The organism is Streptosporangium carneum, from assembly GCF_027922005.1.
GTDB classification, from domain to species: Bacteria; Actinomycetota; Actinomycetes; order Streptosporangiales; family Streptosporangiaceae; genus Streptosporangium; species Streptosporangium carneum.
In genome coordinates, this window is record NZ_BSEV01000002.1 from 1 (window position 1) to 227,417 (window position 227,417).

Sequence of the window (227,417 nt, forward strand, 5' to 3'; positions counted from 1 at the left end):
TCATGCACTGGCTTTTAACACACTGTTGAGTTCTCAAGAAACGGACGCGTTCACCGTCCGCTCCGAACCGGGTGATCCGGTCGGCGCTTCCGGGGCGTTTCGTTTCGTTCATTTCGTTGTGTCTTTATTCTTTCAGACCCGCTTTTTCGTGTCAAACCGATCCGTTCGGATCCATTTGATTCGATCAAGCCCGCCTGAAGGGAATTCAGACCGCCCCGTCTCCGGAGCAACCCTTCTAACTTACTCCACCATCCGGTCCCTGTCGAACCGGACTCCCGTCAGGACACACGTGTCCCACCGGGGGATTTGATCAGAAGGAGGGTCCCGAGGCCTTGGTGATCTCCACCGACCCCCTCGGGCCTGTGAACTCTATGTACGGCGTCCGCCCTCGTCAAATCAACGCCCCTCCGGTCAAGACGTGTTTCTCCCCATATGGGTAGAGATCCGAATATGACGGACCAAAAGCTGGTTCCCCGAGCCCTCGTCGTGCTGCTCTGTGCCGCGAGCGCCGTGGTCACGCTGGCCGGAATCAGAGAGGTCGGATCGATCGTCGGACCCGTGCTGCTCGCACTGGTGCTCGTCCTGGCGGTCGCCCCGGTCAGGACCTGGCTGGCCAGGCGCGGTGCGCCCGGGTGGACTCTCGTCGCGGTTCCCCTGGTGCTGGTGCTGCTCCTGCTGCTGGGCATGGTCGCGATCCTGACCTTGTCCGTCGCCCAGATGGCGACCCTCGCCTCGACCTACGGCCAGCAGTTCAACCAGCTCGTCGCCCGAGCGCAGCAGTTCGCGGGACAGCTCGGAATCGGCGGCAAGGAAATGAGCCAGGCGATCCGGACTCTCGACCCGAGCAAGATCTTCGACCTTCTCACCGGCTTCGCCTCCGGCCTCCTGGGGGCCTTCTCCAGCCTGGTGCTCATCGTGGTCCTGGTGCTGTCCATGTGCCTGGACGCCCGCAACTTCGACCGGATCCTGGCGTCCGGCACGGCGCGACGACGACCTGAGCTCATCCACGCGCTCGGGCAGTTCGCCCACAACACCCGTCGCTACCTCGTCGTCTCGACGGGGTTCGGCCTCGTCTGCTCCACGCTGGACGTGATCGCGTTGTGGGTGCTCGGCGTTCCGCTTCCGCTGCTCTGGGGCGTGCTGGCACTGATCACCAACTACATCCCGAACATCGGCTTCGTCATCGGCCTCGTCCCGCCCGCCCTCCTCGGCCTGCTCGAGGGCGGTCCCAAGACCATGCTCCTCGTGATCGCCTGCTACATGGCGATCAACTTCGTGGTCCAGTCGCTCGTCCAGCCCAAGTTCCTCGGCGACGCCGTGGGGCTGTCCACGACCGTGACGTTCCTGTCCCTGCTGCTGTGGGCGTTCGTGCTGGGCCCGCTGGGAGCCCTGCTCGCCATCCCGCTCAGCCTGCTGACGAGGGCTCTGCTGGTCGACAGCGATCCCGAGGGGAAATGGGCCGCGGCGCTCATCTCCGGACAGGCCCCCGACGACGGGCGGGCATGACCGCGCCGACCGGGAGCACGCGGTCGCGGCGCCGCCGGTCACGCACGACACGGCGTGGCCCGGCCCTGCCGACCGGACGGCGAGCGGCTGTCAGGACGGCCGCCGCAGTCCCCGGCTCTAGCCTGGGAACATGTACCTCGAGTGGGCCCCGGATCCGGCGCTCGCCGGACGGGTGGCCCGGATCTGGACGAACGTCGCCACCTCCTCCTCGACCCAGTTGGTGGTTCCCGACGGCTGCGTCGATCTGATCTGGGGGCCGGACGGGCCGCATGTCGCCGGCCCTGACACGGGGCCGATGCCCGTGCGCATGTCCCCCGGCGACCGCTACAGCGGCGTCCGCTTCCGGCCGGGCGCGGTGGGCGAGGTGTTCGGCGTGCCGGTCGAGGCGCTGCGAGACTCCCGGGTGCCGCTGGCCGACCTGGGCGTGCTGCCGGACCTGACGCCCGGGACCATGCAGGAGGCGCTGGCCGTACGGCTGCGCGAGACGCCGGAGCCCGACCCTGCGGCGTCGGCCATCGCGGCGGCGTTGCTGGCGGGCCGGAGCGTGGGGCAGGTGGCCTGGGAGCTCGGGCTCGGCGAACGGCAGTTGCACCGCCGGTCGCTGCGGGCCTTCGGGTACGGCCCGAAGACGCTGCAGCGGGTGGTGCGGTTCCAGCGGGCGCTGCGGCTGGCCAGGCGCGGGGTGCCGGCCGCCGAGGCGGCACTGGCCAGCGGGTACGCCGACCAGTCGCACATGGCCAACGAGGTGAGACGGCTGGCCGGAGTGCCCCTGGGCAGGCTGCTCGCACGCCCGTGACATGAGAATTCCCGGCCTGGACTCGGACGCCGAGCCGAGGACGTTCACCGCGTCGCGTACCGCCCGCGCGGTGCGTCACTCGCCCGCTCGCTCCCGCTGTCGCGGGGGCGTGGCAGGCGGCCTGGTCAGCTCGATGCCGAAGTGGTCGCGGTAGGCGGCGAGGGTTTCGGCGTCGGTGGCCAGGTTCCGTTCCTCCCGGGCGTCTCCGACGGTTCGGACGAGCAGTCTGTCGGTCAGGGTGAGACGCCCTTCCTCGGTGAGGATCGTGCAGACGGGCGAGCGGGTGAAGTGCGACTTGGGCGAGGTCTGCTGCCACCAGCAGGTGGCCTCGAAGTCGGCCAGGACGCGTGGCCGCCGTTCGAGGCGGTACTGGGGCACGCCGTCCCTCAGCACGTCGAGATCGCCTTCCTCGGTCTCGGTCAGGCGGAAGACGCCTCCGGGGTCGAGCTGGTCGGTGCGCAGGTCGAGGCGGAGCGGGTGGTGGGCGAACCTGCCGAAGCCGACGTCGACGAGCCAGGGGTCGGGGGCGTTGACCCGCAGGGCCATGTGGTCGAAGGGCGGCCCGAGGACGCCGTCGGCGAAGACTCTGGCGGACAGGAGGGTCACCTCGTGGCCCAGCGTGCGAAGCAGTACGGCGAAAGCGCCGTTGAGCTCGTAACAGAAGCCGCCTCTGCGCCTGCCGACGACCTTGTCGACCAGTGCCCCGTCGTCGAGCACGACGGGCTCTCCGAGGTGGATGCTCAGGTTCTCGAACGGAACCGTCAGCAGGTGGCGCAGTTGCAGTTCGCGTAGCGACCCGCTGTCAGGGCTCGCGGGGCGGGCCGCCCCGATCCGCTTCAGGTATTCGTCCATGGAGCGATTCACTCATATGCGAACGCTCTTCCATAGCCCAGGCTCTCCGGTCGCGGGAAGAGCCTGGGAGCACGTTCACCGGGGGATGCCGGGACGACGACTACCGGGAGGTGTTCAGGGCGACTGCGCCGCCGCTGACCCGGGTGCGGCCGTCAGGAGAGGCGATCGACACCTTCAGGGTGCTCGGCCGCCCCATGTCCACGCCCTGGATGACCGTGAACTCGGCGGATCCGGTCCCCAGCACGCGGAGATAGCCGCCGAAGGCGGCGGCTGCGGCCCCGGTCGCCGGGTCCTCGACCACTCCCCCGACCGGGAACGGGTTGCGAGAGTGGAAGCGCTGGTCGTTCTCCCGCCAGAAGAGATCCACGGTCGTCCAGCCGTGGCCGGTCATCACCGACCGCAGCGCGTCGAAGTCGTAGTCGAGATCGGCCAGCCGCTCGCGGGAGGCCGCGGCGAGCACGAGGTGTTCGACTCCGCCGAAGGCGACGTGCGGCGGGAAGGCCGGGTCGAGGTCCTCCCGTGACCAGCCGAGCGCCGCGAGCGTCTCGTCGAGTTCCTCCTCCTTCGCCGGACGCGAGCGGGTGGGCACGCTGGTGAGCGTGGCGAGAAGCGTGTCGTCGACGACCTCGGTGTCCACGGCGACCTCGCCCGCGTTGGTCTCGAACAGCAGCCGCCCGACTCCGATCCGCTCGGCCATCGCCACCGCGGTGGCGATGGTGGCGTGCCCGCAGAACGCGACTTCGGCCTCTGGGGCGAAGTAGCGCACCCGGAACGCGCGCCGCTCGTCGTCGCGTTCGGTCAGGAAGGCCGTCTCCGAGTATCCGACCTCGGCGGCGACGGCGAGCATCTCGGCCTCGGACAGCCCTCCGGCGTCAAGGACGACTCCGGCGGGGTTGCCCCCCTCGGGGTCGTGGGTGAAAGCGGTGTAGCGCAGGACTTCCACGTTGTTCCTCACAGTCAACCGAACCTAGCAGTCGCCTCTCCGGCGGACGTCCCCGGTCTCGTCGGCGTGCGAACCGACGAGACGGCCGCCGGCCGGGGATCACTTCATGCGGAAGATCGGGCCGCGGGGGCGGAAGGGCAGGCTCGCGCCCTGGGGGATCAGGAAGGCGTGCTCGCGGCGTACGCGGACGACGTCGCACTCGCCGTCGGTGATCACGAGGATGGGGCCGTCGGGCGGGAAGTCGTCGGCTCGCTCGAGAAGGTTGACGCCCGGCTGCAGGATGGTGCCGCCCCTGCCTCTGACCCGGACGCGGTGCGCGATCTCCTCGACCGGGAGGTAGCCGGCGTCGTAGGCGGCGGCGTCGCAGAACACGACCCTGGCTCTGGGCACGTCGCGGGAGGCGGCGTACGAGGCGATCGCCCCCAGCGCCTTGCCGAGGAGCCGGGTGTCCATGGAGCCCGAGGTGTCCAGCACGACGCCGAAGGTGGCCTGCCGCACGAGCTCCTCGGGGCGGATCCAGCCGGGGCGTGGGATGCCGGGACTGGCGGACTGGCGGCGGGAGGCCCTGGCGTAGGAACGGCGTCGCTCGACGGCGGGGACGTGCTCGTCGAACCAGCGGGCCAGTGCCGCGCCCCAGGGCAGCGGGGGCTGGTCCAGGGCCCGGATCTCCTGTTCGAGGCCGCTGGGAAGAAGACCCCTGCGGCCGTTGTGGTGATAGGCGAGCCCGGTGCACAGGGCGTTGCGGTAGTAGTCGTCGAGGTCGACGTAGCGCCCCGGCGCGCCCGGATGCGGCAGCGGGTGGTCGAGGACGTCTCCGATTCCGCGTCCGCGCAGGGTGGAGAGCTTGCGCATGCGACGCAGGTCCGTGCTGATCTGGTCGTATACGGCCTCGACGGAGAGCCCGGCCAGCGACTGGTCGTACAGCAGCCCCTCCGGCATCTCGCCCACGGCCATCTCCACCAGCCAGCCGTTGATCACGTAGTCGGCGCTGACGTTCCAGAGGTAGGGGTCGCGACCGCCGAGGCGGTCGCCGTGGCGGAGGGCCGCGTGCAGCATCTCGTGGGCCAGCACGAAACGCCACTCCTCCGCCGGCATCCGTACCAGCGGGTTGACGTAGATCTCGGCGGCCTGCGGACTGACCGCGGCGATCGAGATCTGCCAGCCCTTGGCGACCTCGACGTCCGCGACGAGCCTCATGCCCGCCGCGAGGGCGCCGAGCAGGGGGTACGACGAGACGAACCAGCGCAACGCCAGGTCCCACGGCCCCTCGACGTGGTTGGCGACGGTGCTGCGGGGCTTTCCCGCCAGGTCCAGCGCGGCGGTCGCCGAGCCGGCGACGCCGACGGCGAACTCGCGCTGGAAGTCCTCGTTCTTCGCGGTCCGCTCGTCCCCGATCACGAAGTCGGGCGGCCCGAGCGGGCGGTACTCGGACGGCAGGCTCAGGCGTCGCCACTGCTCGGACAGCGTGACCTCGTCCTCGGCGGGCAGTTCCTGGGGCAGCGGTGTGGGGCAGCGGCCGAGCTTCAGGGTGCGCAGGAAGCGGTCGACGGCCAGGCAGCACGCGGCGTGGTAGGCGGGGTCGGGCAGGTGGACTCCTCCGTCGCTCTCGTTCACCCTGACGCCGAGGTCGCCCGGGGCCGCGGAGCGCGGGTCCGCGTGGCCGAAACCCAGGTGGAGCAGGAGATGGGCGAAGATCCAGGCCCACTCCTCCGGCTCGGCGCGGCGGCGGGGGTGGTGGCGCACGTGCCCCCGCGCGGAGACCACGGCCCAGGTGTGGGGGGAGAGCTCGTCGTCGTTCGCGACCTCGAGGTAGGCGTAGAAGGCGCCGAACAGCGGGTGCCGGGTGACCATCCGCCAGCCGGCGTGCACGGCCTCGCGCCAGGGGTCGACCTTGGCCTTCTGACGGCCCATCGGTTCCTTCCCTTCGTCCTGTCCGTGTCCCCGCCGGTTCCCCGTCCCGGTCCCGGTCTCCGTCTCCGGTGTCCCGCCGGTCCCCCGTCCCCGCCCGGTGTCCCACCGGTTCCTCGCCTCGGCCCTCCCCGCGCCCGTCAGTTCCTCGCGGCGATGAGGCGGGGCAGGTCGCGCCCCACCTCGACCAGGAACCAGGTGGGCAGCGCGGGGGCGCCGTTCTCGTCGTTCGCGATGACGAGCTGCGCGCACTCCAGCGAGACGCCGGCCAGCTCGACCAGGAGTGTCTTGGCCCTGAAGGCGAGGTCCCTGCCGCGGGAGGAGGCTCCGCGCTTGTCCCCGGGCAGTTCCTTCATCAGGCGGGCGCGGAAGGTCTCCGACAGGAAGTAGAGCAGGTCGCGGTCCTCGGGGCGGCGCGGCCACGGGACGTCGCCCTTGATCACGGCGTCGAGGTCGTAGGCGTGACGGACGGTCTTGACGTAGGCCCGGAAGGCGGAGGCGTGGGCGGTGGTGAGGGTGCCGAAGGCCAGCATGGCGAGGGTTTCGTCGTCGATGCCGTCGCCGTAGGAACGCATGACGTCGGAGAGCATGTGCCAGGCGCGCGGGGAGGAGAACGTCTCCTCGGTCTTCGGCGGAGCGCTCCACAGGTGGTCGGGGCGCTGCACGAGGTAGTCGACGATCCAGGGGTGGATGCCGTTGGCCGTGGCCCAGGTCAGCCAGTCGGTCGCCGAGGCGCGCAGGTGCACGTGGACCAGGCGGTTGATCAGGGCGGAGGCCATCGGCCTGGCCAGGGCGTTGTCGGTGGCGCGGTTGCCCGCGCCGATCACGACCGACCCCTCGGGAAGCTCGTAGGCGCCGATGCGGCGGTCGAGGATGAGCGAGTAGAACGCCTTCTGCACCTCGGGCGCGGAGGCGTTGAGCTCGTCGAGGAACAGGCAGTACGGCTCGGCCCTGGCGATCGACTCGGGCGGGGCGAAGCGGCTGCGCCCGTCGACCAGCTCGGGCACGCCGACGAGGTCCTCCGGGGCCAGCTGGGTGCCGAGCATGGTGACGCACTCCAGGCCGAGCGAGGCGGCGAACTCGCGGACCAGTGAGCTCTTGCCGATGCCGGGCGCGCCCCAGAGGAACACCGGGCGCACGACGGCGACGTGGAGGAGCACGCCGGGCAGCTGGGCCGGGGTCACGCTGACGGTTGCCTGCATGCCCCAAGGGTGACAAGTCGCCCCGGGGCACGCACCCGGTTTTTCCCGCGGGGGGCGGGGAGCCGGGCCTCAGACGGGGGCGGAGACGGGGACCTTCCGGACGGCTCCCGCGGACGGGACGGAGGCCGTGGAGACGCGGCGCCCCCACGGCATGGCCGCGGCCAGGATCGGCAGCAGCACGATGGAGCTCCTGGACCAGACGGAGTGCAGCCCCCACCAGGTGTCGGTGTCGAACTGGGTCATGTAGAGGTAGCCGTACCCCGCCCAGAGGGAGACGCCGATGATGGCGGGCCAGGCGAAGCGGGTGGGGCGGGCGATCAGGAACGGCATGAACCACAGCAGGTACTGCGCGCCGAGGCGGGGGGTGGTGACCATGAAGGCGAGCAGCAGGGCGGTGGTGAGGTCGATCGGGTCGGCGCGACGCCAGAGGAAGGCGACGACCAGCATCGTGACGTAGATCAGCCGGGTGCCGAACGTGGCGATCTCCGGGCTGAGCGTCCAGTCGCCGCCGACGAGGATCGCGCTGTAGGACCACTCGCCGACGATCGGCCGGACGTCTCCCATGATCCGGATGACCTCGGGGATCTGGTCGAGCGAGGTGCCCGCGAAGACCGGCAGGGTGGCCAGGAAGAAGATCGGCGGGACGGCCGTGGCGACGAACGCGGCCGCGCGGGCGCGGAAGGTCGGCAGCAGCAGGAGCATGCCGGGGATCAGCCAGATCGGCCAGCTCTTGGCGCACAGGGCCAGGCCCATGAGCAGTCCGGCGAGCAGCGCCCTGCGCATGACGGCGGCGTCGTCGGAGCGGGGCGTGAGCGCCCTGCGCACCACGCCGTCGGGGCCCACGGCCCGCCGTACGGCTCCGCTGAGGCCGCGGGCGGAGACGCTCCTCCTGACCAGGGCGACCATGTTGGTCGTGAGGCCGGGCCGCTCGGGGGCGCCCGGACCTCTGGCGACGACGAACGCGGCGACGCCGAAGACCAGCGCGACCGGCTCGACCTGGCCGTGGACCGCGGCGACGAGGAGGGCCAGCGGGTTGCAGGCGTACTGGAAGGCGCGCAGCGACGCCTTCTCGCCGCCCGCGAGCTTGCCGACGAGCGGAATCAGCACGATGTCGGCGACCACGGTGACGAGCCTGCCGCCGATCTCCCACGGGATTCCCAGCCAGAGCAGCAGGCCGTAGACGTAGGGGATGGTCGGCAGGAAGTGCCAGCCGCCCTCGCTGCCCAGCACGGGGTCCTGGTGGTTCAGGATGGCCTCGCCCGCAGGCTTGAAGCTCTCCATGAAGTCCACCGGCTGCCAGGTGTCGATCGCGGAGGTGGTCATGATGAGCACCCTGAACCCGATCCCGACCGCGAGCACGGCGAGAAGCGAGGGACGCCAGCCCCTCCACTGCGCGACCAGAGCCAGCACGACACCTGTGACGAGGACGAACCCCGTAAGAATTGCGTAATCCATGACGGTAACAGCCTGCCGGAACCTGTCGTCGAGCACCCACCCGGCCTCGAAAACGAGACCAGTCTCTCAGCTTACAGAGCTGAAAGTAGTATAATAGTCACAATTGGTAGTCACGGGGGTGCGTATGACATCGACACCCGCTGCCGGCCCGGCCCCCGCCGCCGGATCGAGGTCGTTCTGGAGGCGGATCGCGGCGGCGCCGCCGCGACTGTGGGTCGCGCTGGCGCTGCTGGCGCTCGGCGTGAGCTTCGTCGCGCAGAACCGCGGCGCCGTCAGGATCCGCTGGCTGGTCCTCGACGTCACCTCGCCGCTGTGGGCGGCGCTGCTGGCGATGTTGCTGGTCGGCGTGCTCATCGGGCTGCTGGCCCGCCGCTGGCCGCCGAAGCGGAGGTGAACGCCTTCCAGGTGTAGAACAGCGCGGCCAGCGCCGTCAGGGAGAGCAAAGCGTAGCCGATCGTGTAGGCCTGGGTGGCGGAGTAGACGACACCCATGACCAGGGGCGGGAAATAGCCTCCCAGACCGCCCGCCGCGCCGACCAGGCCGGTGACCGTGCCCACCCTGGACGGCTCGACGAGCTTGGCGACCAGGGCGAAGACGCCTCCGGTGCCGAGGCCGAGGAAGAGGGCCATCAGCACGAAGCAGGTGCCCGCGAGGATCTCGGGCGGCGGGTTGAAGGCCAGGACGACCGCCATGATCGCGGTCCCGGCGAACGAGACCACCAGCACCCTGGCCGCGCCGACCCGGTCGGAGAGCGTGCCGCCGACCGGCCTGGCGACGACCGCGGCGATCGAGAACCCGGCGTCGCGCAGGCCCGCGCCGGTCTGCGTGAAGCCGTAGACGATCTGCAGCAGGGTGGGCAGGTAGGTGGAGAAGGCGACGAAGCCGCCGAAGGCGACGGCGTAGAGGAACGCGCACTGCCAGGTCGCCTTGATCCTCATGGCGTCGCGCATCCGGGGCAGCGCGGACTCGGTCGCGGGCTTCCACCCGGGCGAGTTGCGGCTGAACAGCAGCATGACGACGCCCATCACGGCCAGCACGACGGCCATCAGCACGTGGGTCTGCGCCCTGCCGAGGGACTCGACCAGGCGGGGGGTGAGGAACGCCGACAGGGCCGTGCCGCCCATGCCCATGCCGAAGACGCCGGTGGCGAAGCCGCGCCGCGCGGGTTCGTACCAGGCGTTGACGAACGGCACGCCGACGGCGAAGGAGGTGCCGCCGACGCCGAGCAGGAAGCCCCACAACAGCAGCCAGCCGTAGGAGTTCGACCAGCCGACCCCGAGCACCGGAACGATCGTGACGAAGCAGACGGCCGTGAACATGAGCCGTCCGCCGAGCCTGTCGGCGAGCACGCCGACCGGGATGCGGCCGAGCGAGCCGACCAGCACCGGGATCGCGATCAGCAGGGACGTCTGGGTCGGCGACAGGCCGAGTTGCCTGCTGTAGCTCCCGGCGAGCGGACCGATCAGGTTCCACGCCCAGAAGGTGATCGCGAAAGCGGCCGTGGCGAGCGCCAGGTTGGAGACCTGGCCTTTGCGAAGTTCATTCGACATGCGTACCCCCCGACACCACAAATGCTAACTATGTGTGATGAACTGCTCACATGGGGTCCGAGGCGGAGGAGTTGCTCCTCAAGACCGGCCGGTTCTTCAGGAGGGTTCCGGAGAGCCGTGACCTGCACACGCTCCACCTGACCGGGGGCAGGGAAGGCGACTCCTTCTACCGGGACCGGTGGAGCCACGACAAGGTGGTCCGCTCGACGCACGGCGTGAACTGCACCGGCTCGTGTTCCTGGAAGGTCTACGTCAAGGACGGGATCATCACCTGGGAGGCCCAGCAGACCGACTACCCCAGCGTCGGCCCCGACCGCCCCGAGTACGAACCGCGCGGCTGCCCCAGGGGCGCCGCCTTCTCCTGGTACACCTACTCCCCCACCCGGGTCCGTCACCCCTACGCGCGCGGCGTGCTGGTCGAGATGTACCGGCAGGCCAGGGCCAGGGGCCTCGACCCGGTCGCCGCCTGGGCGGAGATCACCACCGACCCCGAACGGCGGCGCGCGTACCAGAGCGCCAGGGGAAGGGGCGGCCTGGTCAGGGTCGGCTGGCCGGAGGCGGTCGAGATGATCGCCGCCGCGCACGTGCACACCGTCAAGGCCTACGGCCCCGACCGGATCGCCGGGTTCTCCCCCATCCCCGCGATGTCGATGGTCTCCCACGCGGTCGGGTCCCGGTTCGTCTCGCTCATCGGCGGCACCATGCTGTCGTTCTACGACTGGTACGCCGACCTGCCGGTGGCCTCCCCGCAGGTCTTCGGCGACCAGACCGACGTGCCCGAGTCCGCCGACTGGTGGGACGCCGCCTACCTGATGCTGTGGGGCGCGAACGTCCCGGTCACCAGGACCCCGGACGCCCACTACATGGCCGAGGCCCGCTACCGGGGGCAGAAGGTCGTGGTCGTCTCCCCCGACTACAACGACGCGGCGAAGTTCGCCGACGAGTGGCTGGCGATCCGCCCCGGAACCGACGGCGCGCTGGCCATGGCCATGGGGCATGTGCTCCTCAAGGAGTTCTTCGTCGACCGCCGGGTGCCGTACTTCGCCGACTACGTCAGGCGCTTCACCGACCTGCCCTTCCTCGTACGGCTGCGCGAACGCGACGGCGTCCACGTCCCCGACAAGTTCCTCACCGCCGCCGACCTGGGCGACACCGGCGAGGGGGCGGAGTGGAAGACCGTCATGATGGGCGCGGACGGCGAGCCCTTCGTGCCGAACGGCTCGGTCGGCTTCCGCTGGACCGCCTCGGGCAAGGGCCGCTGGAACCTCAGGCTGGACAACGACCCCCTGCTGACCCTGTACGGCAGGCGCTCCTCGGCGGCGGTCGACCTGCCCCGCTTCGACGGCGGGGCGGGGAGCGTGCGCAGGGGCGTGCCGGTGCGCCGGGTCGGCGCGCTCGGCGAGCATCTGGTGACCACGGTCTTCGACCTGATGCTCGCCCAGTACGGCGTGGCCAGGGACGGACTGCCGGGGACGTGGCCGAGCGGCTACGACGACCCGGCGGAGCCGTACACCCCCGCCTGGCAGGAGCCGATCACCTCCGTCCCCGCGGCCAGGGCGGCGCGGATCGCCAGGGAGGTCGCGGAGACGGCGGAGCGGACGAAGGGCCGCTTCATGATCGTGCTGGGTGCCGGGACCACCCAGTGGTTCCACGGCGACACGATCTACCGGGCGTTCCTGTCGCTGCTGATGCTCACCGGCTGCCAGGGCGTCAACGGCGGCGGCTGGGCGCACTACGTCGGCCAGGAGAAGTGCAGGCCGCTGGCGGGCTGGGCCCAGCTCGCGGGCGGGCTCGACTGGGCGCGGCCGCCCCGGCAGACGCCGGGCACGCCGTACTGGTACCTGCACACCGACCAGTGGCGCTACGACCGCTTCGACGCGAGCGAGCTCTGCTCCCCGCTGGGGCCCGGCGAGTTCGCGGGGCTGCGCACGGGCGACCTGGTGGCGCGGGCGGTGCGCAACGGCTGGATGCCGATGTCGCCCGCCTTCGACCGCAACCCGCTGGAACTGGGCGAGGCCGACGACCCGGTCGAGTTCACCCGGCGGGAGCTGCGGGAGGGCAGGCTGCGCTTCGCCGCCGACGACCCCGACGACCCCCGCAACTGGCCGAGGGTGCTCACGCTGTGGCGCTCGAACCTGCTCGGCTCCTCGGCCAAGGGCAACGAGTACTTCCTGCACCACCTGCTCGGCGCCGACTCCAACCTGCCCGCCCCCGACCCCGAGGGGCCGCGCGGCAAGCTGGACCTGCTGCTCACGCTGGACTTCAGGATGACCTCCAGCACGCTGTTCTCCGACATCGTGCTGCCCGCCGCGACGTGGTACGAGAAGCACGACCTGTCGTCGACCGACATGCACCCGTTCGTGCACGCGTTCAACCCGGCGATCGACCCGCCATGGGAGACGAGGACCGACTTCTCCGCCTTCCACGCCATCGCGGAGGCCTTCTCCGCGCTGGCCGCCGAGCACCTGGGCAGGCGCAGGGACGTGGTGGTCGTGACCGCCCAGCACGACACCCCGGGAGAGACCGCGCAGCCGGGAGGCAGGGCTCCGGCGGGTCCCGTTGTGCCCGACCTGGCGGTGGTCGAACGCGACTACGCCGCGATCGCGGAGAAGATGGCCTCGCTCGGGCCGCTCGCCGAGGAGAAGGGGGTGCCGGCCAAGGGCGTGGTCTTCCATCCGGAGGCCGAGATCACCTGGCTCGGGCAGAGCAACGGGTGGGGCGACGGGCGGGGCCGTACCGGGGTCTCGGGGGGAAGGCCGATGATGGACACCGACGCCAGGATGTGCGAGACGCTCCTGGCGCTGTCGGGCGTCAGCAACGGCCGCCTCTCCGCGCAGGGCTTCGCCCAGCTGTCGGAGCGGACCGGCGTCGACCTGTCCGGGCTGGCGCACCGCGACCACCGGATCGTCTTCTCCGACACCCAGGCGCGGCCCGTCGCGGTGGCCCCCAGCCCCGAGTGGTCGGGCAAGGAGGCCCGCGACCGGCGCTACTCGCCGTTCACGGTCAACGTCGAGCACGGCAAGCCCTGGCACACGCTCACCGGGCGCATGCACTTCTTCCTCGACCACGACTGGATGCACGAGTACGGCGAGGCGCTGCCGGTCTACCGCCCCCCGCTGGACATCGCGGCGCTGTACGGCGTGGACGACCAGGTCAGGGACGGGCTCGTGGTCCGCTACCTCACCCCGCACTCCAAGTGGTCGATCCACTCGGAGTATCAGGACAACCTGCTCATGCTCACCCTCTCGCGGGGCGGTCCGACGATCTGGATGTCGGTCGAGGACGCCGCGCTGATCGGGGTCGCGGACAACGACTGGGTGGAGGCGGCCAACCGCAACGGCGTGGTCGTGGCCAGGGCGGTCGTGTCGCACCGGATGCCCGCGGGGACGGTGTACATGTACCACGTGCAGGAGCGCGTGGTCGACGTGCCGCTGACGGAGCGGACGGGGCGCAGGGGCGGCATCCACAACTCGCTGACCCGGGTGCTGATCAAGCCGACGCACATGATCGGCGCGTACGCGCAGCTGTCGTTCGCCTTCAACTACCTCGGCCCGACCGGCAACCAGCGCGACGAGATCACGGTCATCCGGCGGCGCTCGCAGGAGGTGCGGTACTGATGCGCGAGCGAACCTCCCGCGCCTCCCGCGGTGAACGAAGTGGACGGTCGAGGAACGAGAGCGACCGCGGAGCGAACGAGGAGAGGTGAGCGAGCGATGAGCAGGGTGATGGCCCAGATCGCCATGGTGATGAACCTCGACAAGTGCATCGGGTGCCACACCTGCTCGGTCACCTGCAAGCAGACGTGGACCAACCGCAGCGGCGTCGAGTACGTCTGGTTCAACAACGTCGAGACGCGTCCCGGGCAGGGATACCCGCGCCGTTACGAGGACCAGGAGAAGTGGCGGGGCGGCTGGGAGCTCGACCGGCACGGGCGGCTGACGCTCAAGTCCGGCGGGCGGCTGCGCAGGATGCTGAGCATCTTCGCCAACCCGATCATGCCGTCCATCCAGGACTACTACGAGCCCTGGACCTACGACTACGAGAACCTGACCTCGGCCCCGCTGTCCGCCGACACCCCGGTGGCCCCGCCGCGCTCGCTGATCAGCGGCGAGCCGATGGCCGTGCGGTGGGGCGCCAACTGGGACGACGACCTCGGCGGCGGGCCCTCGCTGGCCTCGGCCGATCCGGTGGTCCAGCGGATCGGCGACAGCGTGCGGCTCGACTTCGAGCGGGCCTTCATGTTCTACCTGCCCCGCATCTGCGAGCACTGCCTCAACCCGGCGTGCGTGGCGGCGTGCCCCTCGGGGGCGCTGTACAAGCGCAGCGAGGACGGGATCGTGCTGGTCGACCAGGACAGGTGCAGGGGCTGGCGGATGTGCGTCACCGGCTGCCCGTACAAGAAGGTCTACTTCAACCACAGGACCGGCAAGGCCGAGAAGTGCACGTTCTGCTTCCCCCGGGTCGAGGTCGGGCTGCCGACGGTCTGCTCGGAGACGTGCGTCGGGCGGCTGCGCTACCTGGGGGTGATGCTCTACGACGCGGACCGGGTCGTGGAGGCGGCCTCCGTGCCCGGGGACGAGGATCTGTACGAGGCGCAGCTGTCGCTGTTCCTCGACCCGCGCGACCCCGAGGTCGCGGCGGCGGCGACGCGCTCCGGCATCCCCGACGACTGGCTCGAGGCGGCCCGCAGGTCGCCCGTCCACGACCTGATCATGAAGTACCGCGTCGCGCTGCCGCTGCACCCGGAGTTCAGGACGCTGCCGATGGTCTGGTACGTGCCGCCGCTGTCCCCCGTGGTCGACGCGCTGGCGGGCGGCGGCCACGACGGCGAGGACGCGGGCAACCTGTTCGGCGCGATCGAGACGCTGCGCATCCCCGTCGAGTACCTGGCCGAGCTGTTCACCGCGGGGGACCCGGTCCCGGTGAAGGCCTCGCTGCGGCGGCTGGCGGCGATGCGCGCCCACATGCGCCGGATCAACCTCGGCGAGGAGCCCGACCCGTCGATCGGCACCCGCGCCGGGCTGACCGGCGAGGACGTCGAGGCCATGTACCGGCTGCTGGCCCTGGCCAGGTACGAGGAGCGGTACGTGATCCCGACGGCCTACGCCGCGGAGCCGGGGTCCGTCGAGGAGATCGGCTGCAGCCTCGACTACGAGGGCGGTCCCGGCATGACGGGACCGTTCGGCGAGGCCTCGGGGACTCCCGCGCCGGTCTCCGTGGAGAGCTTCCACTCGCTCAAGCAGCGCCAGACGAGCGACGAGGTCACCCACGAGCGCGTCAACCTCCTCAACTGGGACGGCAAGGGCGTCCCCGATGGGATGTTCCCGAAGAGGGACAGGCGATGAGAAGACGTCTGGACGACCGCGTGGTGTGGCAGGCCGCGGCGCACCTGCTCGCCTACCCCGACGAACACTTCTGGGAACGGCTGCCGCTGGTCCGCGCGGCCGCCGGGCCGTGCTTCGAGGCGTTCCTCGGCCACCTGTCGCGGGTCGGGCGGGGCGAGCTGGCCGCGCACTACGTGGAGACCTTCGACCTGCGGCGCAGGTGCTGCCTCTACCTGACCTACTACGCCGATGGGGACACCCGGCGGCGGGGCGCGTCGCTGGCCAGGCTGAAGGTCCGTTACCGCGCGTGCGGGTGGGAGCTGTGCGGGGACGAACTGCCCGACTACCTGCCGGTCATGCTGGAGTTCGCCGCCCTGGAGCCGGAAGGGGCCGCCGTCCTGCGGGACAACCGGGCGGGACTGGAGCTGCTACGGCTCGCGCTGCGTGAGTGCGGCTCGCCGTACGGGTCCGTGGTCGAGGCCGTGTGCGCCACGCTCCCGCCCGTCGACCGGGCGGAACGGGCGCTGGTGGCCAGGCTGGCGGGGCAGGGGCCGCCGTCGGAGTCGGTGGGGGTGTACGGATGAGCTGGAGCGAGACCGCCATGTGGGTGGTCACGCCGTACCTGACGCTGGTCCTGCTGGTCGGCGGGCTGATCTGGCGTCACCGCTACGACAGGTTCGGCTGGACCACCCGTTCCTCCGAACTGTACGAGAGCAGGCTGTTGCGGATCGGCAGCCCGCTGTTCCACTTCGGGCTGCTGTTCGTGCTGCTCGGGCACCTGTTCGGGCTGGTGATCCCGGAGGGCTGGACCGACGCGGTCGGGATCGGCGAGCCGCTCTACCACGCGAGCGCGCTGATCGTCGGCGGCGTCGCGGGGGTGTGCACGCTGGGCGGGATCGCCCTGCTGATCTACCGTCGCCGCACCACGGGGCCCGTCTTCCTGGCCACCACGAGGAACGACAAGATGATGTACGTCGTGCTGGTCGCCGCGATCGTCGCCGGGCTCGCGACCACGCTGCTCAGCGCCGCCTTCCAGGCCCATGACTACCGTCAGACGGTGTCGCCGTGGTTCCGCGGGGTCTTCGTCCTGCAGCCGGACGCCTCGGCCATGATCCGCGCGCCCTGGACCTACAAGCTGCACACGCTGGTCGGCATGGCGCTGATCGCGCTGTTCCCCTTCACCCGTCTGGTCCACGCCTTCGCCGCCCCGGTCGGCTACGTGTTCCGCCCCTACATCGTCTACCGCAGCCGTGGCGCGGCCGGACGGCAGGCCGTACGGGCTCCCCGTCCCGGGTGGGACCGGTGACTCCGCAGGAAGGCCCCCGACCGGCGCGACTGCGGCCGGGGGCCTTCCTCGGGCCTGCCCGGCGGCCTGGGGCCGCCGGGCGGTCTGAGAGGGATCAGCAGCTCAGGTTGCCGCCGGGGGTCACTCCCAGGATCTGGGTGAACCTCTGGTAGTTGTTGATCCGGCTCTGGACCTGGCCGGGGTTGCCGCCGTTGCACTCCAGGGAGCCGTTGATGCTGCGGATCGTCTCGCCGAAGCCCGCGCCGTTGACCATCGCGTTGTGCGGCGTCATCGTGCCGGGGCCGTTCTGGGTCATCCAGTACCAGATGCCGGTCTTCCAGGCCACCGCCGGGTCGGTCTGCACCAGGTTGGGGTTGCGGAGCAGGTCGATGCCCAGGGCGTCGCCCGCGGCCTTGTAGTTGTAGTTCCAGCTCAGCTGGATCGGGCCCCTGCCGTAGTAGGCGGCCTGTCCCGCCGGGCAGCCGTAGGGCTGGGTGGCGTCACAGTAGTGGGGGTAGTTCGAGGTGTTCTGCTCGACCACGTACACCAGGCCGCCGGTCTCGTGGCTGACGTTGGCCAGGAACGCCGCCGCCTCCTGCCTCCTGACGGTGTCGTTGCCGGTCCCGGCGAAGGCGGGGTAGGCGCTCAGCGCGTTGACCAGGCCGTTGTAGGTGTAGAAGGAGTTGCGGCTCGGGAACATCTGGTTGAACTGCGCCTCGCTGACCACGAAGCCGCCCGGGTTCGTCGACGTCGGGGTCGGAGTCGGCGACGAGGTCGGGGAGGGCGACGGGGTGGAGGAACGGCAGATGTACGGCGACCAGTACCACGTGCTGATGACGGGGTCGTAGCCCGGGTTGTCGTGGGTGGCCTGGTAGTACCGCCCGTTGGTGTACTTGACGATGTCACCGGTGACATACGTCTTGCCCGCCACCCAGTCGGGGTGGTCGCAGCTGGACGAGGTGGGCGTGGGAGAGGGGCTCGGCGTGCCGCCGCCGCCGCACACTCCCTGGTCGGCCCAGACCGCGGCGGTGCCCGGGGTCTCGTTCTGGGTCCACCACTTGGCCGACCAGTTGTGGCTGTTGTGGGAGGCGGTCGCACCGCCGGTGTAGACCTTCGAGGCGCTCCAGGGGGCCGCGCAGGCGGCGGCGGAGGCGGAGGTCGTCGGGAGGATGACCGCCAGCGCGCCCGTCACCGCGACCGCGGCGATGGACGCCATGATGCGTAGTCTCAACACTTGGCAACTCCTTGGGGGGCGACGGCGGGGGAAACCGGCAAAGACATCGGCGCCGGGAGTCCGTCTCCCCCGGCGCCGATGGAAACCTCACCTCCGGGGGTCCGTCTCCCCCGGAGGTGATCACATCTCGCCTCCGGAGGTCCGTCTCCTCCGTCGGCGATCAAAACCTCGCCACCGGGGGTCCGTCTCCCCCGGCGGCGAGGGGCTTTTTCAGTTCAGGGCGTCGAGGTAGGCCCTGTGGTTGCGGGAGAACTCGAAGTTGTTGTACTTGTCCCAGTTGATCGACCAGGTCATCAGGCCGCGCAGACCGGGCTTGACGCCGGCCCTGGGCTTGTACGACCCGCAGTTGGTGCCCTTGGCCAGGCAGTCGAAGGCCTTCTGGACCTCGGCCACCGAGGTGAAGCCGCCGCCCGCGTAGGTCGCGGCCGGCAGGCCGATGGCGACCTGGTCGGGACGCAGGGCCGGGAAGACGTTGTTGACGTTGCCCGCGATCGGGAAGCCCGCGAGCAGCATGTCGGTCATGGCCACGTGGAAGTCCGCGTTGCCCATGGTGTGGTACTGGTTGTCCAGTCCGGTGATCGGCCCGGAGTTGTAGTCCTGGACGTGCAGCAGGGTCAGGTCGTCGCGCATCGCGTGGATGACGGGCAGGTAGGACCCGGCCCGCTGGTCGGCCGAGCCGTTCGCGCCGGGACCGTAGAACTGGTAGCCGAGCTGGACGAAGAACGTCTCGGGGGCCATGGTCAGCACGAACTTGGAGCCGTACTTGGCCTTGAGGCTCTTCAGCGCGGAGATCAGGTTGACGATGACCGGGGTGGTCGGGGCGGCGAGGTTGGTGTCGCCCTGGTTGAGGTAGAGCGAGTGGCCCTCGAAGTCGACGTCGAGGCCGTCGAGGCCGTACTTGTCGATGATGGCGCCGACCGACTGGACGAACTTGTCACGCGCGGCGGTGGTGGTGAGCTGGACCTGGCCGTTCTGGCCGCCGATCGAGATCAGCACCTTCTTGCCCTGGGCCTGCTTGGCCTTGATCGCCGCGATGAAGTCGGCCTCGGGCTCGACGTTGGGGCACTCGGCGACCGGGCACTGCTGGAAGCGGATGTCACCGGAGGTCACCGAGGTCGGCTCGCCGAAGGACAGGTTGATGAAGTCCCACTCCTTCGGCACGTCGGCCATCCGGATGTAGCCGGAGCCGTTGGCGAAGGAGGCGTGCAGGTAGCCGACCAGGACGCGCTTGGCGGGCGGGTCGCCGGGGCCGACCGTGACGGTGATCGGGGCCGACTTGGGCGACTCGCCCACCGGGTTGAAGGCGCTCACCTGGTAGGCGTAGGTGCCGCCGGCGAGGACCTCGCTGAAGGTGGTGGCCGTCGGAGAGGCGACCTTGGTGTTGCCACGGTAGACGTTGTAGCCCGTCGGGGCGCCCGAGGCGGTGTTCCAGTTCAGCGTCACGGTGTTGCCGTTGACCGCGGCGGTCAGCCCGGTCGGCGTGGCCGGCGGCGGGGCGTCGCCGCCGACCATGACGGCGACCTGCGCGGACTTGGCGGACTCGCCCACGGCGTTGACGGCGGTCACCTGGTAGGCGTAGGTGCCCGGCGGGAGGGCCTCGGTGTAGGTGGTCGTCGTGGCCGAGCCGACCTTCGTGCCGCCCCGGTAGACGTTGTAGCTCGTCGCCCCGGTGACCGCGGTCCACTTCAGGGTGGCCGAGTTCGAGCCGCCCGTGCCGGTCAGGCCGGTGGGGGTGGCCGGGACCTGCGGGTTGTCGTTGCCGAGCACCAGCGTGACCGACTCGGACCTGCCCGACTCGCCCGCGGCGTTGACGGCGGTCACCTGGTACACGTGGCTGCCCGCCGCCGCGCCCACGTCGGTGTAGGTGGTGCTGGAGGTCGAGCCCACCTTGACATTGTCACGGTAGACGTTGTAGCTCGTCGCCCCCTCTGAGGCGGCCCACTTCAATGTGGCGGTGCTGGGGGTGCTGGTGCCGGTCACGTTCCCGGGGACGGCCGGGACCGCCGCTCCAGGCGGGCCGTCCAGGACGATGTCGTCGGCCTGGTAGGCGCCCTGGCCGTACCAGCTGTTGACGTAGATCGTCACCGAGCTGGTGGACGCGCCGGTGGTGAAGGTGCGGGTGAGCTGGGAGTAGGCCGACGGCGAGGACGTCCAGGTGCTCTGGTCGGTGGTGCCGGTGCCGGTCACACCGAGGAAGACGTAGCCGCCGCGCACCCAGCCCGACAGCGAGTACGACGAGGACGGCTTGACGGCGACCGTCTGCTGGCAGCGCGCGGTGTCGCTGCCGACGGGCGTGGCCTGCAGGGCCTTGGAGCCGCCGTGCACCGGTGAGGAGACCGCCGTCGCGCCCGAGGACGCCGTACAGGTCCAGCCGGTCAGGCCGTCCTCGAACCCGGGGTTGGCCGCGATGTTGGCGGCGTGCGCGGGCGACGCGGCGAGCATCGTCGTGCCGATCGCCAGTATGGTCGCCGCAGCGAGTTTCCTGAGGTTCATCCCGTGAATCCCTTGAAGATGTTGGTGAACTCCCACGGCGACTGCGAGACGCCGCTGCAGGTGGGCGAGACCTGGCCGTTGGGGCAGCCGCCGTTGTCACGGCCGCTGGACCAGAAGCCGATGAACGCCACGTGGTTGCTGTTGGCCCAGCTGAGCAGCGTGCGCGCGTCGGCCTGGGTGGTGGTCATGCCGGTGTCGTTCTTGCCGATCATCGGGGTGAGACCGAGCATCTTCTTCAGCTGCGCGTCGGTCTTGGCGGGCCAGACGCCCTTCATCTGGTTGAGGGTGGCCTGGGCCGCGGCGGTCATCGCGCTGCCCCAGTTGCCGGTGTAGCCGAAGTTCATCAGCATCGGGTTGACGATCACGTCGAGGCCCTTGGCCGCGGCGTCCTGCAGGATCGACAGCGAGAACGGGTCGAGGCCGTAGTCCTGGCCCTGGATCCGCAGGGTGTAGCTGACCACGGTGCCGCGCTCGGCCTGGAGCTGCTTCAGCGCGGTGTTGACCTTGTTGGTGTCGATGGTGGCCTCGACGTCGATGTCGAGGTGGTTGGTGCCGACGGTGTCGAGCACCTTCTTGTAGGCGGCGAGCAGTGCGGCGGAGGTGCCGCAGGTGTGCTCGAGGTACGGGCCCTGGGCGCCGCCGGTCGCCACGATCACCTGGCCGCCCTGTGCCTGGAGCGCCTTGACGTCGTTGATGATGCGCGGCTCGTCCAGCGGGATGGTGCCGCCCCAGGCGGGGTTGCAGCCGCTGCTGTCGCCGAGGGCGAAGGCGAGGGTGTAGTTCTTCACGCCGGTCGCGGCGGCGGCGTTGACCAGCGAGGGCGTCGTCATGGTGATGTCGATGTACGGCGCGTAGCGGATCTCGCCGCTGGGCTGCGTGACGTCGCTGGTCTTGCCGCTGACCGAGGAGGTGTAGGCGGAGCAGTTGTCCGAGGCGTCACAGGCTCGCACCCGGAAGCCGTAGGTCGTGTTGGCGCTCAGGCCGGTCGCGGTGTGGCTCAGGTTCGTGCCCGCGCTCACCGGGGCCGCGTTGTCCCGCGACACCTCGTAGCGGTCGACCTTGCCTGAGTCGTCGGTGGAGGCGGACCAGGTCACCTTCAGCGAACTGGTGGTGGGGCTGCCGACGGCCGGGCTCCCGGGCACGGTCGGCGCGGTGGTGTCGGGGCCGCCGCCGGTGGTCCTGCCGTTCACCACGGGGGTGTAGGCGGAGCAGTTGTTCGCGGCGTCGCACGCGCGGACCCGGAAACCGTAGGTCGTGTCGGCGTTCAGGCCGGTCGCGGTGTGGGTCAGCGCCGTGCCCGCGTTCACCGGGGCCGCGTTGTCCCGCGACACCTCGTAGCGGTCGATCTTGCCTGAGTTGTCGGTGGAGGCGGACCAGGCCAGGTCGAGTGAGCTGCCGGTCGCGCCGCCGACGGTCAGGTTGCCGGGCACGGTCGGCGCGACGGTGTCGGTGTCGTCACCGGGCGGGCCGTCCAGGACGATGTCGTCGGCCTGGTAGGCGCCCTGGCCGTACCAGCTGTTGACGTAGATCGTCACGGACTTGGTGGACGCGCCGGTGGTGAAGGTGCGGGTGAGCTGGGAGTAGGCCGACGGCGAGGACGTCCAGGTGCTCTGGTCGGTGGTGCCGGTGCCGCTCACGCCGAGGAAGACGTAGCCGCCGCGCACCCAGCCCGACAGCGAGTACGACGAGGACGGCTTGACGCTGACCGTCTGCTGGCAGCGCGCGGTGTCGCTGCCCTGGGGCGTGGCCTGCAACGCCTTGGAGCCGCCGTGCACCGGTGAGGAGACCGCCGTCGCGCCCGAGGACGCCGTACAGGTCCAGCCGGTCAGGCCGTCCTCGAACCCGGGGTTCGTCGCGATGTTGGCGGCGTGCGCGGGCGACGCGGCGAGCATCGTGCCGCCGATCGCCAGTACGGCCGCCGCCGCGAGTTTCCTGAGGTTCATCCGGTGTACCCCGCGAAGATCTTGGCGAACTCGTAGGGCGTCTGGGAGATGTTGGTGCACTTGTACAGGGGGCCGTTGCAGGCGTTGCGGTCGCGCATCGACTCCCAGAACGAGAGCATCCCCAGGTGCTTGGTCTTGGCGAAGGCGACGAGCTGGCGCGCGTCGTTCTGGTCGAAGACCCGTCCGTCGTCGTTCTTGCCGACCATCGGCGTGACGGCGACCATCTTCCACACCTGGGCGTCGGTCTTGGCCGGGTAGAGGGTCTTGAGCTGGGCGAAGGTGCTGTTGGCCGCCTGGACGGCCGCGTCGCCGTAGTCGACGTCGCGGTAGTAGTCCATGGCCATGACGTTGACGAGGTCGAGGTTGACCCCGGCGTCACGCGCCGACTTGACCACGTTGATCCCGCTCTCCACGAGGCCCTCGGGCAGCACGGGCAGGGTCAGCGAGACCTTGAGGTTGGGGTAGGTCTGCTGGAGCCTGGCCAGGGCCTGCGACCTGCGGTTGACGGAGGCGGTGTCCTGCGTGGCCGCGCCTTCGATGTCCAGGTCGATGTACTTCAGGCCGTAGGTGTCGACGACCGCCTTGTACTCGTTGTAGAGCGCGGTGACGTCGCTGCACGCCTGGGCGAGCTCCACGCCGCTGGCTCCGCCGAAGGAGATCTTCACGTCTCCGCCGGCCGCCCTGACGGTGTCGATCTGGTCCTTGCCCCATCCCGAGCGCGGGTCGTAGGCGCCGAACCAGGTGGCCTTGCAGGTCCCCGCCCCGATGAAGGCGAGGGTGTAGTTCTTCTGGCCGGAGGCCGTCACCATCTCGGACAGGACGGGGTGCGGCCAGGCGCCCATGTCCACGTAGGGGGCCACCCACATGGGGCCGCCGGGCTGCACGGTCGGGCTGACCGTGGGACTGGGGCTCACGGTCGGAGAGACCGTCGGGCTCGGGCTGACCGTGGGGCTCACGGTCGGCGACGGCGAGGGCTCGGGGCCGCCGGTGCAGGGGTTGCCGTTGAGGGTGCAGCCGGTCGGCGCGCCCGTGCCGGTGCCGACCCAGCCGAAGGTGGCGGTCGCGCCCGGCGCGAGCGTGCCGTTGTAGTCGCGGTTCTTGAAGGTGTACCTGCTCCCGGACTGCGTCATGAGCGCGTCCCAGTAGGAGCCGACCGTCGTGCCCGAAGGCAGGTCGAAGACCACCGTCCAGCCGTTGAGCGTGGTGGTTCCGGTGTTCTTGACGGTGATCTGGCCGGTGTAGCCGCCCGACCACTCGGAGGCCTTGACGAAGGTTGCGGTGTCGGCCTGGGCGGGGGCGGTCGCCAGCAGCGTCGCCCCGCAGGCGAGCGCGGCGGCGACGGCGAGCGTCGTCAACCGTACCCGTGCTGATCGTTGGTTCATGACCTGCCTCATGTGGCTTCGAAGGGGGGTGTCAGGGGGGTGGGTTCGAAGGGGCCACGGGGACGCCATGGGACGTCACGGGGACACGGCCCGCACCCGGTGCACGGGGTGCGGGCCGCGTCCGGCTAGAAACCAGCCGTGATCTTGGTGAACTCCCAGTCGGCCTGCGCGACGCCGCTGCAGTTCTCCTGGACGCCGCCGCCGGGGCAGGGGCGGTCACGGTTGACGGACCAGAACGCCAGGCGGGTCAGGCCCTTGGACTTGGCGTAGTCGGTGATCTGCTGCCAGGTCGCCGGGCTGGTCACCTCCTGCTGGTCGGACAGGCCGTTCATGCCGGAGATGCCCATGTGGGCGTAGGCCTCGGCGTCGGTCCAGCCGTTGGCGGTCTTCAGCCTGGCCTTCAGGCCCTCGGCCGCGTTGACCGTGCTCTGGTACATGTTCGCGCCGCCGCTGAAGTCGAACGGCATGATCGTGTAGTTGTCGATCGGCACGGCCAGTTCCTTGGCCCGGTTGATCAGGCGGACACCGTGCGAGGTGGGGCCGCTGGTCGCGGTGCCGAAGGTCACCACGATCTTGACGTTGGGGTTGGCGGCCTTGACGATCTTGAGGCCGTTGAGGATGCGGTCCTGGACGGTGTAGTTCTCGAACTCGTCGGTGTTCTCGATGTCGAAGTCGACGACGGCCGGGCCGACCGCGTTGATGACCTTCTGCACCGCGCCCGCGAAGGCCTCAGGGGTGGAGCAGTTCGGGCCGAGCTTGTTGCCGCTCCAGCCGCCGAAGGAGATCTGGACGTTGCCGCCCGCGGCCTTGACCGCGTTGATCGCGGCCTGGTCGGCGCCGCCGGTCAGCGGACGCTGGCCGTCCCACGCCGGGTTGCAGCCGTTCTGGGCGAGGATGAAGGCCATCGTGAACGACTTGATGCCGGTGGCGTTCATCACGGTGGTGATGTTCGGCGGGTCGCCCCAGCCGGTGTAGTAGTACGGCGCGCCCGCCATCTTCTGGGTCTGCGGGCAGCCGGTGGTGGTGCCGCTGACCGCGGCGCTGGCGGCCGACTCGCCCTGGTCGTTGTAGGCCTTGACCGTGTAGGTGTGCGCCTCACAGGTGCCGAGCCCGGAGATCGTCGCCGAGGTGCCGGTGACGGTCGCCTTGGCGGTCGTGCCCTCGTAGACGCGGTAGCCGGCGACCGTGCCGGTCGACGCGCCCCACGACAGCGAGATCGAGGAGTTCGTGCTGCCGCTGACCACCACGTTGGCCGGGACGCCGGGGGTGCCGCTGGTGCAGCCCGTGGTGGTGCCGCTGACCGAGCCGCTGGCGGGCGACTCACCGGTGCCGTTGTAGGCCTTGACCGTGTAGCTGTGCGCCTCACAGGTGCCGAGCCCGGAGATCGTCGCCGACGTGCCGGTGACGGTCGCCTTGAGGGTCGTGCCCTCGTAGACGCGGTAGCCGGTCACCGTGCCGGTCGACGCGCCCCACGACAGCGAGATCGTGGAGTTCGTGGTCGCGGTCACCAGCGGGACGCCCGGCGTGCCGGGGACCTGCTCGACCGGGCCGCCGCCGCAGTCCGCGCCGTTGACCTTGCAGTTGGACGGAGTCGCCGCGGCGGGCGAGGCGATGAAGCCGAAGCTCACGCTGCCCCCCGCCGGGAGGTTGCCGTTCCAGCCGACGTTGCTCAGCGTGAAGTGGGTGCCGCTCTTGGTCAGGCTGGCGTCCCAGGCGGAGCTGACGTTGCCGCCCGCGGGCAGGTCGAACTCGACCTTCCAGCTGTTCAGGGCCGCGCCGCTGTCGTTCTTGATCGTGTACTTGCCTTCGAAGGCGGACCCCCAGCTGGAGGTCTTGGTGAAGGTCGCCGTCACCCCGGCCGCGTGGGCCGGTGCGCTGGCGAGCAGTACACCCGACGCGGCCAGCGCGGCCGCGACGAGGATACGTAAAGGTCGCATTTTCTCTCCACTGGGAAAAGCTGCGAAGCGAGGCTCGATGTTCGGGGGGTGTCGCTGAGGTAGGGCCCGCGCCCCGGGGGCAGGAGGCGCGGGCCGTACCGGCCGTGGTCCCGTGACGGTCCTGGTGAGCTCCAGGGCGGCCTGAGCGATGCCGCCGTTCTCCGAGGTCACACCACGGGGGTGGGGACGGTCACGGTCGGCCGCCGGTGGGCGGCCCCGCGAGGTCCCTGCGGCACGGCCCAGTAGGTGATCTGGGCCCGTGTCGCCGGATGCGCTGATGACGCATGTCTGTCTCCCCTGAGAAGGGGCGCCGCCCTACGGGAGGGTCGCGAGGTGCGGCTTGACGGTCTTGGAGAAGTTCCAGTTGTTGCTGGCGTCCCAGTTGATCGACCAGGTCATGGCGCCCCGGATCCCCGGGTACGCGTTCGGCGGCACGAAGCTGCCGCAGTTGGTCTTGGTGGCCAGGCAGGTCAGCGCCTGGTTCACCAGGGACGGGGCGACGATGCCGCCACCCGCCGCACCCGGTCCTGCGGGCAGGCCGAGGGCCACCTGGTCGGGACGCAGGCCGTTCTCCGTCTGGATGCAGGCCAGCGCGGTCATGAAGTTGACCGTGCCCTGGGAGTAGGCGGCCATCTTGTCGCAGCCGAGCATGGAGCCGGAGTTGTAGTACTGGGTGTGGACGACGGTGAGGATGTCCTTGATGTTCAGCGCGAGCTTGAAGTACTCAGCGCCCGTCGACTGCATGTCGATCGTCTGCGGAGCCATCGTGATGATCAGGCCGGCGCCCGCCTTGGCGCGCAGCGACCGCAGGGCCTGGCCCATGTAGGTGGAGTTGAGGCCGTTCTCCAGGTCGATGTCGACGCCGTCGAAGCCGTAGTTCTGCATCAGGGCGTAGACCGTGTCGGCGAACTTGGTCGCCGCGGCGGCGCTGGCGACCTGGACGCGGCCCTTCTCGCCGCCGACCGAGAGGATGACCTTCTGGCCGCGCGAGTGGAGGGTCTGCACGTCGGCCTTGAACTGGGCGTCGGTGTAGCCGCCCAGGGAGGTCGACAGGCCCGGGTCGATGCCGAAGACGACCTCGCCCGCGGTCGAGGAGGCCTCACCGAAGGAGACGGCGACCAGGTCGTACTCCCTGGGCACCGAGGCCAGCTTGAGCTCGACGGCCGGGTTGTCGAAGTTGTGCCAGTAACCGGTGAGGAAGTGCTTGGGCAGCGGGGTGGTGGTGCAGCCGGTCGTGGTGGCGCCGGCCGGGTCGCTCTTCGGCCCCTCGCCGGCCGGGTTGTAGGCCGCGACGGTGTAGGTGTGCAGCTCGCAGTCGCCCAGACCGGAGATCGTCGTCGAGGTGCCGGTGACGGTCGCCTTCAGCGTCGTGCCCTCGTAGACCTTGTACCCGCTGATCGGGCCGGTGACGTCGGTCCACGACAGCGCGACGCCGTTGGCGCCGCCGGTCGCGGTGAGCCCGCCCACCTTGTTGGGGAGTCCGTTGGTGCAGTTGTTCGTGGTGGCGCTGGCCGGGTCGCTCTTCGCGCCCTCACCGGCCGCGTTGTAGGCCACGACGGTGTAGGTGTGCGGCTCGCAGTCGCCCAGGCCGGAGATGACGGTCGAGGTGCCGGTGACCGTGGCCCGCAGGGTCGTGCCCTCGTACACCTTGTAGCCGGTCACGGTGCCGCTCGCGGCGCCCCACGACAGGGCGATGCCGTTCCGGCCGCCCGTCGCGGTCAGCGCGCCCGGCTTGCCCGGCACGGTCTCGCTGCTGCCGCCGCCGCAGTCGGCGCCGTTGAGCTTGCAGTTCAGCGGAAGGGAGTTGGCCCCGCCCGGCGTGCCGAGGAAGCCGAACGTCACGCTGCCGCCCGCCGGGACGCTGCCGTTCCAGCCGACGTTGCTGAAGGTGAAGTGCTGGCCGCTCTTGGTCAGTGTGGCGTCCCAGAAGGAGCCGACGTTGATCCCCGTGGGAAGGTCGAACTCCACCTTCCAGCTGCTCAGGGCCGCACCGCTGTCGTTCTTGATCGTGTATCTGCCCTCGAAGCCCGAACCCCAGTCGCCGACCTTGGAGAAGGTGGCGGTGGCCGAGGCGGCCTGGGCGGGTGACGCGACCGCCGTGGCCGCGACGGCCAGGGCCGCCGCGGCGACGAGCGATCGAGCTATGACGCGAAATCTCACGTTGACCTCATGCATTCGGTGGGGGGTGGCCGTACGGCTCGCGCCCCTTTGGGGGGTGCTCCTCTGCAGGCGGCGAGGAGGCGGGGTGCGAGCCGTACGGCGGGTAGGGCGCGTTCCCGGGGCCGCAGGAAGGCCGGGACCGCGCCGTGGTTCAGCGCAGGCCGTTGTCCGGGGCGGTGGCGGAGGAGGCGACGTCGCAGTTCGTCTCCCCGCTCGTCGCTCCGGACGGGGTGCCTGTCTCTATGTGGTCGGTCCCGCCGGCGGTGACCGGCGGCGCGTCTGACCGGGTGGGGAACTCTCGCCGCGGCAGGGCCTGATCGGTGGTGGCATCGGCTCCTGCGGACGCGTGCGAGCCGCCCGGAGTGGTGAGTGCGGCCGCGTCGTTGCGGCCCGCGATGGCGCGGGTGAGGTGCCGCCCGCTGTGAGTCGGCACGACGTGCGGAAAGGACCCGACGACGGTGTCCGCCGAGAGGTCGAATTCAGCTTTCCGGCCCGCCGGAACCGCGATGGTGGCATTCTTGAGGGCGTACCTGATCCTGAGCCCCGGCCTCCGGTCGGAAGACGCGGTGAGAGCGGCCGTGGCGACGACGTCGTCAGGCACGGACACCTCGGACAAGGGGCTTGCAAACTCAGTCAGAACGAGTAAGGGAAGAGTACGCCGCATGATCGCTCCCATGAAGGGGGAACCTGGGGGGTGGAGGCGTCCGAACGCTCGGACCTTCACGTGGTGACGACTTCCGTCTTCACGTTCTCGCAGCTCGCGATCGCTCAAGATGGCGGGGGGCGCACCATCGGGACCTCGCTTCCTCATTTCTTTTAGGAAAGTTTCCTAAGAGTTGTCGCGATCGTAGCCTTGACAGAGATTCGCCACAAGGCCCAAAAGCTCCAGGATTCAACGATCCAGCTAGGCACGTTCCAAAATCCGTTCATGACGACGCCCGCGACGCACCATGCGTCGCGGGCGTCGCCACGGACACTGCTAACCCAGCACCTGGGAGAGCGGTTTGCGGGCCAGGTCGGGGACCTCGGCGTCGTGGGCCGCGTAGCCGATCGGGAACAGGATGTAGGGCCGTTCGTTGCCCGGGCGTTCGCAGATCTCGGTCAGGAAGGCCATCGGGTTCGGCGTGTGGGTGAGGGTGGACAGGCCCATCGCGTGCAGGGCCGCGATGAAGAACCCGCAGGCGATGCCCACGCTCTCGTTGACGTAGTAGTGCTTGACCCGGGCGCCGTCGGGGCGCACGCCGTACTTCTCCGCGAAGCAGACCACCAGCCACGGCACGGTTTCGAGGTAGCTCTTGTCGGAGGTGGTCTCCAGGTGGGCCAGGGCCTCGCGCCACTCGGGGGTGAGCCGCCCGCCCTCGTAGTTCTGCCGTTCCTCGACCTCGGCCGCCTCCCTGATCCGCTTCCTGGTCTCGAGGTCGCCGATGACGATGAACTTCCAGGGCTGCTGATGGGCTCCCGAGGGCGCGGTGTTCGCGGTCCTGATCGCCAACTCGACGCATTCGCGCGGCACGGGCTCGTCACTGAAGAAGCGCACGCTTCTGCGCAGGTCCATGTGTTCGTAGAACCGCTGTCCCCGCTCGACCATCTCGGCCTCGGGATAGCGCGCGGGCCGGTATGGAATGAATGGGTGTGAATGCTCCCGTGCCATTTCGCCTCCATCGTTGCCATATGTGCCATATATGCAGGCGTAGTCTGAGTCACGGCTCCAGGCTGGGCAACACACCTGCCGCTTCACTGCCAGATCGTCAGTGCCGGGCACGAGCCGCACTCCGGAGGTGAACAGATTGGCAGCTCGGAGGAACGGGCTGGACGAGCTCGACCGCAGGGTGCTCCACCTGATCAGAGAACGTCCCAGGACCGGCCTGCTAGAGATCGCCCGCCTTCTCGGCGTCGCCAGGGGCACCGTCCAGGCCCGCCTCGACCGGATGGTCGCCGACGGCGTGATCACCGACTTCGGCCCCAACCTCTCCCCCCGCGCTCTGGGCCACCCCGTGCAGGCGTTCACCACGCTCGAGGTCGAACAGGTCTCCCGCGCCGAGATCTCCGCCGCCCTCGAGGCGATCCCCGAGGTCCTGGAGGCCCACATCGTCACCGGTCCCGGCGACGTCTGGTGCCGGATCGTGGGCCGCGACCACGAGCACATCCAGCAGATCATCGACCAGACTCTCGCCATTCCCGGAGTACGGCGCAGCAGCACGGTGATCACGTTGTCCACGGTGGTCCCGCACCGGGTGCAGCCCCTGGCCGACAACCTCTGACCGCGTCCGCCGGCCTTCGCCGTGTTCGTACCCCGTCCTCGCGTCCCGTCACCGTGACCGCCGGGGCCCGGCCCCGCCACCTCCGCACTCACCCCGCTGGGCGAGACGCTCAAGGAGACCGTCTCCTCCCTGGTCCTGTGGGCGCACGAGCATCTCGACGACATCGACCGGGCCAGGGAGCACTACGACGAGACGAACGGCGGGCCGGCACGGCCTGCCGCACCGGCCCCCGGTCTCAGGTGACGGCGAAACCGCCGAACAGCAGGAGGGCGAGCCCGAGGGCGACGACCACGTTGACCACGGTCGCGGCGGCGAAGACCCCCACCGGACGCCAACCGGCCTCCTTGAGCGAGGCCACCCTGAACTCCAGGCCGATGCTGACGAACGCCAGCGTCAGGAACCAGGCCCTCAGATCGTTGACCTCGCCGATGGTCGCCTTGCCCTCGGCCGGGGTCACCGTGGTCAGCCACCAGGTGGCCACCACGGAGGCCGCGACGAAGCCGAGCACGAACTTGGGGAAGCGACGCCAGAACTCGCCGGGGCCGGGGCGCTTCGCGTCCGCGCGGCGCTCGACCCTGAAGGCGAAGTAGGCGGTCAGCGCGATGGTCACGATGCCGATCAGGGCGTTCTGGGTGACCTTCACGATGCTGGCGACCGCCAGGGCGTCGTCTCCGACGATCGCGCCGGCCGCGGTGACCGCCGCGGTGGTGTCGATGTTGCCGCCGATCCACGCCCCGGCCACCGCGCCCTCCAGCCCGAACACGCCGGCCAGCCAGGGCAGGATGAAGATCGACGGCAGCGCGAAGGCGATGACCAGGCTCGCGCTGTAGGCGAGTTGCTCGCGCTTGGCCTGTACGGCGCCCGCCGCGGCGATGGCGGCGCTCACCCCGCAGATCGACACCGCGGCCGACAGCAGCGCGCGGAGCCTGTCCTCGAGGCCGAGCCTGCCGCCGAGCCACCAGGTGAACAGGAACACCGTGGTGATCAGCACGATCGCCTGGACGATCGCGGGCCCCGCGGCCGTGGCGATCACCTTCAGGTTGATCGAGGCGCCCAGCAGGACCAGGCCCGTCTTGATGAAGAACTCGGTCCTGAAGCCGCCCGCGAGGCGGTCGCGCAGCCCGGCCGCGGTGAGCACGGCGTTGCCCACCAGGCCGATGACGACGGCGTAGACCGGATACTCGATCGCGGCGGCGACGCCCTCGAGCGCGGTGCCCTTGAGCAGGGCGGGGACGTTCTGGTCCAGGTAGCGGGTCGCCGCGGCCAGCAGCAGGACGACGAGGACCCCGAGCAGCGCCCATCCGGCGCCGGGACCCGGCCGCGCCGCGGCCGTCACCGTGACGTCCCTTCTCTCCTCGGCGCTCATCAGGGCACCAGCCCGACGGGGATCACGCCGGTGAGGACCAGTGCCAGCAGCACCAGGCCGACGACCGTGGCCGCCCAGTCCTCGCTGACCGCCGTCCGGCCCTCTGTCTCCGTGGGGGGATCTGTCTCGCTCATCTCACGACCTCACTCGTCGTCCTGCGGCGCCCCCCGAGCATTTCCATGGTAAGCAGATCGGAATTAAAGGTAAATACGCTCTTTGCCGGCGGATGGGAGAGTCTCCTGCGAGGAGTAGCGTGGACGCGTCCGGTAACACCCCATGGAGCACCGCTATGTTCTTCGGCATCACCGATATATGGACCTATGTCCTCGGCGCCTTCTTCATCGTCCTGCTGCCCGGCCCGAACTCTCTCTACGTGCTCGCGACCGCCGCGCAGCGCGGGGTACGGCAGGGATACCGCGCCGCGGCGGGAGTCTTCATCGGCGACACCGTCCTGATGGTGCTCGCGGCGGCCGGAGTCGCCTCGCTCCTGAAGTCGACACCGGTCCTGTTCAACGTCGTGAAGTACGCCGGAGCGGCCTACCTGGCGTGGATCGGGTTCCAGATGCTCCGCGGGGCCTGGCGCTCGTGGCGCTCGCCCGACGCCGTACAGGCCGCCCCCGCGCCACAGCGCACCGCGGAGAACCCCCTCCGCAAGGCGCTGGTGATCAGCCTGATGAACCCGAAGGCGATCCTGTTCTTCATCTCGTTCTTCATCCAGTTCGTCGACCCGGCCTACGGCGCGCCCGCGCTGTCGTTCCTGATCCTGGGCGCCATCTGCCAGCTGTTCAGCGTGCTCTACCTGTCCATGCTGATCTTCGGCGGCACCTTCCTCGCCGCCCAGTTCCGGGCACGCCGCAAGCTGTCGGCCGGGCTGACCACCGGGGTCGGCGCGCTGTTCATCGGCTTCGGCGCACGTCTGGCCACCGCGACGCTCGGCTGACCGGGAAAGGCGACCGGTCCCGCGGCTGGTTCACCTTGATCGCCACGCTGACGAGCGAGAGGAACAGCTCGGCGTCGGCCCTGCCGTCGATGGCCATGGTCACCCACCCGGCGTCCCTGCCGGGGGTGACCCGCCTGCAGTCGGTGAGCACCCGGGCCCACCTGTCGATCACGGCTGTGGTGAGCAGCAGTTCGGCGGTGTGGTCCCCCCTCATCCTGACGATCTCCCGGCCCCTGGCCCGGAAGCCCAGGCCTTTGCGGGTACGTTTCAACGCCAGGTCCGGCCAGCCGATGAGCTGAGCCGCCACATTCGCGACACCCTCGGTCGACCGCCCAAACGTGTGCGCGCGCACTGCCATGTTCGAATCGTCGCGGACCCGCCCTCATCGGGAAAGCTGCTGTTTCCGAACCGTTACACCGTTCCCACGATCCTTGGTCTTTCGGCCCGCGACGGCGCTGCGCCGTGCCCGCGGGAGCCCGTGGCGGGCGTCCGCCCGGCGCGCGGCGGCCACGGGACGAGCCGGGTCAGGCCGCCCGCTTTCGGCCGCACGACGGTCATGCCGCGTCGGCAGGTATAGCGAAGGCATGCGTTTGGTTCGGGTACGGTAAGTGGCCGGTCCACGCCGGAGTAGCTCTCCCGTAAGCCAATACGACAAACCCGACAAGTCTGGTAGTCCTCTGCCTGGGTAGGCGCGGATCCTCAGCGCCGGTCATTCCACCGTCCCGTGGAGCGTCATGAGTCATGCACCCGTCGCCCTCCCCCGCCTCACCGCCCTGATACGGCAGGCGGTGCCCAAACTTCTCGAAGGCGTGGTCGCCCCCCTGGCCGTCTTCTACGCCGCGCTGGCGGTCCTCGGCCTGAACGGGGCACTGATCGCGGCGGTGAGCTGGGTCTACGCGGGAGTGGGATGGCGGCTGGTCCGGCGGGTCCCGGTGCCGGGAACGATGATCCTGGCAGCCATCGCGATCACCGTCAGGGCGCTGCTCGGGCTGTGGACCGGAAGCGCGGTGGTCTACTTCCTCCAGCCCGAGCTGGGCACGATCTGCATCAGCGTGGCCTTCCTGGCCTCGGTCCGGCTGAACCGTCCCCTGGCGCAGAAGCTGACCCTCGACTACATCCACCTGCCCTCCGCGGTGCTGAGGCACGAGCGCGTCAGGCGGTTCTTCGCCAGGATCACCCTGCTGTGGGCCTTCGTGCTGCTGGCCAACTCCTCGGTGAGCATCTGGCTGCTGCTCCACCAGTCGATCGGCACCTACCTGCTGGTCCGCACCTCGGTCGTGGCGCTGATCAGCGGCCTGGCGGCGGCCGTCTCCGTCTACGCCTTCCGGCGTGTCCTGCGCCGCCTGCACCACGACCCCGCCCCCGCCGCCCTGACCGCCTGACCCGGCGCGAGGTCAGGGGGTTCGGGGGTCCGCCCGGCGCTCCCGTTCGACCAGGGCGAAGGCGCCGGTCATGGCCGCGACGAGACCGGTCAGCAGGGTGAACAGCGCCACCAGGCCGAGCAGGCCGACGTCGCCGACGCCACCGGAGCCGAACGCGCCCGGCGTCAGCATGACGATCATCTCCCACAGCGACCCGCCGAACATGACCCCGGAACCGAGCCAGGCGAAGGCGACCGGTCCCCTGAGCGGCCGTGCGGAACGGCCGAGGACGACCGTCAGCAGGCCGGTCGCGGCGGCGATCGGCGCCAGCGTGTTCGTGGCCGCGCGCAGGTGGAAGACGACGGATCTCGCCGCGACCGCGTCCTCGGGGAGCCCGAGGGTCGAGCCGAGCAGCCAGCTCAGGTTGACGGCCGCCAGGACCGCGGCGACAACCGCCACCCCTCCGGCGACGAACACCTGAAGCTCCCGCGTCCGGCTCGCCGGGCCGTCCGAGATCCGACGGGTGAACACACCGGGCCAGCGACGGCGCGCGTGCGACAGGAAAGCCGCGGTGAGCCCCAGCGCCTGGCAGGTGAAGCCGGTGTAGACGACGGCGTAGACCCACCCCGCCACCGGACTGCCCGGGGCGGTGAGCGGGGCCCCGGAGAGCAGGCCGGCCAGGACGGCGAGCGGCGCCTGAACCGCGATCGGGATCAGCAGGCCGGTGCCGAGCCACACGGGCGGCAGGATCATCCCGGCCGGGATCCCGCGTCCCCAGGGCATGACGAAGGCCAGCACGATCACCGCTCCCACGGCGTCCATGGCGAAGGTGAGAAGGTTGAGGGCGAAGAAGGCGCCGCCTCCGAACCGTGCGGGGTCGTCGACGCCGAGCGTGCCGCCGGCCAGCCAGATGATCTTGATGGTGAGGTACGGGAGCATGCCCGCGAGGGCGACCGAGGTCGCCGTGAGCCGCAGGGCCGCGCCCCGGGCCTCGTCCGTCGTCCGGATGGTTTCCGTCATGTCCCCGACCCTCCACGGCGCGCGCCCGCCGCTCCTCCCGCCCGGCGGTGATCCGTCTCCCCCACATGGGGGAAACCGCCGCGTGCCTACGGCGCGAAGAAGAGGGCAGGGAGGACTCATGGTCATCGCTGGACAACCGAAACGCTGGGCGGGGCTGCCCGTCTTCGTCGTCGCACTGGTGCTGGTCGCGGCCGTCGGATCGCTCGCGGCGATGGACGCGGGCCGCGAGTACCTCGCGCTGGAGCGTCCCCCGTGGGCCCCGCCGCAGTGGCTGTTCGGCCCGGCGTGGACGGTGCTCTACATCATGATCGCCGTCTCCGGCTGGCTCGCCTGGTCGGCGCGCGGCTGGACCCCCGCGCTCGGCGTCTACGCCGCCCAGCTCGTGCTCAACGCCGCCTGGACCCCGCTGTTCTTCGGAGCCGACCGGTACGGCCTGGCCTTCGCCGAGATCGTGGTGCTCTGGGGGACGATCGTGGCCACGATCGTCATGTTCCGGCCGATCAGCCGCCCGGCCGCCTGGCTGCTGGCGCCGTACCTGGCGTGGGTGACCTACGCGGGCTCGCTGAACCTCGCCGTCTGGCTGCTGAACTAGGTCCCTGTCCCGCCGCGGCGGCCCCCGTGGCGGGACAGGGCCTAGTCGAGCAGCCCCGCCTCGTGGGCCAGGATCGCGACCTGGACCCGGTTGCGCGCCCCGAGGCGGGTGAGGATCGTGCTCACGTGGGCCTTGACGGTCCCCTCCACCAGGTGCAGGCGGCGGGCGATCTGCGCGTTCGACAGTCCCTCGCCGACCAGGGCCAGCACGTCGCGCTCCCTCGGCGTGAGCGCGGCGACCTGCTCGCGGGCGGCCGCCGCCTTCATCGCCCTGCCGTCGCCGAACTCGGCGATGACCCACCGAGCCACATGCGGCGACAGGTAGGCCGCGCCCTCCGCGACGGCGTGGACCCCGGCCAGCAGCTCCCTGGGATCCCCTGACTTGAGCAGGAATCCGCTCGCCCCCTGGCCGAGCGCCCTGGCGATGTGGTCGTCCTCGCCGAAGGTGGTCAGCATCAGCACGCCGGCCCCGGGCACGAGACGGCGCAGCTCCACGAGCGCCGCGAGCCCGTCCATCCTGGGCATGCGGATGTCGAGCAGGACGACGTCCGGACGGTGGCCGAGGCTCAGGTCGACCGCCTGCCGCCCGTCCCCCGCCTCGGCGACGACCTCGATCTGCGGGTCGGCGTCCAGGATGGCCCGCACCCCGGCCCTGATCATGGCCTCGTCGTCGGCCAGCAACACCCGGATCATCGTGCTCCGTCCTCGCTGAAGAACATCCGCTCGTCGTCGGAAGGCGTCACCCCGCCCGGCGGACGCCCCGTCTTTTTGGGGAACCCCCCGTCCTCAGGGCCTCCTGCTCCCGCCTCGCGGGCGGGCCCCTGCCGGGGAAGCCTGACCGCGACCCGGAAGCCGCCGCCCTCCGGGCCCGCCTCCAGGGTGCCGCCCGCGAGCCGTACCCGCTCGTGCAGGCCCACCAGGCCAAGCCCGAGGCCACCGCCGCGCGGACGATCCGACGGCGTCTCGGACGCCCGGTTGACGACGTTCACCGTGATCGCGGCGGTGGTCTCGAGCACCTCCACCGTCACCGGGGAACCCGGGGCGTGCTTGGTGGCGTTGGTCAGCGCCTCCTGGACGACCCGGCACGCCGTGCGGTCCCGCAGCCTTCCCTCACCGCGCAGCTCGACGGGCACCCCCGAGCCTCTCGCCCTGCCGACGATCTCCGCGACGCTCTCTCCCGCGGGGGCGAGCGACGCCGGTTCCCCCTCCCTGAGGACGCCGATGATCTCACGGAGGCGTTCGGTGGTCTCCGCGGCGGCCGCGCGCAGCTCCCCCGCGGCTCCGCGGTGCCGTTCCGGCAGGTCGGGGGCGACCTCGAGGGCGCCGGCCCGCAGCGCGATGAGCGCGAGGTCGTGGCCGAGGGAGTCGTGCATGTCCTGGGCGATGCGGTTGCGCTCGCGGAGCCGCGCCTGGCTCATGACCAGACGCCGCTCGCGGTCGCGCTGCTCGGCGCGCTGTCGTACCAGCCTGCCGACCGTCCACGGCAGTGCCGCGGACAGCAGGACGCCGGACAGCGCGGGGATCCAGAGCTCCCTGACCGCGTCGTCCCGGCCGAGGCCGTACGACAGGACGGGGACGGCGACCGCGGCCACGGCGAGGATCGCGGCGAAGACGAGCACGGCGGGCCTGGAGCTCGCCGACCTGCGTCCCGCCAGGTAGGCGAGCACGACGGTCGCGAGGGTGAACCCGTTGAGCGGCCCCACCTTGATCAGCCGGTCTCCCCACAGGGCGCTCGTGGCCAGCCCGTCGTGGACGCTCCACGCCCCCGCCGCCAGGGCGAGCAGCGCCGCCGCCAGGGGGACCCGCCTGCTCATCGGCACGGCCACCGCCAGCACGACCGCCCCGGCGGCCGCGACGAGGAGCCGCACCGTGTCCGCGGCGGGCTCCCACCAGAACGGGACGGCGGGGGCCAGGACGGCGGGCAGGCAGAGCACGGCCCAGAGCAGCAGGTCGCGGAGGGCGTCGCCGCCGCCCGGGCGTTGGATCCACCTCGTCACCCCATGACGTTACAGGGCGGCCCCGGTGGCGCGGCTCGCCCTCAAGGAGGGGGCCTCCCCTGACGAAAGTAGGGGGTCGAAGCGGCCGAACGCGGGATGTGCGAGGCCGTGGCCGATTCCTATGGTCGATGCGAAGGATCCCTGAGCCACCTCAGGGACACGCCCCGAAAACTCCGGGGAGCCCCCGGATGTCCGGAGACCGACAGCTCGGCACCGTGCTGTGAGCAGTCCCCCACACCTACAGGAGCACGGCTGTGACGCAGGCCATCCTCGACGTCGTCCATCAGGCGATGTCCTCACCCTGGATCTATCTGGCGCTGTTCGCGCTGGCGATGCTCGACGGGTTCTTTCCCATCGTGCCCGCCGAGACGTCCGTCATCACGGCGGGCGTGTTCGCCGCCTCGACCGGCGCCCCCAACCTCGCGCTGGTGATCGCGGTGGCGGCGCTCGGCGCGTTCGTCGGCGACCACGTCTCGTACGCCATCGGACGGACCACCAACAACCGGCTGCGCAACGGCAGGCGCAGCGGCAAGGCGATGGCCTGGGCCGAGAAGGCCCTGGCCGAGCGGGGCGGGCTGGTCCTGGTCGTGGCCCGCTACATCCCCGCGGGCAGGACGGCCTGCACCATCACCATGGGAGCCGTCGCCTACCCCCGCCGCTCGTTCGCCTTCTTCGACGCCGTCGCCGCCGTCTCGTGGGCGATCTACTCGGGGCTGATCGGCTACGTGGGCGGCGCGGCCTTCGAGAACGACCCGATCAAGGGCCTGCTGCTCGGTCTCGGCATCGCCCTGTCGATCACCGCGGTGGTCGAGATCGTCCGTCACGTGCGACGTCGCCGTACCGCGGAGGAGCCCCGGCCCGCCGCCGTCAAGGTCCGCGACTGACCGGAGGCGCCTTTCATCCTCTCCGCCAGATCAGGGTGTGCCATCTGCCCCCCTCGGGGGCGGCGAGGATGAGCCGGTCGCCGTCGAAGTTCATCTCGCGGATCTGGGTCGTGCCGGTGAAGGCCGGGTTGAGCGCCATCTCGATGTCATGGGCCACGTAACCCTCGCGGACCTCGTAGCGGCCGGAGTAGCAGAAGAACGACGCGAACGCCTCCGCCCGCGCCTCCGGGGGCGCCTGGCGGGGGTCGGCTCCGGGCAGCGGCGGACGGCGCGCACGCGCGACGGTCACGCTCATGTGGCCGTCGGCGGTGTAGCAGAGCAGGCCGACCGCGTCGCGGCCGAAGGGGTGGGAGGCCCGCCCGCCGGAACGGGTGATCCGCCACTCGACCAGGCGCCAGGCTCCGACCAGATCCATGCCCGCGAAACTACGATAAGCGAAGCCAGCGGGTCAACAGCCCCGATCCGGATCCCGGGGAATTCCCCTGCGAGTCAGGGAGAACCCCGATGGTTTCGGGGCCCGCGTCACGGGACGCTGCCAGTGGTCCTCCGGAAGACCTCAATCGGACGCCTCCTTGAGGCGTATCGGCCATCTCGCCATGTCTTCATCTGCTATGGAAGGAGTGCGCATGACCGTTTTGGCCGCCGGCCTGGCATTGCTGGGATCGCTGTTCTTCGCACTCGGGGCCGCACTGCAACAGTCCGAAGCGGTGAGTGCGGGACGGCCCACCCTGCGTCACCTCGCCAGGCGTCCCCGATGGCTGCTCGGCGGCCTCGCCATCGGGGTCGGCACCGCGCTGCACGTCCTCGCCCTGAGGTACGGCCCGCTCACGATCGTCCAGCCGATGGGCGTGGCCAGCCTGCTGTTCGCCCTCCCCTGCGCCGCCGCTCTCGGGCGTCGCAGGCCCAGGCCCGGTGAGCTCGCCGCCGCGGCCGTGATCGCCGTCGGGCTCATCGGCCTGGTGACGGTCGTGCCCCAGCACACCGGCGATCCGCGTCTCAGCACCGGAGGGGCGGTGACCCTGCTCGCGGGGGCGGCCACCGTCGCCCTCGCCCTGTGGGTCGCCGCCCGGCAGGCCCCGCCCGCCGGGCGCGCGGTGCTGCTCGCCCTGGCGGCCGGGGTGCTGTACGGCGCGACCGCCACGCTCACCAGGGTCCTGGTCTACGGGAACTGGGAGTTCTGGTTCCTGCTCGCCGTCCCGCTGCCCGCCCTGATCGCGCTGGCACTGCTGCAGCGCGCCTACGCCGTCGGCCACTTCGGCGTCGCCTTCGCGGCCCTCCAGGTGGCCGACCCTCTCACCGCTGTCGCATTCGGAGCCCTGCTGCTCGGCGAACCTCTGCCGACCGGTGTGGCGAGCACGCTGACCGCGCTGGCCGCGGCCGCGCTCACCGCCGGGGGCACCGTCGCGCTGGCACGCACCACTCCGCTGTCCCCCCACATCCGATAGCCAGACGAACGGAGTAACGATGGCCATGTCAGCAGCACCGATGCTCGCCCCCGCTCTCCCCGCCGTCCGACCGAGGCGGGTTCTGATAGCCACCGACACCTACCCTCCGGACGTGAACGGCACCGCCTACTTCACCTACCGGCTGGCCTGCGGCCTGGCCGAGCGCGGCAACGAGGTCCACGTGGTCTGCGCGTCGGACGAGGGACCCGCGAGGACCCACCAGATGGACGGAGTGACCGTGCACCGGTTACGCTCCGCGCCGCTGCTGGTGCACCCGACCATGCGTTTCTCCGTGCCGGCCCGCCTCGACCGGCTGGTGGACGCGGTCGCCCCCGACGTGGTCCACGTCCAGGGGCACTTCGTGATCGGCAGGGCCGCGATCTCGGCGGCCCGGCGCGGCGGCGTGCCCGTGGTCGCGACCAACCACTTCATGCCGGACAACCTCTTCCAGTTCGCGCACGTCCCGGGCCCGCTGCGTGAGCGGGCGGCCCGCCTGGCGTGGCGGGACTTCAACCGGATCTTCTCCCGGGTCGACCGGGTGACCACGCCGACCAGGATCGCCGCCGGGCTGCTGACCGGCAGGCGTTTCACCCGCACGGTCGAGGCGGTCTCGTGCGGCATCGACCTCGAACGGTTCCACCCGCACGCGGAGCCCAGGGCGTGGGCGCGCAAGGCCTTCGACCTGCCCGACCGGGACACCGTGCTGTTCGTGGGGCGGCTTGACGAGGAGAAGAGGCTGGACGAGCTCATCAGGGCCCTGCCGTACGTCCTCAACGAGACGGACGCGCAGGTCGCACTGGTCGGCACCGGAGGGCAGCGGGCCGCGCTGGAGAGGCTGGCGCACCGGATCGGGGTGGGCGAGCGCGTGATCTTCCTCGGGTTCGTGCCCGACGAGGCGATCCCGCAGGTCTACGCCGCGGCCGACGTGTTCGCCATGCCCAGCGTCGCGGAGTTGCAGAGCATCGCGACGCTCGAGGCCATGGCCACCGGCCTGCCGGTGGTGGCGGCGGACGCGATGGCGCTGCCCCACCTCGTACGGCCCGGCGAGAACGGCAGGCTGTTCACTCCCGGTGACGTGCGGGGGCTCGCCCGTCACCTGAGCGACCTGCTCGGTTCCCCGCAGACGCGCGTCACCATGGGCGCGGCGAGCCGCGCGATCGCGCTGACCCACGACCACCAGTCGTCCCTCGCCCGTTTCGAGGCGATCTATCAGGAAGTGGCGCGGTGAACCCGGGCTCCGCGGGCAGAGACGCCGTCAACGGAAGCTCTGCGGGTGGAGGAAACGTGAACGAAAGCCCGGTGATCGGAAACGCTCTGGCCGGAGGCGCGCCAGGCGGGGGCGTGGCGAGCACAGGTGTGGCGGGCACAGGTGTGGCGGGCACAGGTGTGGCGGGCACAGGTGTGGCGAGCATGGGCGGGGCGGGCAGGGCTGTGGCGGGCAGGGCAGGCGCGGACGGGGGCTTCGCGGGCGGGGACGCCGTGTGGCGCTGGCCGGGAGTGGCCGGGGCGCTGCTCGCCGTCGCCGCGACCGCCTACGCCCACCTGGCCGCCGGGGGCCTGGTGGACCCGATGAGAACCCTCATCAGCGACTACGCCCTGCTCGACGGCAGCGCGCTCGCGATGATCTGCGGGACGATCACGCTCGCCATGGGCTCGGTGTGGGTCGCCTACGGCCTGGCACGGGTCGACCCGGCACGCAGCGCCGCCGCCCGCGTGCTGTTTCTCGCCGGAGCGCTGGGGCTGCTGCTCACCGCGGCCTTCACCACGGACGCGGCGCCGGACGTCGTCTCGGCGGGCGGGGAGATCCACCGCTGGTCGGCGGCCGTGGTCTTCACCGCGCTGCCCTGCGCGGGCTGGATGCTCGGCAGGCGGTTCGGGAGCCCGGCGCTGACGGCCGTCAGCGCGCTGTCGGTCGCGCTGCTCGCGACGTTCCTGGCCGCCCATCCCGGCTCACTGGTCTCGCCCCTGATCGACGGCCCCGACTACTACGGGCTGGTCCAACGCCTGCTCGTCCTCTCGGACACGGCCCTGGTCCTCCTCGCGGCCCTGACCCTGAACCGCGGGATCCGAGGGGGCGGCGAGGGCCGCGGGGACAGGGTCCTCCTCTTCCACCGCGACGCCGGGGGGCGGCCCGCCGGGGGCGCGGCGACGCCCGCCATGTTCACCGGCGTCACCCGGTCCTCGAAGACGCCCATCGATGACGTTTCCGCCTCCTCCCTGCCGATGGGCATGGGCCCCGCCTGAGCGGGCGCCGTTCAGAGCGAGGGACCCGGCTGCCCGTCACCGGCGCTCGGGGCGGGCACGTCCACGCCCCGAGCCCAGTCGACGGTGAGCCGTCCGGGGTCCGCCGGGTCGACGCGCACCGACACGCCCCTGCCGGGGAGCACCGCGCCGACCAGCAGCCTCGGCAGCGTCTGGCGGTGGTCGACGACGTACGGCTCCGCCTCCCCCGCCCTGACCGCGAGCCGGAACCGGACGACGGGGCAGTCGTTGACGGACATGCCCGTGTCGGTCATCGCCAGGATGTCGGCCCTGCCTGGCAGGCCCGCGACCAGCAGGTCGTCCTCACCGCTCAGCCTGCTCACCGCGGACAGGAACCCGCCCATGCCGCCCTCCGCCCCGGGGAGGACCGCCTGCAGGGAACGGTCCCACATCCGGTTGAAGGAGACGTGGAACAGCAGCGACGAGGCGCCGACGTCCAGCAGGAGCCCGACGATGAAGACGGGAACCGCCCAGGTCGGCAGGTGGAACTCAGTGGTCGGGACAACGGCCATGCCGTACAGGCCGACCAGCGTCATCGCCGTGCCCACGCCCACTCCGGCCCAGCCCAGTGCTCTCATCGTCCTCACCTCTCGTGATCGTCGGGCGATCACCGGTGCCGCGCCCCGGTGAGGCCCGGCCGCGGTGATCGACGGGATGATTCTGGGAGGCGCCGCTTGATCGCGGCTTGCGGGACGGTTGCCCGTCCCTGTCACGGGCGGTGACCGACGAGACGAGGCTTCCCTCGATCATCCAGACGTGCTGTTCCAGCCCCGGCACCGTGGGAGTGTTTCCGTCCCGCCGTGGCCCCGCCCGCTCACCTCGAGACCCCAGGATGGGCGAGCGGACGGCGTATCCCGCTTACCCGGCTTCGGCCTACCTACGCTAACGTAGGTTACGGTTCCGTAGTCTGTGAGGGAGAAGGCCGTATGCGAGAGTTCAGTCAGACCGAGCTGCTGCTTGAGCTTGAGCCCGTCGTCGCCGGTGAGCTGGACCGGCATCACAAGGTGGCCAAGGAGTGGTTCCCCCACGAGTACGTCCCCTGGTCGGAGGGCAGGGACTACGACGGCGTGTTCGGCGGCGACGCCTGGGTCGAGACTGACTCCACGATCCCCGAGGAGGCCCGGGTCTCCCTCATCGTCAACCTGCTGACCGAGGACAACCTCCCCAGCTACCACTACGAGATCGCCACCGCCTTCGGCCGCGACGCCGCCTGGGGCACCTGGGTGCACCGGTGGACCGCCGAGGAGGGCCGTCACGGCACCGCCATCCGCGACTACCTGACGGTCACCCGCGCCGTCGACCCGGTGGCGCTCGAGCGCGCCCGCATGTCGCACATGGAGGAGGGGTTCACCAACTCCTACGAGGGCGTGCTCCACTCCCTGGCGTACGTCTCCTTCCAGGAGCTGGCGACCCGCATCTCACACCGCAACACCGGCAAGGCGTCCCAGGACCCGAACTGCGAGCGGCTGCTCGCCAGGATCGCCGCCGACGAGAACCTGCACATGCTCTTCTACCGCAACCTGCTCGACGCGGCCTTCAAACTGACCCCGAGCCAGACGATGCGCGCCGTCACCGACGTCGTGACCACCTTCCAGATGCCGGGAACCGGGATCGAGGGCTTCAGCCGCAAGGCGATGACCATCGCCAACGCCGGAATCTACGACCTGCGCCTGCACCTCGACGACGTCCTCATGCCGGTCCTGCGCCAGTGGGCCGTCTTCGACATGAAGGACCTCGACGGCGAGGGCGAGAAGGCCCGTGAGGAGCTCGCCGAGTTCCTCGCCCGCCTTGAGGTCTCCGCCTCCCGCTTCGTCGAGCGCCGCGAGGCCCGCCGCGCCCGCCAGGCCGCCACCTCCTGACCGCCGCCTCCCTCGGGACCGCGCTCCACAGGGCGCGGTCCCGAGGGGCAGGCCGTCATCCGTCCGCGGTCGCCCTGACAGGCCTGCTCAGCCGTACGTCCTCCGCGACGTAGCCCAGGGACCGGTAGAACCCGAGGGCCCGCAGGTTGGCCGCCCCCGTCTCCAGGACGACGTTCTCCAGACCCCGGTCACGCGCCCACGCCTCGGCCCGGGCGACCAGGGCCCGTCCGACGCCCCGCCCGGTCTGCCGGGGGGCGACGGCGAGCTCGCCGATGTAGCCGTCGACCTGCCCGGTGAAGTGCGCGCGCTCGGTGACGGTCACGAACCCGACCACCCGGCCCGCGCTCTCGGCCACGAACACCTCGCCCTTCCCCCCGGCCGCCCGCTCCAGCGAGTCCGTCACCCAGCCGACGACGGCCTCGGCGACCGCTCCCGCCTCACGCCACGCCGCGACGCCCTGGGTGAGCCGGGGCGCGAGGGCGACGACGGCGTCACGGTCCTCCTCGCGGTAGGACCGGATGACGACCCGCGCCCGCTCGGTTCCCATGGGCCCCACTCTCCCACCGGGACCGCGTCATAAAAAAGCCCCGGCCACGAGGCCTGCCTTCCGGTGGACCGGGAGGCGGCGGCGAGGAGGCCGGAGGCCGGCGATTGTCGGTGGGCGTCCCTATGGTGCCGATCATGAAAGATGCGGTGCGGGTGCACCTTCCCTCCTGTCCCTTCGCCCCGGTGGCGGACGGGCCCTCCTCATCCGGTCCTGGTGACGGGAGCGCCACGACGCTCGACGGCCACGCCGGCCCCGCGGTCGCGGTCGTCACCCGCCCCGGGACGCGGGTGATCGCGTGAGCGCGGCGTGGGAGGCGGTCCGGGAGGCGGTCGACGCCGGGGACGCCGCCGCCGTGGCGACGCTGGTGGCCGGGTTCGACGACGGGGAACGGCGCGAGGTGGCGCGTGAGCTGCCCGGCCACCTGCCGCTCGCGCGCCGTCTGGGAGAGGAGAAGGACCGCCTGCGGGAGGCCGAACGGGAACGGGTGCGGCAGGAACGGCTGGCCGAGCAGCGGCGTGAGGCCGCCAGGCGGGGCTGGTCGGAGGACTCGGTGTGGGACAACTGGCACTACGACACCTGGGAGGAGCAGGTGGAGGAGCGGTGGATCGAGCCCATGCGCGTCGCGGGCGCGGGGACGATCACCGGGGCGGCCGCCGTGGTCTCCTGGCTGAACCGGCGCGACCTGAGACGCTGGTGGGAGCCCGTCGAGGTCGACGACGTGCCGCTGATCCTCCAGGCGGTCGCCGCCAGACCCGCGAAGTGGCAGGGGGACCTGGCCGTCCGCCTGGCGCTGCGGCTGCGCGGGCTGCGCCCCACCGTGGACCGGCCCACCAGGCTGGCGCTGGAACTGCTGCGCCGTACCGGGGTCGAGCCGCCCGCCCACGACCCGCTCACCGTCGCCTGGATCGCGGCCGTCTCCTCACCCGGGAGTCTGGGCGAGGACCCGCTGCTCGAGGTGATGCTGCCCCGGCTGTTCGAGGCCGAGGGAGTGGGCAGGGCGCTGCGCGACGACCGCGAGTGGCCGTCCGCGCTCAGCGCTCTCGCCAGGAAGGGGCGGATCGGCCGCGAGGCGCTGCTCGACGGCTGTCTCAGCCGCTTCCTGCGGGGCGGCCCGGCCCCCGACATGCGCTTCTTCGTCCGCCTGCACGAGGCGCTCGACCCGACGGCCGAGGAGGTGGACACGCGCCGCCGTGACTACCTGCGGTTGCTGCCCGCCGCTCCGGCCAACGTCGCCGACCTGGCGCTCAAGCAGGTGCGCCGCCTCGACTCCGTGGACGCCGAGGAGGCGGGAGAGGCGGTGGAGGGCCTGCTCTTCCGCGCGGAGAGCAGGCTGGTGCTCGCCGGGCTCGCCTGGCTCGACCGGCTGGCCCGCGACCAGCGGGAGGACCTCGACGGCTACGCCCCGGCCCTGGCCGTAGCGCTCGTCTCCGAGTCGGCCGACGCCCGTGCGCGCGCCGTACGACTGGTCGTCAAGCACGCGGGGCGCTTCACCCCGCCGGGCGCGGAGGTGATCGTCGACGTCGTGCCCCTGCTTCCCGCGGTACCCGGCTCCCGCCTCGCCGCGGCCTTCGGCGGCGAGCCTGTGGCCGCCGAGCCGGAGCCCCAGCCGGAGCCGTTCGTCCCCTTGCCGCTGCCGCCCGCGCCCACGCCGAACCTCATGCCGCCGCCGGTCCTCACCGTGCACGAACTGCTGCGCTCCAGGATGTCGAAGTCCCAGTGGCGCAGCGTCGAGGACTGGCTCGACGGGTTCGTCAGGCTGGTCGCCCAGGAGCGCGACGCGCTGACCGCCGCGCTCGCGCCCATCGCCGCACAGTTCAGGGACGAGCACTACTGGTCGGCGCCGTGGGACCTGCGCGAGTGGGTGGTGGCGATGGCCAGGGAGCTGGCCGACCCGGGCGCGGAGTCGAGGGCGGTCGCGCCGGACCCGTACGGCCCGCGCCGGACCGTCCAGGAGCGGGTGCCGGAGCCCGGCCGCCGCGAGCACAGCCGGCGGCTGCCGCTGCTTCGCTTCGCCGAGGTCTACCAGGCGCTCATGGACGGAAGACTGCCGCCGTACCTCCTGGCCACGCCGACCCATGAGAACGGCCGCCTGGACGCGGAGAAGCTGGTGGAGAGGCTGGAGGGATACGAGCGGGCGGGCGTCGAGGCTCTCCCTGTCGACCTGGAGCAGGCGCTGCTCCGCCTTCCCCGCGCGGTGCCCGCCGAGGTGGCCGAGCGAGCCGCCGGGCTGACCGGCGAGGCCGGCAGGACCGCCGCCCGTTGGATGACGACGGCCCGCCCCGAACCCCGGATCACGCTGCGCCGGGAGGTCGACGATCAGGAGGTTCGCCTCGTTCCCGAGGCCGTCGGCGGGCCCACGGGCGTGACGCTGCTCGACGACATCCTCGCCGCCCCTCGGACCGAGGAAGGCTGTGACGCCCTGCTCGGCGTGCTGCCCGCGCATCGGGAGGTGGTCGCCGCGAACACCGTCCAGATGCTGCTGGTCCACATGACGTCCTACCGCAAACCCTCGCCGGAGGACCTGGCCACACTGGCCTGCGCCGAAGGGCCGGGAGGCGAGGGCGTGGCGCTGATCCTGGCCTACCACCTGCGCCGCGGGGCCACGAGCGGGGTCGTGACGCCGTTCCTGAAACTGGCCGCCTCGGGAGGGCTCCCCGGCCGGGAGACGGGCAGGCAGCTGGCGGCGCTCCTGCGCCACCACGGAGACTCCCCCGCCGAGGCGCTGGCCGTGCTGCGGACCGCGGCCCGGCGGGGCGCGCACCGGGAGGTGTGGCAGGTGATGGCCGGCCTGTTGCCCGCCTACCTGCCCGAATCCGGCGAACGGGCCACGACCGCGCACACCAGGCTGGTGGAGTTCGCCGCCGACGTGGCCGAGTGGGCGCAGGCCAGGGGCGAGCTGCCGGAGATCGCGCGACTCGCCGAACGGCGGCGGGCCAGCGACCTGGTACGGCACGCCCGCCGCCTGCACGGCCTGCTCACCGGCCGGCCCGGGTGACCCGGACGGCCGGGGCGACGGGGTCAGCTCTTCGCGAGGTCGGCCAGCGGCACGGAGAGGTCGGTGAGACGGGCCGGATCGACGGGAACGGCGGCGCGGATCAGCTCCTGCACCGGGGAGATGCCGTCGTCCCACTGGTTGACGTGCATCCCCGCCACGACCCGGCCGCCCGCGAGCCAGAAGGCGTAGAAGGCGTTCCCCTCCAGGTCTCCGCGGACGACGACGGAGTCGTAGCCGCCGGGCGCGAACCATCCGGAGAACTCCATGCCGACGTCGTACTGGTCGGTAAAGAAGTAGGGGGGCCTGTCGTAGACGACCTCCTGCCCCAGCATCGCCTTACCCGCCGCCAGACCGCCGTTGAGCGCGTTGGCCCAGTGCTCGACACGGATGTGGGCGCCGTAACGCGGGTTGAAGGCGTTGGCCACGTCGCCCGCGGCGTGGACGTCGGGGTCCTCCGTGCGCAGGGACGCGTCGACGACGATGCCGTTGTCGACGGCCAGGCCCGCCAGCACGGCGAGCTCGACGTTGGGCTGCACGCCGACGCCCACGATCACCACGTCGGCGGGGATCTCGGCGCCGTCGTCGGTCACCACCTTCCTGACCCGCTCCTCGCCGACGAACCCGGTCACCTGCCTGCCGAACCGCAGGTCGACTCCGTGCCGCCGGTGGACCTCCGCGAAGAAGGCGCCCATCTCCGGGCCGAGCGCGGCCCGCAACGGCACCGGCTGCGGCGCGACGACGGTCACCTCGCAGCCGTACTCCCGCGCGGCGGCGGCCGTCTCGAGCCCGATCCATCCGGCTCCGACGACGACCACCCGGCCGCCGCCCCTGATCGCCTCGCGGAGCCGCCGTGAGTCCTCGAGACTGCGGAGGTAGTGCAGGCCGTCGAGCTCGACGCCGGGCACGTCGAGGCGGCGCGGGGACGCGCCGGGGACGAGCAGCAGCTTGTCGTAGCCGAGATGACCGCCGCCGTCGAGCTCCAGCCTGCGCGAGCCCCTGTCGAGGCCGGTCACCCGGCTGCCGAGCACCAGCTCGACGGAGTGCTCGCCGTACCAGGCCTCGTCGTGGACGTAGACCTTGGCCTGGTCCTCCTTGCCGAGCAGGAAGCCCTTCGACAGCGGAGGTCGTTCGTACGGCAGCTCGGTCTCGGCGCCGATCAGTGTGATCCCGCCGTCGAAGCCCTCCTCCCGCAGGGACTGGGCGGCCTTCGCACCGGCGAGGCCGGCGCCGACGATGACGAACGTCTGCTCGGTAGTCATGCCCTCCTTCTTATCCAATTCCCGTGCCGGTTTCGATCAGTTGGCGGAATCGGCTCGGGAGTGGCGTCCCCGTCCACAGGAGCCCCAGGAGACCTACAGGGGAACGAGGTCCTCGCGGGGGCGCGGACCCGTCGCCCTCTGGATGCGGTGAGGACCGCTCCGCCGCAGCTTCCACGGGACGTCCCCCTCGACCGTCACGAGAAACGTCCCGTCGGGAAGCTCCTCCTCCACCTCGCCGGGGTCGACCTCGTTGGCCAGCAGGCTCGAGTCCTCCTCGGTGTAGCCCTCGACCGCGAAGTGTTCGTCGCCGGTGAACGCCGATGTGATCGTCTCGCCTCCCTCGGCCTCGGGTTCCAGGTAGAGCACGTCGTCCCCGAACCCCCTGACCGTCGGGCCGCTCCACACGCGGGCCTCCTGAACGGACTTCAGGGTGATCTTCCACGAGCCCCGCGCGGTGACCCTCAGCGCGGCCACGGGCTCCTCGTCCCCGAGGTTGTACATCCGCGTTCCCCGGTAGCCGTTCTCTCCCTCGGCCAGGAACTCGACGTCGTCCCCTGAGGCGTCGACGCTCTGGACCATGAAGCTCCCCCTGCCCCGGGCCACGACCGTGATCAGTCCGGCCGCGGTCGTCGGCTTGATCGGGATCAGCCTGTCGCCCGACCCCCTGTAGTGCCCCACCGCGGCCCGGGAGGTCTCCGTCTCCGTCTCCGTCTCTGTTTCCGTCGGCGTCGGCGTCACGGACGGCGGGGCGGTGGACGGCGGAGGGGTGGGCGCCCGCACTCCGTAGGGGAAGGAGAGGGGGATGGTGCTGCATCCGGCGAGGCTGAGCACGAGCCCAACGGTCGCCGCCACTGGCAGAACACGCATTTTTCCGATCTTAGACGCGGGTCGAGCGAACCGAGCGAGATACCACAAAACAGGCATTGTCCGCGATTGACAGGCACCGGGCGGTCTCCGTGCACCCGGTCGCCGGCGGTCTCCGGTCGCACGAGCGCACCGCACCCTTATTTCATCACTTGTTGACTTTCTGGGTGCCCCGACTTACCGTTGCGATGACGCACTGGTTGCAGCTATGCAAGGAGTTGCCCCGTGGACAGCGTGGAGCGCGACCGCCTCGCCGACGCCATCGGCGACTTCAGACGGGCCATGATCCCCGGCTTCGTCCTTCACCTGCTGCGCGGCTTCGAAGGCGACGAGCCCTCGATGATCCAGCTCGCCACGCTCTACGTCCTCGACCGCCCGGACCCTCCGACGCTCCGCGTGCTCGCCGAGCGCGTCGGCCGGTCGGTCTCCGCGACCAGTCGCCTGGTCGACCAGCTCGTACGGCGAGGCCTGGCCGACCGCCGCGAGGACCCCGACGACCGGCGACTGCGACGGATCGTCCTCACCCAGGACGGCACGGACTTCCTACGGAGGTTCGAGCGCGCGAGGGCGGACGCCCAGCTCCAGGTCATGGCCCATCTCACCGCCGAAGAACGCGCGCTCGTGACCCGGGCGTTCACGCTGCTCGGCGAAGCATCGAGGAGACGCACTGATGCCCGACACCCCACTGATCCTGAAATTCGATGACATCGGGGCGGACACGCTGCCCCTCGTCGGCGGCAAGGCCGCCAACCTCGGCGTGCTCACCTCGGCCGGACTCCCCGTGCCGCCCGGCCTGTGCGTCACCACCGAGGCCTACCGCAGGGTGACCGAGCGGGCCGGTCTCGACGACGTGCTCGACGCCCTGGCCGTCACCCCCGCCTCGGACGTCACGGCCCTGAACGAGCTGGCCCGCCGGGCCCGCGAACTCGTGCTCTCCGCCCCCGTGCCCGACGACATCGCCGACGCCGTACGGCGCAGCGCGCACGGCCCCGTCGCGGTCCGCTCCTCCGCGACCGCGGAGGACCTGCCGCACGCCAGCTTCGCCGGGCAGCAGGACACCTACCTCAACGTGGTCGGCGCCGACGCGGTGCTGGACGCGGTCAGGCGCTGCTGGGCGTCGCTGTGGACCGACAGGGCGGTCGCCTACCGGGCGGCCAACGGCATCGACCACCGGACCGTCCTGCTGGCCGTCGTGATCCAGGAGATGGTGCAGTCCGAGATCGCCGGGGTGATGTTCACCGCCAACCCCGTCACGGGGCGGCGGCACGAGGCGGTGATCGACGCCAGTCCCGGACTCGGCGAGGCCGTGGTCTCCGGGGCGGTCAACCCCGACCACTTCGTGGTGGACACCGCGACCGGGCGGATCACCGAGCGGCGGCCCGGCGACAAGCGGCTGGCCGTACGGTCACTGCCGGGAGGCGGCGTCGAGCGCGTCGAGACCTCGACCTCGGCCGAACGGTCGTGTGTCACCGATGCCCAGGTCAGGGCGCTGGCCGAGCTGGGAGGACGGGTCGAGGGGCACTACGGGGCCCCGCAGGACACCGAATGGGCCGTCGACGCCGACGGCACGCTGTGGCTGACCCAGTCCCGCCCGATCACCACCCTCTTCCCCGTCCCCCGGCACTCCGCGCGGGACGCGGAGACCGACGGCACGCGGATCTACTTCTCCGTCAACGTGGCGCAGGGCGTCTACGCCCCGTTCACCCCGATGGGCGTCTCGGCCTTCCGGCTGCTGTCGTCGGCGGCGGCCACGCTGTTCGGAGCCCCCGTCGCCGACAGGGCGAGCGGGGCGCCCCAGATCGCCGAGGCGGCGGGACGGCTGTTCATCGACGTCACCGGGCTGGTGCGCAGCCGGGTCGGCCGGATGATCATGCCCCGTCTGCTGGACGTGATGGAGGCCAGGTCGGCTGTGGTGCTGCGCGGCCTGTTCGACGACCCCCGCTTCGCCGTGACCCAGCGCTCCGTGCGCCCCGCCCTGCGACGGTTCCTCAGGATCGCGACCCGGTTCCGGATTCCCTCGCACACTGTGCGGGCCGTGCTCAGCCCGGCGTCGGCGCACAGGCGGGCGGGCCTGCTGGAGTCACGGCTGCGCTCGCGGCTCGCGCCCCTGGCGGAGGCCACGCCCCTGGAGCGGCTCGACCGGGTCGAGCGGGTGCTGGGCGGCCAGGCCATCACGCTGGTCCCCACCGTCGTGCCCGGCCCCGCGGCGGGGTTCGCCATGCTGGGCCTGGCCGCGCGTCTCCTGGGCGACCACGCGAAGCAGGGAGAGCTGTCGACCGTCCTGCGCGGCCTGCCGCACAACGTCACCACCGAGATGGACCTGGCCCTGTGGCGTCTGGCGGAACGGATCCGCGCGGACAGGAGCGCCGCGTCCCTGCTGCTCGACACCCCGGCGGCGGAGCTCGCCCGGCGTTTCCACGACGGATCGCTGCCGGAGGCGGTGGACCGGGGACTGCGGGACTTCCTGTCGGTCTACGGCTCCCGCGCGGTCGCCGAGATCGACCTCGGGGTTCCGCGCTGGTCGGAGGATCCCACGCACATCATCGGCGTGCTGGCCAACTACCTGCGTCTTGAGGACCCCTCGCTGGCACCCGACGCCGTGTTCGCCAGGGGAGCCGCGGAGGCCACGCGCATGATCAGGACCTTGGGCTCCCGGGTGGGCGGCCCGCGCGGCCTGGTCGTCCGTTTCGCCCTCGGCAGGGCACGCGCCCTGGCCGGTCTCCGCGAACTGCCCAAGTTCCTCATGGTGACCGTCCTGGCCGCGATGCGCGCCGAGCTGAGGACCGTGGGCGCCCACCTGGTCGGCCTCGGACTTCTCGACTCCCCCGACGACGTCTTCCTCGTGACGACGCGCGAGGTCAGGGCCGCCCTGACCGCGCCCTCCCGGCCCGCCGATCCGGCCGCCCCGGCGGGCCGGGAGACGCTCAGGGCGCTCGTCTCCGAGCGGCGCGAGGACGCCGTCCGCGAGCGGGGCCGCAGGCACCTGCCCCGGATCGTGCTGTCCGACGGCACGGAACCCGAGGCCGTCGCCACGGCCGCGCCGGTCGACGGCGCGATGACCGGCACCCCCGCCTCCGCCGGCGTCGTGACAGGGGTCGCCAGGGTGGTGCTCGACCCGGTCGGCGCCCACCTCGAGCCCGGCGAGATCCTGGTCTGCCCCTCGACCGACCCGGGCTGGACCCCGCTGTTCCTCACGGCGGGCGGTCTGGTCATGGAGATGGGCGGGGCCAACTCGCACGGCGCCGTGGTCGCCCGCGAGTACGGCATCCCCGCGGTGGTCGGCGTCGCCCGCGCGACGGAGCACGTCGTCACCGGCCAGGTGATCACGGTCGACGGCACCTCGGGCGTGGTGGTCGCCGCCTCGGAGCCCGGCTCCGTCGCCTCCGGTCCGGCCCCCGGGGCCGCCGGCGGGGGGTCCTCCGCTATCCGACGGTGACCGTCCTGGCCGCGGCGCGCGCGACAGGCGGCACGGCGAGCCCGGCCAGCGCGAAGACCACGCCGAACAGCACCCACCCCGCCTCCCCCCAGCCGATCACGGCGGCGGTGAGCAGGGCGGGGGCGAGGATGTTCGCGAGCTGGTAGCCCATCCCGTAGAACCCCTGGTACTGCCCGAGCGCGTACGCGGGGGCCAGCTCGTAGGACAGGCCCCACGACCCCGCGGCCTGCAGCAGCTCCCCCACGACGTGGGCGAGCGCGCCCGCCGCCAGCACCGCGACCGCGACCCACTCGGACCGGCCCGCCGAGGCGGCGAACAGCAGGCAGGAGACGAGGAGGACCAGCCCTGAGCGGCGCTGCGCGCGGGCCGCGCCCGCGACGTTCTCGGTTCCCCTGCTGAAACGGACCTGCAGGAGGGTGACGGCGACGGTGTTGAGCATCAGCATCACCCCCACCGTCGCCGTGGGAGCGGCGGTGCGCTCGACGACCCAGATCGGGATCGAGACGGTCAGCAGGCCGCCGTGCACGGACAGCACCCCGTTCAGCAGGGCGAGCAGCGCGTAGGGGCGATCGCGCAGCACCGCCCGCACGGGTCCGTCGCCGGTCCGCGAGGGCGTCCTGGCGGCGGGAACCCTGAGGGTCAGCACCGCCCCGGCCAGGTAGCAGGCCGAGCAGCCGAAGATCATCGTCAGGTACACGGGCCGGGTGTCGTAGTGGAGGGCGACCGCCGCGCCCAGCCCTCCGACCGACCAGCCCACGTTCGTGACGGCCCGCAGGTAGGCCCTGGCCTTGACCCGTCTGTCCGGGGGGACGGCCACGCCGATCAGGGCGCTGCGCGCGGTCTGCTCGGCGGCCTCGGTGAAGGTCGCCAGACCCGCCACGAGCACGAAGCCCGCGAACCCGTCCACGACGACGTAGCCGCAGGTGAGGACGGCGCCGGCCGCGGAGAACGCGACAGTGACGCCGCGCGGGCCGAACAGGTCGGAAAGACGCCCCGCGGGCAGGCCGCCGAGAAGCCCGGCGGCGGAGGCGATCGTCAGGCCGAGCCCCACCTCGACCGCCGACATGCCGACCGAGGAGGTGAAGTAGATCACGCTGACGGTGACGAACAGGCCCCGCCCGACCGTTCTGCAGGCGGTCGCCCAGGTGAGCGCCGTCACCACGCCCGGCTCGGGGAGCAGCGCCGCCAGGGGCGGCCGAACGACGCGTCTCCTCTCCGCCGCCCGTACCGTCTCGCCCACGCGGCGTTCCCCGTCAACCGTCACACCGACCCCCGCACCACGCCTCCCCGCACCCCCGACCATCTCGGCTCACCCGCGCGGCGTTCCCCGTCAACCGTCACACCGACCCCCGCACCCCCGACCGTCCCGGTTCGCCCGCGCGACGCCTTCCCCGGCGCGCCGGGCCGCCCGCACGGAACGTCTCTCATCGCACCGGCCGCACCGGATCATCCGCCCCGTGCCCGCGGCGCTCTCCCGGCCTCACGGATCACCCACCCCGTGCCCGCCCCGGGCCCATCCCGTGCCCGCCCCGTGCCCGCGGCCTCCTCCCGGCCTCACGGGTCATCCGCACAGCACCTTCTCGCACCACTCCAGCCCCGCCGTTCCCCTGTCGACGAGTGCCTGGTCCGCGAACTCGTCGGTGCCGAGCAGGCCGAGGAGCGCGAAGGTGTCGGCCGCGTAGGCGGCCACCGTGGCCTCTCCCGGCACGTCCGCCCCCGGGGAGCCGTAGCCGTCGAGGAGCGGCGCTCCCAGCAGGCCGTAGGCCCTCATCCTGCCGAGTTCGGCCGCGGGGTCGCCCATGGTGCAGTTGGACAGGTCGATCACCGCGACGAGGTCGTCCCCGCGGAAGCAGAGGTTCTCCGGACGCAGGTCCATGTGGAGCAGGCGGAGGGGCACCCCGGCCGAACGCTCCTTGATCACCGCCGTGGCCGCCTCGACCAGCGCCCGATGGCCCCTGACCGGCACCCGTTCCGCCAGCGCGCCCACCCGGACCGCGATCCGCTCGATCATCGCCTCCGGAGCGCACTCGGCCCCCAGACGGGCCCGCAGGGAGGCGGGCACCGGTATCCCGTGGATCAGTCTGAGGACCTCGCCGAGACGGTGGAGTCGCGCGTCGCCGAGTTCGGTCACCTCGTCGTTGGCGACGAAGTCCAGGAGCATCCACGAGTGCGCGTCCTCGCCGTGGGCGCGCCGCCATCCCCTGAGGGACGCCGTGGGAACACCAGCGTCCGCGAGGATCCCGTGAACCAGGGCCTCCCGTTCGAGCACCGCGCCGAAGTCGACCGTGCCGTCGTACGCGGAAGGGGCGATCTCCCTCAGCGGCACACGGAGCACGAAACGCCTTTCGCCGTCCACCTCGACGAGCAGGGCGGCGTAGTCGGCGCCTCGCCGCCACGGCGAAACCCGGCTGCCCGGCGGCAGCCGGTCAGCCAGTTGCCCGGCCATGCTCCTGGCCAGCAGTTCCTCGTCCGGGACTTCCACACTCTGCAACAAGGCGACTTCCCATCTCCAACGCGGCTCAGGCCGTGCCCTTCGGCGGGGCGCCGTGTCGAAGGCTCCGTCACCGTGCCGGGAGCAGCGCCCCCTGGAGCGGGCGAACACGGCAGCCTCGCCGGACCTTCGCGTCGACGGCGGCGCCTCCGTAGTCGATCAGCGTGCACCTCGGGCCCTTCAGCGCCCATTCGATCATCGCATAGTAAGTGGCCTCGAAATAAGCGAACCCCTCCCTTCCCTCGAATCCCGCGAGTTTCGGCACGAGCCAGTCCGCCTCCTGGATCGCGAGAACATGGCCGACGACGCCGGAATCACCGCGTACCGCCGTAAGGAAAACCAGCCTCCCCTCATACTCCTTCTGCAAAGAGCGAAACTGCCCCAATATCCGCTCCTCGGTAGAAACAAGGCCATATCTTCGGTAGTGATTGATCTGCCTTCTCACGACGTCGGCGGAGACCGGCACGACCGGTGAGGTCTCCACCCGCAGCCCCGCCTCGGCGAAGGCCCGGCGTTCACGCAGGACCTCACGTCTGCGTTTCGCGGTGAACCCCGAGAGATATTCGCCGAACGTCGACGTCCCGCCAAGGTCGAGATACGCCGAGGCTCCCATGGGGAACAGGTGGGAGGGGCCGGAGATCCCCTCGACGAGCCAGTCGGGCGCGGGGTCGGGGAGGTGCGGGAGGAACAGCGAGCTCGCCCCGGAGTCGACGGCCACCTGGCCGATCGCCCGTAGCAGGGCACCGACGGCGGCTCCCGCCGTGCGCCGCCCGACTCCCGCCGCCACGTGCAGACCGGACACGTATGAGCTGGGGGCGACGACCACGACGGACGGCTCCCCGAGCAGGTCCCCCGCCCCCTCGAACGGCGGATCCGGGACCGCGGCCCCGACGTGGTTCGACAACCGGTACTTCGTGTGGTGGTCGGTGTCGAACCGCAGGTGGAACACGGCGACCGCGACAGGCCGCCCCTCGGCGTAGGCGATGGCGTACTCACAGGGCCGGTCGAACCCCGCGCCGTGACAGACGAGCCAGCGGACCGAGAGCTGAGGCGGCCCTCCCTCGACGGCCGCCGCCCAGTCGAGCGCCGCCACGGGGTCGTCGAGGGTGACGCGCCTGGTGGTGATGCCGGTTGTTTTCATGTCCGGTTCCCCATGTGTCCCTAACGGGTCGTCACTTCGGTGATGTTCGGCGTGGTGGTACGGCCGAGCGGATAGTCCGTGCGAAGCGTCAGGCCTGCCACGATGTCACGGACCTCGTGCTCGTCCAGGCTGACGCTCACCCTCTCCCGCGGCCGGGCGGCCCGCCTGCTGAGGAACAGGTCGGCCAGCTCACCGAGGGCCGAGGTCGCGTGGGAGCCCGACAGGTCGACGGCGACCAGCCGGAAGACGTCGACGATCTCCAGTTCGATCGAGTCCTGGCTGGGGTCGTGCCGCTGGAGGGCGAGCCACTCCTGGGCGAGCTGGAAGTCGATGCCTCCGGTCGCCTCGAGGATGTCGTCCAGCGCGATCTCCGCGAGCTCCGAGACGCCCAGCTCTCCGGCCACGACCAGTTCGGCCGCGCCGCCCGCGACGGCGACGGCCACCTGCGCGGCGATGCTGCGCGTCTTCTCCTCGGCCGCGGTCCAGTCGGCGTCCGCGCTGACCTCGGTGAAGGTGAACCCCTCCGGCGACCACACGCTCGCGCTCACCGAGACGACCCTCTGCGCCCATCCGACGAGAAGGTGGCCCGCCTCGTGGATCGCCAGCGCCCGCGCGTTCTCGTGTTCGCGTTTCACGCCGTCACCCCCAGTCTGGCGAGTCCCTGTTCCCATTCCCTCGCGAGCCACGATTCGTACTCGGGCCCGGCGGGTTTGTCGACCACGACGCAGACCGGGCAGATCTGCCGGTCCCTGGCCGAGAAGGCCGCGTGCATCTGGGAGAGGTTGTTGCCGATGAGCAGATCGCCCCGCTCGCCGACGACCGTGCTCTCGTAGCGTTCCCGCACTCCGGGCCAGGAGAGGCCGAGCGTCTCGAAGGTCGCGTGGCAGACGAGCCTGGCCCCGGGGCCCTCACAGGCGCCGCAGGGGCAGCCCTCGACCAGGCCCCAGATTCCGGGAATCGAGGCGTACTGCTCCGGCCACAGCTCGCTCTCGGCGCGGGGGCCGCTGGGAAGCACGTGGTGGGCCGGGTTGGCGGAGCCGAGCAGGGAGCCCAGCGTCAGGTAGCGCGAGCGGTGCACGTCGCTCAACCGCAGGGAGCGCGCGATGTTGTCGCCGAGGAAGCGCTCCACGTCCGCGCCGCGTTCCGGCGGCGCGCCGAACCTCAACCGGTACGCCTCGACCAGCAGGGCGATGAGGTTGTAGTAGTACGTCTCTCCGGGAAACGCCCCGGGGCGGGTGATCAGGAAGCCCTGGTACATCTTGTGGGACGGGCGCTTGAAGAAGACCGTGTTCGAGAACATCCGGTCGTCGGTGACGCCGTGGCCGTCGTTCTCCCTGCGGGGGGTGAGGAAGCTCGAATGCGCCCCGTCCTGGTGGGGCAGCAGGAACCTGGACCTCCCGCGGGGCGCCGTCGGCGTGCCGTAGCTCTCCTCGTCGACCTCGACGTAGGCGTCGCCGGGCAGCAGGTGCTCCTGTCTCATGACCGTGGTGACGGCCAGCAGCGCGGCCCTCGCCCTGGAGATCAGCTCCGCGGCGGCCCCGGGCAGGCCCTCACGGGCCAGCCGGATCGTGACCGACCCGCCACCTGACAGGTGCTCGGCGGCGCTGTCCACCCAGGGCGCGGCCCCGGCCTCGGCGAACCAGGACGGGGGGACGTCGACGGTCAGGACGTCGATCCTGACGGGATCCGACGTGTCGTGCGGGCTTCGCGTGGCATGTTCGGAACGGGTCATGGATCATCCCTTGTGAAGTCGGAAGACGGCCTCGAACAGCAGCCTGGCCGCGATCTGCGGGGTACGGCCCGTCGGATCGAGGCGGGGCGCCACCTCGGCGATGTCGAAGGCCCCGACGGGCAGGGTGTGCAGAAGCTCCCAGACGTCCAGGAACGCCGAGCCGGTCAGCCCGCCGAGGGTGACGTTGCCCGTTCCCGGAGCGACGGAGCAGTCGAGGATGTCGATGTCGGTCGAGATGTAGACGACGTCGCAGTTCTCCCCCAGCCGTTCGACGAGAGCGGCGACCGGTCCCGTGTCGTCGCGCAGCTCGGGGGCCGCGATCACGGAGTAGCCGCAGTCGGCCAGGTGGCGCAGCTGGTTGCGGCGTGTCACGTCGCCGACCCCGACGAAGGCGATGTTCTCCGGTCTCATCCCCGGCAGCTCGGAGATCCTGCGGGAGTTGGACCCGTGGTAGATCGGCCCGTGCAGACGGCTCGAGTCGCCGAAGTCGAAGTGGTGGTCGAGGTTGACGAACCCGATCCGCTCCGGCGGGACGCTCTCCCTCGTGGCCAGGTAGAAGCCGGTGAAGGTGCCGATCGTGCACGAGTGGTCTCCGACGAGGAAGACGCCGCGACGCCCGCCCTCCAGCAGCGTCCGCGTTCCCGAGGCCACGGAGGCGACCGTCGCCATCGGGTCGCTGGGGAAGACGGACAGGTCTCCGGCGTCCACGACCGCCGGATGCCCGTACTCGAACTCCTTGCCCGTCCGCATGTCCGTCATCGGCTCGACCGCGCGGGTGGACAGGGAGCTTGAGTAGACGAGGCTCGCCACGCGCATCGCCCTCGGCCCCTCGGCCGCGCCGGGGCGGGAGCTGGTGGTCCCGTCGAAGGGGACCCCGGCGGCCACCCACGTGGAGGACTCGGACGGCAGGCGGTCCCAGTCGGTCACCAGGTCGGCCCCGAACAGCGTGGGCACTCCGGCCCAGCCGGGCGCGGCGGCGACGCGGGCGGGCGCCGACTCGGCGGCGGCGACGAGGACGGCGGGGTCGAAGGCCGACTCTCTCACTTCAGGCATGCGTTCTCCGCTTCGCGTCTTCCGGCCAGGAGGTCGGTCATGACCTCCACCTTCTCCATGAACAGTTCCCAGCTCCTGCCGGGCGTCAGGTGATAGGGCTCGAACACCACGGGCGCGTCCTCCCGCCAGTGCGCGAAGTCCCAGTCGTGGATGCGCGGGCGCAGCGCGGGGAAGTCGGGCACCAGCGGGTAGGGGACGAAGTTGTAGAGGTTGGCGAGCCAGACGACGTCGGCGCACTCCCGCAGCCAGCGGACCGTTTCCGCGTGGCCGTTCTCCGTCTCCCTGGCGAGGCCGCCCATCACGTTGAGCACCACGCGCATGCCTCGCCGCTCGATCGCCAGCAAACTGTCGCGGTAGTGGTCCAGGCCCCGCGACAGCTTTCCCGACTCGCGGAGCATCTCGGTGTCGGCGGACTCGAACCCGAGCTCGACCGCCACGACGCCCAGCTCGGACATCGCGTCCAGCACCCACGGACGCACGGCCAGGACGTGTGTCTGCACGATGAAGCGATAACCGGGCCTGTCGCGGAAGACGGCCAGCAGGTTCCGCACGGCCTCGCGCGACTGGCCGAACGTCTTGTCCCCGATGTAGACAAGCCGCGTGCCGGGGTAGCGCTCGGCGAACTGGTCGACCTCCCGCCCCAGCGCGTTCTCCTCGACGAGGGTGAGTTGCTGGCTCCAGGCGTCTCCGCAGAAGCGGCACTTGTAGAGGCAGCCGTGGCTGGCGTTGAGCCTCAGCAGGGGGACCCGTCCCGCGTACCCTCCGAGGTGGCGGTACTGGGGCGCCCAGCTGATGCGCTCCTCGGCGATCCCCGAGCGGCTGCGCACGGACAGCAGCCCGTCGGCCGAGGTCTCGGGGCGGAGGACCGCGCGCAACTGCTCGATCCCGACCTGCCCCCTGACCACCCTGCTGACGTCGTCGGGAGTGGCGAGAGGCGCCATGTTCCCCCCGAGCACGGTGATCCGCCCCATCCGCTTCAGGGCGCGGCTGACGCGCAGGGCCAGGTCGAGGTTCTGCGCCAGCGGGCTGAGCAGGATCGCGTCTCCGGGAGCGCTCACCTCGACGAGCGAGCGCAGGCAGTCGTCCGAGGAGGCGGCGGAGCTCAGGTCGACGAAGGAGGATTCGACGTCGAGTTCGTCGAGCAGCGCGGTGATGTGGGCGACCCACAGGGGCATTTCCCAGAGACTCGCCTCCGGAATGAAGAACTCGGGAAAGAGGAGTGCGAACTCCCGCTCGTACAGCTCGTAATAGCGGTTCAGGTCGCGTTGCGGCTCACTGGTCGAGGGAAACGGTAACTGGACGATATGCGCTGCGGGCAATGACTTCTCCGTTACTACGATTCAGTGCATGCGAATTCCGAGGAGTTGAAAGGCGATCCCCGCGCATAGGGGCGCATGGCCCCGGACACCCCTCTGAGGATTTCGGCGCCGCATCCGCCGACATCCATAACAAACATGGATAATATTCTTTTCAACGAGAGTCAATAACCGTTCAGCGACATCGCACTACTCTCTGTTGCGACAAGACGCCCCCACCTGCGCGGAAACCACCGGATAAAAACTGGTGCGAGCGTCCGGCGGGTGCGACGGGCACCTCGTCCGCCCCGTGCCTCACCCGGCCGCGGCCGCCCTTTTCCGCTTTTGCGGCCCGCCCTTTTCCCGGGCCGCCGGATCTCCCGGGTCACTGAACTTCCCGGGCCGCCGACCGCGTCGGCCCCGGAGGGCGTCCCGGCACGACGCCTCGGACGCGACCGGGCGGCACGACGCTCCGACGGAGGGCGGGCACGACGGCGGTTCGGACCCTGGACTGTAACAATCGGCTTGACGGGTCGGCGATGCCGACGGAGCGCCTCCTGTCAGGCCGTCTCAGAAAGGGCAGCCCATGTCCCGCAGCCAGGTCGCCGTGCTCGGCGAATGCGTCGCCGACGCCTTCGCCACCGGGAAGGCGTCGCAGGGCGAGCTCACCCTGCGCGTCCTGCCCGGTGGCAGTCCCGCCAACACCGCCGTGGCCCTGTCACGGCTCGGCACGCCCACCCGTTTCCTCGGACGGCTCTCCCGTGACACCTTCGGCGCGCTGTTCCGTTCCCACCTCGAGGCCTCGGGGGTCGATCTGACCGGCTGCGTGAGCGCGGCCGAGCCCAGCACGCTCGCGGTGGCCACGCTGGACGAGTCGGGGCGGGCGGACTACGCCTTCTACGCGGAGGGCTCGGCCGACTGGCAGTGGAGCGCGCAGGAGCTGAGCGCGGAGCAGATCGGCGACGTCGCCTGCCTGCACACCGGTTCCATCGCGCTGGTCCACGCCCCCGGGGCCGAGCGCATCGAGGAGTCGCTGGCACGGGTCGCCGCCCACGCCACGGTCTCGATCGACCCCAATGTGCGCGCGGGCTTCGTCGACCTGGCCGTCTACCGGGAGCGGATGCTCATGTGGTGCGCGCTCACCGACATCGTCAAGCTGAGCGACGACGACATGGAGACGATCCACCCCGGCGAGCCCGTGGAACGGGTCTGCGACGCCTGGCACGCCGCGGGCGCGCGGCTGATCGTGGTGACGCGCGGCCCCGAGGGCGCGCTCGTCTCCCTGGACGGCGAGCGCGCCACGGTGCCGGCCCCCGTCGTGAAGGTGGTGGACACCGTCGGGGCGGGCGACTCCTTCACCGCCGGGCTGCTGCACCACCTGCACGCGGGCGACCTGCTCGGCGGACGGCTCGACGCCCTCGACCTCGACCGGGCCGCGAAGGCGGCCGCCTTCGCGGCCCGCGTCGCCGCGCTGACCTGCTCGGTACCGGGAGCCGACCCGCCGTGGGCCCGGGACCTCGCCGACGGCGGCTCACCGGGGGTGCGCCTGCCGTAGGGCACGGCGGACGGTCACGGGCCGCGAAGGCGCGCGGAACTATCCCGACTGGGAGACGGCCCGCTCCCGGGTCCGGGTCCTGGCCCGCTCCAGCCTGCCCGTGAGCACGCGGGCGATCCATTCGGAACGGCTGGCGATCAGCGGCCCGAACAGGGCGAGCACGAGCACGTATCCGGCGATGAACGGCGCGAGCCTGCCGTCCAGTCCGGCGGCGAGCGCCATGGTCGCCAGGACCAGGGCGAACTCGCCCCGCGAGAGCACGGTCAGCGAGACGTTGACCGCCTCCGTCATGCCGAAGGAGTTCATCCTGGCGGCCAGCCCGCCGGCCACGACGTTGAGCACCAGGGTGATCGCCACCGCGGCCGCGATGGGCCAGGCGACGGAGAGCATGTCGCCCGGCTCGATGGACAGGCCGAACGTGAAGAAGAACAGGGCCGCGAAGGCGTCCCTGAGCGGATGGACGAGCTTGCGGATGCGCGGCGCCGCCCTGGTCGAGCTCAGGATGAGCCCGATCATGAAGGCGCCGATGGCGTCGGAGACACCGAGCTCCTCCGCGACGCCCGCGGTGAGGATCGCCAGGCCGGTGAACATCACCACGAGCAGTTCGTCGTCCTTGGTGGTCACGAGCTTGTCGACCAGCCGGGTGCCCCACCTGGCCAGCGCGGTCAGCGCGATCAGGAAGGCGAACGCCCTGCCGAAGGAGAGCGCGGCGGCGGCGAAGGTGTCGGCGCCGCTGAGAACCGGTTGCAGCACGGCCAGGTAGAGGGCGAGGAAGACGTCCTCGACCACGATGATGCCCAGGATGAGGCGGCTCTCCGGGTTGCCGAGCCGCCCGAGGTCGACGAGCAGCTTGGTCACGATGGCCGAGGAGGAGATCCCGACCACCCCGGCCAGGACCAGCGCCTCCCTGGTGCCCCAGCCGAGGGCGAACCCGAAGGCCAGGCCGCCGCCGACGTTGAGCACGATGTAGGTCACCCCGGCGAACACCAGCCGCTTGCCCCCCGCGGCGAGGTCGTCGAGGGAGAACTCGATGCCGAGGTAGAAGAGCAGGAAGATCAGGCCGAGCGCGGCGATGACCTTCAGGTCGGCCGGGTTCTCCACCAGGGCGAGCCCGGGAGTGTGCGGGCCGAAGATGATGCCCGCGAGCATGAACAGGGGGATCGTCGGCAGCCCGATCCGGGCCCCGAGCCTGGCGATGACCCCGGCGGCGAGGAAGGAGCCGCCGAGCGCGACGAGAGCGTCACCCAGTGCCACGGTGTCCCCCTTCCGGGCGGATTCCGGGCATGGTGAAGGCGCATTCGTAGAACATGGAAAACCTCCGTCAGATGATCTCGGTGTCGGTTCGTCGGAGATCGCCGGACGGAGGCGCGCGGGGTTCGGAGTCGCCGGGTACGGGCTGCGCCACGGAAGGCGCGCAGGGACGGGGAAGGCCGGCCCGGGTCGCCCGTGTCGGCGGTCCCTGCCCGATGGCGGGCGGGAGCAGGCCGTGGCTCTCCGGATGCGGGAGGGCGGGGGGAAGCACCCCGCCGCCCGCCAGCGTGACGGCGAGCCCGGGTTCGTGGTGGAGGTCGCGGGGCGCCTGAAGCGGCGCGTGCACGACGGCGAGCAGGACGAGCAGAAGGGCGGCGACGGTACCGACGACCTTCCGCGACAAACCGGGCCCTAACTCTAGGGAGAATCAACTCTGGAGAGAATTGTCCGCTATTTTATCATCCGTCACCGGATCAACCTGATGCCCGGCCCGCCCTGCGGGCCGGCGGCGCTGGGGCGCGGTGTAGGCCCACTGCCACAGGAGCTCCAGTGGCCCCCTCTCGAAGCGGCGCAGCCACAGCGTGGAAAACGTCATGAGCATGACGCAGATCCCCGCCCACGCGCCCACGACCCACCACGGCCGCAGCCCGTCGAACCGCGACGCCAGGCCGAGCCCCCAGCCGTAGCAGAGCGCCGCACCGACCAGGTTCTGGAAGACGTAGCAGCTCAGCGCCATGCGGCCGACGGCCGTCAACCCCTCGTGCACCACTCCCCGGCAACCACGCATCCGATGCGCGACGGTCGTCACCAGACCGAGCAGCCCCAGCGCGACCAGGGACGGCAGCAGGTAGCGGTCGACCAGGAACCAGGCGTCCCCGGCGAAGGAGGTCAGCAGGTTCAGCGGCGCGCCCACGACGCCGACGACCATGAGCCTGCGGCGCAGGGTCGAGCCCCGCTCCGAGTCCTCGAAGACCCCGGCGCGCACCAGCCGTGAGCCGAGCAGGAACAGCACGACGCCCAGCGGGACGATGAACACGGCCTCGATCCGGTAGAGGCCGAACAGGTGGATCCTGGCGGCGACCTGGTCGAGGTAGCTCCCGTCGGAGAACAGCGTCGAGGGCGCGCTCGCGGGCGAGGAGGTCGTGGAGGCCGCGCCGGACAGGAGGGCGAGGGTGATGAGACCGACCACGGCGGCGAACACCGAGCCCGTCGCGATCATCCAGGCCCTGACCACCCGGTCGCTCCTGCCGATGAGGAACGCCACCAGGACCGAGACCACGGCGTACCCCATGAGCACGTCGAACTCGAAGATCAGCACATAGTGGAGCAGTCCCTCGGCGAACAGCAGCGCCGCCCGCCACAGGTACCAGCCCGGCCAGGTGTGGCCCCGCCGCAGGGCCGAGCGGTACTGCAGTTCCATCCCCACCCCGAACAACAGCGTGAGCAGGGCGAGGAACTTGCCGTTCGTCAGGAAGCGCAGGAAGGTCTCCACGCCCCCCGTCCCGCCGAGCGCATCCATGATCCCGGCGGGGCCCTGAGGGCTGGTGAAGATCCAGATGTTGGTCCCCAGGGTGCCCATGATGGCGACGCCCCTGAGCACGTCGAGAACGTCGATACGTCGCGTCGTCACGTTCCCACGATGTCCGCCCCGCCCCGCCCGGACATCGTCATCCAGACCCATTCACCCCGTACACCGATCGATGTATACCCCTCCACCTCTGTTCAGGCCCCTCCACCTCTGTTCAGGCCTCTCGGCCTCTGTTCAGGCCTCTCGGCCTCTGTTCAGGGCCTCTCGGCCTCGGGAACAGGGCCTCTCGGGCCTCGCCCCTCGACGCGCTCCGCGCGCCCCCGGCTCGGACAGCGCCCCCCAGGGGGCTTCGCCCCCTTCGACCCCCGGCGAGGGGCCTGCCTGCCCCTCACACTCCCCGGCCACTGACCGGTTCCCAACAACCCGACGACGGTACGGCCCACCAAAGATCACGCTTCACCGACTCGGCCATGACCGCACCCTGCCGCCACTCCGGCCCAGCCGGACAGAACCTGCTCCTCAGGAAGGCTCACCCGGTGAGCGGCCTGCCTTCGCAGAGATACAGGGCCCGGCCTGACGCCAGAGCGGCGAGCGCCGCCTGAAGGCGCGGCCGCATGCGGTCGCCGACGAGCACCAGGGCCTCGTCGACGGCGAAGAACCCGACGGCCGCTATCTCCGGGTCGGCGGGGGCGAAGCGCTGACCACGGCTGATCCCGCCGTCGAAGACGAAGGAGAGCTGATCGTCCCAGGGACCGTGCGGGGACACCCAGTCAGCGCAGAGCATCTCCCCCAGCACGGGAGTGATTCCGAGCTCTTCCCGAAGCTCTCGTATTGCCGCGAGATGGGGAGCCTCGTTCGCCTCCACCATGCCTCCCGGCAGGTCCCACCCCGCCTTGTAGGTCGGCTCGACGAGCAGGACCCGGCCGACCTCGTCACGGATCAGGACGTCGGCGGCGACGCGCTTGCGCGCCTGTGTGACGTTGCCCTCCGCCAACAGCGCCCACTCGGGACTGCCGGGTGTCGGTGTGGTCACGGCACCGCCTCTCCGGTCTTGACGATCATCCCGCCCAAGAGCATCTTGCGAGTGCGGGTGGTCTCAGCGAGCTTGTCGAGGAAGGCCCTCACCGAATGGAGACGATTGTGGGCCTGAAGCATCTCGCCCAACTCGTCCAGCTGGCGAAGCACGCGGACAGAGCCAAGAGTCTGACTTCCGTCCAGCAATCCGCACCCTACGGCGACTGCACGATCCAGTTCTCTGCTACGGGTGTGGATTCTCGCCAGAGCGAGCTGTCCCAGGGCAAGGCTCCGTGCCCTCCCCTCACGGCGTAGTTCGACAGCCTCCTCGGCATACCGTCGAGCTGAAGACAGATCGCCCAGCCCGTCGAGACACAGCGCCGCTTCTCCGCTGTAGAAAGCTCGATCGTACGGACTGATCCAAGGGTGAACGTCATGCGGCTTGATGCACTCCTCAGCATGGACGAGTGCCTTTCGGGCTCGGCTGTCACACAGACCGGCCAGTCCTCGCGCCTCCATCAGGTAGAGCCGCCCATACAGAGCGGGGTACCACTCTCCCCGACGAGCGATCTCGATGCCGGTTCGCGCGAGCTGCACTGCCTCGTTGTGTCTGCCCTGCTCCCGGGAGAGATGTGCCATCGACGCGTAGACGTGGGCCTCGACGCTGGGGTCCGCCGCCGCACGAGCGAAGGGCAGGGCCCGGTGGAAGTGAACGGCGGCCAGGTCGTCTCTGCCCGAATCATGGGCCATCCAGCCCGCCATCTCGGTGAGCGACGCTGCTGTGACGTAGAGGCCGGAGGGTGCGGGACGGGCATCGACGCCGAACAGGCGGGGAGCCACCTCGTCCGAGAGGTACCGGATCACCGCTGCGTAGAGGTGGCTTCCTCCAAACTGCCTGTCGGCGGACCGGAAGGACCTGATAGCCGACAGATAGTCGCAGGACTCCTCGCTTGTTCTTGAGAGCAGCAAGTCAGGCGGCGAAACAGGACCCCAAACGGGCACGGTCTCCCAGGGGCGTGGCGCCAGACCGAACATTTCACCAGGAATGCGCAGGCCATCGGCTATGCGCTCAACGACAGCAGTCGACTGCGCTTGCACCTTGCCGTCGATGTACTCCTTGACCCGAGATGGAGTGATTTGCACACGTCTACCAAGGGCGGAATGTCCTAAACCGGCTCGTCGACGAACCAGCAGGAAAAGCGTGCCGATGTCTCGAGCAGTACAGGCAGCGATCAGTGCAGGATCTTTCAGCAAGTCTTTGGGTAACGGCGGCAGGTCTTGTTCGATCATGGCGGGGGTCCAAGGATCGACGGCCGGAAAGGGAAGCGCTGGCTACCGCAGAGTTTGCTCACGATGAGTGCTCAAGCTGGCCTTTTCACTCTCTGTTGCCGTGCGCAACTCTGCGAACATGCGAACACAGACCCCATGGCAGCCACCGATCTCCCCCGCCACGGTAAGTGAGGACGTGTGCAGGCAGAAGCGTTGGATCGCGGACGACCACCGCATCGTGTCCTTCGCCCGCGACTGGGCGACCACGACTCTCGCCGACTGGGGACTTCAGGCAGTTACGAAGGACGCTCAGATCTGTATCTCGGAACTGGTCACCAATGCGCTCGTGCACGCTCTCGGCGATCCCAAGGTGATCGACGTATGCCTCTGCCGTTGGCCCACCGAGCAGGTGACGCTCGTCGTCTGCGACGAGGACAGTCACTTCCCCATCGTCAACTTGTCCTTGACGGACCCTTCCGCAGAGTCGGGGCGTGGACTGTTTTTGATCACCGCCCTTGCGGACGCCCTGTGGTGGCACACCACAGGCACCGGCAAGGCCATAGGCTGCCGCTTCGACCTGCGCCGATATGGACTGGCCCCTTGACGACACTCTCATCTCCCCATTGCACGAAAGACAGGCCCTGAGCAACCGACCGGAGGGCGCATGGAATGGCCACCGAATTCGTCCACAACTCCATGAAGCTCGCTCGTGATCGAGTCGGCGGATCGTGGTCTTTGGCGGGCCGTACCATCGTCGGCTCGTCGGGGAACCGGTCGGCGGCCGGGGAGTGTGAGGGACTACCAGGCGGGCGCCCAGAGGGCGGGGACGGTGGCCGGGTCGAAGCCGACTCCGCAGAAGCTCTGCAGGGCCCGGTAGGGGCGGCCGTCGAAGTAGACGATCTCACCCTGCCGGTAGCAGGCCCAGCCGTCCGGGACATCGGCGGTGGAGCGTGTCCGGGCGGAGACGGCGCTCTGCGCGTCGGCCGCGCCCACGGGGAGCAGGGCCGAGGTCGCAGTGAGGGCTGCGGCAACGACGAACATCGCTTTACGCATCTCAACTCCTTGGGCGGGGCGTCCCTGGAGAACTTTTCCCTCAGATTAACTAAATCATGACAATCCCGGAATGTCCTGGAGGGTCAGCCTCATACAGCGGCTGGAACCGAACGCTCAGCCACATCTCGTGTTCGCGCATCAGAGGTGTTCGGCGAGGAAGGCCGTGGTGGCCTCGACGGCGCGGGTGACGTGGGGTTCGGCGTCGTAGAGGTCGATGTGGAGCCGGGTGTCCAGCCAGACGATCCTCTTGGGCTCGTCCATACGCCGGTAGGCCTCCTCCGCGCCCTCCGGGGAGCAGAAGCGGTCGACCAGGCCGTGCACGATCAGGCCGGGCTTGGGCGACAGGAAGTCGGCGCCGGTCATGTTGTCCACGGTGATCAGCTCGCGGAGGGAGGCCCTGGTGACCTCGTTGCGCCAGTGCGGGGAGGCTCCGCGCTCGGTCCCGTAGTAGGCGAACGGCTCGTCGCCGGGCATGGCCGCCTCACCGTCCTCGGCCACGGCGGGGATGTACTCCACCGGCCCGCCCCGGTCCTGGCGCTCCAGCACGTCGGTGAAGGAGGCCAGCGCGTCCCGGTAGCCGCCCGCCATGGCGGCGCGCATGCCGTAGGGGTTGTTGTAGGCCCCGGCGATGCCCGCGAAGGCCCGGACGCGGGGGTCGAAGGCGGCGAACCTCAGCGCGTAGCCCGCGCCGAGGCAGATCCCGACCGCGCCGATCCTGTCGCCGTCCACCTCGGGGCGCGAGCGCAGCAGCGAGACCGCGGCCCGTAGGTCGTGCAGCTTGCCCTGCGGATCCTCGTGCCCGCGCGGCGTGCCGCCCGACTCGCCCCAGTTGCGGTGGTCGAAGGCCAGCGTCACGTATCCCGCCTCGGTCAGCCTGGCCGCGTACAGCCCGGTGACCTGGTCCCGCGTCCCGGTGAACGGCCCGGTCAGGACCAGCCCGGGACGCGGGCCCGCCTGGCTCGGAACCCGCAGGTCGCCGACGAGTGTGATGCCGTCGACGTCGAACTCGACCCTCTCGCTCATGCCCCCAGACTGTACGGCCCCGCGCACCGGACACCGAACGGAAGCCGGGGGGCACGGCACGGAGCACGAGGGACCACGAGGCGCGGGGAACGGACCGGCGCGTACGGCCCCGCGCCCCGGGGGCGGGGCCGCGAAGCCGTACGACGGGCACGGGCCCGATGACGACCGGACCGCCTACGCCCCGAGCCTCGCACGGACCGGCCGGGTCCGACCGGAACCGGCCGGCCGGGAACACCGACCGGGGCCGGCGAGAACCGGCCGGACCGGCGAGGACCCGGGACGCCCTAGGAGTCGAACCCGAGGCCCATCCGGTCGAGGGTGCGCAGCCAGAGGTTGCGGCGGCCCTGGTGGAGGTCGGCCTGGGCGATCGACCAGCGGGTCATCTGGATCCCGACCGAGCGGACCGGCTCGGGCGGGAACGGAAGCGGCTTCTCCTTGACCATCCGGAGCTCGGTCCGCTCGGTCCGCTCACCGGCGAGCAGGTCGAGCATGACGTTCGCCCCGAAGCGGGTCGCGCCGACTCCCATGCCGGTGTAGCCGACGGCGTAGGCGAGACGCCCGCCGTGCGACTGACCGTAGAAGGCGCTGAACCTGCTGCAGGTGTCGATGATGCCGCCCCACCTGTGGGTGAAGCGCAGACCGGACAGCTGGGGGAACGTCTCGAAGAAGTGTTCCGCCAGCTTGACGAAGGTCTCGTCGCGCTGTTCGTACTCCGGCTTGATCTTCCCGCCGTTGTAGTAGACCGCGTCGTAGCCGCCCCAGAGGATCCGGTTGTCCTCGGTCAGGCGGTAGTAGTGGAACTGGTTGGCCGAGTCGCCGACGCCCTGCCGGTTGTGCCAGCCGACGGAGGCGAGCTGCTCGGCCGAGAGCGGCTCGGTCATCAACGCGTAGTCGTAGACCGGCACCAGGAAGTGCTTCAGCCGCCGCAGCAGCGGCTGGAACACGCCGGTGCCGAGTGCGACCCTGCCCGCCCTGACGGTGCCGTGCGGGGTGAGCAGTTCCATGCTCGTCCCGGTGTCCCTCATGTGTCTGACCGGCGTGCGCTCGTAGACGCGCACGCCCAGGGAGAGACAGGCCTGTCTGAGCCCCCAGGCCAGCCGCGCGGGGTCGAGCATGGCGCAGCCGTCGCGCTCCCAGTGGCCTCCGATGTAGGTGGGCGAGTTCACCTCCGCCCTGACCTGGTCCCTGTCGAGGACGTCGAAGCGGACACCCAGGTCCCTGGCGACCTCGACGCTCTCGTTCATCTCCTCGAGCTGCCACGGCTCGGTGGCCACGTGCAGCTCGCCGGTGCGCTCGTAGCCGCAGTCGATGCCGTACCTGGCGACGGTCTGGCCGAGCTCGTCGAGGTTGGTCAGCCCCATGTGCTCCAGGGTGGCGATCTCCTCGGGCCAGCGCTCCAGGCCGTTGGCGATGCCGTGGGTGAGCGTCGCCATCGCGAAGCCGCCGTTGCGTCCCGAGGCCGCCCAGCCGATCTTGCGTCCCTCGATCAGGACCACGTCGAGCGACGGGTCTCGCTCCTTGGCCATCAGGGCGGTCCACAGCCCCGAGAAGCCTCCGCCGACCACCGCGAGGTCGGCGGTCGTGTTTCCGAAGAGCCGCGGCAGCGGCTCGGGTTTCGCCGGACTGTCGAGCCAGTACGGCTTGCGCTCCGCGTCAGCAAGAGCCTTCAGCGGATCCACAAATCTCACTTCCCTACGTGAGTCAAGGTGTTGTTGTGTGTATCGCGGGATCGTGAAGATCACGCGCGGGTTCCCCCCGCCTGAATCCGATCTCGCCTCCCTGTTCTCTGCCGAGGATCCTGGTACACCGAAGCCCCGCGTCACCCACCGGTGGCACGGGGCTTGACGGCAGCTAGGTGCGGCGGCGCGCGGTCACCGAGTTGGCCACGGCGATCGCGACGCCTACCGCGAATATAAGCGTTCCCATGATGTTGACCTGGGGCGGGATCCCGTTTCTCGTGGCGCCCCAGATCCACAGCGGGAACGTCTGGACGGTGCCGCTGGTGAACTGGGTGATCACGAAGTCGTCGATGGACAGCGCGAACGCCAGCAGCGCGCCCGAGACGACGCCGGGCAGGATCATCGGGAACGTCACCCGCCAGAACGTGGTCCAGGTGGACGCGCCCAGGTCCCTCGCGGCCTCCTCGACCGACCTGTCGAGCCCGATCACCCTGGCCCGCACGGTGATGGCCACGAAGGACAGCGAGAACAGCACGTGCGCGACGACCACGGTCACGAAGCCGGTGTCCACGCCGGTGCTGATGAACAGCGACAGCAGGGAGGCGCCCATGACCAGCTCGGGCGAGGCGATGGCGGCGAACAGCACCAGGTTGGTCGCGCCCTGCCCCCTGAACCGGTGGCGGCCGAGGGCCAGGCCCATGAGCGTGCCGAGCACCGTCGTGATCACCGTGGCGAGCAGGGCGATCCGCAGCGAGTTGAACACGGCCTCGGTCAGCTCGGGGTAGTCGCCGAGGCGGGTCCACCACCTGAGGGTGAACCCCTGCCAGGTGACGTTCGACTTGCTCCTGGTGTCGTTGAAGCCGAACACGACCATGACCGCGATCGGCAGGAACAGCCAGGCGATGACCAGCCAGACGTAGGCCTTGAGCAGCCGGTCGCCGAGCCTGGTCCTGGGACGCGCGGGCCCGCCCGCCGCCCGCTCCGCGACCGCGCTTTCCCGTACGCTCATCGGGCCGCCGCCTCCAGCACGTTCTCGGTGCCCAGCGCCCTGGCGTAGGCGAAGATGCCGATCAGCATCGCCGCCATCAGCGTGAACGACAGGGCCGACGCGACCGGGTAGTCCTGGTTGGTCAGGTACTCGATCTGGATGATGTTGCCGATCATCGTGTTCGCCGGGCCGCCGAGGATCCCGGCGTTGACGTAGTCCGCCGTCATCGGGACGAAGGTCATCAGCACCCCGGCGAACACGCCGGGCAGCGACAGCGGCAGCACGATCTTGGCGAACGCCTCCCGCTTGGAGGCGTAGAGGTCCTGGGCGGCCTCGATCACTCGGGGGTCGACCCGTTCGAGCGCCACGTAGATCGGCAGGATCATGAACGGCAGGTAGTTGTAGACCAGCCCGCCGATCACCGCGGTCGTGGTCTGCAGGATGTGGAAGTCGTCGGGCAGCAGGCCCGTCGACTTCAGCGGCGACAGCAGCAGGCCGTCGTCGGCCAGCAGGAACTTCCACGAGATCGTGCGCAGCACGAACGAGACGAAGAACGGCAGCAGCACCAGCAGCAGGTAGGTGGACTTGCGCGCGCCGCCCCTGAAGGCGATCCAGTAGGCCATCGGGTAGGCCATCGCCACGGAGACGACCGTGGCCACCAGGCCGTAGCCCACCGAGCGCAGGAACTGCGTCCGGTACTGCGCCAGGGCCTCGCCGTACACCGAGACGTTGAACGTCTGGACGAAGCCGTTGACGATGTCGCCCTCCTGGGTGGAGACCGAGGCCATGAAGACCATCGGCACCACCAGGAAGATCAACAACCACATGCCGCCGGGCAGGATGAGCAGGTAGGGGGTGAGGCGCTTCACCGGTGGCTCGCCGCTAACCCTGGGTGATCGGTTGGAAGATGGACTCGAGGACCTTCTCCTCGGCCGGGGTCAGCGGCTTGTAGGAGCGCAGCCTGGCCATGTCGGCCTCCGCGGGGTAGATCATCGGGCTGTTGGCCAGCTGCTCCAGGGAGGTCTTCTCGTCCCCGGACTTCGTGGCCGCGTCGGCCAGGACCAGGTCCTTGGTCGCGGGCACCGGGGTGATGTAGTTGATGGCCTCGACCAGCATGGTGGCGATCTTCGGCTGGTAGACGTAGTCCATCAGCGTCAGCGCGTCCACCGGGTTCTGCGCGGTCTTGGGGATGCACATGTTGTCCGTCCAGATCGTGCCGCCCTCCTGGGGGATCACGAACTTCAGGTCCTTGCCCTCGGCGACCTGCTGGAAGATGTCGCCCGACCAGGCCATGGTGATCCACAGGTCGCCCCTGGCGAGTGCGTCGACGTAGTCGTTCTCGTAGTACTTGCGCACGAGCCCGGCGTCGCGCTGCGCCTTGAGCTTCTCCCCCGCCTTCCGCCAGTCGGCCTCGGTCGCCTTGTCGGGGTCGACGCCCAGCGCGAACAGCCCGAAGTTGGCGATCTCCTGGCTGTCGGACATCATGCCGACCTTGCCCTTGTACTTGGGGTTGAAGAGGTCCTCGATGCTCTTGACCTCGTCGACGTACTTGGGGTTGTAGGCGATGCCGGTCAGGCCGACCGTCCACGGGATCGTGTGGGTGTTGTTCGGGTCCCAGATCGGGTTCTTGACCTTCTGGGCGGCGTTCGCGGCGAAGTTGGGCAGCTTGGAGTGGTCCAGCGGAACCAGGTAGCCCAGCTGGATCGCCCTGCCGAGGTGGATGCCGTTGGTCAGCACCATCAGGTCGTAGCCGATGTCGTTGCCCGCAGCGAGCAGCGGCTGGGCCTTGCCGAAGAACGACGGGTTGTCCTGGATGGCCTCCTGGTAGGTGACCTGGATGCCGGTGTCGGCGGTGAACATCTCCAGCGACGGGTACTTCTTGCCGTCCTTGTCGATGTACAGCGGCCAGTTGGCGAAGCGCAGGGTGCCGTTCTTCTTCTTCGAGGTCCAGTAGTCGGCGGCGGCGTCCTTCGAGGGGGCGGCGGCCTTCTTGCCCTGGATGCCGCAGCCCGCCAGGGCCAGGCCCGCGGCCGAGAGCCCGGCCAGTCGGAGGGCGTCGCGGCGGGTGACCGAGCGGCTCTGCGTCAGCCCGCGCAGAAAGGCCGGGTTCGTGCGAGGATCCATGACTTTACTCAACTTCCGATCGCGTACGAGTGGCGCGGCTGCCAGGACAGCCAGACGGCCTCGCCGCGCTCGGCCGTGCTCGTGCTGTCAAGCGCGTTCTGCTGAAAGACGGTGATCTCCGCGCCGTCGGCGAGGCGCACCGCGTAGCTGTTGTAGAGGCCCAGGTAGACGACCTCGGAGACGGTGCCGCGCACCGCGCTGACCTCGCCCCCCGGCTCCTCGGCGGAAATCGTGATCTTCTCGGGGCGCACGGTCACCGTGACGTCGTCTCCGGCCCTGTGCGCGTCTCCCGCCACCAGGATCCGGCCCTCGTCGCCCGCCCGAAGCACGGCGCAGCCGGAGGCGACCCGGTCGACGGTCCCGCCGAGCAGGTTGGAGGTGCCGATGAACCCGGCCACGAACGCGGTCGCGGGGCGTTCGTAGATCTCGCGGGGCGCGGCGAGCTGTTCGACCAGGCCGTCGTTCATGACGGCGATGCGGTCGCTCATGGTGAGCGCCTCGCTCTGGTCGTGGGTGACGTAGACGAAGGTGATGCCGACCTCGCGCTGGATCCGCTTGAGCTCGATCTGCATGGCCTGGCGGAGCTTGAGGTCGAGGGCGCCGAGCGGCTCGTCCAGCAGGAGCGCGCGGGGGTTGTTGACCAGGGCGCGGGCCAGGGCGACCCGCTGCTGCTGGCCGCCGGACATCTCCCTGGGGCGGCGCTTCTCGCGGCCTGTGAGGTCCACGATCTCCAGCATCTCGCCGACGCGGCGCTTGATCTCGGCCGCGGCCACCTTCTTGCGTCTGAGGCCGAAGGCGACGTTCTCCCAGACGTTCATGTGCGGGAACAGCGCGTAGGACTGGAAGACCATGTTCACGTCGCGCTTGTTGGGGGGGACGTCGGTGACGTCCTGGCCGTGCAGCCGCACCGTGCCCCGCGACGGGTCCTCGAAACCGGCGATCATGCGCATGGTGGTCGTCTTGCCGCAGCCGGAGGGCCCGAGGAGCGAGAAGAACTCGCCCTCGGAGATGGTCATCGTGATCCCCTTGACCGCCTGGACGACCTCGCCGTGGGCGAGATACTCCTTGACGACTCCGGCGAGTTCGATGGCGGGCACCGGGGGTGAGTCGGGGGCGGGGGCAGTGGCCGCCGCCCCCGCCGCTCCTTCTGTGCCCGCCTGGATTTCGGTCATTCCAGGCTTATCCCTCTGTTCGCGGCTATTCGCCGATGTAGTGCATAACGTGCTTAACGCGAAGGTAGTCGTGAAGGCCGAAAACCGACAGGTCCTTACCGTACCCGGAGTGCTTGAAACCTCCGTGCGGCATCTCGGAGACGAACGGGATGTGGGTGTTCACCCACACGACGCCGAAGTCGAGACGCTTCGAGACCCGCATCGCCCTGCCGTGGTCGGAGGTCCAGACCGAGCTGGACAGGCCGTACCTGACGCCGTTGGCCTTGGCGACCGCGTCGGCCTCGTCGGAGAAGGTCTGGACGGTGATGACCGGCCCGAAGACCTCGTTCTGCACCATCTCGTCGTCCTGCTGGAGGCCGTCCACGACGGTCGGGGCGAAGAAGTAACCCTTGTCGCCGACCTGGTGGCCGCCGGTCAGCACCTTGGCGTGGCCCGGGACCCGCTCGAAGAAGCCCGCGACCCTGGCCAGCTGGGCGGCGTTGTTGAGCGGGCCGTACAGGGCGTCCTCGTCGGCCAGGTCGCCGGTCACGGTGTTCGCCGCCGCCTCGGTGAGCGCGGTGACGAACTCGTCGTGGACGTCCTCGTGGACCAGCACCCGGCAGGCCGCGGTGCAGTCCTGGCCCGCGTTGTACAGCCCCGCGGTCGCGATGGCCTCGGCGGCCGCCTTGAGGTCCCTGACGTCGTCGAAGACCACGACGGGGGCCTTGCCACCCAGCTCCAGGTGGACCCGCTTGAGGTCCTCGGCCGCCGACCTGGCCACGGCCATGCCCGCGCCGACCGAACCGGTGATCGCGACCATCTGGGCGGTCGGGTGGCCCACGACGAGGGCGCCGGTCTCCCGGTCGCCGACGACGACGTTGAAGACGCCCTTCGGCAGGATCTCACCGATGATCTCGGCCAGCTTGACCGTGGAGACCGGGGTGGTGTCCGAGGGCTTGAGCACGACGGTGTTGCCGGCGGCGAGCGCGGGGGCGATCTTCCAGACCGCCATCATCATCGGGTAGTTCCAGGGCGTGACCTGGCCGATGACGCCGATCGGCTCGTGCCTGATGACGGAGGTGTGGTCGGCGAGGAACTCGCCGGACGTCGGCCCCTCGAGCGTGCGCGCCGCGCCCGCGAAGAACCGGAAGTGGTCGGCGGCGACCGGGGTCTCGTCCTCGGCCATGCGGGCGCGCGGCTTACCGGTGTTGAGGCACTCGGCCTCGTTCAGCTCCTCGGCCCTGGCGTCGATGGCGTCGGCGACCTTGAGCAGCAGGTTGGCGCGTTCTCCCGGTGTGGTCTGGCTCCACGCCTCGAAGGCGGCGGCCGCCGCGGCGTAGGCCGCGTCGACGTCCTCGGGACCGGACACGGGCGCCTGGAGATAGGCCTGCCCGGTGCAGGGATCGACGACGTCGGAGAATCGTCCGCTCCTGGCGTCCACGAGCTCACCGTTGACGTAGTTTCGCAGGCGGGCGAGTTCACGGTTCTCAACCGGGGTGGTCACCGTTGACCTCCTAGTGCTTTGGGGCTGAGTTGTCGCGACTCTTACAGAGTAGAGATCGCAGGACAAGGGATTTCGTTGTTAAGATACCAAATTGCTACGAAATCGCTTGACAGAGACCCGAGAACTGACAGCATGTCGCCTCGGGGCCGCGAGATCGCGGCGACATCCACGCACCATGACGCCAGGGAGCGCGCATGACGACGCCACCCAAGGTACGCCGCGACAACGACGGCAGACCCGGTCCGGTCGTCCTCGACGAGATCTCCAAAAAGATCATCGAGCAGTTGCAGTCGGACGGGCGCAAGCCGTACGCCGCGATCGGAAAGGCCGTCGGCCTGTCCGAGGCCGCCGTGCGCCAGCGGGTCCAGCGGCTGATCGACGGCGGCGTCATGCAGATCGTCGCGGTCACCGACCCGCTGACCCTCGGCTTCCCCCGCCAGGCGTTGATCGGCATCAAGTGCGAGGGCGACCTGGAGGCGGTCGCCGACGAGCTGTCGGCCATCGCGGAGATCGACTACGTCGTCCTGACCGCCGGATCGCTGGACATCATGGTCGAGACGGTCTGCGAGAGCGACCAGCACCTGCTGGAGATCCTGGGAAAGATCCGCGCCATCCCCGCGGTCCGCGGCACCGAGACGTTCGTCTACCTCAAGCTCCACAAACAGACCTACTCCTGGGGCACCCGCTGACCCTCCGCCTCCGGCCCGCCGCCCCCGGCCCGCCGCGCCTCGGGGGGCGGACGCCGTACGGCCCGCGTGAGCCGTCCGGCTCCGTGTCCGGCGGCCACGAGAACGCCCGAGGGCGGAGAGAGAACTCCCACCGCACCTTCTGTTAACTTTATTTCCTGATCGCTACCGTTTCCCCTGGCGACAATGGGATGGAAACGGGTGATCACGGTAGTGTTACCAGCCATGCGGCTCTCGAAGGTGTCCTTCCGATACTCCCGCCGCGGTCCCTGGGTTCTGCGGGACGTCGAGCTCGCGATCCGCCCCGGTTCCGTCGTCGAGGTCACCGGCCGCAACGGCGCGGGCAAGTCCACCCTGCTGCGCCTGCTGGCGGGGATCGTCCCGCCCTCCAAGGGGTCGATCTCCGAACGGCCCCGCGTCGTCGGCTACGCCCCCGACGTCTTCCCCGTCGACCAGCCGTTCACCGTCACCGCCTACCTGACCCACATGGCCAGGATCCGCGGCGTCTCCCCCGGCGCCATGGAGCGGCTGGCCGAGAGGCTGGACGCCGCCCACCTGCTGGAGCAGCCGCTCGGCGACCTGTCGAAGGGCAGCGCGCAGAAGATCGGCCTGATCCAGTCGCTGCTGGCCCCGCCGGGTCTGCTGATCCTGGACGAGCCCTTCGCCGGACTGGACGCCCACACCCGCACGGAACTCCCGGTGATCATCGGTGAGGTCGCGGCGGCGGGCGGGATCGTCGTGGTGAGCGACCACCAGAACCAGCTGGAGAACTTCCCCGGAGCCGACCACTGGCTGGTCGCGGGCGGCACCGTGGCCGTCGAAGCCGGGGAACGCCTCCGGCAGGCGGTCATCGAGGTGCTCGTCGACGCCGAACATGCCGACGAGGTCGAACAGAAACTCCGCGCCGACGGCTACACGACCAGGCGGACCGCATGACCGCCCGACGCCTGCCACGGCACACGACCCGGAGAGGCGAATGATCCCCCTCGTCCGCTTCAAACTGGCCGCGTACGCACGGTCACACCGCCTGCTCCAGCCCATGATCGGGCTGGTCGCAATGCTGATCATCTTCTACTCGTCGACGGTCCCCCCGGGCAAGGAGCTGCCCTCGTACGGCGACTCGGCCGGACTGCTGATCATCGTCTTCGCCTGGGCCGCCCGCGGGCTGCTCGACACCGAGCCCCCGACGCAGAGACTGATCTCCATGACCGCCGCGGGCCGCCCGAGCCGGGAGATCGTGGGAGGTCTGCTCGCCGCGCTCGTCGTCAACGTCGGCATGGCGGCGTTCGCGGTCGCGCTGCCCCTGGTCATCGGCTTCAGCGCCTTTCCCGGCCCCGGCGACCTGGCGCTCGGCATCGCGCTGCACCTGCTCGGGCTGAGCGTCGGAACCGCACTCGGCGCGCTCTCCAGCATGCCGATCGTGCTCTCCCCCGGCACCTCGATGATCGCCCTGTTCGGCGGCTACCTGGCCATGCTGCTGCTCAGCCTCACCCCGTTCGGCGGTTTCCTGGTGCCGATCATGCCGTGGATGCGGGCGGCGAACACCGGCACACTCGGCGCGGTCCTGCCCCAGATCGCCGCGGCGACGCTCCTGTGGACCGCGGTGGGCATGGCCGCCTACCTACGGCTGCGCCGCAACCGCCCCTGAGAGCCACGAGCCGCCTCACAGGCACGGCAGGGCGTGACGGCGCTCGGCGCGGGCCCGGGAGCGCTCGTCGCGGGGCGGCAAGGCGTGGCGGCGCTCGCGGCGCGGGCCCGGGGAGCGCTCGTCGCGGGGGCGGCCGGGAGGACGGCGGGAGGCGGCCGCCGGGGGCGCAGCCGTACGGTCCCGCCGCGAAGGGCTACTCGGCGGCGGCGAGCTGGCCGCAGGCTCCGTCGATCTCCCTGCCCCGGGTGTCGCGGACGGTCACCGGGACGCCGTGGAACTCCAGGCGGCGGACGAAGGCCCGTTCGTCCTCGGGGCGGGAGGCGGTCCACTTGGAGCCCGGGGTCGGGTTGAGCGGGATCAGGTTGACGTGCACGAGCTTGTTCTTGATCAGCTTGCCGAGCAGGTCGGCCCGCCACTCCTGGTCGTTGATGTCCTTGATCAGGGCGTACTCGATGGAGACGCGGCGCTTGGTCCTGGCCGCGTAGTCCCAGGCGGCGTCGAGGACCTCGGCGACCTTCCAGCGGGTGTTGATCGGCACCAGCGTGTCGCGGAGCTCGTCGTCCGGCGCGTGCAGGGAGAGCGCCAGCGTCACCGGCAGCCCCTCGTCGGCGAGCTTGCCGATCGCCGGCACCAGGCCGACCGTTGAGACGGTGATGCCGCGGGCGGAGATGCCCAGCCCCTCAGGAGCGGGCTCGACCATCCTGCGCACCGCGCCGACCACGGCCTTGTAGTTGGCCAGCGGCTCGCCCATGCCCATGAAGACGACGTTGCTGACCCGCCCGGGACCGCCGGGGACCTGGTTCGCGGCCAGGGCACGCGCTCCGGCGACGACCTGCTCGACGATCTCGGCGGTGGTCATGTTGCGGGTCAGGCCCGCCTGGCCCGTGGCGCAGAACGGGCAGTTCATGCCGCAGCCCGCCTGGGAGGAGACACACATGGTCGTCCGGTCGGTGTAGCGCATCAGGACGGACTCGACCAGCGCGCCGTCGAACAGCCGCCACAACGTCTTACGGGTGGTGCCCGCGTCGGTCGTCATCTCCCTGACCGAGGTGAGCAACGTGGGGAACAGCGCGGTGGCGAACTTCTCCCTGGCCGCGGCGGGCAGGTCCGTCATGAGCCGCGGATCGCCGTTGAGCTTCTCGAAGTAGTGCCGGGAGAGCTGGTCGGCACGGAACGGCTTCTCGCCCAGCTCGGCGACCGCGGCCCTGCGCTCGGCCATGGTCAGGTCGGCCAGGTGGCGCGCGGGCTTGGCCCGGCGGGGCGCCACGAAGGTGAGCTGGCCGGGGGCGGGAGCCCCGCTCTGGCTGGCAGTCGACACGTCCAAAGCCTTCTCTCAACGGTTACGCGAATACTCGAATAGGCGGAGCGGCGCTCGCCACTGATCTAGAGTCCGGAGGTATGGCGACAATCCGCTCCACAGGCGAGCGGGGAGACGGCGTCGAGATCGTGTTCACCGACGTCAATCCCTACGGGAGCCGCACACTGGTGGTCGAACGCGACGAGGCCTCCTCGGTAGCTTACCTGTGCGGACCCCAGGGCACGGTGCACGGAGCCGTATGGCTGGCCAACCACGGCCCCGCTCCGGAGACGATCGATCTGGGCCGCCTCGACTCCGAGCTCCCCCCTGTGGCTCCCAGGGCCAACACCCGGCACCCCGAAGGCAGGCCGCCGCTGGGCGACCTGCGCCCACTGTGGTTCGAGGAGGGCGACGGCGTCGCCCTGTACGAGAACGACGAGCTGCTCGCGGTCATTCCTGGCTGGGCCGACATGAGCCGCGGCATGCCGGGCTACTGCCTGGAGGCCGTGGGCGAGTCCCCGTTCGCCTGGTCGCTCGAGGAGGCCCTCGAAGGCCTGGCCCCCCGACTGGAAAGGGCACGCGCCTACTGGGACTGGCGCGGCGGCGACGGATCCTGGGCGACGTTCCAGCAGTTCGTGATGGGCCACCTGGACCGGACCGCCGGGATGGCGGGCAGGTTCTGGGACGCGGGCGGCGAGCGGCTGCCCACGGTCGGCATCACCGAACGGCCGCCCGAGGGGGACCGGGAGTACACCATCCTGTCCACGGTGGGGATGAGCTGCCAGCCGATGCCCACCGTCGAGCAGTACATCGAACGCCCTGAGGCCCACGCCCGGGTCGAGCTGGCCGTCGCCACCCCCGGCGACGCGCGCGACGCGGCACGGCTCTTCCTGTGGCTGGCCCAGTACCCCTGGCATTCGGTCACCTGGCTGGGGCACGGACACACCGCGAAGTGGTACCACCGCCCTGAGACGTTCCCGCTCGGCTCCGCCTACAGCGGCGTCATCATGCTGACCGGCCTGCCCGGACTGCCCGACCTGTCGGGCTTCGTCTTCGGCGGGGACGCCGTGCAGTGGCTGTGGCTGATCCCCGTCACCGCGGAGGAGCTGCACCTGGTCGCGGAGTCGGGCTATCGCGCGCTGCTCCCCCGCCTTTCGGCCGCCCGGCTCACCGGGACGCCCCCCGGGACAGGATGAACCGGCCTCGACTCACCGGACCCACATGGGCCGGGGCCCGCACCGGCCCCGAGGCGCGGCTCGCACCGGCCTCACACCGCTTCACACCGGTGCCTCACACCAGCAGGGTGAGCAGGGCCCAGACCGGAATCAGCGCCGCGACGAGAGAGTCGAGGCGGTCCATGAGGCCGCCGTGCCCCGGCAGCACGCTGCCCATGTCCTTGACGCCGAGATCCCGCTTGATCACCGACTCGACGAGGTCCCCGAGCGTGGCGAAGACCACCGCGACCGCGCCGATCAGCACGCCCTTCCAGACGGCGTCCTCCAGCAGCCACGCCACCAGCCAGCCGCCGACGGCCATGCACGCCAGGGCGGAGCCCGCGAAGCCCTCCCAGGTCTTCTTCGGGCTGATCAGCGGCGACATCTTGTGCCTGCCGAAGGAGATGCCCGCGAAGTATCCGCCGATGTCGCTCGCGGCCGTGGTGGCGATGAACACGACCACCCGGTCCGGCCCCTGGTCGGGGTTGGCGAGCAGGAGCGCCACGAATCCGGCGAGCAGCGAGGGATAGACGGTGACCAGGACGGTCGCGGAGATGTCGCGGACGTAGCCTTCCGTCCCCTGGAACATCCGCCAGATCATCAGCACGAGCACGGTCATCGCGAAGACGCCGACCAGCCACGCGGGACCGTCCTGCCCGCCCCAGTAGGCGCCGCAGATCATGGCCGTCATCCCGACCAGGACCGGGATCGTCGGAACGGTGATGTCCCTGGCCTCGAACGACTTGACGAGCTCCGTCACGCCAATGCCGACCGCCGCGACCAGCACGGCCAGGAAGAGCCACTCGACGAGGTAGAGGGAGGCGATGATGACCACCCCCAGGCCTGCGCCCACCGCGATCGCGGCAGGAAGATTCCGGCCGGTACGGCTACCGCCCGCCGCAGATTCCAAGAGGTCCTACTCTCATACGCAAAATCCTTGCCCCGCGCGGGAAGGCCCGGGCGGGACAAGGATCACGGGCTCAGACTTCGAGCAGCTCGGCTTCCTTGTGCTTGAGCAGCTCGTCGATCTTGGCTACGTGCCTCTGAGTGAGGTCGTCGAGCTCCTTCTCCGCGCGACGCACCTCGTCCTCACCGGCCTCGCCGTCCTTGACCATCTTGTCGAGGGTCTCCTTGGCGTGGCGGCGGATGTTGCGGATGGAGACCCTGGACTGCTCCGCCTTGCCCCGGGCGACCTTGATGTACTCCTTGCGGCGCTCCTCCGACAGCTCGGGGAAGGCCACGCGGATGACCTGGCCGTCGTTGCCCGGGTTGACACCCAGGTCGGAGTTGCGGATCGCCTTCTCGATCGCGGCCATCGAACCCTTGTCAAAGGGCTGGATGACGACCATGCGAGCCTCGGGGACGTGGAACGAGGCCAGCTGCTGAATGGGCGTGAGAGCCCCGTAGTACTCAGCGCTGATCTTGTTGAACATCGACGGGGTGACTCGGCCCGTGCGAATGCCGGCGAAGTCGTCCTTCGCCACGGACACGGCCTTCTCCATCTTTTCTTCGGCTTCGAAGAGAGTTTCGTCAATCACAGCGGCTCCCTGCCTTCTCGGTCACTCACCATTCCACACTCGCATCGCGGAACGCCGTCCCGCCGGAGGAGCACCTCCAGCCGTGCCGCCCCCGCTCCGCTCGCCGTGGTCAGGCTCGTTCCCCGTCTCTTGGGTCACTCACCCTCCCCGCTCACTCCACGGGAGACTCCTGCGTCGCCTACCGCTTCGCTCGCTGCGTCAGGTTCGCTCCCTATTTCCCTGCCGGACTCACCAGCGTGCCGATCTTCTCACCGCGCACCGCCCGCAGGATGTTGCCCTCCCCCATGAGGTCGAAGACCACGATGGGCAGGCCGTTGTCCATGCACAGGCTGATGGCGGTGGCGTCCATGACACCGAGACCGCGGGTCAGCACCTCACCATATTCGAGGTGATCGAAGCGGACGGCGTCGGGGTTCTTTCGGGGGTCCGCGTCGTAGACGCCGTCCACCTGGGTGCCCTTGAGCAGTGCTTCGGCGCCGACCTCCAGCGCACGCTGGGCGGCGCAGGTGTCGGTGGAGAAGAACGGCGAGCCGAGCCCGGCCCCGAAGATGACCACGCGCCCCTTCTCCAGGTGGCGGATGGCGCGACGGGGCAGGAAGGGCTCGGCGACCTGCTGCATGGTGATCGCCGTCTGGACGCGGGTGTCGATGCCGCGCTTCTCCAGGAAGTCCTGAAGGGCCAGGCAGTTGATGACCGTGCCGAGCATGCCCATGTAGTCGGCCCTGGCGCGGTCCATGCCGCGTTCGGACATGGCCGCGCCGCGGAACATGTTTCCGCCGCCGACCACGACCGCGACCTGGACGCCCTTGCGGACCGCCTCGGCGATCGAGTCGGCCAGGTGGCCGACGACGCCGGGGGCGATGCCCAACGGCTCACCGCCGGCGAAGGCCTCGCCGGACAGTTTCAACATGACGCGCTTCCAGCGAAGCGGGCCCGCATACGACGAAACCGCCGACGTAGCGGGTTCTGAGTTCTCCTGCACGGCGGCGGCCTCCTCGTTTTAGCGCGCTGATGAGAGAAGCTGGGTCAAGCCTAAGCCTGGCCGACCTTGAAGCGGACGAAGGCCTGGACCTGAACGCCGTTCTCGCCGGCGAACTTCGCCACGGTCTTCTTGTTGTCCTTGACGAAGGCCTGCTCAAGCAGGGTGAAGTCCTTGTACCAGCCGTTGATGCGACCATCGACGATCTTGGCGATGGCGGCCTCGGGCTTGCCCTCCTCGCGGGTCATCTCCTCGAAGAGCGCACGCTCCTTCTCGATGACGTCGGCGGGAACCTCGGCGGGGTTGAGGTACTTCGGAGCCATCGCGGCGGCGTGCTGCGCGATGTCCTTGGCGACCTCGGCGTTGGCGCTGTCGAGCTGGACCAGCACGCCGACGGCCGGCGGAAGCTGCGGGTCGGTCTTGTGCATGTAGGCGCCGATGAAGCCACCCTCGAGCACCGCGAACCGGCGGATCTCGATCTTCTCGCCGAGCGCGGCGTTGGCCTCGTCCAGCTGCTCCTTGACGGACTTGCCGTCGAGGACGGACTCCAGCAGGGAGGGCACGTCGGCGGGCTTGGTGGCCAGGATGTGCGTGACGACCTGGGCCGCGAGCTCCTGGAAACGCTCACCCTTGGCGACGAAGTCGGTCTCGCAGTTGAGCTCGAGCAGCGCGGCGGCGGAGTCGCCGTCCTGCTTGAGGGCGACCAGGCCGTTGGAGGCGGTGCGAGCCTCGCGCTTGCCGACGTCCTTGGCGCCCTTGAGACGCAGGAGCTCGACGGCGCGGTCGAAGTCGCCCTCGGACTCCTCAAGAGCCTTCTTGCAGTCCATCATGCCGGCGGCGGTCAGCTCACGAAGCCGCTTGACGTCGGCCATGTTCACGGAAGCCATTGTCTTTTCCTCGTGGGGATCATCACTGATCTCAGAAGTCGGCATGAGATCAGGTGGCTGGGTGGATCGGGTGGGCGCCCCTGTGACGAGCGCGCCCACCCGGAAAAGAGCCTTGCGGGTCGTACGGCTGCGCCGTACGAGAGAGGCCTAGGCCTGCTTGTCGTCGGCCTCGGCGGCCGGAGCGGCGGCCTCGGCGTCGGCGTCGTTCTCGGCGACCGGGGCGGCGGCCTCAGCCTCAGCCTCAGCCTCGGCGACCGGAGCGGCGGCCTCAGCGGCCGGGGCAGCGGCCTCGGCGGCCGGGGCGTTCTCGGCGCCCGCGAGCAGCTCCTGCTCCCACTCGGCCAGCGGCTCGGCGCCACCGGCGACGGCCGGCTTGTCGTCGCCGCGGCTGACACCGGCGCGGGCCATGAGGCCGGCGGCGACGGCGTCGGCGACGACGCGGGTCAGCAGGCCGACGGCGCGGATGGCGTCGTCGTTACCCGGGATCGGGTAGTCGACCTCGTCCGGGTCACAGTTGGTGTCGAGGATCGCGACGACCGGGATGTTGAGCTTACGGGCCTCGCTGATCCCGATGTGCTCCTTCTTGGTGTCGACGACCCACACCGCGCTGGGCACGCGGGACATGTCGCGGATGCCGCCGAGGGTGCGCTCCAGCTTCTCCTTCTCGCGGCGGCGCATGAGGAGCTCCTTCTTGGTGAGCCCCGAGCCGGCCACGTTGTCGAAGTCGAGCTCCTCGAGCTCCTTCAGACGCTGGAGCCTCTTGTGCACGGTGGAGAAGTTGGTGAGCATGCCACCCAGCCAGCGCTGGTTGACGTACGGCATGCCGACGCGCGCGGCCTGCTCGGCGATGGCCTCCTGGGCCTGCTTCTTCGTGCCGATGAACATGATCGTGCCGCCGTGCGCGACGGTCTCCTTGACGAAGTCGTAGGCCCTGTCGATGTAGGACAGCGACTTCTGGAGGTCGATGATGTAGATGCCGTTGCGCTCGGTGAAGATGAAGCGCTTCATCTTCGGGTTCCAGCGACGGGTCTGGTGGCCGAAGTGGACGCCGCTCTCGAGCAGCTGTCGCATGGTGACGACGGGGGTGGACATGTGATTGTCCTCCAGGTCGGAGCGCCCATCGCTGGGCGCTGTTCTCGGTTTGGCGCGGCGGTCCTCGACCGCCGCCCTGATGCTCCGAACCGACTCCAGCCGGGCTCTCACCCGGACCGAGGGGACGGTTCTTGACGGGGCATGCGAAGTCGGCCCGCACGTGGCAGGCCATCGAAAAGTGTACCCTCAGCCAGGCCTCACGCTGACCTCAGCGCGTCAACCGGCCCCTGCCTGTCGCGAGGAAACCCCACACGGTCCCCGAACGACACACCGCCCCCACCCCCCGCACCCCTCACCCGCCGCGACGCCTCCCCCCGCCCTTCCCGTCCCGGCACCATGGGCCCCACGACCCTCACAGCCGCGCCCCGCGCCCCCACACCCCCAAGACGTCGCAACACCACAACGTCACCTTCGACACCACGAGGTCTCACGGCACCACGCCCGACTCTCACAACACCACGTCGCCCCTGGCACCGACTCTCACAGCACCGCACCCGTGCCACCCCGGGACCACATCCCACAGCACCGCACCACGCGACGCCCAAGACGTCGTAGCACCACAGCGTCACCTTCGACACCACCAGGTCTCACAGCACCACGGTTACAACCTCGCGGCGACCACAGCCTCGACTCACCCAAGCGTCCGTCGACTCTCAACGCCACGCGTAACTCTCACAACACCGCCCTCGCACCCGCACCACCCCGCGATCACAACCCCACAGCACCCCGCGATCACAACCCCACAGACCCCATCCGTGTCTTCCCGCACCGTTCCGCATCCTCGGCGCCGGTACGGCGAGCCGCGACGCGGAGCAGGTCGGCGCCGGTCGACGGTGAGCACCCGGGGAACGCCTCCGGCCGCCTCACCGACCGTCGTCGGGGAGCCCGCTGTCGCGGGGAAGCCCGTGCGGACGCCGCTCGGCGCGGGGGAAGAGGTTGACCTGGGCCTCGGAGACCCTCGCCCCCACCGGAGCCTCGGACCTGTCCCTCCGGGTGACCCGGTAGGGGGCCAGCAGGTCGTCAATGCGGTTGTTCAGTTCCTTCAGCTCCTCGGCGTCCACCAGCAGGACGGTGCGGGTGAACACCGAGGCCTCGCGCCACTCCCGCGACTCCCGGTCGAAGTTGTCCAGGGCGCGGGCCACCTCGTCGGCCGCCTGGTCGCGCACGGCCTTGATCAGCAGGTCCTTGGCCGCCCGCACCTCGGGCCGGTCGTCCGGGTCGGGGGAGACGGCCACGCCACGGGGGCCGGAACGCCACAGCCTCTCCCTGCCGTCGCCGCGAGCGGGCGCGTCCTCGGCGAAGCCGTACTTGGCGAGCATGCGCAGGTGGTAGCTGGCCGCGCTCGGCGTGACGCCGACGACCTCTGCGACCTCTGTCGCGGTCGCGGGCCCCTCGACCTGGAGCCGGTTCAGAATCGCCAGTCGCGCGGGATGGGCGAGCGCGCGCATCGCCACGGGATCGGTGAGCGGCTCGCGTGCCTGGGTCATGTGCAAACCGTACCCACTTCATGTCTGAAGGATTGCCTTCACAACTATGAAGGACTACCTTCACAGTTGTGAAGCACTCCCTTCACAAATGCCCGTCCAGGAAAGCGGCGTGATCCTCGTGCTCCAAACAACCCCGCCACCGGTGGTCCCCCTGCGCAGACAGCGCGACTACCGGCTCCTGTTGTCCGCCCGTGCCGCCTCGGAAACCGGCACCGAGGTCTCCCGGCTGGCCGTGCCGCTGACGGCCGCCGTGCTGCTCGGCGCGTCGCCCACCCAGATGGGCGTGCTCACCGCCGTCTCCTCGCTGCCATTCCTGCTGTTCGGGCTCCAGGCGGGCGCGATCGCCGACCGGCTCAGACGTCACCGGCCGGTCATGGTCGCCTGCGAGGCCGCCTCGGCGCTGGCCATGGCCACGGTTCCCCTCGCCTGGGCCGCCGGGCTGCTGACCGTTCCGTGGCTGGTCGCGGTGGCGTTCGTCGTCGGCGTCGGCACCGCGGTCTTCCGGGCGGCGAGCTTCCCACACCTGGCCGTGGTGGTTCGCGAGGAGCAGCGGACCGAGGCCCTGGCGGGCATGCACTCGGTCTTCTCCATCGCCTCCGTATGCGGCCCCGGACTCGCGGGACTGCTCGTGCAGCTGGTCACAGCGCCGTTCGCGATCCTGGTCGACGCCGTGTCGTTCCTGCTCTCGGCGTTCCTGATCCGGTCGATCAAGGCGGAGGAGAACCACGTCCCGGCTCCCTCACGCGGCATGTGGACCGAGATCCGCGAGGGCCTGCGCGCGGTCACGGGCCACCCCGTGCTCCGGGTGCTCTGTGGCTGCGGAATCGTGATCAACTTCTTCGGCGCCGCCTACGGCGCGGTCTTCGTGCTCTACGCGATCACCGAGCTCCATCTGCCCGCCGGGCTGATCGGGGCGCTCACCGCCTTCTTCGGCGTCGGAGGCCTGATCGGCGCGGCCGTCACCCCGCGCGCGGCCAGGCGGTTCGGCGAGAGCCGGGTTCTGGCCTGCGCGGTGCTGTTCTTCCCGCTCAACTACGTGACCGCGGCGCTCGCCTCAGGGCCGCTGTGGGCCAAGTCCCTCCTGATGGCCGCCAGCGGGCTGGTCAGCGGAACAGCCGTGCTGGCCTTCGCCGTCTGCTTCAGCGCCGTCATCCTCCGCGAGACCCCCGTCGAACTGCGGGGCCGGGTCAACGCCACGAACACCTTCACCGTTCAGGGCGTCCTGTCCGTCGGCGGCCTCGTCGGCGGCCTGCTCGGCGATCTGCTGGGCCTGCGTCCGGTGCTGTGGCTCGGCGCGCTGGGGGTCGCTCTCACGATCCCGTGGATCTGGCTCTCCTTCCTGGGCCGCCCCTCCGCACCGCGAGAACGATGATCCCTGCCGCCAGCCAGGCCAGACCGACGAGCTTGGCGAGGGGAGCCGCCAGCACGATGATCCAGATCGCGACGAGCCCGCCCGCGACAGGCACGGCCAGATGCCGCCACAGGTCACGACTGCCCTGGCGAATCCTGAAATATCCGATCACGGACGCGTGCAACATCGTGAACGCCGCCAGCGCCCCGATGTCCACGATCGAGACCAGCACGTCGAGGCCGTCCGGCCTGCTCGCCGCCCACACGGAGACGACCAGCGTGACCGTTCCCGTGCTGAGAAGCGCCACCCGGGGCGTCCCCGAGCCCGGGTCGACCGACGACAGCGCGCGGGGCAGCCCGCCGTCCCTGGCCATGCCGTACAGCAGCCGCCCCGCGGCCGCCACGGCGGTCATCGCGGCGAACGCGGGCCCGACCGCCTTGGCGACCTTCATCAGGTCGGCCAGCCACGGCGCGACCGACAGGGCCGTCACGTCATAGAAGGCGGTGCCCTGCGCGGACGGGTTCGCGGCCAGCTCAGCCGGGCTCATCGGGGCCAGCAGGCCGGCCAGGCAGGTCTGGAGCACGAACAGCGCCCCCGCGACCCCCAGACAGATCAGCACCGCCCTGCCGACCTGACGGGAGTCGCCGGTCGTCTCCTCGGCGAACGAGGCGATGGCGTCGAATCCCAGGAACGACAGCACCGCGACCGAGACGGCCCCGATCACCGCGGTGACCGTGGTCCCTCCGACTCCGACGAACGGCGACGACCACGGCCTGGCCGGCCCCTCGGTGACCAGCACCGCGACCGCCAACACCACGAACACGGCCAGCACCACGATCTCGGCGAGCAGCACGACCAGACCGACCCGGGCGGCCAGCCGCACTCCCGAGACGTTCAGCGCGGTGGTCGCCACGAAGGCCAGCGCGGTGAAGGCCCAGGCCGGGACGGAAGGGAAGAGGGCGTGCAGCGCGATCCCGGAGAACAGGTAGGCCACGCTCGGGATGAGCATGTAGTCGAGCATGACCAGCCACCCCGCCAGGAACCCGGCCGACGGTCCCAGCCCCGCCGAGGCGTAGGCGAACACCGACCCCGCCTTCGGCACCACCCTCGACATCTCGGCGTACGAGACGGCGGTGAAGGCCATGGCGATCGTGGCGATGACGTAGACGAGCCCGACCGCCCCCGAGCTCTTGGCGTCGAGCACCCCGAACACGCCGACCGGAGCCAGCGGCCCGATGAACAGCAACCCGTAGACGATCAGATCCCGAGCCGAGAGCGTGCGGCGCAGCCTCACCTGTCTTTCCACGCCACCCCTCTCCGGACGAGAACGCCTCGCCCCTCACCCGAGAACACGGGGACTCCCCCTCCCCGGAAACACCGCGTCCTTTCCCGGAAACACCGGGTCCATGACTGCCCAGGACACCTCGGGACACCCCGGGACACCCAGAGGAAAGTCATCTGGCACCGGAAGGCACCGCGTCCATGACTGCCCACGGACTGCCCACGGACTGCCCACGGACTGCCCACGGACTGCCCACGGACTGCCCACGGACTGCCAGGCCCGCCCAGGACCGGAACCGTCCCGCTCCCGAGCGGCCTCACCTCGATGACTACCCGCGACGAGCCGGGATCGCCCACCGCGGAGACTCATCTGTTTCCCGAACCTCACGAAGGTCACCCCTGTTCGAAGCCATGAGGGGCGGCCTCACCACCAGGCGGGCGGGTGCTCCCCCCGCTCCGGCGGCGGGCCCGCCCAGTACGGCGAGGCGCCGTCGACGGTGCCTGGCGGCCTGACATAGGTGAGCCTCCCGAACCGGCTGTCCATCTCACCGAGCAGGTCGGCGACCTCCGGTTCCGGTGTGTCCCCGCCGTCGACACGGCCGAGGGAGTCCAGCCACAGGGCGGTCCTGGCCAGCGACAGCTCCACCCTCCAGGAGCCGCCCTCCGCCGACCGGCGCAGCAGGGCGGCCATCGCGCCGAAGGCTGCCAGGTAGCCGGTGGCGTGGTCGAGAACCTGGGCGGGGAGGGGACGCGGTCTCAGCCCGTTCCCGCCCTCGTGAGCCATGCCGCACACCATCTGGACCAGGCTGTCGAAGCCTCGTCTGCCCGCCCACGGACCGTGCGAGCCGTACGCGGAGATGTCGACGCACACGATCCCCGGCCTGATCCCGGCCAGTTCCCGAGGGCCGAAACCCAGCGCCTCCAGCGCTCCGGGCCGATACGACTGCACGAGCACGTCCGCCCCCGCGACCAGGTCACGCAGCGCGGCGGCCCCCTCCCGGGTTCTCAGATCAAGATGACAGGACCGCTTCCCGAACGCCGTGCCGATCATCAGGCCCGGAATCTCGGGCAGGTGATCGGCTCCCACCCCCAGAACCTTCGCCCCGTGGGCGGCGAGCGTACGCGTGGCCACCGGTCCGGCGATCACCCGTGTCAGGTCCAGCACCCGCACCCCGTCCAACGGCCGCCCGCGCCCCGCCCCTCCACCGTCCCGTTCTGCCCTTCCACCGTCCATCTGTGTCACGCCGATGAGCGGCAGTGTGGCGACCGCCCGTCCCTGCGGGTGCGCCCGCCACTCGGCGCGGCTCCGCATCGCGGCCGCGCACCCTCCCGCCGCCGTGACCGCCTCTTCGAGCTCGACGGCGCTACGGCCCGCACACGCCCTGGTCACGGCGTCGACGCCCGAGCCGGCGGGCAGTCCCAGTGCCGCGAGAGCCGCGTCGCGGTGATGGTCGAAGTTGCAGTGCAGCCGAACCCAGCCGTCGACGGTCCGGTAGTCGCCGGAAACCGCGGCCCATGGATTCAGCCCCGCGCCGTCGACCCTGAAGTGGCGCTCGTCCCGGAAGGCGACGGCGGCCTCCCGCACGTCCACCCCCGCCTCCCCCGCGCCACCCCGGAGCTTCGCGGCCGCAGCCGTGACGGCTCCCACCGCGACAGCCGCAGCCGTACCGACCATGAAGACGGACGGCAACACGGGGTCGGCTCCGGTGACCCGAACCGATGGCAGCTCGACTCTCACTTCATCGGCCAGTTCCCGTACACATCCCTCGACCGTGACGCCCTCCACCCGGCTCCCTTCTCCCACGCCGTCCCCGTTTCCCCTCACATCACCCCTGGGCAAGCCCTGCCCCTCGCCCTCCCCGCTCACGCCACTCCCCTCACCCCTGAACACGCCCTCTCCACCCCGGCTCTCCCCTCGAACGTGGAGATCTGGCTCTCCCCCTCGTAGCGTGGAGATCTGCCCCAAGGGGGAGGTCGGGCACGGCAGAGACCAGACGCGGTTTCGATCCGGAGTTTCGGGCCGGTGCGGTGCGCATCGTTCTCCCCCACACCACTCCTCTTCCGCCCCGCCTGAGCGCCTCCTCCACGCTCACCACGTCTTCCCTCTCATCACCCCCGGTCATCTCGCCATCTCACCCCCGGTCATCTCGCCATCCGCGTCGGCTCCGCCCGCCCCGTCTCCGGCTCACACAGTCCCGTACTCACGCTGTCCCCCTCCACCCCACCTTCTTCCATGCTCATCGCCCTCCCCTTCGTCCTCACCGTCACCCTGATCTCGCCCCCGATCTCGATCCCGTCCCTGGTAGGACCTGGACATCCTGGACATGTGGAGACCGGTCCGGTGAGTCGCCCGGTGACCGGCCTCCGAGTGGGGCGGCGACGGGACTTCGCTCATCCCGTCTGGCGCTTGGCTTCTCCTCCGTCTCTGCTTCAAGAGGCCGACACGCCGCCGGATCCGAAACCGCCCAGCCCCTCCTAGAGCTCGTCCCACTTGCGCCCTCCTGCTCACCGTGCTCCGTCCACAGGCTCGCAACGTTGTGTCGTCTGTCCACAGAACGCCGCTCGGCCTGCTCGAGCTCGGCACAGGTCTCTCATCTTTGGACGTGTGAATTTCCTCCGCGCATCCGGAGTCCGAACCCTGTTGTCAGCGCTGCTGATCACCTCTGCGGGAGCAGGAAGCGGGCACGACGTGATCACCTCGGCGACCCTTTCGAAACCCAGCGAACCCACCGGCCCCACACCCCTGTGGGAGTGGCCGCTCGCGGGACGCCCCCATGTGCTCAGGGGCTTCGCGCCTCCGGCTCAACCCTGGCTGGCAGGTCACCGTGGAGTCGACCTCGCCTCCTCACCCGGCACGCAGGTCCGGGCTGCGGGCGCCGGGACGATCGGTTACGCCGGACCGCTCGCCGAGCGTGAAGTGGTGACCGTTCTCCACCCCGGCGGGCTGCGGACGACATACCTTCCCGTGCACCCGTCGGTACGGCCCGGCCAGGCAGTGCGCCAGGGCGAGGTCATCGGCGTCGTCCAGGACCTTCCCGGTCACTGCCAGACGGCCTGCCTGCACTGGGGCCTGCTCCGCGACCACTTCTATCTCGATCCGCTTCTCCTGCTGGGACACGGCCAGGTCAGGCTGCTCCCCATCTGGCCGTCGACCCCCGGATGAACCGCGACCACGCCCCTGCTCCTTGAAAGACCGCCCGTCATCACCCTTCGGAAACAATGTCGATCACCCCGCAGATGGATCTCGCACAACACCGGTACGGCGGACAACGCCCCGCCCCGAAGTCACCGGCGACGAGCGACGACCCGGCCCCTGTGACAAACGCGGAGCTCGAAGGGTTCTCGCGGCGGGAGGGCAACGCGGCGGGGCTCCGTCCGGCGAACCCGATCAGCGGAAAGATCAGGAAAACGCCTGGTCTCCAGGGGACCTGCCGGGGCGCAGGCGCCAGCCTCTGGGGACGCGCTCGACGTATCCGGCGGCGGCCAGGCCGCCCAGGCAGGACAGCACCGTCTCCAGATCGACACCTGCGGCCACCGCTATCGTGGCCGGGCCCACCCCTGTGCGAACGGGAACGGCTTCCAGAACCTGACGGGTCTCCGGGCTCAGACGATCACGCGGGAACACCGGGCCTCGAGGCTCGGGGGCCAGGTCGTCGCCCATCATTCCGACGAGTTCGACCATCTCCGCCGGAGTGGTGACGCAGGTCGCCGTGCCCTGACGGATCAGCCGGTGGCACCCCGCCGAGGTTTCGGAGGTGACGGGACCTGGAACAGCGGCCAAGACGCGGTTCAACGAGGTGGCGTGCCCTGCGGTGTTCAACGCCCCGCTGCGAACGGCTGCCTCGATCACCAGACTTCCCCTGGACAGGGCGGCGATCAGCCGGTTACGGACCAGGAAACGCGGCCGGGTCGGACGCGCGCCCATCGGATATTCACTCACCAGAAGCCCCTGCGAGCGCACGGCGGCGAACAGATCATGGTGCGCGGTGGGGTAGACGACGTCGGCGCCGCAGGCGAGCACCACGACGGTCGACGCCCCACCCACGAGGGCTCCGCGATGGGCCGCGCCGTCGATCCCGTAGGCGCCGCCGGACACGACGGTCCAGCCGCGCTCGCCCAGTCCGGTCCCGAACTCCGCCGCGACATGCGTGCCGTACGGCGTGGCGGCTCGGGAGCCGACGACCGCGACGGATCGGAGACAGGAGAACCGTAGGTCCGCCTCTCCGTGGAGCCAGAGGGCGTACGGCCGGCAGTCGCCAAGGTCGTCCAGCTGGGTGGGCCACTCGGAGTCTCCCGGGACCACCAGCCGGGCCCCGTGCCACTCTCCTTCGGCCAGGTCCTGCTCAGGATCCGCAGTCTCGAGGCGAGCCGCCCATGAGGCGAACATCCGGTCGAGCCTGGTCACGTCCCGACCGGCCCGCCCGGCCCGACCGGCCCGCGACCGGGACGGAGCACCGTGGGCGTCCTCTGCCCCGGAGGGACCGCCGTGGTCGTCTCGCTCCTCGGAGCGGGCACACTGATCCCCTCGTGTCTCGGGTCGGAGGGCATCGAGAGCATCCCGAGCCTCAGGGAAGGAACCGGGGGTGTCCCAGGTGTCGGAAGGGGCGGCGCGATCGCTCTGCGCCTCAGGGCGAGCGTCGGGAACGCACAGGCTCTCGGACCGGGCAGTATGGGCGCTCTCCGCCCCGGGCTGAGCCCCGTGAGCGCCTCGTGAACCAGGGGAACCGGTGTCGTGAGAGCCTGCGAACCAGCGGACGGTCTCGGAATCCGGACATGCCCGGCGAACCTGCCGGAGGGCGGCCTCCGGCCCGCGGACGGCGACAAGCCGGCCCATCACGGGGTCACCCGGCTCGGCCACCCGCATCAGCGTGACCCTTGCGAGACGGTCGTTCATCGTTCCTCCCCCAGCCACAGACCGAGTGCGGCGTTGGTCTCGGTGACCTCGGGCGCGTCCTTGCCCGTGAGATCGGCGAGTGTCCAGGCGACCCTGAGAGTGCGGTCCAGGCCTCTGGCGCTCAGCTCTCCGCTGTCGAGGCAGCTCAGCAGGGGAAGCATCGCCTTGGGCGCCGGGAGGTAGTCGGTGTGCAGTGCTTGGGCGGGCACCTCCGCGTTACACCGCCACGGAGTGCTCGCGAACCTCTTGGCGGCGCGTTCGCGGGCTGCGAGCACCCGCTCGGCCACCACACGGCTCGATTCGATGAAGCGACGGTCGGCGAGAAGCTCGCGCCGGGTCGAGCGGTAGAGCGTGACCTTGACGTCGACGCGGTCGAGCAGCGGCCCCGAAAGTCTGGCGAGGTAGCGCCTACGGGTCGTCGGAGTGCACCTGCAGGGATCTTCGGGGCTGGACGGGCGCGCGCACGGACACTGGTTCGCGGCGAGAACGAGCATGAACCTGGCGGGGAACGTCACGGCGCCCATCGCCCTGGAGACCGTCACCGTGCCTGACTCGAGCGGCTGCCTCAGGGAGTCGAGAACGGTCGCGGGGTATTCGGGGGCCTCGTCGAGGAACAGGACTCCCCGATGCGCGAGCGAGACCGCGCCCGGCCGGATCGCTCCGCTGCCTCCGCCGATGACGGCCGCGACCGTCGCGGTGTGGTGGGGCGCCACGAATGGCGGACAGGTCAGCAGCGGGCGGTCCTCGGGCAGTGTCCCGGCGACGGAGTGGATCGCGGTGACCTCCAGTGCCTGCTCCCGTGCCAGCGGCGGCAGGAGGGTGGGCAGACGCTCGGCGAGCATCGTCTTGCCGGTGCCCGGCGGGCCCAGCATCCAGAGGTTGTGTCCCCCTGCGGCGCAGACCTCCAGCGCACGACGGGCGAAGGGCTGACCGGCCACGTCGCCCAGGTCCGGGACGACCTCGCCGCTCCCCGTCGAGGAAGGCGACCACGTGCCCGCGGGCTCGGCGACCCGATCCTGCCCGAGATCTTCGATCACGGGCACATTGACCTGGTCGTCGCTGCGCAGCCAACCCACCAGCTCCCCCAGGGTGGAGGCGGGGATCACGGTCACGTCGGGCACGAGAGCGGCCTCGGCGGCGTTACGGGCGGGAACGACGACCGTGCGGGCGCCGGCGGCGACGGCCGCCAGCACAGCGGGAAGCACGCCCCGCAGGGGTCTCAGCGAGCCGTCCAGACCGAGCTCCCCCAGGAAGAACGGCTTGGCGACCTTGGCGACGGGCACGAACCCGGCCGCCGCGAGCAGCGCGACGGCGATCGCCAGATCGAACATGCTTCCGCGTTTGGGCAGGCTGGCGGGGAACAGGCTGATGGTGATGCGGGCGTCGGGCCATGCGTGGCGGCTGTTGACCACGGCCGAGCGGACTCGGTCGCGCGCCTCGCTGAGCGCGGTGTCCAGCATGCCGATGAGATGCGTGCCCGCCATGCCGCTGCCCACATCGGCCTCGACGTCGACAGGATGGCCGGTCACCCCGAGCAGGGCGACGCAGCGCGTGCGCGCGACGGTCACTCACACCACCTCCGTGGGTGACCGATGGTCCAAGGCAGTGGATGGCGAACGGTCCACGACAGTCCGGAGGGCATTCAGCTCATCCCCCGCTCGTGACGAATGGTGAAGGCCCCGGCGAACCGTTCCAGGGCGATGACGTCGATGCGGATCACGTCGAAGCGTTCGCACCTGCCGCACTGCTCGCCCCTCCATTTGGCGGCGAGTCTGCGCAGACGGGCGAGCTTCGCCTCGGTCACCGCCTCGAAAGCGGTCCCGTGGGTGCGTCCGGAACGGGTCTTCACCTCCACCACGACGAGCGTGCGCCCCTCGCGGGCGACCACGTCGATCTCTCCGTCGGGGCATCGCCAGTTGCGATCCAGGATCTGCATGTCGTGCGCCAGCAGGTATTCGACGGCGATCTGCTCACCGTGTTTGCCGAGCTCATCCTTCGCGGCCATGGAACCACCTCCGGTTCCAGACCTTCGCGCAGCTCACCCCGCCCCCGAGGAACCGAAGCGGATTCTGTGGATATCGAACCGGCTCCGGGACACGCCTGTGGAGAACACGTGCTCCGGGCGGTCCCGCCGGAGGAATGCGCTGCCGTACCTGCCGCTTGGGCCCGGTCACGGGGACGGGGCGACGCCCGCGTCCGGGCGCGCCGCGGGGCCCGCCCGCGACGGTGACGCGAGGCTGACCACGACAGCGGCGCGCGAATCCCAGCGTGGCGTCCGCGTCAGGAGGCGTTCGCCCGTGCCGCCGGACGATCGGCGTCGGACTCCCTGTCTCCGTCCGCCGCGTCGACGCCTCGGACGACCCTGTCACGACGCGGAATCCCGGACGGCGCGAATCCCGGCGCGACGTCGACACCCGGGACGTCAGCGAAGGCCCTGAACACGACACAGGCCGCCAGGTATCACGAAAAGCCCTCAACGCGCCGCAGGCCTGCCGGACCTCACCGGACACAGATCCTCAGACGCCGCAGAGGACCACGGCACGACGAAGAACGCCCTGGATCAGGGCGGGTGCTCAGTTCGAGAAGCCCTCCTTGGGCATCTCGAGGTCAGGCTTGGCCAGCTCCTCGACGTTCACGTCCTTGAAGGTGACCACGCGGACGTTCTTGACGAACCTCGCAGGACGGTACATGTCCCACACCCAGGCGTCCTGCATCTTCACGTCGAAGAACACGTCGCCGTTCTCGGCCGTGCGGACGTCCAGGTCGACGGAGTTCGTGAGATAGAAGCGCCGCTCTGTCTCGACGACATAGGTGAACAGCCCGACGACGTCGCGGTACTCACGGTAAAGCTGCAGCTCCATCTCGGTTTCGTATTTCTCGAGATCTTCTGCGCTCATACCGGTCCTCCTGTTACACGCCCTTCCCGGGCCGCCCGATCAGGCGACACCGGCCCCCACTTCATTCTCACCCATCACCTCACCCGGCCCGGACCGCGCCACCGTCGCGAACGAGAAACGGTGGTCGGGACACGGGCCGTACGTCTCGAGTGCCCTGCGATGACCCACGGTGCCATACCCCTTGTGCACGGCGAAGCCGTACACGGGATGGCGCTCATGGAGTGCGGTCATCATCCTGTCTCGTGTCACCTTCGCCACAATCGAGGCCGCCGCGACACAGGCGGCGACCTGGTCTCCCTTCCACACACCGAGTGACGGCACAGGCAGGCCCGGGACGGGAAAACCGTCGGTGAGCACATAACCAAGATCACAGGATAGCCGCGCCACCGCTCGGCGCATTCCCTCGATGTTGGACCTGTGCAGGCCGCGCGTGTCGATCTCCCGCGGCGGGATCACCACCACGCTGAACGCCCTGGCGGTCGCCGTGATCTGCTCGTACAGCGACTCGCGCCTGGAGGCCGCCAACGCCTTGGAGTCGTTCAGTCCCTCGATCCGGCGCGCGAGCACCACCGCCGCGACCACCAGGGGGCCCGCACAGGCTCCCCGGCCCGCCTCGTCGACTCCGGCCACGGGTCCCAGGCCACGGCGGGCGAGAGCCCGTTCATAGCCGTACAGCCCGGAGTCTCGCCGGACCACGCTGGGCGTAGGGCGGAACGCAACTGTCATGGCACCACGGCAGACATAGCGACCATGACCAGAGAGTACGCCCCATCCGGGCCATTCGGTACCGCTATCTCACCTTGCTGAAAGTCTCGGGCGTCGAGAACAGGCGCACCCTGGAGAACGGCCAGTAGATCGCGAAGGCCCGGCCGATGACCGCCTTCTCCGAGATCGTGCCCTCTCCCTCCATCTCCTCGTGCGTGCGCGAGTCGGCCGAGGCCGAGCGATGGTCGCCCATGACCCACAACCGCCCTTCGGGCACGACCTTCTCGAACTTGTCACCCGAGGGGAAGTCGTCGGGATGAAGGTAGGCCTTCTCGTCGAGCGGCACCCCGTTGACCGTGATCCGCCTCTTGGCGTCGCAGCACTTCACGGTGTCGCCGCCGACCGCGATGACCCGCTTGATGGTGTCGTCGCCCTGCCAGCCCTTGAAGACGACCACGTCGCCGCGCTCGGTCTCGCCGTGCAGCTTGTTGACGACCACCCGGTCGCCCTCGATCAGGGTGTTCTCCATGGACTCCGACGGGATGCGGTACGACCCGATGACGAAGGCCTGCAGCAACAACGCCACCACCACGCCCGCCAGAAGGAGGAACGCCGACTCGGCCAGCCCGCTCTTGCGGGAGCCCTTCTTCCCGGACTTCCCCGCCTTCCCGGCTTCCTCCGCCTTCTCCGAGCCGGACTCGGCTCCGCTCCCGCTCCCGGCTTCGCTCCCGTTCTCGGGTCCGGGCCCGGTCTCGGCTTCGCTCCCGTTCTCGGGCCGGGAACCGGGCTCGGCGTCGAGCGGGGGGTCTGGCTCGTCGTCGGGGGCGACGGACCTGTTCTCGCGTTCCACGGTCATGGGGTACGGCTACCGCCTCGCGAGCCGGCGACGACGCCGCCACAGCACGATGGGCACCGCCCCCGCGACCCCGGCGGCGAAGGGGGCCGCCTCTCCCGCGGCGACGGCGGCCTTGAGCGCCGGCTGGTTGAAGGTGTCGGGGATGGGGATGATCGCGGCCCTGGAGAACGGCCACACGATCACGAACGCCCGGCCGATCACCTTGTCGATCGGGATGGCGCCGCCACCGGGGTCGCCCATGTGCATGCGGGAGTCGAGGGAGACCGAACGATGGTCGCCCATCACCCACAGGCGTCCCTGCGGGACCTTCACCTCGAAGGACCTCTGAGAGGGCACGTCGCCGGGGTAGAGGTAGTCCTTCTCCTCCAGGGGCACCCCGTTGACGGTGACCCGCCCCTTCACGTCGCAGCACTTCACCGTGTCACCGGGCACGCCGATGACGCGCTTGATGTAGTCCTTCTCCCCGGGGACGACGCCGAACGCGGTGCCGACCCAGCGGAAGAACCCGGTGACCGGATTGGACGGCTCCTCGAGCTGAACCTCGCTGTCCCAGGAGTCCACTCCGGAGAAGACCACCACGTCGCCGCGCTCGATGTCACGGACGCGGTAGACGAGTTTGTTCACCAGGACGCGGTCGTTGACCAGCAGGGTGTTCTCCATCGACTCGGACGGGATGTAGAACGCCTGAACCACGAAGGTCTTGATTATGAACGCGAGAACCAGCGCGACAACGATCAGGACAGGCAGCTCCTTCCAGAAGGAGCCCTTCTTCTTGTCCTTGCCGTCCTTGGCGGTCTTCTGGGTTTCTTCGGCGACCACGTCCACCTCGTCCTCGACAGGTCGACGCGAGGTTGCGCCGGACTCCCGGTCTTCGCTAGTCATCGTTGACGAGCCTAGATGATGAGGAGCGCTGGCTGAGCGCCCACCTGGTTACCTGACAGCTATGGGTCCGCCATAAGAGGTCAAACCCTCCTGCATGCGACTGGCCCGCACCACCAGTGGTGGAACGGGCCAGAAGGGCATGCTGCGGACGCCTTAGCGGGCTTCGCGCTTCTCCCGGATGCGGGCGGCCTTGCCGCGCAGGTCACGCATGTAGTAGAGCTTGGCGCGGCGGACGTCACCACGGGTCACCAGGACGATCTTCTCGATGACCGGGCTGTGCACCGGGAAGGTGCGCTCGACGCCAACGCTGTAGCTGACCTTGCGGACGGTGAAGGTCTCACGGGCGCCACTGCCCTGGCGGCGCAGGACGAAGCCCTTGAACACCTGGACACGGGACCGGCTGCCCTCGATCACTCGGACGTGAACCTCGAGCGTGTCACCGGGACGGAAAGCCGGGATGTCGGTGCGGAGCGAGGACTTCTCGAGCTCGCTGATCAGCGTGTGCATGACAGTGGTACCTCATTTAGGCGAGCGCGTGGAGGTCCATCCGGCCGCGATGAGGCGGCATCGCGATGGACACACGTGCTGGAGTGGATGTGTCTTGGGAGCCGGGCCTATCTGCCCGACGGCGCGCGCCAACCCGTGGACAGTAAGCGGCAACGCTTCAGTCTGCCATATTTTCACGACTGACCGGAAATCAACGCGTCAGACCGCACCGGCCGGCCTCTGACAGCGCCCGCCAGGCTCCCGCCTGAGCGCCGAACGAACCGCTCAGCCCCACGAAGCCGACAGGGCCGACAGGGCCGGCGAGGCCGTTCGAGGCGGCCCCGCGACGCCGGTCAGCCGTCCCCCGACGCCGAATCGGCCGGAAGGTCGAGTTCGGCCAGGAGCTTCCGGTCGTGCTTGTCCAGGCTCTCCGGATCGAGCGCGGCCAGCAGCTCGCCCCGGTTCTTCGCGGTACGGCGCAGCGCCTCGTCCCGCCGCCACCTGGCGATCCTGCCGTGGTGCCCGGAGAGCAGGACCTCGGGGACCTCGTGCCCCCGCCACTCGGGGGGCTTGGTGTAGACGGGGCCCTCCAGCAGATTCTCCATCGCCCCGGGGGCGAACGAGTCGTCCACGGCCGAGCGGGCGTTGCCGAGCACGCCGGGCAGCAGCCGCCCGACGGCCTCGACCATCACCAGCACCGCAACCTCGCCGCCCGCCAGCACGTAGTCGCCGACGCTGACCTCGTCGACGCGCGTCCGCGAGCCGTACTCGGCCATGACCCTGGAGTCGATGCCCTCGTAGCGGGCGGGGGTGAACAGCAGCCACGGCTCCGCGGCGTACTCCATCGCGAGCCGCTGGGTGAAGGGCACCCCGCTCGGGGTCGGCACGATGATCCTGGGCCGTGTGGTCGGGTCGGCGTCGAGGACGGCGTCGATGGCCTCTCCCCACGGGTCCGGTTTCATGACCATGCCCGGGCCGCCGCCGTAGGGGGTGTCGTCCACGGTGCGGTGGACGTCGTGGGCCCAGTCGCGGAGCTGGTGGAGGTGGACGTCCAGGATGCCGCGTTCACGGGCCTTGCCGATGAGCGAGACGTCGAGCGGGGCGAAGTACTCGGGGAAGATCGAGATGACGTCGACGCGCATGTCAGACTGCCGCGTCCGGGTCGAGCAGGCCCTCGGGCCCGTCCACGACGAGGATGCCCCGCTCCAGGTCGATCACGGGGACCAGCGCCTTGACGAACGGCACGTAGACCTCTTTCCGGCCGCGCCGCACGACGAGCAGGTCCTGACCGTGGTGGAGCACGTCGGACACCTCGCCCACCCGTTCGCCGTCGGGGGTGACCACGGCCAGGCCGATGAGCTGGTGGTCGTAGAACTCGTCGGGGTCCTCCGACGGAGGGATGTCCGCCGAGTCGATGACGAGCATGGTGCCTCTGAGAGCCTCCGCACGGTCACGGTCGCCCACGCCCTCGAACCTGACCAGCAGGATCCCCGAATGCCAGCGCCTGGACTCGACGACGAGAGGGCCGGTGGACGCGGGGTCGGTGGCGATCGCCGATCCGGGGGCGAAACGCCGGTCGGGGTCGTCGGTGCGAACCTCGACGGACACCTCACCGCGAAGTCCGTGGGGACGGCCGATCCGGCCTACGACAAGCTGCACGCCCGCCTCCCAAGATAGTCGTGTGTCGGGAAAGCGAACGGGCCACCCACGCTGCGTGGATGACCCGTTCACTCGATAACTCTCGTGTCGGCCAAGGGCTCGTCCCCGGATCTCCCGCCTACGGCGAAGACCTGTGGAACAGGCTCTAGCGGGCCTCGTTCAGGTCGAGCAGGTCGACCCGGACGTACTTGCCGTCGCCCAGAGCGTTCACGACGGTGCGGAGCGCCTTGGCCGTACGGCCGCCACGGCCGATGACCTTGCCGAGGTCCTCGGGGTGGACCCGGACCTCAAGCACACGTCCGCTGCGAATGCGGCGAGCGTGAACCTGGACCTCGTCGGGGTGTTCGACGATGCCCTTCACCAGGTGCTCGAGGGCCTCCTCGAGCACCTCAGGCCTCGCCTTCCGGCTTCTCCTCCGCGACCGGCTCGGCCTGGGCCTCGGCGGCGGGCTCGTCGGCCTTCACTGCCTTCTTGGCCGACTTCTTCGGCGTGGTGGCGTTGTCCAGGGACAGCGTCTCCTTGGCCGCGGCCTCGTAGGCGGCGTGACGGTCGGCCTTGGGCTCGGCCACCTTGAGCGGGGCCGGAGCGGCCTCGCCCTTGAACTTCTGCCAGTCGCCGGTGAGCTTGAGGAGCTTCAGGACGGGCTCGGTCGGCTGCGCGCCGACACCCAGCCAGTAGGCCGCCCGCTCGGAGTCGACCTCGATGCGCGAGGGGTTCTCCTTCGGGTGGTACAGGCCGATCTCCTCGATCGCCCGGCCGTCACGCTTGGTGCGGCTGTCGGCGATGACGATGCGGTACTGCGGGTTGCGGATCATGCCGAGCCGCTTGAGCTTGATCTTGACTGCCACTGGTGTGGTCTCTCCTGCATTAGAGCGTGGGTGAGCGGCGTCTCATCGAGTGGGGTTACGAGGAGAGGACCGTTCAAGGGACAGGCGCGGCACGCGGGGGTGAGAGGGCACCCACGTGGTCACGGTGTTCCAACATGTCATTGTGCCAGACGCACGGGGGTGCCCGGCCAATCACGCCCCATTCCGTACGGCAGGCGCAGGGCAAATCTCGGCAATGGGCGTGTGTCCGGCACGCGGAACGACTCGCTCCGCTGGGCTAATTGGCCGCCGTGGCAACCACCCTGAGATCTCTGCTGCCGGTCGCGATCGGATCCGTCGCCGTGCTCGGCGCCGCGCTCGCCCTGAGGGCGACGGCCGCGACCGGCGGCTTCACCCCGACGGAAGGGATCGGGCCCGAGGCGGGAAGGGTCTCCGCCCCCACCGGCGACGTCCTCCTGCCTGCCCCCGGCCTGCCCGCCCCCGGCGGCGATCTCCTTCCCGTCCCCGGCGACGCCGGCCCCGGCGGGGTGTCCCCGGTGCTGGCGTCGCTGCTGCGGATGCTGTCCGTGCCGGTCGGCGGCCCACCGCCGCCCACGGGCTGAGCCCCTCGCGGGCTGAGCCCCTCGCGGGGCAGGCGTCGGGGCGGCGAGAAGAAAGACGAGAAGAAAAAGGGGTGGCGGATCCCCGCCACCCCTCACTTCGTTCTCCGGCCGCCGGAGCCTGGCCCACGGGTTACTTGGGCCGCACGCCCAGCAGCTCCAGGGTCGTCATGATGATGAAGCCCACCATGATGATCAGCCAGATCCACCGGGCTCGCCGGTTGAATCTGCCGTTCCCGTCATCGCTCACTTCTGGCCTGGCAGCTTGAACTTCGAGGGGTCGAAGCCCGGCGGCAGCTCAAGGCCGGGCGGAAGCTGACCCGCTCCCAGCCTGCCGAGGGCGCCTCCCGCGTGGGGAGCGGCGCCGTCGGGGGCGTCGGCCGCGCTGGACGCGCCCTTGCCGAGTGCCGCCTTGCGCGGGTCTCCGCTGACCCTGCGGCCCTTCGCCGCCTTCTTCTGGGCCGCCTTCCCGCCCTTGCGTCCGCCGGGCATGCCCGGGATGCCCAGGCCGCCCGCCATGCGCTTCATCATCTTCTGGGCGTCGAAGAAGCGGACGACGAGGTTGTTGACCTCGGTCACCGTCACGCCGGAGCCCTTGGCGATGCGGGCGCGGCGAGAACCGTCGATCATCTTCGGGTTCTGGCGCTCGCCCGGGGTCATCGAACGGATGATGGCGGCGACACGGTCCAGGTCACGGTCGTCGACCTGGTTGAGCTGGTCACGCATCTGCCCCATTCCGGGCATCATGCCGAGCAGGTTCTTGATCGGCCCCATCTTGCGGACCATCATCATCTGCTCGAGGAAGTCTTCGAGCGTGAAGCCCTCGCCCGAGGTGAGCTTGCCCGCCATCTTGGCGGCTTCCTGCTCGTCGAAGGTCTTCTGCGCCTGCTCGATCAGGGTGAGGATGTCACCCATGTCGAGGATGCGGGAGGCCATCCGGTCAGGGTGGAAGGCGTCGAAGTCCTCGAGCTTCTCACCCGTGGACGCGAACATGATCGGCTTGCCGGTGATGTGGCGGACCGACAGGGCCGCGCCGCCTCGGGCGTCGCCGTCGAGCTTGGTGAGCACGACGCCGTCGAAGCCGACGCCCTCCATGAAGGCCTGGGCCGTGGAGACGGCGTCCTGACCGATCATCGCGTCGACGACGAACAGGACCTCGTCGGGCGAGACCGCGTCGCGGATGTCGGCGGCCTGCTTCATCAGCTCCTGGTCGATGCCCAGGCGGCCCGCGGTGTCGATGATGACGATGTCGTGCTGCTGACGCTTGGCGTGGTCGACCGACTGGCGGGCGACGGCGATCGGGTCGCCGACGCCGTTGCCCGGCTCGGGGGCGTAGACCGCGACGCCCGCCCGCTCGGCCACGACCGACAGCTGCTGGACGGCGTTGGGGCGCTGGAGGTCGGCGGCGACCAGCAGCGGGGTGTGGTTCTGCTCACGCAGCCAGCGGGCGAGCTTGCCCGCCAGCGTGGTCTTGCCCGCGCCCTGGAGGCCCGCGAGCATGATGACGGTCGGCGGGTTCTTCGCGTAGCGAAGCCGCCGGGTCTCGCCGCCGAGGATCTCGACCAGCTCGTCATTGACGATCTTGACGACCTGCTGTGCCGGGTTCAGCGCCTGGGAGACCTCGGCCCCGCGAGCGCGCTCCTTGACCTGGGCCACGAACGTCCTGACCACCGGAAGCGCGACGTCGGCTTCGAGCAGCGCGATGCGGATCTCGCGGCAGGTGGCGTCGATGTCGGCCTCGGACAGCCGACCCTTGGAACGGAGGGAGGAGAAGACCGATGTCAGCCGGTCGGAAAGCGTCTCGAACACGTGATTGGCCAGCCTCTGCGCTACAGGTCTGCGACTCGACATCCCAGCCTATCCGCTGGGAGGGGCGAACAGCGCCCCTGCGGTCCGCCCCGTCGCGGATCTGCCCTCCGCCGCGGGTCGTCCGGGTGGGGGGACGACGTGAGGAGACGCCGTCCCGGCGACCGCGACGGGCGGGGGAAATCGTGGGGGAATCCTGCGGACGGGGGTCTAGCGGCCCCACCCGGGAACGGCCATCCGCATGGTGAGCGCGTGCTCGACCAGGGTGATGAGCGTCGCCTTCACCGCGTCGCGAGAGCGCGCGTCCGTGCGTGAGATCGGGATGTGCGGCGCCAGCGTGAGCGCCTCCCGCACCTCCTCCTCGCCGTGCAGGTAGGTGCCGTCCCAGCCGTTGACCGCGACCACGAAGGGGAGCTTGGCCTCCTCGAAGTAGTCGATCGCCGGGAAGCTGTCGGCCAGGCGCCGGGTGTCGACCAGCACGATCGCGCCGATGGCGCCGCGGACGAGGTCGTCCCACATGAACCAGAAGCGGTGCTGGCCCGGCGTGCCGAACAGGTACAGGATCAGGTCCCGGTCCAGCGAGACCCGCCCGAAGTCCATGGCGACCGTCGTGGTCGTCTTGTTCGGGGTGAGACCGAGGTCGTCGATGCCGGCGCTGGCGTCGGTCATCACCGCCTCCGTGGTCAGCGGCAGGATCTCGGAGACCGCTCCCACGAACGTGGTCTTACCCACACCGAATCCACCGGCGACGACGATCTTCGTCGATGTCAGGCCGCCGCCGCGGCTAGAGCCTGCGAAGTCCACTGAGCACCCTTTCCAGCAGGTTGAGATCCGGCTTGCCCGCGTCCAGCTGCGGCTGATGCAGTTGGACCAGACCCTCGGCCGCCATGTCCGCGACCAGGATCCGGGTAACGCCGAGCGGGATGCGGAGCATCGCGGAGATCTCAGCGACCGAACGCACTTGCCGGCACAGGACGCTGATGGCCTGATACTCCGGCGTGCGGGTGGATAGATCGTGATGTACGGACGTCGCCGAGGAGACCAGTGCCTCCATGGCGAGCTGGGTCCGGGGGGCGGTGCGCCCCCCGGTCATGGCATACGGCCGGACCAGGGAGCTCTGCTCCGCGGGTTCCGGTTGCATGAAATGTGAAGGACCGCCCTGTTGCCGGTGGGGGTCGTCCATCGACTGGTAAGGGGACCCGCCCAGCGGGTCCCCTTCACCCGTCCAGCCGCGGCCTGCCACGGCATCCTCCTATGCTCATCGCCATCACCGGGGGTGGGAGGCCTGGAGTTCGGCGCGGACAGCCGGTGTCAACACCTGGCCCGCTCGTTCGACAAGCAGGGTCATCTGGTAGGCCACCAGGCCCATGTCACAGTCGGCCGCGGCCAGTACGGCCAGGCAGGAGCCGTCACTGATCGACATGATGAGGAGCAGCCCGCGCTGCATCTCCACCACCGTCTGGGTGACCGCTCCGCCCTCGAAGACCCTGGAGGCGCCCTGGGTCAGGCTGATCAGCCCGGCGGCGACCGCCGCCAGCTGGTCGGCTCTGTCCCGGGGAAATCCGTCGGAATACGCCAACGGCAGACCGTCAGCCGACACAACGACTGTGTGAGCCACGCCTGGGACGTTGTTCACAAAGTCGGTGATCAGCCAGTTGACCCCCCGAGCGGCCTGGCTCATTTCGCGCACGTGTTGTCATCCTCCTTGGCGACCGTGATGAGATCGCTCATCGGTCCTCTTTTCCTTCAACGTCCCGGCCGAAGTCGGGATACGGCTGCCCGTCGCCGACTTCGCCTCGCACCACCGCGCGGCCCTGCCGTACTCCCTGCTGGAAGCTCGACAGACGGCTGCGCACCGCTTCCGGGGAGATCGCGGGTCTGAACATGGAGGGCTGGGAGGCCGTCGGGTCGGGCGCGGCCGTGCCGGGCACGAGGTTCGCCTTCGGCACGCGCTTCGGCAGCCCGGAGCCGGTCATCCCGCCGAGTGTGGGTTCGCTCGCCGCCCGTGCCGCCTGCCAGCCGACGTCCGCGGGCGAGGACCAGATGTCGGGGGCCGGGGTCGCCGGGGGCGTGTCGTCGACGCCGGGCTCGCCCTGTCCCTCCTGGGCCGGGGCGGCGGGGTCGACCTTCCTGAACCAGTCGGACTCGACGGCGGCGAAGATCGGCAGGAACTCCTCCTTCGCCTCCTCCATGAGCGAGGACTCGGGGACGACAGGCAGCGGGCCCGTGCTGTCCGCGGCGTCGAACGCGCGGCTGTCGAAGGGGCCGTTCCCGAGCGGGGGCGGCCACACTCCCGAGTCGCCGGCGGGCGCGCTCGGCCAGATCCCCGAGTCGCCGTCGCGGGCGGGCATGCTCGTCCAGACCCCGGAGTCGCCGCCGCGCACGGGGGCGTCGGGCCACACGCCGGTGTTCATCTGGTTCGTCTGGGAGGAGTTCGGCCAGTCGGCCGAGTCTCCGCCGCGGACGGGAAGACCGGGCCACACGCCGGTGTCCGCCTGGGAGGAGGTGGTCGACCAGCTGGGGCTGCCGCCCTGCGGCGGCACGTGGGCGGCGGGCCAGGAGCCGTCGACCGGCGGCCGGCCGTCACCGGGGGCGTGCCGCGTCTCGAAGGAGGCGAACTGCTGCCTCAGGTCGAAGGCGTTGAAGGCCTGCTGGGCGGCCTCGAAGGAGGCGAACGCGGCCTGCGCGGGGTCGAGCGAGGTGGGGCTGGCCAGCACGGGCGGCCGGTCCGTCGCGGCCCGGTCCTCCGGGCCCATGGTCGCCGCCCAGTCGCCGCCGCCCTGGGTGACGGGCGCCTGGCGGGAGTCCGCCGCGGAGAGCAGGTTCTCCGGGATCAGGACCATGGCGGTCAGGCCGCCGCTGTCCTGCTGCCTGAGCTGCACACGGATACCGTGCCGCAGGGCGAGGCGGCCGACCACGAACAGGCCCATTCTGCGGGACACCGACACGTCGACCACCGGCGGGTTGGCCAGCCGCCAGTTCGCCTGCGTGAGCTCGTCGGCGGTCATGCCGATGCCGACGTCGGTGACCGAGACCATCACGCCGCCGCCGTCGATGCGGTTGCTGGACACGAGGACCTTCGTCTCCTTCGGAGAGAAGGAGATCGCGTTCTCCACGAGCTCGGCGATGAGGTGCACGACGTCGTTGACGGAGGTGCCGACCACGGACACGCCCGCGGACAGCTGCAGGGTGACCCGTTCGTAGTTCTCGACCTCGGACAGCGAGGCGCGGACCACGTCGATGATCGGGATGGGCTGGCTCCACCGGCGCGCGGGCTCCTGCCCGGCGAGGACCAGGAGGTTCTCGCTGTTGCGGCGCATGCGGGTGGCGAGGTGGTCGAGACGGAACAGGTTGCCGAGCCGGTGCTCGTCCTGCTCGCCCTGCTCCAGGCTCTCGATCAGCGAGAGCTGGCGTTCCACCAGGGTCTGGCTGCGCCTGGAGAGGTTGACGAACATCGCGTTGACGTTGCTCCGCAGCCGGGCCTCGTCGCCGGCGAGGCGGATGGCCTCGCGGTGGACCTCGTCGAAGGCGCGCGCGACCTCGCCGATCTCGTCGTCGGAGTTGACGCCGATGGGCAGCACCTCGGCCGTCTCCGCGTCCCCGCTCTCCCGCAGGGCCTGGACGGTTTCCGGCAGACGCTGTCCCGCGATGGACAGCGCCTCGGTGCGGAGCCTGCGCAGCGGCCTGACCAGCGAGCGCGCCATGATCGTGGTGATGATCAGGACCAGGACGAGCAGCAGGGCGCTCGCCACCGCGGCGAACAGCGCTCCACGCTGCTCGCCCTCCTGGAGCGTACGGCTCTGCGTGATGACCTCGTCGGAGATCGTTTTCTCCACCGTGCGCATCTTGTCGATGATGACGGTCGAGGCGTCGAACCACTGGGTCTGGTCGCCCGCGCCGGTGTTGGCGGCGTTGACGCCGACCAGGGGGGCGTGGGCCGTGGCCAGGACGAGCGCCCTGAGGCGGATGAACTCCGCGCGGTCGATCTTCTGGCCGCTGACGGTGTCGTCGTAGAACTGGCGCTGCTCCAGCGAGGCCTCTCCTCTGAAGGCGGCGAGCTCGCTGTCGCGCTGCGCGCGGGCGACGATGAAGTCGTCCAGGCCCTGGGTGGTGAACTGCCTGTTGGCCAGTGCGACGGCGAGTTCCGCCCGCTCCCTGGAGGCCTGTTCCTTGGCCCTGGCCAGAGCCGCGAACGCGGCCGCGCCGGAGCTGAGGCTCTGGTCCGCGTCGACCTGGACGATCTTTCCGTGGAGCGCCAGAAGGTCGCTGATCGCCTGTGAGTACGTCTGGATGACGGGCTGCGCGGGCAGCGAGCTGCTGACGACGGCCTTGCGCACGGTGGCGAGCTCGTCGAGGCGGGTGCTCATCTGCGCGATGCTCTCCCGCTCGCGGGTGGCGAAGGCGCCCTCCACGGCGTCGCGGAGCCGGCCGCGCACGTCCACGGCGATCCTGTCGACGACGCCGTACTGCTCGTCCAGCTTGGTGCGGGCGCCTCTGGGGCGTCCCTGGGCGACGAACCTGGCGGCGAGGTCACGCTCCAACTGCAGGCCGTGCACCAGCCCGCTCAGACTGGAGGAGAGCTCCGCGGTCACGCGGACCTGTTCGTACTGCGCGGCGCTGGTGACGGAGGTGGCCACGCGGAACCCGCCGAGGACGACGGCAGCGGTGGTGGGAATGACGATGAGCGCGATCAGCCGTGACCGCACCCGCCAGTTCCTGAAGGCGAACCTGCTGCCGTTTCTCCCGGTTTTCTCCTGATCGGCGGTCTGGGGCGGACCGCCTTCCCGCGTCTCGGAATCGCCGAAGACCTGGGCAGCCACCAGCCCGGATTCACGTTCGCTGGGGATTGACGCTGTCCTCACTGGCCTCCGCTACCTCTCCTCGGTTTGTCTGATTGGAGGGGATCCTGTCATGCATCTGATCTTCACGTGACGCGGATGCATCCTTGGGGCGAGGGTTATTGGAGCATAGCCAGAAGAGTTCGGCCAATAGCCCATAAGTCGCAACTTATGGGCAATCAGGACTAGGCGCTCGCAACCGGGCAGCCCCTTCGGCACCCGCCGAGCAGATTTATACGGCCTTATCCCGTGCGGTGATGCGACTTTCCCGACATGTCGCCGCGCCTCCACCAGACAAGCCTGGAACGATCCCATTGGCAAGACCCCGACCGAAAATCAATGAACAAAAGTACTTATTTGTCCGATTTACCCCTATTGGCCAATACTTATGATTAAGCTGGCCCCCTCCGCTACGCTGCTTCACGGCCGGGAGCCCCCATCCTGCGCTTTCGGGGACCGTCTCCACGTCGTCCCCATGTCGCCGACGACTTCCGAGGAGATCCGGCCGGACGTCAAACGCCCCTAAGGAGACCCCATGAGGTTCGGTCCCACGAGCCGGACGGCCCCCCGGGGGCCAGTCGGATGACCAGGCAGGCCGTGCTCGGCAACAGAGTGCTCTGCGGCGCCCTCGGCGTCGCGGGACTGCTGCTCGTCATGGAGGCGGCCGGCAGGGCGGAGCTCGTCGACCCGACCGTCCTCCCCCTGACCTCGACGATCCTGACCCGGGTCGCCGAACTCGCCGTCGACGAGGAGTTCCTCGTCAACGTGGGAGCCACCATGACCGCCTGGGGGCTCGGCCTCCTGCTCACGGTGGCCGTCACGGTCCCCCTCGGACTGCTGCTCGGCAGCCTGCCCAGGCTGGAGACGGCGGTGCGGCCGCTGATCGAGTTCCTGCGCCCGATCCCCTCCGTCGCCCTCATCCCGCTGGCGATCCTGATCTTCCCCGACCGGCTCGACCTCAAGATCGCCGTTATCTTCTACGCCTCCTGCTGGCCCGTTCTGATCAACACCATGTACGGCCTGCAGGACGTCGACCCGGTGGCCAAGGAGACGCTGCGCAGCTTCGGCTTCGGGCCGCTGGCCGTACTGTGGCGGGTCTCACTGCCCAGCACCGCGCCCTTCATCGCCACCGGAGTACGGCTCGCGGGCGGCATCGCCCTCATCCTGGCCATCAGCGCCGAGCTGCTCGCGGGCGGCTCGGACGGCATCGGCGCCTACGTCATCAAGGCGGGAAGCAGCCCGGACGGCCTGGAGTTCATCATCGCCGCGACCATGTGGGCCGGAATCCTGGGCGTCGTCACCAACAGCCTGTTCATCGGGGCCGAACGGCGGCTGTTCCGCTGGCACACCGCCCGCGCGGGGGTGACCGGGTGAAACACTCCGCCCCCGCTTCCCCCAAGAGCTCCGGGACGTCCCCGGGAGGCTCCCCCTCAGGTCTGCGCGGCGTCGCGCGCGCCGTCTCCCGCCTGTGGCTGGTCCCCGTCGCGCTGGTGCTGTGGGAGATCGGGACCCGCGCCGCGGACACCCCTTATTTCCCCTCGCCGACGACGATCGCGGTCAAGATGCGGGAGATGTGGCTCAACGGCCCCGCGAGCCGCCTGTGGCTGAGCGATCTCGCACTCGAGAACTTCCCGCCCAGCCTGGCCCGGCTGTTCGCGGGATGGGCCCTCGCCGGGGTCGCCGGGATCGTGCTCGGCGTCATGCTCGGCCGCTCGGTGCTCCTGGCGCGCTTCGTCGACCCGCTCGTCCATTTCGGCAGGGCGATTCCGCCGCCGATGCTTCTGCCGCTCCTCATCCCGCTGATGAGCATCGGCACGCAGATGCAGCTGACCACGATCGTGTTCGGCGTCATCTGGCCCGTGCTGCTCAACACCGTCGACGGCGCCCGTTACGTCGACCGCCAGCACATGGAGACCGCGCGGGTCTTCGGGCTGTCGTGGGGACAGCGACTGTGGCGGGTCATCCTCCCCTCCTCGACGCCGAAGATCTTCGCGGGCCTGCGGCTCAGCCTGTCCCTGGCCCTGATCCTCATGGTCATCTCCGAGCTGGTCGGCAGCACGAACGGGATCGGCTTCCAGCTCCGCGCCGCGGAGCGCGCTTTCGACCCGCCGGCCCTGTGGGGGGCCATCGTGGTGCTCGGCCTCCTCGGATACGTGCTGAACCTGGCCTTCTTCGCGATCGAGCGGCGGGTCCTGTCCTGGCACCGCGCCGCCAAGCAGACAACCTGAGGACCTGCTGTGCTTGAGATCTCCAACCTGACCCATACCTACGGCAGCGGACCGTCCGCCCACAACGCGCTGGGCGGCATCGACCTGAACGTCTCCGAGGGCGAGCTGGTGTGCATCGTCGGCCCTTCCGGGTGCGGCAAGTCCACGCTGCTGCGCTCCATCGCGGGGCTGCTGCGCCCGACCGGCGGCCAGGTCGTGCTCAACGGCGCCCCCGTGGCGCAGACGCCCGACGACCTGGCCGTCGTCTTCCAGGACTACAGCCGCTCGCTGTTTCCCTGGATGTCGGTCGCCGACAACATCTCCCTGCCGCTGCGACGCAAGGGCGAGGGGAGAAAGCAGCGGGCACGCTCCGCCATGGAGGCGCTGGAGCAGGTCGGCCTGGCGGGCGCGGCGGACAAGTATCCCTGGGAGCTGTCCGGCGGCATGCAGCAGCGGGTCTCCATCGCGCGCGCCCTGGCCTACCGTCCCGCCCTGATGCTCATGGACGAGCCGTTCGGCTCCGTCGACGCCCAGACCCGCGAGGACCTGGAGGATCTGACGCTGCGGGTCCGCGGCCACCACAACATGACCATCCTGCTCATCACCCACGACATCGACGAAAGCGTGTACGTCGGCGACCGCGTCGTCGTGCTGTCGAAGGCCCCGGCGAGGATCGTCGGCGACCTGCGGGTCGACCTTCCCGGCCCCCGCGACCAGATCAACACGCGGGAGCACCCCGACTTCGTGCGCCTGCGCGCGGAGGTCGGCCGTCTGGTGCGCGGCATGCGGACCTCTCCGGCCTCCGCCTCCTGAGGCCGCCGTCCCGAACCAGGACGCCGGGCGCGAGCTCCTCGCCCCCGGCGTCCTTTTTTGAACCCCGCTTCAAAGCGGCACGGGACCGGCACGGCGGCTCTCCCGGCCGCTGACATGGGGTCACGGGCTCGTGAGGTCCGGCGCCCGGCCGTTCCCCTGAAGCGTTTCCTAAAATGGTTACAAACCTTCCAATAAACGGTCGCGCCGCTCACCGTTCAGCAGGGCGTTCCATGTCAGCCTGTATGGGCCCAAATGAAAAGCGTCTCGCCGTCACGGAAGCCTCGCATCTCATTTCGGTGACCCGAAACCATCCGAATACCCGATCACACCACCTTCTCAGGGCGAATCCGGAGTGCCCGAAATCGGCACTCACTCCCCACACACCCCTCAATTCCGTCAATGCAACACATTGACAAACCGATAAAGCTAGTGCAACGCCATCAAAACATGCCATACAAGGACATTAATTATGGACTGTCGCTAAACCCGACATTAAGGGTTGCTGCCGGATTTGAGAGCATCTACGATCGCTCCTTGATCTCTTCTCCCCGATTCCGGGACGTGCAAGCCATGTCGAAATCCCCCACCTCTCCGAGGAGCCACATATGAGGTTCCGTCCATTAGCGCGCGTCTGCCTCGTCGTCGCCGCGCTCTCGGTTCTCGCCACCGCCTGCAACAGTGGAAAGGCCGCGACCAGTGCCGCGGCGAACGGTCTTGAGAAGACCGACCTCACCATCGGCATGCTGCCGCTGCCCGAAGTGGCGCCGGTGCAGATCGCCATCAAGCGGGGCTTCTTCAAGGCGGAGGGCCTGAACGTCAAGTTCACCATCATCGACGGAGGCGGCAGCGCGCTCCCCTCGCTGCTGAGCGGCGGCTTCGACGTGCTGCACAGCAACTACGTCTCCGCCTTCACCGCGGCCTCCCAGAAGGTCGCCGACCTGAAGGTCGTCGCCGAGGCCACCGTGGCGACCCCCGGCAGCTTCGTCCTGGTGACGGCGCCCAACTCGAACGTCACCAAGGTCGAGGACCTGAAGGGCAAGACGATCGGCGTCAACACCAAGCGCAACGTCGCGATGCTGACCACCAGCGTGACCCTGAAGGTACACGGTCTGGACCTCGACCGCGACAAGATTGAATTCGCCGAGATCCCGTTCCCCAACATGTGGCAGGCCCTCAAGACGGGACAGGTCGCCGCGGCCTTCCTGCCCGAGCCGTTCGTCAGCGCCGCCGCCGCCGACGGCGGGGTGAAGGTCACCGACCTCATGGCCGGGCCGACCGACAGCTTCCCGATCGCGGGCTACTTCGTCACCGCCGACTTCGCGAGCAAGAACCCGAAGACGGTCGCCGCCTTCCAGCGGGCCCTGCTGAAGGCGCAGTCGGTCGCCGCGAGCGACCGCAAGGCGGTGGCCGAGGTCCTCCCCCTGTACACCAAGATCAACGCCCAGACAGCGGAGATCATGCAGCTCCCCGGCTATCCGATCACGACGAACGCCGTGCGACTGCAGCGGGTCTCCGACCTCATGTCCGAGTACGGCTATCTGCAGAAGCCGTTCAACGTCAACTCACTCTTGCTGGCAGGACAGAAGTGATCGATGCCTACCAGGCGGTCGGCCTGGTTCCCACCATGCGCGGCGTCCGCAACCGGGACGAGATCCAGACGAACCTCGAGCACATCGAGCACCTGGTCAAGGCGGCCTCCTGGCTGTCCAGCCTCGACCTTCCCGTGCGCCTGATCGCGATTCCCGAGGGCGCGCTCCAGGGGTTCAACGACGAGGTGCTCGACATCGACCACGAGGACTTCGCCCGGGAGTGCGCGATCGAGGTCCCCGGTCCGGAGACCGACAGGCTCGGCGCGCTGGCCCGGCAGTGGGACACCTACATCATCGCCCAGGCCAAGGCCCTCCACCCGGAGTTCCCCGGGCGCTTCTTCAACGTCGGCCTGGTGATCGACCCCGAGGGCGAGATCGTTCTCACCCACTACAAGACGGTCCCGCTGCTTCCCGTCGAGCACTCGGTGACCCCGCACGACGTCTGGGACCGCTGGGTCGAGCTGTACGGCAAGACCCTCGAGGCCTTCTACCCCGTCGCCGACACCGCGATCGGCAGGATCGGCATCCTCATGGCCAACGAGGCGTCGTATCCCGAGAACGCCCGCGGCCTCGCGATGAACGGCGCCGAGATCATCTACCGGGGCCCCTACCCGCACCCGCACGTCGGCAACGGGCTGTACGCGATCCAGAACCAGGCCAGGGCGCTGGACAACAACTGCTACCTGATCGCGTGCAACGTCGGGACCTACTACCTGTCCGCCGAGTCCGACATCCCGATCGACACCTTCGGCGGCCACTCGATGGTCGTGGACTACAAGGGCCAGATCGTCGGACGTCACGACTACGGCGGCGCGTCCTCCTGGGTGTCCGGCACGATCGACATCGAGGCGCTGCGCCGGTTCCGCGCCAACGCGCAGTGGGACAACTGGATCAAGGACCTCAAGACCGAGCAGTACCAGCTCATCTACGACAAGCCGATCTACCCGAAGAACCTCTACCTCGACCGCAAGCCGTACAACCACGCGGAGTTCCGCGCCGAGGTCATCGACAAGCAGATCGAGCTGATGCACGAACGCGGCATCTGGGTCCGCCCCGAGAAGTAGCACCGGAAGAACCGGGCCGGCTCGCCGGTGAAGCCGGCCCGGTGTGGGGCCCACCCTCGGGTGGGTCCCACACCGGGACACGACGGGTCAGACGCGCAGCGTGAGGACGTGCTCGACCAGGGTGATCAGGGTCGACTTCACGGCGTCACGCGAACGGGCGTCGGTCCGGACGACGGGGATGTGCGGGGAGATCGTCAGAGCTTCCCGCACCTCCTCCTCGGCGTGGATGTGCGTGCCGCCGAAGCCGTTGAGCGCCACGACGAACGGCAGTCCGGCCTCCTCGAAGTAGTCGATCGCCGGGAAGCTGTCGGCCAGCCGCCGGGTGTCGACCAGCACGATCGCACCGATCGCGCCCTTCACGAGGTCGTCCCACATGAACCAGAACCGGTGCTGACCCGGCGTACCGAACAGGTACAGGATCAGGTCCCGGTCCAGCGAGACACGGCCGAAGTCCATGGCCACCGTGGTGGTCCGCTTGGTCGGGATGTGCGAGAGGTCGTCCACCTCCGCACTGGCCTCCGTCATCACCGCTTCCGTGGTCAGCGGCATGATCTCGGAGACCGCGCCGACGAAGGTCGTCTTGCCGACACCGAATCCTCCGGCGACAACGATCTTCGTTGACGTCATACCGGCGTCAGAGCCTGCGAAGCCCACTGAGCACCCTTTCAAGCAAGTTGAGATCCGGCTTTCCGGTTCCGGCATCCAGCGACGGCTGGTGGATCTGCACCAGGCCCTCGGCCGCCATGTCCGCGATCAGCACCCGGGTCACGCCCAACGGCATGCGCAACAGGGCAGAGAGCTCGGCGACCGAGCGTACCTGCTGGGACAACGAGATGATCGCCTGGTACTCCGTGGAGAGCGTGGAGGTGTCCACGCTCACGAACGTCGCCGAGGAGACCAGCGCCTCGAGCGCGAGCTGCATCCTGGGAGCTGTTCTTCCCCCGGTCACAGCGTACGGACGAATCAGACGATTACGTCCGCTCTTGGCCTGAGGCGTGCTGCCAGGGGGTTCCTCCCCCTGACCACGCCAACCTGGTGCGTCCATATCACCTCCCTATCGCTGGGCCGACTGCAACTCTGCGCGCAGCGCAGGCGTGAGCGCCTGTCCCGCGCGCTCAGCCAGCATGGTCATCTGGTAGGCCACCAGGCCCATGTCACAGTCCGGTGAGGCCAGTACGGCCAGCGCGGAGCCGTCGCTGATCGACATCGTCAGCAGGAGACCCCGCTGCATCTCGATCACGGTCTGGGCGACGGGGCCGCCCTCGAAGACCCGGGAGGCTCCCTGGGTGAGACTGATCAGACCGGCCGTGATCGCGGCGAGCTGGTCGGCGCGGTCCTTCGGGAAGCCCTGCGAGTAGGCCAACGGAAGGCCGTCCGCGGAGACGATCACCGCGTGGGCCACGCCGGGCATCTCCTTGACGAACTCGGTGATCAGCCAATTGAAGCCGCGGGCGGCCTGACTGAGTTGGTGGTTCACTGGTTCTCTCCCTCAGCGGCGTTCAACCGCTCGTTCATCTCAGCGCGGCCCTGCCGAATGCCTTGCTGGAAACTGGACAGACGACTGCGCACCCGCTCCGCCGAGATCGGAGGCAGCGGGGCAGCCGGAGCGGCCGGCGCCGAGGCGGCGGCTCCGGGGACGAGGTTGGCCTTGGGCACCCGCTTGGGCAGGCCCGCCCCGGTCACGCCGCCCTCGACCGGCTTCTTGGCGACCTCGGCGGCGGCCCAGCCCTGGTCGGCCGGGGTGCTCCACGGCTGCCTCTCGACGGCGGGCGGTCCCTGCCGTCCCGGACGCCGGATGGGCAGCACCGGCGGGTCGTCGTGAAGCGGGTCCTCGAGCAGGCCGGGCCCGCTCGTCGGCTCCTCGACCTCCGGCTCGGGCTCGACCTCGGGTTCGGCCACGAGCTCGGCGGAGGCGCTGCTGCGGAACCAGTCGGACCCGACCGCCGCGAAGATCGGCAGGAACTCCTCCGGCTCCGGCTCCGTCGGCGAGACCTCGACCGCGGGCAGGGCCTGGGTGTTGTCCGGGGCCTCGTGCCGCTGCGGCGCCCACGGGTCGACCGGCGGCATCTCCGGCCAGGACGGCGCGGACGACGGCTGCGCGGTCGACCTCGGCGGCCCGGCCGGGAACGACGGCTCCGCCGGGTAGGACGGCTGCGCCGCGGGGAAGGAAGGCTGCGCCGGGAACGACGGCTCGGCCGGGAACGAGGGCTGCGCCGCCGGGAACGGCGGCTGGCCCAGGAAGGACGTCTCCGCCGGGAAGGACCTGTCGGACTGGAAGGACCTGTCGGACTGGAACGACCTCTCCGCCGGGAACGACGGCTGGGCGGTCGGGAACGACGGGTCTCCGACGGGGAACGACGGATGCTCGGCGGGGAACGACGGCGGCGCGGTCGGCGTCAGGGGCGAGGACCACAGGTCCTCGACCGCGGAGGCGGAGACCACCGGCGTCGACCACAGGTCCGCCACGGACGGGGTCGAGGGCTGCGGCGGCACCGGTGCGCCCGGCCCCCCGGGCGACCGGGTGGGAAGCCCGTTGGAGGCGCCGTGCGAGGGGCCGCTCCCGAACGGGTTCGGGCTCGGCGTCGCGCTGAACGGGTCGTGCTCGGGCAGGACGGAGGGGGCGTTCTGCCCCGCCATGGCCAGCTGGGGCATGAGCGGCGACTGGGCGACCACCTGCACGGGAAGCAGAACGACGGCGCTCAGGCCGCCGGTGTCGGGACGGCGGAGCTGGACCCTGATGCCGTGGCGCATGGCCAGCCGGCCGACCACGAACAGGCCCATTCGGCGGGAGACCGACAGGTCGACCGCGGGAGGCTCGGCCAGACGCCGGTTGGCCTCGGCGAGTTCCTCGTCGCTCATGCCGATGCCCGAGTCGGTGACCGCCAGGATGATGGCGCCCGTCTCGTTGGCGTTGCTGCTCACCATGATCTTGGTGTCCTGCGGCGAGAAGAAGATGGCGTTCTCGACGAGCTCCGCGATCAGGTGGACGATGTCGTTGACGGCCGAGCCGACGATCAGGGTGCCCGACTCGACCCGCAGACCCACGCGCTCGTAGTTCTCGACCTCGGACAGCGAGGCGCGGACGACGTCGCTCAGCGGGACCGGCTCACTCCACCTGCGGCTCTGCTCCTGACCCGCGAGGACCAGGAGGTTCTCGGAGTTACGGCGCATGCGGGTGGCCAGGTGGTCCAGCTTGAAGAGGCTGGCCAGCCGGGAGTCGTCCTGCTCGCCCTGCTCCAGGTCGTCGATGAGGTCGATCTGCCGTTCCACGAGCGACTGGGTGCGCCGGGAGAGGTTGACGAACATCGCGTTGACGTTGTTCCGCAGTTTGGCCTCGTCGCCCGCCAGGCGGATGGCCTCGCGGTGGACCTCGTCGAAGGCCCGGGCGACTTCTCCGATCTCGTCGCGGGCGGCCACGTCGATGGGGGCCACCTCCACGTTCGGTTCGGCCTCCGTGGACTCCCGCAGCACGCGGACGGTCTCGGGCAGCCGGGTGCTGGCCACCTCGAGCGCCTCGCTCCGCAGGCTGCGCAGCGGGCGGACCAGCGTTCCCGCCACCCAGGCGGTGACCAGCAGGATGATGATCAACAGAACGAGGATCGTGGCACCGGTGATGATGGCGCTGCGCTCTTCCGCGGCCTGCAGTTCCTGGCTGCGGGAGACGACCGAGGCGGCCAGGCTTCGCTCGACGGCGTTCATGCCGTCCACGAGAGCCGAGGCGGCGTCGTACCAGGCGTTCATGCCCATCTCCCTGGGCAGGCCCAGGTTCTCACGCATCCGCGACATGACCAGGGCTCGCAGGGAGTCGGCCTTGGCGATCTTCGGGTCGGTGAGCACGTCGCTCAGGCGCTTGGCGTCGGCCGGCGCCGCCGTCGCCTGGAAGGTGGCCTGCTCGCTGAGCTGGCTCTTGTAGGCGCCGAGGAAGTCGGCGGGGTCGTCGAAGTCGAAACGTCCCTCGATCCGGGCGACGAGGAGGATGCCTCGCTGCCTGGCGACCTGTTCCCTGGCCTGGGTGAGCGCGCCGAGCGCGAGGACGTCACCGATCAGCCGCTCGTCGCGGGCGCTTCGGCCGAGGTCGTCGTGCAGGGTGAGGAAGTCGTCGATCATACGCGAGTACACGCCGAGGGCCGCTCGCGGAAGCACGTCGCCGCTGGTGAGGGATTTCCGGAGGCTGAACAGGCCGTTCAGCCAGTTGCGGACCTGCGCGACCTCCGCGACGATGCGGGGGTCCTGGTCGTCGCCCAGCGCGTCGATCGCGGTGAGCACGTTCGTACGGGTCAGGTCGACCCGGCCCTGCAGGTCCTTGACCCTGGACAGTCGCGCGGGCCTGCGTCTGTCGGCGATGTACCAGGCGGTGAGGTCCCGTTCGTCCGCCAGCTCGTAGGAGATGGTGGTGAGCTGGTCGACGAGCGCTGCGACCTCGGCCGTCTGGCGATACTCCGTGGCGTTGTTCAGGGAGCTGTTGAGCTGGAGTCCACTCAGCACCACCGCCGCGGCCGTGGGGAGCAGGATCAGCGCGACCAGTCGGGGACGCACGCGCCAGTTCGAGGGCAGGAATCGACTGCCCACCGCTGACACACGGTGGTTGCGGCGGTCTTGTGTCATCACTGGCCTACGTAACCCCTCGCCGGTTTTGGATACGGCGGTAGCAATTTGAGCACATCCTTTATGTCACTTCGAATGGAGTGTGTGCCGACAAATCCCCCCAAAAGGGATATTTGACAACAAAACTCATGATGGCCGGAAAGATTCTTTAGCCTCGGGGACCTGGTGTTTGATCATCAAGTGCCGGGTCACCGAGTACTCCTGGACCGCCTCCTGACTCATGTCCTTACCGAAGCCACTGCCCTTGACTCCGCCGTGCGGGGCCTCCGAGGCGATCGGCAGATGGTCGTTCACCCAGGTCACGCCCACATCGAGCCGGTGGGAGACACGCAGTGCCCGCGCCACGTCCGTGGACCAGATCGAGGAGGCCAGGCCGTACGGGGTGTCGTTGGCCAGCCGTACCGCCTCGTCCTCGCCGTCGAAGGGCAGGGCCAGAAGAACGGGTCCGAAAAGCTCGCCCTGAACGATCTCGCTGTCCTGACGGGCCCCGACGATCAGCGTCGGCGGGTAACGGAAGCCAGGGCCCTCGATCGGGGAGCCGCCGCAGAGCACGGAGGCCCCCTCGGCGAGCGAGCGTTCGACGAAGCCGTGCACGCGGGCCCGGTGGTCCGCGGAGATCAGCGGCCCGATGTCCGTCGCCGGGTCCCAGGGGTCGCCGACCCTGACCCTCTCGAGCGTGGCGCGAAGCGCGTCGACGGCCTCGTCGTACACGTCGCGGGAGATGTAGACACGGGTCGCCGCGGTGCAGTCCTGGCCGGTGTTGTAGGTCGCGCCCATCGCCACGCCCCTGGCCATCTCCGCCAGGTCGGCGTCGCCGAAGACCAGGGCGGGGGCCTTGCCGCCGAGCTCCAGGTGGACCCGCTTGAGGGACCCCGCCGCACCGCGCATGACGGCGCGGCCCGTCTCGGTCGAACCGGTGACGCTCACCATGTCCACGCCCGGGTCCGTGACCAGGGCCTCACCGACCTCGGCGTCGCCGAGGACGACCTGGAGCAGGCCCTGCGGCGCGCCCGCCCTCGCGAACAGCTCGGCCAGCCTGAGCGTGGTGCCCGGCGTCTGCGGCGCGGGCTTGATGACCACCGCGTTGCCTGCGGCGAGCGCGGGACCGAGCTTCCACACGGCCATCACGAGAGGGAAGTTCCAGGGCGCGATGGACCCGACGACACCGACGGGGCGGCGCACCAGCACCGAGGTGTAGCCGGAGCTGAGCACCCCGGCCCCGGTGCCCTCGAGCGAGCGGGCGGCCCCGGCGAAGAAGCGGAGGTTGTCGGCCGCGAACGGCAGCTCGCCGTCGCGGAACACCGCGGCGGGCTTACCCGTCTCCGTCACCTCGAGGCGGGTGAGCTCCTCGGCGTCGGCCTCGACGAGATCGGCGAAGCGCAGCATCACCCTGGCCCGCTCGGCCGGGGTCGCCTGGCTCCACTCCTCGTAGGCGGCCCGCGCCCGCCGTACGGCGGCGCCCACCTCCTCGACCGGGGTGTCAGGCACCTCCCGCAGGAGCTCACCGCTCGCCGGGTTGATCAACTTGCCCATGGAACTTCTTTCATCGTGGTGGTGCTGGGAGCCCTCAGGCTCCGGCCCGCTCGATCAGGTCGGCGGCCTTGCGCAGACCGTCACGGCGGCGGATCTCCTCGCCCGCGGCGGCAAGACGTTCACGGAGCTCGGTGTCACCGAGCAACCTCTCGAGCGCTCCGGTCAACTCCTCGTCGGTGAACGAGTAGGTGGCCAGGCGCACACCGTAGCCGAGCTCGGCGACTCGTTGCGCATTGTCGTACTGATCCCAGAAAAGGGGCAACAGGATCATCGGCTTGCCGAAGTGCAGCGCCTCCGTGACGGTGTTGTTGCCGCCGTGGGTGATGACCAGGTCGACCAGCGGAAGGACCTTGGTCTGCGGAAGGAACTCCGCGCCCCACATGTTGTCCGCGAGCTTGATCTCCTCGTGCAGCGGGCCCTTCGAGACGACAAAACGATGCCGAGTTGTGCCCAGAACGTCGATGACTCGCTGCATCAGCGAGACATCCGCGGAGCCGAGCGAGCCGAGCGAGAAGTAGACCAGCGCGCCGTCCCGCTCGGCGAGCGACGCGGGCAGCTCGAAGCCCTCGTCGGTCTCCCTGACCGAGGAGTCGAGGCGGTGCCAGCTGTCGTCCAGCGGCCTGGCGTCGGTGTAGTCGGCGATCTCGGGGAAGACGTAGAGGTTCAGGTCGCCCCGGTGGATGAAGTCCAGGTCCGGCAGCGGCTCCGCGCCCTGCGCGACGACCCACTCGTTGAAGGCGGTCCACAGCTCACGGTGGGTCCGGTCGTACTCGGCGCGGAAGGCGTCCCACTCGGAGCGGTCGTCGGCGGGCAGGCCCGAGAAGACCGGGGCCACATCCTGACCGCGCACCTCGAGCGGGTTGCAGGAGACGATCCGCACGAACGGCCTGCCCGCGGTGAGCAGCGCGGGGAAGGTGATCACGTTGTCCTCGACGATCACGTCGGGCCGCACACGCTCGATAATCGCCTTCAACTGCGGCTCGCAGTACTTCGCGCCGTCGACCAGCGCCTCCCAGATCGGCTTCGTCACCGTCTCGAGTTGCTCCGAAGTCGACTTGCGATATTCCGGCGCGGTGTCCCTGATGAAGTCCTTCCAGAACTGCCCCGGATCCTGCTCCTCTTCGGACGGCGGCGCGAGGTCGACGAGGTCCTCCTCGAATCCGAGGGCCGTCAATTTCCCCTTCCAGGAGGCCTCAGCTGCGAAAACAACCCGATGACCGCGCTTGCGAAGAATGTCACCGATGCCGATGCAGTTGTTCGTCGGTCCGTAGGCACTTTCCGGCATGAACAGGATCGTGAGGGACATCACGCCTCCATGTGACTGGGAGTTAAGCGGCTTGAAGAGTGATTCAATTCTTGCTCTAGCTAAAACGCTAGGAAACGGTCACTATGGACCCCGGTACGGAGCGGGGTCCTGAACGAGTGGGGGATTATGACGCGCAAAAGGCGGGCGGATCGGCGCCTCGATCTCATCGCTGCCGCACATCGGGCGATCATCCGACACGGCACCGAGGGAGTGCACCTCAACCACGTCGCCGAGGAGGCCGGTCTGACCTCCGGCGCCGTGCTCTACCACTATCCCCAGCTGGGCGAACTGCTGGTCGACGCCCACCACGCGGGGATGGAGCGCTTCTACGAGCAGCGCCTCAAGCGGATCAGCGGCATGCTCGACCCTGTCGAGAAACTCGTCGTGACCATCCGCTCCGGGCTGCCCCTCGGACCCGACGACCCGGACGTGCGGCTGCTCAACGAACTCGGCGGGGTCGCCGGGCGCAACAGGATGTACGCCCTGCTGCTCACCACGCTCTACGACCGCCAGGTCTCGATGTACCAGAGCATCCTGGACACCGGAGCCGCCCTGGGAACCTTCACCCTGTCCGGTGACTCCCTCGCCATCGCGCGCAACCTGGTCGCGCTCGAGGATGCGTACGGCTACCGCATAACGGCCCGCCACCCGGTGATCGGCCCTGATGAGGCGGCGGAACTGATTCTCGCCTACGCCAGGACCGCTACCGGCAATCCGCTCAAGACGTCTCATTGAGGAATCAGCACCCCGTCCTCGGCCCTCCAGGTGAGGGTCACCGAGGACCCCGCCTGGACCTGGGTGGCTCCCTGCGTGGCCACCAGGACCGGAGTGGAACGCCCGGCCACGAGGACCGAGACGTGCGAGACTCCGCCGTAGAAGCTGACGTCGACGACCTTCCCGCGCAGCACACCCGGGCCGCCGGTCACGGCCTCGCCGTCCGCCGCCACCGCCGGGTCCGCCGCGACCTCGTCGTCCGCCGCGGCCTCGGACTCCTCCGGGACCTCCCCACCCGCCGCGGCCTCGGACTCCTCCGGGACCTCCTCTCCCGCCGTGACCTCGGAGTCCTCCGGGCCCGCTGACTCCTCGGAGCCCTCAGACTCCTCAGCGTTCTGCGAGTCCTTCACCGCTTCGGGGACCGCCGTGGCCTCTTCGCCCCTCGACTCCTCGCCGTCGTCCACGGCTTCCTCGTCGGCCGGGTCGTCACCGTCCACGGCTTCCTCGTCGGCCGGGTCGTCACCGTCCACGGCTTCCTCGTCGGCCGGGTCGTCACCGTCGACCGGGCTCTCGCTGTCAGCCGCGGCCTCGTCCCCGGACACCTCCTGCGCCTCGCCGTCGGCGACGGCCTCGTCGCCCGTCACGGCCGCCGCGTCCTCGGAGTCCGTCACAGCCCCGGAGCCCGTCTCGGCCTTGGACTCCGTCTCGGCCTCGGAGTCCTCAGCGGCCGTCACCGCCTCGGGCTCCGTCACGGTCTCCTCGTCCAGCCTGAGCCGCTCCGGCCGTACGGCCAGCAGCGCGGCCGTCCCCTCCGGCAGCTCGGAGACCACGGGAAGCACGCCGAGCCCGTCACAGGAGAGCCCGCCCGCACGCGCCTCGCCCTCGAAGAGGTTGTTGGCTCCGACGAAACCCGCGACGAACGGCGTCGCGGGCCGCTCGTACAGCGTCACCGGCGCGTCCACCTGCTCCACCCGGCCGGCGCTGAAGACCGCGATCCGGTCGGCCAGCGACATGGCCTCCTCCTGGTCGTGGGTGACCACGACGAAGGTGATCCCGACCTCGTGCTGGAGCCGCTTGAGCTCGAGCTGCATCTCGGCGCGGACCTTCTTGTCCAGGGCGGACAGCGGTTCGTCCAGCAGCAGCAGGCGGGGCCGCTTCACGATCGCCCTGGCCAGCGCGACCCGCTGCCGCTGGCCGCCGGAGAGCCGGTGGGGTTTCCTTCCCGCCGTCTCGCTCAGGCCGACCTTCTCCAGGACCTCGGCGACCCGCTCCCGGACCTCGGCCCTCGGCAGTCTCTCCCGCTCCAGGCCGTAGGCGACGTTCTTGGCCACGGTCATGTGCGGGAACAGCGCGTAGGACTGGAACATGAGGTTGACCGGGCGGCGGTGCGCCGGCTGTCCGAGCAGGTCGTCGCCGTCGAGGGTGACGGCGCCCGAGTCGGGGGTCTCGAAGCCCGCCAGGATCCGCAGCAGGGTGGTCTTGCCGCAGCCGCTCGGGCCGAGCAGCGCGAAGAACTCGCCCTGCCGGATCTCCAGGGAGACCTCCGACAGCGCCGTGACGTCGCCGAACCGGCGACTGACACCTGTGATCTGCAGCATCAGGACAGCGACTCCGTCAGTCGGGTCATCCGCTGGGCCACGATCACCACGGTGAAGCTCACGGCCAGCAGCAGGGTCGCCAGCGCGTTGATCTCCGGTGTGACCCCGAAGCGGACCATTGAGTAGATGACGATGGGAAGGGTCGGCGTGGCGGGCGCCGAGGTGAAGAAGGCGATCACGAACTCGTCGACGGAGAGCGTGAACGCCAGCAGCGCGCCCGCCGCGATGCCCGGGGCGAGCTGGGGCAGCGTGACGCGCAGGAACGTGGTGAACGGCGTCGCGCCGAGGTCCCTGGACGCCTCCTCCAGGGAGTTGTCGGCGTGCACGAGCCGGGTGCGGACGACCGCCGCCACGAACGCCATGCCGAACACCGTGTGCGCCAGCAACACCGAGTGCAGGCCGAGGGTCATCTTGACCGTCGCGTAGAAGACCAGCAGGCCGATGGCGAGGACCAGGTCGGGCAGCACGGCGGGCAGCACGCCGAGCGCGTCGAGCAGCCGCGACCTGGTGTGACGGGCGAGCCCGACGGCCAGCAGCGTGCCGAGCACGGTGGAGAGCGCCGTGCACCCCACGGCCACGATCAGCGTGTTGACCAGGCCTTCCTTCACCAGGTCGTTCCCGGCGAGCTTGCCGTACCACTTCAGGCTGAAGCCGGTGAAGGAGTAGGGCGACTTGCCGGAGTTGAACGACATGACGACGAGCACGACGATCGGCGTGTAGAGGAACACATAGGTCGCCCAGAAGGGGAGGTGCAGCAGGGGCGATCTACGCACGGCGGGCACTCCATGCCTGCAGGAGCAGCAGGACGATCAGTACGGCGAGCAGCGCCAGCGTGAGGGCGGACCCGAACGGCCAGTCGCGCGCCGTGAGGAACTGGTCCCTGATCAGGTTGCCGACCATGATCGAGCGTCCGCCGCCGAGCAGTTCGGGGATGACGAAGTTACCGAAGCTCGGCACGAAGACGAACATGCAGCCGGTCACGACCCCCGACAGGGTCAGCGGCAGCGTCACCGAGACGAACGTGCGGGCGGGCCTGGCTCCGAGGTTGGCCGAGGCCTCCGCGAGCTGCGGATCGAGCTTCTCGATCGCCGCGTACAGCGGGAGCACCATGAGCGGAAGGTAGGAGTAGACCAGCCCGGTGACGATCGTTCCCTCGTTGTACAGGAACTCGAAGGGGCCGAGGCCGAGCTTGCCGAGGGCGCTGTTGACCAGGCCGGGGCCGCTCAGCAGGACGATCCAGGCGTAGATGCGGATCAGGAAGTTGGTCCAGAAGGGCAGCACGATCGCCACCAGCGCGACCGTCTTCCACTTCCGGGGAAGCCGGGCGATCATGTACGCCGTCGGGTAGCCGACCAGCAGCGCGATCAGCGTGGCGACCGTGGCCAGCTTCAGCGAGCTCAGCACGACGTCGAGATAGATCGGGTCGAGGAGGCGGGTGAGGCTCTCCCCGCTGGCCTCGTAGACGACGCCGCCGAAGCGTCCCCTGCGGAAGAAGGAGTAGCTGAGGACCAGCACCAGCGGGATCAGCAGCAGGACGATCAGGTAGGTCAGGCCCGGACCGAGGAAGACCAGCCGTCCGAGCAACCGCCCCACGAGACGCGACCGGCGCGACCGCGCTCTCGCGGTCGCGCCGGGGACGGCGGAAGCTGTCACTTCGCTGCCTTGACCTCGGTGGCGAGTCGGGTGAACTTGGTCGATTCCTCGCCCAGGTCCAGGATGGCCTCACCGGTGAGCAGCTGCGACGGGGTCATCTGCAGCGGCGTGTTCTTCTCCTTGAGCTCCGCGGGCACCTCGTCCATGGCCGCCTTGTTCGGGACCTTGTAGAGGATGTTCTGCGCCGCCCAGCTGTGGATCTTCGGGTCGAGGATGAAGTTGATGAACGCGTGGGCGGCTTCCTTGTTCTTGGAGCTCTTCAGCACGACCATGGTGTCCACCCACAGGTCGCTGCCCTCCTTGGGCACCACGAACTTGATGTTCTTCTCCGCGGTGGGGCACCAGCCGTCCCACGCCTCGACCATCACGGCCTCGCCGCTCTTGAGCCGGTCGCCGAAGGTCACGTCGTCGTAGCCCAGCAGGTACGGCTTGGCCGCGACCAGCTTCTCCTTGACCTTGTTCAGGTCTTCTTCGCTCTTGGTGTTGACCGACAGGCCGAGCACCTTGAGGGCGGGCAGGGCCAGCCAGCGCTCGGTGGTCATCATCGTGACCTTCTTCCGCGCGTCGGCCGGCGGGTTGAGGAGGTCGTTCCAGCTCGTCGGCGGCGTCTTCATCAGGTCCGTGCGGTAGCAGATGCCCGTGGTCCCCCAGGTGTAGGGGACCGAGAAGACGTTGCCCTTGTCATAGGAGAGCTCGTTGGCCTCAGGGTAGAGGTTGGCCATGTTGGGGATGAGCTCGGGGTGGATCGGCTCGAGCAGCCCGGCCGCGTGCAGGGCCTGGGCGTACTGCCCGGAGACGAAGGCCACGTCGATGCCGGTGTCGGCGCCGCCGGTCAGCTTGCCCATGATGATCTCGTTGGTGTCGTGCGTCGCCACCTTGAGCTTGAACTTGAGCTTCTCCTCAACCTTCGCCGCCAGGTAGTCGGGGGTGTAGCCCGGCCAGACGGAGATGGTCAGGTTCTGCCTGGAGAGGTTCGCGTTCGGGTTGAGCTGCGCGGCGGAGACCGAGGGCGAGGCCTCGGGAGCAGCGGTGCTCGTGGTCCCTTCGCCGCAGGCCGAGACCGCGAGTGCGAGACCGGCCACCAGGGCGACAGCCGGAAGACGACGGGGGTACCGGGCACGGAACACGGCCGCTACTCCTTCAGAATTCAGTGTGATTGGTGTAGACCGACCGTTACGGACACGGCAGACCAAAGCAGGAGTGTTGCAGCCAACCATAACTTGAGCAAGACTTTGCGCGACATCACCCCTGGGAAGTTTGGTTTATCTGTTGCACTCCAGTTCAATCTGGTCACAGCTCGACACCGTGCCACGCGCGGGCGACGGACGGTCAGGTGAGCTGGTCGCCGCGCTGAGCTGCGAGGTTCCAGCCCCCTTCGCGGTCCGCCGCTTTCACCCGCTTCCCGGCCATGACGTCTCCGAGTTTTCAACCGGAGTTCAACTCGCACGGCCCTCAGGAGGCCTTCCGGCCCCCGAACGCGGCTTCGACGTGGATCAGACGAACCACTCCGTGGTCGTCGCCGAGAGCGTGGTCGTCAAGTGGCTCACCCCGCCCGAACCGCTCCCCCAGCCCGCCCCCGAGATGTTCGCCCACCTCACCGAGGTCTGCTTCACCGCCACCGCCACGCCGTACGCGGCCCTGTCCCGCCGCGCGGAGGACGGCGGAGAACTGCTGCTGGCGCTGGTCACCGCCTACCTGCCGGACGCGGAGGACGGCTGGAAGTGGTGTGTGGACGAGGCCGTCTCCGGCGGCACGGCCTTCGCCGCCGAGCTGGGCGTCCTGGCCGCCGACCTCCACACGGCGCTGGCCACCCCGTCGTCGGTCCTCCCCTCCCCCGTACGGCACGCGCCGGATCCGCAGGCGGAGCACGGGCGTGCTCCGTGGGCGGGCCCCTGGGCCGAGCGCGCCGAAGCGGCGGTGCGCGAGGCGCTCGCCCTGACGGGCGGCGACGACGGACGCTGGCTGTCGGATCGCGCGGACGCGTTGCGCGCCGAACTCGCCCCGCTGGCCGCCGCGGGCGCGACACCGCTCATCCGCATCCACGGCGACCTGCACGTGGGTCAGGTGCTGCGCTGGCGGAACGGCTACGCCGTGATCGACTTCGACGGCAACCCCACGGTCACGACCGCCGACCCCTTCCAGCCCGCCGCCCGCGACCTGGCCCAGCTCACCACCAGTCTGGAACACGTCGGCCAGGTCGCCGTCAGGCGTCGCGACGCCGATCCCCTCGCGACCGGCGCGTGGACCGCCGCGGCGCGTGCCGCCCTGAGGGGCGCCTACCTGTCCCGCCTGACCGAACGCGGTCACGCCGACCTGCTGGACCTCTCCCTGGTCCGCCCTTTCGAGATCGAGCAGGAGTGCCGGGAGCTGATCTACGCGGCCCGGCGTCTTCCCCGCTGGCGTTACGCCCCGATGGGCGTCCTGCGTTCCTGGTACCCGTGACCCGCCCGCGCCGACGTCCCCGTGTCGAGGATCTCCGCGTCAGGAGTCCCCGTGTTAAGCGTCAGGAGTCCCCGTGTTAAGGAGAGAGAGTGAACCCCGAGCTGTACCTCGCCGACCTGGAGGCCAAGCCCGCCGCGCTGGCCGAGCTGGCGGGCGCCCTGGCGGAGGCCGACCCGTTCGGCGGCCTTCCCTCCCAGGTCAGACGGGTGGTCTTCCTCGGCATGGGCAGTTCGAGGTACGCCGCGGGAGTCGCCGCGCTGCGGCTGCGGGCGGCGGGCGTGGACGCCGTGGCCGAGTACGCCTCGGCCGAGGTCTGCTCCCCCGCCTCCCCTGACACCCTGGTCGTCGCGATCTCCGCCACCGGCGGCAGCCGGGAGACCCTCGACGCGGTCGCCCGTCACCGTGGCCGATCCTTCGTGCTGGCGATGACCAACACCCCCGGCTCCGCGGTCACGGAGGGCGCCGACCTGGTGGTGCCGATGCTCGCGGGCGAGGAGCGCGGCGGCGTGTCCTGCCGGACCTTCCAGCACACCCTCGGGCTGCTCCTGGCCCTGGGCGACCGCCTCACCGGCTCGGCGACGGACGTTCCCGCGCTGCTGCGCCGTACGGCGGAGGCGACCGGCGACCTGCTGGAACGCAGGGAGCGGTGGCTGGAGCAGACGATGGAGCTGCTCGACGGACCGCACGGCGTCTACACGATCGCCCCCGCGGAACGCCTGTCCTCCGCCGAGCAGTCCGCCCTGATGTTCCGCGAGGGTCCCCGCAGGGCGGCGGACGCCTGCGAGACCGGCGACTGGTCCCACGTGGACGTCTACCTCACCAAGACCCTCGACTACCGCGCCGTCCTGTTCCCCGGCTCCCGCTACGACGACCAGGCCATGGACTGGATCCGGCAGCGCGGCTCCACGGTGCTGACCGTCGGCGGCGAACTGCCGGACGCCAGAGCCGCCGTCCGTTACCGGCACGACGAGGACCCCGACGTCGCCCTGCTCACCGAGACCCTGGTGGCCGAACTGGTCGCCGCCCGGTGGTGGCTGGCCCAGGCCGGAGGCTGACCTCGGAGCCCCGGACCGCGTGACCGGGGAACGCGAGGCGGGAGAACCCGGACCGAGAACGCCCGGCCGGGAAACACACGACCAGTACACACGGCCGGAAACACCCGACCAGTGCACACGACCGGGAACACCCGGCCGGAGAACACCCTGCCGGAGAACACGCGGCCGCCCCGGCGGATCACAGGCGGTGCAGGCCGCTGAGAACGCGTTCGAGGACGGCGAGATCGGGGCCGCCCGCGGCGGTGTGCGGATGGTGGACGCGGACGAGGCCCTCGGACTCCATGTCGGAGATCAGGACGCGGGCCACACCGAGGGGCACGCCGAGCAGGGCCGAGATCTCGGCGACGGAGCGGACCTGGTGGCAGATCTCGCTGATGGCGCGGTACTCCCGGATGTAGGACAGGCCCAGCTGGGCGGACGTGGCGGAGGAGACCAGGGCCTCCATCGCGAGCCGGGTGCGCGGAGCCGTCCGGCCTCCGGTGACGGTGTACAGCCTGACCAGCGAACTCTCCTCCTCAGGAGACTCGCCGTAGAACCCCGGAGCCTCACCGTAGGGCTCGTGCTCTCCGCGGTGCTCCTCTCGCACGGCTCAGCCCTCCCCCTTCGGAAGCTCGTTGCGGGCCTTGCGAACGCCTTCCTGAAAACTCGCCATCCGGCTGCGGATCCGGTCGGCCGACCGGGGAGGAACGTCGGAGGGCCGCTGGGGCCCGTCGGAGGGCGGGGTGACCGAGCCGGGCACCAGATTGGCCTTCGGAGTGCGTCTCGGCAGGCCGGAGGCCGTCGTTCCGCCGAGCGAGGGGACGCTCGCGGCCTGGGCGGCCTGCCAGCCGGTGTCCCCGGGGGACGACCACGGCCTGGGTTCGGGTTCGGGTTCGGGCTCGGCTGAGGCGGGTTCGCCCGGTTCGACGGGCTGCGCCCGCTGCGCCTGGCCCGCGTCCTGAGCGGGCCGTTCCGCGAAACCCCGGGGCCGGAGGTCCTCGGCGGACCCGGACCCTCCGGGGCGGAACCAGCCCGACTCGACCGAGGCGAAGATCGGCAGAAACTCCTCCGCGTCCAGCGCCGAGGCTCCCACCTCGGGCAACGGCCCGATGGCGTCCGCCTCCCCCGCGCCGGGCTCCGAGGCGGCGGAAATGTCGAAGGCGGTGCCGGAGACGGTGTCGGAGGCGGTGTCGAAGGCGCTGTTGGAGACGGTGTCGAAGGCGGTGTCCGGGGCGAGGCCGGCGTCGGAGCCGAACGACTCATGCCCGAACGGGTCGGGGAACGGCTGGGGGAAGCGTCCGTCCTCCCACGGCGGGACAGCCGGGCGCTCGGCGGGCAGGCTCCACACGCTCGGCCCCGCCGTGCCGCCCTGAACGTCCTGGCCGGGTACGGCCTGCGCGCCCTGACGCGGCGGGGCGGGCAGGGCCTGCGCGACAGGCGCCGACAGGACGGCCGCCCCGGCGGGAGCCGCTTCGAGCGGGAAACCCGATCCGGGGGGCCGGGTCGCGCCGCCGTGCGAGGGGACCGAGGCGAGCAGCCTCTCCGGCAGCAGGAGCATGGCGGTCAGGCCGGTCTCCTGAGGACGGAGCTGGACGCGGATGTCGTGTTTGAGCGCGAGGCGGCCGACCACGAACAGGCCCATGCGCCGGGCGGCGGAGGCGTCGGCCGCCTGCGGGTTCGCCAGACGCCAGTTCACCTGGGCGAGTTCCTCGGCCGTCATGCCGATGCCCTGGTCGGTCACCGAGAGCATCACCCCTCCGCCGTCGATCCGGCTGCTGGAGACCGTGACCCTGCTCTCCTTCGGCGAGAAGGACAGGGCGTTCTCCACCAGTTCGGCGAGCAGGTGGACCACGTCGCTCACCGCGGGGCCGATGACGGCGACGTCGGACTCGACCCGGGTCACCACCCGGTCGTAGTTCTCCACCTCGGACAGCGAGGCCCGGACCACGTCCATCAGCTCGACGGGCTGCCTCCAGCGCCGAACCACCTCCTGGCCCGCGAGGACGAGGAGGTTCTCGCTGTTGCGGCGCATCCTGGTCGCGAGGTGATCGAGTTTGAACAGGTCCGCCAGGCGCTGGTCGTCGCGCTCGCCTCGTTCGAGCCGCTCGACCAGGGTGAGCTGGCGCTCCACGAGGGTCTGGCTCCTGCGGGAGAGGTTGACGAACATCGCGTTGACCGTGGTGCGCAGCTTCGCCTCGTCGCCCGCCAGCCGTACGGCCTCCCGGTGAACCTCGTCGAACGCCCTGGCCACCTCGCCGATCTCGTCTCGGGACAGCACGCCGATCGGGACCACGTCCGCGGCGACCTCTCCGTCGCGGGACTCGCGCACCTGCTGGACGTAGGCGGGCAGCCGCTCCCCGGCGACCTGCAGCGCCTCCCTCCGCAGCCGCCGCAACGGCTTGACCAGCGATCGGGCCACACCGGTCGTGATCGCGAGCACGGCCAGCAGCAGGACCACGACGGCCCCGGCGATCAGCAGGGCGCGTCTCTGCTCGGCGTCGACGAGTTGCTGGCTGCGGGTGACGATGGCCTGGGTGTGCCGCCGTTCGACCTCGCGCATCCGGTCGATCGTGACCGTCACCGCCTCGTACCACTCCCCCGCGTCGTCCTTCCTCGCCAGGTCGAGCCCCTTCAGCGAGGCCCCTGAGTCGGCGCGGAGCAGGACCAGCTCACGGAGGAATTCGGCCCGGTCCGCGGTCCTGCCGTTGACGGTCTCGTCGAAGAGACGGCGTTCGTCGCTTCCGGCTTCCGCGGCAAAGGTTCGGCGCGCACTGCGTTCGTCCGAGATCGCACCAAGGAACTTCTCCATCTGGTCCTGCTCGAACCGGCCCGCGACCAGGACCACGGAGACCAGCGCCCGCTGCAGCGAGGCGGCCTCCTTCGCCCTGGCGAGCGCCTCCAGGGTCAGGGACTGCCCGAACAGCCCGTCGTCGTCGCCCTTGCCGAGTTCGTCGTGCAGGGAGAGCAGGTCGTCGATGACCAGCGAGTAGGCGTCGACGGCCGCCTCGGGCAGCAACGAGGGGCCCAGGGCCTGCTCCCTCAGCGAGCCGAGGTCGTTCAGCCTGGCGAGCACGGTCTCGACCTCGTCCCTGGTCCTGCCGCCGACCGCGGCTCTGAGCAGGGCGCCGCTGTCGCGGACGTGCGCCGCGGCGGTGTCGACCGCGTTCATCTGCCGCCGCACGGCCTGCGTCTCACGTTGCGGGCGGCCGAGGGCGATGTACCAGGAGGTGCGGTCGCGCTCCTGGGCCAGCTCGTGGGTGAGGGCGCCGATGTGGTCCGAGAGCCGGGCCAGATCGTTGACCTTCTGGTAGTCGGCGCCCGCGCGCAGGGAGGTGAAGATCTGGATCCCGCCGAGCAGCACGGCGGCGGCCGTGGGGACCAGAATGAGCGCGATCAGCCTGGAACGCACCCGCCAGTTCCGCAGGCGGAAGCCGCTTCCCGCCCCCTGAGTCTTATGTGTGCTCACCGAACGCTGCCTCTCGGTGGATGAATCGCTGGCCGAATTTCCCATGGCTTCCGGCAATTCGAGCACATCTCAACCTGTGGGGCCAATCGAACACAGCTTCATAAATATGAACTTACGAGACAGCGGAGGCATGAACCCCGGCCCCTATTTCAGGACTGGAATCCCCGTTACGGACATCCTTATATATCCATTAAGTTTTTCGACACTCATTCGACTATTTACACCGTTCCATATCAATGGATATGGACAGCCGACTGAAGTACCTCGATCTTTGGAAGATCACATCATTGTGATTCACGATATTTCCCCCATATCTTGACTCACTACGTCCTTGCCCCACCAAATCCGAGCGTCAGCCTTGGAGGAGACAGTGGCCTCATCCGGCGGTGCCGCGATCGAGGTGCGCGGGCTGTGGAAGATCTTCGGCCCCCGGGCCGAACGCGTCCTCGGCAGCCCCGACGCGCGACTCGACCCTGCCGCGCTCCGGCGACGGACCGGTTGCGTCGCCGCGGTCAAGGACGTCGGCTTCTCCGTACGGCCGGGCGAGGTGTTCGTCGTGATGGGCCTGTCGGGAAGCGGCAAGTCGACCCTGGTCCGCTGCCTGACCCGGTTGATCGAACCCACGGCGGGAGAGATCTCGATCGCGGGCCAGGACGTGCGCGCCGCCTCCCCCGCGCAGCTCAGGGACCTGCGGCGGCACCGGGTCAGCATGGTCTTCCAGCATTTCGGCCTGATGCCGCACCGCGGGGTCCTCGACAACGTCGCCTACGGACTGGAGGTCCAGGGCGTGCCCAGGGCCAGACGGCACAGACGGGCCGGGGAGATCCTCTCCCTGGTCGGCCTGGACGGCTTCGCCGACGTCCGCCCCGACCTGCTCTCCGGCGGCATGCAACAGCGGGTCGGCCTGGCCAGGGCGCTGGCCTCCGACCCCGAGGTGCTGCTCTTCGACGAGCCCTTCAGCGCGCTCGACCCGCTGATCCGCAGGGACATGCAGGCCGAGGTCATCCGCCTGCACCGCGAGGTCGGCAAGACCATGGTGTTCATCACCCACGACCTGTCCGAGGCGCTCAGGCTGGGGGAACGCGTCGCGATCATGCGCGCGGGCTCGATCGTCCAGCTCGGCACCGCCGAGGAGCTGGTCGGCGCCCCCGCCGACGACTACGTGGCCGACTTCGTCAGGGACGTGCCCAGGGGCGAGGTGCTCTCGCTGCGCTGGATCTGCCGCCCGCCCAGGGAGGACGAGCGGCTGGACGGCCCCGCCCTCCCCGCGTGGACCGTCATCCGCGACGCGGCGCCCGTCGCCGTGCGTTCCGCCTGCCCGATCCGCGTCATCGGGGAAGGCGGGCTGATAGGCGTGGTCGACCGGCTCGACATCCTGACGGCGATGACCGGGACCCCGGTCCGGGAACCCCGGGCAGGGAAGAGCCGCTCATGACCTCGCCGTCCGCGTCGCCCGCGTCGTTCTGGCCGCCCGCCGCGCTCCGCGGCGGGACCCGGGCGCCGCTCCGGCTGGCCCGGCTCACCGGCGCGGCGGCGGCGGTCGTGGCCGCCTATCTGCTCTTCCGGGGCACGGCGACCCTCCCTCACGACGACGACGCGGCACCGTTCCGCTTCGTCGGCGACGCGCGCGACTGGGTGGACGCCAACCGCAACGAAAGCCCCGTCTTCCTCTTCCTCGTCAACTACGTGCGTCTGCTGGTCGGCGGTCTCCACGACGCCCTCCACCTGGTGCCGCAGGTCCTGGGCTGGGCGGGGACGACCGGCCTCGCCGGAGCTCTGGGCTGGCTGGCGGGAGGCGGGCGGGTCGCGGCGGTCGCCCTGGCGGGGTTCGCCTCGTTCGGAGTGCTGGGCGTGTGGCGGGAAAGCGCGGACACGCTCACGCTCGTGCTCGCCGCGGTCCTGCTCTCGCTGCTTCTCGGCCTGCCGCTGGGCGTCTGGGCAGGCCGTTCCGTACGGCTGCGCCGCCTGCTCACCCCGGTCCTCGACGTCATGCAGATCATGCCGACCTTCGCCTACCTGGCGCCGATGGTGGTGTTCTTCCAGATCGGACCGGCGTCGGCGACGGTCGCCACGCTGGTCTACTCGATCCCTCCGGCGATCAGGATCACGGCGCTGGCCGTCGACCGGGTCCCGCACGTCGCGGTCGAGGCCTCGACTGCGCTCGGCGCGACCCGATGGCAGACGCTGCGCAAGGTCCATCTCCCCGTGGCGCGCGCCACGGTCGCGCTGGCCGTCAACCAGACCTTCATGATGGCGCTGTCCATGGTGGTGATCGCCGCGTTGATCGCGGCTCCCGGGCTGGGCTCCGGCATCGTCACGGGGCTGTCGAGGGCCGACGTCGGCCTCATGCTCCCGGCGGGCGTCGCCATCGTGGTCATGGCCGTCGTGCTGGACCGGATGACCACCGCCGCCGCGACGCGCGAGCCCTCGGCGCGAGGGCGGATCGCCGCCGCCACGGCGATCCTGCTCTGCGGCGTGGTCGCGGCCAGGTTCCTGCCCGCCGAGTTCCCCGAGAACTGGGTGCTGCGCCTGGCCGGGCCGGTGAACGAGGTCGTGGACTGGGTGAAGTCCTCCTGGTACGGCGTCACGGCGGTGGCCAGGGACGTCACGACCGAGGCCCTGCTCAACCCGCTGCAGGAGGTGCTGACCACCGCTCCCTGGTGGCTCGTCGCCGCGGTCGTGTTCGTGTCCGCGTGGCGCGGCGGCGGGTACGGTCCCGCGCTCGTCGCCGTCGGCTGCCTGCTCGCCACGGCCCTGCTGGGACTGTGGCAGCACACCATGGAGACGCTGACCACGGTGCTGGCCGGGGTGGCGCCCGCCCTGGCCGCGGGACTTGTGCTCGGCGTCGCCGCGGCCCGATCCCGCCGGTTCGCCGCCGTGCAACGCCCGCTGCTCGACGCCGCGCAGACCATGCCGCCGTTCGTCTACCTGCTGCCCGCGCTGGCGTTGTTCGGCGCGACCCGCTTCACCGCGGTCCTCGCCTCGGTGGTCTACGCGGTCCCGCCGGTCGTCCGGCTGGTCGAGGACGGGATCGGCGGCGTCTCGCCCGCGGTCGTCGAGGCCGCGCGCTCCTGCGGCTCGACCGAACGGCAGGTGCTGTGGAAGGTGCGGCTGCCGATGGCCAGGAAGGCGATCCTGCTGGCCGCCAACCAGGGCATCGTCATGACGCTCGCCATGGTCGTGGTCGGCGGGCTGGTCGGCGCGGGCGGGCTGGGCTACGACGTCGTCTCCGGTTTCTCCCGGCGCGCCGACTTCGGCATGGGCTTCGCCGCCGGGCTGGCGACGGTGCTGGTCGGAATCACGCTCGACCGGATCACCCGGGGCGCCGCCGAGCGCCCCGCCAGGAAAGTCCCCAGACAGTTTCCCGAAAGCCTCACCGAAGGAAGAGGATCGCATGAGGATCGGACGTAGAGTCCGCCTGCTCGCCGGTGTTCTCACACTCGCACTGGCCTCGGGGTGCGGCGGTGTCAGGGTGGAACCCGGCGCGAGCTCGGCACAGCCGTCCTCGGACCGCACCGTGCGGATCGCCGTCAATCCGTGGGTCGGCTACGAGGCCAGCGCCGGGGTGATCACCTACCTTCTCGAGAAGAAACTCGGCTACACCGTCGAGAAGAAGGAGCTCGCCGAACAGGTCTCCTGGGAGGGCTTCGAGAAGGGCGACGTCGACGTCGTCGTCGAGAACTGGGGTCACGAGGAGCTGAAGAAGACCTTCATCCAGGACAGGAAGGTCGCCGTGGAGGCGGGCTCCACCGGCAACAAGGGCGTCATCGGCTGGTACATCCCCAAATGGATGGCCGACAAGTATCCCGACATCACCGACTACCGGAACCTGAACAAGTACGCGAGCCTGTTCAGGACCTCGGAGTCGGGTCAGAAGGGACAGCTGCTCTTCGGCGACCCGTCGTACGTCAGCAACGAGGACGCCCTCATCAAGAACCTGCGGCTGAACCTCAAGGTGGTCGTCGCGGGAAGCGAGGCGGCGCTGATCGAGTCGGCCACCCAGGCCCAGCGGCAGCGCAGACCCCTGCTGTTCTACTTCTGGGACCCGCACTGGCTGTTCAGCCGGGTGGACCTGGTCAGGATCGCCCTGCCCCCGCACACCGAGGGCTGCGACGCCGACCCGGAGAAGGTCGCCTGCGACTACGCGGAGCTCGACCTCGACAAGATCGTGAGCAGGAGGTTCGCCGACGGCGGCGGCAGGGCCTACCAGCTGGTCAAGAACTTCTCCTGGACGAACGAGGCGCAGAACGCGGTGGCCGACGACATCGCCAACAACGGCATGAGCGTCGAGGACGCCTCCAGGAAGTGGGTCGAGGCCAACGAGTCCGTCTGGTCCGCCTGGATACCCCGGTGATCGGCGGGCCCGCCATGAGAGGCGGGGGGAGAGACGTCGTGGGAGGCGCCGGGCGAAGACGGCTGGCCGGGGTCGTCGTCCTGCTCGTCCTGCTGTCCGGGTGCGCCGAGTCGCCGCGGGAACGGCCGGCGACCGGCGGCACCGTGCGGATCGCCGTCAATCCGTGGGTCGGCTACGAGGCCAGCGCCGCGGTGCTGGGCCGGCTGCTGAAACAGGAGCTCGGCTACGAGGTGCAGAAGGTGAAGCTCAACGAGACACAGTCCTGGGAGGGAATCGAAAAGGGGACGGTCGACGTCATCATCGAGAACTGGGGCCGCGAGGCGGAGAAGAAGACCTACATCGAGGAACGGAAAGTCGCGGTCTCCGCCGGCCGGAACGGCAACAAGGGCGTCATCGGCTGGTACGTCCCCCAGTGGATGGCCGACAAGTATCCCGACATCACCGACTGGCGACAGCTCAACAAGTACGCCCACCTATTTAAAACCAATAAATCAGGTAATTTCGGCCAGCTCCTCGACGGAGACGCCTCATATGTCACCAACGACGAGGCTCTGGTCAGAAATCTTCACCTCAACTACAAGGTGGTGTACGCAGGAAGCGAGAAAGCGTTGATCAACGCCGCCAAACTGGCGACCGAACGACGCACCCCCCTGCTGATGTATTTCTACGAACCGCAGTGGCTGTTCACCCGGCTCAAGCTGGTGAAGATCAACCTTCCCCCCTACGCGATCGGCTGCGACGCCGACCCCAAGAGGGTCGCCTGCGACTACCCGCCCTACCTGCTGGACAAGATCGTGAGCAGGAGGTTCGCCGACGGCGGCGGCAGAGCCTACGAGCTGGTGCGCAACTTCACCTGGACCAACGACAACCAGAACGCCGTGGCCGACGACATGACCAACAACGGCATGAGCGCCGACCAGGCCGCCAGGAAGTGGATCGAGGCGAACAGGATCGTCTGGAAGGACTGGATACCCGGCTGAGGCGGGGCAGGGCCCCGCCTCGCGGGTCGCGTGGACCTCGTGGCCCCCGTGAGCCCCGCACGGGGCCGGCGGGGCGGGTGCTTCGGCCCGCCGTGGGTCAGACGGACATGCCGTAGGCGGCGCGGACGCGCAGGACGTGCTCGACCAGCGTGATGAGCGTGCCCTTGACGGAGTCGCGGGAGCGGGCGTCCGTGCGCACGATGGGAACGTGCGGGGCGAGCGCCAGAGCCTCCCGCACGTCCTCCTCGGTGTGGGCGAAATGTCCGTCCCAGCCGTTGATCCCGACCACGAAGGGGAGCTTGGCCTCCTCGAAGTAGTCGATCGCCGGGAAGCCGTCGGCGAGACGCCGGGTGTCGATCAGCACCACCGCGCCGATCGCGCCGCGGACGAGGTCGTCCCACATGAACCAGAAGCGGTGCTGGCCCGGCGTGCCGAACAGGTACAGGATCAGGTCCCGGTCCAGCGACAGGCGGCCGAAGTCCATGGCGACCGTCGTGGTCGCCTTGTTCGGGGTGAGACCGAGGTCGTCGATGCCGGCGCTGGCGTCGGTCATCACCGCCTCCGTGGTCAGCGGCAGGATTTCCGACACGGCGCCCACGAACGTGGTCTTGCCGACGCCGAACCCGCCAGCGACGACGATCTTCGTCGACGTCAGGCCGCCATGGTTAGAGCCTGCGAAGTCCACTGAGAACCCTTTCGAGCATGGTGAGATCCGGTTGTCCCTTGTCGAGGCTCGGCTGGTGGAGGCGGACGAGACCCTCGTCCGCCATGTCCGCCACCAGCACGCGGGCCACGCCGAGGGGGACCCTCAGCAGCGCCGAGATCTCGGCGACCGACCGGAACGCCCGGCACATCCTGATGATGGCCTCCTGCTCCGGAGTGAGCAGGGCCAGCTCCTCGTCCATGATGAACGAGGAGGAGACCAGCGTCTCGATCGCCATGTGATAGCGCGGTTCGGCACGACCGCCGGTGACCGTGTAGGGACGGAACAAAGGTTCTTCGTCCCCGCTCCCATCACTCCCGAGCACAGCCCTCTCCTGTGAAGAACATCGTCATCGTCCTCGGGAAGCCTGGAGCTCGGCCCGCAGCGCCGGGGTCAGCACCTGGCCCGCGCGGTCGACCAGCAGGGTCATCTGGTAGGCCACCAGGCCCATGTCGCACTCCGGGGAGGCCAGCACCGCGAGCACCGAGCCGTCGCTGATCGCCATGACCAGCAGCAGGCCGCGCTCCATCTCGACCACGGTCTGGGTGACGGACCCGCCGTCGAACACCCGGGACGCGCCGACGGTCAGGCTGAGCAGGCCCGCAGCGACCGCGGCGAGCTGGTCGGCGCGATCGTCGGGGAACCCCTCGGAACTGGCGATCCTGAGCCCGTCCGCCGAGACGCACACGGCGTGCGCGACTCCGGGAGTGCCTCGGACGAACTCGGTGATCAGCCAGTCGAACCTGCGCGCCTCGTGGCTCAGGGTCGTCACGAGCTCTCCTCCCTGTCCGCCAGGGGCCTGGCGGTTTCCTCGTGTAGTTCGGCACGTCCTCGCCGCACTCCCTGCTGGAAACTCGACAGACGGCTGCGGACCCGCTCGGGCGAGATGGGGGGCATCGGAGTGACCGGCACCGACGCCGCGGTGCCCGGCACCAGGTTGGCCTTGGGGGTGCGCTTCGGCAGACCCGCGGCGGTGATCCCGCCGAGGCTGGGGTCGCTCGCCGCCTGGGCCGCCCGCCAGCCCGCGTCGGCCGGGGTCTGCCAGTCGTCCACCACGGGAGCGGGGGCCGGCTGTACGACGGGCTCGGCCACCGGGCGCTGGGCCGCCTCCCCCGCCGGCTCGCCGGCCAGGGCGCTCTCAACGAGCACGGCGGGCTCCTCGGAGCCCTCCGCCGGGGAGGGGTCCGGCTGTCGGCTCTCGTCGGCGTCGTGGTCGGCGGGCCGCTTCTCGCCTCCGTTGTCCGCCCTGCGGAACCAGGCCGACTCGACGGAGGCGAAGATCGGCAGGAACTCCTCCTGCTCGGTCTCGAGAGGGGAGATCCGTACGGCCGGCATCGACGCCGTCACCGGATCGTCGTGGGAGGCCTGCCCCCAGGCGGAGAAGCCGTTGCTCTGGAGGGCGGGGGCTCCGCTGCCGTTCGCGCCGGGAACCCGGCGCTTGGGCAGGGGGTACTCCACGCTCGACAGCGGGGCGGCGAGGGCGGCGAGGGCGGCGGCCGAGGGGATCGGCTGTTCCTGCGACGGGAACGGGCTCTCGTCGGGGAACGACGTGGAGCCGAACGCGGGTGCCTGCGGGACCGGGGGTTGCCCGGAGGAGGCCTGCGGAACGGGGGTCTGCCCGAGGGAGGTGTGACTGAAGGACGTCTGCCCGAGGGAGGTGTGCCCGAAGGACGTCTGGCCGAAGGAGGACTGGGACTGCGAGTCCCCGCCCCACGACGGGGTGTGGCTCGGCTGGACCGCCTCGACGATGAGCGCGGGCGGGAAGAGGACCATGGCGATGAGGCCGCCCGCCTCCTGGGGCCTGAGCTGGACGCGGATGCCGTGGCGCAGGGCCAGGCGGCCGACCACGAACAGGCCCATCCGCCGCGAGACGGAGACGTCCACGACCGGCGGGTCCGCCAGGCGGCGGTTGGTCTCGATCAGCTCCTCGTTGGTCATGCCGATGCCCGCGTCGCTGACCGCGAGCAGCGCGCCGCCGCCCTCGATCATGCTGCTGGACACCACGACCTGGCTGGCCCTCGGGGAGAACTGGATGGCGTTCTCCACCAGCTCGGCGACCAGGTGGACGATGTCGTTGGCCGCGCTTCCCGCGACCGAGATGGTGCGGTGCACCTTGACCTGGACCCGCTCGTAGTCCTCGACCTCCGACAGGGAGGCGCGCACGACGTCGACGAGCTTGGCGGGCTGGCTGCGCCTGCGGGACGGCTCGTGGCCGGCCAGGACCAGGAGGTTCTCCGAGTTGCGGCGCATGCGGGTGGCGAGGTGGTCGAGCTTGAACAGGTCGGAGAGGCGGCCGCCGTCCTCCTCGCCCTTCTCCAGGCCGTCGATCAGCGAGATCTGCCGCTCGACCAGGGTCTGGGTGCGGCGCGAGAGGTTGACGAACATCGCGCTGATGTTGGAGCGGAGCTCGGACTCCTCGGCGGCCAGCCGTACGGCCTGCCGGTGGACCTCGTCGAAGGCCTTGGCGACCTCCCCGATCTCGTCCTTGGAGTCGACGGAGATCGGGGCGATGTCCGGCGCCTGGGTGTCTCCGGAGACTCTGAGGTTGCGCACCACCTCGGGGAGCTTGAATCCCGCGACGTCCAGCGCCTCGACCCGCAGGCGGCGCAGCGGCAGGACCATCGAGCGGGCGATGAGGACCGTCAGGCCGAGGACCAGGATCAGCAGGAGCAGGATCAGCCCGGACGCGATGATCGCGTTGCGCTGCTCGGTGTCCTCCAGCTCACGGGCCCGGGTGATCACGTCACCGGCGACCTGCGTCTCGACCTTCCTCATCCGGTCGAGGATGAAGCTGTTGTCGGAGAACCACTGCTTGACGGCGGCGAAGTCGGAGAGCAGGCGGCCCTGGTGCTGCGCGTCTCCGGCCAGCACGATCGCCCTGGCCTTGGTCAGCTCGGCCCGGTAGACCTTCTCGTCCATCAGGGACTTGACGAGAAGCTGGCGGTTGGCCGAGCTCGCCTCGACGGTGAAGTCGGCCTTGTAGTCCTCCATGCGCGACCGGGAGGCGATGAACTTCTCGACCTCCTGCGCGGTGACGAGCGAGGGCGCGTAGTAGCCGGCCAGCAGGCGCGACCGCTGCCGGGAGACCTCCTCCTTGGCGCGGGCCAGCGCGCTGAGCGCGCGGGTGTTGCCGATGATCTCCGAGTCGTCGCTGACCGCCGTGAGCTCCTCGTGGAGCTGGAGCAGCGGAGCGATCATGATGCTGTAGCGCTCGGCGCGGTTCGTGCCGGGCAGCTGGCGGATCTCGGCCAGACCGGCGAGCTGGTAGCCCACGTCCTTGGCCGCCTCGGCGATCCGCTGGCCGTAGGAGTTGTCGAGTCCCTGGAGGTCGAGCAGGACCTTGCTGACCAGGGCGTCGACGGTCCGCTGCTGCGCCTCGGCCGCCTCCTGCATGCCCTGGTTCGAGGGCTGGAAGGCGGCCCAGGCGACTCGGTCACGTTCCAATCCGAGAGCCTGCGCCAGGTCACGCAACCCGCCGGAGTACTCGGCCGCCGAGGCGGTCCGCTGGTATCCGGCCACGCTGTCGACGGAGGCGACCACGCGCGTGCCGGCGAGCACCACGCCCACCACGGTGGGCACCAGGATCAGGGCGGTGAGACGCGACCGTACGCGCCAGTTCCGCAAACCGAACCGGGCGGCGGAGCGCTTTCCTCGGCCATGTGCCGCAGCACTGCCGCCCTCGGTTGTCGCCGTCGTCACCGCTCTCGCTCTACCTCTCACCATCACGACATAGGTGGCCCTCATCAGACCACAAGGTCACGGGACGCAATCGACATAGCCGACAAACCGGACGTCATCGTTACGAAGGTGACGAGAGAACGACTTCCTATGGTTATCGCAAGGCGGCAAGCACCTGGTCCCGCACCAGTACCCGCTGGGCCTCGTCAGTCAGAGGACGCCCGGCTCTATCGACAACGTAGAAGACATCCACCGCCTCTGCGCCGAGAGTCTCCACACGTGCGGCTCGCACGTCAAGACCACAGTCTCCAAAAGCCCTGCCAATTCGCCACAATAGCCCCGGACGGTCACGAGCGCGCACCTCTACGACAGTTGCCGTATTGGACGCGTCGTCCACGAGCGTGACCCTCGGCGGCGCCACGGGAACCCGCGGCGGACGCATCGACCTGGCCCTCCTGGCCAGACGCTGCTCGATGTCGAGCCGACCGGCGAGAACCAGACGAAGATCGGCCTCAAGCGTGGCCGGGTCGGGCGGCGAGCCGTACTCTGGGGTGACCGAGAACTCGATCACGGCGGTCGACCCCGCCGAAGCCGCGGACGCGGCGCGGACCACCATCCGATGCGCGGCCAGCACCCCGGCCGCGCTCCAGAGCAGGCCCGCCCTGTCCGGCGCGACCACGGTGACCGCTCCCCCGTTGACCCGTACGGCGCCGCCGCCGTGTCTGGCCAGCGAGGCCTGGGCGGCGGAGAGCACGGGCGCGGGCGGCAGGGGCGTGCCCGACAGCACCGAACGCACCCGGCGGACGAGATCGGCGACCAGGGAGGCCTTCCACGAGTTCCACGCGGCGGGACCTGTGGCGTTGCCGTCGGCCACGGCGAGCGCGGCCAGCAGTTCGAGAACCTCGCGCGAACCGACGGCCTCGGCCACCCGGGAGATCGTCACCGGGTCCTCCAGGTCCCGGCGGGTCGCCGTCTCCGGCAGCAGCAGGTGGTGGCGGACCACGGTCTCCAGGGTCTCGACATCTGGCATGGATAGCCCTATCCGGGCACCGATGTCCCGGGCCACGACCGCGCCGGTGACCGAGTGGTCGCCCGGCCAGCCCTTGCCGATGTCGTGCAGCAGCGCGGAGATGAGCAACAGGTCGGGCCGGGACACCTCACGGGTGAAGGAGGCCGCTCCCGCCGCCGCCTCGATCAGGTGCCGGTCCACGGTGTAACGGTGCACCGGGTTGCGCTGCGGGCGGTGCCGCACCCGCTCCCAGTCGGGCAGCAGCCTGACCAGGATGCCCGCCTGGTCCAGCTCCTCCCAGACCGGCACCGCCGCCCGTCCCGCGCCCAGCAGCCCGACGAGCGCGTCCCGCGCCTCGTCCGGCCAGGGGACGGGGAGCGGCGGCGACTGGACGGCCAGAGCGTTCACGGTGGCCGGGGCGAGCGGCAGCCCGGCCTCGGCCGCCGCCGCGGCGGCGCGGAGCACGAGCACCGGATCCTTGCGCGGGTCGGCGTCACGGGCGAGCACGACCTCGCCTCCGTGCTCGACGACACCGTCGGCGAGTGGGCGGCGGCCCCTGGGCGCGGGCCCGGACAGCAGCCGGTCGACGGTGCGCCAGGTGGCGTCGAAGGCGTGCGCGACCGTCCGCCCCGCCTCGGCGAGCCTGCGCATCAGCGCCTCCGCGTCGAGCAGGCCCAAAACTCCGGCGACCGCGTCCTGCTCCTGGAGCACCAGCCTGTCCGCTCCTCTGGCGGTCACCAGGTGCAGGCCGTGCCGGACGTCGAGCAGGAGCTCGTAGGCCTCGCGGACCCGGGGCCCGGGAGCGGAGGCGACCCAGGCCGCGGCCACGGCCTGCATCGCCTGCACGTCGCGGATCCCGCCGCGCGCGTCCTTGAGGTCGGGTTCGAGCAGGAACGCCAGCTCGCCGCTCGTTCCCGCCCGCGTGTCCGCGGCGTCCCGCAGCTCGGCCAGACGACGTTTGGAGTCGGTCCGCCAGTCGGCGAGCACCCCCTCGCGAGCGGCCCTCGTCAGCTCTGGATCCCCCGCCACGTGCCGGGCCTGGATCAGGCCGAGCGCCGCCTTGAGGTCGTCCCTGGCGACCGTGGCCGCCTCCCCGACGGTCCGCACCGAGTGGTCGAGCCCCGCGCCCGAGTCCCAGATGGGGTACCAGAGACGGTCGGCGATGCGTGCCACGTCGTCACGGCCGTCGTGCAGCAGGACGAGGTCGAGATCGCTTCCCGGGGCGAGCTCGGAGCGCCCCAGGCTGCCCACCGCGACGAGCGCGACCCCGCGCAGTGCCCCGTGCAGTGCCCCGCCCGCGCCGTTCGGGACGGCTCCGTTCGGGGCGGCTCCGTTCGATGGGACGCCGTTCGGGGCGGCCCTGTTCGATGGCACGCCGTTCGGGGCGGCCCTGTTCGGGGCGGCTCCGGTCGAGAGTGCTCCGAGGACGGGGCCTGGGAGAGGGGCGGAGGCGGCGCTCGGGACGCCGTGCTCGCCCGGTCCCCCGAAGTCCCCCGCGTTCCTCACGACACGCCCGTACGGCGTGCCACAGGCGGTCCGCAGGAGATCCGTCAACCAGCGGTCGACGTCCGCGGCCCGATCCCTGCGGGCCGCGGCGTACGAGCGAGTGTCGCCTCTCACCGGTCAGAGCGCCTCGGGTCCGCGCTCTCCGGTGCGGACCCGGACCACCGTGTCCACCGGAACGGACCAGACCTTGCCGTCTCCGATCTTGCCGGTCTGCGCCGCCTTGACGATGACGTCGATGACGTCGTCGGCGTCGTCCTCCTCGGCGAGCACCTCGAGACGGACCTTGGGAACCAGGTCCACCTGGTACTCCGCGCCGCGGTAGACCTCGGTGTGACCGCGCTGGCGGCCGTACCCGCTGGCCTCGCTGACCGTCATGCCCTTGACCCCGAACTGTTCCAGGGCCGCCTTCACGTCGTCGAGCTTGAAGGGCTTGATGACGGCGGTGATGAGTCTCATGCGTCCACCTTCTTCGCGGTGCTGGGGGCGGTGCCGGCGAGCGCCGGGCGGCCGGGGGAGGCCACGCCCGACGCGTGCACGGTGCCGAGGTCGTAACCGGTCTCGGCGTGGGAGGTGATGTCGATGCCGGCGACCTCCTCGTCGGCGCTGATCCTGAAGCCCATCACCCTGTCAATGATCTTGGCGATGACCCAGGTGACGACGAACGAGTAGGCGCCGACCGCGACGGGGCCGAGAACCTGCAGACCGAGCTGCTTGAGGCCGCCGCCGTAGAGCAGGCCCTTGCTCTGCTGCTCGAGGAAGGGGTAGGCCGCCAGGAAACCGAGCGAGACCGCGCCCAGCACGCCGCCGACCATGTGCACGCCGACCACGTCGAGGGAGTCGTCGAAGCCGAGCTTGTACTTCAGGCCCACGGCGAAGGCGCAGGCCGCACCCGCGACGGCGCCGATGACGATCGCCGCCCAGGGGTCCACGAAGCCGCAGGCCGGGGTGATCGCGACCAGGCCCGCCACCGCGCCGGAGGCGACGCCGAGGCTGGTGGCGTGGCCGTCGCGCATCTTCTCGACGACGAGCCAGGCTCCGGCGGCGACGGCGGTGGCGATCTGGGTGTTCATGAACGCCAGGCCCGCGGTCCCGTCGACGGCGAGCTCGGAACCCGCGTTGAAGCCGAACCAGCCGAACCAGAGCAGGCCCGCGCCCAGCAGCACCAGGGTCAGGTTGTGCGGCCGCATCGGCTCCTTGCGCCACCCGACCCGCTTGCCGAGCACGAGCGCGAGCGCGAGAGCCGCGGCGCCCGCGTTGATGTGGACCACGGTGCCGCCCGCGAAGTCCTCGATGCCGAGGCTGAACAGCCAGCCGTTGCCCCAGACCCAGTGGGCGACGGGGAAGTAGACGACGGTGGCCCAGACCACGGTGAACAGCACCCACGCGCCAAACTTGGCGCGGTCGGCGATGGCGCCGCTGATCAGGGCGACCGTGATGATCGCGAAAGTCAGCTGGAAGGCGGAGTAGACGAGGCTCGGCATTCCGGTGCCGTCGGCCTTGGTCGCCGTGTCCACCAGGCTCTGCAGGCCGAGCGCGTCGAAGCCGCCGACGAACTTGTTGACGATGCCGCTGGCGTTGTCGGTGAAGGTCAGCGAGTGCCCGTAGAGAACCCAGGCGATGGTGACGGTGATGATGCTGACGAACGACATCAGCATCATGTTGAGGACGCTCTTGGCCCTGGTCATGCCGCCGTAGAAGAACGCGAGACCCGGGGTCATCAGCAACACCAGCGCGGTGGCCGTGAGCATCCAGGCAGTGGTGCCGCTATCGATCTTCATCCGAAGCGACCCTCCTTACAAATGGCGTGTGGCCGATGTCAGGTCGCAGTGAACGCTTCCTGGGCTCCGTCGACCGGCCGCGCACTGACGATGTGCCACAGCGTGTTCCTCCGGGGTTTCAAGGCGCGGCTCTACGTGTTTCGCGCCTGTGAAACTCGGCCACACGGTGTTTCGGACATGTTTCGGACAGGGCAGGTGCTGCCGAAAAAACACCCGAAACTATGCTTAGGCATGCCTTACCTAAGCGTTTGAGGAGATTTGATGCCCACCCGCCTGACCAGAGCCACAGCCGCCGTCCTGCTGTCCCTCATCACCGCCACAGCCTGCGGCTCCACCGGGAACGGCGAGAACGCCGCAGGTCCGACCCGGACGATCAAGCATGCGATGGGCGAGACGAAGGTGCCCGAATCCCCCAAGCGGGTCGTCGTGCTCGACACGGACAAGCTCGACACCCTGGTCTCCCTCGGGCTCACCCCGGCAGGCGCCGCCCAGGCGGCCGAAAACCAGGCCTGGCCGAAATACCTCGGATCCGCGCTGAACGCCACCACACCGGTCGGCACCCTCCAGGCCCCCAACCTGGAGGCCATCACGGCCCTCAAGCCTGACCTGATCCTCGGCACGAAGTTCCGGCAGGAGCAGTTCTACGACAAGCTCAGCAGGATCGCGCCGACCGTGTTCACCGAGAAGGTCGGAACCACCTGGAAGGAGAACCTCCTCCTCGACGCCGACGCCCTGGGCATGAAGACCAAGGCGGAGAAGCTTCTCGCCGACTACCAGACCCGCGCGAAGGCCCTGGGCGGCTCGGAGGCGGTCAAAGTGAGCATCGTGCGCTTCATGCCCACCCAGATCCGGATGTACGGCCCCGAGTCGTTCAGCGGCATCGTCGTCGGCGACGCCGGCTTCGGCCGCCCCGAGCCGCAGCTGCTGGCCGACGCCCAGGACAAGCGCTTCGGCGAGCTGAGCCAGGAGAACCTCTCCCAGGCGGACGGCGACGTCCTGTTCTACAGCGCCTACGGCGACCAGGCGGCCCAGAGCCAGGCCGCCGTGACCGGCGGGCCGCTCTGGAAGAGCATTCCCGCCGTCAAGGACGGCCGGGCGCACAATGTGGACGACGAGACCTGGATGCTGGGCATCGGCGTCACGGCTGCCGGGAAGATCCTCGACGACCTGGAGAAGTACGCCAAGCCCGAGTGACCTGCGTCCTCTCCCCCACCCACACTCGCCCGGCTCTTCTCCAGACATCACTCCTCCACATCTCCCCGACTCCTCGACACCCCTCATCCACCCGTCACCGGCCCGGCTCCTTTCCAGGCGCCGGGACGGTGAGAGGTGTAGCGGGCCTGACCGGCGCCGATGGGCGGCGAGGACCTGGAGGACCTCGGTGACCGCCCCCTATCCGTGCCCCGTGGTGCTGTCCGGCAGGTGGAACCACACCGCGTTGCCCGCCTCGTCGTCGTGGTGGACGCCCCAGCGGGCCGAGAGCAGTTCGACCATCAGCAGGCCACGACCGCCGTCACCGTCCGGTGTCGCCGCACGGACGAAGGGAAGGCTCGCGGCTGAGCCGTCGTCGATGACCTCGACGTGGACCACGGTGCCGCCATGGCCGTCGTGGTCATGGGAGAGGGCCAGGCACACCGTCACCAGGCACACCGTCACCGATCCGTACGGCCCGCGTCCCGAGTCGGAGTGCACGATCGCGTTGGTGACCAGTTCGCTGAGGAGGAGGAGAACGTCGTCGAGAGTGGGGGCTGCGATTTTGCCGGTGAGGAGGTCGCGGGCCCACTGGCGGGCGGTGGGCACCGAGGCCGGGATGCCGGGGAACTCGGCGTGGCCCAAGGGGTGGAGTACGGCCCAGCGGGGTGAGACGGTGCGGTGGCGCTCGTAGCGGCAGGCGGGCTGTGGGGCCGGGGACGACAGCGGCCGAGAGGACGAGGGCAGAGGTGGGGGCGGGATCATGCGGCGGCCGCCACGGCGATGATGTCGGCGGCGTTGTCGGCCTCGGCCCACACCCACGAGCCCGGCGTCCAGATCCGCGCCCACCAGGGCCGCCAGACGAACACCCACTCCCGAGCCCGCCGGGTCACCACCACCCGGATCCGGGTCCGCCCCATCGAGACGACCTCCAGGATCGGCTGACCGGCCACGGGCAACACCAGCGTGCTCCCCACCCCGATCCGATGCAGGTTCCGCCCCAACCTCACCAAATGATCGAACTGCTCCAGCGATTTGCTGGTGACCACTTTTCTCCTCCTGCGAGAGACGCTGGGCGCAATGTCCCTATTGGGATATGCGCCTTATATGCATTCCGAAAGGAGGGTTGACCACCGCACCCAAAGCCCGATTTCACATGGTTACTGATCGCAACTCTCCGTAATGACATCGTCATGCTGTAGCCGAGAGGTGCACCATGTCAATGCACTGTGCAGTTTTCATTTGATCCGCGTATTCCTGACAGCGGCGTGATCAATCCGTCACACTGAGCGCATGTCTCCGACCTACAGTCCGACCGTCCGCCTTCGCCGTCTGGCCCGTGAACTACGCAGGATGCGAGAGGAGAGCGGGCTGAGTCCCGAAGACGCCGCAGCACGCCTGGGGTGGAGTCGCAGCAAAGTAAGCCGCCTCGAAACGGGTCGCACTCGTGCGAGTCCTGTCGACGTCGCTACTGCCTGTGATCTTTATGGCGTCAATTCATCGATTCGCGCCGGATTGATCCAGCTTGCGAAAGAGGTCCGGCAGCGAGGCTGGTGGACCGCCTACGCCGACGTGTTCACCGGCTCGTACATCGGCCTGGAAGATGAAGCGGCCGTGATTCACCAGTGGGAGGTTCAACTCGTTCCCGGCCTTCTACAGACCGAGGACTACGCCCGAGCGGTGATCAGCGCTGGCAGGCCGGATCCGCAGAACGCCGACGACATCCAGCGACGGGTCATGGCTCGCATGGCACGGCGAACCCTGCTCAGTCGCCCCAACGCACCAGAGCTTCACGCCGTGCTCGACGAAGGAGTCATCCGTCGCCCGATCGGCGGCCGCGAGTCGATGCGCGATCAATTGGACGCACTTTTGAGTGCAGCACGACGTCCTAACGTCATGCTGCGCATTCTTCCCTACAGCGCCGGAGCACACGCAGGACTGGAGGGCTCGTTCACCGTTCTCTCCTTCACCGAGCAGGTCGATCCCAACGTCGCCTACGTAGAAGGGACAGCCGGTGACGTATATGTTGAGAGCTCAGATCAGGTGGATCGCTATAAAATGGCATTTGACCGTATCTGCGACGTGGCCCTATCCCGGGAAGCCTCCATGAGGCTGATCTCCGATGCTAAGGAACAGTTACTCCATGACTGATCTGTCGAACGCCAGATGGCGCAAGAGCAGCCAGAGCGGTAGCGGCAACAACTGTGTCGAGGTGGCTGACAACCTTCCCCACATCGTGGCCGTTCGGGACAGCAAGGACCCTCATGGTCCGGCTCTGCTCTTCTCCCCCGGTGGCTGGCGAGCATTCGTCGAGGGTGTCAGGGGCGGTGAGTTCGACGGCGTGAGCTGACCGTTCCACAGCGGCCCCGTCTCCCCTCCCTTCGAAGGGAGGGTTTCAGCCCCTTCAACGGGGGGTTTCACTCTCCCCCAAAGGAGAGCTGTTGAAAAATCCCGCGCACGGCCCCCTTGCGGTTACGTAGCTTGGCCGCATGGATTTCTTCACCGCGCCACCGCCTCGTGATCAGGAGCCGGAAGAGGAAACGAAGTCTCCTCCGTGGGCCGCTCCCCCGGATGACGTCCTGGGGGGTGTCGCCCCCATCGGACGGATTTTGTTCCAGAGCGAAACGCTGGTCATCGCCCTGGCGAGCGTCACCGCCTTTCCCGAAGGTGCGGAGATCGGCATTCGGATGACGGCCCGCCGTGTCGAAGGGGTGAACGACGACACGTGGGAGGACCAGCACGACGTGCTGTTCGGACATCGTCGCCACCGGTTCCGTCCCGGACAGTCGCTTGACGACTCGGTCATCCGTTTCGGCGTCCGCTTCCCCGACGGCTCCAAGGCGACGACCCTGGACGACAGACCGGGCCGGTACGAATCGCCTCCGCCACGTCCTGAGGGGCCGATCCTCGACAACAGGGGCGGGGGAAGCGGGTCGGGAAGCTCCCGTTCCGCCAACAGCAGTTGGAAACTGTGGCTGTGGCCGCTGCCGCCGCCGGAGCCGTTCGAGTTCGCGGTCGAGTGGCCCGCCTTCGGCGTGCCGTTGACGTTCACCGAGATCGACGGCGCGGCGATCGCCACCGCCGCCGGGCAGGCACAGCCCTACTGGCCCTGACCTACTGGCCCTGACCGACGCACGGCGTACGCGGCCCACCGGATTCGGCTGCCCCAAAGGGCGTCACCCTACGGACCGCCCCTGAGTTTCCAATGGCTTCCCCGACGAATGTCGGCATCGTCTCAGGTTGGCGGTGGGGGCACGGTCTCACATCGGCGCTCTGGTGCGACCGGTGGGAAACAAGCACCAGAACCAGGGGCCGCCTTCACACGGATCCTGCCCAGAGCGAGAACGACGCGAGTGTGACCGCCGCTTCGCAAGGGGTGGCGGTCTCGTCGTGTCGGATGCCACTGCCGGTCGGTTCCCTTGTAAGGCCCGGTCGGCTTCGGACGCGACGGCGTGCCGACCTCGAAGCCGAGACGGAGGAGACGCGGAACAGCAGACGGGACGAACGAGATCCCGTCGTCGCCCCACTCGGAAACCAACGGACGACCACGGTGATCCGGCGAAGCGACGGGGGTCAACGGCGCGAACGCGCGGCTCGTCGTGTCGTGACGGCGGCCCCCGAGACAGCGCCCCCGGGACAGCGGTAAGACGTGACCCGTCATTCCTTTGTCCGTGAAGCGGCCGTCCATAAATAAATACCGTTAAGATCAGTAATAACCGGTTACCGAACGGGGTGGTTGACCTTATCGTGTGTAACGACGACAGAGGACGCGTACGGTAGGAGATATTCCCCCGTGGTGAAAAGCGATGATTCACCCCTTTTTCAGCAATCGCCCGAAATCGATACCACGGTGCCGCACTCGGCCCGGATCTGGAACTACTGGCTGGGCGGCAAGGACAACTACCCGGTCGACCGCGAGGCCGGTGACCAGTTCACCGGGATCTTCCCGGGGATCGCCGAGCTCGCCCGCGCGTCCCGGCACTTTCTCGCCCGGGCCGTCCGGCATCTGGCCGGTGAGGAGCAGGTCCGTCAGTTCCTGGACGTCGGCACAGGCCTGCCGACCGTCGACAACACCCACGAGGTGGCCCAGCGGGTGGCCCCGGAGTCACGCATCGTCTACGTCGACAACGACCCCCTTGTGCTGGTGCACGCCGACGCCCTGCTCACCAGCACCCCCCAGGGGGTAAGCACCTACATCAACGCCGATCTGCACAACCCGGACACGATTCTGGCGGCCGCGGCCGAAACACTGGACTTCACCCGGCCCGTCGCGCTCGTACTGCTGCAGATCACGGGACACATCCGCGACACCGGCGAGGCGCACGCCATCGTGAGACGTCTCATGGACGCCCTGCCCTCAGGCAGCTTCCTCGTGTTCAACGACAGCGCCGACACCAACGCGGAGAACGTCTCGGCCACGCAGCAGTACAACGACAGTGGCGCGGCCCCCTACCACCTGCGCAGTCCGGAAGAGCTCGCCGGTTTCTTCGACGGCCTTGATCTCCTGGAACCCGGCGTCGTCCCGATCACACGGTGGCGGCCCGAGACACCTCTCCTCGGCCCGTCCGCCGATGTGGACGCGCTGGGCGGCGTCGCCCGCAAAAGATAGCGCCCGGACACACGGTGATCGATTCTCACCCGTCGCGAGGAGAGTCGCGAGGAGAACGGTCACCGCGCGCCAGTGCGTCCGAGGCGGCACAACGCGGTCCGACGTCGGCGACCGTCGTCAGGGAAAGTGCAAGGAAAGCGATTGAGCATGAACATCGAGATCACAAGGGGCCCGATCGCGGACGGCTCCCCCACCGAGACCGGGCCCACCGTGCTGCGAATGCTGTTGGGCGTCCAGCTTCGTCGGCTACGAGAGGTCCGGAGCATCACCCTTGAGGAGGCGGGTGAAACGATCCGGGCGTCACGCTCCAAGATCAGCCGCCTGGAGCTGGGGCGCACCGGCTTCAAGCAGCGTGACGTAGCCGATCTTCTCACCCTCTACGGCCTCACCGACGAGGCGGAGCGCGCCACGCTGCTGACGATGGCCAAGCAGGCCAACCTGCCCGGCTGGTGGCACACCTACAGCGACCTGGTGCCAAGCTGGTTCAGCTCCTATCTCGGGCTGGAGCAGGCCGCCGACGTCATCCGCAGCTACGAGGTCCAGCTCGTCCCCGATCTGCTGCAGACCAGAGACTACGCCCGCGCCGTCATCCGGCTCGCCCACCAGGACCTCACGAGCGCCGAGATCGAGCGCCATGTCGAACTGCGGATGAAACGGCAGCAGATCCTGCGCCGGCCGAACGCTCCCAGACTGTGGACCGTCATCGACGAGGCGGCGCTACGCCGCCCGATCGGCGGCACGGCGGTGATGCGCGCCCAGTTCGAGCACCTGATCGACGTCACCGGACTCAACCATGTCACCGTCCAGATCATGCCGTTCAGCGCCGGCGGCCACGCCGCGTCCGGCGGTCCCATCACCATCCTGCGCATGCCCGAGCAGCGACTCCCGGACGTGGTCTGTCTCAAGCAGCTCGCCAGCGCCGTCTACCCCGACAAGCCGAGCGACATCCAGCGCTACTGGCACATCATGAACCAGTTGGTGATCCAGGCCGAACCGTCGGCCCAGACGCGGAAGATGCTCCACCAGCTCGTCAACAGGCTCCCCAGACACTGAGAGCACCAGCCGGGCGGGCATCGATCGCCTCACCAGAGCTCAGCTGAGACGGCCGCCGGACCTCCGCCCCCTCCGCGCGAACAAAGCGAACCATCCACACCAGAAGCGCCAAGCGAACCCCGACCAGGAAAACAGCCTCCGCACCACGACCAACCCGGTACGGCCCACGTGGAGCCGTACCGGGCAGGAGTCGGCTCAGGCCGCGGCGGCCATCTTCCTCAGCCGGGCCAGGGCGTCACGCTCGATGCGGCGGGCGCGGTCGCGACCGATGCCGTAGCGCTCGCCGACCTCGGTCAGCGTGTGCTCGCGGCCGTCCATCAGGCCATAACGCCAGCGGAGCATCTCCCGGGTCTGGCCCTCGAGGCCGGTCAGCCACTCCTCCAGCCGCTCGCGCTCCAGGATGTCCATGGCCTGCTGCTCGGGATCGGCCCACGTCTCGTCGGCGATCATGTCGCCGAGCTCGGTCTCGTCCTCGTCGCCCACGCCGAGCTGGAGCGAGACCGGGTCGGAGGCCCAGCGGCGAAGCTCGCGGACCCGCTCGATCGGCAGTTCGAGCACCTCCGCGAGGTCGGCGTCCGTCGGCTCCTGGTCGAACTCGGCCAGCATGTCGCGCCGGACCCGCATCAGCCTGGTCATCTGCTCGCCCGCGTGGGTGGGCAGGCGCACCGGCCTGGCCTGCTCGTGGATCGCACGGCCCACGGACTGGCGGATCCACCAGGTCGCGTAGGTCGAGAACTTGTAGCCGCGGCGGTAGTCGAACTTCTCGACCGCCCTGACCAGGCCCAGGTTCCCCTCCTGGACCAGGTCGATCAGCGGCATTCCCCGCCCTGAGTATTTGCGCGCGACCGCCACCACAAGACGTAGATTGGCCTGGATGAATTCGTCCTTGGCCCGCTGTCCCGAAACCGCCAGTCGTTCAAGCTCCTCGTCGGCGGCGTCCGCGATCCGCGGCTCCGTCAACCCGCCGTCCAGCAACTGCTCCGCGAAGAGACCCGCCTCGATCCGCTTGGCGAGCTCAACCTCTTCTTCCGCGGTGAGCAGGGGGACCCGCCCGATCTCAGCCAGGTAGGTCCCGAGCAAGTCTCGATCAGAGACGTGCTGATCCTGCGTCCGATTCCCCGTCGGCCTTGCCATCCGATGGCACCTCGCTCCGCCTGCTTATGGCAGGCCCACGCGCTCATTCAAGACCCCATGCACGCGGACATGCCTCTTGCCTCATCAACGCTCGGATCAGGGCAAAGATTCCCTAAAAAAGTACGCCCAGAGAATGGTTTTAGATTTCCTCCTCAGGGAGGATGCCCTCGGGCACGACGTCATGGGGACCCCCGCTTCCCTAGCGGGACCGTCTCAAACCACGCGCCTCATACGAACTCACCACACCACGAACGGCCACCCCGCCACACCCGCCTCCGCCGTGCCCGTCGTGCCCGTCTCGCCATACCCGCCGCCGCGCACACCGCCGTCACCCACGCGTCGCCACGCCCACGCCGCCGCACACGGCGTCACACACGCGCCGCCACACTCACCGCCGTCGCGCGCACGCACGCACGCCGACGTCACAGGTGGTCGCCGCGCACCTCCGCGATGACCGAGGCGAGCATCGCCCCGACGTCGCCCAGGACATGCCGCCCCTGCTCGACCACCCGGCGACCTCCGGAGACGACCGAGTGCACGTCCGCGGCCGTCGCGGCGAACACCGTGATCTCCTCGATGTCGTTTCCGGACGCGCCCGCCGTACGGACCGAGTCGAGGCGCACGGAGACCAGGTCGGCCCACGCGCCCGGCACGAGCATGCCCGCGTCGGGGAAGCCGAGCGAGGCGTGGCCCGCGGTGGTCGCGGCCTGGATCAGTTCGGCGGCCGTCCAGTGGCCGCGTTGCTCGGTGACCAGTCGTTCGTTCAGCTCGACCGCCCGCGCCTCCTCCAGCAGGTCCACGACCGCCTGGCTGTCGGAGCCCAGCGTGATCGGCGACCCCGCGTCGAACAGCGCTCTGGCGGGCCCGAGGCCGTCCGCCAGGTCCCGCTCGGTCGTCGGGCACACGCAGACGTGGGTGCGTGACTGGCCGAGCAGCGCGATGTCCACCTCGGAGAGGTGAACGGCGTGCACGGCCGTCGTGCGAGGGCCGAGGATGTCGTGTTCGTTGAGCAGCTGGACCGGGCTGGCGGCGTACACCTCGATGCAGGCGGTGTTCTCCGCGCGCTGTTCGGACACGTGGACGTGCAGCGGGACCGCGTGGTGGTGGGAGAAGGCCCCGACCACGGGCATCTGTTCCGCGGGGACCGCGCGCACCGAGTGCAGGGCCGCCCCGACCTCGACGTCCCGCTCGCCGCGGTAGGCGTCCAGGAGTTTCTCGACCCGGACGGCCCATCTTCCCGCGTCGCCGTCGCCGAACCGCAGCTGGGCGCCCGTCAGCGGGACGCCGATGCCGCCGCTCAGGTAGCAGGCGTCCAGCAGCGCGATGCGCAGACCCGCCTCCCTCGCGGCCTCGACGAGCGCGTGCCCCATGGCGTTGGGATCGTCGTACGGCCTGCCGCCGGGGGTGTGGTGGAGGTAGTGGAACTCTCCGACGCAGGTGACACCGGCCAGCGCCATCTCGGCGAAGGCGGCCGTGGCCAGTCTGCGGTGGGAGTCGGGGTCCAGCGTTCCGGCCACGCCGTACATCTGCTCGCGCCAGGTCCAGAAGCTGCCCTTCTCCCGCTGCGTCGCCCCGCGCAGTGCCCGGTGGAAGGCGTGGGAGTGCGCGTTGGCCAGGCCGGGCAGGGTCAGCCCGGCAAGGTGTACGGCTCCCGCCGGAGGGGCGGCCAGCCCCGGCGCGACATCGGCGATCCGGGAGTCGGCGACCGTGACGAGGACCCCGGCGACGACCTCGCCGGGCGGCAGCCAGGCCAGTTCACACCAGTAGTTCGTTTCCGGCACGGGCGCTCCCAGAGCGGTGACGGGGACGGTCGTCCCCGTGCGAGAGTCAGGTCTTCGCCACGGATACCTTCCCGCTGCGTGAATGGCTTCATTCACGAACAGGGCGCGCTCTCCGTATGAAGCGCCCAAAGGTCCCTCAAGGCGTGACTGACTCCTGCCCCGCGAACGGCTTGATCACGCGCTTCGGCTCCCGTGGCCGGTGTCCCGTCAGGCCCGGCCGGTGGGCCTGGCGGGTCGGCCGACCGGCCTCTACGTGGGGCGAACGGTGATCTCGGTGACGTGGGCGTCCGGGCTCGCGGTCACCGCCGTCAGCACTGCCCTGGCCACCGAGTCGGCGGCCAGGTACTTGTCGGCCTCGTAGGGCGCCCCTTCCTGTTCTCGCACCTCACGCTGCATGTCGGTGTCGATCCGTCCCGGATAGACCGTGGTCACGCGCAGGCGCGGCTCCTCGAGCCTGAGCGCGTCCGCGAAGGCGCGAAGCGCGAACTTGCTGGCGGCGTAGGAGGCCCAGTTCGGGTTGGCGCGCAGGCCCGCGCCCGAGTTGATCAGCACGACGTGGCCTCGGGCCGCGCGCAGCGCGGGCAGCAGGAGCCTGGTCAGCTCCGCCGCCGCGATCAGGTTGATCTCCATCGTGCGCCGCCAGACGTCGGCGGGGGTCTGTTCGATCGAGCCCAGGGTCACCCTGCCGGCGCTGTGCACCAGGACGTCGAGCCGCTCGACGGCGGCGACGTCGGCCTCGGTGACGGCGGTGAGCTCGACCGGCCAGGGGCGCGCCCCCGGCAACCGGGCGGACAGTTCGGCCAGCGCCTCGGCGTCACGACCGCCCAGCAGGAGGTCGTGGGTCGGGGCCAGGGCGCGCGCGATCGCGGCGCCCACTCCCCTGGAGGCTCCGGTCACCAGTGCGACGGGGCGTGCGGACATGTGGATCACCCTACTCCGGGCGGAACGTCCCGGGCCCCGGGCGCTCCAGGGTCAGGGCGTAGACGTCGTGCGGGTAGCGGTGATCGGTCGGGTGGATCCTGACCTCCTCGGCGGCGGCCTCCAGGATCACGCACCGGTACCACTGTCCGCCCTCGAGGAACCGCCAGGGGCCGCTCAACACCGCGAGCCCCGAGCGGTGGACCTCGTCGTGCGCCTCCTCCTGTGGGCCCGGCTCCCCGAGCGGATAGCCGAACACGGTCAGCGGCTGCCACGCGCCGTCCACGGGGCGCAGGAAGCCCAGCAGGGCGCCGTCGTCGTCACGTCTGATCTCTCGCATGGTTGACACCATACTCAAACTTGAATACAAATTTGTATATGTCCTCCACTCGCGTCCTGCTGCTCGGCGTACTGCTCGACGGCCCGCTGCACGGCTACGAGGTACGGCGTCGCCTCGAACTCATGGGCACCCATCACTGGGCCAACGTGGCCTACGGCTCGATCTACCACGGGCTGAGCAAGATGGCCGACGAGGGCCTGCTGGAACGGGTCGAGGAGGGCAAGGGCGGCAAGACCGTCTACGCGATCACCGAGGTCGGCCGCGCCGAGTTCGGGCGACACCTGTTGAGCCACTGGTGGGAGATCAAGCCGATCGTGGACCCGTTCCAGGTGGCGCTCACCTTCATGGACCGTCTCTCGGCCGGGGAGCTCGCGTCCGCGATGGAGGCCAGGGCGGCACAGCTCCACTTCGCCATCTCGATGACCGAGCGCGCGATGGGCGGCAAGCAGGCCTACGGCGCTCCCCGGCACATCGACGAGTGCCTCAGGCTCAACGTCCTGGAACTCCAGGCCCAGCTCACATGGCTGAACGAGGCCATGGAGAAGGTGAAGAACGGCGAACTTCCCTGAAAACCGGTTGAGTCTCACACCACTGGAAGGTTCAGACTCTCCCCGAGGAACCGCTCCGGCCCCGCCCGGAGCCCTCTCCAGCCTTCCCGGCCTCCGGCGCCGTCCGGAGTGCGGGAGCCGCGCACCGTCTCGCTTTCCGGCTTCCCACCTCCCACCAAGGATTCTTCAGCGTTCTGGCACTTCAAAAACCCCATGAATTTTCATAATTTTTGTGGTTTTAGTACTACCTCTACTCTCTTCAGAGATTTCGCGGAGTCCTGAGAAATTTCAGGACCTTCGCAGCATTCGGTGCCCCTTTTCGCACCTCGGCACCACTCCGCATCATCCGGCACCGACCGGCGCCTTCCAGGTGCCCAACACCTGCCCGGAACATCCGGAACTCTCCGGAGCATCCCCCGAAACGGAGCGTAATGATCATCGAAGCGCACGCGCTGCGCAAGACATTCATCGCCAGGCGAGGACGCGGAAAGACCGAGGAGGTCGAGGCCGTCAAGGGCGTCGACCTGTCGGTCGCGGAAGGCGAGATCTTCGCCGCTCTCGGCCCCAACGGCGCGGGCAAGACGACCACCGTGCGGATGCTCGCCACCTTCACCGTCCCCACGGCGGGGACCGCGATCGTGGCCGGGCACGACGTGGTGAAGGAGGCCGCCAAGGTCAGGGAGCGGATCGGCTACGTGAGCCAGGCGGGCGGCGTGGACGAGAACGCCCCCGGCCTGGAGAACCTCCTGCTGGCCGCGCGCCTGGCCGGGCACTCCCGCAAACAGGCGCTCGTCCGCGCCGACGAGCTGCTGGCGACCTTCAGCCTGACCGAGATCGCCGGGCGTCCCGTCAAGACGCTCTCCGGCGGTCAGAAGCGGCGCTTCGCGCTGGCCATCGGCCTGGTGAACCGGCCGCCGCTGGTCTTCCTCGACGAGCCGACCACCGGCCTCGACCCGCAGAACCGCGCCAACCTGTGGGACGAGGTCCGCGCCCTGCGCGACCAGGGCACCAGCGTGCTGCTGACCACCCACTACCTGGACGAGGCCGACGCGCTGTGCGACCGGCTCGTCATCATCGACAACGGCCTGGTCGTCGCCGAGGGCACCCCCGAGGCGCTCAAGAAGGAGGTGGCGGGCGACGTCGTCACCCTCAGGGTGGACGACCTGGCCGCCGCGGAGCGGCTTCTCGCCGCGCAGCCGTACATCAAGGAGACCCAGCCGCAGGACGACGCCCTGAGGGCCTACCTCGACGACGGCGAGCACAACCTGGCCGCGCTGCTCCGGGCCCTGGAGGTCGAGGGCCTGGCCATCCGGTCCATCTCCCTCGACCGGGCCACGCTGGACGACGTCTTCCTGCGGCACACCGGCCGCTCCCTCCGCGACGCCGCCTGACATCCGGCAGAACCGTTAGGAACCCCCATGTTTCGACACACCATGCTGTTCCTCGGCTACGAGCTCGGCAACGTCCGCCGCAACCCGGCCTGGGCGGTGCTCGGCATCCTGCAGCCCGTGCTCTACCTGCTGCTGTTCGCCCCGCTGCTGACCCAGACGACCAGGAGCGGGACGCTGGGCGAGGCGCTGCGGATGTTCACGCCGGGCTCGATGATGATGATCGCCCTGTTCGGTTCGATGTTCGCCGGCTTCTCCATGATCAACGAGACCCGCAACGGCGTGCTGGAGCGGCTCGCGGTCAGCCAGGCGTGGCGACCGGCGATCATCCTCGGCCGGGTGACGAAGGACATGCTCGTGCTGGCGTTCCAGGCGCTCCTGGTGATGGGCGTGGCCGTGCTCATGGGCCTGCGGCTGAGTCTGGCGGCGACGCTGCTGATGCTGCTGCTCATGGCCGCGACCGGCCTGTTCGCCGCCAGCCTCTCCTACGGCCTCGCGCTGGCGATCCGCGACGAGAACGGCCTGTCGCAGATCGTGCAGTTCTTCGCGCTTCCTCTGACCCTGCTGGCGGGCATGCTGCTCCCCGTCTCCCTCGGTCCGGAGTGGATGCAGACCGTCGCCAGGTTCAACCCGCTCTACTACTCGGTCGAGGCGGGCCGCTCACTGTTCGCCGACCGGCTGTCCGACACCACGATCCCGGTGGCCTTCGGCATCTTCGCCGTGCTCGGCGCGCTCTCCCTCGCCTGGTCGGTCCGCTCTCTCGGGAAGCTGGCGGGCTGAGCCCGCCGAGGACCCGGCGTGCTCCGCGGACCCCGGCGGGACCCGCGGAGCACGGATCGGCTAGTCGGCGAAGACTCCGGCCTGGTCGATCATCCGTTCGTACTCCTCGAGCCGGGCCTGCGTCCGCAGCGGCGCCGCGTCCGCCATGGCCTCGACCAGCACCATGGCCATGGCGAGCGGCGCCGTGTGGGAGTCGAACACCAGGTGCTCGCCCACGGGGGCGTCCAGGATCACGTCCGCCTCGAACGGCACGTCACGCCGGTCGGTGATCACCGCGGTCCGCAGGCCCAGCCCCCTGGCGCTTCTGAGGGCCTGCACGGCCTCGGCCGGGTAGCGGGGAAGCACCACGGCCACCATCCAGGACGCCCCGGCCCTGCGCGCGGCGTGCAGGCCGTCGGCCAGCTCGGAGCCGCCGTGGGTCAGCAGGCGGACGTCGGGGTGGATCCGGCGCGCGAAGTAGGCGAACGTGGTGGCCAGGCCGCTCGAGACCCGCAGCCCGAGCACGGGCAGCGGCTCGCATCCGGCCAGCGCGACGCCCAGCTCCGCGACGGCCGAGGCGTCGGCCAGCCTGTCTCGCACGCTCCGCAGGTTCTCGATCTCCGCGTCGATGGCGGTCTGCAGGTCGTTGGCCCGCGAGGGAGGCCGCTCGCCCACGACGAAGGGCCGCAGCGCCTGCCTGAGCTCGGGGTATCCCGCGAAACCGAGCACCATGGCGAACCTGGTCACCGACGGCTGGCTGACCCCGGCCCGTTCTGCCAGCTCCACGCTGGACAGGAAGACCGCCTCCGCCAGATGCTCGTCGAGGTAGCGCGCGATCCGCCGCTGCACAGGCGAAAGCCGCCGGCCCTCCAGAAGTCGATCGAGTCCGTCCCCCACGTCCCCTCCAACCGCTCGATCCTCCACCGGCATTCCCTCTCCCTCCCGCCCCCGGTGTCGTTCATACACCGCTGCGGGAGGTGGAGGAGACGGTGTCCGCCGTGATCCGGTCGCCGGAGCGCGATCGTCACGTTCGCGGGGCGACCTCGGCGGGCCGGTAGGGCACGCACGCGTCGCGAACCGTGCCTGTCCCGGGAACGCCGCCGCGGATCGAGCCGGGCCTCACCACGCCGTCCCCGCGGAAGTGAACCAGAAGTGAATAGGCACATTCACATTCTTACTCGCCAACCGGGGCGATCTCGCAGGAAGACCGGAAGAAGGCGTCCCGCGGAAGGGCGGAGAGAAGGCGGGCCGCAAGGAAGAGGGCGTCCCAGGTCGCAGCTGGGACGCCCTGCCTTCCGACTGCCACATCGACCTGTGTCCTGGCCCTCGTCCCGCACGGACTGGACCGGAGATCGAACTCGGCGAGCGCCCGACGGACGCTCCTGAGCGAAGAAGAGGCTCCGCACAGGGCGGGATGCCCGGTTTCCTCCATGGTCAACCAGTCAGCGGGACCGGCGTCCAAACCATCGCGCTCCACACCACGTAAATTTGCGGGATCGGTACGAAACGAGGGAGATCAGTTCGACCCGATCCCGTGGCACGGCCCGCGCCGGACGAGCGTGACCGCACCGCGGGAGGCGTCCCGGCGGGCGCGGGCCGCTCTCAGGTGGGCAGCAGGAACTGGGTGGCGGCCAGTTCGCGGTAGAGGTCGTCGTCGGCGAGCAGTTCCCCGTGGGTGCCGACGGCCCGCACGCCGCCCGCCTCCATCACCACGATCCGATCGGCGCTGGTCACCGTGGACAGGCGGTGGGCGATCACCAGCACCGTCGTCTCCTTCGCCACCTCCGCTATCACCTCGCGGAGCCGTAGCTCGTTGACCGCGTCGAGCTGGGAGGTGGCCTCGTCGAGCAGCAGCAGCCGAGGTCTGCGCAGCAGGGCGCGCGCTATGGCGACCCGCTGACGCTCGCCGCCGGAGAGCATGATCCCGCGATGGCCGACCTCGGTCTCCAGGCCCTCGGGGAGCCGGGCGACCAGGTCCTCGAGACGGGTCAGCGAGAGCACCCGCCGGATGTCGGCCTCACCCGCGCCCTGTGCCGCGAAGAGGAGGTTCTCCCTGAGCGTGCCGTCCAGCACCGGCGCGTCCTGCTCGACGTAGCCGAGGGCCGCGCGGAGGTCGGGCAGCCGCCACTGCCTGATGTCGCGGCCGTCCATCGTGATCGTGCCCGACTGCTGTTCGTAGAAGCGTTCGAGGAGGGCGAAGACCGTGGACTTGCCCGCCCCCGACGGGCCGACCAGCGCGGTCAGCCCGCGTGCGGGGATCTCGAACGAGACGCCGTCGTGAACGACAGGGCGGTCGTCCCCGTATCGGAAGACCACGTCCTGGAAAGCCACCCCCGCGGGGGCCGTGCCGGTCTCGGCGGCCTGGCCTCCGATCTCCTCCGTGGGCAGGTCCTCGATCTCCCGGATCCGCTTGACCGCGGCCAGGCCGTTCTGCATCTGGGTGAAGCCCTGGACCAGCTGGCCGATGGGGGCGACCAGATAGAACAGGTAGAGCAGGAACGCGATCAGCGAGGACACCTCGAGCGCGCCGGAGGCGACCCGCGCGCCGCCGACGCCGAGCACGGCCACGAAGGCGAGCTGCGCGGCCACCCAGGCGGAGATGCCCGCGATCGAGGTCCACCAGGCGACGGCGACGCCTCTGTCCCGCGCCTCGCGGGCCGCGGCGTCCACGGTGGCGATCTCACGGTCCTCCGCGCCGCTGGCCTTGACCGTGCGGAAGGCCTGCAGCACCCGGTCGAGCACCGCGCCCATCTCGCCGACCGCGACCTGGGCCTGTGTCGAGGCGCGCTGGATGCGCGGCATGACCAGGCCGACGAGCGAGCCGACCACGACCAGGACGCCCAGCGTGATGAGCAGCAGGAACCCGTCCATGAACGCCATCGCCACCACGGCGCCGACGAGCATGAACAGCGCGCTGACCATCTCGACGACGCCCTCGGTGAACACCGCGCGCAGCAACGTGGTGTCCGAGGTGACCCGGGACAGCAGGTCTCCCGGCTTGAGGCGGTCGACCTCGGAGACCCGCAGTCTGAGCATCCGGCTCACCAGACTCCGTCTGGCGGAGAACACGACCCCCTCCCCCATGCGCTCCAGCACGTATCTGCCGACCGCGCCGACGACCGCCCCCACGAGCACGGCGGCCGTCAGCCCAAGGACGGGGCCCACCAGGGATCGGTGCTCGCCGAAGGCGTCGATGACCGTCTTGGCGAGGAGCGGCATCGCCAGCCCCGCGAACGAGCCGACCAGGCTCAGGACGCCGCCGAGCAGCAGTGCGGGTCTGTGCGGCCGGACGTAGGCGAGTAACAGGCGCCATGGCGCGATCTCGGGCGATGACGCGGTCTCAGGCAATTTCGTCCCCTCCGGGCTGACGTGATCGGCCGCCGATCGACGTTCTTCCTATCTACCGCGCACGCGCTCATCCGGGGCGCCGCGCCTGATTCCGTAGACGAAAGTCGATGCCGTCAACATAAGTTGACATCATCGACATGTCAACTCAAATTGACACAGGAGGACGGCGCGGGCCCGGAGAGCGCCGCTCCCCGTCCGGCCCTCGCGCCCCGAGGGACGGAAACCGGAGAGAAAAATCCTTTCTCCTCTCCCTTTCCGGCGAAATTCTCAAATTTCCCGCTCATTCATCGACGATTCCCGGCGGAAAAAGTCCCTCCAATCCGGGAGTGCCCCTGCGGCGAATAGGTGGTCGAGGAATCCGGCCGGACCCTCTGTCCCCTCAGAACCGACAGGCCGGTCGCGTCCGCGGCCGGCAGCCGAAAGGACCAACTGACATGGAGCTCCGAGTCAATCGGCGCGCCCTGGTCGGCCTGGGACTCGTCGGGGCGCTGACCGCCTCCTCGTTCACCCTGCTCAAGGCCGATCCCGGCACCGCGTCCTCGCACCGCGAGGCGCCCGCGATCGCGGGCGACCCACGCAACGACAACACCGACCTGTACGCGTTCGTCAGTCCCGACAAGGCGGACACGGTCACGCTGCTGGCCAATTTCATCCCGTTCGAGGAGCCGAACGGCGGGCCGAACTTCTATCAGTTCGACACCAATTCGCGCTACAACATTAAGATCGACAGCGACGGGGACGCTCTGCCCAACATCGTCTACCAGTGGACGTTCCGCGACGAGGACAGGCGCGGCACCGACACCTTCCTGTACGCCAACGGGCCCGTCACCTCGCTCGGTGACGAGAACCTGCTGTTCAGGCAGCGCTACACGCTCAGGAGGATCACGTCCGGGGGAGTGCGAACCCTGGTCGAGAACGGCGTGGTGGCCCCGAGCAACGTCGGTCCCGCCTCGATGCCCGACTACGCCACGCTCCGCGCCCAGTCGATCAAGGACCTGCCCGGCGGCGGCAAGGCCTTCGCCGGCCAGTCGGACGAGACGTTCTTCGCCGACCTGCGGGTCTTCGACCTGCTCTACGGCGGCGACCTGTCCGAGGTCGGCCAGGACACGTTCAAGGGCTACAACGTCCACAGCCTGGCGCTTCAGGTGCCCAAGGACGAGGTCGCGCTCAAGGGCGACGCCACGCGCAACCCCGTGATCGGCGTGTGGTCCACCGTGGACAAGTGGAGCCCCAAGGGCTACGTCCAGGTCTCCCGCCTGGGCCAGCCGCTGGTCAACGAGGTCGTGCTCCCGGCGGGGCTGAAGGACGCCTTCAACTCGCTGAGTCCCAGCAAGGACGCCGACGTCCCCGCCGTCGTCAAGCGCGTCACCGACCCGGAGCTGCCCCGGTTGCTCGAGGCCGTCTACGGCCTCAAGGCTCCCAAGACCCCCCGTCAGGACCTGGTCGAGATCTTCCTGACCGGCGTCGCCAAGGCCAACGGCCCGATCAAGGCCGACCTCAACTCGCAGATCCTCAACAAGGACGCGGTGAGACTGCGCCCGTCGGAGATGCTGCGGCTGAACATGGCGATCGCCCCCAGCGCGACCCCGAACAGGCTCGGCGTGCTCGCCGGTGACCTGCAGGGCTTCCCGAACGGCCGCCGTCTCGGGGACGACGTGATCGACATCGCCGTCCAGGCGATGGCGGGCGCCGCCCAGACCGGCAAGCTCGTCGACGCGCTGGCCACAGGGGACAAGGTGAACGGCAACGACAAGCCGTTCGGCACCCGCTTCCCCTACATCCCGTTGCCCGGCAACACGTCGGTCAACGCGGGCTGACCCGAAACGCGCGGGGCCCGGTCCTCCGGGCCCCGCGCCAGGTCCTGGGGAGTCACCGTGAACATTTCCGCAAAGACCCGGATCGCCGCGGGCGTGCTCGGCCTGGCCACGGCGCTGACGCTGGGAGCCGCCCTGATCCCCGGCGAGCGTCCGCCGCCGGCGACCGCCGCCTCTCCGGCCGACCTGGCCGGGCTCGCCGAGGCGCCGGTCCCCGTCGCCTCGCTCGACGGCGCCGTCGACGCGCTGACCGCCCGGCTTCGCAGGCTTCCCGGTGACCACCGGGCCTGGGCGCAGCTGGGCATGGCGTACGTCCAGCAGGCGCGCGTCACCGCGGACCCGTCCTTCTACACCCGGGCGGAGCGGGCGCTGGCCAGGGCCGCCGAACTGAGTCCCGGCGACTTCGCCGTGCTGACAGGCCAGGCCGCGCTCGCCGCGGGCCGCCACGACTTCGCCGAGGCCGTACGGCTGGCCACACGCTCGGCGACGGCCAACCCCTACGGTCAGGGCGCCCAGGCCGTGCTGGCGGACGCCTACACCCAGCTGGGCAGGTACGACGAGGCCACGCGGGCGATCGACAGGATGACGGAGCTGCGTCCCGGCGTCGCGGCCTTCACCCGCGCCTCGTACGACGCCGAGATCAGGGGGGACCGCGCCCGGGCCCGCGACATGCTGGAACACGCCCTGGACGACGCCTTCGCCCCGGCGGACGTCGCCTACTGCCGCCACTACCTCGGTGAGCTCGCCCTGCACGCCGGCGACCTGCGCGGCGCCGCCGAACAGTACGCCCTCGCGCTCAAGGCCGATCCCGGCTTCACTCCTGCCCTGGCGGGGACGGCGCGGGCCGCCGCGCTCGACGGCAGGCTGCGGGAGGCGATGGGCCTCTACGACACCGTGGTCGCCCGGCTGCCCCTGGCCCAGTACGTGACCGAGTACGCCGAGGTGCTGGCCAAGGCGGGCCGCGACCCCTCGCCGCAGTGGACGCTGCTGCGCGCGCAGCGGGTCCTGACGGAGAACGCCGGGGTCAGGGACGACCTGACCTGGGCCGAGTACGAGGCCGACCACGGCTCCCCGGCCCTCGCCGTGCGGCACGCGCGGGCCGAGTACGGCCGCAACCCCAACGTGGTCGCCGCCGACGCCCTGGCCTGGGCCCTGCACCGCGAGGGACGCGACCGCGAGGCCCTGCCGTACGCCAGGAAGGCCACCTCGACCGGCTGGCGCAACGCGCTGCTTCATCACCATCGCGCCGAGATCGAACGCGCGCTGGGCATGGCGAAGGAGTCGAAGCGCTCCTCCGGCCTCGCCCACGAGGCCAACCCCGTCTTCTCCCCCGATCTGCCCGCCCTCGGGAGGTTGTCATGACATCAGGAAAGAAGACCCCACAGGGGAGAGGTGCCCCGCGGGCCGTACGACGGGCGTTGGTCTCGGCGGTGTCCTGCCTGGGGGTCGCGCTGGGAGTCACCCTGGGCGCGGCGCTCGCCCCGTCCGCCGCCGCCCTCGCCGCCGACGCCCGATCCGCCACCGCCCGGGCGGCGCATCCGCTGGGCAACTTCACCGTCAACCACTACAACGGCCTGCGGATCACCCCGGACCGGGTGGAGAACACAGCCGTCGTCGACAGCGCGGAGCTGCCCACCCTCCAGGCCCTTGCCGAAGTGGACGCCGACGGCTCGGGCGAGGCCTCCCCCGCCGAACTGTCGGCGCACGGCGCCGCCCGCTGCGCCGCGCTCGCCGAGGCCCAGCGGCTGACGGTGAACGGGAGCCAGGTGGCCTGGCGGGTCAGCGGGGCCCGCTTCGCGTACGCCCAGGGGCAGGGCGGCCTGCGGACCAGTCGTCTGACGTGCGAGCTGTCCGCCGCCGTGGCGACCCGGGGAACGGTCGGCTTCAGCGACGGCTTCCTGTCCGACCGGATCGGCTGGCGGGAGATCACCGCGGTCGCCTCCGGAGGGGTACGGCTCGCGCGGTCCTCCGTTCCCGGGACGAGCGTCAGCCGGGAGCTGCGAACCTACCCGGACGACTTGCTGTCCAGCCCGCTCGACCAGCGCACGGCGGAGCTGGGCGTCGCCCCAGGATCCGGGCCCGCGGCGGTCGCGCCGCCGCTGGTCTCGGGCGGCCCGGTCGGCGACGCGCTGGCCTGGCTCGACCGCGCGTTCACCGACCTGGTCGGCGCGGAGTCGCTGACCGTGCCGCTGGGACTGCTGGCGGTGCTCATGGCCGTCGCCCTCGGCGCCGGACACGCCCTCATCCCCGGGCACGGCAAGACCGTCATGGCCGCCTACCTGGCGGGCAGGAGGGGCCGCCCCCGTGATGCGCTGATCGTCGGCGCTACCGTCACCGCGACCCACACCGTGGGCGTCCTGGTGATAGGCCTGCTGCTGAGCGTCTTCTCCGCGCTCACCGGCGAGTCGGTGCTCGCCTGGCTCGGCCTGGTCAGCGGCCTGCTGATCGCCGTCGTCGGCACCGGCCTCCTGCGGTCGGCCTGGCGCGCGTACCGCACCGGCGAGCCCTCGGCCCATGACCACTTCGGCCACGGCCATGGACACGGACACGGGCACGGACACGGCCATGGGCACGGACACGGACACGGGCACGGCCACTCCGGCCACGAGCACCCGGGTCACGACCTCTCAGAGTCCCGGGCCCCTGTCGCTGACGGATCACGCGTCGCGCTTCTGGAGCGGCGGGTCCCGGAGACGGACGAGGCCGCGGTGCCGGGCGGGACGGCGGAGCGCGGCGGGGACGGCACGCGTTCGCGGCGCGGGCTGGTGGGGCTGGGAGTGGCCGGAGGGCTGGTGCCCAGTCCCTCCGCGCTCGTCGTGCTGCTCGGCGCGATCGGCCTGGGCCGCACCTGGTTCGGGGTCGCGCTGGTGCTGGCCTACGGCATCGGCATGGCGGGCACGCTCACCGTCACCGGTCTGCTGCTGGTCAAACTCGCCGGACGCCTTGACCGCCTGACGGAGGGAAGGAGCGGCGCCGCCGCCCGCCTGTCGGCTCTCGCCCCGGTCGGCACCGCCGTCGTCGTCGTGCTGCTCGGCCTGGGCCTGGCTGTGCGAAGCCTCGTCGGAGCGGCCTGAGAGACCACGGAGAGAGGCCGCCGGAGGAGTCGTCCGAGCGGCGGCCGCGGTTCAGCGGCGGCGGGCGCCGTACTCCCTGCGCATCTCGGCCACGGCGTCCAGGATCTCGTCCTGGGTCTTCAGCAGCCTCGCCTCGGCCTCCTCGGTGCGGCCCTCGGCGGCCAGTCTGCGGTCGCCGAGCCTGCCGCCCAGCGTCCGCTTCGCCCGAGCCTTCACCTCACGCAGGTTGAGCTTGTCCATGAGACCCACGGTCCACACTCCTTCGGCAGATGAGGCCCCTCAGCTTCCCCGTAGGCGGCCGGATATGCGCCCGGGTCCGGTGCCGCGGGTGCCGCGCCGTGTTCGGCTCGCTACCGCGTCTCCTCCCTGAGGCGGCTCCACAGCCCCGCGAGCGCGGCGACGTCACCCGAGCTCCTGAGGGATCCCTTGTCCGCCTGGCGTCGGCCCCACAGGTGGAGCAGGAGGTCTCCGGGCTCGCCGTCGATCCGCGCGTCCGGCGTCGTTCCCCGGGCCGCCCGCTCCACGCGGTCCTCCCGCAGCGTCACCGCCCACCGCCGTCCGTCGCACTCCAGCTCCACCGTGAGGCCGACGCCCTGCTGCTGCTCGGATCTGTCGCCGAAGTCGTAGGTGAGGAATCCGACGAGCTCGTCGACGCCGTCCGCCGCCAGTCGCGGGTCGACCGGCGTCTCCTGACCGCAGGCGAGCTCCGCGTCGACGCGGTGAACCGCCGTCTCGTGAGCCATCCGCCGGTACCAGAAGCCGACTGTCCGGTCCGGCGGGAACCAGGTGTGGGAGCTCGCCCCGGGGCCTCGGACGACGAGCTGGTCGAGGAGCGCGTCGCGCAGAGAGGTGAACCAGGCCGCCAGGGCGGCGTCGTCGGCCGGTCGCGGGGCCCGCTCGGCGCTCTGCGGATCACGCCCCAGCCGCATGCACAGGATCTTGTGGTCGTACACCTCTCCGACGTGCCGGACGAGATCGCGGTTGGTCCAGCCGGGGCACGACGGCACCGCGTCGTCCGGGCTCCGCCGGGCCACCGCGAGCAGGCGGTCGCTGTCGGCGCGGATCAGGTCGAGGTAGCGAGCATGGTCCATGATCGCATGGTGCCGTACGCCCCCGACAGTTACGGCCGGTCCCGTCCCAGGCCCTCCGTTCCGTCGCGCAGCGGGTTTGCCGGCGGTACCGGGTGAGAAGTCCGATCACTCGACCGAGACTCGACGGCCAGGACGCCGAGGGCTTCCTTCTCCGGGCCTTCGGCGACGAGCGGACGGGCCCCTTGTCCAGGGCGCGCAGCACCCCGGGAGAGATCCGTCGTCACGCCTCGCGTATCCCGAGGATGTACGCCGCGGTGAGCGCGACGGCACGGTCTTCGTCATGTGACAGATCTGTGAGGGCTCGTGACGCCGTGGTTCCCGGGATGCCCGCGAGCGCCTGGGTCAGCCGTCGACGCGCGGACGGTTCGACGGCGCCATGGGCGAGGCTGTCGACGAGCCTGGCGGCGATCTGGTCCGCCGACGCGGGACGACTCGCCAGCGCGCTCAGCGCATCGGCCGCGTCGACGTCATTCGTCCCCTCGACGACCATGTCGACGAGCGTCGGGACCGCGTCGGCCACTCCACGCGCCCCGAGCGCCAGAGCCGCATGCCCGCGGACCGCGACGTCGGAGTTCGTGAGGGCGTCCCGCAGCAGCGCGGTCGCCCCGCCGTTCGGAATCTCGGCGATGGACCGGACGGCGCGTTCGCGCACCTCGGCCGCCGGTGAGCCGAGGCCCTCCGCCAGCAGCGCCAATCCGTCCTCGCCCGACTGCGCCAGAGCCCATCGAAGGGCTCCGGCGACGTTCGGGTCCGTCTCGCTCAACGCTGCCTCGACCAGCGCCTCCACCGGCACCGGAACCTCTTCGACCGAGGACAGGGCCGCGCGCTGGCGCTTGCCCGCGCTCTTCGAGCCCAACGCCTGCAGGAGTGCGACGATCTGGAGGACGTCCTCCCAGCCCGCGGGTTCCGCGGCGCCGATCCGACGCAGTCGGGTGAGCAGCTCCGTCTCAGCCGCGATGCGTTCTCGTGTCCGGCGGATGAGGTCGTCGACGAGCTCTGAGGGCGTGAAGTCAGGATCGTCGAACGCGCGCCTGACGTCACGCAGCGACAACCCCAATGACCGCAGGCTCTCGATATGGAAGATCCGCCGGATGTCCTCGCTGGAGTACTCCCGATAGCCGGCGTCGCTACGACCCGTCGGCCGCACCAGGCCGAGCGAGTCGTAGTGCCTGAGCATGCGGGCGCTGACCCCGGACCGCCGTGCCACGTCACCGATCAACACCGCCCGTCACCCCTCCTTGCCGGCGCCGCCGAGGGCCACGATGCGCTTCGCCTCCTCGATCGCGAACCCGAACCCGGCATCCGGGTCGCGCAACAGCCGTTCCGTGGCGATCGCGTGCGCGCGCACCCGGGGGTCGAGATCCGTCACCGCGGCGCGCAGCGTCGGCACGATCACCTCACCGAGCGCGATCAGCGCCCGGCTGAGGCTCAGCTGCGTCTCACGCTCGCCGCGCCCGAGCTGTGTCGCCAGCACCGCGGCCAACTCGGGCTCCTCGCCTTCGGGCACGAGCACGACCGCTGCCCGCCAGGCGCTCCGCGCCACCTCGTCGTCGGCGTCGGACAGAAGCGCCCGTGTGATGGCCGGCCACGCCTGCCGATCTCCGATCTTGGACAGCGTGTGCAGCGCCTGGCTTCGTGCCTGCGCACGCTCCGAGCGGACCTCCCTGAGAAGCTCCGGGATCGTCGTCGACGCCGGGTGGCGAGTGAGTGCCCACGTCAGCATGTCGCGCACATGGAATTCGGGCTCGATCGCGCATCGTTCGATGAGCTTGTCGACGAACCGCGGGTCAGGGGTCGTGCCGACCGCCAGCGCCGCCCGCAGCCGCACCGACGAGTCGCCGTCCTCCAGCCCCTGGAAGACTCGAGTCGTGTCCGTGTCCTGTTTCGGCATGGCCATCGGGACCACCTCCTTGGCAACAGTGAAGACCTTGTCACTGTGTCAAGGTCAAGCGAGGCCACGCCGCGAGATCACCAGGCGTCCCCTGCCCTCCGAGTCCGGCGCCTGTCAAGCCACGTCAAGGACCGGCCGGACGCGCACGGAGCGCGACGCGGGCAAAGGCACAGTGCACCCCAAAATTGGAGTCGACTTCATATTTGGAGTTGAGTTAGGCTTCCGGCCGTGACCGAGGGACTGCGAGAGCGGAAGAAGCGGCGGACACGGCAACGCATCTCCGAGGTGGCCACCGGCCTGTTCGTGGATCGGGGCTTCGAGCACGTCACGATCGCCGAGGTCGCCGCGGCGGCGGAGGTGTCCGTGAACACCGTCTACAACTACTTCGAGACCAAGGAGGACCTCGTCCTGCCGCCGGACGAGGCGTCGCCGCGGCGGCTCGCCGACATCGTGCGGGACCGCCCCCCGGGCGAGTCCGCCGCAGGGGCCGTGTTGACGCGCCTGCGCGACGAGGTGCGTCGCCGCGACCGCGTACTGGGACTGACCGAGGGGTTCGGCCGGGTTCTGGAGATGATGCTGGCCGCGCCCACGCTCACCGCCCGGCTGGGCGACCTCGGCCGGCAGATGACCGACGCGCTCGCCGACGCGCTCGCCGAGGAGACCGGGGCCTCGCCGGACGACCCGCTCCCCCGCGTGGTGGCCTGGCATCTCGGTTGCCTGCATTCGCTGGTGTACACCGAGATCGGCGGGCGCACCGCGGCCGGGGAGAGCCCCGACACGATCGCCGAGGCGGTGCTGGATCTCCTCGACGCCGCCGAGAGCCTGCTCGGCGAACGCGCCCTCACCTACGCCGTGCGAAAGGACCGACCGTGTTCAGAGTGATCATCTCCGGAAAGTTCGAGGGGCTGACCGACGCGGGGCGCGAGGCGATCCTCGCGGCGGGCGGCGTCGCCTTCACCGAGGCCGGCACGTTCACCCACGACGGGAGCCTCTCGGCGTTCACCTTCCGCTGCCAGGTCCCCGCGGGCCCCGGCGACGGCGAGAACGAGGCGGCGGGGCGGGCGGTCGCGGCACTGGACGCGCACGGCCAGCCGTACCGGATCCTCCGCACCGCGGTGACGGACATGCGCGACATCAAGATCCGCAGAAAGGGCCGGGGATGAGCGCCCCTCGGGGACGGCTCGGGCGCCGCCCGCGGGACGGCGCCCTCCCCTCTGGAGATCACATGATCATGATCATCACCTGGGAGGGAATGGCCGCCTCCGCCACTTTGTGAAAGGTTTCACAAAATAGCCCTCCTCTTGAAGGAGCCGCCGGTGAAACCGTCCGACGACTTCCAGGCTCCAGGCCTCGAACTCTTCCAGTTCCCCCCGCTCTGGCCGGGCGCGCCGTACTGGCTGACCAAACCGACCCTGATGGCCGGGGTCGGGGCCCTGCTGGTCTGCGTCCTGCTGTGGGCCGCGTTCGCCCACCCCAGGCTGGTGCCGCGCGGCCTGCAGAACATCGCGGAGATGGGATATGTGTTCGTCCGCGACCAGGCCGCCAGACCCTTTCTCGGCAAGGACGCCGACCGCTGGATGGGCCTGCTGCTCAGCATCTTCCTCCTGTCCTGGATCTGGAACCTGATGGGCGTGATCCCGCTCGTCCAGCTCCCCGTCTCGTCCTTCCTCGCCTATCCCGCCGTGATCGCCTTCACGGTCTACGTCGTCAAGATCTACGTGGGCGTCCGCGCGCAGGGAGCCAGGGGCTACGTCGGCAACCTCATCCCCCGCGGCCTTCCAAAGCTCACCTACGTCCTGCTGATCCCGCTGGAACTGCTCCAGAACTTCGTGACCTCGCTGTTCACCCACATGCTCCGGCTGGCCGCCAACATGTTCGCCGGCCACGTCATCCTGGCCTTCTTCAGCGCGGTCGGCTTCTGGTTCCTGTTCGAACGGCCGACTCTCCTGGGTGTCCCGCTGGGCGCGCTCGGCGTGCTCATGGCGATTGTGATGACCGGGTTCGAGATGTTCATCCAGTTCCTACAGGCCTACCTGTTCGTGCTGCTCACCGCCATGTTCATCGGCAGCTCACTCAACCCCGAGCACTGAGTCCCACGCCGGGCGGGCCCGTCACGGAGGCCGGGCCCGCCCGGCGGCGACGCGAGGGACACCCGCCGGGGAGCGCGGGCGGCGGGCGTCGTCCGGGGCGTGAGACGTCAACCGGTGGCCAGCAGCGCGGTGACCGTGGCCGCCAGAGCGGTGACGGCCAGGGCGAGACCGGTGAGGACGAACTTGACCAGAGGCACCCGCAGCGCGTGGCGGCCGCACCATTCGAACCACAGCAGCGTGGCCACCGATGCCCACGGGGTGACCAGCGGGCCGACGTTGACGCCGACGAGCAGGGCGAGCAGCCGCGTGTGGTCGTCCTCGGGGACCGCCACCGCGCCGGCGGCGTAGGCGGGCAGGTTGTTGATCAGGTTGGAGAGCCCGGCTCCGGCGGCCGCGGCGCGGTACGCGCCGTCACCGCCGCCGTCGCCGCCGATCAGGTGGGTCATGACCTGGTCGAGGCCGTGGCGTTGCAGCGTGGGCACCACCAGGAACAGGCCGGACACGAAGACCAGGAGCTGCCAGGGGATCAACCGCCAGGTGAGCCGATCCCTGGCCCGTACGGCGAACGCGGCGACCACCACCAGCATCGCGGCGAGCGAGGACACCTGCAGGGGGATGCCGGTGAACAGCAGGCCGGCGAACAGCAGGCAGGCGACGGCGGCGACCCTGAACAGCACGGGATCGGCGGGCGCGACGGGCTCGGACGGGACGTAGCGGTCCACGCCGCGCTGGGCGCGACGCCAGTAGAACAGCCACAGGAACACCATGGTCATCGCGATCGCGACCAGTTGCGGCAGCAGCAGCCGGGTGGCGAACCGCGCGGGGGAGAGCGCGATGCGGTCGGCGGCGAGCAGGTTGGTGAGGTTGGAGACGGGCAGCAGCAGGCTGGCGGTGTTGGCCAGCCAGACGGTGGTGACCGCGACCGGCAGGGGCGCTATCCGCGCGCGGTCCGCCAGCGCCAGCATGACGGGGGTGAGCAGCACGGCCGTGGTGTCGAGGTTGAGGAAGACGGTGGTGAGCGAGGCGAAGGCCACGCACAGCAGGAACAGCGCCGGATAGTTGCCCCGCCCGAGGATCGCCAGCCGGGTGGCCACGACGTCGAAGACGGCGGCTGTCTTGACCAGCTCCGCCAAGATGATCACGCTGGCCAGGAACAGCAGCAGCGGGGCGATCTCCCCCATGCTCGCGCGCGCGTCCGCGACGGGCAGCAACCCGGTCGCCACGCACAGCAGGCCGGCGGCCAGCACCGCGATCCTGATCCAGTCAAGAGGGGAAAGCCGCCACCACGCCATGCGGTCATGGTCGCATCGTCGATCCCGTGCGAGTCCGGGACCCCTGCCGCTCCGGCTCCGACGCCGAAGGGGGCTCAGTCGGGTTCGGGGATGTCGTCGTACTCGGCGTCGCCCTCCTCGGCCCTGCGCAGGCCGATGTCCTCGACCCACGCGGCGGCGAAGCGCCGGATCTCCCCGACCCGCTCCTCGCCGACCCCGTAGGCCTCGAAGTCCTCGTCGGCGATCAGCTCGACGAACTCCAGGCGCATCACCAGCTCGGCGAGGGAGAACTCCTCGTTGTGCAGGCGGGCCAGGTGCTCCAGCTCGCGGAAGCCGTACAGGTGGGAGACGGAGGCGACGTCGATGACGTCGCGGGCGAGGCTGCGCTCGTGCAGGGCGCGCATCTTCAGGCCGACCGCGTCGTCGAGGGAGACGACGGACACGTCTCCGACGATCACGGGCTGCCGCTGGAAGGCCTCTCTGAGCAGGTCGAACTCGCAGCTCTGCTCGGTCACCGGGTCGCTCACCACCAGGCGTCCCATCCGGGGGGTGACCTCGACCACGGTGACGTCGAGGCCCGCCTCCCTGAAGGCGTCCGCGATCCCGTCGGCGACCTCGGGCAGCGGCGTCTCGGCGGCGGTGGCGAAGTCGAGGTCGTTGCTGGGACGCTCGGTGAGACCGTGGGCGTTCATGGCGTAGCCGCCGGCCAGGACCAGCCCGAACCTGGTGCAGGCGGGGAGCACGGCCTGCAGCATCCGTTGCTGGAACGGGGGCAGGGGGATCATCGGGGAATCACTGCCGTCCCAGGCCGCCGAGCTTGTCCTCCCAGGCCCGCCGGTAGCTCGGCCCGAGGCCCCTGCGCAGGGTCGGCCAGTCGGCGACCAGGAGCTCGGCGTTCAGGTATGACTCGGCGTCGGCGCGGACGCCGCCGGTGATGACCGTGCGGTACAGGCTCATCCGCAGCAGCGGGTTCGTCAGGTCGAACTCGGTGAGCCCGGACCAGCCCAGGCGGACGGGCAGGGCGACCACCCCCGTGGCGGGACCGCGCAGGTCGGCCAGGGAGTCGGGGACCCGTCGCTCCACGCCGTCCCAGCGGGACGGAAGCACACTCACCTCTCCAGTATGCCCACGCCGAGGCGGGGCGGGAACGCCCCGCGATCACCGCTCAGCGTCGTGAGCGCAGGCGGGACGAGGGGAGGTCGTGCCTTCCCGAGACGAACTCCTGGAAGGCGATCTTGGCGCGGATCACCGGACGCCGCCAGCGTTCCTCACGGCGCTCGGCCCTGACCATCTTGCGGGGCTGCGGACGCCGGGAGCCGGGGGCGAAGAACCAGTGCGCCCAGGGGGATCCGGGGCGGGCCAGCCGCAGCGCGCCGGGAATCAGCAGGATCGGGACGAACAGTCCCGCCATGCCCGTCCAGATCTTCCCCTTGAGCAGGGTGACGGTGGCGAGCACGAGGTTGGCCACGATGACGCCCGCCGCCAGCAACGCCCCCTCCGCCGTGCCGTCCGACCTCTCCCAGCCGAGCGGCCGCAGGCCGAGCAGGAGCAGCCCGGTGATCGCGATCGCGATGAACACCGCGTCGACCGACGTGCGCCCCTCCTCCTCCCAGTAGACGTCGTGCAGGTGCAGGATCAGCGCGAACTCGTCCAGGACCAGCGCGGCGCCGACGCCGAAGACGGCCGCCGTCAGGGCGTACCAGCCCTGGGAGACGCCGGAGACGAGCAGCCCCGAGACCCCGCCGAGCATGGTCAGCACCACGCCGAACACCACGTGGTGGATGTGCATGTCGCCGACGTTGACGTTGCCGAACCAGCCGATCTTGGCGCGGATGAGCCGGACGTTGATGCGGGTGAAGATGAAGGCGCCGATCAGCGCGACGAAGAAACAGAACAGCGGTAGCCGCCCTGTGTCCACGATCCGTTGCTGGAACAAATCCCCCACTGTTTCCCCAGATTATGCGAGAACGATCCACGATCGCTCGAGGAACCGCCCATAAGGGCGACTACGCCAGGAACCCGCGCAACAGGGCTGCGGTGCCCTCGAGGTGCTCGGCGACCGCCCTGCGCGCGGCGTCGGGGTCGCCCGCGAGGACGGCCGCGACGATCGCCTCGTGCTGGGCGGCGGCGTGCTGGATGTTGCGCTGGAGCACCGGGATGGCGTTGAGCAGGTCGGTGACCCGCAGCCTGGCGTCGGCGCAGGCGGCGGCGAGCAGCGAGGAGCCGGTCAGCTCCGCGATGGCCAGGTGGAAGGCCGTGTCGAGGCGGCGGTAGTCGTCGGGCCCCGCGGAGTTGACCTCTCTCAGCCTCCTCCTGAGCGTGTCACGCCGTTCCCCGTCGATTCCGGCGGCGGCCAGCACCTGGGCCGCGCCGCACTCGACGGCCATCCGGAACGTGAGCGCGTCGGCCAGGTCGTCGGTGCCCATGTCGGCCACGGCCCTGCGCAGGTCCCCCTGGCTCGGGGGCGGCGGGACGTAGGTGACGAACGCGCCGCCGTACCTGCCTCGCCGCACGTCGAGGTAACCCGCCTCCTGCAGGGCGCGGATGGCCTCGCGCAGCGTGACCCTGCTGATCCCCAGGCGCGCGGCGAGCTCACGCTCCGGCGGCAGCTTCTCGGTCACCATCCCCAGCTTGATCGCCTGGAGCAGGCGCTCGACCGTCTCCTCGAACGCGTTGCCCGCGCGGACGGGCCGTAACACGGCCGCCAGGTGCGTCGACTCGTTCAATTCACCTCCAAACCTTGACAAGACATTCTCCGTATACATCAATGGTCTGACACTGGCCCAATAGAACTTCAGTGAGGGGGCTGTGTGGACGTCGGCGAGCTTCGTGACGAGGTGGCGGCGGGACGGATCGACACCGTGCTGCTGGCGATCGTCGACATGCAGGGGCGTCTGCAGGGAAAACGCCTGTCGGCGCGCTACTTCCTCGAGGAGGTGCTGCACCACGCCTCGGAGGGCTGCGACTACCTGCTCGCGGTCGACGTCGAGATGAACACGGTGAACGGCTACGCGACGTCCTCGTGGGAGCGGGGCTACGGCGACTTCGTGATGAGACCCGACCTGTCCACCCTGCGCCGGGTGCCGTGGCAGGAGGGCACCGCCCTGGTTATGGCCGACCTGGCCCTGGAGGACGGCTCGGACGTGACCGTCTCGCCCCGGCAGATCCTGCGAAAGCAGCTCGGCAGGCTGGCCGGGCGGGGCTGGCGGGCGTTCGTCGGGACCGAGCTGGAGTTCGTCGTCTACGACGACACCTACGAGGAGGCCTGGCGCAGGGGCTACCGCGACCTGTCCCCGGCCAACCTCTACAACGTCGACTACTCCCTCCTCGGCACCGCCAGGGTCGAGCCGCTGCTGCGCAGGATCAGGCTCGGCATGGAGGGCGCGGGGATGTACGTCGAGTCGGTCAAGGGCGAGTGCAACCTCGGCCAGCACGAGATCGCCTTCCGGTACGCGGACGCCCTGACCACCTGCGACAACCACTCCGTCTACAAGAACGGCGCCAAGGAGATCGCCGCCCAGGAGGGAAGGTCGATCACCTTCATGGCCAAGCCGAACCAGCAGGAGGGCAACTCCTGCCACATCCACATCTCCCTTCGGGACGGCGACGGGGAGCCGGTCATGGCCGGGGCCGGGCCGTACGGCCTCTCGGACGTCGGGCGGCACTTCATCGCCGGGCAGCTCGCCTTCCTGCGGGAGCTCACCCTGCTCCACGCGCCGAACGTCAACTCCTACAAGCGGTACGTGCCCGGCAGCTTCGCGCCGACCGCGGTCAGGTGGGGCGTGGACAACCGGACGTGCGCGCTGCGCCTGGTCGGCCACGGGCAGTCGCTGCGGGTGGAGAACCGGGTGCCCGGCGGGGACGTCAACCCCTACCTGGCGGTCGCGGCGCTGGTGGCGGCCGGGCTGCACGGAATCGAGAACGAACTGCCGCTGGAGGAGCCGTTCACCGGGAACGCCTACACCTCGGGGGCGGAGACCGTGCCGCGCACCCTCGGGGAGGCGCTGCGGCTGTGGGAGGGCTCCGCCCTGGCGGGGAACGCCTTCGGCGAGGACGTCGTGGCGCACTACGCCAACAACGCCAGGGTCGAGCTGGCCGCCTTCGAGGCGGCGGTCACCGACTGGGAGCTGTTCCGAGGATTCGAGCGGATGTGAGCATGAAGATCATCAATCCGGCGACGGAAGAGGTGGTCGCCGACGTGGAGTTCGCGGACGCGGCCGAGGTCGACCGGGCGGTCGAGCGGGCCGGGCGGGCCTTCGCCGCCTGGCGGGGCGTCTCCCCCGGCGACCGGGCCAGGCTGCTGCGCGCCTTCGCCCGCCTGGTCGGCGAGCACGCCGAGGAACTGGCCGGGCTGGAGATCGCGAACGCCGGGCACACCGTCGGCAACGCCCGCTGGGAGGCGGGCAACGTCCGCGACGTGCTCGACTTCTACGCCGGGGCGCCCGAGCGCAACCACGGCAGGCAGATCCCGGTGCCCGGCGGCGTCGACGTGACCTTCCAGGAGCCGCTGGGCGTCGTCGGCGTGATCGTGCCGTGGAACTTCCCCATGGTCGTCATGACCTGGGGCGTCGCCCCCGCGCTCGCCGCGGGCAACACCGTGGTCGTCAAGCCCGCCGAGCAGACGCCGCTGACCGCCCTGCGGCTGGCCGAGCTGGCCCTGGAGGCGGGCCTGCCGGAAGGGGTGCTCCAGGTCCTGCCGGGGGCCGGGGAGGTGGCGGGCGCGCGGCTGGTCGAGCACCCGGACGTGGCGAAGATCGTGTTCACCGGCTCGACCGAGGTGGGCAAGCGGATCGCGGCCACGTGCGCGGGGCAGGTCAAGCGGATCACCCTGGAGCTCGGCGGCAAGAGCGCCAACGTCGTCTTCGCCGACGCCGACCTGGAGAAGGCGGCGGCGACCGCGCCGTACGCGGTGTTCGACAACTCGGGCCAGGACTGCTGCGCGCGCTCCCGCATCCTCGTGGAACGCTCCGTCCACGACGAGTTCCTCGAACGGCTCACGCGGGCGGTGCTGAACGTCAGGGTCGGCGACCCCCGCGACGAGACGACCGAGATGGGCCCGCTGATCAGCGCGGAGCACCGCGACCGGGTGGCCTCGTTCGTCACCGGCCCGGCGCACGCCGTCGGGCCGTGCCCCTCGGGCCCCGGGTTCTGGTACCCCGCGACGCTGCTCGTCCCGGACAGCCTGGACGACCCCGCGTTCACCGAGGAGATCTTCGGCCCCGTGGTGACGGTCGTGCCCTTCGACGACGAGACGGACGCCGTGCGGATCGCCAACGACACGCGCTACGGCCTCAGCGGCTCCATCTGGACCCGCGACGTGGGCCGCGCGCTGCGGGTGGCCCGCGCGGTCGAGGCGGGGAACCTCAGCGTGAACTCCCATTCGAGCGTCCGCTACTGGACCCCGTTCGGCGGTTTCAAACAGTCGGGACTCGGCCGCGAACTGGGGCCCGACGCCCTGTCCGCGTTCACCGAGACCAAGAACGTCTTCATTTCCGAGGAGTGAGCAGAGCATGCGGCGTTTGCAGGACCGGGTGGCGGTCGTCACCGGCGCGGGCAGCGGCATCGGCCTGGCGACCACGCGCAGGTTCGCCGAGGAGGGCGCCCGCGTCGTGTGCGTGGACCTGGACGAGGCGAGCGGCTCGGCGGCGGCGGCCGAGGTGGACGGGCTGTTCGTCAAGGCCGACGTCAGCAGCGAGGACGACGTCGCCAGGACGTTCCAGGCGGCGTTCGACGCCTACGGCAGCGTGGACGTCGCGTTCAACAACGCGGGCATCTCGCCGCCCGACGACGACTCGATCCTGGAGACCGGCCTCGACGCGTGGCGGCGGGTCCAGGAGGTCAACCTCACCTCGGTGTACCTGTGCTGCAAGCACGCCATCCCCTACATGCGCCGCCAGGGCAAGGGGTCGATCATCAACACCGCGTCGTTCGTGGCGGTGATGGGCTCGGCGACCAGCCAGATCTCCTACACCGCGTCCAAGGGCGGGGTGCTGGCCATGTCGCGGGAGCTCGGCGTGCAGTTCGCCCGCGACGGCGTCAGGGTCAACGCGCTCTGCCCCGGCCCGGTGAACACCCCGCTGCTGCGGGAGTTGTTCGCCAAGGACCCCGAGCGGGCGCGGCGCCGCCTGGTGCACATCCCGCTCGGCCGGTTCGCCGAGGCCTCCGAGATCGCCGCCGCGGTGGCGTTCCTGGCGTCGGACGACGCGAGCTTCATCACCGGCTCCGAGTTCCTGGTGGACGGCGGCATCTCCGGCGCCTACGTCACGCCGCTGTAGCCGAGCCGTCGTCCGTCGTCCGTCGTCGAGAGCGTGCCGGGACGCGGCCCCACACCCCCCACCCCGCGTCCCGGCCACCGGCCACCGGCCACCGGCCACCGGCAGAAAAGAGATCATGTCCCGTCCCGTCATCGGCGTCACCTGCTACGTCGAGCCCGCGAGGTTCACCGTCTGGGAGACGACCGCCGCGCTCCTGCCGTACGCCTACGTCGACCACGTGGCCCGCGTGGGCGGCCAGCCGGTGATCCTGCCCCCCGTGGGCGACCCGGCCGCGGCGCTCGGCCGCCTTGACGGGCTGATCCTGGCCGGCGGCGGGGACGTCGACCCCGCGCGGTACGGCCAGGCCCCGCACGAGCGGACCGGTCACGTCCGCCAGGCCCGGGACGACGCCGAGTTCGGCCTGGTCAGGGCGGCCCTGGAGCAGGGTGTTCCGTTCCTGGGGGTGTGCCGGGGACTGCAGGTCCTCAACGTCGCCCTCGGCGGCAGCCTGCACCAGCACCTGCCCGACGTGGTCGTCCGCGGCGACCACGCCCCGGCTCCCGGCCGCTTCGGCCGGATGCCGGTACGGGCCGCCCCCGGCAGCCTGACCGCCGAGATCCTCGGCCCCGGCCCCGTCGAGGTGGCCCACTACCACCACCAGGCCGTGGACAAGGTCGGCGCGGGCCTGACCGTGACCGCCCACGCGGCGGACGGCACGATCGAGGCCGTCGAACTGGAGGGGCACCCGTTCGCCCTGGCGGTCCAGTGGCACCCCGAGGCCGACGACGAGTGCGCGCTCTTCGAGGCCCTGGTACGGCACGTACGGCGCGCCCGCCCCTGAGCGCTTCACTCCCGGGCAAGGACGCGGGCCGGCGGGAGCCGCCACGCGAGCAGGGCCGGGGCGAGGGAGGCCAGGGCGGCGAGCGTGACGGCCGTCGCCGCCGCGGCCGCCGCCCCCCAGACCAGCGGGCCCGTCGATCCGCCCGCCGTCCCGCCGGTGAGCGGGCCGGTGAACCCGCCCGCCAGCGCCGTCGCCGCCGCCACGCCGCCCACGGCTCCGGCGAGCGCGCCGAGCAGGCCGACGCCGACCCCCTCGAACACGATCAGCCGGGCGAGCGAGCCCCCTGACCAGCCGGAGGCGCGCAGCGTGGCCAGCTCGGCGTCGCGCTCCCGCACGCCGAGGTAGAGCACGTCGGCCACGGCCAGCGCGGCCAGCGTGAACATCACCGTGACGGCGGCGTAGTCGGCGGGGCGCGCCTGGACCACGATGGCGTCGCCGAGCAGCGAGCCGACCACCCTGCCCCTGAAGCCGTAGGTGACGCCGAGCAGCACGGTCAGCCCGAAGACGGCGACGGTGAGCGTCGCCGCGCCCAGCAGGGTCCTGCCCGGGGATCTGGTCAGCCCGCTCACCGCGAGTCCCGCGACGCCGCGCGGCGAGCGCGCCCTGCGCGGCAGCCGTACGGCGGGCCGTACCGCCTCCGCGGGAGGCACCCGCGAGGCCAGCCACGCGGGAGCCAGACCGGCCAGCAGCGCGAGCCCGGTCGCGGCGGGCACGGCGAGCCACGCCCGCTCCCCCGGCGGCGCGACCTGCGCCCACGACGCGACCGGCCAGGCCAGGGCGGCCGAGACGACGCCGGCGAGCAGTCCGATCGCCCCCACCTCGGACAGCACGGTCCCGAACAGCTTCGGCCGCGACCAGCCCAGGCAGGCCAGCACGCCCAGCTCGGACCTCCTGGCCCGCACCGCCGCCGCCGCGCCGTTGACGACGAACAGCCCGCAGACGGCCAGGACCAGGACGAACAGCACGAGCGACTTGTGGTCGGCGGCGTTGAGGATCCGGTAGGCGACGTTCTTGGCGACCCAGCCCTCCTGGAGGGTCAGCGCGGGGCGTCCGAAGGAACCGGCGGGCAGCTCGACCGTGACCGGGGTGGGCGAGGAGCCGACCGTGATGTCCACCTCCAGCCCGGTGGCCGCGACGATGTCCCTGGCCACCTGGCTGATCCGCTCCCTGCTGACCGGGTCGGTCCCGGTGACGCCCGCGACCCGCACCCGGATCACGCTGAGCGGCGCACGGGCGGCGGGACGTCCCGCGGTCCTTCTCACGATCTCCCCGAGCCAGTGGAGGTCGGTGAGCAGCAGCGGCGGCGCCTGGAGGTAGCCGCCGACGTTGTCGTTGGGCAGCAGGTCCCGGCCGCCCAGGAGCACGGCGGTACGGCTGTCGCCCGGCTTGGCGGCGGGCGGGGCGTAGGTCTCCGTCGGCAGCCGGGTCAGCTCGCTGAGGCCGGGGAGTCTCGCCGGGTCGAACCTGCCGACGACGCGGGTGTTGAGCGTGTGCCCTTCGAGGTCGTAGGGCACCGTCCTGCGCTCCAGCGCGCGGAACTGGGTGTCGGCCGCCCCCTCGGGCGCGGTCCCGCGGTCCTTCGCCAGGCCCACCAGCAGTTTGGCGAACTCCGGGTCCGCCCAGACGTCCGGCGGGTTCCGCGCCGGGAGCGCGGCGAGCCTGCGGGCGTCCAGCTGCCGGTACTCGGTCGGCCCCGACGTCCAGTATCTCGTCAGCGGGAAGAAGCGCCAGGTGGGCAGGTTGGTCGACCAGTCGTCGAGCATCGTCTCGTAGGTCTTCGCGGCGTCGGCGGTGAGCCGCCTGACCTCCTCGCCCGGCTGCGTGCCGAGGTAGGACAGCAGCCGCCTGGCCGGCGTGCCCCTGACGACCTTCTCCGCCGCCTCCCGGGGCAGCCTGCGGACCACGATCTCGTCCTGCTGGTCCACGTACGACGTGGTCGCCGCGAGCAGCTGGACCTCCCTGGGGTCGTCCCTGACGGTCATGGGCCTGAGGTAGCGCCCGGTGACCGTCGCCCGGTCCAGCCCGGCCAGCCGGGCCTCGGCGTCCGGATCGACGGCGGCGAGCAGGAACGGGAACGCCTGGGGGACCTGCACCACCGCCTGCCCGGGTCGCAGGCCTCTCCGTTCGGCGCTGCCGTCGATCCCGCTGCCGCTCAGGGTGGACCAGTAGCCGCGCTCGGGCACCGTCCGCTCCGAGGGGAAGGGACTGCTCGTCGAGGGGTCCTGGGACCAGCCGAGCGAGGGGTCGATCCGGACCCGCCTGCCGTCGGCGAGCTCCTCCGTGACCGCCTCCCCGTCGTCGTCCGAGCTGGGTCTGCCCAGGTCGGTCTTGACGGGGCGGCGGGTGACGTACTCGTACCGGGGCTGCCGGAACGGGATGCGGGTCAGCCCTCGATCGGTGACCCGGGTGCGCTCGACGCGCAGCATCGTGCGCTCGCCCCCGTGCAGCACGTCCGTCACGTCGACCCTGACGCCTCCCGAGTGCACGATGTGGCCGACCATGCCGATCGGGGCGGCGACGTCGACGCCGTTGATCCGCTTGATCCGCTCGTACTGGTCGAGGGTGATCCCGCCGAAGACGCCCGACAGGTAGTTGGCGCGGACCAGCCCCTGCGACCGTTCGACGGCCGTCGCGGTGCCCTTCGGGCGGACCAGGATGTCGTACTGCGCGCGGAAGTTCCTCCCGACCGTGCCGACGATCTCCAGGCGCTGGGTCTCCGCGCTGCCGGTCAGCACGGTGAAGCCCGTCGCCGCGATCACGATGCCGAGTGCCAGCACCAGGGCTCTGCCGAGACGGCGGCGGAGCTGGGAGAAGACCAGGCGGATCATCCGAGACGGCCGATCCGGTCGAGCACGTCGGCGGCGGGCGTCACCCGGTCGTCGCCGACCACGCGGCCGTCCCGCATCCTGACCACCCGGTCGCACGCCGCCGCCACCTCGGGGTTGTGGGTGGCCAGCAGCATGGTCATGCCGTACTCCTCCCTGATCGACAGCAGCAGGTCGACGATCTCCTGTCCCGTGGCGCTGTCGAGGTTGCCGGTGGGCTCGTCGGCCAGGAGGAGCGGCGGGCGGGCGATCAGCGCCCTGGCGATGGCCACGCGCTGCTGCTCGCCACCGGACAGCTCGCCGGGCAGCGTGCCCTCCCTGTCCGCCAGCCCGACGGCGGCGAGCAGGGCGCGGGCACGGGCCCGGCGGTCGAAGCCGACCCTGCGCGGGAGCACGGGGACGAGCACGTTGTCGAGCAGGCTGAGCGCGGGCAGCAGGTGGAAGCGCTGGAAGACGAAGCCGACGGCGCGCCGGTGCCGGTCGAGGCCCCTGCGTCCGAGGTCGTCGACGCGCTCGCCGCCGACGTGGATCTCGCCCTCGTCAGGAAGGTCCATCGCGCCGACGAGGTGCAGCAGCGTGGACTTCCCCGCCCCGGAGGGGCCCATGAGGGCGACCGCCTGACCTGCTTCGACCTCCAGGTCGACGCCGTCGAGTGCCCTGGCAGGGCCGTGGGAACGACTGACTCCTCGCACGCTCACCGCAACGCTCATGATCGATACATTGTCACAATGTAGGGAGGCGCGGAAGCCCTTGTTTTGTGACAATGTAGGGACATGCCGCTCAGCCACGCCGTACTGACCCTGCTGGCCGACGGGCCCAGCCACGGCTACGAACTCAAGGCCAGGTTCGAGTCGGCGGTCGGCCCGCAGTGGGGCGGTCTCAACATCGGGCACCTGTACCAGATCCTGGAACGCCTGGTCAGGGACGGCCACGTGGTCCGCAGCCACGTGGCGCAGAACGACCGCCCCGACAAGACGCTCTACCGGCTGACCGAGACGGGCGCCGACGAGCTGCGCGAGTGGGCGGGCGCTCCCTGGGTGCGCTCCTCGGGGTTCAGGGACGAGCTGTTCCTGAAGCTGCTGGCGGCCACCCGCCTCGGCCCCGACGCCCTGGGCGCGTTCGTGTCCGCCCAGCGCACGGCCTACCTGTCGGACCTGGCCGCGCTGACGCGCCTGCGCCGCGAGCAGGGCGACCCCCTGGTCTCCCTGCTGGTCGACGCGGCCATCGCGCACACCAGGGCCGACCTGCAGATCGTCGACGGCGCCGAGGAGCGCCTCGCCGCGACGGCCGCCCTGGGCGGAGCCGTGGACGCCACGGACACCGTGGACGCCACGGACGCGCGGGACGGGCACGCGGAGGACTCCCGTTCGCGGGCGGTGGGCGAGGGGGCCTGAGCGGGAACGCAAGGGGCCAGGGTGAGAAGATCGGCGAGGGACTGTGGCGGCGCGGGGATTTCGCTCGACCGCCGCGTACGGTTAGGCTGACCGCGACACCGATGAATCCCGTGCGGGAGAGCGTCCTGACATCCAGGCCAGGACCCCTGAAGGAGCAAGCCCTCCCCGCGAACCTCTCAAGGCAAAGGACCGTGCGGGTAGGTGCCCTCTGGAAAGCAGGCCCTGCGGCCTCGCCGAAGGTGAAAGTCCGGCAAAAAACGGGCGAAACTCTCAGGCATCCATGACAGAGGGGGAGGATGCTCTTCATCTGACCCCTGCCTGAGGTGCGAACATGTCCCGACCCACGCCGCTGCGCGGCGTCCACGAGGCACTCGGCGCGACGCTGACCGACTTCGCGGGCTGGCTGATGCCGCTCCGCTACGGAAGCGAGTCCGCCGAGCACAACGCGGTCCGTCATGCGGCGGGCCTGTTCGACCTGTCCCACATGGGCGAGATCTTCGTGACGGGCTCCCAGGCGGGCGAGGCCCTCGACCACGCGCTCGTCGGCTACGTCTCCGCGCTCGAACCGGGACGCGCCCGCTACACGATGATCGTCGATTCCCGGGGCGGCGTGCTGGACGACCTGATCGTCTACCGCCTGGCCGACGAGGAGTTCATGGTCGTCGCCAACGCCTCCAACTACCCCCGCGTCGCCGCCGAGCTCACCGAGCGCGCCGGGGACTTCGACGCCGTGGTCGACGACCGCTCGGAGCGCTACGCGCTGGTCGCGGTCCAGGGACCGAGGTCCCGTGAGATCCTGGGCGAGCTGACCGAGGCCGACCTCGACGGGCTCAAGTACTACGCCGGTCTGCCCTCGACCGTGGCGGGGCGCGAGGCCCTCGTCGCCCGCACCGGATACACCGGCGAGGACGGCTTCGAGCTGTTCGTCGCCGCCGAGGACGCCGAGCCGCTCTGGGCCGCGCTCACCAAGGCGGGCGAGCCGTACGGCCTGCTTCCCGCCGGTCTGTCCGCGCGCGACACCCTCCGCCTGGAGGCCGGGATGCCGCTTTACGGAAACGAGCTGTCGTCGGACCTCACTCCGTTCGACGCGGGGCTCGGCCGTGTGGTGAGGTTTGACAAGCCGGGTGACTTCGTCGGAAGGGCCGCCCTTGAGCCGCTCAAGGAGGTCCCGCCGGCCCGTCGTCTGGTCGGACTGATCGCGACCGGTCGCAGGGTGCCCCGCCACGGGTACCCCGTGGTGCTCTCGGAGGACGGCTCCGTCGTCGGAGAGGTGACCAGCGGGGCGCCTTCCCAGTCACTGGGCCGGCCCATCGCCATGGCCTACGTGGACAACGACCTGTCCACCGGCCTGGCCGTGGACATCCGGGGCAGCCGCGAGCCGGTCGAGGTCGTTGAACTGCCTTTCTACAGGAGGAAAAAGTGAGCAACATTCCCGAGGACCTGCACTACACCAAGGAACACGAGTGGATCTCGGGCATTGACGACGGCCTGACCCTCACCGTGGGCATCACCGCCTACGCCGCCGAGGCGCTGGGCGACGTGGTCTACGTGCAGGTGCCCGAGGTCGGTTCGACGGTCGCCGCGGGCGACGCGGTCGGCGAGGTCGAGTCGACCAAGTCGGTGAGCGACATCTTCGCACCGGTGAGCGGCGAGATCGTCGAGGTCAACGAGGCCGTCGTGGACGACCCCTCGCTGGTCAACAGCGACTCCTACGGCGACGGCTGGCTGTTCCGCGTCCGCCTCGAGGGCGACCCGGAGGACCTGCTGTCCCCCGAGGAGTACGCCGCGCTCACATCGGGCGAATCCTGAGATCTCTTAGCTTGTGCCGTGATCATGCGCGTCCGCGAACGCGCATGATCACGGCGTTGTGAAAGCACATGAAGGCAGGGACGGATCAATGGCGATCAGCGTTTTCGACCTCTTCAAGATCGGAATCGGCCCCTCCAGTTCGCACACCGGCGGCCCGATGGCCGCCGCCCACAAGTTCGCCAGGGGCCTCGACGAGGAGGGCCTCCTGGACAAGACCGCCAGGGTCGAGGTGATCCTGTACGGCTCGCTCGGCCTGACCGGCAAGGGCCACGGCAGCGACAAGGCCGTCCTGCTGGGCCTGTCGGGAGAGAAGCCGGAACTCGTCGACGTCGACACCGTGGACGACCGGCTGGCCGCCATGCGCGCCTCGGGAACGATCCAGCTGTACGGCGTCCGGGAGATCCCCTTCGTCGTCGGCGAGCACCTCGTCTTCGAACGCAAGGTCTCGCTGCCGCACCACCCGAACGGCATGCGCTTCACCGCCCTCTCGGAAACGGGCGACACCCTCCGCGAGAAGGTCTACTACTCGGTCGGCGGCGGCTTCGTCGTGGACGAGAACGCCACCGGCGCCGACCGGATCAAGCCGGACGACACCGTGCTGCCGTACCCCTTCACCACGGCCGCCGAGCTGCTCGGCCACTGCGCGGAGACGGGCCTGTCGGTCTCCGGGCTGATGCTGCGGAACGAGAAGGCCTTCGGCCGCTCGGAGCAGGAGATCCGCGACCGGCTGCTCGAGTTGTGGCGCGTCATGACCGAGTGCGTCAGGCGCGGCATCGCCAAGGAGGGCGTGCTGCCCGGCGGCCTGAAGGTCAGGCGCAGGGCCCACCAGCTGCACCGGAAGCTGCAGAACGAGGCCGCGGAGAAGGACCCGCTGCACGCGGTGGACTGGGTCTCGCTGTTCGCCCTGGCGGTGAACGAGGAGAACGCCGCGGGCGGGCGCATCGTCACCGCGCCCACCAACGGCGCGGCGGGCATCGTCCCGGCCGTGCTCACCTACTACGACCGGTTCGTCCCCCACGCCGACGACGACGGCGTGGTGCGCTTCCTGCTCACGGCGGGGGCGATCGGCGTGCTGTTCAAGGAGAACGCCTCCATCTCGGGCGCGGAGGTCGGCTGCCAGGGCGAGGTCGGCTCGGCGTGCTCGATGGCCGCGGCCGGGCTCACCGAGGCGCTGGGGGGAACTCCGGAGCAGGTGGAGAACGCCGCCGAGATCGGCATCGAGCACAACCTCGGGCTGACCTGCGACCCGATCGGCGGCCTGGTGCAGATTCCGTGCATCGAGCGCAACGCGGTCGCCTCGATCAAGGCCATCACCGCGGCCAGGATCGCGCTGCGCGGCGACGGCCGCCACTTCGTCTCCCTCGACAAGGCCATCAAGACGATGCGCGACACCGGGCGCGACATGCTCGACAAGTACAAGGAGACGAGCCGGGGCGGCCTCGCGGTGAACGTCATCGAGTGCTGACCTCGGAGCGGACGGGCGGCTCCCACCCTCTCGCGAGGGGGAGCCGGCCTCCGAACGGATGAGCCAATCTCTCTCCGACAAACAAGACAATCGCCGCAAACTTCACCATCCCGCACAGGGACCCCCCGCGCCACGCCTATGCTGGGTGCCCCTGTCGCGGAGACTCGGGAGGTCACGGTGTCGACGGAGATCCTTGAGCCTGGGGGAACGCCCCAGGGGAGTCGCGTCCGGCACCGCGCCCTGCCCGACGCCCCCTCCCCCGCCCTCCGCGCCCTGCGCTTCCTCGGCTCCCACTGGCTCTTCCTGGCCGCCCTGCTCGCCGGGGCCTCGCTGCGGGCCACGGCCGTGCTCGGCTACCGGCCCGCGCTGTGGTTCTGGGCCGACTCCTTCGTCTACCTCGGCGCCGGGCTCGACCCCCGCCCCATGGAGTCCCGCCCCTCCGGCTACTCCCTGCTGCTGTGGGCGCTGCGCCCGCTGTCCAGCGTCCAGGCCGTGGTCGTGCTCCAGCACCTGCTCGGGCTCGCCATGGCCGGCTGCGTCTACCTCCTGCTGCGCCGTCTCGGCCGCCTGCCGGGATGGGGGGCGACGCTCGCCGCGCTCCCGGTGCTGCTGGACGTCCACCAGGTCCAGCTCGAACACCTCGTCATGGCGGACCTGCTGCTGGAGTTCCTGGCGATGGCGGCGGTCACGCTGGTGATGTGGCGGCGGCGGCCGCCGGTGTGGGCCGCGCTGCTCGCCGGGCTCCTGCTCGCCGCGGCGACGGTGACCCGGACGATCGGGCTGCCCCTGATCGCCGTCGTGCTGGTGTGCATGGTGATCAGGCGAACCGGCTGGAAGACGGTCACGGCCGCCGCGCTGGCCTGCGTGATCGGACTGGGCGGTTACGCCGCCTGGTTCAGGTCCGAGTACGGCTCCTACGGGCTGACCAGAGGAAACGCCTTCCTGTGGGCACGCACCCTCACCTTCGCCGACTGCGCGAAGATCAAGCCGAGCGGCCCAGAGGCCGCCCTCTGCCCGACGGACCCGGTGGCCGAGCGCAAGGCCCCGCCCGTCTACATCTGGGACGGCCAGTCACCGCTGAACAAGGTCAAGGGCACCTGGGCCGAACGCGACAGGCTCGCGGGCGCCTTCGCGACCCAGGCGATCATGGCCCAGCCGCTCGACTTCCTCGCCGCGGGCCTGGCGGACGTGGCTCACGTCTTCGACTGGAACCGCAGGGTCTACCCCACTCCCGGCCCGCAGAGCGCCTACGTCTTCCCCGACGCGGCCAAGCCCTTCCCCGCCGGGGCAGCCTCCCAGGGGCGGACCGCCCAGGAGCTGACCACGGCCTACCAGGGGGCCTCCGGCGAGACCCGGCTCGTCGAGCCCTACGCCGGATGGTTGCGCTCCTACCAGGAGTACGGCTTCCTGCGCGGCCCGTTCCTCGCCGTGATCCTGCTCGTCGGGCTGGCCGGCGTCCTGCTCAACTGGCGGCGGCTCGGCGGCGCGGCGCTCCTGCCGTGGTCGGTGGGAGCCGTGCTGCTGGCCCTGCCGCCCTTCATCGCCGCCTTCGACCACCGCTACGTGGTGCCCGCCGTGCCGTTCGTCTGCCTGGCCGCGGGGCTGGCCTTCGGGACGCGGCGGGAGCCGGAACAGGACACCGGGCCGAAGGAGCGGGCGCAGGAGAAGCGGGAGCCCGAGGCGGACCGGGACGACGAGGAGTGGGTCGAGCTGGCGTGGGGCCCCGACCGGGCCATGGGGGACTGGAGCTCAGCGGGTGACGTGCAGGCGAACGGCCGCCCCGAGCTCGTCGTCGCCGACCGTCTTGCGGACCTTCCCGACGGCGTCCTTGTTCAGCCGCGCGACGATTTTCCCGACGTCGGCCATTGGCCCACAGCTCACCGCGACCCTCAGCCGGTCGCCCCTCACGTGCCTGACCCTGACCCTGCCGAGCCCTTCGACTTCTTTAAGCGCGACCCCCAGCATCGCGGTTCCGGCCCCGGTGCGCCTTCCCCAGCGTCCCCACCCCATGGTGCGCAGCAGCCACCTGATCGCCAGCAGCGCCAGCGCCGTCAGTAGCAGCGCGACCAGCCACCCCAGCCACGGGTGCTCCGCCAGGTGCCCGGCGAGCCCCCGGTCCATGATCCGGTCACCGCGCGACCGGGAGCCGAACCTGCCCTGCCCCCGCATGAACGCGTAGAGCCCGGCCCCGGCCAGCACCGTCCCGGAGACGGCGAGGCCGATCCGGTTGTCCATGTACGCCCTCATCAGACTCCCCGCCTGCGCAGCCGTACGACGACCTCGCCCCCGCACATCGCGCCCAGGGCCGTCAGCCGGTCCCCGACGACCGTGCCCACCTGTCGCAGCAGGTGGCCGGTCCGGTCGGCGCCGGTGAACACGGTCACCTCGATGTTGCGCGAGCCGAGACGCACCCGCGCCCTGCTCACCTCGTCGACCGACTCGGCCGCCGCCCGCAGCGTGCGGCGGAGTCCGGCCCTGGTCAGGCCGATCACCATCCGGGAGTCCGCCGACTCCAGCGGCACCAGCCTGGTCCGTCCCGGCAACGCGGCGAGCAGGAGCAACGCGCCTCCGGCCGCCATCGCGACCAGCGCCACGGCGAACACGACGGGGTCGGACCACTTCACCGCCCCGACCCCGTCCACGAGCCTCCGGTACGGCACGCGTCCGACAGGGGAGCCCATCGCCAGGCCCGCCGTCACGCCGGCGGCGAGTGAGAGCCCGGTCGAGGCCAGCAGGGCGACCACGAGGCCCGCCGGATTCCGCTGCGGCCTCAGCAGCCGCACCGACCTGCGGCGGACCGCGTGCAGGTGCTCCCCGGCCGTCGTGCCGCCCGTTCCCGCCAAGATGTCCTGGAGAGTACTCATCACCTGGTCAGGTCTACGCGTCCGCGTCACCGCGCGCGGGGCGGAAGCGGCGACTTTCACGATCTTGGAAGCGCCCTGGCCGGAGAATTTACCACCGGACCATCAATATGAACATTACTCATATTAGGCTCGGTGTGGTTATCCTGCCGTCATGGACGACCGCCTGCGCTACGACCGGGCAACCGCGCACCTGGATCCTCCCTTCGCCGTGCTGGACCTGGCGGCCCTGCGCTCGAACGCCTCCGGCATGGCCGGGCGGGCGGGCGGCAAGCCGATCAGGGTCGCCAGCAAGTCCGTCAGGTCCCGCCCCGTCCTGGAGCGGATCCTCTCCATGGACGGCTTCGCCGGGATCATGGCGTTCACCCTGCCGGAGGCCCTCTGGCTGGTCTCCACCGGACTGCGGGACGTGCTCGTCGCCTACCCCACCGCCGACCGCGCGGCGCTGGCCGAACTGGCCGCCGCCCCGCAGGCGGCGCGGGAGATCACGGTGACGGTGGACAGGACGGAGCACCTGGACTTCATCGAGTCCGCGGTCCGCGACGTCCACGGTCGTCAAGAAATCCGGATATGTCTTGATATCGATGCGGGTTTCGTCGCCCTCAACGGCAGGTTCAGAGCCGGGGCCCTCCGCTCTCCGGTACGGGAGCCGGACCAGGCCGCCGACCTGGCCGCCGACGTCGTCAAACGTCAGGGCTTCCGGCTGGTCGGCGTGATGGCCTACGAGTCCCAGATCGCCGGAGTCGGCGACGCCCCGCCGGGCAGCCCCGCCCTCGCCAGGGCGATTCGCTGGATGCAGGCCAGGTCACGGCGCGAACTCGTCGTGCGCAGAGGCCGCGTCGTCCAGGCCGTCGCCCAGCTCGCCGACCTGGAGTTCGTCAACGGCGGCGGCACCGGCAGCATCGGCCAGACCGCCCGCGAGAGGGCCGTCACCGAGATCGCCGCGGGGTCGGGCTTCTTCCACCCGCGCCTGTTCGACTTCTACCGCGGCTTCACAGGCCGCCCCGCCGCACTGTTCGCCCTCCCCGTCGTCCGCCGCCCCGCCCCCGGCGTCGTCACCGTCCTCGGCGGCGGCTACCACGCCTCCGGCGCCTCAGGGCGGGACCGTCTCCCTCAGCCCTACCTGCCGTGCGGACTGCGCTACGCCCCCGACGAGGGAGCGGGCGAGGTCCAGACCCCGCTCCTCGGCCAGGCCGCCGAGGACCTGCGGACCGGCGACCGCGTCTGGTTCCGGCACGCCAAGGCGGGTGAACTCTGCGAGCGTTTCGCGGCCCTGCACCTGATCGACGGGGACGAGGTCGTGGAGACCGTCCCCACCTACCGCGGCGAGGGCCGCACCTTCCTGTGAGCCACGACCGACCCCCCTGAGCCCCCCTTCGGCCGCGACCTGAGCCCTCTTCCGGCCGCGACGCCTCCGGCCCCTCCGAGGTCAGGCCTCCGGGGCCGGGGCCTCCGAGCCGAGGTCAGCGGCGACGGCGGCGCCAGAGCATGATCACAGCGGTGACCGCGAGCACGGTGCCCACACCGATGAGGACGGGCGCCAGGTTCGGCTGCTCCTCCGCCCACAGGTCGTCGGGCTCGTCCCCCAGCTTGGCGGGGCGCGGCGCGACCCCCACCGCGTCACTCACCCTGTCGCCGATGGAGGCCAGGAACTGCTTCGCGTTCGTCTCGGCCTTGGCGACGGTCCGCCGCGCGACCTTCTTCGGGCTCACCCGGTCGGCGATGGCGTCGACCGTCTTGGCCAACTCAGCGCGGGTCCGCTCGATTCGCCGCTCCAGCTCCGCGGGATCGGTGTCCGCCATCGGCTCTCCTCTCATCGCCCTTGACATTGATCAGTCTGTCAGGTCCGACCCACCCACGACACTTCGGGCAGGCCGGTAAGTTGATCCGGGAACGATTCCACGGAGGAGACCCATGAAACTAGAGCCCGGCGACGCCGCACCGGACTTCGCGCTTCCCGCCGCCGACGGCACCACCGTGTCCCTCGACGCCTACCGCGGCAAGCGCGTGATCCTCTACTTCTACCCCGCCGCGATGACCCCCGGCTGCACCAAGCAGGCCTGCGACTTCCGCGACAGCCTCGCCTCCCTGACCGCCGCGGACTTCGTGGTGCTCGGCGTGTCGAAGGACACCCCGGCCAAGCTCGCCAAGTTCGTCGAGCACGACGCCCTGACCTTCCCGCTGCTGTCGGACCCCGGCCTGGAGGTCCACAAGGCCTACGGCGCCTACGGCGAGAAGACGATGTACGGCAAGACCACCCTCGGCGTGCTGCGCTCCACCTTCGTCATCGACCCCGACGGAAAAATCGAAAAAGCCCTCTACAACGTGAAGGCCACCGGCCATGTGGCCCGCCTTCGCCGCGAACTCGGGGTCGACTGATTACCATTTTTCACCATTTGACATGGCATGCGCATGCTCCAGGAACTGTCGGCCCCGTTCCGTAGCCTTGGGGCATGCCGGCCAAGTACAAATACACCCCCGAAATGCTGGCCGAGGCCGCGGCGAGTTCCTTCAGCGTCGCCGACGTCCTGCGCCGACTCGGCATCACGATCGCGGGCGGAAATCACGCGCACATCAGCCGCCAGCTGAAGCGCCTCGGGATCGACACCTCGCATTTTCTCGGCCAAGCACATCACCGCGGGCGGCGTTCGGCCCGACGCCTGTCGGCGGGGGAAGTCCTCCGGGTGCGACCACCGGGATCTCCCAGAACCAAGCCCCCCTTGCTTCGCCGGGCACTTCAGGAAGTCGGGGTGCCCTACCGCTGTAGTGCCTGTAAGATCGAGGGCATCTGGGAGGACGAGCCGCTCACGCTGCACGTCGACCATCTCAATGGCGACTGGCTCGACAACAGAATAAACAACTTGCGCTTTCTCTGCCCGAACTGCCACTCTCAGACAGAGAATTTCGCGGGAAAAAACAAAGGGGCCGTAGCCCAACGGCAGGAGGCAGCGTCTTTAGGTGGCGCGCAGTATGGGTTCGAATCCCATCGGCCCCACAATAAAATCAGAAAAGACGCGGTCAGTCTCAAGTCAGTGACCGTCAGCGTCACCCTGACGATCCAGGACGCCTTCTTCGTCGAAGAGCACGTCAGCCGCAGACACGCCGCGTCGAGGTCCGCCGCGATCCGCGAGGCGATCCGGCTGTTGCGCGAGTCCAGCCTCGAGCGGGACCGCGTCGCCGCGCTCGCGGGGTGCGACGGCGACGGGAGGTCGCGGGGCGGGACGTCCGCGGTGTCTCGGGGTGCGGAGCGAGGCGGGGCGCCTCGGGGTGAGCGGGGCGCGGGAGGCGAGGTCGTGATCCCGCCTGGGCCCGCTGACGGGTCGTCACCAGTCGGGCCCTCCGAGGACGGCTCTGGAGAGGTCGCCGAGGTCGAGCCGGCCACGGTGGGTGACCTCGCCCTCGGCGTTCAGGACGCGATACTCACACGCCCGCAGCCGCTCCTGGGGCAGGCCCGGCGAGAAGAGGGCGAAGCCGGTGGCGTCCGCCGTCCCTGCGGCGATCGTCCTGGCCCCGTCCCGTAGTTCGACGCGGCTTCCGGCGCCGCCGGGGACGTAGACGGCGGCGGAGTCCCGGGGGCCGGTCAGGGCCGTGGTCCACCCGATCGGGCGGGACAGGTCCGGGGTTTCGACGACCCGGCCGAGGCGCTCCTGTTCGCTGGATCCGTCCGGTGCGGTGCGGGTCGTCTGGACGGCGAGGAAGGTGGGGGTGCCGGGGCCCGAGACGGTGGCGATGAGGGCGTCACGGCCGGGGCCGAGGGAGCCGCCCCACAGGTAGCGGTAGGTCAGGCGCGGGTGCGGGGTCACGAGGGAGCCGAGGCTGTACAGCAGGCCCGCGGCCTGCTCGGTCTTCACGTGGCCGGTCGCCGCTCCGGCGGCGCGGGCGACGTCCGCCCGGAAGGAGGCGTCCTCGTCGTGCGAGGTGGAGATGCGCCACGGCAGTCGCAGGGGCCGTTCGGAGCTCTCCCAGAGAGGGATCTTGATCTCGGCCTGGCCGGGCTTGGCGTCGGGAACCGTGGTGAGCAGGAGGCCCTCGTCCGTTCTGAGGGTGCGGGTGACACGGGCGGGGGTGCCGTCGGGGCGGTAGGCGACGGACGGTGAGATCCGCACGGAGGTCATCCGCGGCGAGCCGAGCACCAGGAGCGGGCTGTCGCCCTCGGCGGAGAACCAGGCGATGACCTCGCTGTCCTTCGCTCCGCTGCCGCCTGCGACGAAGGGCTCCTGCTCGTCGAGCTCTCCCACGGGGGCTCCGGCTTCGCCGTACAGGACGAGGGCGCCGCTCATGGACCGCTTTCTCGGCGAGATCGCCACGACGACGCGGTGTCCGGCTCTGTCTCCGGCGTACAGGATCCGGGTGTCGGGGTCGTCGAGGCGGGTCCTGACGGCGTCCAGGAGGGCGGTGTCGGCTGCCAGTGATCCTCGGATCGGCCAGTCCGGCGCGTTCCGCCCCTGGACCAGGACCGTGTCCGGCCACAGGGCGGCATCGCGCAGGATGGCCGGTGCGGTGAGGCCGAGCACGGCGGTCAGTGCCAGCGCGCCGCCCAGGAGGGTTCTGTGACGCCGTCGGGTGCGGCGGATCCGGCGCAGGATCGCCGCGTGGGGGTCGGCGTGCTCGGGGACGGTCGCCGCTCGGGCGGCGAAGGTCTGGCGCAGCCGGTCCTCCATGGGCGTGGTCATGGGGTCGTCTCCTTCCGGGGCTTCGCGTTCGTCCCCGTCCCGAATGCCTCCGCTCCGGACGGCTGCGCCTCGGACGTCTCCGACCTGGACAGCGCGGCGATCCCGGGGTGGTCCCTGAGCCGGTCGAGGCCGCGTGACGCCTGGCTTTTGACCGTGCCGAGCGAGCAGTCGAGCACTCTGGCCACCTCGGCCTCCGGCAGGTCCTCGAAGTAACGCAGGACCAGTACGGCGCGCATTCTGGGCGGCAGGGTGAGGACCGCGGCCCAGAGCGCGTCACGGGTGTCGTAGACCGCGTGGTGGTCCTCGGCCGTCGTCTCGGGGATCTTGTCCGTGAGGTGCTCGGTGAAGCGTCGCCGTCGCCACCAGGAGACGTTGAGGTTGACGAGGATTCTGCGGGTGTAGAGCTCGGGGTCGTCGATCCGGTTCCAGCGCCGGTGGGTTCTGACCAGCGCGGTCTGGAGCAGGTCCTCGGCTCTGCCGTGGTCTCCGGTCAGCAGGTAGGCGGTGCGGAGCATGGCCTGCCAGCGGGATGTGACGAAGTCACGGAACCGCTCTTCGGCGTTCGCGGCGTCGTCGCCCACAGGTCCCTCCCGGTCTGTCTCTCATCTCCTCAGATACCGGGTGGGCCGGAAAAGGTTGAGAGGCCGACAGGAGGGTCAGGGCGGTGGTTCCGGGAAAAGCAACGGGTCGCGCGGTGCGTCCTCTTCACCGCGCGACCCGGCATTGTTGTGATCCGCCATCACAAACAATCTCCCTTTACTCACCCCGGAGGGTGCTCCCGGAAACCATGGTGTCCAACAGGGCGTAAGGAAGGCGTAAGCGGCATGACGATGTGCGACCTGAGTCGTACGCCCGGCTCCCCCCTGAGGGGGAAGGGCGCTGATCTGCGTATACGTATTGTGGTGGTGTGCTAGGCAGACTCCACTCCTGGACCCGGCGTCATCCCGGTGTCGTCGACGCCCTCCTGCTGACGCCCTTTCTGGTGCTCTCTGTGATGAACGCGTCGTTCGTCGCCTCGCAGGGGGGCACGCAGATCAGGACGACTCCGTGGGGAGGCGTCGAGGTCGGCGTCTGGGGGGTCATCGCCCTCGGGCTCATGCTGTCCCTTCCGCTGCTCTGGGCGCGGAGGCATCCCCTCACGGTGTTCGGGATCGTCTCGCTGGTGAGTTTCTGCCAGTGGCTTCTCGGCGTGCAGCCTCTGCTCTTCAACGCCGCCGTGCTCGTCGCCATGTACATGGTGGCCTCGCGCCGCACGCTGCGCTGGGCGGTCGCCGCGTGCCTGACCGCGGAGCTGGGGCTCGCCCTCTCCTTCGGGCAGATCATCACCACTCCCGATTTCAGCAGCTGGGCCAGTGTCTCGGTGTTCGTCGTCGCGATCTGGATCACGGGCATCTACGCCAACACCCGCCGCCGTTACCTGGAGAGCCTCGAGGAGCGGGCGGAGCGGGCCGAGCACGAGCGCGACCAGCAGGCGCGGCTGGCCGCGGCGGCCGAGCGGGCCCGGATCGCCCGCGAGCTGCACGACGTGGTCGCGCACAACGTGAGTGTGATCATCGTTCAGGCCGACGGGGCGGGTTACGCGATCGACAGCGATCCCGAGCAGGCTCGCGAGGCCATCCGGGCCATCTCGCACACGGGCAGGCAGGCGCTGGCCGAGATGCGCAGGATGGTCGGCGTTCTGCGCGCCGACGGCGTGCCCGAGGAGTACGCCCCGCAGCCGAGCCTGTCGCAGATGAGCGACCTGGTGGCCCAGGTGCGCTCCTCCGGCCTGCCTGTCGACTTCCGGGTCACCGGCCTTCCGCAGGACCTTCCCGAAGGGGAGCAGCTGACGGTCTACCGGATCGTGCAGGAGGCGCTCACCAACACGCTCAAGCATGGCGGCCCCGACAGCAGGGCGACGGTCGAGATGGAGTACGGCGCGCGGGAGCTGCTGCTGCGGGTGACCGACGACGGCCGGGGCGCCGCCGCCCCCAGGAGCCCGGACGGGCACGGCCTGGTCGGCATGCGGGAGCGGGTGGCCGTGTTCGGCGGGAGCGTCGAGGCGAGGCCGCGTCCCGGTGGCGGGTTCCAGGTGACGGCGCGGCTGCCGATAGGCGAGGCCGGGCAGAGCCGGGCGGCGTGACGGGTGGACGGGCGGCGTGCCGGGGGACGAGCCGCTGGACGGGGGCGCGTCGGCGGGCCGGACGGCTGCCGGACGGGCGGTGCGGCGGGCGGGAGCCTCGGGCGCGGCGTCCGTGGAGACCGCGGCGGGTGAGAGAGTCGCGGCGGGTGAGAGAGTACTGAACGGCCGGTGACGAAGCGGACCCGGCGGGGTGAGAGGGTTCGGCGGCCGATGGACGAGAGCCGCGGCTCTGACAGACGAGAAGTGGTGAGCGACCGGTGATTCGCGTGATGCTGGTGGACGATCAGGCGCTCCTGCGGGTGGGGTTCCGCATGGTGCTCAGTGCGCAGCCGGACATCGAGGTGGTCGCGGAGGCGGTCGACGGGGCGGCGGCGGTCGAGGCGGCCAGGTCGGTGGAGGTCGACGTCGTGCTGATGGACGTGCGGATGCCCGGCATGGACGGGGTCGAGGCCACCCGCCTGATCTGCGCGGCGGCCGAGAGGCCGAGGGTGCTGATCCTGACGACGTTCGACCTGGACGAGTACGTGTTCGCGGCGCTGAAGGCGGGCGCCTCCGGGTTCCTGCTGAAGGACGTTCCGCCCTCCGATCTGATCAGCGCCATCCACTCGGTGCACAGCGGGGACGCGGTGGTGGCGCCGAGCACGACCAGGCGGCTGCTGGAACGTTTCACGGTTCATCTTCCCTCCCCCGGCATGGCCGAGCCGGTCGCGCTCGGCGGGCTGACGGCACGGGAGCGGGAGGTGCTCGTGCTCGTCGCCCGGGGCCTGTCCAACGGCGAGATCGCCGATCGGCTGGAGCTGGCGGAGGCGACGGTCAAGACGCATCTGGGCAGGGTGCTGGCCAAGCTGGGCCTGCGGGACCGGGCTCAGGTGGTCGTGTACGCCTACGAGTCCGGTCTCGTCGTCCCGCACTCCGCCGACTGAGGCCCTCCCGCCTCCTGCCGTACGGCGATGGCCTTCCTCTCCCCTGGCCTCTCCCATGGCCTCTCCCACGGCCTCTCCTGCGGCCGGCCTCTCCCACGGCGAAGCGCCGCGCCCCGGACATCCAGAATGCCCCCTATTCATGAACAACATTCGTGAATATTGTTCTCATTATTCCGTGGCAAACTTTTTCATCACCCTCTGTTTTTGCCAAATGCGTTGATATAAGTTGTGCTTCGAAAGGCGAGGGCGCGCCATCGGCCACCTTCCGATAAATCCATCGAAGCCGATTAACGCGAGAGGGAAAGAGGATTATGTCGACGCCGTTCAATGGTGCCCTGATGCTCGTCCACCAGGGCACCGGGACATACCTGGAGACCGACAACTACAACGACAACGTCAACGAGGCCGTCCAGACGTGGAACGGCGACCCGCTGCAGACGGCCAAGGGCTACCTCGGCCACCTGTGGTACCTGGAGCCGATCCAGCTCATCGGCAACACCTATCTGATCAAGAGCTACGAGAACAAGCGCTGCCTGACCGCCGGAACCACGGCCCAGGACTACCCCAGGCTCCAGGTCCCCGACGGCACGCCCAGGCAGGTCTGGCAGTTGCTGCGTCCCTCGGTCGGAGCCGACGAGTTCGCGATCGTCCCCCAGGTCTACTCCAACTACGCCCTCGCCCCGCAGGGCAGCAACGAGCTGAACAACGTGTACGTGGTGCCCATCCGTCAGTGGGGCGGCTCGCTGTCGCGGGCGCAGCTCTGGAAGGCCGTCACCCCGCCGGACAAGTGATCACCGCCCGTCCCGCCGGTGGTTCACGGCCGTTCGAGGGCCGTTTTCGGGACAGTGAGCCGTCCGCCCGGACAATGGCCCTCGAACGGCCGAACCGCGAAAACAACCCGCCTTTCCGGGCGGACGGAATCACCGAAAAGGTCGTGGATCACGAGCCCCCGCCGACGACGGAGGCCTGGCGTCCGGACAATTCCGGAAACCCGGAAAGCGGGTCCCCGAGAGCCCTCCCCAACGTTCTGCCGATTTAATTGGATTCGTCCCGCTGATTTTCTCGGCGTCGCCGAACAGCCGCCGGACGAACAGAGGCGGCCCCGCCCCCCGCCGCCGGTCGGCCGAATGGCCGAGGCGGGCCTACTTCGGAGGTAGCAACCACCCGGCCGCAGGTGCCGTGCGGTGGAGGCGAACTGTGTCCCGCAGGCCGATGGCCCGCGTTTTCCCTGGCAATAGCGTTTTCCCCGTCATGAACGCACATGTCGCCAAGGAGAGCAGTGACGTGACCATCACCGGAGAAGTCGGCGCGCGGAACGCGCGGGGGGACGCGGCGGCCGCCGTGGTGGCCAGGGGCCTGACCAAGATCTACGGCCAGGGGGACGCGGCCGTTCAGGCTCTCCGGGGAGTGGACGTCTCCTTCGCGACGAGCGCCTTCACCGCGATCATGGGGCCTTCCGGATCGGGCAAGTCCACGCTGATGCACTGCCTGGCCGGGCTGGACACGGTCACCCACGGGCAGGTGCACATCGGTGACGTGGAGCTCACCGGACTGAGCGACAAGCAGCTCACGCTCCTGCGGCGCGAGCGGATCGGCTTCATCTTCCAGGCGTTCAACCTGTTGCCGACGCTGACGGCCGAGCAGAACATCCGGCTTCCGCTGGAGATCGCCGGGCGGCAGGCGGACCAGGCGCTGTTCGACCGGGTCGTGGAGACCGTGGGCCTGCGTGAGCGGCTCGGCCACAGGCCGACCGAGCTGTCCGGCGGTCAGCAGCAGCGGGTCGCGGTCGCCCGCGCCCTGATCAGCAAGCCGCAGGTCATCTTCGCCGACGAGCCGACCGGCAACCTGGACTCGCGCAGCGGCGCCGAGGTGCTGTCGTTCCTGCGCACGTCGGTGCGCGAGCTGAACCAGACGATCGTGATGGTCACCCACGACCCGGTCGCCGCGTCCTACGCCGACCGTGTGATCTTCCTGCGGGACGGCCTGCTGGTCAGCGAGCTGCTCCAGCCGACCCCGCAGACCGTGCTGGACACCTTGATGAAGCTGGAGGGCTGAGGTGCTCAGGACGACCCTGGCCGGGCTGCGGGCGCGCAAGCTGCGCCTGTTCCTGACCTCGCTGGCGATCGCGCTGGGAGTGGGCTTCATCGCGGGCACGTTCGTGCTCACCGACACCATGCAGGCCGGTTTCGCCCAGAAGTTCGGCGCGGCCGCCGACAAGATCGACGTCGCCGTGCTGCCCCTCCCCGGCAAGGAGAGCGGCGCCGCGCTCCTGCCGGAAGCCACGCTGAAGAAGATCCGCGCCGTGGACGGCGTCGCCGACGCCCAGGGGCTCGTGCAGGGCACCTCCGCGCTGATCGGCAAGGACGGCAAGGCGGCGGGAGACTTTCCCACCGCCGGGATCTCCATCGCCCAGGGGCCGCTGAACCGCACCTCGATCACCAGCGGCGTCGCCCCGAAGACCGCGACGCAGGCCGTGCTCGACGAGAACACCGCCAAGACGCGCGGCTTCAAGGTGGGCGACACCATCACCGTGCTGGACTCCGGGCAGGCCAAGCACGAGTTCACCCTGGTCGGCCTGTTCGACGTCGGCCTCAACCAGGAGCTGGGCTTCAGCGGCGCGGTCGGCTACACCACGGACACGGCCAGGACGATGACCGGGGAGAACGGCTTCCGGCAGATCGACGTCGCGACCGCCGAGGGTGTGACCCAGGAGGCGGCGCGCGCCTCGATCGCCACGGCCCTCGGCGCCGGACACCAGGTCAAGACCGGCAAGCAGTACGCCGACGACATGATCAAGGCCAACGGCGGCGACAGCCAGTTCCTCACGATGGGCCTGCTGCTGTTCGGCCTCGTCGCGATGTTCGTGGCCGCGCTGGTCATCTACAACACCTTCAACATCCTGGTCGCCCAGCGCACCCGCGAGATGGCGCTGCTGCGCTGCATCGGCGCGACGCGCGGACAGGTGTTCGGCTCGATCCTGCTCGAGTCGGTCGTGGTCGGCCTGACGTCGTCGCTGCTGGGCCTGCTGCTCGGTTACGGCCTGGGCGCGGGGGCCCTCGTCGTGCTCCGCTCGGTCGGCGCTCCGATCCCCCCGGCGACCGCCGCCCTCACCCCGCGCACCGTCGTCCTGGCCATGCTCATCGGCGTCGTCGTCACGGTGGGCGCGGCGCTGCTGCCCGCCCGCTCCGCGACGAGGGTGGCGCCGATCGCGGCGCTGCGCGCCCAGGTCGAGGAGCGCACCTTCAGAGCCGGCGTGGTCCGCGTGATCTTCGCGACGCTGTTCCTGGTCGCGGGTGTGGGCACCACGGTGGCCGGGGTGAACATGAACCCCGGGCAGGTTCCGCTCATCGTCGTCATGGTGGGCGGCTCGCTGGTCTTCTTCGCGGTGCTGATCCTCGGACCGGTGATCGTCAAGCCGCTCGGCGCCTTCGTCGGCTGGCTGCCCGGCAAGATCTTCGGAGTGCCCGGCAGGCTGGCCCTGGACAACTCGGGGCGCAATCCCAAGCGGTCCGCGACCACGACCGTGGCGCTCACCGTGGGCGTGACGCTGATGACGCTCATCTCGGTCCTCACCGGCACGCTGCGGCTGACCTACTCCCAGAAGCTCGACGACCAGTTCCCCGTCGACTACATGCTCCTGGCCCAGGACCGCAGCTCGAGCCTGCCGCGCGCGCTGGCCGAGGACCTGCGGAGCAGGCCGGAGCTGACCTCGGTCGTCGCCCTGCGCGAGGTCGACGCCAAGGCCGGGAACAAGGGCGGCACGTACGAGGCGGGGACGTTCACCGCGTCGCCGGACTTCAGGCCGGACTTCACCTCGGGTTCGATCGACGCCCTCAAGCCGGGAACCGCGGCGGTCGCCGACCACGTGGCGAAGGACCTCGGGGTCAAGGTCGGCGACCGGATCCCGTTGCGCACGACGAAGGCGGGGCGGGTCGAGCTCAGGGTCGTCGGCGTCTTCGACTCCCAGCAGACGGACCTGGCGGGCGTGACCGTGCCCGCGGACGAGTTCGACCGCTACTTCGGCGCGGTCGCCGACCAGCGGGTGCTGGTCAACGCCAAGGACGGCGTCAGCCTTGACGTGGCGCGCAAGGTGGTCGAGGCCGCGGCCCAGCCGTACCCGACGGCGAAGGTGGCCAGCTCGACGGATATCAGGGGCGAGTTCGACGAGGCGCTCGACATGGTCGTGATGATCATCACGGGCCTGCTGGGGCTGGCGGTGCTGATCTCGCTGCTGGGCATCGCCAACACGCTGTCCCTGTCGGTCCACGAGCGGACCAGGGAGTCGGCGCTGCTGCGGGCCCTGGGCCTGACCCGGCCGCAGCTGCGGGGGATGCTCTCGGTCGAGGCGCTGATCCTGGGGCTCATCGGGGCTCTGGTCGGCGTGGTGCTCGGCGTCACGTTCGGCTGGGCCGCGGCGCGGACGGCGACGACCGATGTCGTCTTCACCCTTCCCGTGCCGCAGATCCTGGCGTTCGTCGCGCTGTCCGGCCTGGCCGGGGTGATCGCCGCCGTGCTGCCCGCCCGCAAGGCGGCGCGGGCCTCGATCGTGAACTCGCTGGCCAGCGGCTGACGGGAACCCGCCGACCGTGGCCGGGGCGCCTTCGCGGGGGCGGCGCCCCGGCCTCGCGCCGCCCCCGCCTGCCGTCCGGGAGAGCACGCCCCGTCCGGGAGAGCACGCCGGTCCCGCTTTCGCCCGTGGCCCGGCACGACGTCCGCGCCTTCGCTCGGCGCCGCTATCGGGAGCGGCGGCCCGGCCACTGCTCGGCGACGATCTCGGGACTGAGGAGGGGCCGGATGGCGATCTCCCCGGTGACCTTGTCCATGACCACGCATCCGCCGCCCACCGTGTCGGGCAACACGCTCGGGTCGTCGGGTTCGGGCTCCTTCGCCCAAGCGACATAGCCTTCTTTGAAGGCATAAATCCGGATCTCCACGGTGGAGCCTGGAGCCCGGACCCCGTTGAAGTACTCCTCGGCGACCGCCCTGGCCTGGTCGAGGTTCACAGTCGTCGTCCCTCCCCGTCGATCACCACGCAGAAGACGCCGGTCACCGACTCGTAGAGCGGCTCGACCGACATGTGCCCCCGCTGCGCGTCGATCCAGATCACCTCTCCCCCGGCGTTCACCGCGTTCCAGGCGTGACTGCCGCCCGCGGGCCAGCGGTTGACGACGATCGCGGCGGCGCCGTGCCCGCCCGCGAGCAGCACCTGCCCGATCGGGACGTACGCCTGCCGTCCCTGCCCCACGTACTGGAAGCGCTGCCCCAGCCACCGCTCGGCACGGGCCACGCCGCCCGCCTCACCGGTGAGCAGCGGCCTGCCGACCCGGTCGTACTCGGGCCGCCTGGGCGCGGCGACCGCCGGCGCGCCGTACCAGGTGGACAGCACCGCCAGCGCGCAGTCCAGCGAGTTGGTCGCCCTGAACGGGTCGTCCGCCGCCCCCGCCCCGTTGACCAGCCTGACCCACATGCCCCGAGGGTCGGGGAAACGCCTGGGCACCCCCTGACCCGTCACCGGCACGGCCCGGACCATGTCCTCCTGGGTCTGCGGGTCGGGCCTGGCCAGCCCTCCCGCCGCGCCGTACGGCCTGCACCTGTCCAGCCGCAGCGGCCGCCACGGCACCCGCTCGGGCTCGCGGGGCGCGGACACCACGGCCGACGCCTGAGGATCCAGCTCGAACTCCCGCCACCGCTGCCCGTCAGCGGTCACCACGGGGTTGTAGATCCCCGCGGGCAAAAACATCTGGGTCACCCGGTCCCCCCTCGACCTCCCGTTGCGGCCGATGGTAGGGCGGTCGCCGACACGGCGTGGGCGAGTTGACCAGATCAGGAACCGCTCCCCGTCTCAGCGGCACGCCGGTCGGGTCAGGCGACCTCGACGTCGACGCTGTGCCAGCCGGTGGCGCCGTCGGGGCCCACCGGAGCGCGCTCCTCGGTCTGGGTGTAGCCGGTGGCGTCGGTGGCGCGCACCTGGATGCTGTGGCTGCCGGGCGTGGCGTCCCAGTCGTCGACCACCCACTGCCGCCAGGTGTCGGCGGTCGGCGCGTCGGCGAGCCTGGCCTGACGCCACGGGCCGTCGTCCACCCGCACCTCCACCGCGTCGATCCCCTTGTGCTGCGCCCAGGCGACACCCGCGATCACCGTACGGCCGGCCGCGACGCGGGCCCCGTCCCTCGGCAGGTCGATGCGCGACTCCGTCTTGATCGGCCCCCTGGGCGACCAGCCCCTGGGCGTCCAGTAGGCCTCGTCCCTGTCGAAACGGGTGACCTTGATGTCCGTCACCCACTTGGTGGCCGAGACGTAGCCGTAGAGTCCGGGAACGACCTGACGGACCGGGAAGCCGTGCTGGACGGGAAGCGCCTCGCCGTTCATCGCGAAGGCCAGCAGCGCGTTGCGCCCGTCGAGGACGACGTCGACCGGGGTGCCGCAGGTCCAGCCGTCCGCCGAGGTGCTGAGCAGCATGTCGGCGTCCCTGTGCACCCCCGCGTCGCGCAGCACGCTCGCCAGGCTGACGCCCAGCCAGCGGGCGTTGCCGATGTACGGCCCCCCGATGTCGTTGGAGACGCAGCACAACGTGACGTCGGCCTCGATCACGGGCCGTTTCATCAGGTCGGCGAAGGTGATCTCCACAGGCCTGTCCACCATGCCGTGGATCTTCAGGGTCCAGGCGCGGGGGTCGACCTGGGGCAGCACGAGGGCGGTGTCGACCCGGTAGAAGTCGTGGTTCGGGGTGACGAACGGCGACAGCCCCCTGATCCTCAGGTCCGCGCCCGCCGGGATCGGTCTGGCGGGGACGGCGGGCCCGGGCAGCGTCAGACCGGCCCTGGCCGTGTTCACCGTGGAGCGTCCCGACAACATCTGCCCGACCACGCCGCTCACCCCGGCGACGGCGATGCCGCCGAGCGCCCCGATCAGCAGACCGCGCCGGTCGAACGCGTACAGGTCCTCCCCCGCCCGCATGACCGGCGGAACCGGGGCCTCACGACGCTCCCCGCTCTCCGCTCCGGGCACGCTCGACGTGGCGGAAGCGGTCGCCGTGTCCGTGGCGGACGCGCCGGAGACGGTGTCCGTGACCGACGCATCGGACGAGGTGTCCGTGACCGACGCGCCGGACGGAGTGTCCGTGAGCGACGCGCCGGACGGGGTCTCCGTGTCGGCCACCCCGGACGCCGCGTCCGCCGCGCCGCTTCCCGGTCCCGGTCCCGTTGCCCGGCTCACGCCGACCGCCTCACCGGCGACGGGAGCGGCCGGGCCGGGCAGGGCTCGCCGGACGAGGACGTGAAGGACGAACATGGCGGCGGCGACGCCCACGACGGTGGGCGCGACGTCCACCGGCCCCGCGTCGGGGCGGGTCAGGACGGCGAGGACGCCGACGACGCCGAAGGCGGCCAGTCCCGCCAGGCCGTACCGCAGGGCGCGGACCGCCAGAACGCCGAGGGCCGCGGCGATCACGGCGAGAACCACGAGGATTCCCGCCACCAGGACGTTCTTGTCGTTCTCCCCGAAGGTCCGGATCGCGAATTCCTTCGCCTCCGCGGGGGCGAGGTCCACAGCGGCGTTGCCGACCGCGACGACGGGGAAGGCGGACGCCTTCACCAGCCCCGCCACCAGCAGGGACACCCCCACCGCCACCGCGCCGGACACCAGACCGATCAGCGCGCCCGCCCACAAGGGAACACGCCTTCTACTCTCCATAAGGCCGACGTTACGCCTGCCGGGGCGCCGGGAATCTTACGTGCCGGTTACGGGCCCTCGGAGTACCGGGCCCGGCGTCCCGCACAGGACCGCCGCACCGTCCAGGCCGTCCGCCTTCAGCGCCGTCCGCCCGCCGGGATCCCGTCACGGCCGGGCGACGGCCCCCTCACGGCAGTGCTTCCCGTTCAGGGACCGACCGGCTGATGAACGCCGTCACCGCGGCGCAGGCCACCAGTCCCCCGCCCAGCCACATGACGCCGGAAACGGTGACGGCGTCGGCCACCCGGCCGCCCAGCAGCGCGCCCAGGGAGATGGCGATGTTGAACATGGCGACGAACAGCGCCGAACCCGCCTCCGGCACCCGCGACGCCGCCCTGGCCAGCCACGTCTGCATGCTGATCGACACGCCGCCGTAGGCCGCCCCCCACACCGCCAGCAGCACGGTCACCGTGGCGGGCGCCTCACCGGCCACGGGGATCAGCAGCACGGACAGGGTGAGCAGGCCGGTGACGGCCAGGATCGTCCGGCGCAGGGCGCGGGGCGCCCCCGCCCCGGCGGCGAAGTTGCCCGCGATCCCGGCGACGCCGTAGACCAGCAGCAACGTGCTGACCAGGCCTGCGCCCACGCCGGAGACCTGTTCCATGACCGGCCGGAGGTAGGCGTAGGCCGCGAAGTGGCCGGTCACCACCAGCGCGGTGACGGCCAGGCCCGCGCGCACCCGCGCGTCGCGGAGCAGGTGCGGCACCTCGCCCAGGCTGACCGCCCTCGTGGGCGGCAGCGGTGGCAGCAGCACGACCAGCGCGACCAGGACGGCCAGGGACAGCGCCCCCATCGCGGCGAACGCGGCACGCCAGCCGGCGAGCTCGCCGATCAGCGCGCCGGCCGGCACCCCGAGGACGGAGGCGACGGCGACCCCGCTGAAGATCACCGAGGTGGCGGGGCCGACGGACCCGGCGGGCACCAGCCGTACGGCCAGCCCCGCCGCGATCGACCAGACCCCGCCGATGGCCACGCCGACCAGGACGCGCGCGGACAACAGGACGGGAAGGGCGGTCGCGAGGGCCGACAGCAGGTTGGCCGCCGTCAGCAGTCCCACCAGCGCGGCGAGCACCAGCCGCCGGTCGAGCCGGGCGGTGGCCACCGTCAGGACCGGCGCGGCGACCGCGGCGACGACGCCGGGAGCCGTCATCGCCAGGCCCGCCGTGCCCGCCGAGGCGTCCAGGGACGCCCCGATCGAGGTGAGCAGGCCGACCGGCAGCATTTCGGTGGTGACCACCGAGAAGACGCTCGCCGACACCGCGACGACGGCGAGCCAGTTCGTCGGCGACGGCCGGGAGGCGGCGGGCGCGTCGGCGGACACCGCGGCGAACGCGTCGGCGGGCACCCCGGCGGGCGTGTCGGCGGACATTGCAGCGGGCGCGTCGGATGTGCGTGACATGCGGCCAGCCTGCGGCCGCGCGCTCCCGGGAACAACGACGAAGATCGAATCCTTGGATTAGCCACGTTAATCGACACGGGAAACGTCCGTCGACACAGGGAGGGGGAGGAACGGTGGCCGGTCTGGAGATCCGCGAGCTGGAGTGTTTCCTCGTGCTCACTGAGGAGTTGCACTTCGGAAGGACGGCGGAGCGGCTCTACCTCTCGCAGGGGCGGGTCAGCCAGCTGCTGGGCTCGCTGGAGCGCAGGATCGGAGCCCGGCTGCTGGAGCGCACCAGCCGGCGGGTCCGGCTGACGCCGTCCGGCGAGCGTTTCCTGGCCGATCTGCGTCCTGCCTACGACGGCCTCCGCGAGGCGGTCGAGCAGGCCAGGGCCGCGGCGCGCGGCGTCGAGGGCGTGGTGCGGGTCGGCTTCACCGGAATCGCCGGCGAGGAGCTGATGAGACTGGTCGAGGTCTTCCAGAACCGGCACCCCGGCTGCGAGGTCGAGCTCGCCGAGTCGGCGCTGGCCGACCCGTTCGGCGGGGTACGGCGGGGCGAGGTGGACGCGGCCGTGGTCCTGACGCCGGTCGAGGAGCCCGACCTGGTCGTCGGGTCGATCTTCTCGAAGGAGCCGCAGACCCTGATGGTCTCCGTCCGCAACCCGCTCGCGGGGCGGGAGTCGATCTCGGCCGAGGAGCTCGGCGGCTGCCGGCTCGTCGGCGTCGCCGGGCCCGCCCCGGACTACTGGCGGCTGGCCCAGGCTCCCGCCTTCACGCCGGGAGGCCTGCCCGTCCCGCGCGGGCCGATCGTCAGCACCCTGCAGGAGGGCCTGACGGCGGTCGCCGCCGATCGGGGCTCAATGCTGCTCTGCGCGCAGACCGCGTGGCGTCACGGCCGCCGTGACATCACCTTCGTCCCGGTCACCGGCCTGCCCGACTCCGCCCTCGCGCTCGTCTGGCACCGGGACAACGAGACGGCCCGCGTGCGCGCCCTGAACCACGTCATCGTCACCGAGCACGCGTGACGCGCTCGCGAGCCGTCCGGGGCGGGTTCCCGTCTCCGGCCCGGAGGCGATCGGCCCCGTCCGCGTACGGGTCCAGCCTCTCCTCGCCGTGGCGACAACCGGATCCAGGAAGCCGTGACGGGGATCCGGGAACGGGAAACAGGCCCTAGACGAGTTCGGCGATGATCGGGGCCAGGGCGCGGAAGGCGCGGCCCCGGTGGCTGATGGCGTTCTTCTCCTCGGCGGAGAGCTCGGCCGTCGTCCTGCTCTCCCCCTCCGGCACGAAGATCGGATCGTAGCCGAAGCCGTTGGCGCCGCGAGGCGCGTCGATGACGACGCCGTGCAGCGCCCCGTCGGCCACCCGTTCCTCGCCGGACGGCAGCGCCAGCGCGGCGGCGCACGCGAAGTGGGCGCCGCGGTGCTCGCCCGGCACGTCGGAGACCTGGGCGAGCAGCAGCTCCAGGTTCGCCCTGTCGTCGCCGTGCTTTCCGGCCCAGCGGGCGGAGAAGATGCCGGGCATGCCGTTCAGGGCGTCGACGCACAGGCCGGAGTCGTCGGCGATCGCGGGCAGGCCCGACTGCCTGGCGACGGCGTGGGCCTTCAGCAGGGCGTTCTCGGCGAAGGTCAGGCCGGTCTCCGCGACGTCGCCGATCTCGGGGAACTCCTCGAGGCCGACGATCTCGACCGGCACGGAGGCGTCGGCCAGGATCTGACGGAGCTCGGCGATCTTCCCGGTGTTCCTGGTGGCCAGGACCAGCCTGCTCGTCACGCCCTCGGGGCGGGCTCGCTCCGCGCTCACGCCAGCGCCTCCCGCTGCAGGCGGGTCAGCTCCGCGCATCCGGCGACGCCGAGGTCGAGGAGTTCGTCCAGGGCGCCCCGGTTGAACGGCTTGCCCTCCGCGGTGCCCTGGACCTCGACGAACTCGCCCGACCCGGTCATCACGACGTTCATGTCCGTCTCGGCCGCGACGTCCTCGGTGTAGCACAGGTCGAGCAGGGGCGTGGAGCCGACGACGCCGACCGAGACGGCGGCGACGGAGTCGACCAGCGGGTCGCCGTTGCACATCTTCCGCTCGCGCATCCACCGCACCGCGTCGGCCAGCGCCACGTAGGCGCCGGTGATCGCGGCGGTGCGGGTGCCGCCGTCGGCCTGGAGCACGTCGCAGTCGATGACGATCGAGTTCTCGCCGAGGACCTTGTAGTCGACGCAGGCCCGCAGGGAGCGGCCGATCAGGCGGGAGATCTCGTGCGTCCGCCCGCCGATCCTGCCGCGCACCGACTCGCGGTCGTTGCGGGTGTTCGTGGCCCGGGGCAGCATGGCGTACTCGGCGGTGACCCAGCCCTGGCCGCTGCCCCTGCGCCAGCGCGGCACGCTGTCCTGGACCGAGGCGGCACACAACACCCTGGTGCCGCCGAACTCGACGAGCACCGACCCCTCCGCGTGGGCGAGCCAGCCACGGGTGATGGTGACGGGGCGGAGCTGATCGGGAGAACGTCCATCTGCGCGAGCCATGAAACTCACCCTAGGTCATACAGGGCCCCGCTCCGTGCGAGTTCGGTCCTGCCGGTGAAACCGCCCCGAGAGGCCTCCTCGAGGACCTGCCGGGGGTCGTACCACGGCACGAGGTGGGTCAGCACCAGGGTGCCGACGTCCGCCCTGGCCGCGTGCTCGGCGGCCTGGCGTCCTGTCAGGTGCAGGTCCGCGGGCAGGCCGGGCTTCTCGAGGAAGGAGGCCTCGCACAGGAGCACGTCCGCCCCCGAGGCGAGCTTGACCAGCTCCGCGGACTCCCCGGTGTCGGCGGAGTAGGCCACCGAGCGCCCGCCGTGGGAGACCCGGAAGCCGTAGGTCTCGACCGGGTGGTTCATCAGGGCGGCCGTCACCTCGAACGGGCCGACCTCGAACACGCCGGGCGTGAGCGGCGCGAAGTCGAAGGCCGTCTCCAGCCCCGGTTCGTCGGCCATGCCGTAGGCGGCGGCCAGGCGGCGGGGCGCGTCGGCGGGGGCGTGGACCGGCACGCGGGGAAGCGGGCCGTCCGGGGAGTAGGTGCGCACCACGTGGTAGGCGCATATGTCGAGGCAGTGGTCGGCGTGCAGGTGGGACAGGCAGATCGCGTCCACGTCGTAGAGACCGATGTGCCGCTGGAGCGCGCCCAGCGCGCCGTTGCCGAAGTCCAGCAGCATGCGGAACCCCTCGGCCTCCAGCAGGTAGCAGGAGGAGGGGCTGTCAGGGCCGGGGAAGCTCCCAGAGCACCCGATGATCGTCAGTTTCACGGCGGCCTCCTACTTGCTTGTCACGGTGTGTTCTCTGCGTCGCGACGCGTCACCCGAGGTCGTCCGGGGTCGTTCGGGGTCGCCCGGGGTCCCCCGACGGGCTTCCTCGTCACGGCACCCGGGCGGAGGGCCGGGGACGTCCCAGCGGGGCGTGGCCGTCGCCGAGGACCACCTCGACCGCGCCGTCGGCGAGGGCCCCGCCGACCGCCGCGAGCTCGACCGCCTGGATCTCCGGGCCGAGGAAGCGCTGGCCCAGCTCCGCGAAGAGGCGTGCGTCGCCGGTGGCGGCGAACCTGTGCCGGGGGGTGCCGCCGACCGCGGCCATGCCCCGGTCGTGTAGGACGCGGTAGACGTCCTTGGCCGTCTCGTCGGCGCTGGAGACCAGCGTGACGCCGTCTCCCGCGACGTAGGAGATCGGCCCGGTGAGCAGGGGGTAGTGGGTGCACCCCAGGATCAGCGTGTCGCATCCGTCGCGCAACACCGGCTCCAGGTATCCGCGGATGGCCTCGATGACCTCCTCGCTCGTCGTCTCCCCCCGCTCGACGAACTCCACGAGGCGGGGCGCGGCCACCCCGGTCAGCCGGACGTCGGGGGCGGCGGTGAAGGCGTCGTGGTAGGCCATCGAGTCGATCGTGGCCTTGGTCCCGATCACGCCGACCCTGCCGTTGCGGGTGGCCTGCACGGCCCGGCGCGTCGCCGGCTGGATGACCTCGACGACCGGCACGTCGTAGCGCTCGCGGGCGTCCCGCAGCACCGCGGAGCTGGCGCTGTTGCACGCGATCACGAGCATCTTGACGTCGTGCTCGACGAGGTGGTCCATCACCTCCAGCGCGTAGGCGCGCAGCTGCGCGATGGTCTTGGGGCCGTACGGCTGCCGCGCCGTGTCGGCCACGTAGAAGATCGACTCGTTCGGCAGCTGATCGATGATCGCCCTGGCCACCGTGAGGCCGCCGACACCGCTGTCAAAGATTCCAATGCTTGCTTGCGACACGGTTCCCAAGGTTAGGCGACCTGGGACGACGGCTCACGGTAAGAATCCTCACAACACGATCAATCATGACGAAAGGATCAGCCGCGTCCCACCCTGGCGAGTTGGCGCGACTGGGCGACCAGGCGGCCCGCGGAGTCCCAGACCTCGACGTCCTCGTCGAACCAGCCGTCGCCGATCATCCGGCCGCTGCCGAGCAGGGTGAGCCAGCCGGGGGCGGGCAGGGCGCGCAGGTGCCAGGTGAGGTCGACGGTGGGGGCCCAGCCGCGCGCGCCCGCGGAGAAGACCACGGGCGGAAGGACGTCCACGGCCATCGCCAGCACGTAGGGGTCGGGGTCCTGCGGCTCGGCGAGCCGGAAGTGGGCACGGGTCTCGGGACGTCCGGAGGGGTTGCCGTCGAGCCAGCCGATGGTCGGCGGGTCGAACGCGAGCTCCATCTGCGCGTTGAGCGTCATGCCCGACTCGGGATCGGGGGCGGGCAGCCTGAGGCACTGCTCGATGGGCGGCATGGCCGCGGAGGGGCCGTCGCTCCAGTCGGGGGCGACGTCGTTCAGGGTCGCCGTGGTGACGAGGGTCTCGATGAACGAGACGCCGCCCTGGATCAGGGTCGCCCGGGTCATCGCCGCGGTCCGGCCCTCCTTGAGCTGTTCCAGTCTCACCTGTGCCGGACCGGGCGCGGCGACGCGCAGGAACTGCGCGCTGGTGGTCACGGGGTGCTCGTGCGGTGAGGCGTCCACCACGGCGCGCAGGAGCACGGCCATCAGGTAACCGCCGTTGAGCGGACCGCCGATGGAGTATCCGGGGTCCAGGAGCACGTCGTAGGTGTTCTCGTCGACCCGGACGGCCCGCGTCGCCTCATCGAACTTCGTCATCCACACTCCCGAATCTTATTCTGGAGAGGTCAGCTTATCCGCCCGGAGCATCCCCCGCCTCCCCGGCTTCGCGCGAGCGCCGCCACCCGGCGGGACACGCTTCCGCCGCAGGGCCCGCGGGCGTTCTCCGAGGTTTCGCGCAGGTCGGAGACGACGGAGGCCTGCGACCTCGTCGGCCGGCGTGGGACTCTCGACCGGGGACACGGGCTGGCCGGACGGTCGGCCGGGCGGCGAGGAGCCGCGGGAGACCTTCGGGACGCGGCGGGATCACAGCGAAGAGGCCGCCCAGGACGCCGGAACGGGCTCGGCTCTCGTCTCCGGCAGACGGTCGCATTAGACGGAACAATCGCCTGGTTAGTTTAATGCAAGCAGGTTGCTACCGATGTGCACTAACTTTTCGGGTACCCGATAAATCCACATTGTGAGTGAGCATGCCTGCCAACAATCCCCCCGACCAGCCGCCCACGCCGGGTCAAGAGCCTGACCGGACGATCGCCTACCGGCAGCACAACGACCAGCCGTACCCCCAGGGCTATCCCCAGCAGGGCGCTTACCAGCAGCAGGGCCAGCCGGGCTACCCGCAGCAGGGCGCGGGGGGCTACCAGCAGGACGGCTACCAGCAGCAGAACTACGGCCAGCAGGTCCAGCCCGGCTACCAGCAGCAGGGTTACGGCCAGCAGCAGAACTACGGGCAGCAGGCGTACGGCCAGCAGGCCGGATACCAGGCGGGCCACCAGCAGCCCGGCTACCCGCAGCAGAACTACGGCCAGCAGCCCAGCTGGCAGCAGGGCTCCGACTTCCTCGGCACGGGACAGCCGACGGCCCCGCCCGCGAAGAAGGGCCGCAAGGGCTGGCTGTTCGCGGTGATCGCCGCACTGGTCGTCGCCCTGGTGGGCGGCGGCGGCGCGTTCGCGGTCAACCTGCTGAGCGGCGGCGGCACCCAGCCGCACGACGTGCTGCCCGGTGACGCGCTCGGCTACGTGCGCCTGGACCTCGACCCGGCCGCGAACCAGAAGCTCGCGCTGTTCAGCATCGCCCAGAAGTTCACCGTCACCAAGAGCTCCTTCACCGGCGACGACCCGCGCAAGGCGCTCTTCGACCTGCTCAAGAAGGACGGCGCGGGCCTCGACAAGGTGGACTACGCCGCCGACATCGAGCCGTGGCTCGGCCAGCGCGTCGGCCTGGCCGTGCTCTCCCCGGCCAAGACCGGCGGCGAGCCCGGTTTCGTGCTGGCCGTCCAGGTCACCGACGAGACCAAGGCGAAGGCCGGGATCGACAAGCTGATGGACGGCGACAAGTACGGCATCGCGTTCCGCGACGACTACGCCCTCCTCACCGCCAACCAGGACCAGGCCGACCAGGCCGTCAAGGCCGCGCCGCTGTCCCAGAACACCAACTTCTCCGACGACCTGAACGCCCTCGGCGAGACCGGCGTGCTCTCCTTCTGGGTCGACGCGGGCAGGGTCGCCAGTTTCGCCCCCGAGCTGGCCGCCCAGAACTCCGAGGCGCTCGCCCAGATCAAGAACGTCAGGGTCGCGGGCGCGCTCCGCTTCGACGGCGACTACGTCGAGCTGGCCGGCGTCACCCGCGGCGCGCAGAACCTGGACATGGGCCAGCCGGAAGCGTCCAAGATCGGCGCTCTCCCCGCCTCGACCGCCGCCGCCGTCTCGTTCTCCGGTCTCGGCGACATCATCGGCAAGCAGTGGGCCCAGATCCTGAAGTCGGCCGACCAGAGCGGCGCCGGCGTCCAGCAGTTCGCCACCCAGGCCGAGCAGACGTACGGCCTGAAGCTCCCCGACGACCTGACGACGCTGCTCGGCAAGAACCTGACCCTGGCCCTGGACTCCAACGGCCTGGACGGCGACCAGCCGAAGTTCGGCGCCCGCATCACCACCGACCCGGCCAAGGCCCAGGAGGTCGTCGGCAAGATCGAGAAGTTCCTCGCCGCCTCCGGCACCGCCGCCCCGCAGCTCGCCAAGGTCCCCGGTGACGGCACCTTCGTCCTGGCCAGCTCCCAGGAGTACGCCGCCGAACTCGCCAAGGACGGGGGCCTCGGCGACGACGAGAGCTTCAAGCTCGCGATCCCCGACGCCGACAACGCGACCTTCGCCGCCTACGTCGACCTCGACAAGCTGGAGAAGTTCTACCTGCAGAACCTCCAGGGCGAGGACAAGGCCAACGCCCAGGTCCTGAGGGCCGTCGGCATCAGCGGCACCCAGTCGGGCCCCGACGCCAGCTTCTCCCTGCGGCTGCTGTTCAACTAGCCCCCCCTCGCCCGACCGGGCGAGAGTTCCACCGGACCACGAAGGGCGGGCGCTCCGGGGCGCCCGCCCTTCGCCGTCCCCGGCCCCGCGGGGCACGTCCCCGCCCGTGAACCCCACACCCCGTGAAAACGCCTGACGCCCCCGCCTGCCCGGCCGCGTCCACGGCGAAGAACGTCGCCGGTCCCCCGCCGTGGTGACGAGGACCACCGGAGGCGGGCTCGCCGAACTTTCCGACGCCCGCTTCCAACCCCGGGCCCCTCGGCGGAGTTATTCAGGGCATGGACCGCTACGAGGGGTTCCAGGAGTTCGTGCACGCCCGCCAGCGGTCGTTGATGCGGACCGCGTACCTTCTCACTGGCGACGCCCACCTTGCCGAAGACCTGCTGCAGACGGTCTCACCAGGGTCGCCTCCCGCTGGCCCAGGATCGCCAGGAGCGGCAGCACCGAGGCGTACGCCCGCAAGGCACTGGTCAACCAGCACCTGTCGTGGCGCAGGCGAAGACATGTCGAGGTGCCGAGCGTCACCCTGCCCGAACGCGGCCGCTCGCACGACGAGGCGACCGTACGCCGTCTGGCCCTGCGTCAGGCGCTCGGCAGGCTGACCGCACGCCAGCGGACCTTCGAGGTGCGCGACCTGTGGAGCGGGCAGACCTGGAAGGCTCCGCTCACGATCTCCAAGAGGGATCTCGGCGGTGAGTGGTTCCTGCGCCCGTCCCCCGACGGCCTGCACCTGATCTACGCCAACTGGGGCAACAGCCGGCACAAGCCGTACAGCGTCCTGGTCGACATGGAGAAGGGCAGGACGACGGAGCTGGACAGCGGATGGTTCCCGGTGAGCGTCGGCGACGGCGGGCGTCCGGTCGTGTTGGCGAAGCCGTACGACACGACCACCCGGGTCCGGGTGACGGGCGGCCGGCCGATCACCGTCAAGGAGTTCACCTACGGCTTCAGCGCCCTCGGCCCTGACGGGCGCACCCTCGCCAGGATCGGCACGACCTTCGACCCCGCCGCCAGGCCGATGGTCCAGAAGGATCGGACGATCGTCACGATCGACGCCGTCGACGGCGGCCGGGAGCGCAAGACGCCGATCGACGGCCTCCCGAAGGAGCTGAGCCCCTCCCGTCTGGGCGCCTGGGTGAGCGACACCGAGGTGACCATGCTCGCCGTTCCCGAATCACCCCGCCCGAACCTCACATCGGCGCTGTACGCGGTGGACGTCCACACCGGCAGGACCAGGCAGTTGCGGAGGTTCGACGCCAGGATGGACAACGGCGTCCTGCCCGGACTGGTCCAGTAGGCCGGACGGTGAGACGGCCCCGACACGGCTACGGGATCCACGCCGCGAGGGCGTCGAGGATCACCCCGAGCCCGACTTCGAACTCGTCGCCGAAGTCGTAGCCGGGCCGGAGGATGTGCTCGGTCGCCATCTCGACGAGGTGGGGGTACTCCCCGGGGGAGAACCCCTGCATGATCGGTTCGGTGACCTCGGGAGCGGCGTCGGGGCCCTGGAAGGGCAGTGAGGCCTCCTGGAGCGCGAATCCGTACACGTAGCTGTCGAGCAGGGCGCAGGCGTGGGCGGTCATCTCCACCGAGAAGCCCGCCTCGCGCAGGGTGCCGATGGTCTGGTCGTGGTGTCGCAGCGTCGCGGGGCCGGGGGTGGCCCGTGACTCCAGGAGCCCGATCGCCCACGGGTGACGGCCCAGCACCCGGCGGGCCGAGGTCGCCCGCCCGCGCATCTCCGAGCGCCAGTCGCCGCCGGGTGAGGGCAGGTCCATCTCATCGAAGACCAGGTCGACGATGCCGTCGAGGATCTCCTCCTTGTTGGAGACGTAGTGGTAGACCGACATGGGCTTGACGCCCAGTTCCTGGGCGAGCGAGCGGATCGTCAGCGCCCCGAGTCCTCCCGCGTCGGCGACCGCGACGGCGGCGCGCAGCACCCGTTCGCGGCTGAGCGGAACCCGGTCCCGAGGGGCGCCGCTGACCGGCTTCGACACCTTTCCTCCCGGCGATAGCGCGTTGGTACTTAGTACGATACCTTCTTCGTACTAAGTACGAAGATTGCCTCCGGATACCCGTGAGGAAGGAAGTCATGTCGACGAGAACCGTCGGAAGAATCGTGGGAGCCCTGTTCCTGCTGGCGTTCGTCGCCTACATCGCGGGCGGCACCCTGGCCGGATCCGAGCCGCAGGCCACGGACACACTGTCCGCCGTGGCGGACAACCGGACGCGACTGTCGGTGGGAGCCCTGCTGATGCTGGTCAACTCCGCCGTCGTCCTCGGCATCGGAGTCCTGACGCTGCCCGTGCTGAGACCGCACGGCGAGATCTCCGCCTACGCGTACCTGGCCGGCAGGACGGTCGAGGCGGTGCTGCTCGCCGTCGGGATCGTCTTCCTGCTGCTTCTGGGACCGCTCGCCCAGGAGGCCGTCCACGCCACCGGGGACACCTCGGTCCTGTCGACGCTGGGGCGGATCGCGAAGGAGGGGAACCGGTACTGCTACCAGGTCGCGATGATCGCGGCCGGAGCCGTCGGCGTGCTGTTCTGCCGCGTGCTGTTCCGCGCGCGGCTGGTGCCCCGCTTCATGGCGGTGTGGGGACTGGCCGGCTATGCCGTCTTCCTGGCCGGGATGATTCTCGACGTCCTCGGCTACGGCGTCGGCGTGTTCCTGGCGGCCCCGGGAGGCCTCTTCGAGGTCGCCCTGGGAGTGCTGCTCATCGTGAGGGGCTTCGCCGCCGGAGCCCCCGGCGGACCGGTCGGCGACCCGCCGCCCGCCGCCACGGCGTCCCCCGCACCGCGCGTCGCCTGAGGAGACCCGCCACGAGGCGGGCGTCCGACGCCCCGCCCAGGCGATCCGCCCCACGCGGGTGAGGCGCGGCGGGTGCCCGCCGGCGGGGCGCGCGGCGAAGGCCGCTCCGCGCCTGTGAGGCGCGGGGCGGAGCGCCGGGCAGGAGAGACCCCGGGGCGGAGCTCCCCGGCAGGAGAGACCTCGAGACCGGAGAGGCACGAGGCCCCGCGACGTCACCGGGCCGAAGAGGAACGAGACGTCACGGGGCCGAGGAGGAACGAAAAAGGGGTCAGGCCCAGAGCTGGCCTTCGAGGCGCTCTTCGGCCTCGTCGAGAGTGCCCTCGTAGGCTCCGGTCGACAGGTACTTCCAGCCGCCGTCCGCCACCACGAACACGATGTCGGCGCGCTCGCCCGCCCTGACGGCCTTGTCCGCCATGCCGAGCGCCGCGTGCAGGGCGGCTCCCGTCGACACCCCGGCGAAGATGCCCTCGGTGGCCAGCAGCTCCCTCGTGCGCTTCAGCGCGGCTCCCGAGGAGACGGAGAAGCGGGTGGTCAGGACCTCGGGGTCGTAGAGCTCCGGGATGAAGCCCTCGTCGACGTTGCGCAGGCCGTAGACCAGCTCGCCGTAACGCGGCTCGGCGGCCACGATCCTCACGTCGGGGACGCGCTCGCGCAGGAAGCGGCCGACACCCATGAGGGTGCCGGTGGTGCCCAGGCCCGCGACGAAGTGGGTGACGGACGGCAGGTCCTCCAGGATCTCCGGGCCCGTCGACTCGTAGTGGGAGCGCCAGTTGGCCGGGTTGCCGTACTGGTAGAGCATCACCCAGTCGGGGTTCTTCTCCGCCAGGCCCTTGGCGACCCGCACCGCCTCGTTCGAGCCGCCGGCCGCCGAGGAGGAGATGATCTCCGCTCCCCACATGCGCAACAGCTGACGGCGCTCCTCGGAGGTGTTCTCCGGCATCACGCAGATCAGGTTGTAGCCCTTGAGCCGGGCGGACATCGCCAGCGAGATGCCCGTGTTTCCGCTGGTGGGTTCGAGGATCGTGCAGCCGGGCCGCAGGAGCCCGTCCTTCTCGGCCTGCTCGACCATCCACAGCGCCGGGCGGTCCTTGATCGAGCCCGTCGGGTTGCGGTCTTCGAGCTTGGCCCAGATCCGCACGTCCGCAGAGGGGGAGAGGCGGGGCAGGCCGACCAGAGGAGTGCGGCCGACCGAGTCGATCAGTGAGTCAAAGCGCATGGTGTGGGGCTTCCGCTCCGTGTTAACAAACGAGAAACATCAGCGTGGCCACCGCCTGAGGAGACGGTGGCCCACGCGCTGCTAGCGGGAGCCGCCCGCCACGGCCGGCAGGACGGTGACCGTGTCGCCGTCGGAGAGCGGGGTCTCCAGGCCGCCCAGGAAGCGGACGTCCTCGTCGTTGAGGTAGACGTTCACGAAACGGCGCAGCGCGCCCTTGTCGACCAGGCGGTCCTTCAGCCCGGGATGCCGGGAGTCCAGGTCGCCGATCAGCTCTTCCAGCGTCGCGCCCTTGGCGTCGACTGCCTTGGCACCGTCGGTGTAGGTGCGCAGGATGGTGGGAATGCGAACCTCGATGGCCATCGCGGGTCAATCTCCTCGTGTCGTCGTGCTGTCGTCATGGAGTGCTGCCCACCGGATCGGAACACCGGCGGGCGTGGAGGGATTCCAGAAGGGGTTGCCAGAACTGCCGGTCAGCGACAGTCGTAGACGACGACGGAAGGTGTGTGCGCGAACAGGAAGTTCTGCACGGGCGCGAGGCCCGCGTGCCGGGCCCACGCACCGGGACGTGAGAGCACGACGTCCTCCTGGCTAGGGTCGGCGATCACCATGGTGGCCAGTCTACCCAAAGGGGTCTTCTCCCTCACGGTCGTATCGTCCTCTGGGACGCGAATCACGACGCGGGACGCCCGAAGGGCCTTCCCGCGCGCCACACCGGTCACCCGGAGACGATCGTGACCTCCTCCTCGCTCACCACGCCGTCGAGGATGCGGTAGGACCGGAACTCGGCCTCCTCCCCCAGCTCCTCCCTGGTGGAGACCAGCACGTAGTGGGCGTTCGGCTCCGAGGCGTAGCTGATGTCGGTGCGCGAGGGGTAGGCCTCCGTCGCGGTGTGGGAGTGGTAGATGACCACCGGCTCCTCGTCGCGGTCGTCCATCTCCCGCCAGACGCGCAGTTGCTCCAGCGAGTCGAAGCGGTAGAACGTGGGCGACCGCTCGGCGTTCTCCATCGCGACGAACCGCTCAGGGGAGTCGGAGCCGATCGGCCCCGCGATCACGCCACAGGCCTCGTCCGGGTGGTCGGCCCGGGCGTGCGCGATGATCTTGTCAACCAGTTCCCGCGAGATCGTGAGCATGCCTGGAAGTTACCAAAGGGCACGGACGAGGGTGTCCTGGAGGTAGGTCAGCCAGTCGTAGATGACGTACGCCGGATAACGCGGGTCGTCCTCCGACATCCCGGCGAGCTCGTCGTAGACCTCCTCGGTCACCTCGAGGCGGATGCCGAGCGCCAGCCGCACGTCGTTCAGCGCGCGCATCCACGCCTGCGCCTGCTCGGGGGTCAGCTCGACCCGGCCGGGCTCCGCGCTGTCGAGCATGGTCTGCGCGTCGGCCCGCTTGCCGTCGCGCAGCGTCGCCTCGGTGTAGCGGCGGAACTCCGCCGACTGGTCCACGTCCTCGTAGGCCGAGGGGAAGAGCCTGGCCAGCACGGGGTCGGCCGACTGCTCCGACGGGCCGATGCCCAACGCGCGCTCCAGCGGGTCGTCCCCGGTCTCCCCCGGCTCGATCAGGCCCAGGATCTGGGAGACCAGAGAGCGCAGAATGGAGACCTCGGCAGCGTCGAAGACGGTGATGACACTGCCCTCGTGACCCCGCTTGAACCCCGAACTCACCGCTCGCTCACCACTCCCGCTCGTCTTCCCGGCCCTTCGGCGCACCCACTCCGCGCCTCGTCCCCGTGTCCGGCGTCCGCCCGGCGCCACGCCCGGTCCGGCCGCCCGCGTCGTCCACGGCGGCGTGCCCCCGCCGCGCCCCGCGCTCTCCCGATCTCCTGACCCGCGTCCGGCGGACCGGCACGCGCCGGGCCGCCCTCACTCACGAGTCCTGCTGCAGGGTGGCCCACAGTCCGTAGGAGTGCAGGATCTGCACGTCGCGCTCCATCTCCTCGCGAGTGCCGCTGGACACCACGGCCTTGCCCTTGCGGTCCACGTCCAGCATCAGTTTCTCGGCTTTCTCCCTCGAGTAGCCGAAGACGGTCTGGAAGACGTATGTGACGTAGGACATCAGGTTGACGGGGTCGTTCCAGACGATCGTCAACCACGGCAGATCGGGCCGCACGTCGATTGACGGACGCTCGACCTCCATTGGAGCGGTGCTACCCACATACACCAGTCTGCCCTACCGCGGGCTTAGTCTTCGACTCGTGACGATGAGCATGAGCAGGGCGTTGCTGACAGATCACTATGAGCTGACAATGCTGCAGGCGGCGTTGCGCAGCGGAGTCGCGTCGCGTCGCGCGGTGTTCGAGGTGTTCGCCAGACATCTGCCGGACGGACGACGGTACGGGGTGGTCGTGGGCACCGGGCGCCTGCTGGAGGCGCTGCGCGACTTCCGGTTCGGCGAGGAGGAGCTCGCCTTCCTCCGGGACAACCAGGTGGTGGACGCCCGCACCCTGGACTTCCTGTCCGGATACCGCTTCTCCGGCGACCTGTACGGCTACCGCGAGGGCGAGTGCTACTTCCCCGGCTCCCCCATCGTGACCGTCGAGGGCACCTTCGCCGAGGCCGTGCTGCTGGAGACGGTGATCCTGTCGATCCTCAACCACGACTGCGCGATCGCCGGAGCGGCCTCCCGCATGGTCCACGCCGCCGGGTCCAGACCGCTCATCGAGATGGGCTCGCGGCGCACCCACGAGATGGCCGCGGTGGCCGCCGCCAGGGCCGCCTACGTGTGCGGGTTCGCCTCGACCTCCAACCTGATGGCCGGTCACGCGTACGGCGTGCCGACCGCCGGGACCGCGGCCCACGCGTTCACGCTGCTGCACGACTCCGAGGAGGAGGCCTTCCAGGCCCAGATCGACTCCCTCGGCGCGGGCACCACGCTGCTGGTCGACACCTACGACGTGGCCGAGGCCGTACGGACCGGCGTCGAGCTGGCCGGACCCGACCTCGGCGCGGTCCGCCTCGACTCGGGCGACCTGGCCGAGGTCGCCCACGCGGTCAGGAAGCAGCTCGACGCGCTGGGCGCCCACAAGACACGGATCATCGTCACCAGCGACCTGGACGAGTACACCATCGCGGCGCTGGCCGCCGCCCCCGTCGACGGCTACGGCGTCGGCACCTCGCTGGTCACCGGCTCGGGGGCGCCGACCGCGGCTCTGGTCTACAAGCTCGTCGCCCGTGAGGACGCCGAGGGGGTCATGCGGCCCGTGGCCAAGAAGTCGGTGGGCAAGCCCAGCCGGGGCGGGCGCAAGCACGCCTTCCGCAGGCTCGACGCCTCGGGAACGGCCTCCGCCGAACTGGTCACCGTCTCCGGCGACCGCCCGGCCGACAGCCGCCCCCTCCAGGCCGAACTGGTGCGCGGCGGGGAGATCGTCGGCTGGGAGGAGCTGGACGCCGCCCGCGAACGGCACCGGCAGGCGGTGGCCGAGCTGCCCTCCACCGCCCGGCAGCTGGCCCGGGGCTACGAGGCCATCCCGACCGTGTTCGACCGGTGAGCCGGGTTCGCGTCCCCGCCGCGCCGCGTGAGGCATGCCCGGCGCCGAATCCCTGGTCAGCCCCTCGGTGATCACGCGGTATGCGGCACGAAACCTCGAAATCGGGACACCAGGCCCGCCGGTCGCCGCCTCGGCTGTGGCCGACGGGTCTCGTGACGACGCCTTCTCTGGGTCACGAGACCGCTTCAGCCGTGTTTGACTGACTTCTATGGCAACCGCGCTGATCATCGTCGATGTCCAGAACGACTTCTGCGAGGGCGGCAGCCTGCCGGTCGCCGGCGGCGCGGAGGTCGCCGCCGCCATCTCACGGCACGCCGCCTCCCATGACTACGACCACGTCGTGGCCACCCGCGACTTCCACGTGGATCCCGGCCCCCACTTCGCCGACGCCCCCGACTACTCGAGCTCATGGCCCGCCCACTGCGTGGCCGGGACTCCGGGCGCGGACTTCCATCCCGCCTTCGAGACCGCCAAGGTGGAGGAGGTGTTCAGCAAGGGAGCCGACAGCGCCGCGTACAGCGGCTTCGAGGGCAGCGCCCCCGACGGCACGAGCCTGGCCGACTGGCTCTCCCAACGGCAGGTCGAGTCGGTCGACGTCGTCGGCATCGCCACCGACCACTGTGTGCGCGCCACCGCGCTGGACGCGGTCGCCAACGGGCTGGCCGTACGGGTGCTGCTGGACCTGACGGCGGGGGTGTCCAGACCCACCACCGAGGCGGCCCTGACCGAGCTGGCGTCCGCCGGAGCCCGTCTCAGCGGCGAACCGGTGGTCCGGTAATCCGGCTCCAGAGTCACGTCATGAAACCTCCAAAACGGTAACCACCCCGCGCGGCAGGAGTATCACGGAGAGTCGTAACCCTCTGACCTCGTGCCCCATGGTGGTGACCGCACATGTTCGCGCTCGGTTTCTCGTGGCTGGTTCTGGCCCCGCTGTGCCTGTGGCTGCTGTTGCGGGGCCGGGGCTCGGTCAGGCTCGGCGGCGTGTTCGCGCTGGTCGGCCTCGAGGCGGCCACGATCTGGGTGAGCGGCTCCGTCCATGCCGGCCCCTGGACCGTCGGCACCGTCGAGGCCTCGCCCCACGCC

At 70.4% G+C, this 227,417-nt stretch carries 208 protein-coding genes, 1 tRNA gene, 1 pseudogene and 2 riboswitches (1 of these 212 running past the window's edge); of the genes and pseudogenes, 81 read left to right on the forward strand and 129 right to left on the reverse strand.

All coding sequences use genetic code 11. The features are described 5' to 3' along the window. Window positions 1–450: 450 nt before the first annotated feature. Both PKF00_RS06040 and PKF00_RS06045 read left to right on the forward strand, forming a co-directional pair. Window positions 451–1,506 carry an AI-2E family transporter gene (locus tag PKF00_RS06040; protein ID WP_271216365.1) on the forward strand — a complete coding sequence of 352 codons (1,056 nt, stop codon included), beginning with the start codon at window positions 451–453 and terminating at the stop codon, window positions 1,504–1,506. A 130-nt stretch (window positions 1,507–1,636) separates the two neighbouring features. Then, the gene (locus tag PKF00_RS06045) at window positions 1,637–2,302 is read left to right on the forward strand and encodes a helix-turn-helix transcriptional regulator (protein ID WP_271216366.1); all 666 of its coding nucleotides are present in this window, start codon (window positions 1,637–1,639) and stop codon (window positions 2,300–2,302) included. A gap of 75 nt (window positions 2,303–2,377) precedes the next feature. Here the strand turns inward: PKF00_RS06045 and PKF00_RS06050 are convergent, their stop codons facing one another. The 5 genes from PKF00_RS06050 to PKF00_RS06070 form a co-directional block, all read right to left on the reverse strand. Further along, a complete protein-coding gene (locus tag PKF00_RS06050) occupies window positions 2,378–3,154 on the reverse strand; it encodes an arylamine N-acetyltransferase family protein (RefSeq protein ID WP_271216367.1) in 777 nt (258 codons plus the stop codon). 100 nt (window positions 3,155–3,254) lie between these two features. Next, a complete protein-coding gene (locus PKF00_RS06055; protein WP_271216368.1) occupies window positions 3,255–4,109 on the reverse strand; it encodes a PhzF family phenazine biosynthesis protein in 855 nt (284 codons plus the stop codon). 87 nt (window positions 4,110–4,196) lie between these two features. Continuing rightward, window positions 4,197–6,008: a vWA domain-containing protein gene (locus tag PKF00_RS06060; protein WP_271216369.1), complete on the reverse strand. Its 1,812-nt coding sequence runs from the start codon at window positions 6,006–6,008 to the stop codon at window positions 4,197–4,199. A gap of 137 nt (window positions 6,009–6,145) precedes the next feature. After that, window positions 6,146–7,207, reverse strand: coding sequence for an AAA family ATPase (locus tag PKF00_RS06065; RefSeq protein ID WP_271216370.1), 1,062 nt, complete (start codon window positions 7,205–7,207; stop codon window positions 6,146–6,148). A gap of 69 nt (window positions 7,208–7,276) precedes the next feature. Continuing rightward, complete coding sequence (locus PKF00_RS06070; RefSeq protein WP_271216371.1) at window positions 7,277–8,662, reverse strand: putative hexosyltransferase; 1,386 nt, start codon at window positions 8,660–8,662, stop codon at window positions 7,277–7,279. A 124-nt stretch (window positions 8,663–8,786) separates the two neighbouring features. On the opposite strand from PKF00_RS06070, the gene PKF00_RS06075 reads away from it, so the two are divergent. Beyond that, complete coding sequence (locus tag PKF00_RS06075) at window positions 8,787–9,056, forward strand: DUF1049 domain-containing protein (RefSeq protein WP_271216372.1); 270 nt, start codon at window positions 8,787–8,789, stop codon at window positions 9,054–9,056. Here PKF00_RS06075 and PKF00_RS06080 read toward each other — a convergent pair. Beyond that, the gene (locus tag PKF00_RS06080) at window positions 9,013–10,212 is read right to left on the reverse strand and encodes an MFS transporter (protein WP_271216373.1); all 1,200 of its coding nucleotides are present in this window, start codon (window positions 10,210–10,212) and stop codon (window positions 9,013–9,015) included. The genes PKF00_RS06075 and PKF00_RS06080 overlap by 44 nt on opposite strands. A 50-nt stretch (window positions 10,213–10,262) precedes the next feature. Here PKF00_RS06080 and PKF00_RS06085 point away from each other — a divergent pair, with 50 nt between their 5' ends. The 4 genes from PKF00_RS06085 (at window position 10,263) to narI (ending at window position 16,842) form a co-directional block, all read left to right on the forward strand. Continuing rightward, a complete protein-coding gene (locus PKF00_RS06085) occupies window positions 10,263–13,829 on the forward strand; it encodes a nitrate reductase subunit alpha (protein ID WP_271216374.1) in 3,567 nt (1,188 codons plus the stop codon). Between the two features lie 96 nt (window positions 13,830–13,925). Then, window positions 13,926–15,557, forward strand: a complete 1,632-nt coding sequence (narH, locus tag PKF00_RS06090; RefSeq protein WP_271216375.1) for a nitrate reductase subunit beta — start codon at window positions 13,926–13,928, stop codon at window positions 15,555–15,557. Next, a complete protein-coding gene (narJ, locus tag PKF00_RS06095; RefSeq protein WP_271216376.1) occupies window positions 15,554–16,120 on the forward strand; it encodes a nitrate reductase molybdenum cofactor assembly chaperone in 567 nt (188 codons plus the stop codon). The genes narH and narJ overlap by 4 nt, the downstream gene beginning before the upstream one ends. Beyond that, entirely contained in the window at window positions 16,117–16,842 is a 726-nt protein-coding gene (gene narI, locus PKF00_RS06100; protein ID WP_271216377.1) for a respiratory nitrate reductase subunit gamma, read from the forward strand. Before narJ ends, narI begins: the two co-directional genes overlap by 4 nt. Before the next feature lie 94 nt (window positions 16,843–16,936). On the opposite strand, the gene PKF00_RS06105 is transcribed toward narI, so the two are convergent. The 8 genes from PKF00_RS06105 to PKF00_RS06140 all read right to left on the reverse strand — a co-directional run bounded on the left by PKF00_RS06105 (window position 16,937) and on the right by PKF00_RS06140 (window position 29,621). After that, the gene (locus PKF00_RS06105; protein WP_271216378.1) at window positions 16,937–18,055 is read right to left on the reverse strand and encodes a glycoside hydrolase family 19 protein; all 1,119 of its coding nucleotides are present in this window, start codon (window positions 18,053–18,055) and stop codon (window positions 16,937–16,939) included. Between the two features lie 210 nt (window positions 18,056–18,265). After that, window positions 18,266–20,548, reverse strand: a complete 2,283-nt coding sequence (locus PKF00_RS06110; protein ID WP_271216379.1) for a carbohydrate binding domain-containing protein — start codon at window positions 20,546–20,548, stop codon at window positions 18,266–18,268. Further along, entirely contained in the window at window positions 20,545–22,491 is a 1,947-nt protein-coding gene (locus PKF00_RS06115) for a fibronectin type III domain-containing protein (RefSeq protein WP_271216380.1), read from the reverse strand. Before PKF00_RS06115 ends, PKF00_RS06110 begins: the two co-directional genes overlap by 4 nt. Further along, window positions 22,488–23,873: a cellulose binding domain-containing protein gene (locus PKF00_RS06120; RefSeq protein WP_271216381.1), complete on the reverse strand. Its 1,386-nt coding sequence runs from the start codon at window positions 23,871–23,873 to the stop codon at window positions 22,488–22,490. Before PKF00_RS06120 ends, PKF00_RS06115 begins: the two co-directional genes overlap by 4 nt. A 125-nt stretch (window positions 23,874–23,998) precedes the next feature. Then, a complete protein-coding gene (locus tag PKF00_RS06125) occupies window positions 23,999–25,810 on the reverse strand; it encodes a cellulose binding domain-containing protein (RefSeq protein WP_271216382.1) in 1,812 nt (603 codons plus the stop codon). Between the two features lie 315 nt (window positions 25,811–26,125). Next, the gene (locus PKF00_RS06130) at window positions 26,126–27,970 is read right to left on the reverse strand and encodes a cellulose binding domain-containing protein (RefSeq protein WP_271216383.1); all 1,845 of its coding nucleotides are present in this window, start codon (window positions 27,968–27,970) and stop codon (window positions 26,126–26,128) included. 151 nt (window positions 27,971–28,121) lie between these two features. Next, window positions 28,122–28,571 carry a hypothetical protein gene (locus PKF00_RS06135; RefSeq protein ID WP_271216384.1) on the reverse strand — a complete coding sequence of 150 codons (450 nt, stop codon included), beginning with the start codon at window positions 28,569–28,571 and terminating at the stop codon, window positions 28,122–28,124. Window positions 28,572–28,949: 378 nt separating this feature from the next. Further along, window positions 28,950–29,621 carry a nitroreductase family protein gene (locus PKF00_RS06140; RefSeq protein WP_271216385.1) on the reverse strand — a complete coding sequence of 224 codons (672 nt, stop codon included), beginning with the start codon at window positions 29,619–29,621 and terminating at the stop codon, window positions 28,950–28,952. 136 nt (window positions 29,622–29,757) lie between these two features. On the opposite strand from PKF00_RS06140, the gene PKF00_RS06145 reads away from it, so the two are divergent. Beyond that, window positions 29,758–30,231, forward strand: a complete 474-nt coding sequence (locus PKF00_RS06145; RefSeq protein WP_271216386.1) for an Lrp/AsnC family transcriptional regulator — start codon at window positions 29,758–29,760, stop codon at window positions 30,229–30,231. 235 nt (window positions 30,232–30,466) lie between these two features. On the opposite strand, the gene PKF00_RS06150 is transcribed toward PKF00_RS06145, so the two are convergent. Beyond that, complete coding sequence (locus tag PKF00_RS06150; RefSeq protein ID WP_271216387.1) at window positions 30,467–31,597, reverse strand: YeiH family protein; 1,131 nt, start codon at window positions 31,595–31,597, stop codon at window positions 30,467–30,469. Beyond that, the gene (locus tag PKF00_RS06155) at window positions 31,597–31,731 is read right to left on the reverse strand and encodes a hypothetical protein (protein WP_271216388.1); all 135 of its coding nucleotides are present in this window, start codon (window positions 31,729–31,731) and stop codon (window positions 31,597–31,599) included. The genes PKF00_RS06150 and PKF00_RS06155 overlap by 1 nt, the downstream gene beginning before the upstream one ends. 155 nt (window positions 31,732–31,886) lie before the next feature. Here PKF00_RS06155 and leuE point away from each other — a divergent pair, with 155 nt between their 5' ends. Beyond that, window positions 31,887–32,537: a leucine efflux protein LeuE gene (gene leuE, locus PKF00_RS06160; protein ID WP_271217022.1), complete on the forward strand. Its 651-nt coding sequence runs from the start codon at window positions 31,887–31,889 to the stop codon at window positions 32,535–32,537. Here leuE and PKF00_RS06165 read toward each other — a convergent pair. Next, window positions 32,494–32,844, reverse strand: a complete 351-nt coding sequence (locus tag PKF00_RS06165) for a luciferase domain-containing protein (RefSeq protein ID WP_271216389.1) — start codon at window positions 32,842–32,844, stop codon at window positions 32,494–32,496. The two genes, leuE and PKF00_RS06165, sit on opposite strands and share 44 nt — an antisense overlap. 427 nt (window positions 32,845–33,271) lie before the next feature. On the opposite strand from PKF00_RS06165, the gene PKF00_RS06170 reads away from it, so the two are divergent. Continuing rightward, on the forward strand, window positions 33,272–33,919 hold the full coding sequence (locus PKF00_RS06170) for a VC0807 family protein (RefSeq protein WP_271216390.1): 648 nt from the start codon (window positions 33,272–33,274) through the stop codon (window positions 33,917–33,919). A gap of 12 nt (window positions 33,920–33,931) precedes the next feature. On the opposite strand, the gene PKF00_RS06175 is transcribed toward PKF00_RS06170, so the two are convergent. Then, window positions 33,932–34,918 carry a hypothetical protein gene (locus tag PKF00_RS06175; RefSeq protein WP_271216391.1) on the reverse strand — a complete coding sequence of 329 codons (987 nt, stop codon included), beginning with the start codon at window positions 34,916–34,918 and terminating at the stop codon, window positions 33,932–33,934. 118 nt (window positions 34,919–35,036) lie between these two features. On the opposite strand from PKF00_RS06175, the gene PKF00_RS06180 reads away from it, so the two are divergent. After that, complete coding sequence (locus PKF00_RS06180; protein ID WP_271216392.1) at window positions 35,037–35,510, forward strand: TspO/MBR family protein; 474 nt, start codon at window positions 35,037–35,039, stop codon at window positions 35,508–35,510. A 41-nt stretch (window positions 35,511–35,551) separates the two neighbouring features. On the opposite strand, the gene PKF00_RS06185 is transcribed toward PKF00_RS06180, so the two are convergent. Continuing rightward, window positions 35,552–36,202 (reverse strand): response regulator, encoded by a 651-nt coding sequence (locus tag PKF00_RS06185; protein ID WP_271216393.1) that lies wholly within the window; start codon window positions 36,200–36,202, stop codon window positions 35,552–35,554. After that, on the reverse strand, window positions 36,199–37,506 hold the full coding sequence (locus tag PKF00_RS06190) for a sensor histidine kinase (RefSeq protein WP_271216394.1): 1,308 nt from the start codon (window positions 37,504–37,506) through the stop codon (window positions 36,199–36,201). The genes PKF00_RS06185 and PKF00_RS06190 overlap by 4 nt, the downstream gene beginning before the upstream one ends. Window positions 37,507–37,760: 254 nt before the next feature. On the opposite strand from PKF00_RS06190, the gene PKF00_RS06195 reads away from it, so the two are divergent. Continuing rightward, the gene (locus PKF00_RS06195; protein WP_271216395.1) at window positions 37,761–38,390 is read left to right on the forward strand and encodes a DedA family protein; all 630 of its coding nucleotides are present in this window, start codon (window positions 37,761–37,763) and stop codon (window positions 38,388–38,390) included. Window positions 38,391–38,403: 13 nt separating this feature from the next. Here the strand turns inward: PKF00_RS06195 and PKF00_RS06200 are convergent, their stop codons facing one another. After that, window positions 38,404–38,805: a lipocalin-like domain-containing protein gene (locus PKF00_RS06200; RefSeq protein ID WP_271216396.1), complete on the reverse strand. Its 402-nt coding sequence runs from the start codon at window positions 38,803–38,805 to the stop codon at window positions 38,404–38,406. Window positions 38,806–39,016: 211 nt separating this feature from the next. Here PKF00_RS06200 and PKF00_RS06205 point away from each other — a divergent pair, with 211 nt between their 5' ends. The 3 genes from PKF00_RS06205 to PKF00_RS06215 are packed head-to-tail and all read left to right on the forward strand — an operon-like array spanning window position 39,017 to window position 42,079. Further along, on the forward strand, window positions 39,017–39,835 hold the full coding sequence (locus tag PKF00_RS06205) for a DMT family transporter (RefSeq protein ID WP_271216397.1): 819 nt from the start codon (window positions 39,017–39,019) through the stop codon (window positions 39,833–39,835). A gap of 25 nt (window positions 39,836–39,860) precedes the next feature. Next, window positions 39,861–41,063 carry a glycosyltransferase gene (locus PKF00_RS06210; RefSeq protein ID WP_271216398.1) on the forward strand — a complete coding sequence of 401 codons (1,203 nt, stop codon included), beginning with the start codon at window positions 39,861–39,863 and terminating at the stop codon, window positions 41,061–41,063. Between the two features lie 56 nt (window positions 41,064–41,119). Next, window positions 41,120–42,079 carry a DUF998 domain-containing protein gene (locus PKF00_RS06215; RefSeq protein ID WP_271216399.1) on the forward strand — a complete coding sequence of 320 codons (960 nt, stop codon included), beginning with the start codon at window positions 41,120–41,122 and terminating at the stop codon, window positions 42,077–42,079. An 11-nt stretch (window positions 42,080–42,090) separates the two neighbouring features. On the opposite strand, the gene PKF00_RS06220 is transcribed toward PKF00_RS06215, so the two are convergent. After that, window positions 42,091–42,675 carry a hypothetical protein gene (locus PKF00_RS06220; RefSeq protein WP_271216400.1) on the reverse strand — a complete coding sequence of 195 codons (585 nt, stop codon included), beginning with the start codon at window positions 42,673–42,675 and terminating at the stop codon, window positions 42,091–42,093. A 348-nt stretch (window positions 42,676–43,023) separates the two neighbouring features. Between PKF00_RS06220 and PKF00_RS06225 the strand changes: the two genes are divergently transcribed. Next, window positions 43,024–43,956, forward strand: coding sequence for an acyl-ACP desaturase (locus tag PKF00_RS06225; protein ID WP_271216401.1), 933 nt, complete (start codon window positions 43,024–43,026; stop codon window positions 43,954–43,956). Between the two features lie 55 nt (window positions 43,957–44,011). Here the strand turns inward: PKF00_RS06225 and PKF00_RS06230 are convergent, their stop codons facing one another. After that, entirely contained in the window at window positions 44,012–44,503 is a 492-nt protein-coding gene (locus tag PKF00_RS06230; protein ID WP_271216402.1) for a GNAT family N-acetyltransferase, read from the reverse strand. A 134-nt stretch (window positions 44,504–44,637) separates the two neighbouring features. On the opposite strand from PKF00_RS06230, the gene PKF00_RS06235 reads away from it, so the two are divergent. Then, entirely contained in the window at window positions 44,638–44,802 is a 165-nt protein-coding gene (locus tag PKF00_RS06235) for a hypothetical protein (protein ID WP_271216403.1), read from the forward strand. Then, window positions 44,799–47,498, forward strand: a complete 2,700-nt coding sequence (locus PKF00_RS06240; protein ID WP_271216404.1) for a DUF7824 domain-containing protein — start codon at window positions 44,799–44,801, stop codon at window positions 47,496–47,498. The genes PKF00_RS06235 and PKF00_RS06240 overlap by 4 nt, the downstream gene beginning before the upstream one ends. A gap of 23 nt (window positions 47,499–47,521) precedes the next feature. Here PKF00_RS06240 and PKF00_RS06245 read toward each other — a convergent pair whose 3' ends face one another. Next, window positions 47,522–48,757, reverse strand: a complete 1,236-nt coding sequence (locus tag PKF00_RS06245) for an NAD(P)/FAD-dependent oxidoreductase (RefSeq protein ID WP_271216405.1) — start codon at window positions 48,755–48,757, stop codon at window positions 47,522–47,524. A gap of 93 nt (window positions 48,758–48,850) precedes the next feature. Further along, window positions 48,851–49,624 (reverse strand): hypothetical protein, encoded by a 774-nt coding sequence (locus PKF00_RS06250; protein WP_271216406.1) that lies wholly within the window; start codon window positions 49,622–49,624, stop codon window positions 48,851–48,853. A 222-nt stretch (window positions 49,625–49,846) separates the two neighbouring features. Between PKF00_RS06250 and PKF00_RS06255 the strand changes: the two genes are divergently transcribed. Beyond that, window positions 49,847–50,326, forward strand: coding sequence for a MarR family winged helix-turn-helix transcriptional regulator (locus PKF00_RS06255; RefSeq protein WP_271216407.1), 480 nt, complete (start codon window positions 49,847–49,849; stop codon window positions 50,324–50,326). Beyond that, complete coding sequence (locus tag PKF00_RS06260) at window positions 50,292–53,057, forward strand: PEP/pyruvate-binding domain-containing protein (RefSeq protein ID WP_271216408.1); 2,766 nt, start codon at window positions 50,292–50,294, stop codon at window positions 53,055–53,057. Before PKF00_RS06255 ends, PKF00_RS06260 begins: the two co-directional genes overlap by 35 nt. Here PKF00_RS06260 and PKF00_RS06265 read toward each other — a convergent pair. From PKF00_RS06265 to PKF00_RS06295, 7 genes are all read right to left on the reverse strand, one after another. Next, a complete protein-coding gene (locus tag PKF00_RS06265; protein WP_271216409.1) occupies window positions 53,044–54,297 on the reverse strand; it encodes an MFS transporter in 1,254 nt (417 codons plus the stop codon). The genes PKF00_RS06260 and PKF00_RS06265 overlap by 14 nt on opposite strands. Before the next feature lie 321 nt (window positions 54,298–54,618). Then, window positions 54,619–55,539, reverse strand: coding sequence for a phosphotransferase family protein (locus PKF00_RS06270; protein WP_271216410.1), 921 nt, complete (start codon window positions 55,537–55,539; stop codon window positions 54,619–54,621). 79 nt (window positions 55,540–55,618) lie between these two features. After that, window positions 55,619–56,689 carry a peptidogalycan biosysnthesis protein gene (locus tag PKF00_RS06275; protein WP_271216411.1) on the reverse strand — a complete coding sequence of 357 codons (1,071 nt, stop codon included), beginning with the start codon at window positions 56,687–56,689 and terminating at the stop codon, window positions 55,619–55,621. A 20-nt stretch (window positions 56,690–56,709) separates the two neighbouring features. Next, on the reverse strand, window positions 56,710–57,324 hold the full coding sequence (locus tag PKF00_RS06280) for a hypothetical protein (RefSeq protein WP_271216412.1): 615 nt from the start codon (window positions 57,322–57,324) through the stop codon (window positions 56,710–56,712). Next, the gene (locus tag PKF00_RS06285) at window positions 57,321–58,421 is read right to left on the reverse strand and encodes a hypothetical protein (RefSeq protein ID WP_271216413.1); all 1,101 of its coding nucleotides are present in this window, start codon (window positions 58,419–58,421) and stop codon (window positions 57,321–57,323) included. Before PKF00_RS06285 ends, PKF00_RS06280 begins: the two co-directional genes overlap by 4 nt. Before the next feature lie 3 nt (window positions 58,422–58,424). Next, entirely contained in the window at window positions 58,425–59,474 is a 1,050-nt protein-coding gene (locus tag PKF00_RS06290) for an arginase family protein (protein WP_271216414.1), read from the reverse strand. Next, complete coding sequence (locus PKF00_RS06295) at window positions 59,462–60,793, reverse strand: B12-binding domain-containing radical SAM protein (RefSeq protein WP_271216415.1); 1,332 nt, start codon at window positions 60,791–60,793, stop codon at window positions 59,462–59,464. The genes PKF00_RS06290 and PKF00_RS06295 overlap by 13 nt, the downstream gene beginning before the upstream one ends. A 562-nt stretch (window positions 60,794–61,355) precedes the next feature. Between PKF00_RS06295 and PKF00_RS06300 the strand changes: the two genes are divergently transcribed. After that, window positions 61,356–62,324 carry a carbohydrate kinase family protein gene (locus PKF00_RS06300; protein WP_271216416.1) on the forward strand — a complete coding sequence of 323 codons (969 nt, stop codon included), beginning with the start codon at window positions 61,356–61,358 and terminating at the stop codon, window positions 62,322–62,324. A gap of 39 nt (window positions 62,325–62,363) precedes the next feature. Here PKF00_RS06300 and PKF00_RS06305 read toward each other — a convergent pair whose 3' ends face one another. From PKF00_RS06305 to PKF00_RS06325, 5 genes are all read right to left on the reverse strand, one after another. Beyond that, window positions 62,364–63,578, reverse strand: coding sequence for a cation:proton antiporter (locus PKF00_RS06305; RefSeq protein WP_271216417.1), 1,215 nt, complete (start codon window positions 63,576–63,578; stop codon window positions 62,364–62,366). A 67-nt stretch (window positions 63,579–63,645) separates the two neighbouring features. After that, window positions 63,646–63,978 carry a hypothetical protein gene (locus PKF00_RS06310; protein WP_271216418.1) on the reverse strand — a complete coding sequence of 111 codons (333 nt, stop codon included), beginning with the start codon at window positions 63,976–63,978 and terminating at the stop codon, window positions 63,646–63,648. A 24-nt stretch (window positions 63,979–64,002) separates the two neighbouring features. Next, a complete protein-coding gene (locus PKF00_RS06315) occupies window positions 64,003–65,205 on the reverse strand; it encodes a DUF418 domain-containing protein (protein WP_271216419.1) in 1,203 nt (400 codons plus the stop codon). Window positions 65,206–65,632: 427 nt separating this feature from the next. Further along, on the reverse strand, window positions 65,633–66,136 hold the full coding sequence (locus PKF00_RS06320) for an NUDIX domain-containing protein (protein ID WP_271216420.1): 504 nt from the start codon (window positions 66,134–66,136) through the stop codon (window positions 65,633–65,635). Further along, the gene (locus tag PKF00_RS06325; RefSeq protein ID WP_271216421.1) at window positions 66,133–67,407 is read right to left on the reverse strand and encodes an NsdA family TPR-like regulatory protein; all 1,275 of its coding nucleotides are present in this window, start codon (window positions 67,405–67,407) and stop codon (window positions 66,133–66,135) included. Before PKF00_RS06325 ends, PKF00_RS06320 begins: the two co-directional genes overlap by 4 nt. A gap of 67 nt (window positions 67,408–67,474) precedes the next feature. Here PKF00_RS06325 and PKF00_RS06330 point away from each other — a divergent pair, with 67 nt between their 5' ends. Further along, a complete protein-coding gene (locus PKF00_RS06330) occupies window positions 67,475–67,990 on the forward strand; it encodes an ATP-binding protein (RefSeq protein WP_271216422.1) in 516 nt (171 codons plus the stop codon). A 194-nt stretch (window positions 67,991–68,184) separates the two neighbouring features. On the opposite strand, the gene PKF00_RS06335 is transcribed toward PKF00_RS06330, so the two are convergent. The 8 genes from PKF00_RS06335 to PKF00_RS06370 form a co-directional block, all read right to left on the reverse strand. Continuing rightward, entirely contained in the window at window positions 68,185–68,439 is a 255-nt protein-coding gene (locus PKF00_RS06335; RefSeq protein ID WP_271216423.1) for a hypothetical protein, read from the reverse strand. Window positions 68,440–68,577: 138 nt separating this feature from the next. Then, window positions 68,578–69,462, reverse strand: coding sequence for an alpha/beta hydrolase (locus PKF00_RS06340; protein WP_271216424.1), 885 nt, complete (start codon window positions 69,460–69,462; stop codon window positions 68,578–68,580). Between the two features lie 284 nt (window positions 69,463–69,746). Then, window positions 69,747–71,141: an NAD(P)/FAD-dependent oxidoreductase gene (locus tag PKF00_RS06345; RefSeq protein WP_271217023.1), complete on the reverse strand. Its 1,395-nt coding sequence runs from the start codon at window positions 71,139–71,141 to the stop codon at window positions 69,747–69,749. Between the two features lie 172 nt (window positions 71,142–71,313). Further along, window positions 71,314–72,150 (reverse strand): ABC transporter permease, encoded by an 837-nt coding sequence (locus PKF00_RS06350; protein WP_271216425.1) that lies wholly within the window; start codon window positions 72,148–72,150, stop codon window positions 71,314–71,316. Next, complete coding sequence (locus PKF00_RS06355) at window positions 72,147–72,998, reverse strand: ABC transporter permease (RefSeq protein WP_271216426.1); 852 nt, start codon at window positions 72,996–72,998, stop codon at window positions 72,147–72,149. Before PKF00_RS06355 ends, PKF00_RS06350 begins: the two co-directional genes overlap by 4 nt. A gap of 13 nt (window positions 72,999–73,011) precedes the next feature. Then, window positions 73,012–74,253 (reverse strand): ABC transporter substrate-binding protein, encoded by a 1,242-nt coding sequence (locus PKF00_RS06360; RefSeq protein WP_271216427.1) that lies wholly within the window; start codon window positions 74,251–74,253, stop codon window positions 73,012–73,014. Between the two features lie 8 nt (window positions 74,254–74,261). After that, complete coding sequence (locus PKF00_RS06365; RefSeq protein WP_271216428.1) at window positions 74,262–75,425, reverse strand: ABC transporter ATP-binding protein; 1,164 nt, start codon at window positions 75,423–75,425, stop codon at window positions 74,262–74,264. 25 nt (window positions 75,426–75,450) lie between these two features. Then, window positions 75,451–76,908: a gamma-aminobutyraldehyde dehydrogenase gene (locus tag PKF00_RS06370; RefSeq protein WP_271216429.1), complete on the reverse strand. Its 1,458-nt coding sequence runs from the start codon at window positions 76,906–76,908 to the stop codon at window positions 75,451–75,453. 194 nt (window positions 76,909–77,102) lie between these two features. Here PKF00_RS06370 and PKF00_RS06375 point away from each other — a divergent pair, with 194 nt between their 5' ends. The 3 genes from PKF00_RS06375 (at window position 77,103) to PKF00_RS06385 (ending at window position 79,242) form a co-directional block, all read left to right on the forward strand. Beyond that, window positions 77,103–77,597, forward strand: coding sequence for an Lrp/AsnC family transcriptional regulator (locus PKF00_RS06375; protein ID WP_271216430.1), 495 nt, complete (start codon window positions 77,103–77,105; stop codon window positions 77,595–77,597). A 222-nt stretch (window positions 77,598–77,819) separates the two neighbouring features. Further along, window positions 77,820–78,530: an ABC transporter ATP-binding protein gene (locus PKF00_RS06380; protein WP_271216431.1), complete on the forward strand. Its 711-nt coding sequence runs from the start codon at window positions 77,820–77,822 to the stop codon at window positions 78,528–78,530. 40 nt (window positions 78,531–78,570) lie between these two features. After that, the gene (locus PKF00_RS06385; RefSeq protein WP_271216432.1) at window positions 78,571–79,242 is read left to right on the forward strand and encodes a hypothetical protein; all 672 of its coding nucleotides are present in this window, start codon (window positions 78,571–78,573) and stop codon (window positions 79,240–79,242) included. A 193-nt stretch (window positions 79,243–79,435) separates the two neighbouring features. Here the strand turns inward: PKF00_RS06385 and rlmN are convergent, their stop codons facing one another. Beyond that, window positions 79,436–80,560, reverse strand: coding sequence for a dual-specificity RNA methyltransferase RlmN (gene rlmN, locus PKF00_RS06390; RefSeq protein ID WP_271216433.1), 1,125 nt, complete (start codon window positions 80,558–80,560; stop codon window positions 79,436–79,438). An 80-nt stretch (window positions 80,561–80,640) separates the two neighbouring features. Here rlmN and PKF00_RS06395 point away from each other — a divergent pair, with 80 nt between their 5' ends. Beyond that, window positions 80,641–81,735, forward strand: a complete 1,095-nt coding sequence (locus tag PKF00_RS06395) for a suppressor of fused domain protein (RefSeq protein WP_271216434.1) — start codon at window positions 80,641–80,643, stop codon at window positions 81,733–81,735. A 94-nt stretch (window positions 81,736–81,829) separates the two neighbouring features. On the opposite strand, the gene PKF00_RS06400 is transcribed toward PKF00_RS06395, so the two are convergent. The 6 genes from PKF00_RS06400 to PKF00_RS06425 form a co-directional block, all read right to left on the reverse strand. After that, window positions 81,830–82,606 carry a phosphatidate cytidylyltransferase gene (locus tag PKF00_RS06400; RefSeq protein ID WP_271216435.1) on the reverse strand — a complete coding sequence of 259 codons (777 nt, stop codon included), beginning with the start codon at window positions 82,604–82,606 and terminating at the stop codon, window positions 81,830–81,832. 127 nt (window positions 82,607–82,733) lie between these two features. Then, on the reverse strand, window positions 82,734–83,291 hold the full coding sequence (gene frr, locus PKF00_RS06405) for a ribosome recycling factor (protein ID WP_271216436.1): 558 nt from the start codon (window positions 83,289–83,291) through the stop codon (window positions 82,734–82,736). A gap of 211 nt (window positions 83,292–83,502) precedes the next feature. Then, a complete protein-coding gene (gene pyrH, locus PKF00_RS06410; protein ID WP_271216437.1) occupies window positions 83,503–84,201 on the reverse strand; it encodes a UMP kinase in 699 nt (232 codons plus the stop codon). Window positions 84,202–84,323: 122 nt separating this feature from the next. Continuing rightward, the gene (gene tsf / locus PKF00_RS06415) at window positions 84,324–85,157 is read right to left on the reverse strand and encodes a translation elongation factor Ts (protein ID WP_271216438.1); all 834 of its coding nucleotides are present in this window, start codon (window positions 85,155–85,157) and stop codon (window positions 84,324–84,326) included. Window positions 85,158–85,304: 147 nt separating this feature from the next. Continuing rightward, on the reverse strand, window positions 85,305–86,249 hold the full coding sequence (gene rpsB / locus PKF00_RS06420) for a 30S ribosomal protein S2 (RefSeq protein ID WP_271216439.1): 945 nt from the start codon (window positions 86,247–86,249) through the stop codon (window positions 85,305–85,307). Between the two features lie 863 nt (window positions 86,250–87,112). Beyond that, window positions 87,113–87,736 (reverse strand): ArsR/SmtB family transcription factor, encoded by a 624-nt coding sequence (locus tag PKF00_RS06425; RefSeq protein WP_271216440.1) that lies wholly within the window; start codon window positions 87,734–87,736, stop codon window positions 87,113–87,115. Window positions 87,737–87,824: 88 nt separating this feature from the next. On the opposite strand from PKF00_RS06425, the gene PKF00_RS06430 reads away from it, so the two are divergent. After that, window positions 87,825–89,108 (forward strand): MFS transporter, encoded by a 1,284-nt coding sequence (locus PKF00_RS06430; RefSeq protein WP_271216441.1) that lies wholly within the window; start codon window positions 87,825–87,827, stop codon window positions 89,106–89,108. Here the strand turns inward: PKF00_RS06430 and PKF00_RS06435 are convergent. Together PKF00_RS06435 and PKF00_RS06440 are read right to left on the reverse strand one after the other, a co-directional pair. Then, window positions 89,047–90,393 (reverse strand): APC family permease, encoded by a 1,347-nt coding sequence (locus tag PKF00_RS06435; RefSeq protein WP_271216442.1) that lies wholly within the window; start codon window positions 90,391–90,393, stop codon window positions 89,047–89,049. The genes PKF00_RS06430 and PKF00_RS06435 overlap by 62 nt on opposite strands. A gap of 399 nt (window positions 90,394–90,792) precedes the next feature. After that, a complete protein-coding gene (locus PKF00_RS06440; RefSeq protein WP_271216443.1) occupies window positions 90,793–92,172 on the reverse strand; it encodes a CoA transferase in 1,380 nt (459 codons plus the stop codon). Window positions 92,173–93,009: 837 nt separating this feature from the next. Here PKF00_RS06440 and PKF00_RS06445 point away from each other — a divergent pair. Next, complete coding sequence (locus PKF00_RS06445) at window positions 93,010–93,531, forward strand: M23 family metallopeptidase (RefSeq protein WP_271216444.1); 522 nt, start codon at window positions 93,010–93,012, stop codon at window positions 93,529–93,531. A gap of 237 nt (window positions 93,532–93,768) precedes the next feature. Here the strand turns inward: PKF00_RS06445 and dprA are convergent, their stop codons facing one another. The 12 genes from dprA to rpsP all read right to left on the reverse strand — a co-directional run bounded on the left by dprA (window position 93,769) and on the right by rpsP (window position 103,595). Next, complete coding sequence (gene dprA, locus PKF00_RS06450; RefSeq protein ID WP_271216445.1) at window positions 93,769–94,773, reverse strand: DNA-processing protein DprA; 1,005 nt, start codon at window positions 94,771–94,773, stop codon at window positions 93,769–93,771. Between the two features lie 485 nt (window positions 94,774–95,258). After that, a complete protein-coding gene (locus PKF00_RS06455) occupies window positions 95,259–96,830 on the reverse strand; it encodes a YifB family Mg chelatase-like AAA ATPase (RefSeq protein WP_271216446.1) in 1,572 nt (523 codons plus the stop codon). Window positions 96,831–96,904: 74 nt separating this feature from the next. Then, window positions 96,905–97,267 (reverse strand): YraN family protein, encoded by a 363-nt coding sequence (locus tag PKF00_RS06460; RefSeq protein WP_271216447.1) that lies wholly within the window; start codon window positions 97,265–97,267, stop codon window positions 96,905–96,907. A gap of 568 nt (window positions 97,268–97,835) precedes the next feature. Then, window positions 97,836–98,159, reverse strand: a complete 324-nt coding sequence (locus PKF00_RS06465; protein ID WP_012888569.1) for a DUF2469 domain-containing protein — start codon at window positions 98,157–98,159, stop codon at window positions 97,836–97,838. Between the two features lie 39 nt (window positions 98,160–98,198). After that, window positions 98,199–98,885 carry a ribonuclease HII gene (locus tag PKF00_RS06470; protein WP_271216448.1) on the reverse strand — a complete coding sequence of 229 codons (687 nt, stop codon included), beginning with the start codon at window positions 98,883–98,885 and terminating at the stop codon, window positions 98,199–98,201. A gap of 64 nt (window positions 98,886–98,949) precedes the next feature. Then, on the reverse strand, window positions 98,950–99,720 hold the full coding sequence (gene lepB / locus PKF00_RS06475) for a signal peptidase I (protein ID WP_271216449.1): 771 nt from the start codon (window positions 99,718–99,720) through the stop codon (window positions 98,950–98,952). A 9-nt stretch (window positions 99,721–99,729) separates the two neighbouring features. Continuing rightward, the gene (gene lepB, locus PKF00_RS06480) at window positions 99,730–100,602 is read right to left on the reverse strand and encodes a signal peptidase I (protein WP_271216450.1); all 873 of its coding nucleotides are present in this window, start codon (window positions 100,600–100,602) and stop codon (window positions 99,730–99,732) included. A 153-nt stretch (window positions 100,603–100,755) separates the two neighbouring features. Then, window positions 100,756–101,109 carry a 50S ribosomal protein L19 gene (gene rplS / locus PKF00_RS06485; protein WP_271216451.1) on the reverse strand — a complete coding sequence of 118 codons (354 nt, stop codon included), beginning with the start codon at window positions 101,107–101,109 and terminating at the stop codon, window positions 100,756–100,758. Window positions 101,110–101,441: 332 nt separating this feature from the next. Next, window positions 101,442–102,230, reverse strand: coding sequence for a tRNA (guanosine(37)-N1)-methyltransferase TrmD (gene trmD / locus PKF00_RS06490; RefSeq protein WP_271216452.1), 789 nt, complete (start codon window positions 102,228–102,230; stop codon window positions 101,442–101,444). Between the two features lies 1 nt (window position 102,231). Beyond that, window positions 102,232–102,747: a ribosome maturation factor RimM gene (gene rimM, locus PKF00_RS06495; protein ID WP_271216453.1), complete on the reverse strand. Its 516-nt coding sequence runs from the start codon at window positions 102,745–102,747 to the stop codon at window positions 102,232–102,234. 145 nt (window positions 102,748–102,892) lie between these two features. After that, window positions 102,893–103,135: an RNA-binding protein gene (locus PKF00_RS06500; protein WP_012888562.1), complete on the reverse strand. Its 243-nt coding sequence runs from the start codon at window positions 103,133–103,135 to the stop codon at window positions 102,893–102,895. Between the two features lies 1 nt (window position 103,136). Next, window positions 103,137–103,595, reverse strand: coding sequence for a 30S ribosomal protein S16 (gene rpsP, locus PKF00_RS06505; protein WP_271216454.1), 459 nt, complete (start codon window positions 103,593–103,595; stop codon window positions 103,137–103,139). A 269-nt stretch (window positions 103,596–103,864) separates the two neighbouring features. Between rpsP and PKF00_RS06510 the strand changes: the two genes are divergently transcribed. Beyond that, window positions 103,865–104,176 carry a hypothetical protein gene (locus PKF00_RS06510; RefSeq protein ID WP_271216455.1) on the forward strand — a complete coding sequence of 104 codons (312 nt, stop codon included), beginning with the start codon at window positions 103,865–103,867 and terminating at the stop codon, window positions 104,174–104,176. A 243-nt stretch (window positions 104,177–104,419) separates the two neighbouring features. On the opposite strand, the gene ffh is transcribed toward PKF00_RS06510, so the two are convergent. The 5 genes from ffh to PKF00_RS06535 all read right to left on the reverse strand — a co-directional run bounded on the left by ffh (window position 104,420) and on the right by PKF00_RS06535 (window position 110,799). Next, window positions 104,420–105,982: a signal recognition particle protein gene (ffh, locus tag PKF00_RS06515; RefSeq protein ID WP_271216456.1), complete on the reverse strand. Its 1,563-nt coding sequence runs from the start codon at window positions 105,980–105,982 to the stop codon at window positions 104,420–104,422. A gap of 207 nt (window positions 105,983–106,189) precedes the next feature. Beyond that, a complete protein-coding gene (locus PKF00_RS06520) occupies window positions 106,190–106,750 on the reverse strand; it encodes a GTP-binding protein (protein ID WP_031158879.1) in 561 nt (186 codons plus the stop codon). A 13-nt stretch (window positions 106,751–106,763) separates the two neighbouring features. Beyond that, complete coding sequence (locus PKF00_RS06525; RefSeq protein ID WP_271216457.1) at window positions 106,764–107,120, reverse strand: DUF742 domain-containing protein; 357 nt, start codon at window positions 107,118–107,120, stop codon at window positions 106,764–106,766. Window positions 107,121–107,246: 126 nt separating this feature from the next. Continuing rightward, complete coding sequence (locus tag PKF00_RS06530) at window positions 107,247–107,660, reverse strand: roadblock/LC7 domain-containing protein (RefSeq protein ID WP_197048434.1); 414 nt, start codon at window positions 107,658–107,660, stop codon at window positions 107,247–107,249. 46 nt (window positions 107,661–107,706) lie between these two features. Beyond that, window positions 107,707–110,799, reverse strand: a complete 3,093-nt coding sequence (locus PKF00_RS06535; RefSeq protein ID WP_271216458.1) for a sensor histidine kinase — start codon at window positions 110,797–110,799, stop codon at window positions 107,707–107,709. Window positions 110,800–111,399: 600 nt separating this feature from the next. On the opposite strand from PKF00_RS06535, the gene PKF00_RS06540 reads away from it, so the two are divergent. The 5 genes from PKF00_RS06540 to PKF00_RS06560 all read left to right on the forward strand — a co-directional run bounded on the left by PKF00_RS06540 (window position 111,400) and on the right by PKF00_RS06560 (window position 116,490). Continuing rightward, window positions 111,400–112,191, forward strand: coding sequence for an ABC transporter permease (locus PKF00_RS06540; protein ID WP_271216459.1), 792 nt, complete (start codon window positions 111,400–111,402; stop codon window positions 112,189–112,191). Further along, window positions 112,188–113,045, forward strand: coding sequence for an ABC transporter permease (locus PKF00_RS06545; RefSeq protein ID WP_271216460.1), 858 nt, complete (start codon window positions 112,188–112,190; stop codon window positions 113,043–113,045). The genes PKF00_RS06540 and PKF00_RS06545 overlap by 4 nt, the downstream gene beginning before the upstream one ends. Before the next feature lie 9 nt (window positions 113,046–113,054). Continuing rightward, window positions 113,055–113,837, forward strand: coding sequence for an ABC transporter ATP-binding protein (locus tag PKF00_RS06550; protein WP_271216461.1), 783 nt, complete (start codon window positions 113,055–113,057; stop codon window positions 113,835–113,837). A 605-nt stretch (window positions 113,838–114,442) separates the two neighbouring features. Beyond that, window positions 114,443–115,426, forward strand: coding sequence for an ABC transporter substrate-binding protein (locus PKF00_RS06555; RefSeq protein ID WP_271216462.1), 984 nt, complete (start codon window positions 114,443–114,445; stop codon window positions 115,424–115,426). Continuing rightward, window positions 115,423–116,490 (forward strand): nitrilase-related carbon-nitrogen hydrolase, encoded by a 1,068-nt coding sequence (locus PKF00_RS06560; RefSeq protein ID WP_271216463.1) that lies wholly within the window; start codon window positions 115,423–115,425, stop codon window positions 116,488–116,490. The genes PKF00_RS06555 and PKF00_RS06560 overlap by 4 nt, the downstream gene beginning before the upstream one ends. Window positions 116,491–116,577: 87 nt before the next feature. Here the strand turns inward: PKF00_RS06560 and PKF00_RS06565 are convergent, their stop codons facing one another. The 6 genes from PKF00_RS06565 to PKF00_RS06590 all read right to left on the reverse strand — a co-directional run bounded on the left by PKF00_RS06565 (window position 116,578) and on the right by PKF00_RS06590 (window position 123,802). Beyond that, entirely contained in the window at window positions 116,578–117,117 is a 540-nt protein-coding gene (locus PKF00_RS06565; RefSeq protein ID WP_271216464.1) for a GTP-binding protein, read from the reverse strand. A 7-nt stretch (window positions 117,118–117,124) separates the two neighbouring features. Beyond that, entirely contained in the window at window positions 117,125–117,535 is a 411-nt protein-coding gene (locus PKF00_RS06570) for a DUF742 domain-containing protein (RefSeq protein ID WP_271216465.1), read from the reverse strand. A 9-nt stretch (window positions 117,536–117,544) separates the two neighbouring features. Continuing rightward, window positions 117,545–117,967 carry a roadblock/LC7 domain-containing protein gene (locus tag PKF00_RS06575; protein ID WP_184713289.1) on the reverse strand — a complete coding sequence of 141 codons (423 nt, stop codon included), beginning with the start codon at window positions 117,965–117,967 and terminating at the stop codon, window positions 117,545–117,547. After that, on the reverse strand, window positions 117,964–121,026 hold the full coding sequence (locus PKF00_RS06580) for a sensor histidine kinase (protein WP_271216466.1): 3,063 nt from the start codon (window positions 121,024–121,026) through the stop codon (window positions 117,964–117,966). The genes PKF00_RS06575 and PKF00_RS06580 overlap by 4 nt, the downstream gene beginning before the upstream one ends. Before the next feature lie 195 nt (window positions 121,027–121,221). Further along, on the reverse strand, window positions 121,222–122,628 hold the full coding sequence (locus tag PKF00_RS06585) for an aminobutyraldehyde dehydrogenase (RefSeq protein WP_271216467.1): 1,407 nt from the start codon (window positions 122,626–122,628) through the stop codon (window positions 121,222–121,224). 34 nt (window positions 122,629–122,662) lie between these two features. Next, window positions 122,663–123,802, reverse strand: coding sequence for a nucleotide disphospho-sugar-binding domain-containing protein (locus PKF00_RS06590; RefSeq protein WP_344927599.1), 1,140 nt, complete (start codon window positions 123,800–123,802; stop codon window positions 122,663–122,665). A 258-nt stretch (window positions 123,803–124,060) separates the two neighbouring features. On the opposite strand from PKF00_RS06590, the gene PKF00_RS06595 reads away from it, so the two are divergent. Then, window positions 124,061–124,669, forward strand: coding sequence for a TetR/AcrR family transcriptional regulator (locus PKF00_RS06595; protein WP_271216469.1), 609 nt, complete (start codon window positions 124,061–124,063; stop codon window positions 124,667–124,669). On the opposite strand, the gene PKF00_RS44490 is transcribed toward PKF00_RS06595, so the two are convergent. Genes PKF00_RS44490 through PKF00_RS06620 form a run of 4 tightly spaced genes read right to left on the reverse strand, consistent with a single transcriptional unit; the run spans window position 124,663 to window position 129,026 of the window. Next, window positions 124,663–126,246, reverse strand: a complete 1,584-nt coding sequence (locus tag PKF00_RS44490) for a polyamine ABC transporter ATP-binding protein (RefSeq protein WP_309298377.1) — start codon at window positions 126,244–126,246, stop codon at window positions 124,663–124,665. The genes PKF00_RS06595 and PKF00_RS44490 overlap by 7 nt on opposite strands. Next, window positions 126,246–127,019, reverse strand: coding sequence for an ABC transporter permease (locus PKF00_RS06610; protein ID WP_271216470.1), 774 nt, complete (start codon window positions 127,017–127,019; stop codon window positions 126,246–126,248). The genes PKF00_RS44490 and PKF00_RS06610 overlap by 1 nt, the downstream gene beginning before the upstream one ends. Next, complete coding sequence (locus PKF00_RS06615) at window positions 127,012–127,899, reverse strand: ABC transporter permease (protein ID WP_271216471.1); 888 nt, start codon at window positions 127,897–127,899, stop codon at window positions 127,012–127,014. Before PKF00_RS06615 ends, PKF00_RS06610 begins: the two co-directional genes overlap by 8 nt. Then, complete coding sequence (locus PKF00_RS06620; protein WP_271216472.1) at window positions 127,896–129,026, reverse strand: polyamine ABC transporter substrate-binding protein; 1,131 nt, start codon at window positions 129,024–129,026, stop codon at window positions 127,896–127,898. The genes PKF00_RS06615 and PKF00_RS06620 overlap by 4 nt, the downstream gene beginning before the upstream one ends. 361 nt (window positions 129,027–129,387) lie before the next feature. On the opposite strand from PKF00_RS06620, the gene PKF00_RS06625 reads away from it, so the two are divergent. Beyond that, complete coding sequence (locus PKF00_RS06625) at window positions 129,388–130,341, forward strand: hypothetical protein (protein WP_271216473.1); 954 nt, start codon at window positions 129,388–129,390, stop codon at window positions 130,339–130,341. Window positions 130,342–130,430: 89 nt separating this feature from the next. Further along, window positions 130,431–131,396 (forward strand): SIS domain-containing protein, encoded by a 966-nt coding sequence (locus PKF00_RS06630; RefSeq protein ID WP_271216474.1) that lies wholly within the window; start codon window positions 130,431–130,433, stop codon window positions 131,394–131,396. Window positions 131,397–131,574: 178 nt separating this feature from the next. On the opposite strand, the gene PKF00_RS06635 is transcribed toward PKF00_RS06630, so the two are convergent. Together PKF00_RS06635 and PKF00_RS06640 are read right to left on the reverse strand one after the other, a co-directional pair. After that, window positions 131,575–131,982, reverse strand: a complete 408-nt coding sequence (locus tag PKF00_RS06635) for a DUF742 domain-containing protein (RefSeq protein WP_271216475.1) — start codon at window positions 131,980–131,982, stop codon at window positions 131,575–131,577. Between the two features lie 3 nt (window positions 131,983–131,985). Beyond that, complete coding sequence (locus tag PKF00_RS06640; RefSeq protein WP_271216476.1) at window positions 131,986–134,841, reverse strand: sensor histidine kinase; 2,856 nt, start codon at window positions 134,839–134,841, stop codon at window positions 131,986–131,988. Between the two features lie 370 nt (window positions 134,842–135,211). Here PKF00_RS06640 and PKF00_RS06645 point away from each other — a divergent pair, with 370 nt between their 5' ends. From PKF00_RS06645 to PKF00_RS06660, 4 genes are read left to right on the forward strand one after another with little or no spacing between them, the layout of a single operon-like run. Beyond that, window positions 135,212–136,276, forward strand: a complete 1,065-nt coding sequence (locus tag PKF00_RS06645; protein WP_271216477.1) for a quaternary amine ABC transporter ATP-binding protein — start codon at window positions 135,212–135,214, stop codon at window positions 136,274–136,276. Further along, on the forward strand, window positions 136,273–138,252 hold the full coding sequence (locus tag PKF00_RS06650) for an ABC transporter permease (protein ID WP_271216478.1): 1,980 nt from the start codon (window positions 136,273–136,275) through the stop codon (window positions 138,250–138,252). Before PKF00_RS06645 ends, PKF00_RS06650 begins: the two co-directional genes overlap by 4 nt. Next, window positions 138,236–139,195 carry an ABC transporter substrate-binding protein gene (locus tag PKF00_RS06655; RefSeq protein ID WP_271216479.1) on the forward strand — a complete coding sequence of 320 codons (960 nt, stop codon included), beginning with the start codon at window positions 138,236–138,238 and terminating at the stop codon, window positions 139,193–139,195. The genes PKF00_RS06650 and PKF00_RS06655 overlap by 17 nt, the downstream gene beginning before the upstream one ends. A 38-nt stretch (window positions 139,196–139,233) precedes the next feature. Continuing rightward, window positions 139,234–140,175 carry an ABC transporter substrate-binding protein gene (locus tag PKF00_RS06660; protein WP_271216480.1) on the forward strand — a complete coding sequence of 314 codons (942 nt, stop codon included), beginning with the start codon at window positions 139,234–139,236 and terminating at the stop codon, window positions 140,173–140,175. A gap of 97 nt (window positions 140,176–140,272) precedes the next feature. Here the strand turns inward: PKF00_RS06660 and PKF00_RS06665 are convergent, their stop codons facing one another. From PKF00_RS06665 to PKF00_RS06695, 7 genes are all read right to left on the reverse strand, one after another. After that, on the reverse strand, window positions 140,273–140,860 hold the full coding sequence (locus tag PKF00_RS06665; protein WP_271216481.1) for a GTP-binding protein: 588 nt from the start codon (window positions 140,858–140,860) through the stop codon (window positions 140,273–140,275). Beyond that, window positions 140,841–141,203 carry a DUF742 domain-containing protein gene (locus PKF00_RS06670; protein ID WP_271216482.1) on the reverse strand — a complete coding sequence of 121 codons (363 nt, stop codon included), beginning with the start codon at window positions 141,201–141,203 and terminating at the stop codon, window positions 140,841–140,843. The genes PKF00_RS06665 and PKF00_RS06670 overlap by 20 nt, the downstream gene beginning before the upstream one ends. Window positions 141,204–141,227: 24 nt before the next feature. Continuing rightward, window positions 141,228–141,650 (reverse strand): roadblock/LC7 domain-containing protein, encoded by a 423-nt coding sequence (locus PKF00_RS06675; protein WP_271216483.1) that lies wholly within the window; start codon window positions 141,648–141,650, stop codon window positions 141,228–141,230. After that, window positions 141,647–144,577: a nitrate- and nitrite sensing domain-containing protein gene (locus PKF00_RS06680; protein ID WP_271216484.1), complete on the reverse strand. Its 2,931-nt coding sequence runs from the start codon at window positions 144,575–144,577 to the stop codon at window positions 141,647–141,649. The genes PKF00_RS06675 and PKF00_RS06680 overlap by 4 nt, the downstream gene beginning before the upstream one ends. A 133-nt stretch (window positions 144,578–144,710) precedes the next feature. Then, window positions 144,711–147,185: a [protein-PII] uridylyltransferase gene (locus PKF00_RS06685; RefSeq protein WP_271216485.1), complete on the reverse strand. Its 2,475-nt coding sequence runs from the start codon at window positions 147,183–147,185 to the stop codon at window positions 144,711–144,713. A gap of 3 nt (window positions 147,186–147,188) precedes the next feature. Further along, a complete protein-coding gene (locus PKF00_RS06690; protein ID WP_271216486.1) occupies window positions 147,189–147,527 on the reverse strand; it encodes a P-II family nitrogen regulator in 339 nt (112 codons plus the stop codon). Continuing rightward, complete coding sequence (locus PKF00_RS06695) at window positions 147,524–148,849, reverse strand: ammonium transporter (RefSeq protein ID WP_271216487.1); 1,326 nt, start codon at window positions 148,847–148,849, stop codon at window positions 147,524–147,526. The genes PKF00_RS06690 and PKF00_RS06695 overlap by 4 nt, the downstream gene beginning before the upstream one ends. A gap of 261 nt (window positions 148,850–149,110) precedes the next feature. Here PKF00_RS06695 and PKF00_RS06700 point away from each other — a divergent pair, with 261 nt between their 5' ends. Continuing rightward, entirely contained in the window at window positions 149,111–150,043 is a 933-nt protein-coding gene (locus PKF00_RS06700) for an ABC transporter substrate-binding protein (protein WP_271216488.1), read from the forward strand. A gap of 198 nt (window positions 150,044–150,241) precedes the next feature. On the opposite strand, the gene PKF00_RS06705 is transcribed toward PKF00_RS06700, so the two are convergent. Both PKF00_RS06705 and PKF00_RS06710 read right to left on the reverse strand, forming a co-directional pair. Then, complete coding sequence (locus PKF00_RS06705) at window positions 150,242–150,685, reverse strand: ATP-binding protein (RefSeq protein ID WP_271216489.1); 444 nt, start codon at window positions 150,683–150,685, stop codon at window positions 150,242–150,244. 116 nt (window positions 150,686–150,801) lie between these two features. Further along, window positions 150,802–151,089 carry a hypothetical protein gene (locus PKF00_RS06710; protein ID WP_271216490.1) on the reverse strand — a complete coding sequence of 96 codons (288 nt, stop codon included), beginning with the start codon at window positions 151,087–151,089 and terminating at the stop codon, window positions 150,802–150,804. A gap of 244 nt (window positions 151,090–151,333) precedes the next feature. On the opposite strand from PKF00_RS06710, the gene PKF00_RS06715 reads away from it, so the two are divergent. The 5 genes from PKF00_RS06715 to PKF00_RS06735 all read left to right on the forward strand — a co-directional run bounded on the left by PKF00_RS06715 (window position 151,334) and on the right by PKF00_RS06735 (window position 155,702). After that, window positions 151,334–152,191 (forward strand): helix-turn-helix domain-containing protein, encoded by an 858-nt coding sequence (locus PKF00_RS06715; protein ID WP_271216491.1) that lies wholly within the window; start codon window positions 151,334–151,336, stop codon window positions 152,189–152,191. Continuing rightward, window positions 152,184–152,390, forward strand: coding sequence for a DUF397 domain-containing protein (locus PKF00_RS06720; RefSeq protein ID WP_271216492.1), 207 nt, complete (start codon window positions 152,184–152,186; stop codon window positions 152,388–152,390). The genes PKF00_RS06715 and PKF00_RS06720 overlap by 8 nt, the downstream gene beginning before the upstream one ends. A gap of 259 nt (window positions 152,391–152,649) precedes the next feature. After that, entirely contained in the window at window positions 152,650–153,153 is a 504-nt protein-coding gene (locus PKF00_RS06725) for a hypothetical protein (RefSeq protein ID WP_271216493.1), read from the forward strand. A 737-nt stretch (window positions 153,154–153,890) separates the two neighbouring features. Next, window positions 153,891–154,649, forward strand: coding sequence for an SAM-dependent methyltransferase (locus PKF00_RS06730; protein ID WP_425582210.1), 759 nt, complete (start codon window positions 153,891–153,893; stop codon window positions 154,647–154,649). Between the two features lie 147 nt (window positions 154,650–154,796). After that, window positions 154,797–155,702 carry a Sco1979 family transcriptional regulator gene (locus PKF00_RS06735; RefSeq protein ID WP_271216495.1) on the forward strand — a complete coding sequence of 302 codons (906 nt, stop codon included), beginning with the start codon at window positions 154,797–154,799 and terminating at the stop codon, window positions 155,700–155,702. Between the two features lie 195 nt (window positions 155,703–155,897). Here the strand turns inward: PKF00_RS06735 and PKF00_RS06740 are convergent, their stop codons facing one another. The 4 genes from PKF00_RS06740 to PKF00_RS06755 all read right to left on the reverse strand — a co-directional run bounded on the left by PKF00_RS06740 (window position 155,898) and on the right by PKF00_RS06755 (window position 159,875). Next, window positions 155,898–156,782 (reverse strand): sigma-70 family RNA polymerase sigma factor, encoded by an 885-nt coding sequence (locus tag PKF00_RS06740; RefSeq protein ID WP_271216496.1) that lies wholly within the window; start codon window positions 156,780–156,782, stop codon window positions 155,898–155,900. Window positions 156,783–157,258: 476 nt separating this feature from the next. Beyond that, window positions 157,259–158,617: a formimidoylglutamate deiminase gene (locus tag PKF00_RS06745; protein ID WP_271216497.1), complete on the reverse strand. Its 1,359-nt coding sequence runs from the start codon at window positions 158,615–158,617 to the stop codon at window positions 157,259–157,261. 249 nt (window positions 158,618–158,866) lie between these two features. After that, the gene (locus PKF00_RS06750) at window positions 158,867–159,538 is read right to left on the reverse strand and encodes an SDR family oxidoreductase (protein WP_271216498.1); all 672 of its coding nucleotides are present in this window, start codon (window positions 159,536–159,538) and stop codon (window positions 158,867–158,869) included. A gap of 10 nt (window positions 159,539–159,548) precedes the next feature. Further along, window positions 159,549–159,875 (reverse strand): hypothetical protein, encoded by a 327-nt coding sequence (locus tag PKF00_RS06755; protein WP_271216499.1) that lies wholly within the window; start codon window positions 159,873–159,875, stop codon window positions 159,549–159,551. A gap of 38 nt (window positions 159,876–159,913) precedes the next feature. On the opposite strand from PKF00_RS06755, the gene PKF00_RS06760 reads away from it, so the two are divergent. From PKF00_RS06760 to PKF00_RS06770, 3 genes are all read left to right on the forward strand, one after another. Continuing rightward, the gene (locus PKF00_RS06760) at window positions 159,914–160,444 is read left to right on the forward strand and encodes a PadR family transcriptional regulator (protein WP_271216500.1); all 531 of its coding nucleotides are present in this window, start codon (window positions 159,914–159,916) and stop codon (window positions 160,442–160,444) included. 410 nt (window positions 160,445–160,854) lie between these two features. Then, window positions 160,855–161,814, forward strand: a complete 960-nt coding sequence (locus PKF00_RS06765) for an ATP-binding cassette domain-containing protein (RefSeq protein WP_271216501.1) — start codon at window positions 160,855–160,857, stop codon at window positions 161,812–161,814. Between the two features lie 27 nt (window positions 161,815–161,841). Next, window positions 161,842–162,591 (forward strand): ABC transporter permease, encoded by a 750-nt coding sequence (locus PKF00_RS06770; protein ID WP_271216502.1) that lies wholly within the window; start codon window positions 161,842–161,844, stop codon window positions 162,589–162,591. 60 nt (window positions 162,592–162,651) lie between these two features. Here PKF00_RS06770 and PKF00_RS06775 read toward each other — a convergent pair whose 3' ends face one another. Together PKF00_RS06775 and PKF00_RS06780 are read right to left on the reverse strand one after the other, a co-directional pair. Next, the gene (locus PKF00_RS06775) at window positions 162,652–163,419 is read right to left on the reverse strand and encodes a MurR/RpiR family transcriptional regulator (protein WP_271216503.1); all 768 of its coding nucleotides are present in this window, start codon (window positions 163,417–163,419) and stop codon (window positions 162,652–162,654) included. 753 nt (window positions 163,420–164,172) lie between these two features. Next, complete coding sequence (locus PKF00_RS06780; protein ID WP_271216504.1) at window positions 164,173–165,918, reverse strand: ABC transporter ATP-binding protein; 1,746 nt, start codon at window positions 165,916–165,918, stop codon at window positions 164,173–164,175. A gap of 434 nt (window positions 165,919–166,352) precedes the next feature. Here PKF00_RS06780 and PKF00_RS06785 point away from each other — a divergent pair, with 434 nt between their 5' ends. Genes PKF00_RS06785 through PKF00_RS06795 form a run of 3 tightly spaced genes read left to right on the forward strand, consistent with a single transcriptional unit; the run spans window position 166,353 to window position 170,806 of the window. Further along, complete coding sequence (locus tag PKF00_RS06785; RefSeq protein ID WP_271216505.1) at window positions 166,353–167,735, forward strand: DUF4331 domain-containing protein; 1,383 nt, start codon at window positions 166,353–166,355, stop codon at window positions 167,733–167,735. A gap of 57 nt (window positions 167,736–167,792) precedes the next feature. Beyond that, complete coding sequence (locus tag PKF00_RS06790) at window positions 167,793–169,094, forward strand: tetratricopeptide repeat protein (protein WP_271216506.1); 1,302 nt, start codon at window positions 167,793–167,795, stop codon at window positions 169,092–169,094. Continuing rightward, complete coding sequence (locus tag PKF00_RS06795) at window positions 169,091–170,806, forward strand: High-affinity nickel-transporter (protein WP_271216507.1); 1,716 nt, start codon at window positions 169,091–169,093, stop codon at window positions 170,804–170,806. Before PKF00_RS06790 ends, PKF00_RS06795 begins: the two co-directional genes overlap by 4 nt. 51 nt (window positions 170,807–170,857) lie before the next feature. Here PKF00_RS06795 and PKF00_RS06800 read toward each other — a convergent pair whose 3' ends face one another. The 4 genes from PKF00_RS06800 to PKF00_RS06815 all read right to left on the reverse strand — a co-directional run bounded on the left by PKF00_RS06800 (window position 170,858) and on the right by PKF00_RS06815 (window position 173,794). Then, entirely contained in the window at window positions 170,858–171,055 is a 198-nt protein-coding gene (locus tag PKF00_RS06800) for a hypothetical protein (RefSeq protein ID WP_271216508.1), read from the reverse strand. Between the two features lie 101 nt (window positions 171,056–171,156). Next, window positions 171,157–171,897 carry a maleylpyruvate isomerase family mycothiol-dependent enzyme gene (locus PKF00_RS06805; RefSeq protein WP_271216509.1) on the reverse strand — a complete coding sequence of 247 codons (741 nt, stop codon included), beginning with the start codon at window positions 171,895–171,897 and terminating at the stop codon, window positions 171,157–171,159. A gap of 220 nt (window positions 171,898–172,117) precedes the next feature. Further along, on the reverse strand, window positions 172,118–173,119 hold the full coding sequence (locus PKF00_RS06810; RefSeq protein WP_271216510.1) for a HEAT repeat domain-containing protein: 1,002 nt from the start codon (window positions 173,117–173,119) through the stop codon (window positions 172,118–172,120). Between the two features lie 6 nt (window positions 173,120–173,125). Continuing rightward, window positions 173,126–173,794 carry a HEAT repeat domain-containing protein gene (locus PKF00_RS06815; RefSeq protein ID WP_309298378.1) on the reverse strand — a complete coding sequence of 223 codons (669 nt, stop codon included), beginning with the start codon at window positions 173,792–173,794 and terminating at the stop codon, window positions 173,126–173,128. Window positions 173,795–174,016: 222 nt separating this feature from the next. Between PKF00_RS06815 and PKF00_RS06820 the strand changes: the two genes are divergently transcribed. From PKF00_RS06820 to atpB, 3 genes are all read left to right on the forward strand, one after another. Further along, window positions 174,017–174,670, forward strand: coding sequence for a TetR/AcrR family transcriptional regulator (locus PKF00_RS06820; protein ID WP_271216511.1), 654 nt, complete (start codon window positions 174,017–174,019; stop codon window positions 174,668–174,670). Beyond that, window positions 174,658–174,951: a DUF6204 family protein gene (locus tag PKF00_RS06825; protein WP_271216512.1), complete on the forward strand. Its 294-nt coding sequence runs from the start codon at window positions 174,658–174,660 to the stop codon at window positions 174,949–174,951. The genes PKF00_RS06820 and PKF00_RS06825 overlap by 13 nt, the downstream gene beginning before the upstream one ends. 153 nt (window positions 174,952–175,104) lie before the next feature. Beyond that, window positions 175,105–175,878, forward strand: a complete 774-nt coding sequence (gene atpB / locus PKF00_RS06830) for a F0F1 ATP synthase subunit A (protein WP_271216513.1) — start codon at window positions 175,105–175,107, stop codon at window positions 175,876–175,878. 107 nt (window positions 175,879–175,985) lie between these two features. Here the strand turns inward: atpB and PKF00_RS06835 are convergent, their stop codons facing one another. From PKF00_RS06835 to PKF00_RS06855, 5 genes are all read right to left on the reverse strand, one after another. After that, the gene (locus PKF00_RS06835) at window positions 175,986–177,170 is read right to left on the reverse strand and encodes an SLC13 family permease (protein ID WP_271216514.1); all 1,185 of its coding nucleotides are present in this window, start codon (window positions 177,168–177,170) and stop codon (window positions 175,986–175,988) included. A gap of 74 nt (window positions 177,171–177,244) precedes the next feature. After that, on the reverse strand, window positions 177,245–177,934 hold the full coding sequence (locus PKF00_RS06840) for a nucleotidyl transferase AbiEii/AbiGii toxin family protein (RefSeq protein WP_271216515.1): 690 nt from the start codon (window positions 177,932–177,934) through the stop codon (window positions 177,245–177,247). A 7-nt stretch (window positions 177,935–177,941) separates the two neighbouring features. Continuing rightward, on the reverse strand, window positions 177,942–178,262 hold the full coding sequence (locus PKF00_RS06845) for a hypothetical protein (RefSeq protein ID WP_271216516.1): 321 nt from the start codon (window positions 178,260–178,262) through the stop codon (window positions 177,942–177,944). Between the two features lie 52 nt (window positions 178,263–178,314). Continuing rightward, the gene (locus PKF00_RS06850) at window positions 178,315–179,094 is read right to left on the reverse strand and encodes a hypothetical protein (RefSeq protein ID WP_271216517.1); all 780 of its coding nucleotides are present in this window, start codon (window positions 179,092–179,094) and stop codon (window positions 178,315–178,317) included. 61 nt (window positions 179,095–179,155) lie between these two features. Beyond that, a complete protein-coding gene (locus tag PKF00_RS06855; RefSeq protein WP_425582212.1) occupies window positions 179,156–179,914 on the reverse strand; it encodes a FadR/GntR family transcriptional regulator in 759 nt (252 codons plus the stop codon). 45 nt (window positions 179,915–179,959) lie between these two features. Between PKF00_RS06855 and PKF00_RS06860 the strand changes: the two genes are divergently transcribed. The 4 genes from PKF00_RS06860 to PKF00_RS06875 all read left to right on the forward strand — a co-directional run bounded on the left by PKF00_RS06860 (window position 179,960) and on the right by PKF00_RS06875 (window position 184,244). Beyond that, window positions 179,960–181,303, forward strand: coding sequence for a glutamine synthetase family protein (locus PKF00_RS06860; protein ID WP_271216519.1), 1,344 nt, complete (start codon window positions 179,960–179,962; stop codon window positions 181,301–181,303). Between the two features lie 2 nt (window positions 181,304–181,305). After that, on the forward strand, window positions 181,306–182,652 hold the full coding sequence (locus PKF00_RS06865) for an aldehyde dehydrogenase family protein (RefSeq protein WP_271216520.1): 1,347 nt from the start codon (window positions 181,306–181,308) through the stop codon (window positions 182,650–182,652). A gap of 7 nt (window positions 182,653–182,659) precedes the next feature. Beyond that, a complete protein-coding gene (locus tag PKF00_RS06870; protein ID WP_271216521.1) occupies window positions 182,660–183,424 on the forward strand; it encodes a 3-oxoacyl-ACP reductase in 765 nt (254 codons plus the stop codon). Window positions 183,425–183,539: 115 nt separating this feature from the next. Further along, complete coding sequence (locus tag PKF00_RS06875; RefSeq protein WP_271216522.1) at window positions 183,540–184,244, forward strand: gamma-glutamyl-gamma-aminobutyrate hydrolase family protein; 705 nt, start codon at window positions 183,540–183,542, stop codon at window positions 184,242–184,244. A gap of 5 nt (window positions 184,245–184,249) precedes the next feature. On the opposite strand, the gene PKF00_RS06880 is transcribed toward PKF00_RS06875, so the two are convergent. Next, complete coding sequence (locus tag PKF00_RS06880) at window positions 184,250–187,072, reverse strand: FtsX-like permease family protein (protein ID WP_271216523.1); 2,823 nt, start codon at window positions 187,070–187,072, stop codon at window positions 184,250–184,252. Beyond that, the gene (locus PKF00_RS06885) at window positions 187,069–187,779 is read right to left on the reverse strand and encodes an ABC transporter ATP-binding protein (RefSeq protein WP_271216524.1); all 711 of its coding nucleotides are present in this window, start codon (window positions 187,777–187,779) and stop codon (window positions 187,069–187,071) included. Before PKF00_RS06885 ends, PKF00_RS06880 begins: the two co-directional genes overlap by 4 nt. 63 nt (window positions 187,780–187,842) lie before the next feature. Here PKF00_RS06885 and PKF00_RS06890 point away from each other — a divergent pair, with 63 nt between their 5' ends. The 5 genes from PKF00_RS06890 (at window position 187,843) to PKF00_RS06910 (ending at window position 193,795) form a co-directional block, all read left to right on the forward strand. Further along, window positions 187,843–188,463 carry a PadR family transcriptional regulator gene (locus PKF00_RS06890; RefSeq protein WP_271216525.1) on the forward strand — a complete coding sequence of 207 codons (621 nt, stop codon included), beginning with the start codon at window positions 187,843–187,845 and terminating at the stop codon, window positions 188,461–188,463. A 103-nt stretch (window positions 188,464–188,566) separates the two neighbouring features. Then, window positions 188,567–188,665: riboswitch (glycine riboswitch) on the forward strand. Continuing rightward, a riboswitch (glycine riboswitch) is annotated at window positions 188,666–188,760 on the forward strand. Between the two features lie 34 nt (window positions 188,761–188,794). After that, window positions 188,795–189,886: a glycine cleavage system aminomethyltransferase GcvT gene (gene gcvT / locus PKF00_RS06895; RefSeq protein WP_271216526.1), complete on the forward strand. Its 1,092-nt coding sequence runs from the start codon at window positions 188,795–188,797 to the stop codon at window positions 189,884–189,886. Then, a complete protein-coding gene (gcvH, locus tag PKF00_RS06900; protein ID WP_271216527.1) occupies window positions 189,883–190,272 on the forward strand; it encodes a glycine cleavage system protein GcvH in 390 nt (129 codons plus the stop codon). The genes gcvT and gcvH overlap by 4 nt, the downstream gene beginning before the upstream one ends. Before the next feature lie 88 nt (window positions 190,273–190,360). After that, window positions 190,361–191,737, forward strand: a complete 1,377-nt coding sequence (locus PKF00_RS06905) for an L-serine ammonia-lyase (RefSeq protein WP_271216528.1) — start codon at window positions 190,361–190,363, stop codon at window positions 191,735–191,737. Window positions 191,738–191,914: 177 nt separating this feature from the next. Then, window positions 191,915–193,795, forward strand: a complete 1,881-nt coding sequence (locus tag PKF00_RS06910) for a hypothetical protein (protein WP_271216529.1) — start codon at window positions 191,915–191,917, stop codon at window positions 193,793–193,795. Window positions 193,796–193,983: 188 nt separating this feature from the next. Here the strand turns inward: PKF00_RS06910 and PKF00_RS06915 are convergent, their stop codons facing one another. Beyond that, a complete protein-coding gene (locus tag PKF00_RS06915) occupies window positions 193,984–194,601 on the reverse strand; it encodes a DUF6286 domain-containing protein (RefSeq protein WP_271216530.1) in 618 nt (205 codons plus the stop codon). Between the two features lie 151 nt (window positions 194,602–194,752). Here PKF00_RS06915 and PKF00_RS06920 point away from each other — a divergent pair, with 151 nt between their 5' ends. After that, window positions 194,753–195,946: an amino acid deaminase/aldolase gene (locus PKF00_RS06920; protein ID WP_271216531.1), complete on the forward strand. Its 1,194-nt coding sequence runs from the start codon at window positions 194,753–194,755 to the stop codon at window positions 195,944–195,946. A 115-nt stretch (window positions 195,947–196,061) separates the two neighbouring features. Here the strand turns inward: PKF00_RS06920 and PKF00_RS06925 are convergent, their stop codons facing one another. Next, window positions 196,062–196,400, reverse strand: a complete 339-nt coding sequence (locus tag PKF00_RS06925) for a DUF3618 domain-containing protein (RefSeq protein ID WP_271216532.1) — start codon at window positions 196,398–196,400, stop codon at window positions 196,062–196,064. A 112-nt stretch (window positions 196,401–196,512) separates the two neighbouring features. On the opposite strand from PKF00_RS06925, the gene bcp reads away from it, so the two are divergent. From bcp to PKF00_RS06935, 3 genes and pseudogenes are all read left to right on the forward strand, one after another. Beyond that, entirely contained in the window at window positions 196,513–196,977 is a 465-nt protein-coding gene (gene bcp / locus PKF00_RS06930; protein WP_271216533.1) for a thioredoxin-dependent thiol peroxidase, read from the forward strand. A 104-nt stretch (window positions 196,978–197,081) separates the two neighbouring features. Beyond that, window positions 197,082–197,489: pseudogene (locus PKF00_RS45165) on the forward strand (hypothetical protein); the annotation flags it as partial. A gap of 30 nt (window positions 197,490–197,519) precedes the next feature. Next, window positions 197,520–197,593, forward strand: a tRNA-Leu gene (locus PKF00_RS06935). A 328-nt stretch (window positions 197,594–197,921) separates the two neighbouring features. On the opposite strand, the gene PKF00_RS06940 is transcribed toward PKF00_RS06935, so the two are convergent. Further along, window positions 197,922–199,271, reverse strand: coding sequence for a hypothetical protein (locus PKF00_RS06940; RefSeq protein ID WP_271216534.1), 1,350 nt, complete (start codon window positions 199,269–199,271; stop codon window positions 197,922–197,924). After that, window positions 199,268–199,852, reverse strand: a complete 585-nt coding sequence (locus tag PKF00_RS06945; protein WP_271216535.1) for a SigE family RNA polymerase sigma factor — start codon at window positions 199,850–199,852, stop codon at window positions 199,268–199,270. The genes PKF00_RS06940 and PKF00_RS06945 overlap by 4 nt, the downstream gene beginning before the upstream one ends. Window positions 199,853–200,178: 326 nt before the next feature. Between PKF00_RS06945 and PKF00_RS06950 the strand changes: the two genes are divergently transcribed. The 5 genes from PKF00_RS06950 to PKF00_RS06970 all read left to right on the forward strand — a co-directional run bounded on the left by PKF00_RS06950 (window position 200,179) and on the right by PKF00_RS06970 (window position 206,886). Next, a complete protein-coding gene (locus tag PKF00_RS06950; RefSeq protein WP_271216536.1) occupies window positions 200,179–201,393 on the forward strand; it encodes a sensor histidine kinase in 1,215 nt (404 codons plus the stop codon). Between the two features lie 269 nt (window positions 201,394–201,662). Further along, the gene (locus PKF00_RS06955) at window positions 201,663–202,316 is read left to right on the forward strand and encodes a response regulator (protein ID WP_271216537.1); all 654 of its coding nucleotides are present in this window, start codon (window positions 201,663–201,665) and stop codon (window positions 202,314–202,316) included. A gap of 311 nt (window positions 202,317–202,627) precedes the next feature. Beyond that, on the forward strand, window positions 202,628–203,107 hold the full coding sequence (locus tag PKF00_RS06960; RefSeq protein ID WP_271216538.1) for an RICIN domain-containing protein: 480 nt from the start codon (window positions 202,628–202,630) through the stop codon (window positions 203,105–203,107). A 493-nt stretch (window positions 203,108–203,600) separates the two neighbouring features. Next, window positions 203,601–204,371, forward strand: a complete 771-nt coding sequence (locus tag PKF00_RS06965) for an ABC transporter ATP-binding protein (RefSeq protein WP_425582245.1) — start codon at window positions 203,601–203,603, stop codon at window positions 204,369–204,371. Between the two features lies 1 nt (window position 204,372). Then, complete coding sequence (locus tag PKF00_RS06970; protein WP_271216540.1) at window positions 204,373–206,886, forward strand: ABC transporter permease; 2,514 nt, start codon at window positions 204,373–204,375, stop codon at window positions 206,884–206,886. Window positions 206,887–207,049: 163 nt separating this feature from the next. Here the strand turns inward: PKF00_RS06970 and PKF00_RS06975 are convergent, their stop codons facing one another. The 4 genes from PKF00_RS06975 to PKF00_RS06990 form a co-directional block, all read right to left on the reverse strand. Then, window positions 207,050–207,319 (reverse strand): SUKH-4 family immunity protein, encoded by a 270-nt coding sequence (locus tag PKF00_RS06975; RefSeq protein WP_271216541.1) that lies wholly within the window; start codon window positions 207,317–207,319, stop codon window positions 207,050–207,052. Next, the gene (locus PKF00_RS06980; protein ID WP_271217026.1) at window positions 207,316–208,056 is read right to left on the reverse strand and encodes a toxin glutamine deamidase domain-containing protein; all 741 of its coding nucleotides are present in this window, start codon (window positions 208,054–208,056) and stop codon (window positions 207,316–207,318) included. The genes PKF00_RS06975 and PKF00_RS06980 overlap by 4 nt, the downstream gene beginning before the upstream one ends. 122 nt (window positions 208,057–208,178) lie before the next feature. Then, window positions 208,179–210,008, reverse strand: coding sequence for a molybdopterin-dependent oxidoreductase (locus tag PKF00_RS06985; RefSeq protein ID WP_271216542.1), 1,830 nt, complete (start codon window positions 210,006–210,008; stop codon window positions 208,179–208,181). 166 nt (window positions 210,009–210,174) lie between these two features. Continuing rightward, entirely contained in the window at window positions 210,175–211,446 is a 1,272-nt protein-coding gene (locus PKF00_RS06990; RefSeq protein WP_271216543.1) for an MFS transporter, read from the reverse strand. Window positions 211,447–211,559: 113 nt separating this feature from the next. On the opposite strand from PKF00_RS06990, the gene PKF00_RS06995 reads away from it, so the two are divergent. Next, a complete protein-coding gene (locus PKF00_RS06995) occupies window positions 211,560–212,450 on the forward strand; it encodes a LysR family transcriptional regulator (RefSeq protein ID WP_309298379.1) in 891 nt (296 codons plus the stop codon). 145 nt (window positions 212,451–212,595) lie between these two features. On the opposite strand, the gene PKF00_RS07000 is transcribed toward PKF00_RS06995, so the two are convergent. From PKF00_RS07000 to PKF00_RS07020, 5 genes are all read right to left on the reverse strand, one after another. After that, window positions 212,596–213,228, reverse strand: coding sequence for an XTP/dITP diphosphatase (locus PKF00_RS07000; RefSeq protein WP_271216544.1), 633 nt, complete (start codon window positions 213,226–213,228; stop codon window positions 212,596–212,598). Next, window positions 213,225–213,941: a ribonuclease PH gene (gene rph, locus PKF00_RS07005; protein ID WP_271216545.1), complete on the reverse strand. Its 717-nt coding sequence runs from the start codon at window positions 213,939–213,941 to the stop codon at window positions 213,225–213,227. Before rph ends, PKF00_RS07000 begins: the two co-directional genes overlap by 4 nt. Window positions 213,942–213,946: 5 nt before the next feature. Further along, window positions 213,947–214,699 (reverse strand): MBL fold metallo-hydrolase, encoded by a 753-nt coding sequence (locus tag PKF00_RS07010; protein ID WP_271216546.1) that lies wholly within the window; start codon window positions 214,697–214,699, stop codon window positions 213,947–213,949. Window positions 214,700–214,808: 109 nt separating this feature from the next. Continuing rightward, complete coding sequence (murI, locus tag PKF00_RS07015; RefSeq protein ID WP_271216547.1) at window positions 214,809–215,690, reverse strand: glutamate racemase; 882 nt, start codon at window positions 215,688–215,690, stop codon at window positions 214,809–214,811. A gap of 77 nt (window positions 215,691–215,767) precedes the next feature. Beyond that, window positions 215,768–216,559 carry a thioesterase family protein gene (locus PKF00_RS07020; protein ID WP_271216548.1) on the reverse strand — a complete coding sequence of 264 codons (792 nt, stop codon included), beginning with the start codon at window positions 216,557–216,559 and terminating at the stop codon, window positions 215,768–215,770. Between the two features lie 431 nt (window positions 216,560–216,990). Between PKF00_RS07020 and PKF00_RS07025 the strand changes: the two genes are divergently transcribed. Together PKF00_RS07025 and PKF00_RS07030 are read left to right on the forward strand one after the other, a co-directional pair. Beyond that, window positions 216,991–218,823: a DUF3352 domain-containing protein gene (locus PKF00_RS07025; RefSeq protein ID WP_271216549.1), complete on the forward strand. Its 1,833-nt coding sequence runs from the start codon at window positions 216,991–216,993 to the stop codon at window positions 218,821–218,823. 511 nt (window positions 218,824–219,334) lie between these two features. Next, a complete protein-coding gene (locus PKF00_RS07030; protein WP_271216550.1) occupies window positions 219,335–220,120 on the forward strand; it encodes a hypothetical protein in 786 nt (261 codons plus the stop codon). A gap of 28 nt (window positions 220,121–220,148) precedes the next feature. Here the strand turns inward: PKF00_RS07030 and PKF00_RS07035 are convergent, their stop codons facing one another. Next, window positions 220,149–220,817: a TetR/AcrR family transcriptional regulator gene (locus PKF00_RS07035; protein ID WP_271216551.1), complete on the reverse strand. Its 669-nt coding sequence runs from the start codon at window positions 220,815–220,817 to the stop codon at window positions 220,149–220,151. 95 nt (window positions 220,818–220,912) lie between these two features. Here PKF00_RS07035 and PKF00_RS07040 point away from each other — a divergent pair, with 95 nt between their 5' ends. Next, entirely contained in the window at window positions 220,913–221,629 is a 717-nt protein-coding gene (locus PKF00_RS07040; RefSeq protein ID WP_271216552.1) for a DUF4386 domain-containing protein, read from the forward strand. Window positions 221,630–221,897: 268 nt separating this feature from the next. Here PKF00_RS07040 and PKF00_RS07045 read toward each other — a convergent pair whose 3' ends face one another. The 6 genes from PKF00_RS07045 to clpS all read right to left on the reverse strand — a co-directional run bounded on the left by PKF00_RS07045 (window position 221,898) and on the right by clpS (window position 224,983). Further along, entirely contained in the window at window positions 221,898–222,845 is a 948-nt protein-coding gene (locus PKF00_RS07045) for a PLP-dependent cysteine synthase family protein (RefSeq protein WP_271216553.1), read from the reverse strand. 81 nt (window positions 222,846–222,926) lie between these two features. Then, complete coding sequence (locus PKF00_RS07050) at window positions 222,927–223,205, reverse strand: MoaD/ThiS family protein (RefSeq protein WP_271216554.1); 279 nt, start codon at window positions 223,203–223,205, stop codon at window positions 222,927–222,929. 110 nt (window positions 223,206–223,315) lie between these two features. Continuing rightward, window positions 223,316–223,453: a hypothetical protein gene (locus PKF00_RS07055; RefSeq protein ID WP_271216555.1), complete on the reverse strand. Its 138-nt coding sequence runs from the start codon at window positions 223,451–223,453 to the stop codon at window positions 223,316–223,318. A 107-nt stretch (window positions 223,454–223,560) separates the two neighbouring features. After that, a complete protein-coding gene (locus tag PKF00_RS07060; protein WP_271216556.1) occupies window positions 223,561–223,977 on the reverse strand; it encodes a M67 family metallopeptidase in 417 nt (138 codons plus the stop codon). 9 nt (window positions 223,978–223,986) lie between these two features. Then, complete coding sequence (locus tag PKF00_RS07065) at window positions 223,987–224,511, reverse strand: DUF2017 domain-containing protein (RefSeq protein ID WP_271216557.1); 525 nt, start codon at window positions 224,509–224,511, stop codon at window positions 223,987–223,989. A 202-nt stretch (window positions 224,512–224,713) separates the two neighbouring features. Continuing rightward, complete coding sequence (gene clpS, locus PKF00_RS07070; protein ID WP_425582240.1) at window positions 224,714–224,983, reverse strand: ATP-dependent Clp protease adapter ClpS; 270 nt, start codon at window positions 224,981–224,983, stop codon at window positions 224,714–224,716. Window positions 224,984–225,047: 64 nt separating this feature from the next. Between clpS and PKF00_RS07075 the strand changes: the two genes are divergently transcribed. The 3 genes from PKF00_RS07075 to PKF00_RS07085 form a co-directional block, all read left to right on the forward strand. Next, complete coding sequence (locus PKF00_RS07075) at window positions 225,048–226,334, forward strand: nicotinate phosphoribosyltransferase (protein ID WP_271217028.1); 1,287 nt, start codon at window positions 225,048–225,050, stop codon at window positions 226,332–226,334. 208 nt (window positions 226,335–226,542) lie between these two features. Then, window positions 226,543–227,112 (forward strand): isochorismatase family protein, encoded by a 570-nt coding sequence (locus tag PKF00_RS07080; protein WP_271216559.1) that lies wholly within the window; start codon window positions 226,543–226,545, stop codon window positions 227,110–227,112. A 113-nt stretch (window positions 227,113–227,225) separates the two neighbouring features. Beyond that, on the forward strand, window positions 227,226–227,417 hold the 5' end (the start) of the coding sequence (locus tag PKF00_RS07085; protein ID WP_271216560.1) for a hypothetical protein. 576 nt of this gene lie beyond the right edge of the window; the window shows 192 of its 768 coding nt (coding positions 1–192); its start codon is at window positions 227,226–227,228; the stop codon falls past the right edge of the window.

Excerpts from the sequence above, each read along its gene's own strand:
- PKF00_RS06040 (WP_271216365.1), top strand. The coding sequence starts at position 451 with ATGACGGACCAAAAGCTGGTTCCCCGAGCCCTCGTCGTGCTGCTCTGT.
- PKF00_RS06045 (WP_271216366.1), top strand. The coding sequence starts at position 1,637 with ATGTACCTCGAGTGGGCCCCGGATCCGGCGCTCGCCGGACGGGTGGCC.
- PKF00_RS06050 (WP_271216367.1), bottom strand. The coding sequence starts at position 3,154 with ATGGACGAATACCTGAAGCGGATCGGGGCGGCCCGCCCCGCGAGCCCT.
- PKF00_RS06060 (WP_271216369.1), bottom strand. The coding sequence starts at position 6,008 with ATGGGCCGTCAGAAGGCCAAGGTCGACCCCTGGCGCGAGGCCGTGCAC.
- PKF00_RS06065 (WP_271216370.1), bottom strand. The coding sequence starts at position 7,207 with ATGCAGGCAACCGTCAGCGTGACCCCGGCCCAGCTGCCCGGCGTGCTC.
- PKF00_RS06070 (WP_271216371.1), bottom strand. The coding sequence starts at position 8,662 with ATGGATTACGCAATTCTTACGGGGTTCGTCCTCGTCACAGGTGTCGTG.
- PKF00_RS06075 (WP_271216372.1), top strand. The coding sequence starts at position 8,787 with ATGACATCGACACCCGCTGCCGGCCCGGCCCCCGCCGCCGGATCGAGG.
- PKF00_RS06080 (WP_271216373.1), bottom strand. The coding sequence starts at position 10,212 with ATGTCGAATGAACTTCGCAAAGGCCAGGTCTCCAACCTGGCGCTCGCC.
- PKF00_RS06085 (WP_271216374.1), top strand. The coding sequence starts at position 10,263 with ATGGGGTCCGAGGCGGAGGAGTTGCTCCTCAAGACCGGCCGGTTCTTC.
- narH (WP_271216375.1), top strand. The coding sequence starts at position 13,926 with ATGAGCAGGGTGATGGCCCAGATCGCCATGGTGATGAACCTCGACAAG.
- narJ (WP_271216376.1), top strand. The coding sequence starts at position 15,554 with ATGAGAAGACGTCTGGACGACCGCGTGGTGTGGCAGGCCGCGGCGCAC.
- narI (WP_271216377.1), top strand. The coding sequence starts at position 16,117 with ATGAGCTGGAGCGAGACCGCCATGTGGGTGGTCACGCCGTACCTGACG.
- PKF00_RS06110 (WP_271216379.1), bottom strand. The coding sequence starts at position 20,548 with ATGAACCTCAGGAAACTCGCTGCGGCGACCATACTGGCGATCGGCACG.
- PKF00_RS06115 (WP_271216380.1), bottom strand. The coding sequence starts at position 22,491 with ATGAACCTCAGGAAACTCGCGGCGGCGGCCGTACTGGCGATCGGCGGC.
- PKF00_RS06120 (WP_271216381.1), bottom strand. The coding sequence starts at position 23,873 with ATGAACCAACGATCAGCACGGGTACGGTTGACGACGCTCGCCGTCGCC.
- PKF00_RS06125 (WP_271216382.1), bottom strand. The coding sequence starts at position 25,810 with ATGCGACCTTTACGTATCCTCGTCGCGGCCGCGCTGGCCGCGTCGGGT.
- PKF00_RS06140 (WP_271216385.1), bottom strand. The coding sequence starts at position 29,621 with ATGGCACGGGAGCATTCACACCCATTCATTCCATACCGGCCCGCGCGC.
- PKF00_RS06150 (WP_271216387.1), bottom strand. The coding sequence starts at position 31,597 with ATGAGCGCCGAGGAGAGAAGGGACGTCACGGTGACGGCCGCGGCGCGG.
- PKF00_RS06155 (WP_271216388.1), bottom strand. The coding sequence starts at position 31,731 with ATGAGCGAGACAGATCCCCCCACGGAGACAGAGGGCCGGACGGCGGTC.
- leuE (WP_271217022.1), top strand. The coding sequence starts at position 31,887 with ATGTTCTTCGGCATCACCGATATATGGACCTATGTCCTCGGCGCCTTC.
- PKF00_RS06170 (WP_271216390.1), top strand. The coding sequence starts at position 33,272 with ATGAGTCATGCACCCGTCGCCCTCCCCCGCCTCACCGCCCTGATACGG.
- PKF00_RS06175 (WP_271216391.1), bottom strand. The coding sequence starts at position 34,918 with ATGACGGAAACCATCCGGACGACGGACGAGGCCCGGGGCGCGGCCCTG.
- PKF00_RS06180 (WP_271216392.1), top strand. The coding sequence starts at position 35,037 with ATGGTCATCGCTGGACAACCGAAACGCTGGGCGGGGCTGCCCGTCTTC.
- PKF00_RS06185 (WP_271216393.1), bottom strand. The coding sequence starts at position 36,202 with ATGATCCGGGTGTTGCTGGCCGACGACGAGGCCATGATCAGGGCCGGG.
- PKF00_RS06200 (WP_271216396.1), bottom strand. The coding sequence starts at position 38,805 with ATGGATCTGGTCGGAGCCTGGCGCCTGGTCGAGTGGCGGATCACCCGT.
- PKF00_RS06205 (WP_271216397.1), top strand. The coding sequence starts at position 39,017 with ATGACCGTTTTGGCCGCCGGCCTGGCATTGCTGGGATCGCTGTTCTTC.
- PKF00_RS06210 (WP_271216398.1), top strand. The coding sequence starts at position 39,861 with ATGTCAGCAGCACCGATGCTCGCCCCCGCTCTCCCCGCCGTCCGACCG.
- PKF00_RS06220 (WP_271216400.1), bottom strand. The coding sequence starts at position 42,675 with ATGAGAGCACTGGGCTGGGCCGGAGTGGGCGTGGGCACGGCGATGACG.
- PKF00_RS06225 (WP_271216401.1), top strand. The coding sequence starts at position 43,024 with ATGCGAGAGTTCAGTCAGACCGAGCTGCTGCTTGAGCTTGAGCCCGTC.
- PKF00_RS06230 (WP_271216402.1), bottom strand. The coding sequence starts at position 44,503 with ATGGGAACCGAGCGGGCGCGGGTCGTCATCCGGTCCTACCGCGAGGAG.
- PKF00_RS06235 (WP_271216403.1), top strand. The coding sequence starts at position 44,638 with ATGAAAGATGCGGTGCGGGTGCACCTTCCCTCCTGTCCCTTCGCCCCG.
- PKF00_RS06245 (WP_271216405.1), bottom strand. The coding sequence starts at position 48,757 with ATGACTACCGAGCAGACGTTCGTCATCGTCGGCGCCGGCCTCGCCGGT.
- PKF00_RS06250 (WP_271216406.1), bottom strand. The coding sequence starts at position 49,624 with ATGCGTGTTCTGCCAGTGGCGGCGACCGTTGGGCTCGTGCTCAGCCTC.
- PKF00_RS06260 (WP_271216408.1), top strand. The coding sequence starts at position 50,292 with ATGCCCGACACCCCACTGATCCTGAAATTCGATGACATCGGGGCGGAC.
- PKF00_RS06275 (WP_271216411.1), bottom strand. The coding sequence starts at position 56,689 with ATGAAAACAACCGGCATCACCACCAGGCGCGTCACCCTCGACGACCCC.
- PKF00_RS06285 (WP_271216413.1), bottom strand. The coding sequence starts at position 58,421 with ATGACCCGTTCCGAACATGCCACGCGAAGCCCGCACGACACGTCGGAT.
- PKF00_RS06290 (WP_271216414.1), bottom strand. The coding sequence starts at position 59,474 with ATGCCTGAAGTGAGAGAGTCGGCCTTCGACCCCGCCGTCCTCGTCGCC.
- PKF00_RS06300 (WP_271216416.1), top strand. The coding sequence starts at position 61,356 with ATGTCCCGCAGCCAGGTCGCCGTGCTCGGCGAATGCGTCGCCGACGCC.
- PKF00_RS06325 (WP_271216421.1), bottom strand. The coding sequence starts at position 67,407 with ATGATCGAACAAGACCTGCCGCCGTTACCCAAAGACTTGCTGAAAGAT.
- PKF00_RS06335 (WP_271216423.1), bottom strand. The coding sequence starts at position 68,439 with ATGCGTAAAGCGATGTTCGTCGTTGCCGCAGCCCTCACTGCGACCTCG.
- PKF00_RS06340 (WP_271216424.1), bottom strand. The coding sequence starts at position 69,462 with ATGAGCGAGAGGGTCGAGTTCGACGTCGACGGCATCACACTCGTCGGC.
- PKF00_RS06350 (WP_271216425.1), bottom strand. The coding sequence starts at position 72,150 with ATGAGCGTACGGGAAAGCGCGGTCGCGGAGCGGGCGGCGGGCGGGCCC.
- PKF00_RS06360 (WP_271216427.1), bottom strand. The coding sequence starts at position 74,253 with ATGGATCCTCGCACGAACCCGGCCTTTCTGCGCGGGCTGACGCAGAGC.
- PKF00_RS06365 (WP_271216428.1), bottom strand. The coding sequence starts at position 75,425 with ATGACCGAAATCCAGGCGGGCACAGAAGGAGCGGCGGGGGCGGCGGCC.
- PKF00_RS06375 (WP_271216430.1), top strand. The coding sequence starts at position 77,103 with ATGACGACGCCACCCAAGGTACGCCGCGACAACGACGGCAGACCCGGT.
- PKF00_RS06380 (WP_271216431.1), top strand. The coding sequence starts at position 77,820 with ATGCGGCTCTCGAAGGTGTCCTTCCGATACTCCCGCCGCGGTCCCTGG.
- PKF00_RS06385 (WP_271216432.1), top strand. The coding sequence starts at position 78,571 with ATGATCCCCCTCGTCCGCTTCAAACTGGCCGCGTACGCACGGTCACAC.
- PKF00_RS06395 (WP_271216434.1), top strand. The coding sequence starts at position 80,641 with ATGGCGACAATCCGCTCCACAGGCGAGCGGGGAGACGGCGTCGAGATC.
- pyrH (WP_271216437.1), bottom strand. The coding sequence starts at position 84,201 with ATGTTGAAACTGTCCGGCGAGGCCTTCGCCGGCGGTGAGCCGTTGGGC.
- tsf (WP_271216438.1), bottom strand. The coding sequence starts at position 85,157 with ATGGCTTCCGTGAACATGGCCGACGTCAAGCGGCTTCGTGAGCTGACC.
- rpsB (WP_271216439.1), bottom strand. The coding sequence starts at position 86,249 with ATGTCCACCCCCGTCGTCACCATGCGACAGCTGCTCGAGAGCGGCGTC.
- PKF00_RS06425 (WP_271216440.1), bottom strand. The coding sequence starts at position 87,736 with ATGACCCAGGCACGCGAGCCGCTCACCGATCCCGTGGCGATGCGCGCG.
- PKF00_RS06430 (WP_271216441.1), top strand. The coding sequence starts at position 87,825 with ATGCCCGTCCAGGAAAGCGGCGTGATCCTCGTGCTCCAAACAACCCCG.
- PKF00_RS06460 (WP_271216447.1), bottom strand. The coding sequence starts at position 97,267 with ATGGCCGCGAAGGATGAGCTCGGCAAACACGGTGAGCAGATCGCCGTC.
- PKF00_RS06465 (WP_012888569.1), bottom strand. The coding sequence starts at position 98,159 with ATGAGCGCAGAAGATCTCGAGAAATACGAAACCGAGATGGAGCTGCAG.
- PKF00_RS06470 (WP_271216448.1), bottom strand. The coding sequence starts at position 98,885 with ATGACAGTTGCGTTCCGCCCTACGCCCAGCGTGGTCCGGCGAGACTCC.
- lepB (WP_271216449.1), bottom strand. The coding sequence starts at position 99,720 with ATGACCGTGGAACGCGAGAACAGGTCCGTCGCCCCCGACGACGAGCCA.
- lepB (WP_271216450.1), bottom strand. The coding sequence starts at position 100,602 with ATGACTAGCGAAGACCGGGAGTCCGGCGCAACCTCGCGTCGACCTGTC.
- rplS (WP_271216451.1), bottom strand. The coding sequence starts at position 101,109 with ATGCACACGCTGATCAGCGAGCTCGAGAAGTCCTCGCTCCGCACCGAC.
- trmD (WP_271216452.1), bottom strand. The coding sequence starts at position 102,230 with ATGCGCGTCGACGTCATCTCGATCTTCCCCGAGTACTTCGCCCCGCTC.
- PKF00_RS06525 (WP_271216457.1), bottom strand. The coding sequence starts at position 107,120 with ATGCAACCGGAACCCGCGGAGCAGAGCTCCCTGGTCCGGCCGTATGCC.
- PKF00_RS06530 (WP_197048434.1), bottom strand. The coding sequence starts at position 107,660 with ATGAGCCAGGCCGCTCGGGGGGTCAACTGGCTGATCACCGACTTTGTG.
- PKF00_RS06540 (WP_271216459.1), top strand. The coding sequence starts at position 111,400 with ATGACCAGGCAGGCCGTGCTCGGCAACAGAGTGCTCTGCGGCGCCCTC.
- PKF00_RS06555 (WP_271216462.1), top strand. The coding sequence starts at position 114,443 with ATGAGGTTCCGTCCATTAGCGCGCGTCTGCCTCGTCGTCGCCGCGCTC.
- PKF00_RS06565 (WP_271216464.1), bottom strand. The coding sequence starts at position 117,117 with ATGACGTCAACGAAGATCGTTGTCGCCGGAGGATTCGGTGTCGGCAAG.
- PKF00_RS06570 (WP_271216465.1), bottom strand. The coding sequence starts at position 117,535 with ATGGACGCACCAGGTTGGCGTGGTCAGGGGGAGGAACCCCCTGGCAGC.
- PKF00_RS06585 (WP_271216467.1), bottom strand. The coding sequence starts at position 122,628 with ATGGGCAAGTTGATCAACCCGGCGAGCGGTGAGCTCCTGCGGGAGGTG.
- PKF00_RS06595 (WP_271216469.1), top strand. The coding sequence starts at position 124,061 with ATGACGCGCAAAAGGCGGGCGGATCGGCGCCTCGATCTCATCGCTGCC.
- PKF00_RS44490 (WP_309298377.1), bottom strand. The coding sequence starts at position 126,246 with ATGCTGCAGATCACAGGTGTCAGTCGCCGGTTCGGCGACGTCACGGCG.
- PKF00_RS06650 (WP_271216478.1), top strand. The coding sequence starts at position 136,273 with ATGACCTCGCCGTCCGCGTCGCCCGCGTCGTTCTGGCCGCCCGCCGCG.
- PKF00_RS06655 (WP_271216479.1), top strand. The coding sequence starts at position 138,236 with ATGAGGATCGGACGTAGAGTCCGCCTGCTCGCCGGTGTTCTCACACTC.
- PKF00_RS06690 (WP_271216486.1), bottom strand. The coding sequence starts at position 147,527 with ATGAGACTCATCACCGCCGTCATCAAGCCCTTCAAGCTCGACGACGTG.
- PKF00_RS06695 (WP_271216487.1), bottom strand. The coding sequence starts at position 148,849 with ATGAAGATCGATAGCGGCACCACTGCCTGGATGCTCACGGCCACCGCG.
- PKF00_RS06700 (WP_271216488.1), top strand. The coding sequence starts at position 149,111 with ATGCCCACCCGCCTGACCAGAGCCACAGCCGCCGTCCTGCTGTCCCTC.
- PKF00_RS06715 (WP_271216491.1), top strand. The coding sequence starts at position 151,334 with ATGTCTCCGACCTACAGTCCGACCGTCCGCCTTCGCCGTCTGGCCCGT.
- PKF00_RS06720 (WP_271216492.1), top strand. The coding sequence starts at position 152,184 with ATGACTGATCTGTCGAACGCCAGATGGCGCAAGAGCAGCCAGAGCGGT.
- PKF00_RS06735 (WP_271216495.1), top strand. The coding sequence starts at position 154,797 with ATGAACATCGAGATCACAAGGGGCCCGATCGCGGACGGCTCCCCCACC.
- PKF00_RS06750 (WP_271216498.1), bottom strand. The coding sequence starts at position 159,538 with ATGTCCGCACGCCCCGTCGCACTGGTGACCGGAGCCTCCAGGGGAGTG.
- PKF00_RS06755 (WP_271216499.1), bottom strand. The coding sequence starts at position 159,875 with ATGCGAGAGATCAGACGTGACGACGACGGCGCCCTGCTGGGCTTCCTG.
- PKF00_RS06760 (WP_271216500.1), top strand. The coding sequence starts at position 159,914 with ATGTCCTCCACTCGCGTCCTGCTGCTCGGCGTACTGCTCGACGGCCCG.
- PKF00_RS06765 (WP_271216501.1), top strand. The coding sequence starts at position 160,855 with ATGATCATCGAAGCGCACGCGCTGCGCAAGACATTCATCGCCAGGCGA.
- PKF00_RS06770 (WP_271216502.1), top strand. The coding sequence starts at position 161,842 with ATGTTTCGACACACCATGCTGTTCCTCGGCTACGAGCTCGGCAACGTC.
- PKF00_RS06785 (WP_271216505.1), top strand. The coding sequence starts at position 166,353 with ATGGAGCTCCGAGTCAATCGGCGCGCCCTGGTCGGCCTGGGACTCGTC.
- PKF00_RS06795 (WP_271216507.1), top strand. The coding sequence starts at position 169,091 with ATGACATCAGGAAAGAAGACCCCACAGGGGAGAGGTGCCCCGCGGGCC.
- PKF00_RS06805 (WP_271216509.1), bottom strand. The coding sequence starts at position 171,897 with ATGGACCATGCTCGCTACCTCGACCTGATCCGCGCCGACAGCGACCGC.
- PKF00_RS06815 (WP_309298378.1), bottom strand. The coding sequence starts at position 173,794 with ATGGCCATGCCGAAACAGGACACGGACACGACTCGAGTCTTCCAGGGG.
- PKF00_RS06835 (WP_271216514.1), bottom strand. The coding sequence starts at position 177,170 with ATGGCGTGGTGGCGGCTTTCCCCTCTTGACTGGATCAGGATCGCGGTG.
- PKF00_RS06840 (WP_271216515.1), bottom strand. The coding sequence starts at position 177,934 with ATGATCCCCCTGCCCCCGTTCCAGCAACGGATGCTGCAGGCCGTGCTC.
- PKF00_RS06855 (WP_425582212.1), bottom strand. The coding sequence starts at position 179,914 with ATGTATACGGAGAATGTCTTGTCAAGGTTTGGAGGTGAATTGAACGAG.
- PKF00_RS06865 (WP_271216520.1), top strand. The coding sequence starts at position 181,306 with ATGAAGATCATCAATCCGGCGACGGAAGAGGTGGTCGCCGACGTGGAG.
- PKF00_RS06870 (WP_271216521.1), top strand. The coding sequence starts at position 182,660 with ATGCGGCGTTTGCAGGACCGGGTGGCGGTCGTCACCGGCGCGGGCAGC.
- PKF00_RS06875 (WP_271216522.1), top strand. The coding sequence starts at position 183,540 with ATGTCCCGTCCCGTCATCGGCGTCACCTGCTACGTCGAGCCCGCGAGG.
- PKF00_RS06880 (WP_271216523.1), bottom strand. The coding sequence starts at position 187,072 with ATGATCCGCCTGGTCTTCTCCCAGCTCCGCCGCCGTCTCGGCAGAGCC.
- PKF00_RS06885 (WP_271216524.1), bottom strand. The coding sequence starts at position 187,779 with ATGAGCGTTGCGGTGAGCGTGCGAGGAGTCAGTCGTTCCCACGGCCCT.
- PKF00_RS06890 (WP_271216525.1), top strand. The coding sequence starts at position 187,843 with ATGCCGCTCAGCCACGCCGTACTGACCCTGCTGGCCGACGGGCCCAGC.
- gcvT (WP_271216526.1), top strand. The coding sequence starts at position 188,795 with ATGTCCCGACCCACGCCGCTGCGCGGCGTCCACGAGGCACTCGGCGCG.
- PKF00_RS06905 (WP_271216528.1), top strand. The coding sequence starts at position 190,361 with ATGGCGATCAGCGTTTTCGACCTCTTCAAGATCGGAATCGGCCCCTCC.
- PKF00_RS06915 (WP_271216530.1), bottom strand. The coding sequence starts at position 194,601 with ATGAGTACTCTCCAGGACATCTTGGCGGGAACGGGCGGCACGACGGCC.
- PKF00_RS06920 (WP_271216531.1), top strand. The coding sequence starts at position 194,753 with ATGGACGACCGCCTGCGCTACGACCGGGCAACCGCGCACCTGGATCCT.
- PKF00_RS06925 (WP_271216532.1), bottom strand. The coding sequence starts at position 196,400 with ATGGCGGACACCGATCCCGCGGAGCTGGAGCGGCGAATCGAGCGGACC.
- bcp (WP_271216533.1), top strand. The coding sequence starts at position 196,513 with ATGAAACTAGAGCCCGGCGACGCCGCACCGGACTTCGCGCTTCCCGCC.
- PKF00_RS06940 (WP_271216534.1), bottom strand. The coding sequence starts at position 199,271 with ATGACCACGCCCATGGAGGACCGGCTGCGCCAGACCTTCGCCGCCCGA.
- PKF00_RS06955 (WP_271216537.1), top strand. The coding sequence starts at position 201,663 with ATGCTGGTGGACGATCAGGCGCTCCTGCGGGTGGGGTTCCGCATGGTG.
- PKF00_RS06960 (WP_271216538.1), top strand. The coding sequence starts at position 202,628 with ATGTCGACGCCGTTCAATGGTGCCCTGATGCTCGTCCACCAGGGCACC.
- PKF00_RS06980 (WP_271217026.1), bottom strand. The coding sequence starts at position 208,056 with ATGTTTTTGCCCGCGGGGATCTACAACCCCGTGGTGACCGCTGACGGG.
- PKF00_RS06985 (WP_271216542.1), bottom strand. The coding sequence starts at position 210,008 with ATGGAGAGTAGAAGGCGTGTTCCCTTGTGGGCGGGCGCGCTGATCGGT.
- PKF00_RS06990 (WP_271216543.1), bottom strand. The coding sequence starts at position 211,446 with ATGTCACGCACATCCGACGCGCCCGCTGCAATGTCCGCCGACACGCCC.
- rph (WP_271216545.1), bottom strand. The coding sequence starts at position 213,941 with ATGGCTCGCGCAGATGGACGTTCTCCCGATCAGCTCCGCCCCGTCACC.
- PKF00_RS07020 (WP_271216548.1), bottom strand. The coding sequence starts at position 216,559 with ATGACGAAGTTCGATGAGGCGACGCGGGCCGTCCGGGTCGACGAGAAC.
- PKF00_RS07025 (WP_271216549.1), top strand. The coding sequence starts at position 216,991 with ATGCCTGCCAACAATCCCCCCGACCAGCCGCCCACGCCGGGTCAAGAG.
- PKF00_RS07040 (WP_271216552.1), top strand. The coding sequence starts at position 220,913 with ATGTCGACGAGAACCGTCGGAAGAATCGTGGGAGCCCTGTTCCTGCTG.
- PKF00_RS07045 (WP_271216553.1), bottom strand. The coding sequence starts at position 222,845 with ATGCGCTTTGACTCACTGATCGACTCGGTCGGCCGCACTCCTCTGGTC.
- PKF00_RS07050 (WP_271216554.1), bottom strand. The coding sequence starts at position 223,205 with ATGGCCATCGAGGTTCGCATTCCCACCATCCTGCGCACCTACACCGAC.
- PKF00_RS07055 (WP_271216555.1), bottom strand. The coding sequence starts at position 223,453 with ATGGTGATCGCCGACCCTAGCCAGGAGGACGTCGTGCTCTCACGTCCC.
- PKF00_RS07060 (WP_271216556.1), bottom strand. The coding sequence starts at position 223,977 with ATGCTCACGATCTCGCGGGAACTGGTTGACAAGATCATCGCGCACGCC.
- clpS (WP_425582240.1), bottom strand. The coding sequence starts at position 224,983 with ATGGAGGTCGAGCGTCCGTCAATCGACGTGCGGCCCGATCTGCCGTGG.
- PKF00_RS07075 (WP_271217028.1), top strand. The coding sequence starts at position 225,048 with ATGAGCATGAGCAGGGCGTTGCTGACAGATCACTATGAGCTGACAATG.
- PKF00_RS07080 (WP_271216559.1), top strand. The coding sequence starts at position 226,543 with ATGGCAACCGCGCTGATCATCGTCGATGTCCAGAACGACTTCTGCGAG.